This is a genomic window from Paenibacillus sp. PSB04 (assembly GCF_025809195.1).
Taxonomy (GTDB): domain Bacteria; phylum Bacillota; class Bacilli; order Paenibacillales; family Paenibacillaceae; genus Paenibacillus_AQ; species Paenibacillus_AQ favisporus.
This window is the reverse complement of record NZ_CP081301.1, coordinates 3,825,799-4,053,511: the sequence shown is the minus strand read 5'-3', so window position 1 is coordinate 4,053,511 and position 227,713 is coordinate 3,825,799. Positions and strand designations below refer to the sequence as shown.

The following is a 227,713-nucleotide window of genomic DNA, read 5'->3' as shown; positions in this document are numbered from 1 at the left end:
CAGTCAGCTCGGCAGTCCCCTCCTGGCCGGTCACGCCGGATCCTTCAGAACCGCCTGACGGAGCGGTGCCTTCCGGATTGCCGTTCCCCGTATCAGGAACCGGTATTGTGCCTCCACTCCCTGCTCCTGTTCCCGGATCGGCTCCCGACGGATTCGATCCATCCGTCGACAGATACACAGTTTTGTTGACGCCATCCCAACTGACCGCAAGACCCATTTGTTCGCTCACGAACCGGATCGGCACAACGACGCTGCCCTTCTGCAGGAGCGGCGGCTGATCCAGGCTCACCTTTTTGCCGTTCACGGTTGCCGATTTCTGCTTCACGACTAGCAGCATCTTGGTGCTGCCTTTCTGAATCGTGACCTTCTGCGACTTCTGCTCCCAATCTACGGCAAATCCAAGATTTTCACCGACCACGCGGAAGGGAACCATAATGCTCCCGTTCACGTTGACAACCCCTGCGTCCGCAGGCATGTCCAGTTGTTTCCCGTCCAGCACGATCTCCGTGCCGCTTGCCGCCGATACCGACGGCGCCTGGGCGCCGACAATAAAGGCGAACATTAATAAAAACAGTAAAAAGCCGAATTTCTTCATGTTCCACCTCTGACAAACTGATTTTTTGCTGCTGCTCGTGACAAGCCGCAGAATGTATGTATAAAAAAAACATTAACGGTATTTGACCTGTAACAATTTCTGTGCGCTAAGCTTATATTCCTGCTTGATTTTACAAATTTTTACCTGTTTTGTTTCCCGATTTATCCAAATATCGACCTCCCTTGACTCCTTCGGCTCCTCGGGTATACTCCAGCGCCCAGCAAAAAAGCCCCCACACTCCTTATCGGAGCATGGGAGCTTATAATGAAGGGCAGTGCCCATCCGGCTGGATAAGTTACGCGAACAAGCGATCCGCGTGCTTTTGCTCATAGGCGGAGATGGCGTCTTCATGCTGAAGGGTCAGGCCGATATCGTCCAGGCCTTGCAGCAGGAATTGCCGGCGGTGCTCATCCAGGTCGAAATCGATACGCAGTCCTTGGGCATCCGTGATCGTTTTGTTTTCCAGGTCGACGTTCAGCTCGTAGCCTTCATTTGCTGCCGTACGCTGGAACAGGTCTTCCACCTGCTCTTCAGACAGTTTGATCGGCAGAATGCCGTTCTTAAAGCAGTTGTTGTAGAAAATGTCTGCGAACGATGGAGCGATGATGCATCTGAACCCGTAATCCATGATCGCCCATGGCGCATGCTCACGGGAAGAACCGCAGCCGAAGTTCGCTCTGGAGATCAGAACCGAAGCTCCTTTATAGCGCGGCTGGTTCAGCGAAAACTGCGGGATGTCGTTGCCCTGCTCATCGAATCTCCATTCATAGAACAGAAATTGTCCGAAACCGGTGCGTTCGATCCGCTTCAAAAATTGTTTAGGAATGATGGCATCCGTATCCACGTTCACCCGGTCTACCGGAGCGACGAGACCTGTTAATTTCGTAAAAGCTTCCATGTTTATTCTCCTCCTTAGCTGCTGACCGCTTCCGTTTTGAAGTTCCAATCACGGACATCCGTGAACCGACCCTTGATCGCTGCTGCTGCAGCCATTGCCGGAGACACGAGGTGCGTGCGTCCGCCGCGGCCTTGACGGCCTTCGAAGTTCCGGTTGGACGTCGATGCGCAGCGCTGTCCCGGCTGGAGAACGTCCGGGTTCATCGCCAGGCACATGCTGCATCCGGCATCGCGCCATTCGAAGCCCGCTTCGGTGAAAATTTTGTCCAGTCCTTCCTTCTCCGCCTGGATCTTGACGCGTCCCGAACCCGGAACGACGATCGCCGTTACCCGGTCGGACACTTTGTGCCCCTTGGCTACCTGGGCCGCAGCGCGCAGGTCCTCGATCCGGCCGTTGGTGCAGGAACCGATAAACACGTAGTCGATTTCGATTTCCGACATCGGCGTTCCCGGCGTCAGGCCCATATATTCAATCGCTTTTTCAGCTGCTTTGCGTTCGTTTTCGGTCGGCAGTTCCGCCGGCACCGGCACGCGAGACGTAATGTCCGTACCCATACCCGGGCTCGTTCCCCAGGTCACTTGCGGGATCAGGGTTTCCACGTCAAACTCCACAACGCGGTCGTATGCTGCACCTTCGTCGGTGACGAGCTGCTTCCACTGCTCCACCGCTTGGTCAAAGTCGCTGCCTTGCGGCACGTATTGGCGTCCGCGCAAGTATTCGAATGTCGTTTCATCCGGAGCGATCATGCCCGCTCTCGCACCGCCTTCGATCGACATGTTGCAGACGGTCATGCGCTCTTCCATCGACAGCTCGCGAATCGCTTCGCCCGTGTACTCAATGACATAACCTGTAGCAAAATCCGTGCCATACTTGGCAATAACGCCGAGGATCATGTCTTTCGCCGTTACGCCGGGGTTGCGCTTGCCGACGAAGCGCACTTCCATCGTCTTCGCTTTGGCCTGCTGCAAGCATTGGGTAGCCAGCACGTGTTCCACTTCGCTTGTGCCGATCCCGAATGCCAGAGCGCCGAATGCGCCGTGAGTCGAGGTGTGGCTGTCCCCGCAGACGATCGTTTTGCCCGGATGGGTCAGACCGAGTTCCGGCCCCATAACGTGCACGACCCCTTGATCAATCGTATCCAGATCAAAGAGGGTGACGCCGAAGTCGCGGCAGTTCTGCGACAGCGTGTCGATCTGCTGCTTGGAGATCGGGTCTTTAATGTTAAAGCGGTCCTTCGTCGGTACGTTATGGTCCATCGTTGCGAACGTCAGCTCCGGACGGCGCACCTTGCGGCCGCTCAGGCGCAGGCCCTCGAAGGCTTGCGGGGACGTTACCTCGTGGACGAGGTGCAAATCGATGTACAAAATGCTCGGCTTGCCTTCTTCCTGATGAATCACGTGGTTATCCCAGATTTTCTCAAACATCGTTCTTTTACTCATCACTGTCACCTCTTCATGGTTTCGTTCCTTGGAAGAGACACCGGACAGAAGTCGATTCAGCCCGGCAGCCTCTTGAATTAAACTAAATATAGCATTTGCAGCTTAATTGATCCAAGATATAATATCTATAAAAGTAATAGGAATTAACTATCAAGCAAAGCGTGTTTTGTCCGCTACTTTATAGAAAGCAAAGGAAGGTGTCTCATGGAACTTAGACAGCTGCAATACGCACTCCAAATCGCCCAAGAGCGAAATTTTTCCCGGGCCGCCGAGAAGCTGCACATCGCCCAGCCCTCCTTGAGCCAACAGCTGTCCAAGCTGGAGAAAGAGCTCGGGGTGCTGCTGTTCCAGCGCAATACAAGCACAGTGGAGCTGACGCATGCCGGGGCTTCCTTCATGGAGCAGGCCCAAAAAATTATAGACGCCGTGGAGCTGCTGCGCCAGGAAATGGCTGATATATCCCAGCTGAAGAGCGGCAAGGTGGTCATCGGCAGCATGCCGATTACAGGCGCGCACTTGCTTCCGCATGTGCTTCCCACATTCAAACGCCAGTACCCTGACATCGAAATCACCCTGCTGGAGGACTCCTCTATGAACCTGGAAAAGCTTACGGCGGGAGGCAAGTCGGACCTCAGCCTGCTCTCCCTGCCGCTGCAGGAGCCTTCGCTGACATACGAGGTGATCGGTGAAGAAAAGATCGACCTCGCCGTACCAGAATCGCATCCGCTCGCTGCCAGAGCCAAAGCCGGGAAGCCGGTTCCGGTCCGGATCGATGAGCTGAGCGGGGAATCGTTTATCGTGCTCAAAAAGGGACAGGGCTTCCGCAAAATAACCTTCGACCTGTGCCAGCAGGCCGGTTTCGAGCCCAAGGTCGTCTTTGAGAGCAACAACATGGAGACGATCCAGTCGCTCGTCGCCACGGGCATGGGCATCACGCTGGTACCGCGTTTTATCGCGCGGGCACCGCGAAGCGAATTCGTGCCGGTATACCTTCCCCTTGCCGAGCCGGTGCCGAGCCGGACACTTGTGGTCGCATACCGGCGCGGACGGTATTTGTCCAAAGCGGCGGAGGCTTTTATCGAAACGTTCAAGGATACGCTGAATGATCTGGTCTAAAAAACGTGTAAAGGCCCGGGCGGAGAGCCCGGACCTTTTTTTCATGTGCGGTTTCCGGTTTGAAGATTGAGGTATGCGGTTACGGTTTACGGTAAATATCGGGGCGGCGGTCCTCGAACACCGGAATCCGGCCTCTCACTTCATCGACCAGTCCAAGATCGAGTTCACCGGTCACGATCTCTTCGCCTTCGCCGCCCTCAGCCACAATCTCGCCCCAAGGGTCGATGATGAGCGAATGGCCGAAGAACTCGGTGCTTCCGCTCACCCCGACGCGGTTGCAGGCGATGACATACATCTGGTTCTCGATCGCCCGGGCCATCAGCAGCGTGCGCCAGTGGTGAAGGCGCGGATTCGGCCATTCGGCAGGCACGATCAGCACCTTTACCCCGTTCAGCGCCTGGGTGCGGGCCAGTTCCGGAAAACGGATGTCGTAGCAGATTGAAGCGCCGGCCTGAAAGCCCTCACGCAATGTAAAGCTGACAATTTCATCGCCGGCCTCTAGATGCTTCTCCTCGTCCATCAGCCGGAACAGGTGAATCTTGGAATATTGGGCCGTCGTGTCACCTTGTTCATTAAAAACGTACATCGTGTTGTAGATGCCGCCGTCCTTCTTCTCCGCGATGGAGCCACCAACGATCGTCACCCCGTGCCGCTTGGCAAAAGCCGATAACCATTCCCGGCTCTCCCTGCCATCCGGATCCGCAAGCTCCTGGATCTGCTCCAGCGCGTAACCAGTATTCCACATTTCGGGCAGCACCAGCAGTTCCGGCTTCGGCTCCGCAGACACCGCCTGTTCCAGCAGGACTTCCATATGGCGGCGGTTCGCCTCCGGCTGGCCGATTTGAATATCGGCCTGTATTAAAGCGGCTCGCAGCACCGCGCGTTCATTTAAAGGCATGATTGGTTCCTCCCCTGGATCATGGCGCGAACGGCTTGATCCGCAAATCTCATTTGTATACCATCATAGTCCCTGCCCATTCCGCGTGCAAGCAGTCATTTCCCTCTATACAGCCCTGATAAATCGTGATAGATTTAAACATATTATTCTCGAGTCCAGACCGGAGTGATTTGATATGCATTCATCAGAGGACAACGCACGTCCGACATCCGCTTTTCCCATCGTACCCGCCGAAGTGATGACCCAGCTGCCGACCCAGTTTTTCGCTACCCTCGTGCAGAAGGTGAACCGGGAAATCGCCGCTGGGCATGACGTCATCAATCTGGGGCAGGGCAATCCCGATACACCCACGCCGGGACACATCGTATCCGCGCTGCAGGAGGCGGCAGCCAACCCGCTCTATCATAAATATTCGCCGTTTACCGGCTTTGCCTTTTTAAAGGAAGCGATCGCGAAGCGCTATCTCGAGGATTATGGCGTGGAGCTTGACCCTGAGAAAGAGGTTGCCATTTTGTTCGGCGGCAAAACGGGACTCGTGCAGCTCCCGCAGATTTTGCTCAATCCCGGCGATCTGTGCCTCGTTCCGGATCCGGGATACCCCGATTACTGGTCCGGCGTAGCGCTGGCCAAAGCCGAAATGTCGTTTATGCCGCTGCTGGCGGACAACGCCTTCCTGCCGGATTACGGCCGGATCAGCCCGGCGGACCGGGCACGCGCCAAGCTGATGTTCCTGAATTATCCGAACAATCCGACATCGGCCGTCGCCCCGCTAAGCTTCTATGAGGACACGGTCCGCTTCGCCAGAGAGCACGGCATCGTCGTCGCAAGCGACTTTGCTTACGGTGCCATCGGCTTTGACGGCGAGCGCCCCGTCAGCTTCCTGCAGGCACCAGGCGCCAAGGAAGTCGGCATCGAATTCTACACCCTGTCCAAAACGTACAACATGGCTGGCTGGCGTGTCGGATTTGCGCTGGGCAACAGGGACGTGATTTCGCTCATCAACAACCTGCAGGATCATATTTACGTCAGTCTGTTCGGCGGCATCCAAGCCGCTGCTGCTGCGGCGCTCACCTCCTCCCAGGACTGCGTACAGCAGCTCGTGCAGCGGTATGAATCGCGTCGCAACGCCTTTTTCGACGGTCTCGGCCGCATCGGCTGGGCGGCGGAGAAGCCGGGCGGTTCCTTCTTCAGCTGGCTGCCGGTGCCCAATGGCTTTACGTCGGAGTCGTTTGCCGACCTCCTGCTGAAAGAAGCCAAGGTGGCCGTTGCTCCCGGCATCGGTTTCGGCCGGCATGGCGAAGGCTACGTCCGCGTCGGGCTGCTGACCTCCGAGGAGAGGCTGCAGGAAGCAGCCGAGCGGATCGGACGGCTGAATCTGTTCGTATAACCTTTTGCAAAGACTGCCGCTTCGTGGTATTCTAGGTGAAAATAAAGCGGATGAACCAAAGGAAGCATAATAGAACCATAATGAAACGCGTTGACGGGACCAGTAAGAACGGCAACTCGCGCCCAGAGAGTAAATTCCACCGGCTGAAAGAATTTACCGCGAGCCCTTCCGAAACCTACCCCTGAGCGGCCTGCTTGTGTGCAGGACAGTGCCTTCTGTTACAGGGCCCAAAGCCGGATGATCCAATCATCAATAAAGGTGGTACCGCGGAAGTATAAACTTTCGTCCTTTACTCCAAAGGACGAAAGTTTTTTTGTTGTACCAGGAAGTTTTTATGAGGAAAACAGAGCAGTCTTATATTAGAAAAGGAACGTGATATCCTATGCCATCTCGAGTCGTCGTCAAAATCGGCAGCAGCTCGCTCACTAGCGTTGAAGGCGGACTGAACCGCGATGCGGTCGCTTTCTTTGCGGGCGAAATTGCAGCACTCATCAAAGCCGGATGCGAAGTGCTGCTGGTCACCTCCGGTGCCGTCGCGGCCGGTTTCCGGGCGATCGGCTACAGCTTCCGGCCCAAGCTTTTGCACGAAAAGCAGGCCGCAGCCTCCGTCGGCCAGGCGCTGCTTATGCAGGCGTACCAGGAAGCATTCGCCTCGCACGGCATCACCGCCGCGCAAATCCTGCTGACCCGCACCGACTTTTGCAGCCGCAAGCGCATGAACAATGCCAGCATGACCGTCGAGGAGCTGCTGAAGCAGGGGGCGGTCCCCATATTCAACGAAAACGATACCGTTTCGGTTGATGAGCTGAAATTCGGCGACAACGACACGCTGTCGGCGCTCGTCGCCAACCTGGTCAAAGCCCAGCACCTGCTGATCCTGACCGATACGGACGGTCTTTATACGGCCGATCCGCGGAATAATCCGAATGCGATCCGGTTTGACCATGTCGGAGAAATTACCGAGGAGATCTACTCCATTGCCGGCGGCGCCGGTTCATCCGTTGGTACGGGCGGCATGCGTTCCAAAGTGGATGCAGCCAAAATCGCCACCCGCGGCGGCGTGCCGGTCTTCGTGGGCCGCGTGACCGAGAACGGCGATCTTCGCAGCGCCATGGAAGGCCGCGGCAAAGGAACCTACTTCGACACCGAGCTGCACTCGCTGCCGATGAAGAAGCAGTGGCTCGGGTTCATGTCCACACCGCTCGGCACTCTCTACGTGGACCGGGGAGCGGAGGAAGCGCTTGTTCATGGCGGCCACAGCCTTCTCCCCGTTGGCGTGAAGCAGGTCGAAGGCCAGTTTCATGCTGGCGACGTCGTCGAGGTGCTGAACCTGGAAGGGACGGTCTGCGGCCGCGGCATCGTCAATTATGACGATGAGCAGCTCAGGCGGATTCAGGGCTTGGGCAGCGCTGAAGTGATCCGGACGCTGGATACCGTTCACCGGCTCGAAGTGATTCATAGGGATGAGTGGATTACCTTAAAATAGGTTACTCACATAATAAGGACAAGGAGGCATTTATGATATGAGTGAAGTAAGATCAAAAGCAGAACGCGCCGGCGCTGCTGCCGCCGTATTAAACCGGCTGAGCACCGACGAGAAAAATCAGGCGCTGCTTCGCATGGCCGAGGCGCTGCGTCAGAAGCAGGATGACATTATCGCGGCCAACGCCGAAGACCTTGAGCGCGGCCGCCAGCAGGGAACTTCATCCTCGCTGCTCGACCGCCTGGCCCTTAATCCGCAGCGGATCGACGCCATCGCCGCAGGGCTCGAGCAAATCGTCGAGCTCCCCGATCCGGTCGGCGACGAGCTGGAGAATATCGAACGGCCAAACGGGCTCCGCATCCGCAAATACCGCGTACCGCTTGGCGTTATCGGCATCATTTACGAAGCGCGCCCGAACGTGACCGTCGACGCCGCCGGCCTGTGTCTGAAGACAGGAAATGCCGTGGTGCTGCGGGGCGGTTCCTCCGCCCTCTCCTCCAACCGCAAAATCGTCGAGGTGCTCCATGGCGCCCTCGCCTCCACCGCCATTCCGCCGGAGGCGCTGCAGCTGATCGAGGATCCGAACCGTTCCTCGGTTGACGAGATGCTGAAGCTGAACGGCCTGCTCGATGTCGTCATACCTCGCGGCGGCAGCTCGCTCATCCGCACCGTAGTGGAAAACGCCACCGTGCCGGTCATCGAAACGGGCGCCGGCATCTGCCATACGTATCTGGATGAGACGGCCGATCCCGTGATGGCCGAAGAGATCTCGATCAATGCCAAGGTACAGCGTCCGTCGGTCTGCAATTCGATGGAGACGCTGATCGTGCATCAGGCGTACGCCCGGGAACATCTCTTGGCGCTGGCAGAAACATTCAAGGAAGCCGGCGTCGAGCTGCGCGGCGACGAAGAAACCCGCAGAATCGTCGACTGGGCTCTCCCGGTCACAGAAGAAGATTATGCAACGGAGTACAATGATTACATTTTGAACGTAAAAATTGTAGAATCGATAGATGAGGCCATGCAGCACATTGCTGCTTACGGTACCAAGCATTCCGAATGCATCGTTACCGCCGATCAGCGCCATGCCGAACGTTTCCTTCAGGAAGTGGACGCTGCCGCCGTATACCATAACGCTTCCACCCGCTTTACGGACGGCTTCGAATTCGGATTTGGCGCAGAGATCGGCATCAGCACGCAAAAGCTGCACGCCCGCGGCCCGATGGGCCTGCCGGCTCTGACTTCCACGAAATACATCATCCATGGAAATGGACAAATTCGCGGGTAATACCGGAGCTTTACAATACCGGCTTACCGCGCAAGGAGGAATTATAATGAGTCAACAACAGGCCATGATTGCCCAGCCCATTACCTTTTACGGTGCAGGAGCGATGGCGGAAGCCATCGTCAGAGGATTGATCGGAAGATCGGTCGTCAATGCCGGAAGCCTGACCATGCTGAACCGCTCCAACTCGGGGCGGCTCGAAGAGCTCAAGCACCGCTACAATGTCAAAACGAACAATGACCCGGCGGAAACGACGGAAATTTTGCGTGAATCTCCGATTATCGTGCTCGCTATCAAGCCGAAGGATGCGGCTAACGTGCTGCGCAAACTCGGTCCGCTGCTCTCCGATAACACGCTGATCGTATCCGTCATCGCAGGTCTCACCATTCGCACGATCCAGGATCTGCTCGGACGCAAGCAGCCCGTCGCCCGCACGATGCCGAACACCTCCAGCTCCATCGGCCTCGGTGCAACCGGCGTCTCCTTCTCCAAGGAAATCAACGACCAGGACCGCCAGACGGTCATGACGCTGTTCCAGGCTGTCGGTACGGTAACGGTCGTGGAAGAAGACAAGCTGGAAATTTTGACCGGCATCTCCGGCAGCGGCCCCGCTTATATCTATTACATGATGGAAGCGATGATGGCTGCCGGCATCCGCGGCGGACTGACGCCGCAGCAGTGCAAGGAACTTACGGTGCAGACGGTTCTTGGCGCCGCACGGATGGTGCAGCAGACCGGCGAAGAGCCTGCCGCCCTCCGGGCGAAGGTGACATCGCCGAACGGCTCCACCCAGGCGGCACTGGAAACGCTTGACAAAGGCGATTTCTTCGAAACAGTGATCGCTGCCGTGAACCGCTGCGCGGAACGCTCCCGGGAAATGGGGGCCGCGCTGAAGGAGGGAATTTCATGAGCCGCTGCACAGCCACGTACCGGCTGTATGACGACAAGGCCGACTTTCGTAAAAAGGCCGATTCGATCGCTGTCGGCATGACCGTCGGCAGCTGGACCGAGCTTCCCCAAGCAAAGCGGGAATCGATGCAGAAGCATCTTGGCGAAGTGCTCCAGGTGGACGTGCATGAGCCGGAAGGCGCCGCACCCGGCGAGCGGTACGCCGACGTCACCATCGCGTACCCGGACATCAACTTCAGCCGCGACATTCCGGCCCTGCTCGTCACCGTTTTCGGCAAAATCTCGATGGACGGCAAAATCAAGCTGAACCGCCTCGGCTTTTCAGATCATTTCGTGCAGGGTTTCCCCGGCCCCAAATTCGGCATCGCCGGCATTCGGGACATTCTCGGCGTCCATGACCGGCCGCTTCTGATGAGCATTTTCAAGTCCGTCATCGGCCTGAATGCGGACGAGCTGCGCGAGCAGTTTCTGAGACAAGCCCTCGGGGGAGTCGATCTGATTAAAGACGACGAGATCCTGTTCGAAAACGAACTGACGCCGATCGAAAAGCGCGTGGAAGTATGCCTGAAGGCGGCAGAAGCGGCGCAGAAAGAAACAGGCAAGAAGCTGCTGTATGCGGCCAATTTGACCGGACCGACGTCCAGCTTGAAGAGCCAAGCGAAGAAGGCGATCGGCGCCGGCGCGAACGCGCTGCTGTTCAACGTCTTGTCCTACGGCTACGACGTGCTGCATGAACTGAGCAGCGATCCGGAGATCAACGTTCCGATCGCCGCGCATCCGGCCCTCGCGGGAGCCTTCTACCCGTCGCCGCATTACGGTATCTCTGCCTCGGTGCTGCTCGGCCAGCTTATGCGGCTCGCCGGCGCGGATCTGGTGCTCTTCCCTTCCCCTTACGGATCCGTGACGATGCCTAAGGCGGAAAACATGGCGATCCGTGACGAGCTGATCAGCCGGGAACTGCCAATGAAGGCCAGCATGCCGGTGCCTTCGGCGGGAATCCATCCCGGACTCGTGCCGCTCATCCTGCGGGATTTCGGAACCGACGTGGTCGTGAACGCCGGCGGCGGCATTCACGGCCATCCGATGGGTACGGAGGCCGGCGGACGGGCGTTTGTGCAGGCGATTGCTGCGGCGCAGCAGTCCATTCCGCTCGCCCAGTATGCCGAAGACGGCCATCCTGAGCTGAAGGCCGCCCTGGACGCCTGGGGAGGCGAACGATGACAGCCAAGAAACGCGTAATCTTTTGCGATTTTGACGGCACGATCACACTGTCGGATAACATCGTGGCGATCATGAAGCATTTTGACCCGGCCGGGTACAAGCCGATCATGGAAGATACGGTCAGCCAGAAGATCACCCTGCGCGAAGGCGTCGGCGCCATGTTCGCCCTGCTGCCTTCTTCGATGAAGGACGAAATTGTCAGCTACGTCTTAAGCCGGGCGGGCATTCGCGACGGCTTCCGTGAATTTCTGGACTATGCCAGAGAGGAAAATATCGGCTTTTACGTGACCAGCGGCGGCATGGACTTTTTTATCGATCCGCTCCTCGAGCCGTTCGGAATTCCGTCCGACCATATTTTCTGCAACAGCGCCGATTTCAGCGGAGAGCGGATCAAGATCCTCTGGCCGCACCCTTGCCAGGATCCCTGCCATAACGGCTGCGGGATGTGCAAAACGACGGTCATGCGGCGGTTCCCGGAAGACGAATACGAGCGGATTCTGATCGGCGACAGCCTGACCGACTTCGAAGGCGCCAAAATCGCCGACCTCGTCTACTCCCGCTCCATCCTGACGGACAAATGCGCGGAGCTTGGCGTGAAGCATGTTCCTTTTGAAACCTTTTTTGACATTATCGAGGACATGAAGAAGAAACAACGACAAGGAGTGCTGTAGACATGACCTTTGCCGGCATTAGCCTGGAGCATAAGCAGCAGGTTCTCGGAGAGTTGAGCCTGATCAAACAGCAGTTTGCCGCGAAGAACTGGTTCCCGGGGACCAGCGGCAATCTTTCGATGCGGGTGGGCGAATTTGACCCGGAAGCCTTTTATTTCGCCATTACGGCGAGCGGTAAAGACAAGTCGCTGACGACGCCGGAAGACTTTTTGTTCGTGGACAAAAGCGGCCGGGCGGTGGAAACGACCTCGCTGAAGCCCAGCGCGGAGACGCAAATCCACTGCGAAATATACCGTCTCACCGGCTGCGGCGCCGTGTTCCATGTGCATACGATCTTTAACAACCTGATCAGCGAATGGTTCGGGGAGGCCGGAGCCGTGCCGGCTCAGGGCATCGAGTTGATTAAAGCGTTCAACATTTGGGAGGAAAATGCGCCGATTTCCATCCCTGTGCTTCCGAACTATGCGGATATTCCCCGCATTGCCGAACTCGTGGAAGGCGTGCTGAACCCGGCCGTACCGGGAATCCTGCTGCGCAACCACGGCATTTATGCCTGGGGCAAAAACGCGTTTGAAGCGAAAAAGCATCTGGAGGCGTTTGAATTCATTTTTGAATATTTGTACCGCAGCATGCTTCTTCAGAACAGTGCCGCCCCGCTTACGCTGGATGGCCGGCGTTAAGCAACCGCGGAAGCAGCCTTGCTGCTCCTGTTGAAACAAGCAAAAAATCCTTATTCCATACCGGATCTGCCGGCGTCGGAATAAGGATTTTTTTGTCCGGTTAAATACCCGATTCGATTGTTTTGAAAAGGATGGTATAGGCGTTCTCCAGGTTTGAGAAAGGGTCGTTTTGTTCGTCCAAGACCAAGGAAAATGTTTTATTCTGCTCTCCCTTCTTCACATAACCTAACGCAAATTCATTAGATTCGGAAGTATTCTTCCGGAGCAAGCCCTCGCCGCTCAAGAGAGGATCCGGTATATTCGAAGATTGTAAAAAAAAGATCGGAACGCCGTCCTCTAAGTTCAGTTCATTTTTTTCCATAAGAGCTTCAAAATGAGGGACATGCTTCTTCATGATAAACACGGCATCATAGCGGGTTAAATTCGCGGTACCTTTCTCCAGATCTGCTTTATTTAAGGTTACAAAGCTAACGTTGTTCTCCCTTACAGAAGGCGCCCCTCCAACCACTCCGATCGTTAAGCTTCTGCCCTTATACTCAGGCATGCTGTAAGATTGGGGGACGGGAGCACATCCGGTAAGTAACAGTAGAAGCACTAACAGCGAGCAGCCGATGATTTTCAGGACATGTTCCTCCTTATTCAATAAGATATTACCATCTATAGCCCGGTTTCGATCTGCCTGAAGATATCGGAGTAAGCGCTTTTGACATTCGTCTCGTTTTTGGTGTCGTTGTACAAACCGGTGCCAAACTGGTGCCGTGTCCCTCCATCGTATCCAAGTACAAAGAAACCAGACAATGTGTCCGGAAAATCTTGATAAGAAATCGAAGCATCTATATAGGTAGGAAGGATTTTGGAAGGTTCGAAGAAAAAAAACGGAATTCCAGCAAGTTTATATATTTTGGCGTACTGCGGTGATGCGGCTGTCGGCAGCTCCTCTTTCATGATAAAAACGGCGTCGTATGAGGATAAGAACGAATCTCCTTTTTCCAAATCATCAAACGTAATTTGCTTAAAAGTAACATTACTCTCCCGCACCATCGGAACATCACCAATCACCCCGATCTTCAAGCTTCGGCCTTGATACAGCGGGGAGCTGAACGTATCTTTCTCTGGACTGCAGCCCGCTAAGATGAACACAACTAGCAGGAAAGCAGTCATTATACTTTTCAATCGAGCGCCCCCTTCAAACGCGATCGGTACGTCATTCTCTTTGTATAAAACGCTTTAAGTGAGAGGAAAGTAACGCCTGATTCCTTTATGTAGGCCTGTAAGACATCGAAAATCCGGGCTATAATGGGACAAAGGAAAATTCCGGCACTGCGAACTTTATCTGATAAACAAAGGGGAAATATATCGTGTTGAAAAAATGGTTTATCGGTGCTTCGGGAGCCTTGGTTCTGCTATCCATTATACTGTGGCTCATGCTTCAGACCCATCTTCTATACCCGGCTTTTCCGCTTCAAGGGATCGACAAAAAGACGGCATGGAATCAGGGCATGCAGTCCGGCGATACGCCTGCTGTCCTGCTGTCAGATGGGGAAAATACTTGGTATATCAGCCGGCTCAATTCTCAGCAGAATGGTCAGCGCATCATTTCCATGCTGGAGAAGCAGGGGTGGGACTATAAGGAGCATGAAGGGAGCGGCTATTTTTTTTACGAAAGGAGACCGCACCCTCATCGCCACTACCCAAAGATGGGGCAGCCGGTTTGAGCTAACCAAAATCCCCGACAGTTAAGTCGAGGTTTACTGCCTAACACTCGGGCAGCTGGCACCATCATTCTTAACAGGTTGGGGGGCGCTTTTCAAAAAAGTTTCATCCGTTCCCGTTGGACCACGACCATACGCTTCCCGAGGATCATTATCTGCCGTTTCAATCACCGGACAAAGCCCGGCGAATACTGGCCCGCGCTTCTTCCGCCACCCTGGCATCCTGGATTTGAACCGCCTGAGCCAAAAGGAGCATCGGAATAAACACGCCGATCAGCCTGGCCAGCAGCCTGGCTTCCTCATCCACTTCGCCATACTGTTCGAAGAACAGCTGCCTCTCTGCCGGCCCCAAAAAGCTGTAAGCGATATTGAGATCGCAGCCCGGATGGCCGACATTCAGATCTCCCCAGTCGATCACGCCGCTGATTTGTCCACGCTCGTCTGCCAGCATATTTTTAAAGTGCAGATCGCCATGGAGCATTACTTCCTGCGGGGTAATCCGGTCCACGGTAACACGGTGGTTCAAATATTTCTGGATGGCATCATACTCCTTCCTTGGCAGATGAGGCTTCAGGCTGGACAGGATGTCTACCATTTTCATCTTGCGTGAAGTTACGTCCGTCAGGTTCCGGTGGTCTTCCGAAGCCCCCGCTTCCCTTGCCGTTTCCACCGGAAACGAATGAAGTTTACGCAGAAAGCTTCCTAAAGAAGCCGCCGATAAACGCCGCTGTTCATCGGTCAGTCCAACGGGAAACGTTCCGGGTATATAAGTGTAACCCAGAAACGGAAATGGATACATCTCGCTTTCCAGTCCGTAGAACACCGGTTTGGGATAGGGAAGCGTAATGTAATCGCGAAGGAGCGGCAGCAGCCTCCCTTCTGTGCGCAGGAGTTCAACGGCGATGCTTCTTCTTGGAAAACGGAACGTATAGCGGTCTCCCACCCGATAAACGGCGTTATCCCAGCCTTCCCCAATCTGCCTGATCCGAAGTCCGGCCAGATCCGGGAACTGGCTTTCGATCAGCTCGCAGACCAAAGCGTCCGTAATGTGAATATCGGCATCCCACTGGTTCATAAGTACGATAACACCTCCATCTCAGTTATGTCCTGAGCAAGCTGTGGGCTTTCATGATAAAAACCTTCATACCCGATTCCGACCCGAACTCATGCTAGAGCATGGGCTATCATACCATTTCCTGAAACAGGAAAGCAATCGATATCGTGCTCCATTGGTTACCGCTATATGTCTTTTGTGCGTAAGGACTCGGTGTCACCATACTTATCCTCTTTAATCCCCATAAAAAACAGCCTGACTCAAGTCAGGCTGCATAAAGGGCCGAACAGTATCTTAGCGTGAATATCCGATTAAAAATCCCCGTGGCTTCTCTCCCGGCCGCTCGGTTTGGGCCCGGTCAACAGCCGGATGCCTACGCCGATCAGCAGCAGGGCTACGATGGCTGTTTTCAAGTAATGCGAAATCCGGTAATCGATATGGAACTCGGGAAACCGCGCTTCAAGCTCGGGAATGATCAGGCTCGTGGCGATATAATACACGCCGAGTGCCATCAGGCCAATGCCAAGCCACTTCTGGTGCAGCTTGATGCCTTCAATGACAGGCCGGTCGATGAGCGGCTCCCGCCCGTATCGGCTCGTCTGCTGCAGCCCGTCGAAGAAGGCGTAAAACCAGATGAGCGGAATGAGAAACATGAACAGGGACAGACGCAGCAAATCCAAGATGTAGACGCTCCCCAGGAAAATCACCATCAGCTGCAGCCCTCTTTTTTGCAGGCCCAGGTACATATGTCCGGCTCCCGGGAAAGCAGACAGCAGCGTGGCGAGCACTTTGCTGCGGCGCCCTCCCGCCCGGCCGGCCTCCATCTCGTCGAACAGGGTGCGGTCCTCAACCCGTTCGCCGGCCTGCTTGCGGTGGATCAGCTGCACGGCGTCAAACATGCAGTACAGCCAGATGATCGGCAGGATGCCGAGGAACAGCATAAAGAACGCATGGCTGGTCAGGCCGGTCAGGAAGAACATGACGGTCCCCAGCCCAAAAAAGGCGATCAGGAACGACAGGCCCCGCTGCATCAATCCCATATGAAGATGTCCAAGCCCCGGAATAAAGGAGAGCAAAATCGTAAAGAAGCGCTCGTTCTCCGGGCTGGGCTGCGGATAAGGAGGGTACGGCTGCTGCGCATACATTCCTTCCTGGGCAAATTCGGGTCCATTCCCCGGAAACCCAGGCTGCCCCTGCCCGCTAAATCCTCCCGGATAAGGACCGGCCCCCGGTTCCCAATGCGGAGGATAAGGCTGCGGCGGATACCCGGGTTGCGGAGCAGGCATGCGCACCAGATACACGATCAGGTCCAGCATGCAAATCCCCCATAGTATAGCCGCACACAGCAGGGTAAAAGCAAAAAACATGCCGCCTTCACCCAGTGCGATCGCCACCATTACTCCAAACAAAATGCCTCCAAAAAACAGCATGGGGTATATAACCCCTCTCAGCTTCCGTCCCATGTAGTAGTGGCCGAGGCCCGGGATGAAATTGAGGATAAAAGCAGCCATCTTACTGCGTTGTGGATACAAAGTCATCGTTCCTTTCCTTGATTCTGAATGGTCATCTATTCCCTCTTTTTATGGCTTCAGCCGGTCCAGCCAGCCTGTCGTCACATGAACGAGCTTTTCACCATACGTCGGCTGACCGCCGGTTCCCGCCTTGTGCAGCGTTTCCGGGCCCAGCTTGTCGAACCATCCGGTTGACAGGAATACGAGCGTAATGCAGGCCGCCACGGCGTAATGGAACATGCGATGTTCGTACCACCGCCGGCGCCAATTTTCGTTTGCTCCGCGCTCCGCATCTTTGTCATCGGAAGGAAGAGCATCCATGACGTTGTCGATGAACAACTGCTCATATTCGAGACCAGGCAGCTTCGGTCCCAAATCATTCATGACCTGCATGTATGCCGCCAGGGCCGAATCGTCCTCCAGCAGCAGCGACTCCAGCGAATCCGCTTTTTCCGGGGAGCAATCCCCCTGAATGTACTCCACCCAGTCCTGCGTCACCGGCTGGGAGCGCCCTTTGTGACTCATTTCCACTCCTCCTCCTTCCAATGGGTGCGGACCCAGCTTCTCGCCCGGTACAGCCGGGATTCCACCGTTTTGACGGCAATTCCCTGCTCCTTGGCGATCTGCTCGTAATTTTTTTCCTGAATATAAAAATGAATCAAAATTTCGCGGTGCTGCTGCGGCAGGCGATGTAACCTCCGCTCCAGCGTCTCTTTTTTCTCCTTCTTGACCAGCTGAGCCAGCAGATCCGCTTCACCGGAAGGCCACTGGTTCAGCTGCTCTGCATCCGCAAGCTGGTCTTCCCTGCGCCTGCCCAGCTTTCTTTTAGCATCGATGGCTTTATGTAAAGCAATGCGGGTCAACCACGTCTTGAATCCTTGGGACCGGTATTCGGAGAGAGATTTATACACTTGTATAAAGGCTTCCTGGGCCGCGTCCTCGGCTTCCTTGGCATCTTTCAGCACCGAGTAGGCCGTATGGAACACATGCTGTCCGTAACGCTCCACGAGCGTGCGGAACGCGCTTTGGTCGCCATCACGAATTTGCTCGATCAATGCTTCCTCGTCAATAACTCTCTCCTCCTTCCCGTATCTATAGACGCCGGCCCTCCGGGTTAACCCTGCATGTTTTTCAAAAAAAATTCGTGCCAATATCATCCAAAAGAAAAACAGCCCCTCCCCGAAGGAAGAGGCTGCCCTAAATTGCCGGTTGAATGAATCCGTGCCTGGCTGCCCCAGGCCAGCTGAAGCGCCACAAATGATTTTCTAAACATTCTCCTGCTGAGATAGCTGCTTGATCAAAGCCGGAACCCACGAGCGGATCGGCTTAAACGAATATCCCAGTCGCTCGGCTTTGGAGGTATCCAGCGTCCAGGACTCCGGTACGCCAAAAGGGGAAGCATTTTCTTTCGCCGACTCCCGCTGGATGATGGCTTTGCGTCCCGTTTCCTTCTCGATCCAGCCGATGATGTCCGACAGTTTGACATCCCCCTGCGAGCAGGCATTGATTGGCCCCTCCACACGCTGGGTTCTCAGCCAGCTCAGGAAAGAGGCGGCCTCTTCAGAATCGATCAACGACAGCTTGGCGCTCAGATTCGGCATGCCGATCGGAGTACCGCTTTGGATCCGCCGGATATGGAATTCAAGCCGCTCCGTGTAATCATCCTCCCCCAGCACGATCGGGAAGCGGACGGCGCATACCGGGAAGTCGGCCTTTTGGAAAAAGACAGCCTCGGCGAGCCGCTTGCCTTCCGCATAGGAGAAATCATCCTTGCCTCCCATCGTGATCGGATAAATGTACGGATTGACGTCCTTCTCCTGATTCCGGTGCGAAGAAGGATCGTACACCGACAGAGACGAGGTAAGTATGTATCTTTTGACTTTTCCCTGAAATACGTCACAGGCATCCTGAGCCGCTTGAGGGGAATAGCAGATGTTGTCATATACGACCTCCCACACCCTGCCGTCTGCCACGGCCTGGGCCAGAGATTCCTTATTCTCACGATCCAGCACCAGCCGCTCTACCCTGTCGCCAAAGGGATCCGGCGTGTTTCCTCTTGTCGCGATGGTGACTTCATGCCCATCCTCCAGCAGCCGCTCAACAAGCCGTTTGCCGAAAAAACGGGTACCGCCAAGGATCAGTATGTTCTTCATGGATATCCTCCTTTAACGTATAAAAGCTTTCAGCCCAGCTTCTTAAACACTATGAAATATTGTACCATACTCCTGCGTGCCGATCATGTTCCCGCCGCCCGCCGAACCGCCTTTTTTATATGGAAACGTCCATCGAACCGGCGCATAATCAGACGGAAACCAAACCGCTTCCAAGCAGCAGCTGTCCTTACACCTGATTCAAACCACACGGCCTAACCGTTCTGTTCAGACGCTAAAAAAGCGTACCTTTCCGTTTAACCGGAAAGGCACGCTTTCAACTCTCTGATGTCAGGCTCTGCCGCCGCCACGGAATTTTTGCGTGTAGGCTCTGGCATCCTCGGCACTACGCACCCGGTTGCGGCTCCATTCCAGCAGGATCCGGTCTATGTACCGAAAATGGACCTTACCGGCAAAGACCGCCTCCTTCAGCGCCATGCGGATGAGCTCTTCAGGGTAACGGTCCTGGTCCATCCAACCCGAAATCGTTTCGCATTCCATCGGTGAGAGAGGACGGCCGAATTCCTTTTCGAAAACGGTAAACATATTGCTGCTGTCCGTCTCCTGCTTGGCCGCCTTCTTCGTCCGTCTGTTCGCAGCCTGGGTCCGCTGCTTCTCCTCGCTCGCCAGGCACAGGCTCAGCTGATGATACAGACCGGACAAGTTGTACCGTTCATATTGAATACCGCGCAGCTCATCCAGCTCCTCATCGATGGCGATGAACCCTGCCCTCATCAGCTTCTGCAGCGACTCCGCAATCGACTGGGCGCCGGATCCCGTAACCTCCTCCAGCTCCTCCATCGTCGGAAAGTCCTTCTGCTCGACCTGCTTGAACGCGATCAGGTGAACAAGCAGCATCGCTTCGCTATCCGTCAGCTTCAGCTTGCGGTAATGGCGAAGCAGCACATACGGAATGACCGCCATGCCTGCCCCGAGTCCGGATGATGCTCCCTCGGCCCATGTCTTCCAACCTGCATTGTCCATGAGCTCCACCTCTTCCGGCATTATGGGTACAAGCGGTACAGCGTCCGCGGGAACGGAATCGTCTCGCGAACATGATCCAGACCGCAAATCCAGGCTACCGTCCGTTCCAGTCCGAGACCAAATCCGGAATGCGGCACAGTCCCGTATTTACGCAGGTCCAGGTACCATTGGTAGGCGTCCGTGGACAGCTCATGCTCCTTGAAGCGTTCCTCCAGCAGCTCCGGATCGTCGATCCGCTGCGAGCCGCCGATAATTTCGCCGTATCCTTCCGGAGCGATCATGTCAGCACACAGCACGACGTCCGGACGGTTCGGATCCGGCTTCATATAGAACGCCTTGATGCCGACCGGATAGTGCGTAATGAACACCGGCTTGTCGTAATTTTCGGCAATCGCCGTTTCATGCGGAGCGCCGAAATCCTCGCCCCAAGGGATATCGAAGCCTTGTCCATGCAAAAATTCGATCGCTTCATCGTACGTGATGCGCGGAAACGGCGCCTGGATGTTCTCCAGCTTGGATACATCGCGTCCTACCGCTTCCAGCTCTGCCCGGCAGTTTTTGACGACGGACTGCACCACATGCGTAATGAACTGCTCCTGCACACGGAGGCTCTCCTCGTGATCCGTAAATGCCATTTCCGGCTCGATCATCCAGAACTCGATCAAATGGCGGCGGGTTTTGGACTTCTCGGCACGGAAGGTCGGTCCGAACGAATACACCTTCCCGAGGGCCATCGCCGCGGCTTCCATGTACAGCTGACCGCTCTGCGTGAGATAGGCGTCCTCCTCGAAGTATTTCGTATGGAACAGGTTCGTGGTCCCTTCTGCGGACGTCGGCGTCAAGATCGGCGGGTCCACCAGAGTAAAGCCGTTCTGGTCGAAGAACTCCTGCACAGCGCGGATAATTTCGGCGCGGATCACCAGGATCGCCCGCTGCTTGGACGATCTGAGCCACAGGTGGCGGTGATCCATCAAGAAGTCGACGCCATGCTCTTTCGGCGTAATCGGATAGTTCTCCGTCAGATGAATGATTTCCACATCCGTTACCGTCATTTCATAACCGGACGGGCTGCGCGGTTCTTCGCGCACGACGCCTGTGACGTACAGGGAGCTCTCCTGCGTCAAGCTTTTCGCGTCTTCCCACACTTTATCGGTGACTTCGCTCTTGACGACGACGCCCTGGATGTATCCGGTGCCGTCGCGCAGCTGCAAAAATTGAATTTTACCGCTGGAACGCTTGTTGTTGATCCAGCTGCCAATCGTGACGGTTTCGCCCACGTGCTTGCTTACGTCACGAATTACACATTTGGTGGCCATGCTTCAATCTCTCCCTTAACTTTACTTGCCTGTATCCCTTCAGCCTAGGCGTTCAAGGATTGAACGATCCGGTTGGTATCGCGGGCGATCACCAGTTCCTCGTTCGTCGGAACGACCAGCACTTCCACCTTGGAGTTCTTGGAAGAAATGCGGCGCGGTTCGCCGGAACGGACGGCGTTCAGTTCTTCGTCCAATTCCACGCCCAGGTAAGTCAAATTTTCGCATACTTTTTTACGCAAAACAACCGAATTCTCACCGACGCCCGCCGTAAAGACGATCACGTCCACGCCGTTCAGCGCGGCTGCGTATGAACCGATGTACTTGCGCAGACGGTATTCGTACATGTCAAAGGCCAGCTTGGAATGGGCATCGCCCTTCTCCATTCCTTCGGTAATTTCGCGCATGTCGCTGCTGATACCGGAAATGGCCAATAGACCGCTGTGCTTGTTCAGCATGGAGTTCACTTCGTTGACCGTCAGCTCTTCCTTGTTCATCACGTAAGGAACGATCGCCGGATCCAGGTCACCGCTGCGCGTACCCATCATCAAGCCTTCGAGCGGTGTCATGCCCATGGAGGTGTCGACCGATTTTCCGCCATCCACGGCGGTAAGGCTCGCCCCGTTACCGATGTGGCAGGTAATGATCTTCAGATCTTCCAGCGGCCGGCCCAGGTACTCCGCTGCCGCTTTGCTGACAAAATCATGCGAGGTGCCATGCATACCGTAACGTCTGACTTTGTATTTGTTGTACAGCACTCTCGGAATGGCATACAAATAAGCCGTCTCCGGCATGGTTTGATGGAAGGCGGTATCAAACACGACAACCTGCGGAACGCCAGGCATATTCGCCTCCGTTGCTTTGATCCCCAGCATGGATGCAGGGTTATGAAGCGGCGCCAGATCAAACAGCTGGCGGATTTTAGACTTGGCTTCCGCATCCACCAGAGCGGATTCCTTGAAAAATTCTCCCCCGTGCACGACCCGGTGGCCGACCGCCTGGATTTCATCCACGGATTCGATCACGCCGTTCTCTTTATCCGTCAGCAGGGCAAGCACTTTGCGGATCGCCGTCGTATGCTCCAGAATTTCGCTGACCTCGGTCACGTCCGGGCGGCCGGTAGGTTTATGGGTAACGATGGATGAGTCCATGCCGATCCGTTCTACGAGTCCTTTTGCAAGTACGCTTTCGTCTGTCATATCATACAGCTGGTATTTCAGCGAAGAGCTGCCAGCATTGATCACCAAAATTTTCATACGCGGTCACCATCCTTGTCATACTTGAAGAAGCCTACTCCTGTTTTCACGCCCAAATGCCCGGCACGAACCATTTTCTTTAGCACGATGGACGGGCGGTATTTCAGTTCGCCGAACTCGCGGAACATGCGCTCCAGAGCGGCCAGAACCGAATCCAGACCGAAGCGGTCCGCCATTTCGAGCGGTCCGTGCTGGAACGAATAGCCGATCCGCATAGCATCGTCAATATCTTCCGCGGAGGCGACGCCTTCCTGCAGGATATGAAGCGCTTCGTTAATCATCAGGCAGATCATGCGGCTCGTCACAAAGCCTGGGGACTCATAGACCATGATCCCTTTCTTGTCCACGACTTCCTCCACAAAACGCTTCGTTTCCCCGAACGTGGAGTCAGACGTCTTCAGGCCGCGGATAATTTCCACGAGGTCAACCTTGCTGACAGGATGGATAAAGTGCAGGCCGATGACACGCTCCGGATACATCGTCGTGCTCGCAAGCTCCGTTAAGCTGAGCGTAGAAGTATTACTGGCGAGAATAATATGATTAGGACACACTTGATCCAGCTGGGCAAATACTTCCTTCTTCGCTTCGAGATCCTCCGAAATGGTCTCAATGACCATATCGCAGCTTCCCAGCTCAGCAAAATGGACCACCTTTTGGATTCGGCCCAAAATGAGCTTTTTCTCCGCTTGGGTGATCGCCCATTTCTCCAGCTGCTTATCGAGACTCGTTTCGATCATGCTGTACGAATAATCGAGTTTCTCCGGCGTTTTCTCGACCAGCAGCACGTCCAGGCCTCTGGCGGCCAGCATTTCGGCTATGCCTTGGCCCATCGTCCCCCCGCCGATAACACCAATTTTTTTAAAGTACATGTTTCTGCTCCACCTTCCATGGTCTTCTATATTTATTGTACCCTTCTTGTCGAAAAATACATTTACGACCCAACTTATAATAATAACGCAGCATTAAAAAAAAGTAAAAAAAAGAGCCAGCGCATCAGGCTGGCAGTAGTGAAAACTCATGAAACAGCTTGCGGAATTGTTCGCCGGACAGCGTTTCTTCTGCCAGCAAAATATCCAGAGATTTGTCGAAAATGATCCGGTGGTTCTCCAGAAGGCTGCGCGTTCTGCCCATCAGGTCTTCCAGAATCTTATTGTTCACCTTCATCAGCTCTTCGGTCGTGACCATATCCATGTTTACGATGCCAAGAGACGTAAGGCCGGATCTCATCATCGTCTTGACGATGTCGAGCGCCTGTTCAAAGTCGTTGCTCGAACCGGTACTGCGTCCGCCGTAGAAAATTTCCTCCGACGCCGCGCCGCCGAGAGCAATCATGATCTGCTCTTCCAGGAACGATTTCGTGTACAGGTACTGCTCCGACTGCGGGTTATGGCGCACGTAACCGAGCGCCTTGCCGCGTGGGCTGAGGGCCACCTGGCTGACACTGCCCGGACGTACCAGCTCTGCCATGATGGCATGTCCAAGCTCATGGATGGCGACGCGTTTCTTCTCTTCGATCGTCGATTCACGGTCGGTGCGCTCACCCATCATCACCTTGTCGATGGACATGGACAGATGGCGCTGCTCGATCTCTTTCAGACCTTCACGCATCGTGTAGATCGCGGCTTCGTTCATAACGCTCTCCAGTTGGGCGCCGGAGAAGCCGTAAGATTCCTCGGCGATTTTATCGAGGTTGACATCCTCGTGCAGCGGCTTGTTCTTCGCATGCAGCTCCAGGATGTGCTTGCGTCCCTTCTTGTCAGGCAGGTCCACCTGAATATGACGGTCGAACCGTCCCGGACGAAGCAGTGCGCTGTCCAGCATCTCCTTGCGGTTGGTCGCCGCAATCAAAAGGATTCTCGGGCTGTCCGATGAATAGATGCCGTCCATCTCGGTCAGCAGCTGGTTCAGCGTCTGATCGTATTCGCGCTGCTGCCCGCCTTCGCGCTTGCCGCCGATGACGTCGATCTCATCGATGAAAATGATCGCGCTCTGCTTGTTCTCCTTGGCTGCGCGGTTTCTCGCGTCGCGGAACAGATCCCGGACACGGCCCGCGCCGACGCCGACGTACATTTCTACGAACTCACTGCCGGATGCGGCAACGAATACCGAATCCGTGTAATGTGCGGCCGCCTTGGCCATCAGCGTCTTCCCTGTTCCGGGAGGTCCCGTCAGCAGAATTCCTTTCAACGGGCGAATGCCGAGCTTCTGGATTTCATCATGACGGATCAGGAAGTCCAGTGCCTCGCGCAGTTCCTGCTTGGCATTATCCTGGCCGCCGATTTCTTCAAAAGTGAGCTTCTTCGGCCCGCCCTTTTTACGCTTGCGTTCCGAAGCAGCACCTACCGTCAGTCCGCCTCTCATATTGGTCATAAACAGGAGTCCGCCGATCATCACGCCGGCGATAATGAGAGGGATGACATTGACCCCTACAAAAGCTAGAAAAATGAATAATACCGGCACAAATCCGATCAAAATTTCCTTCAGCAATTTAGGCATTATTCCCACACTCCCATCTTGCCGGGATCACGGGGCAGAACAAGAAACTTACTTGAGCTGCCGTCCGTCAGCGTGATATAGACATTTTTCGTGTCCATTTCGGCTTTCGTCTGAATTCCGGTACCCTTAGCCAGATCCTGCAGCTTGACCGGAATTTCCGTATAGCGCTTGTTTTCCATCGCTTCGGCTACAGAGAACATCGCTTTATCCCAATACTGGTTCAGCTTGTCCGATGAATGATCCACAAAATCGAACTTCAGCGTCCGGGTGCCGACGACGGATTTGCCTTCGGTGGAGATTTTATCCGCCAAATCAGCCAAATTTACATTCGGCTTCAAATCGAGTTTCAAATCCACCTGATCGCGGGTAATATTAAAATGTGCGTTATTCACGCCCTGATAATTGCTGACGATTTTTTGCAGCGGACCCTGCAGGGTCGTTTGCCGATAAAAGAACCAGCCGCCAAACAGTACGGCTACCGAAACCACAACAGTTATAATAATAGGCAATGGACGCAATTTCACTTGTTGTCCCCCTTTCGAAATGGTAAAGCAAAAAAAAGTAAACTTTAGATGACAAAAATAAATATTTCGTTAGCGGTTCAAGTCCATTGGTAGGCCATCATGCTTCTGTTCCAGTCCGATTCGATGGATGGTTTTGCGCTTGTCGCGAAACACAAGCATCTCTTCGTTAGATACACGCATCTGACCGCACTTCTATATACCATGTTTTTCAATAAAGAGCAGAAAAATCTTGTTCCAAGCTGAAGCGGGCTGCTGAATTTTACTGAAAAACGCTATCCTCTAATTATAGTACAATCCGGGCTGTTCGTCATATATATCTCTTCAATACAAATAAGAGTATATCACATTGTATATACTAAATCGAAGGTAAAGTGTGAATATATTTTAAATATTATCCTTTGTAAGCCAAAGAACCCCATTTGAGGATGAGGTTCTTTCTGCATGATATGGCCGTTTAAACATAATCATCGATTGGGCAGCGTGAACGGGCTGCCGATTTCCGCTCCGTCGCTGAACCGGTAAAATTGATAGTAATAGTGATCTTTCACCTTGTAGAACAGCTGCCATACGTATTCTCCGTTATAAACACCCGGTACGAGGCGCATGTCTTTGATGCCGGGAATGGTGCTTTTGATTTTGGCCTTCATCTTCTCTTTGGACATACCGCTGCTCAAAAGCTCTTGATGTACGGTATTCTGGCCTTCCTTGGGTTTTCCCTGATCGGTGAACTGCACCCAGACCATGACCTCCTGGCCTGTCTTGTTCGTCCCTTCCACGACCCAGTAGATGCTGTTCTGGTCCCACACCGACTTTTGGGCATCGGCGACCGACACGATTCCGGCTTCCTGCTTCGCTTTGGCAATAGCGGTGTCCTTTTCGCTCCATTGATCCTGCAGCACGTAAATAAAATAACGGTAAGCGCCGAAAATGATCAGCAGCAGGGCGACAATGCCGAGAAAGATCCATTTTTTCTTGTTCTTCAACCTGAACTTCCTTTCTGAAAGGTGAGCTAATCATCCCGGTCTTATCGGGAGAGAAGACCTTCAAAAGCCGCTTGGGCTTCCCTGCGGATGCGTTCCTCGTCCAGGGTGAGACAGCTGCCGTGCTTCACGACCTGCTTCCCGTCCACCCAGACATGCTCAACGTCCTTCGCGCTGGCCGAATAAATGACGTGTGAAATGAAGTCCGTACGCGGCAGAAAATGAGCCTGATCCGTATTCACCGCGATAAAATCCGCCTTCATCCCGGCCTCAAGTGCACCGACTCCCTCCAGGAACAAGGATTGGGCTCCGTAGATCGTGCCCATACGCAGTGCTTCCGCCGCGGGAACCGCCGTCGGATCTCCCGAGACGCCCTTATGTATCAAAGCGGCAAGGCGCATTTCTTCAAACATGTCCAAATTGTTGTTGCTCGCCGCACTGTCGGTTCCCAGGGAAACCGTAATGCCTGCCTGCATCATGTCGGTAACGCGGGCCACACCGCTCGCCAGCTTCAGGTTGCTGCCAGGGTTGTGTGATACCGTCACGTGATGCTTCGCCAAAATGTCGATTTCCTCGTCTGTTAAATGGACCGCGTGTGCCAGAATCGTCGGCCGTGAGAACATGCCGAGCTTCTCCAAATGAATCGCCGGACGCGTTCCATAATCGCGTACGTTCTGCTCCACTTCCGCCTTGGTCTCCGACATATGCGTATGCATCGGCAGATCCAGGTCATGCGCCGCCTGAACGAACTTCTCGATAAAATCAGGAGGGCATGTGTACGGGGCATGCGGAGAAATCATTGCCGTGATCCGGCCGTCTGCCTGCCCGTGCCAGTCCTTGGCGAACTGAATGGCTTCGTTCAGCTTGTGCCGCTGCACATCCTCCGGGCACAGACCGATGACACCCCGGGTCAGGGCAGCGCGCATGCCGGATTCAGTCACCACTTTGCCCACCTGATCCATATGATCGTACATATCGAGGAACGTCGTCGTGCCGCCCTTCAGCATTTCAAGCACGGACAGCGAAGTCCCCCAGCAGACGTCACTGGACGTGAATTTCGCTTCCATCGGCCACATTTTTTCCTGCAGCCATTCCTGGAGCACCATGTCATCTCCGTAACCTCGCAGCAGCGACATGGCGGTATGTCCATGGGTGTTGATCAGGCCCGGCATAAAAAATAAATGCGTGCCGTCGACGACCTGTACGCCTTCCTCCAGCTGCGGCTCATCTTCACCGATATAGGTGATGCGGTCGCCCTCAATGACCATCCAGCCGTGCAATACCGGCTGCTCCGGCCGCAAAACGGCAAAGCTGCCGTTCTTGATGGCCCATTTAGGATTGGCGCTCCGGCTGCTGGAGCTCTTCAAATTGTCCGTCATCTTCCGTGTCGTCCTTTCCGTTGTTCAAATAATAAGCCAGGCTGAGCAAATCCGTCGTAAAATCGGCGGCATGGATCCGGATGCTAGCCGGCGCCTTCAGAATCGTCGGCGCAAAATTCAGAATCGCTTCGATCCCGGCCGCAATCAGCTGATCGGCGACGTTTTGCGCTTCGAAATCCGGGACGGTAATGATCCCGATCCGGATATTTTTGCTTTGTATCGTTTCTTTCAGCTCATCCATGGCCTGTACCGTCAAGGTGTTGATCCGCGTGCCGATTTTGGACGGATTGGCGTCAAACACGGCCACGATCTTCATATTCTCCTTCAGGTAAAAGTTATAGTTGGACAAAGCTTGACCAAGATTCCCCGCTCCGACCAGCACCGCGTTGATCTGCTGGTCCAAATTCAGAATTTGACGGATCTTCTCGATGAGATAGGACACGTCATACCCTATCCCCTTACGGCCAAAATCCCCGAAATACGCCAAATCCTTGCGGATCTGCGCCGGGTTGAGATCCAGCTTCTGCCCGAGCTCCTGGGAGGAGACCGTGGCCACCTCCCGCTTGTTCAGCTCATTTAGATATCTAAGATATATAGGCAATCTGCGGACAACCGCCTCGGATATTTTCTCCGATTTCATGCATGTTCCCCCTATTGAACGGCTTGAATATTTATTTGGTTATATAGATTGAACTAAAGTTGTGCATTGAACTTCCTGTTCTAACCGCTTTAGTTCATTCTATCTAATGGACTCATTTAAGACACACCGTCCTGATGAAGCCATTCAGAGATGCGCGGAACCATCTGGTCTGTCTGCATATGCTCCATTTTCGGTCCAGGCAGCGAGTACAGGAAGTACTTCCCGTAATACGATTCGATGACACGCGTATCGTATACGATGACGATGCCCCGGTCGTGGGCGGTGCGGACCAGCCGCCCGAAGCCCTGCTTGAAGCGGATGACGGCCTGCGGGACCGACAGCTTCATGAACGGGTTCTTCTTCTGGCGCTGCAGCAGCTCGCTCTTCGCTTCCACCAGCGGATGGTTCGGCGGCTGGAACGGGAGCCGGACGATGGCCAGGCACGTCAGCGCTTCACCCGGGATGTCCACGCCTTCCCAGAAGCTGCTCGTTCCAAGCAGCACCGAAGCGCTGCTGTCCGTAAACCGCCGGATCAGCTTCGTGCGGCTGCCGCTGTCTACGCCCTGTCCAAGCACGGCGATGTCGCTTTGTGCAAGGGCTTCTTTCAGCGGCTCGTATACCTGGCGCAGCATGCGGTATGAGGTGAACAGCACCAGCATCCGGCCGTGGGTCGCGATCGCGGCGTCCGCTAGTGAGCGGGCCAGCGTTTCGACAAACAGGGCGTCCCCGACGCTTCCCTTCACGCTTGGAAAATCCCGCGGAATGACGAGCAGCGCCTGGTCCCTGTACCGGAACGGGGACGGAAGCTGGACCGTCACAAGGCGTCCGCTGTCCTGGTCCTCCTGCAGTCCGAGGTTATCGATCATATACTGGAACGATTTATCTACGGATAAGGTGGCGGACGTCAGGATGACGCTCTTTTTCTTATCAAAAAACAGTTCCTTGAGCTGCTTGCTGACGTCAACCGGAACAGCGTACAGCTGGAGCGATTTGCTGCGGAAATGGCCGCTCGCTTCCATCCAGTACACGACGGTTTCGTCGTTCAGCGTCATAAAGAAGCGGAGATTCTCCCGCTCGGAGCTGAGGTCCTTGAGCAGCCCGCCGATATCGGTGATCAGGCTGTCGGAACCGTAATCATCCTGCTCCTCCTTGTATTCGGCCAGCATCTTTTCACCTTTGCGGACGATTTCCCCTACCGTGACAAAGATCTGGTTTTCGAGCGCCGCCAGCGTCTCCCACTCTTTCGGCTTTTTCCCCGGCTGAAGGCGCAGCGTATACTGGCCGCCGTCGCCGGGAGCAGCGTCGCTCCGTTCCGGAAGCAGGCTGAAGAGCAATTCGCTCAGCTTGTCCCAGTGCTCTTTGACATCGACCAAATCCTCGCTCATCCGGTCGATAACGGCGGTCCATTCACCGGCCTGCTCATAGGCCGACGATTGAAGCAGCTGGCGAAGAGCCGGCAGCTGCCCGCTCCGGGCGTCCTTATAGAGCCGTGTCAGCGTATGGACGACCGTAAAGTACTTCAAATGAAGACCGAGATGCTTGCCGGCAACGTCTTCCAGGTGATGGGCTTCGTCGATCACGAGCCGCTCGTAGGAAGGCAGCAGCTGATGGCCTGCCTTGACATCCGTAAACAGCTTGGAATGGTTCGTTATGACGACATCCGCGATTCCGGCTTCATGCTTGGCCCGATGGTAATAACACTTGCGGAACCAAGGGCAGGCACGGCCCTGACAGGAGTCCGAGTCGCTGCTTACGGTCTCCCAGAAGTCTCCCGCACGGCCGCCGAGGCTCAGCTCCTCGTCATCACCCGATTCGGTCTGGGCGAGCCAGACGATCATCTGGGCGGCTGTGATGGTGTCTTCCTTCGGATTGATAAAGTCTCTTCTGTTTATTTTATGTTCAAATTTTCTCAAACACAAATAGTGCTGTCTGCCTTTGAACACGGCAGCCTTGAAAGGAAATGGCACGACCTGTGTCAAGAGTGGGATATCCCGCTCCCGGAGCTGCTCCTGCAGGTTGATCGTATGCGTGCTGACCATCACCTTCTGGTCCTGCTTCACGCTCTGATAAATTGAGGGGATCAGGTAGCCGAGCGACTTGCCCGTCCCGGTCCCGGCTTCGATCAGCAGATGCTTGTCCTGATCCAGCGCATTCATCACCTGGTCGAACATGATCGTCTGCGGCTCGCGCTCCTCGTAATGAGGCATAATATCGCGCAGCCGTTTTTCGATCTCGGCCAAATATTCCTTAAACTCGACGCCTTTGAGCGGATTGTCGTCCACGTCGTCGCGCGGCGGGGCCATTTCGGTCCAGTCTTCCACCTTAAGCGCCAGCTGGCGGTAAAAGGTGTGGCTGTTCAGATCTTGAGCGGGTTCCCGCTCCTTCTCCTGGCAGAGACCGTCGAAATACCAGCCGAGGTCGCTGTCCTCATCGGCAAACAGCTCGGCCAGCCGCTGCAGCGTAATCAACGGCAGGCTGTTCAGCTCATCCAGGCACTTCAGCAGAACGTATGCCGTCGCCAAAGCGTCGCTGTCGGCCTGATGCGGCCGGTCATGCTGAAGACCGAAGTGTCCGGTCACCATGCCCAGCTGATAGGAAGTCAGCGAAGGGAAGCATATTTTGAGCAGGTCGAGCGTGTCCAGAATTCGCCCAGAGAACGGCAAATAGCCGCACCGGTCGAGTGCGTTTTGCAAAAAATTAAAATCGAATGCTACATTATGCCCTACCAGGACCACGTCGTCGAGCAGCGGCACGAGCTCCATCATCATTTCTTCCAGGGCCGGAGCTGCGGCCACATCCTCATTCGTAATGCCGGTAAGTCCCGTAATAAACGGAGGGATTTCGATACCCGGGTTGACATAAGAGCCATACACCTTTGAAATCGTCCCATCCTCTTCTATAATGGCAAGTCCAACTTGAATAATTTCGTCTGCGGACTGGTTGCCTGTCGTTTCGAAGTCAAGTACGGCAAATTTCATGATTCCTAAATCCTTTCGTCCAGTCTCCTTAACAGCATAACAGAAGATTTCACATTTGAAAATTCAAGGAAGGAAAAACTTGAACTTCCGGTTCTATAGAAAAAGACGACACCCGGCGCTTTCCGTGCAGCGGGCATCGTCTTCTCACATGCATTACATCAGCGATATTAACTGGCTTCCATAATGAAGCTGACCGCACTGTTGCTGGCAAACCTGCAGATTCATTAGCGGATCCGGGAACGAGGGATCATGCGAAAGCGCCAGCGTAAAATAATCCTGGGCCTTGCCAAGCTGCCCTTGCATCGCCTCGACACAGCCAAGCGCATTCAGCACCATCGCCTTCAGCTTGGGATGCTGGGCAAGCGGCAGAATCCACTGGAAATGATGGCGGGCTTCCGCCGGCTCCTCCAGGTGCAAATACGCCATAGCCAAGTACATCCGGGCCAAATAGCTGTCGGGAAATTCAAGGATCACCTGCGCAAATTGCTGGGCCGCCTGCCTGTACATCAGCAGCTTGAAATATCCCTGCCCCCGGATAAAGGAATCCATCTCGACCTCGGGCGTTTCATGCTGCGGAAATACAGGCGCGATCTTGGCCTGCTCCCGGAAAGCGCCCATTTTCTCTTCAAAAGACAACCATTCTTCTATGATGCCGTCGCTCATCGTTTTGAGCAAATTCCACTTTTGGATCAGCTGATGCTTTTGGGCCTCCTGCGCTGTGGGGTAATGTTTCACGATTTCGTCTAACATGTTGTTCATTTCCGCGAATACATGCTGAAACATGGCTGCATCCCACCTTAAACAAAAATGAAATCAGTGCGGTCACCTGAACTCATTTTTTGTTAACCCGGGCTTTTTCATTCCCGCTCCGGGCTGCCATTCCTTGTCTTAGCTTCCCCGCGCATACCCGACAAGTCCTTAAATAATCGTGGCGTGAACCTCTTTGCTCATCGTGTTCATCGGCTTGTTGGATTCATTCACAAAAACTACCGTCGGCTTGTGGCTCTTGATTTCCTCATCGGACATGACGGCGTAGGATATAATAATGACGGTGTCACCGGGCTGAACCATGCGGGCTGCCGCCCCGTTCAAACAAATCACACCGCTCCCGCGGGGACCTGGGATGACATAGGTTTCCAGACGCGCCCCGTTATTGTTATCCACCACTTGGACCTTTTCGTTCTCCAGCAGGTCGGCGGCTTCCATCAAATCTTCATCGATCGTAATGCTTCCCACATAATTCAAATTCGCTTCGGTTACGGTCGCACGGTGGATTTTGGATTTCATCATCGTTCTGTACATCGGTCAATTCGCCTCCTTGGGATTAAATAAACGGTTATCGATCAGGCGCGTCCGACCGAAACGGACGGCTAGGGCAATCAGGACGGCCTCGTCCTTCCGGCTGATTTCTTCGTCTTCGGGATAAGGCTGAAGCCCAGGGAAAGACACGACCTCGGCGTATTCGATATCGGCCACCGGAGACTGGCTGATGATGCGCTGCAGGAGGTTTCGAATGTCCCCGGCGGTTACCGCCGTCCCCTCGCTCACAGCGGCCGCAGCCTCGCGCAGAGAGCGTGACAGCACGAGCGCCTGCCGGCGTTCCTCTTCGCTCAGGTACACGTTGCGCGAGCTTAGAGCTAGGCCGTCTTCCTCACGTACGATCGGGCAGGGAACAATCTCTACGTTCATGTTGAGATCCTGTACCATCTGCTGAAGCACGGCGACCTGCTGCACATCTTTCATGCCAAAATAACCTTTATCGGGCTGAACGATGTTGAACAGCTTGCTCACCACCGTCGTCACGCCGTCAAAATGTCCCGGACGGGAGGCGCCGCACAAACGGGTCGTAATGTCCGATACTATGATTTTGGTCTTGGTCGGCTGCGGATACATCGTCTCCACCGACGGAAGGAAGACCAGGTCCGCTCCTTCCGCTTCGGCCAGTGCCAGATCTCTTGCTTCGTCACGCGGATAAGTTTCGTAGTCCTCGCCCGGACCGAACTGGATCGGGTTGACGAAAATGCTGACGACGACAATCCCGTTATCTTTGCGGGCACGGCGGATTAAGCTGCCATGCCCCTCATGCAAATAACCCATCGTAGGAACCAGGCCGACCGTGGCTTCCGGTCCCAAATTTATTTGTAGCGCCCGTATACCGCTGCGCAGTTCTTCAATCGTTCTTACAGCTTTCATGCGTGTCCCACCTTCTCCTTTCCTTTGCCGTATAAGTTCTCGACGACCTGATCGTCTGCCGTAAATACATGGGTCTCATCCGGAAAAGAGCGGCTCTTCACGTCATGAACGTACTGGCTGATCCCGTCGCGAACGATCGTTCCGATGTCACCATAGGTTTTGACAAAACGCTTGTCGCGATACGGGGATGCGTACTTAAACAAATCATGGAATACGAGCACCTGGCCGTCGACATACCGTCCGGCGCCAATCCCGATGGTCGGAATCGACAGCTGCTCGGAAATATAGCGGGCCACTTCCTCCGTTACCAGTTCAAGCACAACGCCGAATGCCCCTGCTTTTTCGAGAGCCTTCGCATCTTCCAGCAATCTGGCGGCATCCGCCTCGTCTTTACCTTGAATCCGGTAACCCCCGATCTGGTTCACCGACTGCGGCGTTAAGCCGATGTGGCCAAGCACGGGAACGCCGGCTTTGACGATCGTTTCCACCGCGGTGCAGATTTCGCGTCCGCCTTCCATTTTCACGGCATGGGCATGACCGTCCTGCATCAGGCGTTTGACGTTGTCCAGCGTGCTGTCGATGCTTCCGTGGTAGGTCATAAACGGCATATCAGCCACGATAAATGTATGCCCGGCGCCTCTGACAACCGATCTCGTATGGTACACCATGTCGTCGATCGTGACCGGCAGCGTGGAATCATAACCGAGCACCACGTTCCCGAGCGAATCCCCGACCAGAATCATGTCCACGCCGGCTTCCTCCGCCAAGCTCGCCGAAGGATAGTCATAGGCGGTTACCATGGAGAGCGGGATGCCATCCGCCTTCATCTTTTTCATTTTCACGATATTCAGTGGTTGTTTGTTTGCCATTGTGCTTCTTCCCCTTTCGATGGGTGTGAAAAATAGGATAAAAACAAAAAAACCTTTTAGTGAGTCACTAAAAAGGTCCGAAAGGGCATAAAGGGTCACTTGCGATCGTCCCTTCTGTCTCGGTCCTTCCGGCTCAGAGCAGAATCCAACGTAACGGCAATATTCCATTTGCAGTTATGAGGGTGTTCTTCAAACAAAAACATGCAGAGTGCAGTTCGATCATCTGTCGATACCGCCTCTACATGTCATTATAGCAAAAATTCATTATATTTTCATCGTCTAAGTTCGACATCTCCGGAAAAAACAGGAATCTGCTCTCCCGAATCGGTACGAACCCGAAGCGCGCCGCTTGCATCAAGCCCGTCGGCCATTCCTTCGATCGGCCCGCGTGCGGTCTGAATCGACACACGCTTGCCCAACGTTACCGACAGTGCCTCCCACAGCGAGGCGACCGGTTGAAATCCGTCTTTGCGGTACAGCTCGTACAGCATTTCAAACTCTTCCATCACCGTGGCGATGAGCGCCATCCGGTCGATCGGCTCACCCGCCTCGATCTTCAGGGAAGTTCCGATCCCCGTCAGCTCTTCCGGATAATCGTCGCGGTCCAGGTTGGCGCTGATTCCGATGCCGGCAATGCAGTAGCGGACATGCTCGTCCTCCGCCGCCGACTCCAGCAAGATGCCGCAAATTTTCCGCCCGTCGACCAGCAGGTCGTTAGGCCATTTCAAACCGGCCATGACGCCGGTCACCTTGCGGACCGCCCGGCACACCGCCACTCCGGTCAAGAGCGTAAGCTGCGGTGTGTAATGGAGCGGCTGCTCGGGCCGAAGGACCAGGCTCATCCAGATGCCTTTTCCATAGGGCGAAAACCATTTGCGGCCCATCCTCCCCTTGCCACCGGTCTGTTCTTCGGCAATGACCAGGGTGCCTTCCGGCGCCCCCTCCTCAGCCAGCGCTTTCGCTTCTTCCTGCGTCGATACCGTCGTCCCCAATATTTTCAGCTGCGATCCCATCACTTTAGACTGTATCCGCTGCGCCAGCTCCTGCTGATCCAGCAGGTCCGGCTTGCTGACAATCCGGTAGCCTTTATGAGGAACCGCTTCAAATTCGTAACCTGCCTCACGGAGCTTGTTGATCTGTTTCCAGACCGCGGTTCTGCTGACCGACAGCCGCCGGCTGATCTCCTCGCCCGAAACAAATTCATCCGCATCCAGCAGTATATCCAAAAGGGTCTCAGCCTTTTTCATCGGTAACCATCACCCGTCTCACTTCTTCTGTCAAATCCAATTTCGTATTGGGCAGCATGCCTGCCGCCGCTTTAAACAGCAATTGCTTCAGCAGTTCTCCCACCCAAGGTCCGCCCCTCCTGCCCGAAATCGCGATCAAATCGGAGCCGCCGATCTGGAGCTCGTGCAGGTGGAAAATCTTCATTTCGTCCATCCAACCCAGCCCGTGGGCCAGCAGCTCATCCGCTGCCGTCCCCCTGTGTTCCTGTGGCAGTACTGAGCGAAGCAGGAGCCAGCGCCGGATAGATTCTTTACCGTATTTCAGTACCAGACCTACCCACTGCTCTCTAAGATGGGTCTCGCCACTCAACCCTTTTACCTCTTCGTCCAAATACAAAAGGGCTTCAACCCTCTCGCGGGCATCGTTGGAAAACGTATACTGGCGCATCAGGTTTCCGGCATCCTGTCCGGATAAGCCGCAGGCCAGCATAAGCAGGGCCCATCTGACAGCGGTCTCCTTGGAAGGGATGTCGCCGATCCTGGACAGGGAGGCGTCCACGGTGCTAGATGTAAACGGTACCCGGGCTTTTTCCAGCAATCGGCTCCTTCCCAGCAGGCCCAGGCCGAGATAAGGATGAGGGCCCTCCATCATTTTGTCGAGCTCCGCCCGGATCCGCTCCAGCGCGATATACTGAATTCCTTCTCTTTCCAGGAGAAGGCCTTTCCAGGTGTTAAAGGCAATGCGGTAACCGAACACCGAGGCAAATCGGATGCACCGCACCATCCGCAGGGCATCCTCCTGAAAGCGGACGCGGGCCTCTCCAACGCAGCGGATGATCCCTTTTCGAATGTCATTTTCACCATGGTAAGGGTCAACGATCCGTCCCTGCCGGTCACAGGCAATCGCGTTCATCGTGAAATCCCGGCGGCGCAAATCCTCGGACAGATTTCGCACAAAGGCCACTTCCGCCGGCCGGCGGTGATTTTCGTAAGAACCCTCCACCCGGTATGTAGTAACCTCAAAGGCGTAGTTTCCAACCAGAACGGTGACCGTTCCGTGCTCAATTCCCGTAGGCACCGTCCGTTCAAAGAGCCGGGTCACTTCATCGGGGCGGGCCGAAGTCGTGATATCCATGTCGTTGACCGGCCGGCCCATCAGTTCATCACGCACGCATCCGCCGACCCAATACGCTTCATGCCCATGCGCTTCGAGGACGGACAGCACCTGCTCGGCGCAGCCCGCCATCCCGGCATCCGCCTGCTTCCATTTCATAACTTTCCATGACCCCCTAAATGACTACCTCTTATCTGCACACCGCATCCAGCTGGGGCACCTCGCGTCCGAGAACGCGATAATAGATCTGTTCATACTTGCGTGTGATTAATGCGTCGGAAAATTCCCGGCATGCCCGTGTCAGACAGGCCTCGCGGAACCGTGCGGCAAGATCGCTGTCCGTCAGCAGCCGCAGCACTTGATCGGCCATCTGGTCCGTATCTCCGATCGGTGACAGGAACCCGGTCTCACCGTGAACCACCAGTTCGGGAATTCCACCGGCGAGCGATCCCACCGTCGGAACGCCGCATGCCATCGCTTCAAGCGCAACCAGGCCGAAGCTTTCTTTTTCCGATGGAAGAAGAAGCACGTCAGCCAATGAGATGACTTGTGCGATCTCGTCCTGCTTGCCCAAAAAGTGGACTTTATGTTCCAGTCCGAGCTCCTTGATCTTGCATTGGACCTTCGGCAGCTCCGGACCTTCCCCGACGAACAGCAGCTTGGAAGGCATCCGCTCGTTGACTTTGGCGAAGATGTCCACGACGTCACCGACGCGTTTGACCGGGCGGAAGTTGGAAATATGCATCAAAATTTTCTCGTCCGGTTCGGCATAGTCGCCGCGAAGCGAGGACGTATCGCGCGGATAATAGATGCGCTTATCCACAAAATTGTACGTCAGATCGATATCGCGGCTGATATCCAGCACTTCACGGGTTTCCCGGATCAAGTCTCCGGATACCGCCGTGACCGCATCGCTTTCGTTGATCGCAAGGCGAATCAGATCCTTTAACGATTCGTCCTGCGCCAGTACCGTTATATCCGTGCCATGAAGCGTCGTGACCACCTTCAGGTTGCTTCCTACCATCTGCTTGGCCAAGAAGGCGCACACCGCGTGAGGAACCGCGTAATGGACGTGCAAAATGTCCAGCTGCTGCATATTGGCCACTTGTGCCATTTTGGTCGCAAGGGATAAGTCATAAGGAGGATAGCGGAATACGTAATAATCACTGACTTCAACCTCATGATAAAAAATGTTTTTATGGAATTGCCCTCCCAGCCGGAATGGAATGCTGTGGGCAATAAAATGTACCTGGTGGCCCTTTTCGGCCAGCAGCTTGCCGAGCTCGGTCGCGACTACACCTGAGCCTCCGAGTGACGGATAGCAGGTGATGCCAATTTTAAGTGATTGACCCAAGCTTCGTGTCCCCCCTTCTTTACATGCCTTCTCTATATTATGTACCCAGAGAATATTAAAAACGTCTGGCGACGTTTCATTTTACAGCGGACAACCGCTCTACCGGGTATTTCGATTGCGCGCTTTCAGCTTATAAAAAGTCAGAACTGAAATCAAGCCTAAAGATTGGGCGCTTGACTTCAGTCCTGTCTATCGGTCATTATTCGGATCCTCCAATGAACATGTCCACGACGTAAGGCGACTTGATCGCAAAGCCTTCCGCGTAGGGAATGAGCCTGCGCTGGCCGGTCAGCCGGTCGCGGGATCTGACGCGTTCGATATATCCCTGATTCAGCGGGGTAACCACCGTTTCTCCTTCAACCGGAGTCATCTCAAACTGCGACCGGTAACACAGGAGCGCCTGTTCCTTTATTTCCTGCTGTGCGGTAATATCCACCATCAAATCGGCTCTGCCCATATCATTAATGAAGTAAAAATACAGCTGCTCCACCTGTACAGGCGGCTTGTCCGGCATGTACCGGCGCAGTTTGGCGTTGAACACCGCTTCCTCAACCAGCCTACTGCAGGCTACATGATCGGGATGGCGGTCTTCCCAATACGGAGCGAATACGACCCTCGGCGCATGACGGCGGATTTCCGTCGTGATGGCCTCCACATGTTCCGGAGTGATGAACAGTCCACGGTCCGGCAGTCCAAGGCTGCTCCGCATGGAAAGACCAAGAACGCCAGCCGCGGCCGCCGCTTCCTGCTTTCTGCGCTCGACCGTTCCATTAGAGGACATTTCCGCATAGGTCAAATCGCAGATCCCCACTTTAAGCCCGGCCTGCACATGTTTGATGATCGTGCCGCCCATCCCGATTTCGGCATCGTCCGCATGGGCGCCGAAAATCAGAATATCCAGCCGTTCACTCATATTTCAGCACCCGGCTTATATTTATGTACCAGCTCGCGCCAGGCAAAATCTCCGCGGTCCAGCGCCTTGACCAAAATTTCGGCCGTTGCGATGTTGGTCGCAAGCGGAATCCCCTGGACGTCACTAAGACGGAGAAGCGCATTGATGTCCGGCTCGTGAGGCTGAGCCATCAGCGGATCCCGCAGGAAAATAATGAGGTCCATCTCATTCTCGGCCACGAGCGCCCCGATCTGCTGGTCACCGCCGAGCGGACCCGACATGAACCGGTGGATTTTCAGGTTGGTGCCCTCCATAATCCGCTGTCCGGTCGTTCCTGTGGAATACAGCTGGTGTCCCTCAAACACATGCTCATAAGCCGTGACAAAGTTGACCATCTCGTCTTTTTTTCGGTCGTGTGCGATGAATGCGATTTTTAGCATGTTGTAACCCCTCCTGAACTACTCTATAAAATGGTCAAACCCGTAAACCATACCCTCGTACGTCATAACCTTCTCGACCGCCATTTTGACGCCAGGCATATATCCTGCCCGCTCATAGGAATCGTGGCGGATCTTCAGCGTTTGGCCAAAGCCTCCAAACAATACCTCCTGCTGGGCGAACACGCCAGGAAGGCGGACGCTGTGAATGCGGAAACCGTTATAATATCCTCCGCGCGAGCCTTCAATCGTCTCTTCCTCGTTCGGATTTCCCTGGCGGATCTCCTGGCGGTTCTGAGCAATCATCTCAGCCGTTTTGATGGCGGTGCCGGAAGGCGCGTCGAGCTTCTGATCCCCATGGAATTCCATGATTTCGAGATGAGGAAAATACTTGGCCGCCTGCGCGGCAAATTTCATCATCAGTATGGCCCCGATGGAGAAATTCGGTGCGATCAGCCCGCCGATCCCTTTCTCCTTGCACTGCTTGTCCAACTCTTCGATTTGTTCCGGGGTGAAGCCTGTCGTGCCGATCACGGGACGAACCCCATGGGCTACGGCCAAAGTCGTGTTGGGGTATGCGAACTGCGGTGTCGTAAAGTCCACCAGCACGTCCGGCTTTCCTTCGACCAATGCCATCTCCAGATCGGAGGTCAGCTTCACGCCGCATTCCGGCAGCCCGGCCAAAGTGCCCGCGTCCGTCCCCTCACCGGACCGTCCGACGGCGGCAACCAGCTCCAGATCGGAATCCTCGAGTACCAGTTTGACGACTTCCTTGCCCATTCTGCCGGCTGCTCCTGCGACGGCTACTTTGATGGTTGACATGTTAGCTCCCCACTTTCTCATGATTTATAGAATGAACTAAAGAAAGTCCTTTTCTGACACGGAAATGACCCGGGGATCCAGACATTACATGAGATAAACTTTAGTTCATTCTATTTAGGTGGATGAATCGTATAAATACGAGTTTAGCCGGCCTTTTAACTGCTCCAGCATATCCTGCAGGCCGTGGTCATGGGGTTGAAGGGCGATGACTTCCTTGATAGCCGATATGGCAAGCGCGTGCTCGTTCAGCTGGCTGTAGGCAAGCGCAAGCCAAATATACGCCTCCCCGTAGAGCGGGTCGAGCCGCACCGCTTCCTTCAAAATAGATACCGTATCATACAATTGATGGGCAGGTGCTACATCGGGAGAATCGATCGTTTTCTTCGCATCCTGCACGATGCGCATCGCCTGCAAATGCTGAACATACAAACCGTATTCCGACTTATCGGGTGCAAGCCTGGAGGCTTCCAGCGCACGTTCCATGGCCTTATCCAGCCGGTTGCTTCTTGCATAGGTTACGGAGCATCTATAATGAATTTCTGCATCCTCGGGGTTTTCGGCGATCGCTGCTTCAAACCAATGAAGTGCTTCTTCAAAATCGTTCTGCAAAATACAATGGTAAGCCTTTTGGACAAAAGGTTCGGACTGCATAGCTGCTCCCCCCGTTCAGGCGGTTTTCCTACAGCATATGTTCATTTCGCCTAATCGGTGTCCTTTTTCGTCCAACGGTCCTTATCGCGCGTATTGAATTTGTGCATGACCTTGTCATGCGCTTCCGTCAGGTCGATCCCCAGCGAATTCGCAAAGCACATCGTTATGAACAATATATCTCCGAGCTCAAGCTCAATGGAATTATCCGCTTCGGAAGGCTTCTTTGGCTTTTCCCCAAACCGGTGGTTCACCTCGCGGGCCAGCTCACCGACCTCTTCGGACATCCTTGCCAGCATCGATAACGGACTGAAATACCCTTCTTTGAACTGGGAGATGTACCGGTCGACTTCCCGCTGCATCTCTGCCAATGACTTCTCCATGATACCGAACCGTCCCCCTCTTTCGTATGTACAATGCTTCACGTCACGCCGGACGCTAGTTTACTCCATATGTTATCGCAAAGCGGAAATGAAAACAAATATTTTTTAATCGCCGGGGAAAAAGGTATACTATGGAATGGAGCGAAGAAAAACCTTTCTTCCTACTTCTGGTATTGCGGGGGATTTCATGAGTTCATCCAAGTTGTTTATTCAGCTCAAGCTCGTATTGCCCATCATTTTGGGCTCTGCCGTATATGCCTTCGGCCTGCTTTATTTCATTATCCCTAACCAGCTGATGGAAGGGGGCGTTACTGGGGTAACGGTCCTCCTGAATTATGCATTTTCCATTCCGCCTTCCCTGTCGACCCTGGTGCTGAACATCCCGCTCTTCCTTCTCGGCTGGAAGATCCTTGGCGGCAGACAGATGATTTATACGGGCGTCGGGATCGCATCGCTGACGTTTTTTCTGTGGTTCATCGAAAAGCTGATTGATGCCGGGTGGATCACACCGTTTCAAACGGAAAGAGACTACATATTGGCTTCCCTGTATGCAGGCGTCACTCTCGGAGCCGGACTGGGCGTCGTCTTCCGCTTCGGCGGGACGACCGGCGGATCCGATATCATTGCACGCATTTGCAACCGGCGATTTGGCTGGAGCATGGGACGGGTTATCCTCGTGATCGATATTATCATTATCGGGGCTTCCCTGTTCTTCATCCCTAGAGAACGGATCCTGTACACCTTCGTAGCCGTCTTCATCGCCTCCAGGGTGATTGACTTTATCCAGGAAGGTGCCTATGCAGCCAAAGCCTTTACGATTATTAGCGACCACGCCCAGGAAATCGCCGACCAAATCACGGTCGAGATGGAGCGGGGCGTTACGCTGATTCCGGCCATAGGCGCGTACTCCAAGCAGGCCAAGCATATGGCCTACTGCGTCGTCGGACGCCAGGAGATCCGCAGGCTCAACGATATTGTGAAATCGGTGGACCCGCGGGCATTCGTCATCATTAGTGATGTGCATGACGTTCACGGCGAAGGTTTTAAGGAAGAATAATCAAAAGCACAAAAAAGCCCGCCGGCTGTTGAAGCCGGCGGGCTTTTCCAATGGACAGCAAATGCGGCCCAGTACCCCATATGAACTACAGCTCTTTGGGCTTCACGCTTTTAAAGCTGTCCCTCTCCCCTTTATATTTCCGGTAACCGGTATAAGTCAGGATCAGGATGATGAACGAGCCGGCCCAGAAGGTCCACGGCCACAGTCCGTTAACCTCGTCAATGGGGGCGAAAGCCGGGTTATCGTCTTTTTTCTTACCGAATAAGCCGTTAAACACTTCCTCGCCGGAAGTCACGACATCCTGAATTTCGGCAGCCGAGGACGATGAAGACTGAACCAAGCCGCCTGCATAAGATACCCAGGCATCTGCTGCTGTGATTTCCTCCGGCTTACGCTGGATGATCACGGCCGGGCGGATGATCTCATAATGGTTCTGTAGGCTCTCGTAAGCCGCTTTCATCCCCCGGGAGTCGGCAGCGGCCGCCCGGGCCTTCATTTCGCTCAGATCCTCACGGAGCACCTTGTAGTACTGCATCCACATCGGCTGCTTGGGGTGGCTTAGGCTGTCCGCTGCCAACCGGAATTTGGCCGAAGCGGTCTGCCATTGTTCCTGCTGGATTTGCGCCTGATTCGTCACTTCCTTCATTTCCACCAAGCTCTCCGACAAGGCATGAAATCCTTCCACACTCGTCAAGCCTTGAAAGGATGAATGCTCAAATATATCGCTGGCCTGCAGAATTTCCTGCCGGACGAGATTGATGTTACCTTCCAGTACATGCTGATATAGCGAGTCGGCCAGCATATCGAGCTGCTCCGCCTGCTTCACCGCCTCAGCATTCCCGCCTGAGCCTCCTGCAGCCGACAGCGTTTCGGCGTCCGCCGCCACCCAGGATAGACTGCAGCCGAGTCCAAGCAGCACCAGGATGACCGCCAGGCTCCATCTGGCAGCCGTGCCTCTACGTAACATGGGACATCCCTCCTACCGTATATGTATGGCAGAAGGGATGTCCCTAGAACTGAACTTGAAGTCAGCGCCTTGCCTGTCTGATGACAAGCCAAGCCAGCAGCGCGCTGAACAGCGTCAAACCGAAGGTAAAATATTGTACGCTCGCGATATCGTCCATCAGCTGAACGGGCAGCCAAGGAAATACCCCGTATGTATAGTCCACCGTATCGTTCAGGAATGTCCAGGCCGCAGCCGGAATCAGCATCGTCTCGCCTAACTTGAACAGACGGACGTACAGCAGCGCTTCAATGGCCATCGCCGAATGGGAGAGGACCAGCATCCAGTCCTGCCATACCAGCGGGGATCCCTGTGCATATCCGGCAAATATGATGCTCACCGCCCAGATGCCGTATTTCACCGACGTGACGACGGCCAGCGCCTCAATCAGCAGCCGGAATCCGTAGCCGAACTTCGTCTTAGGCGGATACAGCAGCATATAGACTGCGATCGTAAAAAATAAGCTTGCCGTCGGACTGTCCGGAACGAAAATGACCTGCCAGAAGGGGTTGTTCGCCACGGTATATTCCATTTGTTCCGCATACCAATAGTAACCGTATACTGTTCCGAGCAGGTTGCACCATAACAGGAGCCATAAAAATCCCCGGTTTCCGAGGAGCGAACGGCTCCAGAAATAAGCGATCGACACGCTTGTCCCTCCTTGTACTCCCACGATCCCTTTACCGCTAAAACTGGGTTATTGAGCTTCGTTCATTGTGTTTTTAACATGTAAGCATACTTTCTGATCTCTTAAAAAAACCTGATCGTAAATACGATCAGGTTTTCATAAGTATGGCCGTTTATTGCTCTGCCTTTTGCTTCGAAAGCCATTCTGCCAAATGATCGATGTCTTTGTCGGTCAGGCCTGCAGCGATTGCTGAGTCGTACATGGCAGGCATCTTACCTTCATAGCCCTCTTTGATGATTTTCAGAATGTCTTCTTTGTTATGTTTGTCGCCGACTCCACGGAGAGACGGACCTGCAGCACCTTTCATATCCGCTGCGTGGCAGGTAATGCAGCCTGCTTTTTTATAAGATTCCATTGCCGGATCTTCTTTATCGACGATCGCGATCTCTTTTTGCTGGTTCGCGCTGGTCGTCGGAAGTCCTTTTGCCTTGTTTTCGGCAGCTTTCTCTTCACGCTGGATGTTCTCCGGAATTTGACCGGTTGCAGCCATTTCTTCTTTGTAGTGGTGCCATGCGGAGTTCGTCAGGTACACCACGGCGATCAAAGAGAGAAACATCAGCGAGGAAGCGATCGGTCTGCGGTAAAAACGGCGCTCTTTGCCAGTGTCCAGGAAAGGAGCCAGCAGCAGTGAACCAAACGCTACACCGCTTACACCAATCGTGCCGAGAACGACGTAACTTCCGGACGCGTACGGCAATTTCAGATATTGGTACAAGAACAAGAAGTACCAGTCAGGCATCGGGATAATGGACGCACTTGGGTTCGCAGGGAACCACAGTGGAGCCGGCTCCGCAATGGTAAGCACCAGAAATCCGACAAGTACGACAACACCGACCATCCATTCTTTCAAAAGAAAGTTAGGGATAAACGCTTCCGATTTGCCTGGATACGACGTGTAGTCCGGCGGTGTAATGAACCCGTTGCCTTTACGGACGCGCGAGTCACCGACATACACCACTTTTTCTTTTGAATTGTTACCGTGTGCCATCGATATTCCTCCCTTCTTATTATAGTGGACCGGAAATGCCCTGTCTGCGGATCATGATAAAATGTCCGACCAGAAGAATGAGCAACACGGCCGGGAGGAAAAAGACGTGAAGTGCGAAGAAACGCGTTAACGTCTCGGCACCTACAATCGTACCGCCCTGCAGGAATTCCTTAATGATCGGCCCAAGCCATGGAACGGAATTCGCAATTTCCAGCGTAACCTTTGTTGCAAAGTAGGCTTTGTTATCCCAAGGAAGGAGATAGCCTGTCAGGCCCAAGCCCAGCATGATAAAGAAAATCAGCATACCCACAACCCAGTTCATTTCGCGAGGCGCCTTATAGGAACCTGTGAAGAACACGCGCATGGTATGTAGGAACATCATAACGATAACCAAGCTCGCCCCCCAGTGGTGCATACCGCGGACGATTTGCCCGAAGGCTACTTTCGTCTGTAGGTACTCAACGCTGGCGTAGGCGTTAATGATGTCCGGAACGTAATACATGGTCAGGAACATCCCCGACAGGATCTGGATGACCGTGATAAAAAACGTCAATCCGCCAAAACAGTATACAAACGCAGAGAAATGATGCGCCGGGTTAACGTGCTCCGGCACTTCATGGTCCGCCACGTCTCTCCAAATCGGCGTGACATCAAGACGTTCATCAATCCAGTTGTAGACATTCTTAAACATCCGATTCTACGCCTCCTATTTTACTTCAGTATTCGGCTCGACTCCGCCAAGGTACACCCAACCGTTTTCAATCTTTATTTTGTAAGTGTCGAGCGGCTTTGGCGCAACGGCCAAGTTCTTGCCTTCTTTGGTATAACGCGCCCCGTGGCATGGGCAATGGTATTCATCCGGGAAGCTTTTATCATTGTTCCAGCCGACCGTACAGCCCAAATGCTTACAGATCGGGGACAGCGCATAGATTTTTCCCTGTTCATCCTTGCGTATCCAAGCAGTTAATGTAGCAGTGCTTGCATACCATCCATCCTGCTGCTTCAGTTCAAAAGAGAATTCTTGAGGCTCGTCGGTAATTTTGCTTTCTTCGACAACTTTAATGAACTCTCCCTCGCCCTTCTTGTGCAGGATCGGATCCACAGCAAAACGCACCATCGGCAGGACTGCACCGGCTGCCATGTAAGCAGTGGCACCGCCCAATGTATAAGTCAGAAATTGTCGACGGGACATTTCTTTACGACCGGGTGGTTTGTGAGATGGTTCATGGTGCTCATTTTGGTTGCTCATAATGTCTTCAACCCCCTTTGTCAACCAAGTCTTAAAGTGCTTTCAATGATTATTATCACACGACTTACTAGGACATAATAATAATATATTAGCCTTATAAGACCGTCAAGAATATCCAACTCTTTTATCAGGCGGAAGAAGATTTAGCCAATTAAATTGTTGAATTTCTGTCACATTTCCATCTTGCTGTCACGCTGCCACATTTCCTGTATTTTATCCTTAATCTGGCCTGCTATACCTGCTCCGCCCGTTTCTTCATTGTATACTTTCCGGGACAGAACCAAATCACAGCCTTCAATCTTACCTTGGATCAGCTCGATGTCTGCCGTCATGACAATGACGTAAGCAAAGCCCGCTTCCCTTACATTGCGACAAACTTCCTGCAATAACGACAGATCCTCCCCTTGGCCGTATTGTACGGCCGGATATGTAATGATCCTCCCTTTAAACGGGATCTCGACCAGGTCCATAAAATCCCGCAGCCGCGCCAGCGCCTCCGTCGCTTCTATGGGAGACTCTTTGCCCGACAGGCCGGTGTAAGGGATGAGGCAGGTGTCGAAATAGGGGGAGAGCTCACTCCATGTTGCCTCTTCCACTTCGCTGAACTTCATTCAAGGGTTCACCCTTTCCATTATTTTTCACCATTCCATTCTATAATATGCTTGTTCCCGTGTCAGCAATTTGTAAAAATCATTGGCGCAGGCCGTCCCAACAAAAAAGAAATGCAGCATGGATGCCTGCATTTCTTTTCATTTATTCCACTTAATTAAGCAACTTCAGTTCATCCGTCAGGTTACGGAAAGCCGCCTCGTCTCCGGATGCCAGAGCCCTGTCTATTTCGCGGTAAAGCTCTTCGCTCCGGTGTTTTCGCAACGCTTCGTCCCATACCATTTCAGCCGCCAGCCCCAACATGACTTCATAAGTAGCTTTCATCTTATCCATTAGGATGCACCTCCGAACCTTTGATTAGAACATCCTATACTCTTTACCCTTGTCCACATAGTTTTGAGTGGTACGATACATTCTGCGCAAGTCTTCTTCGGTTAATTCACGGACCACTCTCGCCGGCGAACCCAGAGAAAGCGTATAGGGTGGTATTTTTTTATTTTCAGTAACGATAGATCCTGCCCCTATTAAAGCATATTCACCAATCTCGGCCCCGTTCAGTACGATGGCCCCCATTCCGATTAATGTACCTTTGCCTATTGTGCAGCCGTGAACGATGGCGGCATGTCCGACGGAGACGTCGTCCTCCAGAATCAGCGGCTCGTCCGTATTGACGTGACCTACCGCTCCATCCTGAAAGTTGCACCGGTCACCGATCACGATGGGTGCCATATCACCCCGAAGCACGGCGTTAAACCAAACGCTTGATTGCTGTCCAATTTGAACGTCACCGACAATTTTGGCACCCTCCGCGACGTAGACGGACGGGTGGATCTTTGGCAGATGCTGGCCGTAAGGTAACAGCATGTTTTCATCACCCCTTAACTTTGGGAGTGATTGTAACAAGGCGGCTATGACTTGTCAATGAGCGGTTCCAGCTCGCCGCTTCCGAGGTTCAGGCTTTTGCTGGCCAGCTTTTGTCCGAAAGCGGTCATCTTCAAAACCATGCCGCTCTCCGGACTTTCTCCGATGCGGATCAGCCCAAGATGCATCATCATCGCGATAATTCTTTCATTTAATATCGACTCTGCAGTGTCGTAATAAAACGGTTTGATCAGCCAGCCCAAAGCATCATGCAGGGAAGCGGCGGTTACCCATTCCTTGGCGCATTCCCCGGTCCAATATACGAGGGATGCCAAGTTAGGTATGGCGCTTTTATAAAGTTTTAACCAAAAGCGGAAAATTTGTACCATGCTCTCTTTCGTCCCGCTTTCCAGTAGCTCTGCGCCCTTGCCCGACAGCTCCAGCCGGCTGCCGTTTTCTTCGATATATCTGTGGTAGAACGCATAGTCATACAGAAGCGCCATCCGGTTGGGGTATGCATTGAAGCTCCTGCCGTAGCCAAAGCGCCATCCCCCTTTGGTCAGCAGGGGCTCGCTGACATGGAACATGTCCATTAACTGCTGCTGGTATCGCTTGTACATTACGAATTCCTGATTCAGCTCGATCTCCTGCTGGTTCACATACTTCAGCATGTACATCAGATCCTCGGCGCACAGATCCTGCTCTTCCCGGTAAACCGGAGGCTCTCCGGATTTAACGACCTTTCGCTTCAGCGCGTGTCCAAGCTCGGCCCGGAACCGGTCCTTCAGATCACTCGGCATTTGAAACAGATACTTGGTGCTTGATGTCATTCCGTTGAACAGCCAGCCGCTGCGCTTATAGCGGGCGATAGCTTCCCTCGGGGTCTCATGCACCTCGTTTGCCGGGAGGTCAAAAGCCGTCTGCCGGACGACAGCCGCCAAATCTTCTACGCTGTAAAACGATCTGCTGTCAAACAAGACTGAGTTCAGAAAGCGTAAATCTTGAAGGGAAACCGTGTTGACCTGCTGCGCAATAAACTCCCTCCGGTTCAGCGTGACCAGGATGCTTTGGATCAGTTCATGCTTGGAATTCCGCTTGCACTGGCATTGGTAGTGGCTTGCAATGGTAGTCAGCTGGCCGATATCCGCATACGAAAGCATATCCGCTAAATTCATGTCATCATCGCCTCGCCGTTTTACTACCATTATGGGAATTATTACAATTTTTATTCGATCCGGGCAAAAAAAATAACCCGGCGCTTGTCCGAGTTATCCGTTCTTTTCCGCCAAATGGCGGGTGCAGTTATAGAGGAGAGGTACCCAGTCGATATCCTTTTTCTCCAGGATCGTAAGCGACAGGTTGCCAATCCGTTCCGTATATTTATCCCTGTACAGTGACTTGTACAGCTGTGCCAGCAGCCCGCCGTGACTCACGACGAGCATGTTTTTATCGGGATAAGCCGTCCACATATCCTCCATAAACGCCAGAGCTCTAGCCTCAATCTGCTCGATCGTCTCCTGGCCCAGGTCATGCACATCCCACTGCTTGCCCCAGCGGCTTTCCCGCTCATCGGCTGTCAGTCCCTCCGCTTGCCCAAAACTCCGTTCATTCAGCCGCTCATCAGGCTCAAGCAGCGGAATGTGGAGCTTGTCGGCCAGAATTTGTCCGGTTTCCCGCGCGCGGGAGAGCTTGCTGCTGATGATAAAATCCCATTGGTACGGTTCGTGAAGCAGCCTTTCCCCAAGCCGCTCCGCCTGCTGCCTGCCCTCTTCATTCAAAGGGATATCGCTCTGTCCCTGAATTTTGCCGAGCTTATTCCAATCCGTCAGGCCGTGACGGATCAAACCGATCATCATACGCGTATCCCCTTTCTTCTATATATATATATGCGAAAGAACCTATTTCCTGATACGGCTGACCCTTCCCAATGAAAAGAGGGCCATTCCTACCCCGAGTACCGACAGAATCATCCAGTACTGTGGATGGGTCGGACCCATGCCGGCGACAAGCGGCTCGATAATCCCGCTGTTCGTCTTCGGGATCACATAACTGACCTGTTCCGTCACCACGGACGAACCCGCAACGCCGGTCGGAAGAATCCCGGTAGGTACCGCTTCGGCTGTCTCTTTAGCAAACGGCTTATCCATGATGGCCCAATACAGAAAGCTCACCAAAAATACCATGACAAACCCGGCAATCCACCAGGACATGCGTTTTCGGGTAGATGCAGGTACGGCAAAAGGTTTGCTCTGGTCCGGAATCAGCCACGGGGACTCCCGGTATATACGGTCCATGACGTTCCGGTTGATTTCTTCCGCCTGTTCTTCCGTCGGCTCCTCCTGCAATTCCATCATGAGAACCCGGCTTTCCTTCCATAACGCCAATTCTGCTTGGCAATCACTGCAAGTGGCTGTATGCTGTTCGAGCTCAATCCGTCTCGGATCGTCTTCTTCCAAATCCAAAACGATGCCGAACAGGCTGTGAGCCTCATCGCAATTCATTTGCTTTTCATCCCTTCATATTCTTCATACGTCAGCTCGTAAAAATACGGCTCCAGCTGAACTTTTACACTGGACCTTGCCCGGAATAGAAGAGATTTTACAGAGCTGACGCTTTGACCTAAAATGTCGGCAATCTCCTGGTAATCGAGCTGATCGTATTCCCGTAAAATGAGCGCGGATCGCTGCTTTTCCGGCAGGTTGTTAATGGCCTCGCGAACCAGCTCCACCTTCTCGGTGCGCAAAATGGCCTGCTCCGGAGCCACCTCCATCGGCGCAACCGGTGTAACCCCGCTTTCCTCCAGCGGCACATTGGCGCTGCGCTGCTTTCTCAGCTCGCTGAGCACCGTGTTCCGGGCAATCGTATAGAGCCATGTGGAGAACGATGCGTCGACCTCACGAAACGAATGCAGGCTCTTGAAAGCCTTGTAAAACGTCTCTGAACACAGGTCTTCCGCCATTAACTCCATGTGTGAACTTTTAAGCATATGATATACAAAAGCCAATATTTTCCGCTGATAACGGCGCATCAATTCAGAGAAGAGCTCTACATTGCCCTTCTTGATGTCCTGTATCATCTGCGAATCCGTCATTTCCATTGTGACCTCCTCGACCGTACACAAGCATCCCCGTTCGATTCAGTTATATGTTTGTACTGAACAGGTGATGAAAAGTTGCGGTATTTACGCCACCGCGCGGCAGTATAAACGTCCAAAAAGCTATGTATTCGGCAAAATCGGCAACGATTCTACAAATATATCATTTCCATTGTAACATATTAATTCCTGCTAGTCAGTCGAACCTCAAGAAGAATTGCCAAATCCAAGGAGATAATAACGCTTTTTGGGACACACTGAATCATCACTAATCTCTTAATAGACGAATTTCGCCCCGTAAATGTTGCTAGATTATAGAAAAAAAATGGCCGCAAAATAAAAAAAGGCAAAAAAAAACCACCCGCATCGGGTGGCTGCACAAAGTGCCATTTATTTGGATAGGAGTGGAGAGAAACCATACTGTACTTTTATTATATGTATACGTTTTCATTTTGTCAACACTAAAGTAAGCGTTTTTTTGTAAACGTTTTAAAATTTACTGCGATACCTGATAACTCATGGATTGCAGCAGTTCCTTGGCCCGCTCCAAATCATGTTCCTGCCTGAAGGACAGGCGCAGAATGCCCGGGACGTCCTCCCGGCTCTCGATGATCTGCATGTTGCTGAGGTTGATGTGCCGAACCCCCAGCTCTGTGGCGATTTTCCCGATAATACCGGGCGTATCCGGTACGTCGAGGTACAGATCAAAACTAGGCGTAATCATGCCCTTGCGGCGTTCCGGAAGCTCGCTGCGGAAATCGTTCGCCTTGGCAAACGCCTCTTGAATGGCCTGTCCATCGCCCTTTTCCAGCATTTCTACGAACGCGGCGATGCCTTCATTCCAGTCCTTGAGCTGTCTGAGCAGCACGTTTTTGTTGCCCAGCAGAATGTCGCGCCAAATCAGCGGATCGCTGGATGCAATCCGGGTAATGTCACGAAAACCGCCTGCCGCGAGCAGCCGGTATAAGGAATTGGAATGATTGTAATCGCACACCTGGTTCACGAGCGCCACTGCGATGATATGCGGCAGATGGCTGATCGCCCCGACGATTTCATCGTGCAGGACCGGATCCACCTTGACGATCTGGGCGCGGGTGTAAGACAGCAGCTGCGCCAGCGCGTCATAAGCATGATCAGGCGTGCCCGGAGGCGGAGTCAGCACGTAATACGCGTTCTCAAACAGCAGCGGCGTGGCCGCCTCTACACCGGAACGCTCGGAGCCGGCCATCGGGTGCCCGCCGATGAAGTAAAAGTCCTTGAAATCATGCGCACGCGCCGCCTGTGCGATGCTTGCCTTCGTGCTGCCCACATCGGTGATGATGCAGCCCTTTTTCAATGGCAGGGCGCTTAACCGGTCCAGGTATTCTTCAAGCATACCTACAGGAACGCACAAAAAAATGAAGTCCGCATCAAGTGCGGCTTCTTCCATGGACAGCGTCGCTGCGTCGACGACGCCGCGGCTTATATATTTGTCGGCCAATTCGGGGAGATGGGCATGGCCCACGACGGTTATGCCGGGCTTGCCTTTAAAGCAAAGCGCCAGCGAACCGCCGATCAGACCCACTCCAAATATAGCAATCTTCGTTGTATTCATGTTCCCTCACTCGTTTGTTCGCACTTACTGCACTTGGGCCTTATCTTCGCTCAATACCTGCTCCAATGCGTGAATAAATGCTTTATTTTGTTCCTCGGATCCAACGGTCACACGAACATGGTTCGGATACTTGCCGAATCCGGCGCGAACGATGATCCCCTTCTGAAGCAGCGATTGGAACATTTCCACCGCAGGCTTGCGCACATTGACCATAATAAAGTTGCCGTGCGCCGGGAAGTAATCGAGGCCCAGCCGGTTGAACTCGGCCTGGAGCTGCTTGATGCCCTCCGCGTTCGCGATGCGGCAGTTAGCCACGTATTCCTGATCACCAAGCGCCGCTTTGGCCGCTGCCTGGGCTGCCCGCGTCGTGTTGAACGGCTCGCGCACCCGGTTGATCAGCTGAATGACCTCAGGCTGAGCCACGCCGTAGCCGATCCGCAGGGAAGCCATGCCGTAGATCTTCGAGAACGTCCGAAGAACGACCAGGTTTGGATATTGGGATAGGAGCTTGCTTCCGTCCGGGTAGGAGAGGTCGGTTACATACTCGAAGTAAGCCTCATCCAGCACGACCATCACATTCGATGGAACTTGATCCAGGAAACCGGTCAATTCGGTTTCGGAGAGAATCGTTCCCGTCGGGTTGTTCGGGTTGCAGATCCACACGATCTTCGTTTTGCTGCTGAGCTTGGCGAGCATCGCTTCAAGATCATGCTTTCCGTCCACCAGCGGAACCTCGATGCTGACGGCCCCTTCGATGTCGGCGTTGCTTTTATACACGGAGAAGGTTTGATCCGCCATGATGGTCTCGTCGCCGGAAACCAAGAACGCGCGGCAGATCAGGGCGATGACTTCGTCCGAGCCGCAGCCGAAAATGATTTGCCCGGGCTCAACACCCAGGAAGCGGGCCACTTCAGCCGTAAGCTCCACCGCGCCTCCGTCCGGGTACAGACTGATGTTGTCGAGCTCGGCAAGCACCGCCTCCTTCACACGCGGCGAAGCGCCGTAAGGATTTTCGTTGGAAGCCAGCTTGATGACTTCGCTGAGACCAAGCTCCCGCTTGACTTCTTCAATCGGTTTGCCCGGCTCATAGACCGGAATGTTCACTATCTGGGATTTTGGTTTCACTGTATCCCCCCTCACTTTCAACTCAAGATTATGGTTTTAATTGTGCCACAAATTCACGGATTTGCAAAAGCCCCTGCTCATGCGTATCTCCGTCCTGCAGCAGCGGAATGGCTTCTTCGACCTTGCGGACGATGGCGCTGCCCACGACGACGCCGTCGCAGATCCGGGAAAAGCGCACCGCCTGCTCCCTGTTCGAAATACCGAAGCCGATCGCCACCGGAATGTCCGTATACTTCTTCACGCTGGCGATGAAATCTTCCACGCCTTCGTGGAAGCTTGCCCGCTCACCCGTTACGCCGAGCGAGGATACGCAGTAAATGAAGCCTCTGGCTCCTTCCACGATCGATTTGATCCGCTCATGGGAGGTCGGAGCCACCAGCGGCACGACATGAATATCCGAGCGTTCGGCCCGGGCACGCACGTCGGCTGACTCTTCGATCGGCAGGTCCGGAATGATGATGCCGCTGATCTCATGTGCTTTGACCTCTTCAAAAAAGCGATCCAGCCCGAACTGAAGCACCGGATTATAATAAGTAAACAGGATGAATGGCAGCTTCACCCCGGCCTTGCGCGCTCTAACCGCCGTTTCCATGCAGGTTTTGATCGTTACCTGATGCTTCAGCGCCCGCTCGGAAGCCCGCTGAATAACCGGGCCGTCGGCCAAGGGGTCTGAATAAGGCACGCCAAGCTCGATCATGTCGGCTCCGGCCGCTTCGAGACCGGCTATAATTTCAACCGACGTATCGGGATCCGGGTCCCCGATGGTCAGAAACGGAATCAGCGCCGTTTGATTCTCCTGTTTGAGACGGGCAAACGTTTGATCCATCAAATTCATGCCTGTTTACCTCCCGTATAAGCCATGATGGACTCCACGTCCTTGTCTCCACGTCCGGACAGGCAGATGACGACGATGTCGTCCTCACTGAGCCGCGGCGCCATCTTCACCACTTCAGCGATCGCATGTGCGGATTCCAGGGCCGGAATGATCCCTTCCGTCCGGCATAGCAGCTGAAGCGCGTCGAGCGCTTCCTGGTCCGTGATCGGAACGTATTGGGCGCGCTCAATATCCTTGAGGTAAGAGTGCTCCGGTCCGACTCCCGGATAATCCAGGCCGGCCGATATGGAGTGGGCTTCCTGAACCTGGCCGAAATCGTCCTGCAGGAGATAGCTCATGGAGCCTTGGAAGACGCCATGAGTGCCCTTGCTCATCGTCGCGGCGTGGAAGGCGGTCTCCACACCCTTACCAGCGGCCTCTACGCCGATCAACCGGACGTCCTTGTCTTCGATAAACGGATAGAACATGCCGATCGCATTGCTGCCGCCGCCGATGGCCGCGACAACATAGTCCGGCAAACGCCCTTCCGCCTCCTGGATTTGGCGGCGCGTCTCATCGCCGATAATCCGCTGGAAGTTGCGCACCATCATCGGATACGGATGCGGCCCTACGGCAGAGCCGAGGATGTAGAACGTATCGTCGACATGGCTGACCCAGTACCGCAGCGCCTCGTTGCCGGCGTCCTTCAGCGTGCGCGAACCGGACGTAACGGGTACGACTTCGGCGCCCAGCATCTGCATCCGGAATACGTTCAGCGCCTGCCGCTTCGTATCCTCTTCCCCCATGAACACCTTGCATTCCATGCCAAGGAGTGCGGCTACGGTTGCCGTTGCCACACCATGCTGGCCTGCTCCCGTCTCGGCAATGACCTTCGTCTTGCCCATTCGTTTGGCGAGGACGCCTTGTCCGAGCGCGTTGTTGATTTTATGGGCGCCGGTGTGATTGAGATCCTCCCGTTTCAGGTAGATCTTCGCCTTCCCCAAATGCTTGCTGAGACGCTCCGCATAGTACAGGGGCGTCTCACGGCCGGAGTACTGCTTAAGCAGATAGTTCAGCTCCTCCTGGAAGCTTGGGTCGTCCGAATATCGGTTGTATGACTCCTCGAGCTCGATCAGCGCGTTCATGAGCGTCTCGGGAACGAATCTTCCGCCAAACGGTCCGAAGCGTCCGTTCTTGTCTGGTAATTGTGTTGTCATGCCTGCTTCACCCTTCCCACAAATGCTGCGATTTTGTCTATATCCTTCACTCCGTCACTTTCCACGCCGCTGGAAACGTCTACGCCGTCCGGGCTGTACTTATCGATCAGCTCGGCCACGTTGGACGGCAGAAGTCCGCCGGCTACAAACAGCGGAATCCCTTGGGCTCTCGCCCAATCGCGGTATGCCGGTATCTCCTCCCAGGCAAACGTGCTTCCCGATCCTCCGCCATACACCGGATCGAATGTATCAAGCAGCAGGCCATCGATCACGCCTGCGTATAGTTCATGATTTATAGATGCTTCAGAATTCTCATTAAGGGATTGAACCGATAAGACCTTGAATACCCGGGTCCCCAAGCGCTCCTTGACCTCCCGGCAAAATTGCGGGCTTTCCTGTCCATGGAGCTGAACGACGTCAAGCTGTGCCTCCTTCACGATCGCGGCAAGCTCTTCCAGTTCCGGGTTGACGAACACGCCGACGCTTTGCGGAATTTCGGGCGTCTTCCACGCCTTCAGCTGCGCTGCAAGCAGGGCAGCCTGCTCAGGCGTTACCCGGCGCCGGCTCGGTGCGAATACGAATCCGATATAATCCACAGGCAAGTTTACCATTGATTTTAGCACTTCAACGTCCTGAAGTCCACAAATTTTTACCGCCGTCTCACCCACGATGCTTCACTTCTTCCCCGGATAAGATCGGCCCCATCAAGTCACGGACCGCCTCCGCGATGTCATCCCGGCGCATGAAATACTCTCCGATCAGCACGCCGCTTGCTCCCGCCTGCTCCAAATACGCCATATCTTCTTTGCCGGCGATACCGCTCTCACTGATGACCGGAATCCCTTGTGGAATCAGCTCCCGAAGCTTTGCCGTTGCCTCCAGGGAAGTCTCGAACGTATGCAGATTCCGGTTGTTGATCCCGATCAGCGCTCCTTGGTGCAGATCCGCTCCGAGGCCAAGCACGGCTTCGAGCTCTTCCCGGCTGTGAACCTCAATCAGGGCGTCGAGCCCGAGCGCACCCGCCCGCTGCAGGTAAGCGGCGATTTGATCGGGCTCCAGAATCGCCGCGATCAGCAGCACCGCGTCCGCACCGAGGAGGCGGGCTTCATAAATTTGCCGCTCGTCGATGATGAAATCCTTCCGCAGCAGCGGCAGGTTCACCGCGGCGCGCACATCGCGCAAATACTGCCCGCTCCCCTGGAAGTATTCCACGTCCGTCAAAACTGACAGGCAGTCGGCCCCTGCCGCTTCATAAGCCTGGGCGATTCGCACCGGATGAAAATCCGGACGGATGAGACCCTTGGAAGGCGACGCCTTCTTCACCTCGGCGATCAGCCCCATGCTCCGCTTGCGTCCTGCAGTCAGCGCCTTGTGGAACCCTTTGGTCGCGGGCATCGCCGCGATTTGGCGCTCCGCTTCCGCAAGTGAAAAATGCTCGGCGAGTCGGGCCACCTCGGTCCGTTTGGTTTGTACGATTTTATCAAGATACATAGCTCAGCTCTCCTGTCATTTGGATCAGTTGCTCAAGTTTGGCCGATGCGCTGCCGTTGTCGATGGCTCGGGCTGCCGCCTGTACGCCTTCCGCGATGCTGTCCGCAAGGCCTGCGACATAGATACATGCCCCCGCGTTGGCCAGCACGATGTCGCGGTACGGGCTCTTCTCGCCTGCCAGCACCGAACGGATAATGGCGGCATTCTGCACCGCATCGCCGCCCAGAACGGCTTCAAGCGGGTGGACGTCCAACCCGAGATCGTGCGGGTGAATCTGATAGGTCCGCACTTCGCCGTGACGCAGTTCGGAAATTTGCGTCGGCCCCGAGATGCTGATTTCGTCCAGCCCTTCCAGGCTGGTCACAACGAGCGCCCGTTTGGAGCCGAGCTCCTTCAGCACGTTTGCGATCGTTTCGGTCTTGTTCCGGTCGTAGATTCCCAGCAGCTGACGGTCGGCTCCGGCCGGATTCGTCAGCGGTCCCAGCATATTAAATACCGTCCGCACGCCGAGCTCCTTGCGCGGAGCGGCTGCATGCTTCATGGACGGATGGTAGATTTGGGCGAACAGGAAGCAGATGCCGATTTCCTCGAGGCACCGTTTAGCCTGTTCACTGCTCAAGTGAATGTTAACGCCGAGCGCCTCCAGCACATCGGCGCTGCCCGCGCGGCCGGAGGCCGAGCGGTTGCCGTGTTTAGCCACCCGGACCGAAACGGAAGAAGAAATAATCGCCGAGACGGTGGAAATGTTGAATTTGTGGATCCCCGATCCGCCCGTTCCGCAGGTATCCAGCAGCCTTGCGTTATCGGTCGCTACATGGCTCGCGACGCTTCTCATCGCTTCGGCAAAGCCCGTGATTTCCTCCACGGTCTCCCCCTTGATCCGCAGCGCCGTCAGCAGCGCCCCGATCTGGGAAGATGTCGCCGCTCCTTCCATGATGCACTGCATCAGTCCGCGGGCTTCCTCCCTTGAAAGATCCGCGCCTCCGATCAATTGTGACAAACTCGCATGTATCAATTCGCTTGCGCTCATGCTCTTTCCTCTCCTTTCCAGTCCATTAAGGTGTATATTCAAAGAAATAATCCTGATTGGTCACTTCCCGCTCCTGTTTGATCGGCGGGAACATCGCTTCCGCTGTCCGGATCGATTTCAGGAGCGCTTTGGCTTTGTTTACCGTCTCCTCATACTCTTTCTCCGGAACGGAGTCCCACACGATGCCTGCTCCCGCCTGCACGTAAGCCTTTCCCTTGCGGAATATGATCGTCCGGATCGTAATACAGGAGTCCATGTTGGCGTTAAATCCCAGATACCCGATGGCACCGGCATAAGCGCCGCGCGCCTCCCGCTCCATCTCAGCGATGATCTCCATCGCTCTCAGCTTCGGTGCTCCGGACACCGTTCCCGCCGGCAGGCAGGACAGAAAGGCATCGAAGAAATCTTTGTCGTCCCGCAGCGTCCCCGACACATTCGAAACCATGTGCATCACATGCGAATACTTCTCAATTTCCATAAAGCTGTCGCATTTCACGGTGCCGAACGCCGACACCCTGCCAAGATCGTTGCGTCCCAAATCCACGAGCATCAAATGCTCGGCGCGCTCCTTCTCGTCGGCGAGCAGCTCGGCAGCAAGGCGGCTGTCTTCGGCCTCATCGGCTCCCCGCGGCCGCGTGCCGGCGATCGGCCGGGTGCTGACCCGGTTGCCGTCGACCTTGACCAGCGCCTCGGGTGAGGTGCCGACAATGATTTCTTCATGCATTTTCAAATAATACATATAAGGCGAAGGATTCAGTGTTCTCAGCACCCGGTACACATGCAGCGGGGACACCTCCGTCTCGATATGAAAGCGCTGGGACAGCACCACCTGAAAAATGTCCCCTGCGCGAATATACTCCTGCGCTTGGCGAACGTTCGCCATATACTGCTCCTTGGTCATGTTCGACTTGATTTCGCCGAGGTCGATATCCACCGGAATGCTGCGGCCGTTGACATTCTCTCGCGGGCCCTGCTCTTGCAGCTGCCCCGCGATCTCCTCCAGCCTGCGGTCCACCTCGTCATACGTTTTGCGGATCGCTTCGTCGTTGTCCCCTTCCTTTACATGCACGTTGCCGACCAGCAAAATTTGCTGCTTCACATGATCGAACACGATGACCGTGTCGCAGAACATGAAGCGGATGTCGTCCATCCCCAGATCGTCGACCTGATGCGCGGGAAGCTTCTCGTAATACTGCAGCAGATCGTATCCGAAGAAGCCGATCGCTCCTCCCGTGAATGGAGGAAGATCATCGAGTTTCGGGCTTCGATACGTGCGAAGCAGCGCTTTGAGCTCCTCAACAGGCTTCCCTTTCATGAGCTGCTTCTGTCCGCCCTGCTCCAGCACGATTTCCCCCTTCTTGCCGGAGATCATCATGAACGGGTCCGTCCCGATAAACGAATAACGGGCCCACTGGCTTCCTCCCTCTACACTTTCAAGCAGAAATGCGCATTCCCGCTGGGCATAGCGCTGAAATATACGGATTGGCGTTTCCATATCGGCCAGCAGCCGCTTGACGACCGGGATCAGATTGTACTGTCCGGCCAGGGCGATGACCTGCTCTTTACTAGGATTCAACATCGTGTACCCTCCTTCGATTGATCAGGACTTTGTTGAGCAGCAGACTCGAAAGCAACAAAAAAACCTCTACGGAGTAGAGGTTTGGATTTCAATAAGTATATGAAAGAGTCCGACAGCATGAACCGCATCAGCATTCACCCGTTCCCTAATACAAGGAAACGCCTTGACTGCCTCAGCACGGACATGTTGACGAAATATATGTGCAACCTTATGGACTCTGCTCTTCTATACTTAACTCATCTCATCTAAACTCTACTCATCTCAACTACCTACACTATACAGGAACATTCCCTGTTATGGCAACCATGTTTTTCAAATCAGGCTTTGGGTGCGGCCAAATCCGGGCGCAGCTTCTTCGCTTCATTCAGGTAGACGTGGTTGATCTCTGCCTGGCCCTTCTCGGTATTGACCGTCACCATAAGACGGATGCAGCGCGGCAGGCTTCCCTTGACAGGCACCTCCATCGAACACATCAGCGGTACAAGCTCCCAGCCTTCCAGCTGGCGGATCGCTTTGGCCGGAAACGTTGCATCCAGATCTTGGGTCAGCGTAATCCAGATGCTGCAAATGTCTTCCGGATTGATCTCGTTGCGGTCGGCAATTTCCTTCATCAAACGAAGGGTTTCATCCAGAATTTCCTGTTCGTCGTTGCGGGTTACTGTTGTTGCTCCCCGTATTCCCCGGTTATACATGCTCAGGCTCCTTTCTTCTCAGCTCTTCGATCACTTCGCGGACCAGAGCCTCCGGAATGTCTTTCACAATGCTGACCTCCCCGATCCGATCCGGGACGATAAACACCATGGTGCCTTCCGTAAATTTCTTGTCATGCTTCATCGCCTCGATCAGCTCATCCGTGGACAAGTGCTCCGGCAGTACGACCGGAAGTTTCAGTGCCTTCAGCATGGACACCGTTTCCGGATAGATGGAGGCATCGCGTCCTAGTTTGACAGCCAGCATTGCTGAGCCCGCCATCCCGATGGAAATCGCCTCACCGTGCAAAAATTCCCCATAGCCCCCAACCGCTTCAATCGCATGGCCAATCGTATGGCCCAGATTCAAAATGGCGCGCAGGCCGCCCTCGCGTTCATCGGCCGATACGACATCGGCCTTGATGGAGCAGCCGCGTTCCAATCCGTACGCCAGCGCCTCCCGGTCCAGGGACAGCAGCTCAGACGCGTGGTCGCGGCACCAGCCGGCAAACTCCGCATCCCGGATCAGACCGTGCTTGACCATCTCGGCAAGACCGGCGGATACTTCGCGTGCCGGGAGCGTCTGCAGCGTATCCATGTCGTATAGCACCAGCTCGGGTTGATGGAAGGCGCCGATCATGTTTTTGGCGAGCCGGTGGTTGACGGCTACCTTCCCGCCGACACTGCTGTCATGCGCCAGAATCGTGGTCGGAATCTGCACGAACTTGACGCCGCGCATATATGTAGCAGCCACGAAGCCGGCAAGGTCTCCGACTACGCCTCCGCCGAGTGCCAGAACAGCCGAGCTGCGATCCAGACCGCCCTGGATGGCCGTTGTCATCACTTCTTCATACACCGTGAGGGACTTGGACGTTTCCCCCGATTTGACGATCGAGACGACCGCTGTATATCCCCTGCTTTCCAGACTTTGTTTGAGGGTGTCCAGATGGCGGGCCGCAACCTGCTCATCCGTGACGATCAGATGCGTGCTTTTCTTGGTCAGCCCATGCTTCTCCAGATAACTTCCCGTTTCGGGAAGAAGGCCCGGGCCAATATAGATCGGATACGAACGGTCGCCAAGCTCCACTTGTACGGTTCTCATCATTAGTACCTCTCCACTTGGGCAAGGTAATTTTCATAGTTGGCTTTGATTTCGTCCATGGAATCGCCGCCGAACTTCTCCAGGAACGCCTTGGCGATTTCCCATGCGACCACATGCTCCATCACCACGCTCGCCGCCGGAACGGCGCAGGCGTCCGAACGCTCTACCTGAGCGGTGTACGGCTCTTTCGTGTCAATATCCACGGTCTGCAGCGGTTTGTACAGCGTCGGGATCGGCTTCATCACGCCCCGGACGACAACTGGCATGCCGTTGGTCATGCCGCCCTCAAAGCCGCCCAGGCGGTTGCTGGCCCGGGTATATCCCTTGCCTTCCACGTACAGGATCTCGTCGTGAACCTGGGATCCGCGCAGCACGCCGGCCTCAAACCCGATGCCGATCTCGACGCCTTTGAACGCGTTGATCGACATGACCGCCTGAGCGATCCGTCCGTCCAGCTTGCGGTCGTACTGCACATAACTTCCGAGACCGACCGGTACGCCCTCAACGACGCACTCCACGATCCCCCCGATGGAATCGCCTTCTTTCTTGATTTCATCGATGTAGGCTTCCATCTTCGCTTCCGTCTCAGGATCCACCACCCGAACCGAAGAAGCCTCGGTGCGTTCGATCAGTTCGTCGACGCTCAGGTTGTTGGCCGGCGCTTCAATCTCGCCGATCCGGATCACCTGACCGGCAATTTTGATGCCGAAAGCTTCGAGAAACTGGCGGGCGATCGCCCCGCAGGCAACGCGTGCCGCCGTCTCGCGCGCACTGGAGCGCTCCAGCACGTTCCGCAGGTCTTTATGGTTGTATTTCAGGCCGCCGTTCAGGTCGGCATGTCCCGGGCGGGGACGGTGAACGCGGCGTTTCTCTTCATCCGACCCTTCGATCGGCTCCACGTTCATGATGCTGCTCCAGCTCGCCCAGTCCTTGTTCTCGACCACGAGGGCAACGGGCGCTCCCGTCGTATAACCGTGCCGGACACCGCCTACAATATTCGCCGTATCCTTCTCGATTTGCATGCGGCGCCCGCGTCCATGCCCCTTCTGTCTGCGTGCAAGCTGAAAATTGATGGCTTCAAAGTCCAGTTTCAACTGGCTCGGTAATCCTTCGATAATGGCCGTGAGTTGAGGTCCGTGCGTCTCTCCCGCCGTTAAGTAGCGTATACTCATGGTGCTTTCCCCCTTTAAACTGTTAAACATTAACTGGCTAAAATCCGCAGATATCTTTTGCCATTATAGTATAGGTGCCACGCTTTGACAAGAAACCCCTACAGCTATATACAATGTGCTAAAAGCTAGGGAAAACACTTCGGCTGTATTGAAGATGGATCAAGGAGTAGCTTGGTTCATATTAGCCCGTTATATTGAAATCCCACGATCAAGGCCAGCTGTTCGTTCGTTAACAACTTCAGTCCTTTGCATGGGGGCACCCGAAAGAATAGCCCCGTTACCAAACACAAAAAAGCACCCCCTTTCCTAGTGAAAGAGCGGTGCTTATTAGCGCCAGCTTCCGCCTGCCTACCGGCTGACCGGCTGACTGCTTCGCTGTGTATTCTTCTGACCTTCCAGGGAATCCTGTACCAGGCGGCTCAGCTGGACGCTCTCAATGCCCAGAATCTGTCCGCATTCCTGAATGGTAATAAACCCGCGCTGATACGCGGTAATTACCTTTCGTTTGTCCATGATGTGCAAACCTCCGCTTTGTCTGATGCCGTAATATAATCGTAGTATCGCAAAGAGAAGGTTTGAATATACCTTGACACCTTAAGCGTCGGCCTTTTTCCGGTAAAAAAAGGTTTCGGTCGGCTCGAGGCCGTACTGGCCGGGCGTAAAAATTTGCTCGGTGCTCCCCACAAAAAGATATCCCCCGGGACGCAGGGCAGCGGCAAATTTATGGTAAAGCTTGGTTTTGGCTTCTTCAGTAAAATAAATCATTACATTCCGGCAGACGATCAGATCATGATTCTGCTCAAACGTGTCGGTCAGCAGATTCTGCTTACGGAATTGGACGTTTGCCTTGAGCCCTTCGCTGAACTTGTACATCGGACCTTCCTGGGAAAAATACCGGGCCGCGACTTCCTTCGGCACGTCCTTCAGCGAACGCTCGAGGTACAAGCCCTGTTTCGCTTTGGCCAGCGCGCCCTCATCGATATCGGTGGCGACCAGCGTACTCGTCTGCAGCAGCCCTTTGCCGTCCAAAATCATGGCCAGCGTATAGGGCTCCTCGCCCGTGGAACATGCGGCGCTCCACACCTTAAGCCTGGATCGCGCACCTGCGGTCAGCTCCGGAAGGATCACATCGCGCAGCACTTCCCAGCGGTTCGGGTTGCGCCAAAATTCTGAGACGTTGATCGTCATCCGGTCCAGAAACTCATGAAACAAGCGCTTATCCTTTTGCAGCGCCTCGAAAAATTCCGCAAAACTGCTGTATCCGTTCTTTACCCTGAGCGTCGTCAGCCGCCGCTTCATTTGGGCTTCCTTATAGTCCGAAAGGTCGATTCCCGTGCTTCGCTTAATATTCTGGATAAACCCTATGTAATCCGGGTCGGGCGTCCCTGGCTCTTCCGACGCGCCGCTATTATATAAAACAGGCTTTACATCCACGGCGTAATGCTGCGGTCGTAATCCACCAGTTCATGCGCTTCGAAGAAATTGGCGATTTCGCGTGCGCTGCTCTCCGGTGAATCCGAGCCGTGAATCAGATTATGGGGCGTATGGGAAGCGTAGTCCCCGCGGATGGTGCCCGGCAGAGCCTCCGTGACTTCTGTTTTGCCCATCAGAATGCGGGACAATTGAATAATGTTATCCCCTTCCCATACCATGGCGAACACAGGGCCGGACGTGATGAACTTTACCAGATTGTCATAAAAGTCCTTGCCCTCATGCTCCGCGTAATGACGCTTGGCCTGCTCGTCCGACACCTGCACCAGCTTGCCGGCCACCATTTTGAAACCTTTGTCTTCCAATCTGCCGATAATTTTACCGATTAAACCACGCTGCACTCCATCAGGCTTGATCATTAAAAAAGTTCGCTGCATAAACTCACTCTCCATTTCCTCAAGTCATTGCGAATGTTGTACATAGTTATGATTTGTATTGTAAACAGAAAGTCGGATCAGCGGAAGTATCAATACGAACGTTTGGTCACAAAATGGGCGATATCGCGCAAATTTTTCTTCGTCCGCTGGTTCGGAAGCCGGTCGAGCGCCTCCAGCGCCTTGTTGATATAACGGGTAGCCAGCTCCTCCGCCCGGGCGATTCCCGTGCTGGATTTGATGAGCGAAACCGCTGCGGAAACGTCGCATTCCCCGTTCTGTTCCCGGATGACGGCGATCTCCTTCAGCAGAGGTTCCCGAACCGCTTCGTCCTCCAGGGCATACAGCACAGGCAGCGTAATGTTGCCCTGCCGGATATCGCTTCCAGGCGGTTTGCCGATTTGTTTCTCCGTTCCGCACAGATCCAGGAGATCGTCCTGAATCTGGAATGCCATCCCTACGTTGTAGCCGTAGCGGTAGAGCAGGTTGCCTACCTTCGGCTCCGCGTCAGCCGCTACGGCTCCCAGCTGGCAGCTGATCGCGATCAGAAGGGCGGTTTTGCGCCGGATACGGAGAAGGTAACGACGGATGCTCTGTTCCGTATTGAAGAAGTCCCGGATTTGCTCCATTTCCCCGATGGACATCTCGACCATCGCTTTGGAGAGGATTTGATGAATCTTCGGGTTCTCCAGCTTGGTGGCCAGCAGCAGCGCCCGGGCGTATATATAGTCCCCCGTATACATCGCGATTTTATTATCCCACTTGGACTTGACGGTCAATTGACCGCGGCGCGTCTCGGCGTCGTCAATGACGTCGTCGTGCACCAAGGAAGCCATGTGGATCAGCTCCAGGGGAACGGCCACATGCTTCAGCTTGTCCAGGTCATAGCTGCCGAACTTGCCGCCCATCAGCACAAACACCGGGCGCAGCCGCTTGCCGCCTGCCTTCAGCAGGTGCATGGACGTCTCGTTCAGCAGCTCGTGATCGCCCTCAATGCTGCGAAAGAGCTCTTGTTCGATTTGATTCATATCTTTTTTCAGTAAGCCGAATATGTCTAATCTCTTCATTCCTTCACCCGTATCAGCGTAATGTTACTCCGCATTTCCCTGTCCGTTCATGTTCAAATCATCGGCTTGAGCATGGCCCGCATAGCAGAAACAAAGAGCACTGGCGTTCTTCCATTCATTTTCATCTTATTTAAATCATAGCATACAATTCGTGCTGCACGAATGGGTTTGGAGGACTGTCTATTCTTTGGTACCGGACTCTGCAGCTTTGGCCTGTCCGGCCAGCCCGCCGTCCCAACGCCTGAACAGCTCATGCTCGATCCGCATCATGTCAAGCACCTTTCCCACCTGGAAATCGATCAAATCTTCGATCGTCCGGGGATGAAAGTAAAAAGCCGGCATCGCCGGAATCATCTTCACTCCGAGCCTGGCGAGCTTCAGCATATTTTCCAGGTGAATGGCATGTAGCGGCGTCTCACGGGGCACCAAAATCAGCGGCCTGCCTTCTTTCAGCATGACGTCTGCAGCGCGGGTCATCAAATTGTCGGACGATCCGTTAGCTACAGCGGACAGTGTCCCCATCGAGCACGGCGCAATCACCATGCCCTCCACCTTATAGGAGCCGCTGGCAATCGTTGCTCCGATATCCGCCACCGGATGGTAATAGACGCTGCCCGGATGGCCGCCGAATTTTTCGCTTAGCACAAGCTCCCTTTGAGCTGTTTTCCAGCCGAGCTCCTCGCCAAGCACCCGCCAGCCTGCATTTGAGACGACGATGTGTACGTCATAGCCCTGCTTTAGCAGAACCTCCGTTAACCGAACCCCATACACCGAACCGCTGGCGCCGGTAATCCCGACGACCCAGCTTCTTCTCTTGTTCTCCGTCTGCGTCACAAGTACTGCACCACCAAATCAATCAGGGTGAATACGAATACGAGAATGCTGAGGACGCTGTTCATCGTAAAGAAGGCGACCTGCAGCTTGCTCATGTCATTCGGGGACAAAATAAAATGCTCGTAGAAGAGAATAATATAGGCGATCAGCATTCCGGCAAAATACCACCAGCTCAGCTCGGTCGTAAAGAACAGGATAACGAATCCGATTGCGGTAATGAAATGAAAATACCGTGCGATGAGCAGCGACTTGCGGACGCCAAAGCGCGCCGGAATGGAGTACAAGCCTTCCTTCCGGTCAAAATCGATATCCTGGATCGCATAAATGATATCAAAGCCGGCGGTCCAGAAAGCGACCGAGAAGTATAGCACGATGGACGGCCAGTCGATTTCGTTGGTCACAGCCACCCAGCCGCCGAGCGGGGCCAGCGCGATCGTTAAGCCGAGCACGATATGGCACAGCCAGGTAAACCGTTTCGTGTAGGAATAAATGACGAGAAAAAACACGGCGATCGGAAGCAGTTTGAGCGCCAGCGGAGACAGCTCATAGGCCGCCCACAGCAGAAGCAGGAAGCAAACGACCGTAAACAGGATCACTTCCGCGCTCTTCAGCAGCCCTGCCGGAATGGCCCGGTTCGCCGTCCGCGGATTTTTCTTGTCGATCACCTGATCGATCATCCGGTTCAGGCCGAAGGCCGCGCTCCTGGCCCCGAACATAGCTAACAGGACCCAGCCGATCTGGGCCCATGATGGAAGGTGACCGTTTACGACGACCGATCCGAGGATCGCGCCCATAAACGCAAAAGGTAACGCAAATAATGTGTGCTCAATTTTGATCATTTCTAGAAAAATGCCGATTTTCTTAAACATGCCGATTCTCCTTGATCCCAATATGTAATGCTGCGACGCCGCCAGTTAGGGGATAGGCTTCGACATTCTGAAGACCGATGCTGCGGAAAATGCTTGCCAGTTCCTCTCTTCCCGGGAAAAGAGCCAACGATTCCGGCAGCCATTTGTACTGCTCATATCTTTTGGCCAATACCTTTCCGAGTCCAGGCAGTATATACTTGAAATAAGAATAATAAATTCCTTTGAAAGGCTGCCACGTCGGCTTGGACACCTCCAGGCATACAACCATGCCCCCAGGCTTGACGACCCTCTGCATTTCTTTCAGCACCTGCACCAGGTCAGGCACGTTCCGCAGACCAAAGCCGATGGTGGCGTAGTCAAAACGGTTATCCTCAAACGGCAAATTCATGGCATCCCCCTGAACCAGCGTAATCTGATCCTCGAGGTGTCTCGCCTTGATTTTGTCCATGCCGACCTTCAGCATGTTTGGGCTGAAATCGAGGCCGACCATCTGCCCCGTGCCGCTGGCTTCCGCCATGCTCAACGTCCAGTCGCAAGTCCCGCAGCACAGATCAACCGCCGTATCTCCGGGTTTCATCGCCATTTTCTTCATCGTGAACTTCCGCCAAGCCTTGTGCCTGCGAAAGCTTATAATATCGTTCATCACATCGTACTTCGGTGCAATGCTCTCAAAAACGGATTGGACATGTGAGTATTTGTTTTCCGTCTTCGTGTCCCGTTCACTCATGCTGGTATTCATCCTCTCGCCAATCCCTCCCCTACTGCGGATCCCGGTGTGTTAAGCTGACGAAGGAACGGGTCAAGCACCTGTCCGATCTCCCGGAACATTCCGTCTCCCTTAACCATTTTCAGGATGGACTGCACGCTGTTCACCGCCTGCTGCAGCTTATCCGCCAAATGTTCTCCGGCCTTATACTTAAGCAGCATCTTCTTCCAGTCTTTCGGCTCAACCCGGTTTTCCTTCAAGGCGAGCTTGTCTTCATCCGAAGCCACATCCAGGATGTGCCAGAACGAATAGCTGTACAAGAATGGCTCCGAGCCTGAGCTCAACTGCATTTCACGGACGACCGTTTCGCATTCGCTGAAGCCGCGGAGAAGCGATTTCCATAGTTCCTTTAACGAGTCATCCAGAAAAGGGGTAAAAGAAAGAAACAGCTGCATATTCAGCTGTACCCGTTGCCGTAAGTATTCCTCCGCTGACAGGAGAAGGCTTTTCATTTTGCCGTACAGATTCATTTTCAAAATATTCACATCGCAAATGGCCGCGCTCAGCATAGATACGGCCTCGATTTGCCCCTTCTGGGACAGAAGCTGATAGAACCGGCTGCTGAAATAGTCTCCCGCGAGCACTTTAAGCTGACGGGAACGCATTTCTCCCTCGTTCTGTTTGCCCTGGATGGTGTCGATCGTTTCATGCGTGTCAATACCCATCTGAACGAGCGACGTGACAAGCGCCAGCAGCTCTGTATGCACGGAAGGCTTGCGGCTTCCCTGGTTCAGAAAAATATATAGAAGATGAACACGGGCATCCGGATAGGGCGGCAGCTCCGTATGGGTTTGGATCATGTCGTAATCGACATATTTCTTTGCTAGTTGGGGTATGCGGTACGGTTTCATCGTCAGCCTCCGAGCCTATAACTTTCTCACTTCTATGTCGTCTGTTGCGAGCAAGAACTTTTGTTCACAATCTTTTTTATTATAGCACAACTTGTCAGACCACGCACAGTATGCTTACTTCTTTTTACCCGTTTTCCTGCGGATCGAACCGGTCTCTCCACAGTTTCGTTTCGGTGAGGTGGAATCGGGCTTTGATGTCGTCCGCAAGCGGGCCTTCTCCCGCTTCACCAAGCGCCTGTTTCAGCTCCGGACTCCACTCCGTCCGCCGGACATCGGCAGCAAGCAGCAGATGCCGTGTGCCGAGCCATTTATCTTCTGCGACGAGCCGAAGGAGAATCTGGTCGACATTGGAAGTGCCGTCAAAGCTAAATGTGAGGATCTCGGCGATATTCGAATAGATTTCAGACACGGACACCTCCGGTGTGGCCACCTTCAGGTCAACCGTCAGCACGTGGGATTCCCACTCCACCTTGCGGATCGGCAGCGTCAGGGGAAGGCTGTCCAGCGCATCCACGATATTCGCATTGTCGAGCGTCCAGCCCGATTGGGGATGAAACGCGGCCAAAGCCCGGCTTTCCCGGGCAAATGTGTGCTCCGCATGATACAGCGCAGGCAGGATGAGGACCGAGCCCAGCGTAACGGCAAGCACCAGGCCAGGAATGAAAAATCGTTTCAAGTACAGCCCTCCCATCGTCATAGTATCCCTTAGTTTCGTCCGGACACGTGCTGTCCATACCTCATTCTACAACGAAAAAAAGCAGGCTATGCCTGCGTTTGTACAGATTGCGCTTAAGGTAATTTGCCATCCCCTGACCAGCAGCTAATTTGCATTCAAGAGCTGTTTTTTTGAGCTCCCTGCTATTAGCTGTCGCTTTCGAGACTTCCGTGTTTCGTCCACACTTCGGCTTTGCCGCGGATTTTAATGGCGGAGGTATGGTCCGTAAACTGGGCGATCAGCACTTCGCCTTTGTCCAGCTTCTCCGTGTGATGAAACCGGGTATCCTGGCCTCGGGTCAGTCCAATGACCTGCACCCCTTGATCCTTCGCCTTGATCACGATAAAATCGCTGTTCCCCGTATTCCCTTTATTTTCCATGAGTGTATCCTCCTTTTTTCAGCGAGCCTTACACACAGCGTATAATTATTTTAAAATCCTCTGGCTATACTACCCAATGTAATAAAGTCCAAGGAGTTGAGAACATGCAATATGAACCGGCGCCCCTGCGGGAAGGGCAAGTTTCCAAGCTTCGCGAATATGAGCAGCAGCTGAGCCAGCTGACGGGTTCTCCCGTCATCCTGATCGCCTATTCGGAAAAGGATGTCAACGGCAATCCTCTTGAAGGAGATGTCAGCCCTACAGAAAAGAAAAGGCCGTGAACGAGCGTCACGGTCCTCTTCTTGCGTATGGAATATGTAGAAATCTTATTTAATTCCGTCTTTGAGCGCTTTACCAGGCTTGAAAGCCGGAATTTTGCTCGAAGGGATTTCGATTTCTTCACCGGTTTGCGGGTTGCGGCCTTTACGTGCGGAACGCTCGCGCACTTCAAAGTTACCAAATCCAACGAGTTGGACTTTGTCCCCGTTTTGCAGAGCCTGTGCGATGGATTCGAATACAGCGTCAACCGCTTTCGTCGCATCCTTCTTGGACAGTTCTGTCGTTTCAGCTACTTGGGAAATCAGTTCGGACTTGTTCACTATCATTTCACCTCCCAAAATAATAAATCGATGTTATCAATCTTTCCGTTTTGCCGTAAAATATACGTTCATCTGTGAGATTTACAGATAGAATCGCCATATAGACCGTATTCAGCCGCAGGCGCGGAACAAACTTATAGTAATACAGCAACCGCAGAATTTCAAGAGTTTTACGTTCGCGAGCGGTTTAAAACGTAAAAAGTGACGGCAAGAGCGAGGACAAGAACGATCCCTTTGACGATATCATGTGTAAAATACTGCAAATTCATCATGGTCAATCCGTTAACCAGTACCCCGATCAATACCGACCCGATAAACGTGCCGATCACGTTGGGCTTGCCGGCGCCGAAGACCGAAAAACCGACGAACACGGCCGCCACGGATTCCATCAAGAGCGGCGATCCCGCGTCGATTTGACCGGATCCGACCCGGGAGGCGTAAATAATCCCTCCGATCGCGGCGAACACGCCGGAAGCGACGTACGCCAGCGTACGCACCCTTTTCACCTTGATCCCTGACAGGCGCGCTGCTTCCTCATTACCGCCCGTGACGTACATTTGACGGCCGTATTTGGTCCGCGTCAGGAAAATATGCACAAGCGCCACAGCGATAATGAGGAGGACGGCCGAAATCGGAATGCCGAACCATTTGCCCTGTCCAAGCTGCAGAAAGGCGGCGCTCATCTCGCCGGGGGCTTTGGTGCCGTCCGGGAATTCCATATGGTTGTAAATCGTATAACCCGCAGCATACGTTTTGTGAATCCCGCCAACGATGTACATCACAGCAAGGGTCGCCAGAAGATCCGGAATCCGCAGCTTGACGATCAGGAATGCGTTAACGAGCCCGATGACGGCACCCAGGATGAGCGGCACGATGATGACGACCCACAGCGGCTGCTCATACCATATCATCAGCGACGCTGCGCCTACGGTGGTCAGCGACACGGTTGAGCCTACTGACAGGTCAAAGCCGTCCACGACCAGCGACAAGGTCACCCCAATCGCCACAAAGGTCACGATCGTGATCGAGCCCAGAATGTCGGTCAGGTTCCCGTACGTGAAGAAATAAGGCAGTCTGAACGAAAAAAATGCAATAACCCCGATGATAACGACAACCGCCCCGTACCGGAACGCCAAGTTTAACAGTTTATCCTTCATGGTCTTCCTCCAAGCCTCCGCTCGCATAATATAGGAGCTGGGCTTGCGTCGCTTCTCCCCGAGCAAATACTTTGCTGATGGTTCCGCCGCTCATGACGGCGATCCGGTCGCCGATTCCCAGTCCTTCTGCCAATTCGCAGGTAAAATACAAAATGCCCTTGCCGGCATCCGCCAAATCTCCGATGATGCGGAATATATCGCTTTTCGCGCCGATATCGACCCCTTTGGTCGGTTCGTCAAAAATAAAAACTTCCGCCCCGCTGTCCAGCCATTTGCCGATCGCCAGCTTCTGCTGGTTGCCGCCGCTCAGGAACTTGACCAGTTGGCTGCCGGAGGCGGCCTTGACCCCAAGGGCGCCGACCATTTTGGCGGATAAAGCCTTCTCCTTCTTCCGCGAGATGAACCCCAGCCTGCTGACTTGGTTCAGCACCGGTATGGACAGGTTTAAATCCACCGATTCGTGGATAAAGATCCCCTCTTTCCGGCGCTCCTCCGGGATGGAGACGATTCCCGCAGATACCGCGTCCGCCGGCTGCTTAAGCGACAGCTTCTTTCCTTTCAGATGGATGCTGCCTTCGTCCGGCTGATCCGCACCGCTCAGGATCCGGGCCAGTTCGGTTTTGCCGGCGCCTACCAGGCCGACTACAGCTACAATTTCACCGCGGCGGACCTCAAGATCCGCGCCCCGCACCTTGTGTCCGCGCTTGACGCCTTCGGCCTGAAGGAGCACGTCCCCGATCACGGTATCCTTTTTCGGAAACTCTTCTTCAAACGTTTTGCCGAGCATGTGCCCGATTATGCCTTCCCCGGTGATTTCCTGTGTCCGGCCGGTGTAAACCTTCCTTCCGTCACGCATCACGGTAACCATATCACTGTGCTCCAGCACTTCCGGCAGGCGGTGTGTAATAAAAATGCACGCCACACCGGCGTCCTTCAGCGAGTGCATCATCCGGAAAAAAGCCTCGCATTCGCTGTCGCTCAGCGGAGCGGTCGGCTCGTCGAAAATAATCACCTTGGCGTCCTGTGACAAAATGCGGGCCAGCAGGACAATCTGTTTTTGCGCAAGCGACAGCTCGTACACCTTTTTATGAATGTCTATACTGTCATCCAGCCTGGATAAAATCGCCTTGACCTGTTTGTCCATAGACCGGTAATTGACCCACATGCTACCTTGGCCCGAAGACAAGGCGTCCAGCATGACGTTCTCGGCGACGCTCAGCTGCGGGACGAGGGCCGAATCGACCTCCTGATACACGCAGTGAATGCCGTGCTGCTTGGCCGTGGCCGGAGAGGTGATGTGCAGCTCCGTGCCGTTTGCCGCAATGCGTCCGCTGTCCGGCTGATAAGCGCCCGACAGAATCTTCATCAACGTGCTCTTACCGGCTCCGTTGGCACCGAGCAGCGCATGAATCTGGCCTCCTCGAACCGTAAAATCCACCGCATGCAGCGCAGGAACGCCGCCAAATTGTTTGCCGATTCCGCTCATTTCCAGCTGAAATGATGATGTCACACGGCATTCCTCCTTCAATAATGAGCCCCACAAAGTGATGATCTGCTGCGATGTTGTTCAAGTACTTTGCGGGGAGCCCCAAAATAATAACCCCACAAAGTGGAGTGAAGCTTCGAATATTATTCAGGTACTTTGCGGGGAGCCCCGAAATAATTAACCCCACAAAGTGGAGTGCAGCTTAGCCCCTATTCCTGAAAAAGGGCAGCGCCTCAGCACCACCCCAAGACTTGCATTTGCATGGTTTGACCGGATCTTTTGTTACTTGCTGTACTCGTTCATCCAGTCCTCAAGCCCTTGCTTGCTGGCACCCCAGCCGTCTACGTATTGGGACAGCTCGGTGGTGGAAATTTGCTCCTTAGGAAGCGCGTCGCGGGAAACGTACACCGGATTCAGAACGACCTTGTCCTCGGTTTGATCCCCATGCAGCTTCTGGTAGCCATAACGGACCTGGATGCGTCCGATATCCTTTGGATCGACAGCGGCGGAAGCGACCCACGGGTTGCTAGGATCCTGAATCATTTGCAGGTCCTCGTCACTCATATCGATACCGTACACCTTGATTTCATCGCGTCCGGCCTGCTGGATGGCGCGCGCCGCCCCTTTGGCGAACTCGTCCCAAGCAGCCCATACGGCCGAAATCTGCCCCTTCGGATACTGCTTCAGAATCGCTTCCATCTGGGTCTGCGTGTCCAGTGCCGGGTTATTCGCGGTGCCGAACGTGGCGATTTCCTTGATATCCGGATTCTCTTTCATAAATTTCGCGTAAGAGATTTGGCGCCGTTCCATCGGTGCGAATCCGGCCACCCATACTTTGACGATGTTGCCCTTGCCCCCGATGTCCTCCTTCATCTGCTGCAGCGTCAGGTCGGCCATCTTCTGGTCGTCCTGAGAGAGCACGGTCGCGCCGGGAACGTTCACGTCAGCGTCGAAGACAACGACAGGGATCTTCTGCTCCACCGCCTTGCGCAGGCCAGGTTCGAGGAGCGAATCACCGTGGTCGGTCAGAATCAAGTCAAAATGCTGCGTGATGGCCGAATCCAGCAGAGACGCCATTTTTGCTTTATCGTTGGCGGCCACGAACTTCGTCAGCTTTCCGCCAAATTTCTCCACTTCTTCGGTTACCCCTTGAACGTATTGCTGGGAAAACGTACCTGTGTTAAACTCCATGATAAGCGCAACTCGTTTGCCCGCCAGAGGCTTGTCCGCATTTGCACCGGATGCACTCCCCGAGTCCGATGCCGGCGGCGCGTTATGACCGCAGGCGCTCATCACCATCGACAGCACCAGCAGGATGGATGCCAACACGAAACCCCTTTTTTTACCTCTTAAACGCATTTCTCTCTTCCCCCTTAAAAGCTTCACTATGTTAAAATGTTATACACTAATATAAAGCCTATATCCAAGTATGTAAATAGGTTTTTAAGAGTTTGTATAAATACTTCCTTTTTTTCATAAAAAACCTGGAATAACGGTCCCTTAACTCGGCTCCGAGCAGCCATTTGCTTATTTTTATGTATAAAACAGGAATTACTATCAAGAGGTATCCATTTCTGCATTCAAGCACAAAAAAACCGCAAGCAAGCGGGCGCCTGCCTACGGTTTTTACTTCACGCTGATGGGTTACAATATAATCGCGATCAATCCGCCAGAGCCTTCATTGATAATGCGTCCGAGCGTCTCCTGCAGTTTATATCTCGCATTATCCGGCATCATGGCGATCTTGCCTTGAATGCCTTCCCGTACGATAGAGTGCAGCGATCTGCCGAAAATGTCTGAATCCCAGATCTTGATCGGATCGTTTTCGAAGTCCTGGATGAGGTAGCGCACGAGTTCCTCGGACTGTTTCTCCGTACCGATGATCGGCGAGAATTCCGACTCGACGTCGACGCGGATCATATGGATCGAAGGTGCTGTCGCCTTCAAGCGAACCCCGAAACGGGATCCTTGGCGGATCAGCTCCGGCTCATCGAGCGACATTTCGGCCAGCGACGGAGCGGCGATGCCGTAACCGGTCGTCTTGACCATCTCCAGCGCCTCGGCGAACCGGTCGTACTCCCGCTTGGCATGCGAGAATTCCTGCATCAGCTGCAGCAGGTGGTCCTTGCCGCGGATTTCCACGCCGACCACTTCCATCAGGATTTGATCGTACAGTTCATCCGGAGCGAACAGGTCGATCTCGGCTACCCCTTGGCCCATATTCATGCCGCTGAGCGCCGCGCGGTTGATGAAGTCGTAGTCCATGAACTGGGTAACCACCCGGTCCACGTCGCGCAAACGGCGGATATCCTTGACCGTATCGCGTACGGAATTTTCATAGTTGCTGCGCAGCCAGTGCTTCTCGTTCAGCACCATAACCCAGCTAGGCAGGTTGACGTTGACTTCGTGTACCGGGAATTCGTACAGCACTTCGCGCAGGACGCCGGTGACGTCATCCTCCGTCATTGTGGCCGCACTGAGCGCCATGACCGGAATGTCGTATTTCTCGGCGAGCTCATTGCGCAGCTGCAGCGTTTCTTCGCTCCGCGGCTTCGTGGAGTTGATGACCAGCACAAACGGCTTGCCGACTTCCTTCAGCTCGGCGACGACGCGTTCTTCGGCTTCCACATAGGAGTGGCGCGGAATCTCGGCAATCGTGCCGTCCGTGGTCACCACAACGCCCAGCGTGGAGTGCTCCTGAATCACTTTCCGCGTCCCGATTTCGGCAGCCTCCTGGAACGGGATCGGCTCCTCGAACCATGGCGTCGATATCATGCGCGGACCGTTTTCATCCTCATAGCCTTTGGCGCCTTCCACCGCGTAGCCTACGCAGTCCACGAGGCGGACGTTCACTTCCAGACCTTCGGTGACCTTCAGCTGCACCGCATTGTTCGGTACAAACTTCGGCTCGGTGGTCATAATCGTCTTCCCGGCAGCGCTCTGCGGGAGCTCATCGACCGCTCTGGCGCGGTCTGCTTCGCTTGCAATGTTCGGCAGTACGATTGTTTCCATAAACCGTTTAATAAATGTTGACTTTCCTGTGCGGACGGCGCCGACGACACCCAGGTAAATGTCCCCGCCAGTTCGTTCGGCAATGTCTTTAAAAATGTCCACTTTTTCCAAAAGAGATCCCCTCCTCATTTACTCCGAAGGAAAAATGCTTTAAGAGCATCCGCTTCGTGTTCCATCTGGAGCCTCGAGCCATTGCAACGGATTTGAGCCTTACAATGTCGTCAGTAGTCCGCCGCCGGTAGTCAGGTAGGATGGGAAACGGCAAAGCGGCGTTACTCCGTAGGCATTTGGACTAGTATCATAGTATGTACCTATTAAAAACAATATGACGGGTATTCGGAATAAAATTCATATAATCCCTGCGTCGTTCGCATGCCCCTCGTCATCCCTCTCAGATATATGCCGGGGCAGAAATAAATATGTATATGAAGCATGCAGCACAACATAACAACCTGCGCACAGCCGCTCATCCGCTTGTTGATGTTGTTTTGCTAGCGGGAATCCCGAAAAACATCGCAATACGCATAAAAAAAGACCTGCTGTATTCAGCAGGCCTTTCTCTTCCAATCTGTATGTTCAGCTTCACGCCCCTGGCACCGATTTGGCGACTGGCGCATCCCCTGACCACTCGTACGGCAGCGACTTCACCGGTACATAATCGGAAGACTTGATCAGGTAATCTCGTAAATCCTCGTCTTTGGAAGGCTTCACGCCTTCCTTGTCAATCAGCTGCATAATATCAAACGCATAATCCGCGTACACCACGCCCTTGGCATCCATAATAAAGCTCATGTCCTGACCCGAATATACGCTCTTCAGCTCAACATTGTTTGTGCCGGCCAGATCCGGGTCAACGGTATGGATCCCGGGATATATTTCTTCCCCGGCCGGCAGCTGCCCATCATGCTTGGACTTATACAAATCGACCGCCCGCTGCACGTCGTTGACCTTTTGCACCGTGACGAGATCCATGACCTTAACGGTCGGGTCGGTCTCCTCGTTCTGTACTAGAAAGTATGCGCTTCCGCCTTTCTCAAAGGCCGTCGTCGGGATATCGTCCAAGTAGCCCCGCTTTTGGAGCTGGTCCAGGTCGATACGGAACTTCTCAAAGCGCGGCGTCGTCTCATCCGCATTGATGATCGGCAGGATCCCCTGATCCTTTTGAAAATCGTCCAGCGCGGACTGGATGCGCTTCACGCTTTCACGGTAGGATACCCTCGTCTCACCGCTCTTCTGATCCGGATACATGCAGGCTGTGGCGGTCATGATCAACAGCAGCACCATGACAGCCGTTGCCGCCTTCCGGGCTCCCTTCATCATCTTGTTGGTCAAAGCCGATGTCATCAACAAATATCACCCTTTGCATATAGTAAAGCCGATTGATACATCAAGCAGCCTGTAACGTGTTTGTCCTGCCCGCCGCTACCACAGGTCGTCCTCCCTGTCACGGTTCCTTGCTGCTTCCAGCTGCTTGCGGACCGCCGCCTTCAGTTTGTCTTCCGGGACTGTCACCGTCACTGCCCCGCGCACTCTGGCTTGACAAGACAGCCTGGTACCGCTGCGGATCAGGGAGCCGAGCTTGCGCTTCTCCGCCTCGGCGGGAGGGGTGAGCTGTGCGGCGCTGCCGGCGTCAACCTGAACTTTGCACATCAAACAGCCCATTTTGCCCCCGCATCGCGTGGGTATGTATACACCTGCATCCCTGGCCGCATGGAGCAGCGATATGCCTTCGCGGACGAGAACGCTTTTGCCTGACGGCTGGAACGTAACTTTATGGTTCATTGGCGTTCCCGCCCAGCATAGCCTGAATCCCGCCCGTTTACCGCAAATCGTACTAACGACTCGGTATGGAGCAGTTGGGAAATGATTTGGATGTGCTCGGATTGGAACGCATTATCCGTGAGCAGATCCTCAAGAAGCGGTAAATGGGCCTGCAAATCTGCCCGCATGGCAGCGGCAATCGCCGTGTACCGGTCCTCCCGGTTCCGAAGCACATTAAACAGCAGCTCATGGCTGAGCGGCATCAGCGGAATCCGTATTGAGTGTAGTTTCGCATGAACGCCCGCAGGGGCCAGCCTCCGGTTAATTTCAACCTTATAATGCGAACCCTCCGCCTGAACTTCGAACCCTCCCACCAGTTCCAGCGTGTACCGGCTCCACTTATAATGGCTTAACACGGACCGGTATTGATCCGTAACGCTCAGGACCGGCTGATCCACCGCCCGCCCTGCGAGGGCATGATGAAGCTCCGATACGGAGGCCGAATCGGCGTAGATGTCGATATCGCGTGGCGGTTTATCCAAATACACGTCCTGCAGCAAAAGCCCGCAGCTTCCGCCAATTAACCAGCAGGATGAGGTTTGCGACAGCGCATGAGAGGCGTCATGCAGCGCTTGCTGTAATTCGGCTGGGATCTGCACGGCACACACTCCAATCTTCCGGTCCATTTAAAAATACGTTTTGTTTCTGGCTACGATTTTTCCCGCCGTCTTGACCACGGCTTGGCACCCTAGACGATAGCCCTCGTCAAACTCTTCCGGGTCGAGGCGAAGATGTTCCGCTTTCGTCGGTTCCTCCAGGTGCTCCGCCCCCTCGGAAATCAGACAGCGGCAGCGGGCACAGGTACCGCGGGTGCAGAGGTGCTGCCAGTCCACTTTGTTGTCCTTCGCATGCTGAAGGATGCTTTTGCCCGGTTCAGGCACGACGGTTTTCTCGATTGTTCTTCCAATTAGCTGTAATGCTGCTTCCATGTTCGTTATCCACCGTTCCTTTGCTACATTAATGCTGCCATGCCGCCCAAAAATCCGACCACCATAATGACAAATGCGACCAAAGAGAGGGCTCCCCGAAGAACCCCCTTTGTTTTGGTTCGGGCGAAGGTAATGAGAAAGACGGATAGCCCCATAATCAAGATGGCGATCAGGGATACCCACATTTTTGTCATTGGATCCATACGCTAAAACTCTCCAATCTGTTCCATCATTAACCGTATTATAACACGAAACTTGTCCAATTTCGCAAAATGCCCCCACAAAGTAAAGCTCGGTCAGCAGTCCCCGTACTTCTTCCTCTCATCGGAACAGCAGAGACGATTTGACACATATAAAAAAAGAGCGAAAAGCCCTGCAGCCTCCGGCTCCAAAGACTTCATGCTCTTTTTTCGTCTGACCTATATGATTATTTCTTCATCATCATTTTCATCAACGCTTCCATGTTCTCAGGATTCATCCCGCTTTTCTTCACGGCGCTGATGATATCCTTGATGGTTTCCTCGCTGACGGGAACGTTGGCCATCGCGGATACTTGTTTAATCAGCTGACGGAGCTGGGCCTCGTTTTGCATGGTCGACGGCTTAACCGTGCTGGCCAGTTTTTTGACGGCACTTTCAGAGATGTTTTTGCCCGTTTTCTTATTGATCGCCTTCAGCGCATCCCTAGAAATGTTTTTGCTCAATGTCTTCTCCCCTCCTCCGGCATTCCTCAACCCTAATATATGAGGAAGTGCGGAAAAAGGTGAATAAGCATTAACGGTGCCACTGCTCCCACGTTTCCAGCTTCATCGTCTCCATTTCGGTCTTCGGGTCCCGGCCCATGAGCGCCTCGACGGCAATGCGCGGATTCCGGTTCAAAAAGAGCACGTGGTACAGCTGATCGGCTATCGGCATCTGTACGCCGTATTTTTTCGAGATGTCATGCGCCGCTTGGGTCGTCCGGACACCTTCCACCACCATGCCCATCGAATCCAGCACCTCATCGAGGTTTTTGCCTTGACCGAGCATGAAGCCTGCCCGCCAGTTCCGGCTGTGCCTGCTCGTTGCCGTGGCCACCAGGTCACCGACGCCCGCAAGGCCGGAGAACGTGAGCGGGTTCGCTCCCATTTCCACGCCGATCCGGGTGATTTCAGCCAAACCGCGCGTCAGCAGCGCCGCTTTTGCGTTGTCCCCGAAGCCAAGTCCATCCGACATGCCCGCGCCGAGGGCAATGATGTTCTTCAGCGCTCCCGCGAGTTCCACCCCGACCATATCCCGGTTGGTGTATACGCGGAAGTCCGAATTCATAAACAAGTCCTGCGCGGCGACCGCCTCGCTCTCAGTCAGTGATGCGACCACAACCGTGGTCGGGCACCGCTTGACGACCTCCTCTGCATGGCTTGGACCGGACATGACTACGATTCTTCCCTCTTCGCAGCCCAGCTCTTCAGCGATGACCGTAGACATCCGCTTCAACGTTTCGGTCTCAAAACCTTTCGTCGCATGGATCACGAGCATATCCTTCTGCCAATGAGCGCTTAAGTCCCGCGCCACCTGCCGCATCGCTTTGGATGGGGCAACGATAACTACGGCCTTCGCCCCCGACACCGCTTCCCCCATGTCGCTTGTCGCTTTCAGATTGACCGGCAGCTGAGCGTCCGGCAGATAGCGGTTGTTGGTATGCTGCTCATTGATTTCCTTGACCTGATCCGGATTTCGGCTCCACAGCACCACCTCCGGATGGTTTGCAGCCAGCACGCTGGCCAAAGCCGTTCCCCAGCTGCCCGCGACCAATACAGCCACTTTATTTGACAATCCCTTTACCCCCTTTGGGCCCTCCGGATCCGATTTTGTTTTCCCGGCCCTGAAGAATTTTCACAATATTGCTCCGATGTCTCCAGAAGGCAAATAAACAAATAATGAGACTGGTCCAAAAAATCGGCCAGGCATAACCCAAAATGAGCAAAAACACAGGCGTAAGCGCCACGAACACCAGCGATCCCAGCGACACGTACCGTGTAACCACGATCAGCAGAATGGCGATAATGCCGGCATACAGTGCTGGCAGAAAGCTCAGTGTCGCCATGACGCCAATGGTCGTCGCGATGCCTTTGCCCCCGCGGAAGTGAAAATACACCGGCCAGTTATGCCCGACGATCGCACCGATGCCGCATAATGCGGGAACCCATGCCTCGCCTCCGCCCATCCACACGCCGATCCAGACCGCCGCGATTCCTTTGAGGACGTCCAGCGCCAGGACCAGAACGGCCGGTCCCTTCCCCAGTATGCGCAGCGTATTCGTCGCTCCCGCATTACCGCTGCCGTGCTGGCGGATGTCGATCCCTTTCAGAAGCTTGGCAAGGACGACGCTGAAGCTGATGGAACCGAGCAAGTAACTCAGTATAATGGCGATGATCTGTAGAACCAAGCTATTCTCCCCTAACTTTCATCCGATTTGCGCCGAGTAAAGATGCGTATAGGCGTTCCTTCAAAATCAAAAGCAGACCGGATCTTGTTCTCCAAATAACGCTCGTAAGAGAAGTGCATCAGTTCCGGATCGTTCACGAAGATGACCATCGTCGGCGGCTTGACCGCAACCTGCGTCGCATAGTTGATACGCAGACGGCGCCCCTTGTCCGTCGGAGGCGGATTAATCGCCACGGCGTCGGATACGACGTCATTCAAGAGATGCGTCTGCACCCGCAGCGAATGCTGCTCGGCGACATGCTGAACGACCGGCAGAAGCTTGTGGAGCCGCTGCTTCGTTTTGGCGGACAGAAACAGAATCGGCGCATAGGTCATAAACAGAAAGTGATCGCGGATCTTTTTCTCAAACTGGTGCATCGTCTTGTCATCCTTCTCGACGGCGTCCCATTTATTGACGACAAAAAGAGAAGCTTTGCCGGCCTCGTAAGCGTAACCAGCAATATGCTTATCCTGGTCGATGATCCCTTCTTCGCCGTTAATGACGACAAGCACCACATCCGCTCTTTCGATGGCGCGCATCGCCCGCATAACGCTGTACTTCTCGGTCGTTTCGTATACTTTTCCGCGTTTGCGCATACCGGCGGTATCGATCAGCACGTAACGCTGCCCGTCCCGCTCAAACGGAGTGTCAATGGCATCCCGGGTCGTGCCCGCAATATCGCTGACAATGACGCGTTCTTCGCCAAGGATCGCATTCACGAGCGACGATTTGCCGACATTCGGCCGTCCGATCAATGCAACCCGAATCACGTCCTCATCGTACTCGTCATCCGTCAGGTCTGGCAAAATATCTACAATAGCGTCCAGAAGATCGCCGATCCCGGTTCCGTGACTGCCGGATATCGCAATCGGGTCCCCAAAACCGAGGCTGTAAAACTCGTAAATGTCGTCATTGCGCTGCAAATTGTCCACTTTGTTTACGGCCAGCACGATCGGTTTTCCGGACCGGAAAAGCATCTGGGCTACTTCTTCATCAGATTGGGTTACGCCGCTCTTGGCATCGCACATAAAGACGATGACGTCGGCTTCTTCGATAGCAAGCTCAGCCTGCATACGGATCGATTTCAATATGACATCGTCACCGTCAATTTCAATACCTCCCGTGTCAATGACACTGAAAGGTTTGCCGTTCCATTCGGCAACGCTGTAAATCCGGTCACGCGTCACGCCCGGCTTATCTTCTACAATGGCCAGCCTGTCCCCGACCAAACGGTTAAAAATGGTGGATTTCCCCACATTAGGCCTGCCCACGATTGCCACTACGGGTCTTGCCATAGTCACTCCTCCTGTCAATTCTTACGATAATCATCATAGCAAAAAACGTTTCTTTTGGCTAACCTTTCATAGGAATAGCCGAATGTTAATTGTATTTTTCCAAAGCATACACAGAACCATGCATGACCGATTCTTTGGCTTTCATGATCGAACATCTCGAACCAATTTTCCCCGAGTCAGCATACTTGCTAATCTAAAAAAAAATCGGTAAACCCGTGTAAGGGTTCACCGATTTCAATTTTGGAGGCCCAAATCATTTAAATTTGCTGAGTTTGTCTCCAAAACGTTCACCGAGTGTAATGCTGAGGCCTTGGTTGCTAAGCGATACGTTCGGGTTGTCTTTCAGATCATCCTTGTGCGCGCTGCTCTTCGGCGCTCTTTCCGGTCTTGGAGCTGCCGCAGGAGCTTCCTCGGTTTCCTTGATGCTCAGGCTTACGCGCTTTTCAGCCGTGTTGATGTCCAAGATTTTGACTTGAACTTCTTGGCCTTCTTTGAGCACTTCATGCGGTGTGCCGATGTGCTTATGGGAAATTTGCGAAATATGAACAAGTCCTTCAACACCTGGCGCCAGCTCAACGAAAGCACCGAAAGTGACAAGACGCTTCACTTCGCCTGTTACTACATCGCCGGTATGGAACTTGTCGGCTGCCGATTCCCATGGTCCTGGCTGGGCAGCCTTGATGCTCAGGCTGATTTTGCCTTTTTCCGGATCAACTTTGAGCACTTTTACCTTCACTTGGTCGCCTTCGGACACGACATCGGAAGGTTTGTCCACATGATGCCAAGCCATTTCGGACACGTGAACCAGTCCGTCAACGCCGCCCACATCAACAAAGGCGCCGAATTGAGTCAGACGCTGTACCGTACCTTCGATTTCTTGTCCTTCTTGGAGCTCACCCATCACTTTTTGCTTATTGGCTTCGAACTCTTCTTCGAGAACGTCTTTTTGCGACAGGATCACTTTGTTGTTCTCACGGTCAAGCTCTTTCACCTTCACGCGCAGCGTGCGGCCTTTGTAGTCGCTGAAGTCTTCGACGAAATGACGCTCTACCATGGAAGCCGGGATAAATCCGCGTGCGCCCACGTCTGCGACGAGACCGCCTTTTACCACGTCAGCTACGGTAACTTCGAAAGCGTCCTGAGCTTCGAAATGCTTCTCGAGCTCATCCCAAGCATTCTCGCTGTCGATCGCGCGCTTGGAAAGAACGAGTCTTTCCTTCTCGTCGTCGATGCTGACAACCTTGCATTCCACTTCCTGACCAACCTGCACCGCTTCGGATGCGTTGTCAAGGTGTACGGAAGACAGTTCGCGGACCGGAATGACGCCGTCATATTTATATCCAATGCTTACATAAGCTTGGTTGTCCTCCAGTTTGACGATCGTGCCTTTCACGGTGTCCCCTTTTTTCAAGGATACGAATTGATCCAATTCTTCTTGGTTTACCGCTTCTGCAGTTTCTTGATTTTTCGTTTCTTCCGACATGTCAATACCCTCCTCAATTCAAAAAAACCCATTTATTCAAACCTGCTGACGCAGAGTTCAAAACATCATAAAGCAGTACGAATCATATGTTTCCAATAAGTGCTTGTGTTCATGCACGCCCGGCTAATTCCCCGAAGGTCTTCCGGTCTTCTCCATTTCATGGATCCGATCCATGATGCGTTCTGTCACCAGCTCGAGCGGATCGCCATCCACCTCACCGCTTTTCAGGTCATCCAGGATGATAGGTTGTCCGTACACGATTTTCATTTTTCTGAAAATCTTGTAATCGCCGATAATCGCGGCCGGCACGACGGCGGCATTGCCGCGGAGCGCAAACATGGCGGCCCCTTTCTTGGCGGCGCCAGTATCGGAGAAGCGCGTGCCTACCGGGAAGATGCCCATGATTTCACCGCCGCGCAAAATGGAGATGGAGGTCTTGAAGGACTCTTTACTGACTCCCCCCCGCTTGACGGGAAACGCTCCGAACTGGGTAATCAGCCATCCCAGTACGGGAACTTTGAACAATTCTTCCTTGGCCATAAACTTGACCTGCCGCTTCACCTTGATCCCGACGGATATCGGATCGAGCAGACTTTTGTGATTGGAGCAGAGCAGCACCCCGCCTTCTTTGGGGATATTCTCCGTGCCGACCGCTTCAAAGCGGTACAACAAGGTGAATATTGCCCTAAGGATATCCCGGCAAAAAACGTAAATCTTCAATTCTTCTCCCCACCCCTGTACGTTTTGCAGTAATCAACGATGGTGTCGACAACCTGAGGTATATCCATGTGAGTCGTATCCAGGACAATGGCGTCATCGGCGCAGCGAAGCGGCGAAATTTCGCGCGCTGCGTCCAGACGGTCACGTCTTTCGATATCCTTCTCAAGCTGTTCAAGTGTCAATCCTTCCGCATCGTTCATTTCCTTGTACCGGCGGAGAGCACGCTCTTTGACGCTTGCCGTCATGAAAATCTTCACTTCGGCATCGGGAAGCACGGTCGTTCCGATATCTCGTCCATCCATCACTATGCCTTTGTGCAGAGCCATCTGCTGCTGCAGCGCAACGAGGTGGCGTCTTACTCCTTCAATCTGCGAGTATTGGGATACCATCCCGTTTACCTGCAAAGAACGGATGTAAGGGGTCACATCTTCGCCGTTGACCAGAACTTTCTGCCCGTCTTCCCCGGGTATTAATTCAATCACCATCTTTTGGGTGAGTTGAAGCACTTTTTCAGGAAATTCCGGTCCAATTCCTTGTTCCATCATAAACCACGTTACGGCCCGATACATGGCTCCGGTGTCCACGTATATGTACGAGAGGGCTCTCGCCACCAGGCGGGCAATCGTGCTTTTGCCGGCCCCGGCAGGTCCATCGATCGCAATGTTGATTTTCAAGTTATCCTCTGTCCCCTGCCTAACCAAAGGGGCATTCCTCCTCAAACATAAGCCTCAAGAAAAAAGCAGGCATTGCCTGCGTCGAGAAAATTATACCACACAACCTATTCCGATGCAAAAACGTCCCTCCATTTTACTCTTTCCAATCCCTGACATCCCGCTCTTTGACAGGGATGCCATCAAGCTTGTACACCGGGGACAAGTAAGGTCTGACTTGCTTGATATGAAGCGCCCCCTGTATGAGGATCAGCATAACGACAAGCACAATCAAAGCCCTTTTAACCCATTTGGACAAAACGTCAAAGCATTCCCCGAACAGCCGGAGATACTGCCGAACCCGATCCTGTTCATCCATTAGATACACTCCCTGAATTTTCCTACTAGTGTATCCTTGGCGGAGCAAAATATTCCCTCACCCGATCTCTCAGCGGTTCCGGAAATCAAACTGGCGCTCGAAGCAGTACCGGATCAGCTTTTGCCGTTCCATATCCGTAATCGCTTCAAACTTCAGCATCACGATTTTCCGGCCGTTGTCGAGCTGCTGGATCCGGACGACGCTGCCTTTAAACGGAACATGCTCCAGGTTTCCGTTCTTATACGGTACGAGCACCCAGCAGGACAGCATGTCCCCTTCACGGATCGCCTTGTCGGCGTCGCTATAAAAAGAAATGCCGCCCCCGCCGACATCTTCTGTACGCGTGACGAAGCGGATATTGTGTTCGGTCTGGACCGCCACCTCCAATCCGGCATTGACGCGCAAAAAGCTTCGGCGCTGGACTTTGCCGATCGACTCGGGCTCAGGCCTGCGGATCCGCACCATGCGGACGACGTCTTCCTTGAAGCCGAGCACGTAAGTATTGAAATAATTTTTAACGCCGCCGTCGGTCAAAAAATACACCGAAAGCTCGTCACCCATGTGCAGCCGCTTCAGCTGCCCGGTCTTTTCCTGGATGGGCACCTCCATCAGAATGGACTCGTCCTCCAAATCCGTGATGCGGGACTTGTACTCCATCCCCGCTTCTTTCTGGTCTCCGGAATCCACGGAGATAAACAATTGATCGCTGATTTTAGGAAACAACAAACTCACCGCCAGCCTGTAAAATAGCATTCTATCCTGATTATACCATGTCTTTGTTCATAGGTAAGCAGTGTTTTTGCGCAATATAAAAAGCCCCTCGGCTGATCCGAGAGGCTTTGCTCATCACTTGATCCTTGCAACTTTTTGCCTATTTCACCGCTTTTTTATCTGAATCCTTAAGCTCCTCTACGACCCGTTCAGAGCCGTCATTGGCATCCATGTATATCCGGTATCTGGAGCCGTTAATGTTGCCTCCGAATTCGTAGCAGAGAGCTTCCTGGCCCGAATCGTCCTTGATCAGCGCCAGCCGGTTGTAGTTTTCCTTAAACTCGGAATTCAGCTTTTTCCGCGCCTGGCTCAAGGTCAGCTTCGGTTTTGGAATTTTCCGCGCCTGAGATTGCTCGTAAACGAGATCGCTGGCCTGGAACCCGGTCACCTCGCCGTTATCGAGCCCGACTCGAACCGTCATTTTTTCCGGGTACACTAGTACGCCGTCCTGCTTGCGCACATATGTGAAGTTGCCCATATTATCATACTGGTCTGCTGTAACGGCCGTCATATCCTTATAGCCTTTACTTTGCAGAAACTGATCGGCCTTCTTGCGGGCTTCTTCCATCGTAACCGCCTTCGGTCCGACTTCCCGGTTATCGGAAAAGGAAATCAAGTGCCCGCCTTGACGAGTGAAGTTCAGCGACAGCGGAGCAGGCCGGTTGTTGGAGCTGACGGTGGCGGTGTAGGATGCCCATTCGGTTCCTTTCCCGTTTTCGGTGACTTGAACGTTGGATTGGCCTCCTCCCGCGCCGGCAAAATCGGCTGCTTTGCGCTTAATATCCTCGGGAGACACCGGCTGTGCCGACAGCTTTTTCACCGACCGCTTGTCATAGATGCTGGATACCGACGGACCCCAGTTCAATTCCGGGTATTCGCCGACCCTTTTGTCTACCGTTTTGAAGCCGTCGATAATGGTGTTGTCCAGCTTCTTGTCTTCCGTGGCCATCGCGCTTTCCACGTCCATCCAGCGCAGCCGGTTGCTGATCACCTTGGATTGCACGTCCTGGAGATCCTTAGTGATTTGTCCGGAGTTGGCGTAGAGCGCCTTCAGGTTTTTGATCTCCTCATTTGACAGCGGCTCTTTCTCCAAATTCCGCATGGAGGTCTGGTAGGAAAACTTCGATATTTTGGACAGAAACTCTTCGGTTTTGTTAAACGGCAGCATGGTGAGCGGCAGCTGGTTGATTTCGTTCTGCGCTTCGCTTGTCAGCCGCCACACGTTGACCAGCCCTTTCCGGTGCATCGCATTGGAAGCCGAGCTTACAGCCAGCGTATTGCCAAGCTCGCTGTGCAGGCGGTCCATATGATAGGACAGGTCATGAAAAGCCCGCTGATACTGGTTTTCCGCCTTGATCAGCACGGCGTTCTTCTCCTGGTTCTCTTGGTACCCCCACACAAACGCTCCGATCATAAACAGGGTGACTATGGGAAATAAAACAGCGCTTAATCGCTTGTACATGTGAAGTCTCCTTTCATCAACTTAAAGCTGGTGTTAGTTTGACTAGAAGAAAGGAGTCTTATGCATCGTTTCCCAGGTATCGGTTCAAAACGGGTCTTCTTCGATATCGAACTGGCTTTGGTTGTTGCACAGGCACTGCTTGAAGCCGGTTTCGATCTTCCCGCGTTCTTTTTTGCCGCGCAGCACGTAGCGTTCCCCGCATTGCCTGCAGACGATTTTTACTTTGACACGCAAAAAAGGACACCTCCATCCTAAAAAGATTGTATCCGAATGCGGATTGTAACTTCTTAGGATAAAGTGTGCCCAATTTAATTACGTATTAACCTCTTCCTCCCGCTTCAGGAAACGGAACGGGGAGCGGTTGTTGGCCCGGTATACCTTGCCCATGCCTCCGTACCATAAAAAAGCCATCAGCGGGACGATAAACCAGATCCAATAATGCGTCATCGTGCTTAGAATAAAGTCGTAAACCCCGTGCCAGAACCACGGGATGATCATCGAATAAACCAGAAAACGCTTTGCCTTGGCTCCGGTTGAAAACCTCGCTCTGCCGAGGTAATAACCCATCATCACCCCGAACATGGCATGCCCCGATACCGGAAGCAGCGCCCTCAGGAACATTGCCCCGAAGGATGCGTGGCTGTACCAGGCATACATCACATTCTCTACAGTCGCGAAGCCCAGCGAAATCGCTACGGCATACACGATTCCGTCGTACGGCTCGTCAAACTCCGTATGGTTGTAGATCATGTGAAACAGCACGAACCATTTCAAAAATTCCTCAACAAACGCCGATATGACAAAAGAATCCAGATACGGATTGCCACCGAGCCCCGTTGTAAGGCCCCGCTGGATGATCATGACCGGAACCACGATCATAAAACCAAGCAGAAACACCTTGATCACCATAAGCAGCGGTTCCTGATCGTATCTGTCCTTTAAATAAAAATAGGTCAGTAGGGCAAGACCCGGCGCCAATGCCGACGCAATAACCGAAAACAAAAGCACCGTTCTTAATCCCTCCACTTCCTGACAGTGACCTTAGCGGTCCTGCCGAATGTAACTCCAGCTTCAAAGCAAAGTTCATCCCATGAAGATGAATCCTCATGGGATGTCTCAATCAGGACAACGGTGTTAATCCTGGCGCTTGAAATGTGTACAAATGACGTCAACCGCATTCTCGGCAATGACGACTTTGCCATATTCCTCAAGTACGGCTTCCGTATAGGATGCAGCTTCTCCGAACTCGGCAAGAACCGCGATCAGCGAAGGAAGCTGATTAGCGTCGATTTCTTCTGGGTCCATGTACAGTACCCATTTATCTCTATAATGATAAAGCCGCCCGGCTTCGGTGATATGTCGTTGAAGTACGTGTGCAGCTTCGATCAGCACTTCGAAGTCGTTAAAAGCATACACGATGGAGTCGCTTTGTTCAAGCGTGACTTCCATTTCGTAAACTTCTTCAGGGAGTTCATCTTCACCCAGTTGACTGTACTGATGATGATCGTATTTCCCCCGGGTCACGATGACGACCATTCCTTGAGCAGGAAGGGCAAACACTTCCACGGCGAGCGGTCCCGTTGCATCAAAGCCAAGTTCGTTATAGGCCTGATCCATCATTTCGGTAAACAGCTCGTGCACCTTCGGGATTTCTTGCCACATGTCCTCCTTCTGGATGCCCCGTTCACTCAGGTCGTCAAACGTAAGGAAAATCCGTATCTTATCTGAGCTTAAGCGTTCTATTTTCATGACAGGATCCTCCTTGTAAGCATTGTTATAACAAATTATGATGTCTCCCATAATATGTGCTGAAAATAGTTCTATGTAAGTATGTTATCATTATATAACCATAAATGCACGCTGTAAAATGGACAAAAAAAGAATCATTTGGAGCGGATAACCGCCCTTTAAATGATTCTAATGGGTTTGACGCGTTTACAATCCAGGTATCACCGTATTTGTCTCTTTCAGAATCATGTCCACTTCCCGCTTGACATCCGGATTGGTGCGGATAAAATCTTTAATCTGGGTGACGCTCGATCCCTTGGAATACGAATCGTTGTGAGAACCATGAGCGTCGTGACGATGGGACGAGCCCATGCCGATGTTCGCCATGTCCATCATTTTGTCCTTGGCATTGCCGCCCATGACGGACGTAATCATGTTACGTCCCCGGTTTCTGGACAACAGCGTCGTTGCAGCAGCACCAATCAAAATACCGCCAATAAAAGCAGAAGTGTTCATTTAGGTACAACCTCCTTATGGGATGAAGTCGAATATATTTTGAGCGAATATGGTCCTGCTCATGCGGCATAAATTCAGGAAAGCGAGATGAAATCATGGTTAAAATTACGGCGGCGCTGGCTCTATGCTCACTGCTCATCCTTAGCGCCTGCGGAAACGAGGGACAAAAAGACCAAAAGGCGGTCCCTCCGGCTCAAACAAGCGAAGTACATACAAACCATTCAGGCAGCACCACAACAAACGGGACGTCCGGCGTTCAACCCGGCGGATCGGTTCCGGAAAATTCTCCGGAAACGAATAAAGATCAAACGAATAACGATCATACGAATCAAGGCAGCGCATCCAAGCCCGAATCCAACGATCAGCAGCCCGGTACAAAAGCCGCAAAAGTGCAGTATCGCATGAATAAAGCTTACGATATCGTTCCGAGTATTGAAGGGATTCCGAAAAAAGTCGTACTGCTAACCTTCGACGACGGCCCTAAAAAGGCCGAAATGATCAACGGGTTGATCGATACGCTGGACAAGCATCACGCCAAGGCGATATTTTTTGTCAATGGATACCGCGTCAAGCAGCACCCCGAGCTGTTGAAATTAATAGCGGACCGCGGACAGACCATCGGCAACCACAGCTGGGATCACATCATCCTCAAAAATAAGCCTGAAGCGGAAGTGCGCAGGCAAATCGAGGATACGCAGCAGATCGTCAAGGCAACCGTTGGCAAAGCGCCAGTATTTTTCCGTCCCCCCAATGGGGCTGGCGGTGATACCGGCAAGAAAATCGCCAAGGAGAACGGTCTCCTGTACATGACTTGGTCCAACGGCTCGCTCGATTGGACGATGAGCTCCAAAAGCAGCGGCAATGCCGACAAGGTTGTCTCGAACGTGCTGGACCAGCTGCACAGCGGCAGCAACATTTTAATGCATGAGCTTCCGTGGACCGTCGAAGCGCTGGATACGCTCCTTACCAAACTGGAAAGCAAAGGCTACACCTTTGTAGATCCTGAAAGCATCGATACTCAAATCAAGTAAGGAATCATGCAATGCACAAAAAAGCAGCCGGCATATCGGCTGCTTTTACTCGTTTATCTGTGTTTTTTCTATGGATTCTGTCCTTAGCGTAAGGACATGCATTTCTGCTGGGCAGCACAGGCGGAGCGGAACGCGTCTTGTGCCGAAACCGCGGCTGATCAGCATGCGCGGCCGGCGGACCCCCGCTTCCGGCTGCTCCCATTCAAACCATCCCGAAGCATACTTGCGGTAAAATTGATTCAGCCGGACCGGTCCGAGCCAAGGCAGCGTAATTTGTCCGCCATGGGTATGGCCGGCAAGCACAAGGTCCGCCTGGATCGTCTTCTGCTTCTGCAGCCAGGCCGGGTCATGAACGGCCAGGATGCGGCATTCCGCACCGGCATCACGGACAGGCAGCTGTGGAACCGGAGGATAATCGTTTCGTTTGTACCGCGGATAATCAACACCGGTTAACCAGAGGCGAGCGCCGTTTCGCAGCAGAGGAACGTTCTCATCCCGCAGCAAAGTGACTCCGCATGCGTTCATCAGCTTTTCCAAACCTTCGGGATCTGCCTTATAATCATGGTTGCCGTATACGGCATACACCGGGGCGATTTCGGCGAGCAGCCTTAAGTTGTGCTCCACTTGGCTCAGCGGTACATTCCGTTCCATAATATCCCCTCCGAGGATCACCCAATCGATCGTTCCGGCCAGCTGCCGTATCGTCTTCCCCGTCAGCCTTCTGCTATGCAGATCCGATATGAACAGGAGCTTGCAGCCGTCAAAGGGCTTTGGCAGCCTCTCCAGCCTCACATCGGCCTGCTGAACCAGCTCCAGCCTCGCCTCATACGACATCCTCGCGTAAAGCGCTGCAGCCGCAGCCGCGACGCCTGCCCCTGCCCAGACGAGCCAGGGGGCTACCATAGGTCCTCCAGCGGGGGGGCGCCCTTAATTCCCCAATAAACAAGAAATGCCGTTAAACCGATAAATAAAAAGATTAAAGAGTTCGTAAAATATTTACTGATCTTGATGCGCCGGGAACCGTAAGTGTCCGCTCTTGCCGGAACGGCGGGTTCGCCTTCCGTCTCCCTTTTTCCGGCAGTCCGGTTACTCCGCCGGGACTGCGGGGCTGCCGCCGAGCCGGATGCGGCAGCAGCAGTTCTGGCGGCCGCCGGCCGCTTCCCTGCATTTCCTGCCGTTTTTCCGCGTCTCAGCGTTCCTGCCGCCCGTGTTGAAGACGTCTCTGCTGCCTTGGACTTGGGCGGAGTCCGTCTACCGGCACCGGTTGAAGGCGCCTTTTTTACCGGGGTCTTCTTCCGATTTTTTCTGTACGTTTCAACTCTGCTCAATTCGCTGTTCATGCTTCCCTCCGAAATCGAATCACTAGCCCGGATACACAATCAATCATAAAATGGCATAAGACCGGGGCAAGCAGTGTTCCGGAATGTATGTAGATATACCCGAGGCCGTAACTGCTCAAAAAAACCCAGCCGGTTGGAATCCAGTGCTTCAAATACCGGACGTGAATGACCGCAAATAATATACTGGTCCAATACGGACCGAACGCATGCTGTACAGCTCCACGGAACAGCAGCTCCTCGCATACCGCCACGACCGCGGAGATGACTATAATATGCCATACGGGACGGCGCTGGAACAGCATGTTGTTGATTCCGCCGTCATCCATCACTTCCTCCGGCGTAATCCGCGAGACGAGGAAATCGACGGCAAACATAACGGCGGCCAGCCCAAGCCCCCATGCCGCAACTTGTCCGGGATGCTGAAACTGAAACAAGGCAAGCGGATTTCTTCGCTGCAGCAGAATCCATACGAGACCGATCAATAAGGTTAGGCCCTGGGTGATATACAAATTGATCAGAAGTAGACGGTCATTCAGCTGTTCAGGCTTAGCCTGCTGAATTTTGGGTAATTTCCATTTCCTTTTTTTCATGATGAGGCCTGCCTGTCTATTAAGTTTCTGTTACTAGAGTGGTTGCAAACATCCCACAACGTGAAGGTTTTACTCCAACATCTGTTTGTGTTCTGCGGGACCCCCGAAATATACGATTTAACTTTGTTAAAAAAGTCCTCCCAGCATTAGAATCATAGCAGATTAAGAGCAGAACATTCAAGGGAAGCACTTTTACCTATTGACACGCCTGATAGGCCCGTGATACATTATGGAAAAATTAATTGAGCGAAACACGATGAAGGAAAGAAGAGGCTTTATCGTCTCCAGAGAGCCGGTGGTTGGTGCAAACCGGTGACAGAGAAGTCATCTTTAGCGTTCCAGAGCAACTGCATTGAACTACCCAGTAGGTGCAGTCGGATGATTCCGTTATCAATCAGGTCTCCAATCGGAAGACCTTGAGGCTGCCGTTCGCGAAGACGGCGGTGAATTAGGGTGGCACCACGATAACTCTCGTCCCTTACTACGGAAGTAGTATGCGGATCGGGAGTTTTTTTGTTGTCCAACTAAGAATAATGAGAAAAATCCGCCCAGCTGCACATTCATCCTTTGGCACAGTACCGCGTTGCTTTACGGAATGAACTTAGGCGTCCGCCTGATTGCCTCCCATGGGCTCAGCGGCTCCACTTTCGGCTTCACGGATATGTTCCTATCGGACATGTCCTTATATATAAGCGTTCTAGATATTTAAGGAGGATGGAAACCAATGTTTAAAGTGTTAGTATCGGATCCGATCAGCGATCTCGGAATCCAGCAGTTAGTCGATGCACCTGATGTTACGGTAGAGAAAAATACAGGGCTCTCCGAAGACGAGCTTGCGGCGATCATCGGGGATTATGACGCCCTTCTCGTTCGCAGCCAAACGCGTGTTACCGAAAAAATCATGGCCGCGGGAACCCGCCTGAAAGTCGTCGGCCGCGCCGGCGTCGGCGTGGACAACATCGACCTCGAAGCGGCAACCCAACGCGGCATCATCGTTATTAATGCCCCTGACGGCAATACGATAACAACCTGCGAGCATACCTTTGCGATGATGATGGCACTGGCCCGTCACATCCCACAAGCTTATGCCAAAACGATCGGCGGAACCTGGGACCGCAAATCGTTCCTTGGCGTCGAGCTTCGCAACAAAACGCTCGGCGTTCTAGGTATGGGACGGATCGGCAGCGAGGTGGCCAAACGTGCCAAAGCGTTCGGCATGAACATTCTGGCATTCGACCCGTTCCTGACCCAGGAACGCGCCGAGAAGCTCGAAGTGAAGCTGGCAACGGTGGACGATATTATCCGGAACGCCGATTTTATGACAGTGCACACACCGCTTACGCCGGAGACCCGCCATATGATTTCCCGTCCGCAATTTGAAGTGATGAAAAAGGGGATGCGCATCATCAACTGCGCCCGCGGTGGCGTCATTGACGAGATGGCCCTGGTTGAAGCGATCGATGAAGGCATCGTTGCCGGCGCCGCATTCGACGTGTTTGAATCGGAGCCGCCGCAGCAGGACCATCCGTTCCTGAACCATCCGAAGATTATCGTTACGCCTCACCTCGGCGCTTCCACCATCGAAGCCCAGGAGAACGTAGCCATTGACGTGTCCGAAGAAGTGCTGCACATTCTGCGCGACGAGCCGTTCAAGAACGCCGTCAACATGCCGCCGGTGGCACCGAGCATCATGAGCCGTCTACAGCCTTACTTCTCGCTCGGGGAGAAACTGGGCAGCTTTGCCGCCCAAATTACGAAAAACCAGGCGATCCATGAAATTCATGTGGACTATGCGGGAGATTTGTCCGACATCGACACCCTTCCGCTGACCCGCTATATCGTCAAAGGCGTGCTTGCCCATCACCTTGGCAGCGAGGTCAATATCGTCAACTGCATGCATCTCGCCAAAAACCGTGAGGTCAACGTGGCCGTATCCACGGCACCTAAATCCAAAGGCTTTACGAACCTGCTTACCGTGACCCTCAAAACCTCCGAAAACGAAGAGCGTCTGGTAGCGGGCACCCTGCTCAACGGCTATGGCGAGCGGATCGTGCAGCTGAACAAGTTCCCTGTCGATATCGCTCCGGAGGGTCATCAAATCCTGATTTCCCATAACGACAAACCGGGTATTATCGGCCAAGTCGGAACGCTGCTCGGCAAGAACGACGTTAACATCGCTTCGATGCAGGTCGGCCGGAAAATTATCGGCGGCGAAGCCATCATGATTCTGACTGTCGACAAAGGCGTGCAGAAAGAAGTGCTGAATGAGCTGACGACGATTCCGGAACTCAACAGTGCCGTCGAAATCGTCCTTTCCTAATCGATATATTTTTTATTAAAGACAGCGTAAGCAGGTTCAAGTGTGCCTGGCTTACGCTGTTTTTGTTGGTGGGGAAATAAGCTGATGTTCCACGTTGAACAAGATTAATCTTTTTTCTTCAACAAAAAAACACCCCGTCAGAGGTGTTTCCTGTTCTTTTTCCATTATTTACGGCTTTCGACAGGCAGCAGCATCGTAAAGGCCGTTCCTTCGCCCAGGATGCTGTCCACCTGAATGCTGCCCTGGTGCGATTCTACGATGTTCTTAACAATGGCTAGCCCAAGACCCGTTCCGACCGATTCCCCGCGTACCCGTGCCTTGTCCGCCTTGTAAAACCGTTCAAACACGAACGGCAGATCCTCCGGCGGAATGCCTACGCCCTCGTCCTTCACCACGATTCGGATCATCGGCTTATTGTCCGACAGGACACGGTCGGCAAGGATGCTGATCTTCTTCTCTTCAGGCGTGTGCCTGAACGCATTGTCCAGCAGGTTGGTCATCACCTGCTCCAAACGGTCTTCGTCGGCCTCCTCAAGCACCATATCCTCTGTCTTGCGGTCATAAAGGAGCTCGATATTCCGCTCCTTGGCCCGTACCGTAAACTTGCGGTATACGCGCTCGAGCAGCTCGTTGAGGTCAAGCTGCTTTTTGGCCATGTCGACATGCCCCGCTTCCATCCGCGCCATGTCAAGCAGATCCTTAACCAGCCGCCCCATGCGAAGGGATTCGTCATGAATGACCTGAATCAGTTCCTGGCTCTCCTCCGGCGACGCCGCCATGCCATCCAGCAGCGCTTCGCTGTATCCCTGCATCATGGACAGCGGCGTACGGATCTCATGCGACACGTTGGCAACGAAGTCCTGGCGCATTTTCTCCAGCTGCACTTCCTCGGTTACGTTGCGGAGCACCGCAACCGCCCCGCGGATGTCGTTGTCCGAATACAGAGGCGCCATATGAACCGACCAGACGCCCTGCTTGACGTGAAGATTCGTGCTCGTGTCGCCGCTGCCCTCCAGCATATTGTCGAACAGGTCCAGCAAAGGCTCGGGTACCTGCTGTTCTTCCTCCCCTTCGGCGTCCTCCTGGTCCAAGTTCCAGTGGATATCCTTCCATTGGGTGATCAGCTTCTGTCCCGGTGGATTCGTCAAGATCACCTTACCTGAAGTATCGAACGTAATGACGCCGTCGCTCATACTTCGGAGGACGCTCGCCAAATGCTCCTTTTCCTGGTTCAAGTTGCGGATGTTGTCTTCCAGCTCAGCCGCCATATGATTAAACGTGTTCGCCAGCTTCCCGATCTCGTCGCTCGTATTGATCGACAGGCGCGTGTTGTACTCGCCTTTACGGATCGCTTCGGTAGCCTGAATCATCTGCTGCATCGGCTGCGTAATCTTCGTCAGCAGAAACAGCGCAAAGAAGGTCGTCATCGAAAACCCGATGATGGCCGTGTACGTAAACAGCCGCTTGATGTCCCCGGAGTTCGAATAATTCATATCGATGTATGGAAGCAGAAATAACCCGAGAATAATCAGGATGCATGCTACCAGGCAGATGATGGTCGCCCAGAGCTTCCCGACAAGAGAGGTCCAGAAATTCATGTTATTTCGGTACCTCGAGCTTGTAGCCTACGCCCCAGACGGTGGTGATCATCGCCGCCGACTCTGGCGATACCTTGTTCAGCTTCTCCCGCAGGCGCTTCACGTGCGTGTCGACCGTCCGCAGGTCGCCGAAAAATTCATAGTTCCATACATCCTTCAGCAATTCTTCCCGGGAAAAAACCTTGTCCGGCGAAACCGCCAGGTAATGCAGCAGCTCGTATTCCTTAGGCGTCAAGCTGACCTCTTGTCCGTTCGCTGTCACCCGGTGGGCATCGTGCTCAATCACAAGATGCGGGAACACGATGTTGTTGCTCGAATTCGTTTCCTTCGACAGATACGCCGTTGCCGAAGAGCGCCGCAAAATCGCTTTTACCCGGTAAATGACTTCCCTCGGGCTGAAGGGTTTCACGACGTAATCGTCCGCGCCGACTTCAAAGCCTTGAACCCGGTTGATCTCCTCGCCCTTGGCGGTCAGCATCAGCACCGGCGTCGATTTGAGCTGGCGCAGCCGGTTGCACACCTCGATGCCGTCCATGCCGGGCAGCATCAAGTCCAGCATGATCAGGCCATAATCCTGATTGGAAGCTTTACGGAGCGCGGTTTCGCCGTCCTCGGCCTCCTCGACTTCATAGCCCTCCTTCTCCAAATACATTTTCAGCAGGCGGCGGATCCGTTCCTCGTCGTCCACGACCAGGATCCGGTTTGTATGTTCTGACATAAGACAACCTCAACCCCTTCTATGTTTCTGTGAAGAACTTGTCATAACTCCATGCTAATCTTAACAAAAATCCGTTTCAACATCCAAGCGTGCAATGTGAAACGGATTATTCAGTGCTAAATGGATTGAACTAGAGTAACAATTGGCTCCAGTTCAATCTATATAAATTGTCATAACTGGATCAGTTTGTACCCGCATAGGAGTGAAGTCCGGCAATGACCAGGTTCACGCCGACGAGGGTAAACATGACTACCAGGAAGCCGAGAACCGACAGCCATGACGACTGCCGTCCCTGCCAGCCGCGGGACAATCTGAGATGCAGGTAGGCACTGTAGAACAGCCAGCAGATGAGCGCCCACACTTCTTTCGGATCCCATCCCCAGAAGCGTCCCCAGGCCACCTGAGCCCAAATCATCGCAAAGATCAAGGCGCCGAGCGTAAAGATCGGAAACCCGATGGCGATCGCGCGGTAGCTGATCTCATCCAAATCATCGGGGTCGATCCCGTCCAGGAACGGAGAGGCCGCACGTCCAAGCGGCTTGCGCGCGATCAACCGGAGGATTCCGTACAGGATAATGCCGGAGATCACCGTCCAAATTATCGTGTTGAACTTGCGTCCCGCGTTGATCCCGTTCATCCAGGACGGAGCGCTGAACAGCGGCTTCGTCATGCCGAGGAACGGCTGATAGCTTTCGACCTTGCTGTGGTACGGCGCAACGATCGGCGGCAGCTTGTATTCGACGGTCTGCGTAACGCTCGTCGTTTGCCCGGCCGTTCCGGAAGCCTTCGTCTGGGTGAACACGGATTCATAACCGGCTGCACGGAAGGCAAAGACCGTAATGATAAACGAGATAACCAGAATGATCGAGAAAAATACGATTTCGACCCAGCGCTGCTGGCGTCTGTCCTTTTTATCCTTGCTGCTGAAATTCACCGTGCGCAGCAGGTACATAAAGCCTGCTGCAAATGCGATCGCGAAGAACGACTCTCCGGCCGCCGCCATCGTGACGTGGATTTTCAGCCAATAGGACTGCAGCGACGGAATCAGCGGCTGCACCTCCTGCGGAAATACCGCGGCGTATGCCATGATGATGATCGTGATCGGAACGGCGAACAAACCGAGTATCGTTTTGCGGTAAATGAGATATACCACCGTAAACGCCACCATGACCATCATCGAAAGGAATGACATGAATTCGTACATGTTGCTGACGGGAATATGTCCGCCGCCCGCCCACCGGGTAAAGAAGTACGTTAGCTCCAGCACCAGGCCGAGGGAGGATACCCCGAACGCGATATTCCCCCACTTCCTGCGGTGCGACTCCGGATCCCTGTTGCTCCACCGGCGGCCCATAATGGCGACCGCGAACAGGATGAACGCCGCGCAGTACAGGAAGAATGCGACGACGAACATGTTGCTGCTGAAATTTAACAATCCACTCATGAGTGATTCCCTCCGTTATCCAAGGACTTCTCGTCCACTTCCAGATTCATTTTGCGAAGTATTGCCGCAATCTCCCGGCGGATGCCGAACCAGTTCTTGTTGGTATGCGCACCGAGGGTCAGGTTCCCGTCGTCAATCCGCAGCCAGATCCGGCGGTGCTGCCAATAGAAGCCGAGTATAAGTCCAAGCATGACGATGGCTGCGCCTACCCAGACAAAAGGCATCGCTTTGTCCACCCGGATATTCAAATAGGTGGTCGACATCGATAAGTCCACATTTCCCATTCCTTTGACATCCAGCTCAAGCGGAACGCTGCCGCCGTTCATTTTGGCGTTTATGGCATCCTGCTGGAAGCGCTCCTTGTCGATTTGTTTCGGGAAATAGAAATAATGTACGCCCTCGGCTGGCAAATTCGGCCCTTTAATCAGGAAGAGAAAAGCCGGCGCGTTTGGATTCGGAGTTTTCGTGACGGGCTGACCGTTCTCGTCCAGCCCAAAATCGTTGTACTTCTCCTTCAACTCAAGCGAATATGGCCCTACCTTGTAGTTCCGCTCTGGATCCTTGATCTTCAGCTGGAACGTTCCGTAATCTTTGCCGGTCTTCTTGTCCACCAGGGAAGGCTTGACCGAACGGAGGACCGGTGTCAAATCGTAGTCAAACTGATAGGCCTTCAGGCCTTTGTAATCCATCGGGTCATTAACCTCGATATTGTGATGATCTACGGCCTTCAGCGTAGGCTGTTTGGACGGATCATTGCAGTTGGCCGTACATTCGTACAGGGTCGCCTGCGTCTTGAACAGTTTTGGAAGCACCTTGTTTTTGCCCTGAAATTCCTTTGGCAAATCTTGTTCCGAATAATATTCAACCGTAAACTTCTCGTTCTTCAAATAATACGACGTATTCGGAATGTGCTTGATTTCGCCTTCTGGAAAAGCGACATGCTGATCCATGTGCAGACCGGGCAAGCCGCGGGCCAGCACGGCCAGCAGGAAAATGATCAGTCCGATATGGATGACGTATGGTCCCCAGCGGCTGAAGCGGTATTTTTCTGCGAGTAAAGCGTTATCCAAGGTATGTACACGGTAGCCTCTTTTCTTGATGTGGACGGATGCCTGCTCCACCCATTCTTTGGACTCCAGATCTACCGGTCCCTGATACACCACGCGCTGACGGGTCAGGAACTGCTTATGCTTCAAAATTCTTTGCTTGGTAAGCGCTTTGTACAGTGGCAGCACCCGGTCCAGGCTGCAGATGACCAGCGATGCGCCGATCATGACGAGCAGGAGGACAAACCACCAGGATTCGTACGTATGCGACAGGCCCAGCTTGTAATAAATCAATCCGGGCGTGCCGTAAGTTTCCTTGTAGTACGTTGAGGGATCGATGTTCAGAAATGTGTTTTCCTGGGGGAAAATCGTCCCGAGCATCGATCCGAGCAGGGTCAGGATAATCATGTATACGGCGATCTTTACAGACGAAAAGAAGTTCCAGATCCGGTCTATGAAATTCGGGTTGGCACGCTGAGAGCGTCGTGCCATCCCGTCATAGCGCATCTCCAGAACTTCGTTGGACTCGCGGTCTTGTTCTTCCAATGGCCTTCCGCAAGCCTCGCAGAGCACCGTCCCCACGGGGTTTTGGTGCCCGCACTCGCACTTGGTGTTCTTGAATGCAATAACTTCCTTCATCATCAGGAATTCACCAACTCTTCAATTTGCTGATCGAGAGTTTGCAAATCCAGCTGTCCCAGATGGATTTTATTGATTTTCCCGTTAGGCGAGACAAAAAACGTCGTAGGCAGCGGGGATATTCCGTAGGATTGAATGGCGTCCTTCTCGGGATCCAGCATTACAGGGAAGCTGACATGGACCTGCTTCACAAAATTTTCCACGGCCATCTTGTCCTCGCCGGCGTTGATGCCAACGATGACAACATCCTTATCCTTCCACTTATCATACTGGGCCTGCAGGGCGGGCATTTCCTTCACGCATGGTTCGCACCAGGTTCCCCAGAAATTGACAACAAGCGCCTTGCCTTTATATTCATCGAGCGTATGAACCTTGCCGTCCAGCCCGAGCAAGTCAAAGTTCGGCGCCTTACTGCCTTCCGTCGGTTTGCCATTAGAGCCCGAAACCTGTGTCGTAATGGCGTAACCGCCCAAAATGACAATCAACAGCAGGATAATGATTTGAACCTTTTTTCTAGATTTACCCATGCCAAAAGCTCCCTTTCCATGACAAATCACATATTTTAAGCGCAGAGTTTGAACAACCTATGAACAATTATAGCGAAATAATGTCACAGGTGCTCCGGGAGTATTTGAAAATTATGTGTCCTTCCGTTCTATCTTTTGTTTAAATTTCCCGATTTAGCCATATTTAATAAACTTTGTACTTCATCCTTTGTCAGATGGCGGTACAAACCGCGCTTCAAATTGTGCAGCAGCAGGTCGCCGAACGCCACACGTTTCAGCCGGATCACCGGGTGCTTGATCGCATCAAACATCCGTCTGACCTGCCGGTTGCGGCCTTCATGAATCGTGATGCTGATTACGGCTTCGTTCTTCTCCGTGTCGATATCTTTATATTCGACTTCGGCAGGGGCTGTCATACCATCCTCCAGCTGAATGCCAGCTTTGAGCTTGTCCAGGTCGCTGCCATGCGGGATCCCCTCCACCGTCGCAAGATACGTTTTGGGCACATGATGCCGCGGGTGAGTCAGCAGATTGGCAAATTCGCCGTCATTGGTCAGCAGCAGCAGACCTTCGGTATCGTAGTCCAGACGGCCGACCGGATAAACCCGCTCTTTGATGCCTTTCAAATAATCGGTTACGATTTTTCGTCCCTCCGGGTCGGACGCGCTGGTAATAACCCCTTTCGGCTTGTTGAACACGATGTAAATCTTCTGCTCGTGCTTGATCGGTTTGCCGTTCACCTTGATGATATCTTGATTCGGGTCCGCCTTGGTCCCCAGCGTGGTTACGGTTTCCCCGTTAACTTCCACTTTGCCGGCCAGGATCAATTCTTCGCACTTACGGCGCGAAGCGATACCTGCCTGCGCTAACACTTTCTGTAATCTTTCCATGTTCAATAGGTCACCTCAACCCTAATGATAACCATCAACAGGATAAATCACAAGTTCGTTCCATGGAAAATCCGCTCCTGGGCAGGTGTCGGAGTGAGGATACAAATAGAGGGGAGAAATGTTGTAGCGGCGTGCCAGCTCCATAATAAGCTTGCTGGCAACGAACAGCTGCTGTTTTTCGGCAGCGCGAAACAGGGTGTATTCGCGGTTGAAATCACCCTGGAGGCAAATATGGATATGGGACGGATCGGTGACGTAAGGGGAAGAAACGACCGAGGCATCCTCCCCGATCCAAAAATCATACCCTTTCCCGTTGATGGAAGGGCATACGGAATGATGAATGATAAAGCCTTCGAATGTCATGCGGATCACCTCATTTATACTAGCCTGAGCTTGGTACAGTATATGAGGTGTCCATGAAACCGTTCCACACGGCTGCCGGTTATCCGAAGAACAGCAGGCAGACGGCAATGGCCGCTGCAAATCCTACCGCATCCGATAAGAGACCGACCTTAAGCGCATACCGCCCGTTGCGGATCCCGACCGCGCCCAAATAAACAGTGAGCACGTACAGCGTCGTATCCGTACTCCCTTGTATCGTTGAAGCCATCCGTCCGATCATGGAATCCGGGCCGTACACCGAGATCAGATCGGTGGCGAATGCGAGGGACCCTGTTCCTGTCAGCGGCCGCAGCAGACCAAGGGGCAATATTTCGCTCGGAACGCCCAAATGCTGAAGGAAGGGACCTGTCCAGCCCACAAAAAAATCAAGGGCCCCTGAGGCCCGGAAAATGCTGATCCCTACCATCATCCCGACCAGGTTAGGAATGATTTGAATGGCCGTTTGAAATCCCTCTTTGGCTCCGTCGACGAAGGACTCGTACACCGGCACCTTCTTGGTAAAAGCATATAGGGGAATAAACGCGATCAGTACCGGGATCGCCCAGGCCGATATCAAATTGATGAACGCCACCATACGCCCTGCTCACCCTTTCAGCTCGGATTGGGAGGAAGAAACGGGACCCGCATGCACCGGCGGCTTCTTCGGCCTGCTGCGCATAAATTTGCGCCGGTACCAGCGGTCCATCACGATGGCGGCCAACGTTGCCACGGCGGTCGCCATCAGTGTGGTGCCAACGATATCGGTCGGATTGGCGGACTGATAGTTCATCCGGATCGCGATCAGCGTAGTCGGAATCAAGGTGATGCTGGCCGTGTTGAGCGCCAGCAGCGTGCACATCGCCGGGCTGGCGGCCGTCTTATCGGGATTCAGCGTCTGCAGCTCCTGCATCGCCTTGATGCCCATTGGCGTGGCTGCGTTGCCTAAACCGAGCAGATTCGCACTCATATTGGACAATATGTAACCCATGGCAGGATGGTTTTTCGGCACATCCGGAAATAAAAAGGTGACGATCGGGCTCAGCAGCCGGGCTATTTTTTTCAGAAGTCCCGAATCTTCAGCAAGGCGCATCATACCGAGCCAGAAGACCAGCACGCTGATTAACCCGAAACATACTGTCACCCCGGTCTTAGCCCCGTCGAAGGCCGCAGAAGTGACCAGTTCAATCTTCCCCTGGGCTGCTGCAAAACCGAATCCAATCAGAATAAGCCCCAGCCAAATTGCATTGATCATTTCGTATCCCCTCTCCCCAGGTTGTTACGTTAACATCAGGCACCAGGCTGAAGCAGACGCTTCATCACCACGCTGAACCATTGTCCCCAATTACTTTTGTGAGCGGGTGCCATCGTCTGCTCAGCAGCTGTTCCGGACGCCGTTCGTTCCGGCAGCACGCTTCCTTTTCTGTAGACCGGAATTTCTCCGATCTTTTCCCCTTTCAGCGACACCTCGATTTTCCCTCTCAGCCCGAATCTCAAATCCGGCGCTCCTTCCTCCGCTTCAGGATAGAGCACCAGCTTCTTGTTGACCTGAGCTTCCTCGCCATCGGCAAAAGGGTACTGGAACGTTTGGCTGACGACCAAATCCTGACCCTGTACCGACTCCCCTTTTTCGGTCAGCTGTTTCAACGGGTAGTATTCAAACCCGTAATCCAGCATTCTGCCGTGGTCGTTCCAGTCGTCCCCGTCGTTCAGTGTCACGGCGACCAGCTGCTGGCCGTTGCGGGTTGCCGAGCTGACCAGGCAGCGGAACGCCTTTTTGGTATAGCCGGTCTTGACCCCGTCCGCTCCTTCATAAAGGCGGAGCATTTTATTTTTGTTATCCCATTTGTAGTCCCAGGATTCATTCGGATTCGGAACCTTCTTCGTCGGCGTCTTCACGATTTCCTTAAAAACCGGATTATGCAGGGCATATGCCGTCAGCTTGGCCAAATCGTTGGCCGATGAATAATGGCCTTCCTCGTCCAGTCCGTGCGGATTCATAAAATGCGAATGGGAAAGGCCCAGCATACGGGCTTTCTCGTTCATCAAATAGACAAACCCCTCCACAGAACCGCCGACGTGCTCGGCAATCGCCGTGGCCGCGTCATTGCCTGAACGCAGCATCAGCCCGTACAGCATATTTTCCAGGGTCATTTCTTCCCCCAGCTTGAGATAGATGGAAGACCCTTCTTTGCCAAAGGCGTTTTTGCTGACCTTCACTTCGCTGTCCAGCTTGCCATGCTCAATCGCTACGATGGCGGTCATGATTTTCGTCAGGCTGGCGATCCGGAGCTCATCGTCCCCATGGCTGGAATACAGCAGCCTGCCTGAAGTGACATCGATCAAGGCTGCGGCCTGAGCGTGGGTGCCGAGAGCGGGTAAATTTTTCGCGGCCGATGCCCGGCTTGTACCGGCAAAGCCGCTGGCGATGAGTGTGATGACCGCAATCCAGCTCCATATTCGTTTATGCTTGATCCACATGTTATCTTTCCTTTCGGTTCAGAAAATCTTGTACAAGTATATGCTTGGCCTAACTCGGGTATGCCAAACGTGCAAACCAGAAAAAATCCCTCCCGGCTGACGGAAGGGATTGGCACAGGCTTAAAACAATGAAGGATTGATCTCCGAAGTCGTCGTTTGGGCTGGATTGACAGCACCCGTTTGCGTATTCGTTTGGAACATCGACGTGATTTTATCCACCATAGACGGTGCGGAATCAATTAATTTCTCGAATAAATGCGTTTGATTATCGAGCGGAACGATATTCACGCCTGCTTTGCCGACAACGAGAAATGCGATCGGACGAATCGAAACTCCGCCGCCGCTGCCCCCGCCAAACGGCAAGGACTTGGATTCATGTCCGGGAGCCGCGCTCACGCTTTTACTGATATCATCCGCGTTAAAATCACTTCCCCCTGCAGCAAAGCCAAAGCCCACCTTACTGATCGGAAGGATGACGCTGCCGTCAGGAGTTTCTACAGGGTCGCCGACGATTGTGTTGACATCAACCATGCCTTTGATGTTTTCCATCGCAGTCTGCATTAAGCCTTGAATCGGATGCTCTGCCATGTTGATTCCTCCTAGTGTGTTGATAATAAGCTCTGAGCCACAGATGTTAGCTTGCCCATATCCCTTTGAAGTATGTAGTCCCGCCTGTGCGGCCGGTACCGTTAAATTAAGTAAGCCTTTGTTATCGCAGAACCTGTTTGGCCAATCGGAACCAATGGATCGGACCTCCCGGTACTTTGAGAATTCGGGCCATCAACATGATGCCGGCATACAAGGCATAACCGCAGGATATGCGGGCGACGCAGGACAGCTCAGTGGCAAACTGCGGCTCATCCTTAAACACCGGAACGACAAAGAGCCTTGGATTGTTCCGCATGCGTACTTTAAAGGAAAGCCAGCCCACCAGGGTCGTTTTGAGCCCCCACACGGTTCCCGTTGCGATCGCAGTCCATGCTGCATCGCCGGTTGATAAATTGGTGGACCAATCCAGCTTCATGATGTTTACATGCTGCATGGTACGGTAAAACCATTCCTTTAAAGAAGCCGTCGACTGGAGCATAATTCTCACTTCATCTGCCCAATGGTCCAGCCGTCTTTTGTTAATATGCGCTTTTCCGACGGTTTGGCCGTTACGGAAACTGTTTTTGCTCTCAAGCCGGAGCATAAAGCCCTTTTTCATATTGGCAAACACCAGGGAAGGCATTTCATAATGCATCTTTACGATTCCATACAGCATCTTGACGTCCAATACGGCCTTGTCATCCTTATTATGCTTGCTGTACCATAATGTAATGGTAATGCTTGACATTACGACGGCAACCAGCAGAATGATCAGGAGAACAATAATGGCGACTACAATCCACACGTATAAACCCCCAAGTCTGTCCATAAATCTTCCTGTGCATAGTATGGCATTCCCCAATGGAAAAGATTCGGCCACAAGCTTTTTTTGAACGCCAAAGACCCACCCGGGAAATCCGGATGGGTCTTGTTGTTTATGCAGTTTTACGGCACATCGTCAAACGTCAGCTGTCTTCCGTCCAGCTTTTCGAACAAGAGCTGGGTTTCTTCCTCCAGATTATCCGTATCTTCAAATATGGCCGGCTCCGGGAGCGCCTGAAGATTCGGCAGGCCAAAGTAATCGAGGAACGACTTGGTCGTACCGTACAAAATCGGACGCCCGATCGCCTCCGCCCGTCCCGTCTCCTCGATCAGGTCCTTGTTGACCAGCGTCTGGATCGCCCGCTCGGATTTGACGCCGCGGATCTCCTCGATTTCCACCCGGGTAATCGGCTGCCGGTAGGCCACGATGGCCAGCGTCTCAAGTGCCGCCTGCGACAGCGAGGATCGGGATGGGGAATAAGCGAGCCGTTCAAAATACGGGGCGTGATCGGGCAGCGTAGCCAGCTGATAGCTGCCGGCAATCTGGACGACCTGGATCCCCCTTTTCTCCCTGACAAAATCCTCCTTCATTTCCTCCAGGGCGTCGGTCACCAGCTCGGGACGGTGCTCGACGACCTCGGCAATCTGCTTGGCAGTCAGCCCTTCATCCCCCGCCAAAAAGAGCAGCCCCTCAATAATCGATTTCAACGTCGGAAAGTCCATTCGAGAGACCTCCCCCTTTCCATTCCATCACAATGTCGTCGAACAGCTTTTCCTGATAACAAATAATTTGTTTCATCTTCATCAGCTCCAAAATGGCCAGAAACGTCACGACGATTTCATGACGTACCATCTCTTCATGCAGCAGCTTGGAAAACAATAGTTTTCCACCGGGCCCGCTGGTTTCCAGGGCATGCACCACCTCGCGGATCCGATCCTTCACCGAAATTTCGTCCCGCTGGATTTTGGCGTAGCTTGTCCGCTTCGACGCCTTGCGCAGCGCCTTCTGAAAAGCCGCGACCAAATCGGAGGCGTGCAGGCCTTTGACCGGATTATCCGACACGCGCGGCACCCACGGCGTCAAATCCTCGGGCTCCTTGGAGTAGATCAGGCTCCGTTCAAATTCCTTTTCCTGCAAATGCTTGGCAATCCCTTTATATTTGCGGTATTCGATCAGCTTCTGCACGAGCTCCGCCCGCGGATCGATTTCTTCTTCTTCATAAAAGTCAAACTCGTCCATTTCAAATACCGGAGGCTTCGGCAGCAGGAGCTTGCTCTTGATCGACAGCAGCGTGGCCGCCATAACCAGAAACTCACTGGTGATATCCAATTCGAGCTCCTGCATGCTCTGCAAATATTCCATATATTGATCGGTAATCTCACTGACGGGGATATCCTGGATGTCGATTTCCGCTTTGTCAATCAGGTGCAGCAGCAAATCAAGCGGTCCTTCAAACGTTTCCAGCTTGTATAATACGGTGTTCACAGCTTATCCTCCCGTCACATAAAGTACGCCCGCCAAGCGGGGCTGTGTCCCAATGGGCCCCGTAAGGCACTTTGCGGACATAAAAAATGCAGTACCCGTAAAAAAGGGTACTACATTAAATAAGCACTATTTTAACTGTTTCGTCAAGTTGGCCATTTCAATTGCCGCCACCGCAGCATCATATCCTTTATTTCCAGCCTTCGTTCCGGCCCGTTCCACCGCCTGCTCGATGTTCTCCGTCGTCAAGACGCCGAAAATGGTAGGAACGCCGGTTTTCAGGTTGATCGCCGCCACGCCTTTGGCCACCTCGTTGCACACATAGTCGTAATGGGAGGTTGACCCCCGGATAACCGTGCCGAGCGTAATGACGGCGTCGTACTTGCCGCTTTCGGCCATCTTCTGGGCAATCAGCGGGATTTCGAAAGCTCCCGGAACCCACGCCACGTCCACTTCTTCTTCCTTGGCGCCGTGCCGCTTGAGGCCGTCGAGTGCGCCGCCCAGCAGCTTGCTGGTGATAAACTCATTGAATCTTCCTACCACGATGCCGTATTTTAATCCTTCGGATACCAAATTTCCTTCATAGATATGTGCCATGCTTCATCAGCCTCCTGTAATTATTCGGTAGTCGTCGTCAATGAATCGGGCTGCTCAAACTTCAGCATGTGCCCCAGCTTCATTTGCTTCGTATGCAAGTAGTTCTCGTTGTCCTTATTGGCCTGCATTTGGATCGGCACGCGCTCGACCATTTCCAGCCCGTAGCCCTCCAGGCCTTTGATTTTGCGCGGATTGTTCGTCAGCAGCCGAATTTGCCGAATGCCGAGATCCTTCAATATTTGAGCTCCGATGCCGTAATCGCGAAGATCCGCGGGGAATCCGAGCTTCAGGTTGGCATCGACCGTATCAAGGCCCTCCTCCTGCAGCTTATAGGCTCTAAGCTTGTTAAGGAGCCCGATGCCGCGTCCCTCCTGACGCATGTACAGCAGCACGCCGCGGCCTTCTTCGTTGATCTGCCGAAGTGCGGCTTCAAACTGCGGGCCGCAATCGCAGCGATGAGAATGGAACACGTCCCCTGTCAGGCATTCGGAATGGACGCGGGTGAGCACCGGCTCCCCGGATGCGATGTCCCCTTTGACGAGCGCCAAATGCTCTTTATTGTCCACCGCATTCGTATAGGCAACGACCTGGAACTCGCCGAAGTCCGTCGGCATCCGCACCGAAACCTCGCGGGTAACGAGCTTTTCCTTATTGTTGCGGTACTGGATCAAATCCTTGATGCTGATCAGCTTGAGACCATGTTTTTTGGCGATCTGCACCAGGTCCGGCAGCCGTGCCATCGTCCCGTCCTCTTTGATAATCTCGCAGATCACCCCGGCCGGGAACGATCCGCTGAGACGGGCGAGATCCACCGCCGCTTCAGTATGGCCGGCGCGCCGGAGCACGCCGCCGGTTTTGGCAATCAGCGGAAACATGTGGCCGGGGCGCCGGAAATCGGCTGCGGTCGCTTCCGGATCGGCCAGCGCTTTGGCGGTCAGGGACCGCTCATAGGCGGAGATGCCCGTTGTGGTCTCCTTGTGGTCGATGGAGACGGTAAAAGCCGTGCCGTGATGGTCCGTATTGTTCGATACCATCGGCTTCAGGCCGAGCTCAGCGGCTCTTTCCTCCGTAATTGGCATGCAGACCAGTCCGCGTCCTTCCGTGATCATGAAGTTGATGACTTCAGGCGTTGCCTGATCCGCCAAGGCGATAAAATCGCCTTCGTTCTCGCGGTCCTCGTCGTCCACGACGATAACGACCTTGCCTGCCGACAAGTCGGACACCGCATCTTCAATGCGGTCAAACACAAAATCCTCCTTCATGGGTTTCCCTCCTATTCCTGCATGGGCTTATTGGCCTGTCTGTCCTCTTGCCTGCCTCATGCAAATCCGTGTTGTGCTAGCAGCTCCATGCTGATTCCGGAAGGTTCAGGACGCCCATTCCCTTCCCCTGTTCGGTAGTGAAGCAAATGGTCCACATACTTTCCGAGAATGTCGCATTCCAGATTCAGCGCACTTCCGGGCTTTTTGTCCGCCAGACTTGTCTCCGCAAGCGTATGCGGGATAATGGAAACGGTGAATGTTGTGGCGCTTGTCTTGACCACCGTCAAGCTGATGCCGTCCAGGGTAATAGATCCTTGCGGGATGATGTAGCGGAGCAGAGCAGTATCTTCCGGCTCCACTTCGATCAACACCGCATTCTGATCCCGGTCCATCGCCCGGATCGTTCCTGTCCCGTCGGCATGTCCCTGCACGATATGTCCGCCGAAGCGGGCACCCACCTGCATGGCGCGCTCCAAATTCACCCGGCTTCCGGCCCCCAGCGATTTCAAGTTGGAGTGGCGGTACGTTTGCGGCATGACGTCCACCGCGAACGAACGGGCTCCAATCTCGACAGCCGTGAGGCAGACGCCATTGACCGAGACGCTGTCCCCGATTTTGAGATCGCCCATAATCCGGGAGGCCTCGATATGGAGGATCATCGCTTCCCCTTTGCTGGAGACGCCCCGCATGACGCCGACCTCTTCAACCAAACCGGTAAACATCGCAACCGCTCCTTTCTGTCCTGTAAAGAAGTATTTCATAAGATTCATATCGTTAACCATGTGCAGCTCATTAAAAAGTTAAGTATCGTTTTTCCGGATCAGGTCATACCGGCCAAACCGGCTTTCCGCTGATGCAGACGTTATCCCCGAGCACTTCGGTCTCTACATCTTCCAGCCGGACGGCGTCCGCCATCTTGTCGGCGCCTCGCAGCGAGAAGTTGACGGGGGCCGCCGGACCTCCAACGATTTTCGGTGCGAAATAGAGCACGATCCGGTCGATCAGCCGGCCCTCCAGCAAGGAACCGTTCAGCCGGCCGCCGCCTTCCACCAGAATCGAGCCGATCTCACGTTTGCCCATCTCCTGCATCGCCAGGCGAAGATCGACCTGCGGGCCCGATCCGCAGCGGATCGTTTCTACGCCGATCTTCTTAAGGGCTTCCTCCTTATCCAGATCGGCGCGTTCCGTCGTCAAAATGACGGTCGGCGCAGCTCCATCCCGAACCACCTTCGACTCAAGCGGTATCCGCAGCAAGGAATCGACGATGATCCGCACAGGATTCAGACCGATGGCGCCCTGCAGCCGGGTGGTCAGCTGCGGATTGTCCGCGATCACCGTATTTACGCCAACCATAATCCCTTGATGCCGGTGGCGGAGCGTATGAACCTGCTCCCGGGCCGCTTCGTTCGTGATCCACTTACTGTCTCCCGATTCGGCCGCGATGCGCCCGTCCAGCGTGCTTGCTGTCTTGACCGTCACATAGGGAAGCCCGGTTGTAATATACTTGATAAACTTTTCGTTCATGCGGCGGGACCTGTCACCGAGCAGCCCAACCTCCACCTCAATCCCGCTGCGGCGGAGCAACTCGATTCCTCTGCCCGCCACTTGGGGGTTGGGATCTTCGCAGGCCACGACGACCCGCTTCACCTTCTCGCGGATGAGGCGTTCGCTGCATGGCGGCGTTTTTCCGTAATGGCTGCAGGGCTCCAGCGTTACATAAACCGTACTCCCCTCCGCACGTTCACCCGCCATATTCAGCGCATGTACTTCCGCATGGGCGGTTCCCCGCTGCAAATGCGTGCCAAGCCCAACCATCTCCCCGTCTTTAACGACGACGCAGCCGACAACCGGATTGATCCCGGTCTGACCTTGTGCCCGCTCCGCCATATCGAGCGCAAGCGCCATATAAAATTCATCGTTGATGATGCCGTCCATTCATCTCCCCCCTTGTTCGGAATCAGGACATCCCCTCAAAGCTAAGTCTCGGCTTCGGGCGCTTTGCGGATACTTCGTATGTTGGAATTTCCATGGTAAATCACCTTACCATGCGCTGCTTTGGCTCAGCGCTGTTTAAACCGGCACTTAGCGGGGAGCCCAGGTCTTTGTAAAAAAGCAAAAAGCCCCGGGATGGCTTAAACCATCCTCGGGGCTGTGAGAGACAAGTCAGATACACTCCAATAAGGCTGCAGAATCCCAAAAATCAGGATCAGCCAAATAAGTCATCGGTAGCGTAAAGTCGTCAACAAACAGAAGCCGTCCCTCCAAGGACAACCTTCTACTATGTGAAAACAACCACGTACACGTGACATCTTATTGGACAGCTGCACTCCCAACTGAAGCGCACGCTTTCTCTCCTTCTCCCATCCAGACTATACTGTCGGTCCCGGATTTGCACCAGGTCCACCGTACGCTAAGCGTCAAACGAAGCGTCCGGGTCACGGACTGAGACGGGCGCCAGAACTGATCGGCTGCCGCGTCATCACCGCCGGTAGGGAATTTCACCCTGCCCCGAAGGATATAACCAATATCAATATGCAATTGGCAGATGGAATGGCTGCCTAGCGGAAGCCCCATCTATACTAGGAAATGTTAACACTGCCTCGGCAAAAAATCAATACGCCTCTTTTCCCGGCCCAGAACAAAAAGCCGCTTGTCCCTTTTGGAAACAGGGAAAGCGGCTGATAAATCGTGCGCGACTCGCAGATTAAGCTTCGTATACTTCGACCGTCTTCATCACGTCGCGGCCTTGGAACGCGTCGACGTATTCCATGCCCTTCGTCACTTTGCCGAATACAGTATGCTGTCCGTCGAGATGCGGCTGCGGCTGGTAGCAGATATAGAACTGGCTTCCGCCGGTGTTGCGGCCGGCATGTGCCATCGCCAGCGATCCGCGCTCGTGTTTGTTCGGGTTGATTTCGCAGTTGATCGTGTAACCAGGGCCGCCGGTACCGGTGCCGTTCGGGCATCCGCCCTGCGCAACGAATCCCGGAATGACGCGGTGGAACACCAGACCGTTGTAGAAACCGGAGTTTGCCAGTTTCTCAAAGTTCGCCACCGTGTTCGGAGCGTCTTGTTCAAACAGATCGAGCAGCACTTCGCCGCCGTTTTCAAGAGTGATTTTTGCTTGCTTGGCCATTATGTCAATGACTCCTTTCATGTCTTTCCTGAGTGTTAACAGACATCTTCTAGTTTACTATGAAATCCCGGGCGAAGCAAAATAATTCCGCATTCTTCCTCGTTCTATAAACGCGCAAAAGGACCCCTCTGCATTCCCCAATACAGAGATGATCCTTTATACTGCGCACCAATTCATTTACCAGAGGCGCTGGCGAACAGCACCTGCCCCCTTAATGCATCTCCTTACTTAAGCACAGCCTGCTTTGCGATCCGCTCAGGAATGACATCGTGGCCGATGATATCCTGAAGGCTCTCGCGGCGAACGACCAGGTCGCTTTGACCTTGGTTCACGAACACGACCGCCGGTTTGCGGATCCGGTTGTAGTTGCTCGCCATGGAATAGTTGTAGGCCCCTGTGCACGAAACGGCGAGCAGGTCACCGTTATTGACTTTCGGAAGCTCTGCATCCCAAATCAGCATGTCGCCGCTCTCGCAGCATTTGCCGGCTATGGACACGGTTTCTTCCGGCTTGTCGTTGGCACGGTTGGCCAGCATGGCCTCATACTTCGACTCGTACAGCGCCGGGCGCGGGTTGTCCGTCATGCCGCCATCCACGGCCACGTACTTGCGCACACCCGGAATATCCTTGCTGGTGCCGACGGTGTACAAGGTTGTCCCCGCATCGCCCACGATGCTGCGGCCCGGTTCCACCCAAATTTCCGGCAGCTCGCTTCCCCACTCGGCAAAATGCGTTTTCACCGCGTCGGTAATCGCCTTCACGTACTGGCTGACTTCAAGCGGCGTGTCGCCTTCAACGTAACGGATACCAAAGCCTCCGCCGAGGTTCACTACTTTGAACTGCACGCCCAGCTGTTCTTTGACACTCTTGGCAAATTCGGCTACACGCTGAACCGCCATCTGAAATCCGTCGACTTCGAAGATCTGCGACCCGATATGGGAATGGACGCCGAGAAGCTCCAGATGCTCCTGAGCGGCAGCTGCTTTGACTGCTTCAAACGCAGAGCCGTTACCGATGTCGAAACCGAATTTCGAGTCGGTTTGGCCGGTTGAAATATATTCATGCGTATGAGCTTCAACCCCTGGTGTGACGCGGAGCAAAATGTTGACCTTCACCTTTTTCTCAGCCGCCACCGATTCCAGCACATGCAGCTCAACAAAATTGTCTACGACGAAGCAGCCGATGCCGGCGTCGATCGCCATTTCCATCTCTTCCACCGTCTTGTTGTTGCCGTGGAAATGGATGCGCTTGGCCGGGAAGCCTGCCTGAAGCGCCGTGAACAATTCGCCGTCGGACACGACGTCTAGGGACATGTCCTCTTCCTCTGCGATCCGGCACATGGCCATGACGCAGAACGCCTTGCTGGCGTAAGCCACCTGGAATTTCAGTCCGGACGCGCGGAACGCATCGACGTATTCGCGGCACCGCGTGCGGACCAGCTCCTCGTCGACGATATAAAGCGGCGTACCATATTGCTTCTTCAGCTCGGTAACGTCACAGCCACCGATTTCCAGGTGACCGTCCGCATTGATTTTACTTGTACCATGTAGAAACATATTATGCATCCCTTCGCTTTCCTTGGAAATGTAAATATTCCATGTGAACTTTTACATCAGTATACCAGACAAGGGAAGAGAATGAATGGATTTTTTTGCACAACATTTGTGTTTTCCTACGACTGTTCGCGGTTGTCCGGGTTCTTCGCCATCCGCGTATTATCCCTCGTTTTGTTGAAAGACGGCCTTTTCTTGCTCTCAAGCACCGGGAAGCGCAGCAGCACTTCAGACAGAGCCTTTGCATTAAACGGTATAAACGGCCATAGATAAGACGAGTTGTATGACCGGTGCAGCGTCAGCAGCAGGATCAATAGCGTCGTCCCGACAACGAATCCCTGCACTTTGAAAATGGCCACCGCGACCAGCAGCACAAGCCTCACCATCCGGTTCGCCAACCCCAGCTCATAGCTCGGCGTGGCGAACATGCCGATGGACGCTACGGCCATGTACAAGACGACCTCATTGACGAACAGGCCTGTTTTCACCGCGATATCCCCGACGAGGATCGCCGCGATGAGGCCCATGGCCGAAGCCAGCGGGGTCGGCGTATGCACAGCGGCCAATCGGAGGAGATCGACGCCGAACTCGACCAGCAGAAACTGGGCGATAAGCGGTATTTTGCCCGTATCGTGCGGCCCGATGAAATTTAATTCCGGAGGCTTCAGGTGCGGATCGATCACAAGCAGCATCCAGAGCGGAAGCAGAAACATGGAGGCGAAAATGCCCAGAAACCGGACCCACCTGAGGTAGGTCCCCATAAAAGCCGTCTGCCGGTTCTCTTCGGCATGCTGGCACAGATCGAAAAACGTAGTCGGCATGACCATCACGCTCGGCGAGGTGTCCACGAACACCACTACCCTGCCTTCCATGATATGCGAAGCGACCACGTCCGGTCTCTCCGAATATCTGACGAGCGGATACGGATGCCATCCCTTGTTGATGATCGCTTCCTCCAGCTGCTTGTCGCCTTGGGGAAGCCCGTCGATGTCGAGACTTTTGATTTTTTTCCGGATGGAGTCCACTTGAACCTTATCCACAATGTCGTCGATATAGGCAATACAGACGTCCGTCCGCGTCCGCCGCCCGACCTGCACAAGCTCGCTTTTGAATCCGGGGTCGCGGATCCGCCGCCGCACGAGGGCGATGTTGGTAAGCAGCGTTTCGGTGAACCCGTCGCGCGCGCCCCGCACCACCCGTTCAATGCTAGGTTCTTCGGGACTACGGACCGGATAATTCCGGGTATCTAAAATGATGCACGCCTGTTCTCCCTCGATGAATAGTGCGGACATCCCCATCAGTACTTTATTGACTGCCGCGCTGAGCTTGTCAACAATCTCGACCTGAATATGCGGGATGTAAAATTCAAAAAAGGACTTAAGCGCATCCGAAGTAAGCTGGTCGGCGGACAAATAGGTAAGCCGCTTCAGTATTTCCAGCATGATGTTGTCTTTGGCAAAGCCGTTAATGAAGAACAATCCCGTGTTCTGGCCGGCGAGGGTCATTTCACGAAACACGATGTCAAAGGATGAACCCAGACCCACCACTTCCTTGAGCGTGTTTTTGGTCGTCTCCAGGCTTTCCGGGATGACATCCTTATCCTGCCAATAGATGATGGATTCCTCGACGGTGTCGGACCTTTCCTGGTCGCGTTTTTCCTGCATCCGCTTATCTTCTCCGCCGTCACCCGCTGCCCTATGCTCATCCTCAGCCTGTTCTTCGCCGCCTTCACGCCGGCCCGCCGTCCTCCGGGGCTCCTTCCCCTCCTCCGATTGATGAGAAGCGTCTTCCTTCTTCTCTTTCGATTCGTCCCCATACTGCATGATCATCGCAATACCCGCAGGGTCCTCTACGTTGATTTCCTGATCCTTGTCATCTCTCACGAAGCGTTCCTCCTTACTTTCTGTAAACAAACCAGTCAAACAGGGAACCCGCCACTTTTCCCGTGACCATCGCCATCAAAAAACCGAACAGGTAGCGGGTCATCTGCAGCCTTTTAGCTAAAATGGGCAGCACGTTAAGCACCTCGGTGAGCGCGGCGGCCAGCATACCGACGAATATCCCGTTAAACAGCCCGATCAAGAGGCTGGCCAGCGGTCCCAAGGATAGTTTCCAGTTCCAAAAGTCGAATACGGTCCCGACCAGCGATCCCGTTACCATCGCCCCTTCGTACCAGTGAACCCGGTTATAGGATGAAGTCAGCTGAGCCAGCCTTGGAATCATGTCGAGGACGATGAACAGCGCAATAACGCCGCCGCCAACCGCAATTCCCCCGGCAATCCCGAGCAGTATTTGGATGATCCAGCCGACCAGAATCAAGACGAATCCCCCTGACGGCTCGCAGTTTTCATCCGTTTATATTCCTCGGCAACGACGTACTGGTCGATATTTTCCTGGTACAGAAACATTTCCACTTCCAGCGGGGTCGGCTCCTCGTTCCACTTCTTTTTGAATAAATGGTTGAAGAAAACGACCATGCCAAACCCGATGCCGAAGGAATATGCCGTCTGGAACAAGTAGGGATGCTCGTCCCGGCGGCCGGTCACCATTTCCACCGTACGGATTTGCACCTCCTGCATGTTCACGTCCGCATGGAAATTCATGATCGTCAGCGCTGACCCGAAGAAAAGGAGGAGCCAGACGATGATAAATAGGATCAGTGACGGTTTCTTCTCCTTTTTTACCACTTCCACCAGGGAGTGCTTGTTCCCCATCGACTCAATGCGGACGCCCGGAATGAGCTCCTGGATCTTCGGTATGATGTGCATCATGTCAATTAACAACAAATTTCCATCCCACTTATGGGGATGAACCAGCTCCAGGCTGCGGAGCGAAGATTCCCACTCGGGGTCGCATAAAATCCGGGCGATGTGGCCGAGGGTCACGACCCTTCCATGGGAAATCGGTACGCGGCTGCGCAGCTGCAGGTAGACCGTAGGCAATCCGTGATCAGACATCCAATCACTCCTTTTGCTGCTGAATTACCGTTAGTATAGGAAAAAGGTCTACTTTCTAGTCCGATTTGCATCGCTGCCCAAAAAAAGGAACCGCCTTCCCATACGGAAGACGGTTCCTTGTTCACTGGGCAATCTGATCGCGGATCAGCTGCAGTATTTTTTTCTCGAGGCGCGAAACCTGTACCTGGGATATCCCGAGCCGGGTGGCTACCTCCGATTGGGTCTGGTCGCGGTAGTACCTTAAATAGACGATCAGCTTTTCCCGCTCCGACAGGCCATCGATTGCTTCGTTCAGCGCCAGTTTATCAAACCAGCGTTCCTGGGATTCGTCGGCGATCTGGTCCATTAGCGTAATGGGATCCCCGTCATTTTCGAACACGGTCTCGTGGATCGAGGTCGGCGGCTTGTTGGCCTCTTGGGCGAACACAACTTCCTCCGGCGTTACCCCAAGCTCCTCGGCCACTTCCTTGACGGTCGGCAGCCGGTCCAGGTGCTTCGACAGCTCGTCCCTTTTCTTGCGTACCTTGTTGGCCATTTCCTTCAGCGACCGGCTGACCTTCAGCGTTCCGTCATCGCGGAGAAAGCGCTGGATCTCGCCGATAATCATCGGAACAGCATAGGTGGAAAACTTGACGTCATAGCTTAAATCGAATTTGTCGACCGATTTCAGCAGGCCGATGCATCCGATCTGGAACAGATCCTCGGGTTCGTACCCCCGGTTCATAAACCTTTGCACGACAGACCAGACGAGGCGGATATTGCAGTTTACCAGCGTATCGCGGGCCAAGCTGTCCCCGGTCTGGCTGAGTGCGATCAGACGTTTGACTTCGGCATCATCCAAATAAGTCTGCGAACCTTTCTTCACATCAGCATCCATGCGCCCAACCCCTAATTATACAAAGCTTTCTTAGATTCGATCCTCTTCTTCATCTTGATTGATGTTCCGGAACCGGGCTCGCTGGATACCTCGAATTCATCCATAAAGTTCTCCATGATCGTAAAGCCCATGCCCGACCGTTCCAGCTCCGGTTTCGACGTATACAGGGGCTGCTTGGCAAGCTCCAGGTCTTCGATGCCTCTTCCCCGATCCTCCACGGTCAGCGTGACGGTATCTCCCACAATTTCCGCAGTGATCGTGACGATCCCCTCGGGATCGCTGTCGTACCCGTGAATGATGCTGTTGGTCACCGCTTCGGAAACGACCGTCTTCAGGTCGCTCAGCTCATCCATGGTCGGGTCCAGCTGTGAGATGAAGGCGGCCACCGTCACACGAGCGAACGATTCGTTTTCCGACTTGGCTGCGAATTGGAGCGTCATGAAATTGCGTTCCATGGCCTTTTCTTTACTCATGACACGACCTCCAGACCCGAGAGCGCATGACCCTCGTTATCGTAAATGGGCATAATTTTGAACAAGCCGGACATATCGAGCAGCCGGTAGACGGTAGGATTGACGTCGCACACCGCCATTTTGCCGCCCTTGGCCTTGATCAGCTTATACCTTCCGAGGATCACACCCAGGCCTGAGCTGTCCATGAACTGTAAATTTTTCAGGCTGAGCACCAGATGGTCTGTCAGTCCGCGCTGGATCGTCTCATCCATTTTCATGCGGACATGGTCAGCCGTATGGTGATCGAGCTCTCCCGATAAGCGCACAATCAAGATGTTGCGGTGATGCTCCATTTCCACTTGCAGATTCACGTTTGCTCACTCTCCTCCCTGTCATGAACAACGATTTCTACGGAGTAAAACCGGATTCCTGCATCACGACAAAACTAGAAGAAAACCGCTATCAATCTACAAGAAACAATTTTGATGTCGTCCGTTTAAACAGCTTCCACCATCCGGCCTTGCCCACCGTCTCCGGCGACTTCAGCTCGAATTCCTTCAGCACCTTGCCGCCTTCATAGACGACCAGTTTACCGAGAACCTGTCCCTGCTGGACCGGTGCCTTGATCTCCTTCGGAACGACCATTTCGTGGCGGATGTCCGCTGCCTTGGCGTTTTTCTTTGTCAGAACGCTGTAGGTTTGTCCGGCTTTCAAAGTCAGTTCCTTCGTATTGCCCTTGTTCACCTTCACCGTACCCATCACGTCACCCGGATTGAAAATGGTATGCGTGCTGTACTGGGCAAACATATAGTCGAACATTTTGGACACTTCTTCGTTCCGTGTCTTGGTGTTAGGCTCGCCCAGCACCACGGCGATCGCTCTCAGGTTGCCGTTCTTGGCCGTAGCTGAGAGGCAGAACTTCGCCTCGGAGGTATACCCCGTTTTGAGGCCGTCGGCCCCAGTATAGAAGCGGACCAGCTTGTTCGTATTCACGAGCCAGAAGGGCTTTTCGGAATCTTTCCGTAAATAATCCTGATAGGAACCGGTGTATTTCGTAATTTCCGAATGCTTCAACAGTTCACGGCTGATCACCGCGATATCGTGCGCCGAAGAGTAATGGTTCTCGGCAGGAAGCCCGTTACAGTTCACGAAATGGGTATCCTTCAGCCCCAGCTCCTGTGCCTTGTCGTTCATCATTTGGACAAAGGCCTGCTCCGTGCCGGCGATTTTTTCGGCCATCGCCACTGAGGCATCGTTGCCGGATGCCATTGCGATGCCCTTGAGCATTTCGTTGACCGTCATCTCTTCACCCGGCTCAAGGAATATTTGTGAACCGCCCATCGATGCCGCATATTCGCTCGTCCGGACCATATCGGTCATTTTCAGCTTGCCCTCGTCGATGGCCTCCATGGTCAGCAGCATGGTCATAATTTTCGTAATGCTTGCCGGCGGAAGTTTATCATGGCTGTTCTTCTCATAAATGACCGTTCCCGTATCCGCATCCATAAGGATGGCTGACCTAGCATTCGCCGCCAGCTCCACGCCCGGAGCCTGACCGCCTTTTGGCGCTTCTTCGGCATACCCCAGATAAGGCAGCGCCACCGTGGACAGCCCGAAGGACAGCGCGAGCGCCAGTATCGTTTTTTTCAAAATAAGTCCCCTCCTGACCTATTGTATAGATTGAACTAAAGCTTTTTCATTGAACTTCCTGTTATTAAGGCCTGATATGGCCTATAACTTTCATTTCTTTAGTTCATGTCTATATGGTTCAATTGAAATGGTTACTGTCTTTCAGTTTCGTCAGGATCACAGGAAAATATTCCATGCCAGGGGCGGCTTACGCCGAATTATTTTTGAAAAATGCAAAAGCCCCCGCAGGATCACTCCTGCGGGGGCTGCTTTGAATAAAGTTACCATGCATATTACATATGAGGGATGACCGCAAGCACCAGGCCGAGGAACTTCTCGCGGACTCTCTCGGTCGTTTCCATAACCTCTTCATGGGACAAAGGCTGGTCCAGAATGCCCGCCGCCATGTTGCTGATGCAGGAAATGCCGAGCACTTCCAGGCCGGCGTGCCGGGCCACGATCGTCTCCGAAACCGTCGACATGCCGACAGCGTCTGCACCGAGCGTACGCAGCATACGGATTTCGGCCGGCGTTTCGTAGGTCGGTCCAAGCAGACCGGCATATACGCCTTCGCGAATCGGAATGTTCTTCGACGCGGCCGTGTCCTTCAACAGCTGGCGGAGCCGCCGGCTGTACGCCTCGGACATATCGGGGAAGCGGACGCCAAGCTCTGGGTCGTTCGCGCCGATGAGCGGATTCCGGCCGGTCAGGTTCAGATGGTCGGTCAGGACCATCAGGTCTCCCGGCTCGAAAGCCGTGTTGATTCCGCCGGCCGCATTGGTCACCAGCAGGCTCTTCACGCCGAGCTCTTTCATGACCCTTACCGGGAAAGCCGTCACTTCCGGTCCGTAACCCTCATACATGTGGAAGCGTCCCTTCATTAAGACGACACTTCGTCCTTCAATCGTACCGAGCAGAAGCTCTCCCGCATGGCCTTCCACCGTCGACACCGGAAAATGAGGGATATCCTCGTAGGCAATGGATATGCCGTCCTGGATCAGGTCAGCCAGTATTCCGAGACCGGAACCGAGTATGAGGCCCACTTCCGGTTGAACGCCTCCCTTGCTCTGGATAAAGGCGGCTGCCTCTTGAATTTGCTTCAGCTGTGTCGTTGACATGCGTATAATCTCTCCTAATCGGTATTGGAATGATCCCGTCCACGGGGATGATGCTCTTCATAAACGTCCTTCATCGTTCTTTTCGTACTTGTGGTGTACATCTGAGTCGTCGCCATATCGGCATGCCCCAGCATCTCCTGTACGGAGCGCAGATCGGCTCCGTTCTCCAGCAGGTGCGCGGCAAATGAATGCCTGAGCGTATGCGGCGTAATCTCGCCTTCAATCTCCGCATCGGCGGCGTATTTTTTCAACACCTTCCAGAATCCTTGGCGCGTCAGGCGGCTGCCGGTCAGGTTCAGAAACAGGGCTCTGTCATCCGAGGAGGTTTCCCGTACGAGCGGATCCCGCATTCCGGTTATATACTCCTTGACCGCCCCGGCCGAAATCCCATTGATCGGAAGCACCCGTTCCTTGCCTGCGCTGCTTGTGCAGCGGAGGAAATGCATGTCCAAATTGACATCGTCCACATTCAGGGAGATGAGCTCCGATACTTTCAAACCGGTACCGTAGAGCAGTTCTAGCATAGCTTTGTCCCGAAGCCCCTGCGGTGCGGAAACATCGGGGGCTTCCAGCAGCCGGTTCACTTCCCCGATGGACAAAACTCTTGGAGGCTTCTTCTCCAGCCGGGGAGCGTCGAGTCCAAGACTCGGATCCTGCCGGATGACGGATTCCCGGATCAAATAATGAATAAAAGACCGTACGGAAACCAGCTTGCGGGCGAGCGTCGCCGGGGCCATGCGCTCCTGCTTCTTCAGGTTCAAATACATTTGGATATGCGTCCGTTTGACCTGATCCGCCGAGTTCAGCCCCCGTTCCTCTACAAATTCCACAAACTGACGGACATCACGGGTGTACGATTCAAGTGTGTTACTGGACAGCCCTTTCTCCTCACGGATGTACCGAATGAAGGGCTGTACATACTGCATCATGTTGTGAAACAGCTCCTTCGGGTTCATTTTGGATTGACGTATCTTCGTCCTGTTCTACTTCGACAGCAGGGCGGACGTCCCCTGCCGGAGGCATTATTCACCGTACCAAAAATAAAAACGGAGCCTGTCCCCCATCCGCTCACCACCCTGCTTCCCGTCACCGGACTGGAACGCCTTGACGGCATGACCCTCCGGAATGCGGTAATGGTCCACCGGCGTGATCCATGCGGTGAACAGGGTCAGCACATGGTAGAACATATAGGCCAAAGAAACGAACACGATCAGAAACTTTAGCACGGACAGCCATTTTCGCAGCGGAATGATCATCCCGGAAGCACCTCACATTCTTGAAGGAGACGCCTCTCCTTCCCGTTCATCCTTGCTATATCCAGCATATGAACGTTTGTCCTTATGTATGCCCCAGGACGCCCCGACCAAAAAAGCCCCCTTCCGGCAGCATGCCGGGCAGAGAGCTTTGATCGTCAAGATCATATTATAAAATCGTTGTATGATTACTTGTCATCGCTGCCGCCGTTGTCTTCCTTCGCCTTACAGCGGTAGCATACCCCGTGGAAATCAAGACGGTGGTCCGAGACGGTGAAATTGAATTCCCGTTCAACCCGCTCTTCCAGCGGTCCAAGCCAGTCCTCGCGGATCTCATCCATGCTCCCGCATTTCACGCAGATCATATGATGATGGTGATGCTTGGCCGTATCGGTGCGTAGATCGTATCTGGCTACACCGTCTCCAAAGTTGATCTTCTCGACGACATGCAGCTCGCTCAACAGCTCCAAGGTACGGTACACGGTTGCCAGACCGATTTCGGGAGCCTTTTCTTTCACAAGCATAAATACGTCTTCCGCACTCAGATGGTCTTCTTCATTCTCCAATAGTACTCTGAGGGTAGCTTCCCGCTGGGGTGTCAGCTTATAGCCCTGGGATTGTAATTGTTGTTTGATTTTATCGATCCGTGCTTCCATTGTCTCCCTCCCCACAGGAAAATCTCTGCACCTATCTATAACCGCTTCTCTCATTATATGGGGAGTTGCCAAACAAAGTCAAACGCTTTTGCCTCACATGCCGGTGATGGCCGGAGCGTGGATCAGCATGGGCGTCACCCATCTCATCATCGTGGGAGTCACCCAGGTTTCAAAAGAGGAGATGCCGAGCATGATCAGGCCCATGACGAGCGTCATCCCGACATACGATGCAAATGGGCGGGTAATGTTGCCCGGGCGCTGGAGCATCACCCGGTTTTTAATATGAAGCGAAAAGGCGATCGCCGATACGCTGCAAACGATCAGCACCGGAATGATAAGCAGGTTCGGCGGAGCCACCGACACCAGCGCAAACAGCAGACCGTGCCACGAAAACTGGCCAACCAGGTAGCCAACCGTAAAGCCGACCAGAACGCCTTTCAAAAAATCGAGGATCAGAATGCCCGGCAGGCCGATGACCGACAGGCCGAGAATCCAAATCAGCCCAACCCATTTCAAATGCAGCCCGGCGATGTCCCAGTAGGAGTGCGCAGGCTGTCCGGCCTCCGCTCCCTGATTAACGGTTACGAAAAAATTGCCCAAATACCGTCCCAAGTCCTGCTGCTGTTCAAGGGAAAGAGCATTGACCATGAGCGCGCCGAAGATAACTCCAACCAGAAACAGTACGGCGACAAAAATATACAGGATGTTTTGTTCTTTCAGGGCATGGCGGAAAGCTCGCATGCAGTTTCTCCCCTTTCCATTCGCATACCCTTACTGTATGAAAGCAAGTCCCAAACTATGTCTTGGACACGGACGCCCCTTCCACTTTCCCGTAAGTTCCCCCTCCGCCCGAGGTCAGCTTCAGGGTACCGTTTCTGGCCATGACGATCATCCGCGCCAAATCGGTGCCCACGACCTCGGCAATTTCTGCTTCAGCCGCATGGTGGAGAATCGACATTTCTGTACCGAACCGCTCCAGCAGCTGCTTCATTTTGGCCTTGCCGAGACCCGGAATGAACTCAAGCGGGACTTGGTAATGATATGCCGGCCGGAAGGCAGGCATGTACGGCTCCTTGCGGTCGGCGATATCGAGGATCCGGTCGAGCACCCCCTGTACCCGCTTGGTGCTGCCGCAGAACGGGCAGCCTGCGCCCCCATGTTCGATGTCCAACACGCGGCTGCAGCCATGGCAATAGGTACGGTGGTACTTGCCCAGACGCGGATTGAGGCCGTAGTTCCCTGTCACGCACCTGCCGTCCGCCCTCTCCAGCGCCTTGCGGAATTCGGCAAAGTTAGGCTCCGCCAAACGGATCCGGTTGTATTCGCGGGCGATTTTACCCAGGGAATGGGCATCGGAGTTGGTTACAAACGTATACGGATCGAGCTCCGAAATCAGTCCGGCCATCTCCGAATCGGAGCTCAGCCCAAGCTCGATTCCGCTCACAAGCCCCGGGTCGAGCACTTGCTCCATTCGCGGCGTCATGCTGCCATACAAGCCTTTATGCGGAGTGAACACGTGGGCGGGAATCATGATGCCTCCCATGTCGTATACCTTGGCCTGCAGCTCCCGTCCCGAAACATAAATGCGCTGTGAGCTGAGGTTTACGTTTTTCATATGTCCCGACATCCAGGCCGTAAAGCGCTGCATCGTCGGCAGGTCCGCAAAATAAACGAGTAAATGCGCAGCGCCCTTACCCTGTTCATAGATTTCAATTTCGGAACCAAGAAGAATCGTGGTTCCCCGGTAGGCGATCCCGCCGCCCTGAACTTCGTTCATTTCACCGGATTCCAGGCAGTCGATGATGTCCTTCTGGACGACCGGCGAGTGGCAGTCGATAATGCCCACCAGCTCGATCCCTTTGCGCTCCGACGCTTCCTTGGCGATGTTCGCGAACGTCAGGTTGGAGCTGCCGCTGATTTTGACCGCATGCCCGTCGTTCGTCCTGCCGATATGGATGTGCAGATCCGCAAAGTATTCGCTTAAAATATCCGACTCGTATGCAAGCTCTTGGTGACTGACACGTTCCGGACGGCTCATACGCGGAATTCACCCGTCAGCTTGTTCAACTTCCAGGCGTACACCGCCATAAGTGTCTTGGCGTCGCTGATCCGGCCTTGCGAAATCGCCTCAAGCGCCTCTTCCATCGTCAATTCCAGCAGCTCCACGAACTCGTCTTCGTCCGGCGCCGCTTCGCCCTCTTGAAGATCATGAGCCACGTAGAGGTGGATCACCTCATCGGCAAACCCGGGAGAGGTATAGAAGGAGTGAAGCAGCTCCAGGCGGCCGCATATATACCCCGTTTCCTCCACAAGCTCGCGCTTTGCCGCTTCCATCGGGTCCTCCCCTGGCTCGAGCTTCCCTGCCGGGATTTCAAGCTCGCACCGTCCCATGGGCTGGCGATACTGGTCGACCAGAATGATCCGGTCCTCCTTGATGGCCAGAACAGCTACCGCACCGGGGTGACGGATGATTTCCCGTGTAGCCGTCTTGCCGTCGGGAAGCCGGACCTTGTCAATCTGCAAAGATACGACCTTTCCCTGAAAAATAGATTCGGTGGACAGGGTCTCTTCCTCGAGATGTTTGGACGGTTTCTTCATATGTGGCAAAGACTCTTTCATTCTATGATCCTCCTTATAGTACGTTCTCAACAACCTCTTATATTTAAAACCTAGCATTTTTGGCCATGCTGACACATATGGTCTTATTATAACAAACTTCACCCCAAGGAAAGAGGGATCCCTTCATGAAAAGTTACCGTACAGCGAACTCGGTCCATATGGTAGGACGGGCCTGGCAGATTAAAATCATGCTCCGCCAATTGCAAAAGGAATGGAACCCTGACACGCCGCTGCAGCATATTTTGCAATCGCTCGCGTCCTCCCGGCGGGATCATTAAGGGACGGATGAATCTTTGTCCATTAATATCCCCCGAAATCTCCAGGTTTTTCGGATATGATCTGAAAACGATAAGCGATTTAACTTTTTAAACATTTTTTTAGCATTCCCACCAACTATTCACTCACCAGGTTGTTCTATATATTGGAGGGTACAATTATGACCAAAGATGAATTGATGACGCTGCTGCAAGCCTACCCGAATTCCCCGTCCCTGCATTTTAAGCTGGGATTATGGTATAAATCGCGCGGACACAACAGTGAGGCGATGACGCACATTCGGACGGCTCTGACGCATGCACATGATGACTCCGGAAGTTTGCCCCATGCTGAAAGCTTTGACGAAGCGCAGGGATGGCTCGAGTACGGAAGGCTCTTATATGCATGCAGCCGTACCGAAGATGCCGAAGAAGCTTTCCGCCGGGCGATCAATCTCGGACAGCATCATCGGAAAACGCTCGCGGAATGGGGAGCACTGCTCTACGACGCAGGAAAAACAGATGCGGAAATATGCCGGCGTCTTCTGGAAATGGTCCCGCTCTCAGACACGACCGAACTGCAGGTCGGCCAAACGCTGGCGGATCTGGGCGCGTACGAGGAAGCCTTTGGCATCCTAAGCCGTTATACGAATGACGTACGGTTCAATGAATCTCTTCAACTCGTTTATATTTTGTGCCTTATTCACACCCATCAATTCAAGGAAGCGCAAGCGCGGCTGACGCAGCGCACGATGGATCCGGACAAGGTCGTGGTCAAATCAGCTTCCCATTCTGTTACCGCATCCCATGCGGCGTATTTGTGCTGCCGTGCGCTTCAGGAGGGCCGGGGTTTGCCTGAATTGTCCAGGTTTAACCGGCTGGAAACAGCCAAGTCCGCGATTGTGCTCGGCATGGTGGACATTGGGATGTCCCTTCTGCCCGAACCCTCGTTCCATGAATCCAGCGAATTGATTTATACCCTTTACCGGGAGGGCTACGTGGGACAGGCCAAAACGCTCCTGAACAAACTGGAGGGAATTCCGACGCACGACAGAAGCCAGAGCTCGCTCGATCTTTGCTTTATCGCTGCTGAAATGCTGTACGATCAAGGTGACTTCGCCAAAGCAGCCGAGCTGTTCGAGTCGATTTATGCAACGGATTCGTCCCACTCCTTGTCACGGTTTGCGGCAGCCTCCTGCTTCCTGGAGGAGACCCGTACCTCTTTGGATCACAGACAGGAACGTCAAGTGATCGGAAGTGATCTGTATTTTCAAATTGACGAATATTTGACGAATATCACTCTGGCCCTGCAAATTATCCAATCCACCAGCTGGCATACGGTATGGACCCCGGCACAGCGCAGAAATCATCCTGCCGCGGATCGCCGGCGTTATGTTCACTAACCTGTGAGCCTATCCGTTGTCGTTGGCCTGTGAAGAAGGATGAGCCCAGCAAAAAAGCTGTTCCAGCGCGGTTTGCCGCATGCATGGAACAGCCTGTTTGTGCAGGTTTATTCTGCTGTATAGGGTTAAAGCTTTATTTGACGGTTTCCTGAATGATGCTGAGCACCATTTCGGCAGCTTTGACCATATCCTCCGCGCGGATCCGTTCCTTCGTCGTATGTATGTCCTCATAGCCGATGGCCAGATTCACCGTAGGAACTCCAAGCCCGTTGAAAATGTTGGCGTCGCTGCCGCCGCCCGAACGGAACACTCTTCCGCTCATTCCAAGGCGCTCAATTGCACGTTTGGCCAGGCTCACCACAGGATCGTTTTCGTTGAAATTAAACGCGGGATACACGATTTCGCTCCGGAACTCACACTGGGCGCCGAACTCGCGGACGGTCGTTTCTAGCGCTTCCCGCATGTGGGCGATCTGCTGATCGACCTTTTCCTGAACGATGCTTCGCGCTTCCGCATCAAGCTGGACAAAATCGCACACCACATTGGTCGCTCCACCGCCGGAAAATTTACCGATGTTGGCTGTTGTCTCTTGGTCGAGCCGGCCCAGCTTCATTCGCGACACCGCTTTGGAGGCGACCTGAATGGCGCTGATTCCGTCTTCCGGATTCACGCCGGCATGCGCCGATTTGCCAAAAATCTTCATTTGGATTTTAGCCTGGGTTGGTGCCGCAACGGCAATCGATCCGACCTCTCCATTGGAATCGAGAGCAAATCCAAGCTCGGCATCCAAATGCTGCGGATCCATCGAACGTGCTCCCAGCAATCCGGACTCCTCACCGACAGTAATCACGAATTGGATCTGTCCATGGGGAAGCTGCTGCTCCTGGATAACGCGGATCGTCTCAAGCAGCACCGCCAGGCCCGCTTTATCGTCCGACCCCAGAATCGTCGTCCCGTCACTGCGGATCCAACCGTCTTCTCCCAGGATTGGCTTGATCCCTTTACCTGGGGTTACGGTATCCATGTGGCAGGTGAACAATAGCTTCGGGGCTTCCGCGCCGCCTTCCCCCTTCCAGGTCACGATCAGGTTGCCGGCGCCATGTCCGGTTTTAGCCTGGGAGTCGTCTTCAACGACCTCCAGTCCAAGCTGAGTAAATTTTTGCTTGAGCAGCGCGGCGATCTCCGCTTCATGGCCTGTTTCGCTGTCCACCTGAACCAATTCCATAAACTCCTGTATCAAACGGTCTTGTTTAATCAATGGACTTTCCTCTCCTTCGGCGTTAAGTTACAATAGTACATAGGTTGTCCCGGCTCGACATCGAGCCTTCATTAATGATGAATAAAGGAGCTATTTATGCAACGAAAAAAATGGTTTCGCGTTTTTGTATACCTCATGCTCATTGCCATGGTCGGATCCGTCGTGTTTGGGCTCGTCGAGTCCTTAATGGCCCGCTGATTTCAGCGGGCTTTCCTCTGCCCCGTGGGCTGAAACGGCCTCAAATCCGAATACCTCGGTAAAGAACGGAACAATCTCCTTTGCCACCTGCTCGACCGCGATCGGCTTTCCAATGCAGTCCTCAAGCGACGTGACGCCATACTCCTGAATTCCGCACGGTATAATTCCCTGAAAGCCTTCGTTTTGAATGCCGGACGTTATGTTGAAGGCAAACCCGTGGCTGGTCACGAACCCTCTTTGGTGTTTGCACTTGTTGAATTTGACCCCGATCGCGCAAATTTTCAGATCGCCTACCCAGACCCCCGTATATTCGGGCTTGCGGCCTGCCTCGATCCCGTAATGCGCAAGGTAATTGATAATGACCTGCTCCAGATTGCGCAAATAGCCGTGCAGATCCAGTCCTTCCTTGCCCGCCAGCAGCAGCAGCGGATACCCGACCAGCTGCCCCGGACCGTGATAGGTAATGTCGCCGCCGCGGTCGATTTCAAACAGCCCGATGCCCTGCTGCTCCAGCTGATCCTTGCTGAGCAAGAGATGCTCCGGGTGCCGCTGCGATCCGATCGTATACGTCGGTGGATGCTGCAAGAGCAGCAGGGTTTCCTGCTGCTCTCCAAGGTCTATGCGGCTGACGATGCTTTTCTGCAAATCCCAGGCCGCACCATAATCCATCATCGGCGTATAGGATACTTCAAGTTTGGTTGTCATGACTGCTTCACGCCCTTTCAGATGATGACCAAGCTTTCGTAGACTTTTCATTAGTAAACTTTGGTATCCAGCGTATAGCCCTCTACGTTTTCCTTCACGCGCTGCAGGAAGCGTCCGCAGATGACTCCGTCCAAAATCCGGTGGTCCAGCGACAGGCAGATATTCGCCATCGAACGGACGGCGATCATGTCGTTGATCACGACAGGCCGCTTCACGATCGATTCGAAGGTCAGGATAGCTGCCTGCGGATAGTTGATAATCGGGTAAGACAGGATCGAACCGAACGATCCGGTATTATTCACCGTAAAGGTGCCGCCCTGCATATCCTCCAGCTTGAGCTTGCCCTGCCGCGTTTTGGTCGCCAGTTCTTCGATTTCACGGGCGAGACCGGCAATGTTTTTCTGATCGGCCCGTTGAATAACCGGTGTCATAACGGAGTCTTCCGTCCCGACGGCGAGGGAAATGTTGATGTCCCGTTTCACAATGATCTTATTGACCGCCCAGACCGAGTTCATGATCGGGTAATCCTTGATCGCATTGACCACAGCCTTCAGAAGAAACGCCAGATAGGTTAAATTATAGCCCTCTCTGCGCTTAAATTCATCCTTCAATTTGTTGCGCAGCAGCACCAGGTTGGTCACGTCGACCTCGATCATCGTCCAGGCATGCGGAATTTCCGACACACTTTGGCGCATGTTCGTCGCAATGGCGTTGCGGATCGGGGTGACGTCGATCATCGTCTCGGCGCGCCCGTTCTGGTCCTCGAGTTCCACGGCCGGAATACGCGGCGACTCGGTCATATGCAGACCTGACTGCCGGCTGGATGCTGGCGAAACCGGGATGTACTGCTCCGGACGGACCGCAGGATTGGCATGCGGCAGCCCTTCGAACGGAGAATGAACCTCTCTCTTCGCAGGAGCTTCCTCAGCCCGGCCGGTTTCCGCTGCCGCACCGCCGTTTTCGATATAAGCAAGGACATCCTTACGGGTGATCCGTCCGCCCATGCCCGTTCCTTGGACGGCGCTCAGGTTCACGCCATGCTCGGCTGCAAGGCTTTGCACCGCTGGAGAATACCGGCCGCGCATGGACTGGTCGCCAGAGGCTTCGGCCTGCGCCGGGACCGCAGTGGTACGCGGTTCGACCTGAGGCCGTTCCTCCGCCGGAGCCCCCGCGGCGCCTGCCGCCGCAATGCGGCAGATGACCTCGCCGACGGCGACGGTCTGGCCTTCCTCGGCGACCCATTCTCCCATAATCCCGTCCACCGTGGACGGGATTTCCGCGTTGACCTTATCGGTGATGACCTCACAGATCGGCTCATACTGTTCCACCTTATCGCCAGGCTGCTTCAACCATTTGGCGATGGTGGCGGACACGAGCGATTCTGCCAGCTGTGGCATCACCATATCGGTAAACTTTTGATTTGACATATTTTCACTCCTTCACTCGGCAATTCTCAATAAACCGCCAGTTCGTGCATGGCTTGCTTGACCTTATCCTTGCTCAGCATAAAGAACTTCTCCATCGGCGGACTGATCGGCATGGCCGGTACGTCCGGACCGCACAGCCGCTTGATCGGCGCATCGAGGTCGAACAGGCATTCTTCCGAAATAATGGCGGACACTTCGGCGCCCACACCACCCGTTTTGTTGTCCTCGTGTACGATCAGCACCTTGCCGGTTTTGCGGACCGCCTCAATGATGGCGTCACGGTCCAGCGGCTGCAGGGAGCGCAGATCCAGAATATGGGCCGAAATGCCTTCTTCTTTCTCCAGCTCTTCGGCGGCTTGAAGGCAGAAGTGCAGCGGCATGCTGTAGCCGATGACCGTGATGTCGGTCCCCTCGCGCAGCACGTTAGCTTTGCCGATCGGTACAGTATAGTCGTCCAAAGGCACGTCGCCTTTGATCATGCGGTAGCATTTTTTATTTTCAAAAAACAGCACCGGGTCCGGATCGTTGATCGCAGCTTTCAGCAGTCCTTTCGCGTCATAGGCGGTAAAAGGCGCTACGATTTTCAAACCGGGGGTGCCGAAGAAGATCGATTCCGGGCATTGGGAATGGTATAATCCCCCGAAAATGCCTCCGCCGATCGGCGCGCGAACGACGACCGGACAGCTCCAGTCGTTGTTGGAACGATAGCGGATTTTCGCGGCTTCACTAATAATTTGGTTCGTTGCCGGCAGCATGAAGTCGGAGTACTGCATTTCCGCGATCGGCTTCATGCCGACCATGGCCGCGCCGATCGCAACGCCGGCGATGGCGGATTCCGCCAGCGGCGTGTCGATGACCCGCTCCTCGCCGAACTGGTCCTGCAGGCCTTTGGTCGTCGTGAACACGCCGCCTTTAACGCCGACATCCTCACCGAGGACAAACACGTTTTCGTCTTTTTCCATTTCTTCTTTCATTGCCAGACGAATCGCATCGATATATTCCATTTCGGCCATTAGTATACCCCCTCTTCGCTATCGCCCGCATACACATGCTTCAGCGTATCCTCGGGTTTCGGGAACGGAGCATTGTCGGCCGATTCGGTTGCTTCCTTGATCTCAAGAGCCAACTGCGCTTGTAAGTCCGCATCCTTTTCTTCATCCCAAATGCCGCAGCTGATCAAATATTGTTTAAAACGGACAATGCCGTCTTTTTTCCAGTTCTCATCCACTTCTTCTTTCGTACGGTATGCCAAGTCGTTATCCGAGGTGGAGTGCGGAGACAAGCGGTACATCATGGCTTCGATCAGCGTAGGTCCTTCACCGCGGACAGCACGTTCACGCGCTTCCTTCACGGCTTTGTATACCGCAAGCGCATCGTTGCCGTCCACCCGGATGCCCGGAAACCCATAGCCAAGCGCACGGTCGCTGACTTTGCCGCTGATCTGCTTATGAAGCGGTACCGAAATGGCATACTGGTTGTTTTCGCACATAAAAATCACAGGCAGCTTATGAACGCCCGCAAAGTTGGCTCCCTCGTGGAAGTCCCCCTGATTGCTCGAGCCTTCGCCAAAAGTGACAAACGAAACGAAATCCTGTTTCCTCATCTTGGCGGACAAGGCTACGCCTACGGCGTGGGGCACTTGGGTCGTGACGGGGCTTGAGCCCGTTACGATCCGCAGCCGCTTGCTGCCAAAGTGTCCAGGCATTTGCCGCCCGCCGCTGTTCGGATCGTCAGCCTTCGCAAAGGCCGACAGCATCAGTTCGTACGGAGTCATTCCTACCGATAACACAAATGAATAGTCGCGATAATAAGGCAAAAAGTAATCCTTTTCCCGATCCAGCGCAAACGCCGCGGCGGCCTGGGCCGCTTCCTGACCGATTCCCGATACGTGAAAGTTAATCTTGCCAGCCCGCTGCAGCAGCAGGTTACGCTCGTCAAATTTGCGCCCGAGCAGCATATATCTGTACATGTCGATGACTTGGCCATTGGTGAGTCCAAGCTGCTCATGCTCATGTGGCGTGTGAACAGTACCCTGATCATTCATGGGAGGTACCTCCTTATTTTAGAGCCTGCAGTCTGTCCCTGATCTACTATTAAAACCTGGTACTAAGACTTGGCTTAACCCTATTATAATCATAACCGCGGCGAAAAGAAAAGAACCGATTCTAAATTTTGGTCTTACATTCCGATGGATTTACCGTCTACCGCCAGCATCGCCTCGCCCAAAATTTCCGAGAGCGTCGGATGCGGATGCACCATCTGCCCGATCTCCCAAGGGGTTGCATTCAAAAATTGGGCCAATGCCGCCTCGCTGATCAGGTCGGTCGCATGGGCTCCGATCATTTGAACGCCTAAAATGTCGTTTGTCTTAGGATCAGCTACTACTTTTACGAATCCTTCCTTGCTCCCCTGTACCAATGCCTTCCCGATGGCCTGGAACGGGAACTTGCCGACCTTAACCTCGAATCCGCGGCTGCGGGCTTCCTTCTCGGTGATGCCGACACTGGCCACTTCGGGTCTTGTGTACACGCACCTTGGAATCAGATCCGCATCCCCCGGGTGAACTTCTTCTCCTGCCAAATGGTTGACGGCCGCAATTCCTTCATGGCTTGCCGCATGCGCGAGCTGCAGCCCGCCAATGACGTCGCCGATGGCATAAATATGGGATTCGCCGGTTTGATAATGTTTATTGACTGCTATAAAACCGCGCTCCACCCGGACATCCGTGTTCTCCAGACCGATGTTCTCCACATTCGCCTGGCGGCCGATCGACACAAGCAGCTTGTCCGCTTGAAGCCGTTCGGTTTTGTCCCCAACACGCACATCGATCTGCACCTGATGATCCGCTGCTTCGTATGTCTCCGTCTGCAGCTGGGCCCCGGTAATAATTTTGATGCCCCGGCGCGAAAACGACTTCTGAAGCTCACGGGCCACCTCTTCATCTTCTGCGGGCAGCAGCTGGCCTGCCGCCTCCACAACGGTAACCTCTACGCCGAAATCGTTCAGCATCGAAGCCCATTCGACACCGATCACGCCGCCGCCAACGATGATGATGGACTTCGGAAGCTCCTCCATTTGTAGTGCCTCGTCGCTGGTCAAAATATGTATTCCGTCGGGTTCAAGTCCTGGCAGCACTCTTGGACGGGAGCCTGTGGCGATAATCAAATGCGTCGGAACCACCGTCTCCATCTCCCCATCCGCAAGCTCCACAGCAACGGCACCGCTTTTCGGCGAAAAAATGGAAGGACCGATGACCCGCCCTTTTCCATGAACCACCTGAATTTTATTTTTGCGCATCAGGTATTGAACCCCTTGGTGCAGCTGATCTACGATCGCTTCCTTCCGCGCCTGAACTTTGGGAAATTGGAGTGCGGCCCCTGCTGTTTCGATGCCGTAGCTCTCGCTTTCTTTAATCTCTGCGTATACTTCCGCGCTCCGCAGCAAAGACTTACTTGGAATACAGCCGCGGTGCAGGCATGTTCCTCCCAGCTTGTCCGCTTCGATAATAACGACTTCCTTGCCCAGCTGAGCTGCGCGGATTGCAGCCACATAACCGCCGGTACCGCCGCCCAGAACGGCTACGTCACATGATATAGTCATTGTCCATCCCCCATCTTAACATGTTTATATTGAAACCATTTGGCGCATAACTTATGACAAGTTGTGCCCGGAGTAAGAAGCACTCCATCGCTTTTATATTGTACTCGGTTTTCACCGCATTACAAAATGTTATCACATGTCCGGAAATAGACAAAGATTCGCCGGACGAGTTATGATATAGTGGACTAAAACAGGCCAACAGGAAGGGATTTTTCATGAAACTGATTATTTCCCGCTTTATCGCCATCCTGATCCTCGTCATTCCGGGACTGGCGGCAATGACCGGATTTTTGTTTATGAAAGATGCGGTATTCGAATATTATTCGCTCCACGGCGATGCGAGCGTCGCCCATCCGTCGTTTGCGTGGGGACATTTTGTGCTCGGCCTGCTCCTGTTCGTGGCAGGGATGAGCTTTCTCGGCGGCTGGATTCTGTTCCGGGACCGCAAACGAAACTATGTAGGGCCGCGTTTCAAGGAGAAGCGCAAGCCCAAACCGCCCGTACAATCATCATAATGCCGAATTCCAAGACCAGGAATCGAACAAAGAACCCCGAACTGCAGATTTATCTCAGAACGGGGTTTTGTTGTTGGTCCGAATCTTGATCGGTTTCGCTGGCGATAATGTCAAGAACGACATCCTCCTTCACCAATCCGTACTCCGGATTCCCCAGCACCGGAAGATTCGTCAGCGTTCTGCTCGTTAAGACGACCTTCAGCTCGTTATCGCGGTTGTAAAGCACAGATTCGACCACAAAGAAATTGTTCAGTAATCCCGCAATGATGGCGATTTGCTGCGGGCTCAATTTCGGCGGGGGCACGCCGGCTTTGGCATACTTTACAACCGGTTTTGCCGGCTTGCGCCGTTTCTTGTTATCCGTGGACCGGTTCACCCAATCACCCCGCTTCAATGTATTCCTGCTCACTTTAGGATATAGCGGATCGTGTGAATTGGTGTATCCCAATTTGCCGCAAAAGCTGCAGCAAGCGACTAGACATGAACCGGACCGGATAAATTATTCGTACAGCGCCTCTCTCAGCTTGGTGGACATCCGTGATTCCTTCGATGAAGACTTCAGCAGCGTGAGCCGCAGTTTATGGTTTTGCTGAACCGCTTCTTCGAGGTCCGCGAGCAGACTGCTGACCAGATCTTCCACTTGCGGATCCTTGCCGAGCTCTGCGGTCAGTTCAGCGATCCTTGCTTTATAAGCTTCTATTTTTTCCTGCATGATGCCGTCTCCTCCAAATGCTCATTCGATCCTTCTTTATATTAACCATACCACGGCCAAACGCCTGCACGCCACTTTCGGTTATTTTTGTAGCCATGTCCGTTTTAATTGTGGTACTCTATAAAAGTCGCAATTTTTCGTGTTTTGTCATCATATAGAACATGAACGGGTTATGCTAACGGGAAAGGAGCAGGCTGAACGTGAATAAAGGACGGATTACCGTAATTACGGGACCCATGTTTAGCGAAAAATCGGGTGAACTTATCCGCCGGTGCCAAAAACTGATCCAATACGGGCGGAAAAAGCTGGTGGCTTACAAGCCCGAGGAGGATCAGCGCTACGCGAAGGACGAAATTGTAAGCCGGATCGGATACCGGCTGCCAGCCATCTCCATTCCGCGGCAGTTGACCGCTGACATCACCGCCAAAATTTTGGCGGAAACCGCTGACGCGGATGTGGTCGCTTTTGACGAGGTTCAGTTCTTCAGCAAGCCGATCCTTGGCCTGGTGGAAGAGCTGGCATACAGCGGGAAGCATGTCATCGTGGACGGACTGAATCTGGACTATCGTGGAAAAGAATTCGGCTACATAGGCGGGCTGTTGGCCATGGCCGACGACATCCAGCTGCTGACCGCCTTTTGTGCGGTATGCGGCAGCCCGGAAGCCGTGTTCACACAGCGGATTGTCAACGGCCACCCCGCTCCGCTGGGCTCGGTAATCATGATCGGGGATTCCGATGATTACGAGCCGCGGTGCCGGTGCTGTTTTGTTCCACCGCATAAGGTCAGTGCCAAAGGAAGCGCCTGATCATACAAAAAAACTCTTCGGGATGATGAGCAAGATCGATCAGCACATCATCCGGCGAAGAGTTTTTTTATAATATCAGAAAGCATAAATTGCAGAGCCATTCCTTCCTGATATTGCAAGAAAAACCTCCTCTAAACGCGGTCTGTCTTCTTTGAAGGTACATCGATAGACGTTTTTCTTATGATTCCCAAACATCGTCCATCAGCTTTTTGATTTCGTCGGTGCGCCGTTTGGTTGCAGCCGGATCGGTCACCCATTTTCCGTCCTTCAGTTCCACAGCGTCTCCTGCCTTCACTTTAGGATCCACTTGTTCACGGGGAACGGCCTGGATGTTACCGTCCACTTCAATGCGGCAATACGGTCCTTCAAAGCCTTCGACATATCCCGTCATCGTTCTCACCTTTCCGTTCGGAATGTCACCTTCTGCCCATTCGACTCCGCTTCAATCGTTCCCTGAAGATCGTTACGGTATACCTTGACGCCCTGCTGCTTCAGCCGGTTTAGAATGACGCTTTTCGGATGGCCGTATGTATTGTCTGCACCCACCTGTATGACCGCATACTTCGGATGAACCCGTTTGAGAAATGCAAGCGTGGTCGACGACTTGGAGCCGTGGTGCCCCACCAGCATGACATCCGCCTGCAAATCCGTTCCGGCGTCAACCATATCCCGTTCGCTGTCCGCCTCCGCGTCACCGGTCAACAGAAAAGAAGTGCGGCCGTACGTTATTTTCACCACGGCGCTCATGTTATTCGAGTCGTCATAACTTTTGCGGGGCGCCAGCATATCGACATGAACCTCATCGTCCATATCCCAAGAGATCCCAGCCTTCGCCGTTTGTACCTTCAGTTTGGCATTTTTTACGGCGCGCAGAACGGATTCAAACGTTTTCGTATTGGCCTGTGCTTTCGGCATATAAATGCGGCCCACCGGAATGTGGTTAATGACCGCATCCAGTCCGCCGATATGGTCGGCATCCGGATGAGTTCCGATGACCGTGTCGAGCTTGGTGATGCCGTATTGGTCCATATATTGCAGCATCAGCTCTTCTTTGTCGTTGTTCCCGGCATCAATCAGCATCGTTTTACCGGAAGGGGAAATAATAAGCTGAGAAGCTCCCTGCCCTACATCAAGAAAAACGACTCGAAGGTTCCCCCCGGTGCTCGCTGGGGTGCTGTTGTTCTCCGGTGCCGGGTTGATCTCCAGACTGCATCCGCTCAGGATCAGTAACGCCGTGATGACGCCTGTCAGCAGTAAAGTGGTTATCTTGGATGTCTTCATCATCGTTCCTTTCACGGCTGTAGCCTTAACAAGTTAGTAATAACTGCCAGAACGTTATCTTATCACGAACCGTACTCGGGGTACAAGGCGAACTGAGCATCACCTGCTTGAAGAAGACCGTTTTTAAACGTGTAGCTTAAGGTTAAATCGCCGATAAATTCGGCAGGGGACACCTGCACGGCCGTAGTCGCTTTCAGGGTATTCCCCTCAAGGGTATAAGTCATAACGCTTCCGATCCCCGGCGGGTGCTTTACAGGGCCGGACTGCAGTTTGGATATAGGGATGACCGTCCGCTCGCCGCGAATATCCAGCTCGACTTGCTTGTCCGTCACTTTACTGTCGAACTGTTTTAAAAATGCCGTATATGCGTCCTCTACAGGTATGGGTTCTGCTGTTTCGGCATACACGAGCGGATTGGAAGTATAAACGCCGGTTCCATATCCTGTCGTTAAAATGATAACAGTATCCTTCTTGCCGTCACCCGTCAAATCGGCCCTTTCGATGATTGGAGCATAGCTTGGATTGTCCACATTGTACCCAGGGATGTGACGGCTGAAAGTCTGAGTCTTCAGCGTTAAGTTTTCATAGGTTCCCGATTCGCTGGCATCTCCGCTGATCTGTATCGTCTGGTCGTCGGATTGCGCAAAGGGAACCTGTTTCTTGTCATCAATTCGAACCGTGTTGCTTTGGCTGTCATAGGTGACTTGTTTGCCAAAAAGCTTTCCGAAGGTTTGCAAGGGTATCATAATTTCATCATCTATGTGAACGGGTGCCGCTTCCGTCACCCACTCGGTTCCGTTGAGCATCACTTTGATGGGGTCCGGTTTCGCCATGACCATTATTGACGTTGCCGACAACACCATCGCAGCCGTGGTGGCAATGATCCATCCTTTTGCTTTCAATGTTAAACTCCTTCCCGTATTCGCCCAGCAAGGTTTCCAATTTTTGATAACAATTTAAGTGTAATTTTAATCAGGCTTGATATCCAGATAAAACTTTGTAACTATATGGAATGAACGAAGAAACTGCAAAATTTTAGTTCAATCTATATATTATTACCCTTCTCAAGATGAAAATAATGGATATCGAAATTTTTCTGGAACAGATGGATCTTCATCAAATAAAAAAACGCCATACTATGATCATCGTCATAGTATGGCGTATTCTTTAGGGTCACGCTATTCCTTTCACGACACCTTATGCTCAATGCGCAGCTTGTCGGCCACCATCGCGATAAACTCGCTGTTGGTCGGCTTCGATTTGCTGATGTTGATGGTGTAACCGAACAGATGGCTGATCGAATCGATGTTGCCGCGCGTCCAGGCGACTTCAATCGCATGACGGATCGCCCGCTCGACCCGGGATGGCGTCGTTTTGAACTTTTCGGCGATCGCCGGATACAGCGTTTTGGTAATGGCACCGAGGATTTCGATGTTGTTGTACACCATCGTAATCGCTTCGCGCAAATATTGGTAACCTTTGATATGGGCCGGAACGCCGATCTCATGAATGATGGACGTAATATTGGCGTCAAGGTTTTTCCCTTTCGCCATCGGAACCACATTGGATTTGGTCGTTGATACCGTCATATTGCCTGTCGTGATATGCTGCTGCCCCACGAGCTGACGAATACGGCTGGCTAGAACCTCCATGTCAAACGGCTTAAGAATGTAGTATGAAGCACCAAGTTGTACCGCTCTTTGGGTGATGTTCTCCTGGCCGAAAGCAGTCAGCATAATGATTTTAGGCTGCGGGGACAGATTCATCTCGCGCAGTCTTTCGAGAACGCCCAATCCGTCCAGATGCGGCATAATAATGTCCAAAATCAATACGTCCGGTATTTTTCTCGATTCACTGATCATATTTAGCACTTCCTCGCCATTATAGGCGATTCCCGTTACCATCATATCGTCTTGCTCGGTAATATATTCCGCAAGCAAATTCGTGAATTCCCGGTTGTCATCCGCCAACAATACCTCTATTTTTTGCACTGGCTGCTTCCTCCTTAGAATCGTATTCCCTTATTTTTCTGCAGAGATAAGTTTTCGACACCCAGCATTAAATTCCTTCTGTCGAAAATTATTTTTGTTTATTTTTTTACCTTGTTGAATTATAATTAATATTTTCATCCATTATTCTAACTATTTCGCGATGAAACGACAAAAAGTCTTAAGGCTACACGGCCTTAAGACTTTTTTGAGTACTTTTCGATTGAGGGAGAACTCCGGAATCCTGAAGCATCCACTCGATGAAGCATCCGTAACCGGACCGCGGATCGTTAACGAACACGTGGGTCACTGCTCCGACCAATTTGCCGTCCTGCACGATTGGGCTTCCGCTCATCCCTTGGACGATGCCCCCCGTCTTCTCCAGCAGGCGCGGATCGGTAATTCGGATGACCAGTCCTTTGGTGGCCGGCGATTCCTGCTTCGCCACATGGACAATATTGACCTTGAACCGTTCGACCTGCTGCCCATCCACCACAGTCAAAATTTCGGCCGGGCCTTCTTTAACCTCCTGGGCGAATGCTACCGGGATGCCTTCTTTATACAAGCTGTGATCCGGATTCTGATTCATCTTGCCGAAGATTCCGAAATGCGTGTTGCGCTCAATATTACCGAGGATTTTACTTTCCTTGAGAAAATGCGCTCTCTTCTCGCCAGGTTCGCCATCTTGGCTCTTCGATATCGAGGTTACGCTGGACTGCAAAATTTCACCGCTGCCGACTGAAATCGGCGTTTGCGTGTTCATATCCGTAATGACATGGCCCAGTGCCCCATAAACGCCTTGATCGGGAGCATAGAAGGTTAACGTTCCGACACCTGCGGCTGAGTCGCGAATATACAGTCCTAATCGCCACACCCTGTCTTCCTGGTCATAGGCGGGGGACAGCTTCGTGCTCATCTCTTTGTTTCCGCGTTTGAATTTGATTTCGACCGGTCGCTTGCTTTTGCCCGCCTCTTCGACTACTTTGGCAACTTTTGCGACATCGTCCATCGGAACCCCATTCATGTGGGTCATTAAATCACCCAGCTGGATTCCGGCATTCTCGCCAGGGGACACCTTTGTATCGGCATCCACGCTGACCAGGTGATGCCCAACGACCAAAATGCCCGCCGATTTCACCTTCACTCCAATGGTTTGTCCTCCCGGTATAACCTTGAGTCCGGGAACGACGTGGATCTGAACGGTTTTAAAAGGGATGGTTCCGAATAATTTCAAGGTTACTTTCGCCATTCCGCTGTGCTGCGGCGTCAGCTGCAATGGACGTCCTGGAGTCACCTTGGCGGTAACGGCGGAACCGTTGAGATGCAGAACGCCCGGACGGTCGACGGTAGCTTGGGCCGTCACCGGCATGGAGAGCGCTTGTGCCGTTCCCGCAAACATCCTGATTTCATTCGGGATGGCGGCCAGGCTTTGTACCGGCTCTGTTGTTCCTAAAAAACAAAGAAAGAAGACAATGAAAAGACCGAGCATTTTATTCCTGAGGCTGGAGTTCAATGGCTGTCACGCTCCCTTTTGCTTCTTTCGCTTGACGAAAGGTGGTCGCCAATTGCGTACCTTTAAGATTACCCCGCCTCTAGGCTTTTATTACTGTCAATCATTACTCTGGTGCGGATTTGACGGCTTTCCGCTCGTCCGCCAGCTTCAGCATTTCCTGGGCATGATGGAGCGTTTTCTTCGTGATTTCCACCCCGCCGAGCATGCGGGCCAATTCTTCAACCCGGCCCTTCGTCGAGAGCTCTTCCACGTGCGTCATTGTACGTCCTTCATCCACATTCTTTTCGATTAAATACTGATGATCCGCCATGCAGGCCACTTGCGGAAGATGGGTAATCGAAAACACCTGGCAGGTCTCAGCCAGCTTGTTCAGCTTCTCGGCGATGGATTGTGCCGCTCTTCCGCTGACCCCCGTGTCCACTTCGTCAAAGATCAGGACCGGAATGCGGTCATGGCGGGCAAAGATGCTCTTCATCGCCAGCATCATCCGGGATAACTCACCGCCTGACGCGATCTTGCTGAGCGGCCGCAGCGGCTCGCCCGGGTTCGGGGATATCATAAACTCAGCGGTATCAAATCCCTGTCTGGTGAGCCGGATCTTCCGGCCGTCGACCTCGATCCCCCGCGGATCATCAAGCCGCTCCAGACGGACTTCCAGTGACGTTCGCTCCATGTGCAGGTCCTTCAGCTCGGCCTCGACCTGTCGGGCGAGATCCGCAGCGCACTGCTGTCTTGCTTCGCTTAGCTCCAGGGCGGATTCAACCAGTCCGTTCAGCAGTCCTTCCCTTTGGGATTTCAGCTGCTCCAGACGCTCATCCTTGTTCTCCAGCAGGCTCGTTTCCTGCAAGATCGACTCGTAATAGGCCAGAATCTGCTCCACGCTGTCCCCGTATTTACGTCGGAGTGTGGAGATGAGATCCAAACGCTGCTCCACCTCTTCCAGCCGTTCGGGGTTAAACTCGACCTGATCCCTGTAATCCCGGAGCTGAAAGGCAGCGTCCTCCAGCTGGTAAAAAGCGGACTGCAGCTGCTCAAGTACCGGCTTCAGACCCTTCTCATCATACTTCATAACGTCTTCCAGACGGGAAATGGCCGTGCTGATCACGCTGATTCCCTGATGCCCGTTCAGCAGCTCATAGGATCCCGATACCGCATCCATCATTTTCTCGCTATGGGATAGCTTGACCCTTTCTTCGCCCAGCCATTCATCTTCTCCGGATTTTAATGAAGCGGCTGAGATTTCTTCCAGCTGGAAACGATAGAGATCGAGCATCTGATACGCTTTCTGGCTGGATTCCATCAGCTCCCGGAGCTCCTTCTCCACTTTGGAGAACGCCGCATACCGTTCCTGATATTCCCGTTTGATGGGTCCGATCAGCGTATCCCCGTAAGTATCCAGCAAGCTGAGATGCCTGTCTGCGCGCAACAGGTTCTGATGCTCATGCTGGCCATGAATGTTGACCAGCTGCTCGCCGACTTCCCGCAGCATCGTCAAGTTAACGAGCTGCCCGTTGATTCTTGACGTGCTCTTACCCTGGGACGTCAGTTCCCTGCGGATAATTAAATGCTCATCATGACTTCCTCCGACACCGATCTTGGCCAAGGCTTCCCACACGGGATGGCCTTCCTGCAGCTCGAACATCGCTTCAATCTCCGCCTTGTCGCAGCCATAGCGGATCAAGTCCGCCGAGCCTCTTCCTCCGGCAATCAGCCCCAAAGCATCGATAATGATGGATTTCCCGGCACCGGTCTCCCCGGTCAGCACGTGAAAGCCGGGATGAAAATGGACGTCGACGGATTCGACGACCGCCAAGTTTCGGATACTCAATGTTAAAAGCATGATAAAAAGCGCACCTCCGCTAAGGCAAATCTATAATTTGTACTATGAAATAAAGCTGTTGATCATCTGGACCAGCCGCTCGCTGTCCTCATTCGTCCGGCAAATGATCAGCGCCGTGTCATCGCCGCAGATCGTTCCCATGATTTCGTTCCATTCCATGTTATCCAGCAGAACGGCAACGGCATTGGCCGTTCCCGGCAGGCACTTCATGACGACCAGGTTGTTCGTGTAATCGATGTGCACGAAGTTATCCACCAGCGCGCGCTTAAGCTTCTGAACCGGATTGTAGCGCTGATCCGTCGGCAGTGAATATTTATACCTGCCGTCATCCATCGGCACCTTGATCAGCAGCAGTTCTTTGATGTCCCTGGACACGGTTGCCTGGGTCACCTGAAAACCCGCTTCACGCAGAGCCTCCACCAGCTCGTCCTGGGTCTCGATCTCCTGCTGGGTGATAATCTCGCGTATTTTGATATGGCGTTGTCCTTTCATAGTGGCCTCCCAAATGTTAGTTGCTCATATTTAATCATCATAACCATTCCAGTCCTCTTCATCCCAATCAAAATGAATACGCCGGATTTCCCCTTCGTCGGCATCGACGAAGAGCACGCCGCCTGAGCCCGGATACAGCAGAAAATAGGGCAGCAGACGGTCGCGCAGACCGGATCCGGTCCATTCCAGGGGCAGACGCCTTCTGGCGACTTTCACAAGGTACAATACCTCGTCATCGTCCCTCACGACATAATCGATAAACAGGCGGCTGTGATATTCCTCCCCGTCCGCCTCAAACAGCAGCGGGATCTTGATTTTGCCGCCGATCACTTCATAGCCTGCCTCCTCCAGCAGATCTACCGCGGGATGGTCATGTATCTGTTCGTTAATCGGCATTTCCGGTACGCGGGCAGGCAGAGGGTTAAACAGCCATGATCTCAGACCGTACGCGATCCAAATGATCAAGAGCACGCCGATCAGCACCATGACCAGCAAGTCTGCACGTCCCTCCATCCTCATCACCTCGCCTTGGTATTCGCGGAAATGCGGAAGAATCCCTTTTTTAAATGTATAAAAATCCGTTTTTCGAATGTATAAACGCATATAAACAAGCTCATTATAACCCAAACAAACGTTCTCATCAATCGTTATTCCAAAGTTTTTGTTTCAGCAGAATGATGACCGTCTCTACAAAAAGAACTCATCCCTTGGATGAGTTCCCTGTAAACGTATGGCGTGCCTGCGCAACTACATCAGCAACCAAAGCCTGCAGTTCTTCTTCAGCTACAGGTTGTCCTGCTGTATCCGATGGGCTCGCGGGCACATGCCAATGAGCGAGAAATTCGATATTTCCTTCACCGCCGGTGATCGGCGAAAACGTTAGTCCTTTTAGAATAAAGCCTAACTCCGCGGCAATAGACAGCACGTTCATCAGCACCTCGCGGTGAACTTCAGGTTCCCGGACGACGCCGGACTTTCCGACCTTCTCCCTGCCGGCTTCAAACTGCGGCTTAATCAGCGCAGCTACGTCGGCCGGTTTGTTCAGGAGCGCCATCAGCGGGGGCAGGATGATGCGCAGCGAAATGAAGGATACATCGATGCTGGCAAAATCCGGGGCCGGGCCTTTCAGATCCTCGGGCGTCATGTAGCGGAAGTTGGTCCGTTCCATCACGCATACCCGCTCGTCATTTCGCAGCGACCAATCCAGTTGATTGTACCCGACATCAATGGCGTACACATAGCCGGCTCCGTTCTGAAGCGCGCAATCGGTAAAGCCGCCTGTGGAAGACCCGATATCCAGCATCGTTCTGCCGGTCAGATCGATCCCGAAGGTGCGGAGCGCCTTCTCCAGCTTCAAACCGCCGCGGCTGACATACGGGTGCACCGCTCCCTTGACCCTAAGCGGCGTATCGCGCGGAATTTTCGTTCCCGCCTTTTCGACCGGTTCTTCTGCGGCTAAAACCAGCCCGGCCATAATCGCCGCCTTGGCTTTTTCCCGGCTCTCGTAAAAGCCCTGCTCAACGAGCAGGACATCGATTCGTTCTTTAGGCAAATTCATCGTTATCTCCTGACTGCACGGCGATTTCGGCGTCCATTAGGAAGGAAACTGGGTTTTGCCGATCTCGTAAGGATGCAGGGACATCAGCTTCTTGATTTCACCGACGACTCCTGCTGCCGTAAGACCGGTCTCCTCCCGCTGCTCCTTCACGCTGCCATGCTCGATAAAGCGGTCGGGCACACCCATCAAGGACACTTTCGTGTCAAATATATGCTTCGAAGCATAAAACTCCAGTACGGCGCTGCCCAAGCTGCCCGCTTCGCTGGCTTCCTCAAGCACCACCATATTCGTGCCGTTCTCGGCTAGCTCCAGCAGCATTTCTTCATCCAGCGGCTTCATGAACCGGGCGTTGACCACCTGCAGGTGAATACCTTCCCGTTTCAGCTGGTCTGCTGCCTCGAGCGCAACCTGAACCATCGGGCCGCAGGCCAAGACGGCGTACCCTTCGCCTTCACGGACGGTTTCCCACTTGCCGATCGGAATCGGCACAAGCTCCTCGTCCAGATGAACCCCCAGGCCGTTGATCCGCGGGTAGCGGTAAGCAATCGGTCCGTCGTTATACTCCAGAGCGGTTTTCATCATATGTCTCAGCTCATTTTCATCCTTCGGCATCATCATGACCATGTTCGGAATGTGGCGCATAAACGCGATGTCAAACACACCCTGATGCGTCTCGCCGTCATCCCCTACGTAGCCGGCCCGGTCGATGGCGAACATGACATTGGCGTTGTGGCGGCAAATATCGTGAACGATCTGGTCATACGCACGCTGCATGAACGTGGAATAGACGGCGAACACCGGCTTCATGCCCTCCATCGCCAACGCGGCGCACATCGTCGCCGCGTGCTGCTCCGCAATGCCGACGTCGATCATGCGGTCCGGAAACCGTTCACTGAACGGAATGAGACCGGAGCCTTTGGGCATTGCTGGCGTGACAGCGATGATGCGGGAATCCTGTTCACCTAACTCGATCAGCGTCTTGCCGAACACGTCGGTGTACATTGGATTTCCTACCGATTTAAGCACTTGGCCAGATTCGATTTTGTACGGCGTAATCCCGTGCCATTTATATGAATCCGCTTCTGCGGGTTTATAGCCTTTGCCTTTGGTGGTAAGCACATGCACGAATACCGGTCCGCGCACGTTGTCGGCCTGCTTGAACGTTTCGATCAGCTTGTGGATATCATGGCCGTCCACCGGTCCGAGATAAGTTAAGCCCAGCTCTTCGAACAGCACGCCGGGAACCATCATGTATTTGAGGCTTTCCTTCAGCCTGGATCCGGTCTTGGCCAGCATGCCGCCGATCGCCGGGATCTTCTTCAGCATCATCTCAAGCTCGTCTTTTGCACGCAAATAATGGCGGTCCGAGCGGATTTTGCTCAAATAGTTATGCATGGCGCCGACGTTCGGCGCAATCGACATCTCGTTGTCGTTCAGAATGACCATCAGGTCCTTCTGTTCATGTCCTATATGGTTCAAGGCTTCGAATGCCATGCCGCCGGTGAGCGCACCGTCCCCGATCATGGCGATCACTTTGTTGTTTTCCCCTTTTAAGTCCCGGGCAACGGCCATGCCGATAGCCGCGGACAAAGAGGTGCTGCTGTGCCCGGCTTCCCAGACGTCATGCTCGCTTTCACTGCGTTTGACAAAGCCGCACATCCCCTTGTATTTCCGCAGCGTGTCGAACTGATCCATCCGGCCCGTCAGCATCTTGTGTACGTACGCCTGATGTCCTACATCAAAAATAAATTTATCGCGCGGGCTGTTGTAGCAATAGTGCAGGGCCAGCGTGAGTTCCACCACTCCCAGATTTGATGCGAGATGCCCCCCGGTGACCGACAGCTTCTCAATCAGAAATTGACGGATTTCGGCCGCCAGAGAAGTGAGCTCGTCAACCGATAGTGATTTCAATTGTCTTGGCTCGTTAATTTGTGGAAGCAGCACGGCAATCTCCCCGCTTTCCTTCGTAATTAGTGTATGGTTATCCATGACATTCTTCCATGATTAGATTCTTTTCGCCATTATATCATAAAATGCCCATCATACATAAAGCATCATGCTCTAATGGTCCCTGTGCATTAAATAATCGGCGATCTCCAGCAGGCGCTCCGGATCCTGAAAACCGGCGTTCAAGACAGCCGCTTTGGCTTCTCGAGTCAGTGATTCGACCTGCTGCTGCGAAGCTTCCAGGCCGATAAAATAAGGATATGTCACCTTCTCCTGCTTGATGTCGCTCTGTGTCTTCTTACCCAGTTTTGCCTCGTCTCCAACCAGGTCCAGGATATCGTCCTGAATTTGAAAGGCGAGCCCAAGGCGGCTGCCAAACGTACGCAGCGCTTCCAGCTCACGCTCCGAGCCTCCGGCAATCCGTCCGCCGGCAAGGAGGGAGAAAATAATCAGATCGCCCGTCTTGTGCTGGTGGATATACTGAAGATGCTCCAGATCCGTGACTCCCTGCTCCCCTTCCATATCGGCCGCCTGTCCGCCAACCATGCCTCTTGGACCGGCCATTTCCGCGAGGTCCTGCACAATGGCCAAAATCGGGGCCGCATCAATGCCATGCTTCGCCGAGATTCGGGCGATCGTATAAAAGGCATGCGTCAGCAGGGCGTCTCCGGCCAGAATGGCGGTAGCTTCGCCATATACTTTATGATTGGTCAGTTTGCCCCGGCGGTAGTCATCATTATCCATAGCTGGCAAATCATCATGAATGAGCGAGTAGGTATGCACCATTTCAACGGCGCATGCCGCATCAAGGGCCGCCTCCCCATTGCCTCCGAGCGCTTCGCAGGCTGCAATCACCAGCAGCGGACGGAGCCGCTTTCCTCCGGCCATCAAGGAATACGTCATGGATTCCTTTAAAGAAGAAGGAACCTGCCAATGATGCGGCAGGCTGTCCTCCAACGAGGCGGTTACTTTCTCGGAAATCTGCTGCATGTATTCCTGGAACGAAACCCGGTCACTCAAAAACTTCACCGCCGCTCTGATCGAGCTGTCCGCCGCCGAACGGCTTCTTGCGAAGCTCTCCATCCTCTTCAACGATCATCTCGATTTTCCGTTCCACCTGTTCGAGCTTCTGCCCGCACAGCTGGGACAGCTTCATTCCCTGCTGGAACAGCTCGATCGCCTTTTCGAGCGGAACGTCGCCGTGCTCCAGTTCTCCGACGATATCCTCGAGCTGAATCATTGCGTCCTCAAAGCTGAGCTCTTTTTCATTCCCCATGTTCCTGTGCATCCTCCTTCAGTTCCCATACCTGGCAGGATAACTGGCCGTCGTTCACTTTGATCTGGACCACGTCGCCAGGCTGTACCTCATGAATCGATTTAATTAAACGCTTCTCCTGCTCGTCATAAACGAGGCTGTAGCCGCGGGCCATCACCTTCAGCGGACTGAGGGCATCCAGATGGCGCACGCCGGAAGTAAGCTGGGATTTCTTGTCTTTCAGTATGTTCTGCATCGACTGAAGCAGCTGCCGGCGCGCCGCATCGTTGCGGCTCCGGGCCCCTGTCAGCTGCTCCTGCGGATTGTACCGCATCAGCGCATGGTACATGCGGCTTCTCTTTTCCCGGTTCAGCTGAACCCGGGAACGCAGGTTGCCGCTCAGCCGCTGGCGCAGCATGTCCAGGCGCTCCGCATGCTGCAGCATGTAGCGCCGCGGATGCAGCAGCACGGGCGAGCGCTGCAGTGACGCCAGCTGCTGGCGGCTGCGCTTCACCCGCTGCTGAAGCAGCTGGAGCAGCAGCCGTTCCCGCTGCTGCAGCCGCGCCTTCAGCTCGCCTGCATGCGGCACGGCCAGCTCCGCGGCCGCGGTCGGAGTCGCCGCTCTCAGGTCTGCAGCGAAGTCCGCGATCGTGAAGTCGGTTTCGTGCCCAACGGCCGAAATGACCGGAATATGCGAGGCGCGGATCGCCCGCGCGACCATCTCTTCATTAAAGGCCCACAGCTCCTCCAGTGAGCCGCCGCCGCGGCCGACGATCAGCACGTCCGCTTCATCCAGCTCGTTCATCGTGCGAATGGCCTTCACGATCGAAGGAGCGGCCCCTTTTCCCTGGACTAGGACAGGGGCGAGAATGATCCGCGCCCGCGGGTAACGCCGCTCAAGCGTCGTCATAATATCGCGTACGGCCGCACCTGTCGGTGATGTGATGACGCCGATCGTCTCCGGAAACTCCGGAATCGGCCGCTTGCGGTCTGCAGCAAACAGCCCTTCTTTCTCCAGCTTTTCCTTAAGCTGCTCATAAGCCAAATACAGACTGCCGATCCCATCGGGCTGCATTTGGGTGGCATAAAATTGGTACTGCCCATCCCGCTCGTATACCGTAACATTCCCTCTAGCGATGACCCTTGAGCCCTCCTTGGGTCGAAACGGCAGCCGCTGGTTGTGGGAGGCAAACATAATCGCTTTGATGCGGCTCCCTTCATCCTTGAGCGTGAAATACATATGCCCGCTGGAATGGTGGGTAAAATTCGATATTTCACCCCGGATCCAGACGTCGGACAGCAGACTGTCCGAGTCCATCTTCATCCGGATATAACGGTTCAAGTCCTTGATTGAAAAAATACGCTGCGGTTCCATGGCATCCGCTCCGTTATGCCAATCCGTGGTGGCGTTTGGCCGCGATCAAGGTGTTCTGCATCAGCATCGTAATCGTCATCGGTCCTACACCGCCAGGCACCGGCGTGATCGGACCCGATACTTCCTTAACGCTTTCGAAATCCACGTCTCCGGCCAGCTTGCCGTTCTCCAGCCGGTTCATGCCCACGTCGATGACGACGGCACCCGGTTTCACAAAGCTTGCATCGATGAAATTGGCCCGGCCGATCGCAACGACCAGAATGTCGGCCTGACGCGCAATGTCCGCCATGCCGATCGTCCGGGAGTGGCACATCGTCACGGTCGCGTTTTCGCGCTGAAGCAGCAGCGAAACCGGTTTGCCGACGATATTGCTGCGGCCGATGACGACGGCATGCTTACCGGCCAGCTCTACACCCGCACGCTTGATCAGCTCGATGACGCCTGCCGGCGTGCATGGAAGAAGGCTGTCATCTCCGATGACCAGGTTGCCGACGTTTACCGGATGGAATCCGTCAACGTCCTTGTCTACCGCGATCGCGTTAATGACTGCCTTCTCGTCAATATGTCCAGGAAGCGGCAGCTGGACGAGGATGCCGTCAATGGTGTCCTGCTTGTTCAGCTTGTCCACCAATGCAAGCAAATCCTCCTGAGTTGTCGAAGCCGGAAGCCGGTGAACCTCCGAATAGTATCCGAGGTCGTGGCACGCTTTTTCCTTGTTTCGCACATAAACCTGGGAAGCCGGGTCCTCTCCTACCAGCACGACGGCAAGCCCCGGAGTGACGCCTTTGGCGGCCAGCTCCTTGACTTCGGCGGCAATTCCGGTCCGGATATCCTCAGAAACCTGTTTTCCATTGATAATAGATGCTGTCATGTCGCTCTCTCCCCTATGTTTTAGATTGGCAAAGCGGACGGCTAAACGTCCTTATGCAAGACTATGACTTCAATTGATCCAGCTCGCGGATCATGTTCCCCAGAACTCCGTTAACAAACTTGCCCGAATCCTCGGTTCCGAAATGCTTGGCCAGCTCGATCGCCTCATTGACGGCAACCTTGGCCGGCACGTCGTCGCGATACAGCATTTCATAGGCGGCGAGGCGGAGGATTTGGCGGTCCACCTTGGAGAGGCGGCTCATTTGCCAGCCCTTCAAATAATTTTCCAGCAGGTCGTCCACCGCTTTTTTGCTGCCCCAAATGCCGTTTACGAGCCCCAGCACAAATTCCTTCAGTTCCGCTTCATCGGTGATGGTCCGCTCGGTATCATTTTCTTCAGCGGCATCCTCCAGCAGCATTTCCAGCGCTTCTTCGCTTGTTGCTTCGTTCATTTCCATCTGATACAGGCACTGAACGACCAGTTCCCTGGCTACACGTCTTTTCATCATGTTCCTCCTAGAACCTTGAAATTTCCTCTTGTCCTTATTATGGGTCACCGCGGGAATAAAAACATCGTGATTTGCACAAAAAAACCGTGAGCATGTCAATCTCCAGAATATGGGCTTCAAGAAGCTGCAGCTCTTTTTCCGGAGAAAGGCATATCACGGGTTCATTTAAAGGGGCGCCAGCGCTCGGAGAGCCACTGACCCATTTCCCGCCAGCGGAAAAAGGAATCCATCCGCAGATCCTTCCTTTTGCCGGCAGAATATCCTATGAACACTACCAATGCAAAGAACAACATATCCCAAAAACCCGCAAACAAATAAATAAAACCGAAAAAAATACCGCCGGCAATACCGGTAATCCGTCCTTTGTGACTCTCCCAAATTTCTTTCCAGATCACTCGGAGAATTCACCTCTATTCCACTCTACTCTTGATCACTGGTGCATGGGCCACATTCGCTATATATACCGCCACGTTAGAGACCGGAATGCCTGTCGTTTCCTGAAGGTGATCATGAACCTGCTTCTGCACGTCGGTGGTCATGGCCGGGATAGACACATCGCCGTCAACGACGGCACGAATCATGATTTCAAGGCCCGCTTCCGTCACATGGATTCTGGCCTTCAGGTCCTTGACGCCCCTCACCCGCGAAGCCGCCTTGAGACACAGGTTCTCGATCGTCTCGACCGAGATCTGAATGTCGCCGAATTCGGTCCTCTGGTCAATGGAGTGGACATGCGTTCTGTCCGGGCGAATCGAGATATAGAAGAAGCGGATACTGAGTAAAAAGAGGATCACCGCCGCCACGATGACCGTCAGCTGAAGCTCGGCTGTATTCAGCAGTTCATCCGGAGACGGAACCAAATCACTCATGAGGAGGATGGCAAATACACATATTACTCCGATACTCAAGCTGTAAATAAACAGCAGAAGTCTGTCCAGTATCTTAGCCACGAACAGCACAGCCTCCTTAAATTAGAGTAAACCCTCGACATTTCGGGTGTCGGGGGTTATGGTGACCAATTGAATCCTTTATTTTACGCGCTGACTGTAATCAACGTCTTCGGCTCTCTCCGCGTTTTTGAAGTAAACATCATGGATATGCACATTGACTTCAATGACCGTAAGGCCTGTCATCATTTCGATGGAGCGTTTGACATTGCGCTGGATTTCCGTCGCCACTTCCGGCAGCCGGTTTCCGTACTCGATAATCACCGAGACGTCCACAGCCGCTTCGCGCTGGCCGACTTCCACCTTCACGCCTTTGGACAAATTTTTGCGGCCAAGCAGCTCGGCGATGCCTCCGGCAAATCCGCCGCTCATGCCGGCGACGCCTTTCACTTCCACCGTAGCCAGACCCGCGATCACTTCAATCACTTCAGGTGCTATTTGAATTTCACCGATGTCCGTACGTTCAAATTCACTCGGTAATGTGCTCATCCCTGAATCAACACACCTTTCAGATAATATATAAAACCGCTTCAGATGAAAGCAGGATTGCCCCTAATCATTCATACTATACCATTTGGGGAACTTTATGACAAACAATCCGAAGCAGGCGTCAGATTTCGTTTTCCTCCAAAAACTTGATGTCAAAATCGCCGCGGTTGAACACCGGATGCTCCATCAGCTTCTGATGGAACGGAATGGTGGTGTGCACGCCCTCGATGACGAATTCGGACAGCGCCCGCTTCATCTTGGCAATCGCCTCCTGACGCGTCGGCGCCCATACGATCAGCTTCGCAATCATGGAATCGTAGAAAGGAGGAATGCTGTAGCCCGGATAGGCTGCGCTGTCCACCCGTACACCAGGACCGCCCGGAGGCAGGTAAAACTGGATTTTGCCCGGAGCCGGCATAAAGTTCCGGTCCGGATCTTCCGCGTTGACGCGGCATTCGATCGACCAGCCGTTAATTTGAACCTCTTCCTGCGTAAACGACAACGGGTGACCTTCCGCGACCGAAATCATCTCTTTGATCAAATCCACATTGGTGACCATTTCCGTAACCGGATGCTCCACCTGAATTCGGGTGTTCATTTCCATGAAGTAGAACTGGCCGTCGTTGCCGAGCAGAAACTCGAGCGTACCCGCACCCGAATAGTTAACGGCAAGGGCTGCGCGGACTGCGGCTTCACCCATCTGCTGACGAATCTCGGGGGACAGCACCGGACAAGGCGCTTCCTCGATCAGTTTCTGGCGGCGGCGCTGTACGGAGCAGTCGCGTTCGCCCAGGTGAACGACGTTGCCGTGGTTGTCGGCAATCACTTGAATCTCAACGTGCTTCATGCCGGTCAAATATTTCTCCAGATAAACGCCGGCATTGCCGAACGCCTTTTGGGCTTCCTGCTGTGCCGCCGTGATTTGCTTAATCAGCGCCTGCTCGTCCTCAGCGATGCGGATTCCTTTTCCGCCGCCGCCGGCCGTCGCTTTGATGATCAATGGGTAGCCGATGTCCCGGCCGATCATTACCGCCTCATCCAAATCTTCAACCAGGCCGTCGGAACCTGGAATGACCGGTACGCCGGCGCTCTTCATCGTCTGCTTCGCAACCGCTTTATCGCCCATCTTGTTGATGGCGTCGGCCGAAGGTCCGATAAAGGTAATGTTGCAGGACTCGCAAATTTCCGCGAAATCGGCATTCTCGGCGAGAAATCCGTATCCCGGATGAACGGCGTCGCACTCCGTCAACGTGGCGACGCTCATAATGTTGGTGAAATTCAGGTAACTGTCTTTCGAAAGCGTAGGGCCGATACAGTATGCCTCGTCCGCCAAACGGACGTGCAGCGCTTCCTTGTCGGCCTCCGAATAAACCGCAACGGTGGAAATGCCGAGCTCGCGGCAGGCCCGGATAATCCGGACTGCGATTTCACCGCGGTTGGCAATCAGAATTTTTTGAAATTTCATGCAAGTAACCTCCTCCATTGTGCGGTGCCTATTCCGACTTCACCAGAAACAGAGGCTGCCCGTATTCCACCAGTTGTCCGTTCTCCGCAAGAATCTCAACGATGGTGCCTTTTACTTCTGCTTCGAGCTCATTCATCAGCTTCATCGCTTCAATAATGCAAACCGTCGTTTTCTCGTCAACGCGGTCACCGACGCTGACAAACGGCGCGGCGTCCGGAGAAGAGGCTTTGTAGAACGTTCCTACCATCGGGGAGACGATTTTATGTAGTGAGGAAGAAGCCGCATCCGGTGCTGCTGCCTGTCCTGCTGCAGGGGCCTGCGCATTGTCGGCGGGTGCCTGTACGTATTGCGGAGCCTGATGTGCGGCAGGGGCCTGTACAAATTGCGGCGCAGCCTGAACGCTAACCACTTCGGTTTTGCCCGGCTTGCGGATGGAAAGGCGTGCTCCTTCTGATTCAAGTTCAAGTTCATGTACGGAGGTCTCATCGACCAGCTTGATCAATTCTTTTATCTCGTTCAATTTAAACATTCGCAATTCACTCCTTCAGCTGCGTGGAAGCCGTGGCTTCGGACAATTCATACACATAACGATAAGTATTATAACATAATCGGAAGAAATGGAAAGAGTCCTGGGCTGTCCCGGACTCTTTCGACGATATTTCTGTTTTTCCGCCATTTTACTCGGAGACGACTTTCACGCTGACTTTGTCCTGGGTCACTTTCAGCTCTTTCATCACCAGCTGAACGATGCCCGCTGCCTGCTTGGCATCCATTTTGTCGCTCAGGACGAGCACCTGGTACTTGTCGTCATTTTCCTTCACGAATGCGTTCGCAAAGGAGAATTTTTGCTCCAGCTCTTCCTCGATGCTTTCGATGATCGTCTCTTTGTTTTCGAGCGCCTGCAGTTCCTGGCTCGCCTTGGCCGAAGCTTCGCTGTCCTTGCTCATGTCATTGATCGCCGCCATCAGGTCATTTGTTTTTTGAGCATTCGTCTGCGACCGCTGCCATTGAAGAGATTCGAGCATGCTGCTGCCTGTCGAAGCCTGGGAAGCCACTTCCTTCAGGATCTCATCGTCCGTTTTTTCCGTGCTTGCGGTTGTCTTGCCGGCGTCTGTTTTACTTGTGGATGCCGTTTTATCGTCCGCACCTTTGTCGGTTGTCGCTGCGCTCTTTTGTCCGGCGTCAGCCGTATCCTTGGCTGTGTCTTTGGCTGCAGCGTCCTTATCGGCCGTGCTCCCAGCAGCTGCGGTATCCTTTGTCGCGTCCTTAGCCGCGTCTTCCTTCGACGTATCCTGGGCTGTATCCTTCGCGGCGGAACCGTCGGCCTTGCCCGCATCCGCAGTCTTGTCACCCGATTGGCCCGATGTCACGACTTCGTCTACGACAACCCCGTTGTCTTTGCTGCCGGCCGAGGCCGTCGTCTTGGCGTCTTTGTCTGTCTTGCTGTCCACCTGCTGGCTGTCGGCGACCGGCGTCTTCGACGTCCCGGAGTCCTCGGTAAACAGATAATAAGCGGACAGGACTACCATCAAACTGAGCATCGACACCAACCAAATCGTTTGTCTTTTACTGTTCATTCGTTAAATCCTCCTCATAAGTCAACTGGATTATATCGGGGAAATCGGCTTACCCCTGCTTGCGCGGAACGACGGAGATCCGGTAATCCGGTACGTTCAGGCCTTTTTCCACCGCGTCCACAATCAAGTTGCGAACCACTTCATTCTCTGCACCTTTGGCTACGATCAGCACCCCGCGAATTTGCGGCTTTACCTTTTTCGTAATGATCGGCGTCTGCGTTCCCGACTGCTCGTAGGTGACGATCTCGCCATCCCGGGTATACTGGGTCGTATGGCGCTGACCGCCGTTCGCGTCGTTTTCTTCCGACTGCTGCTGGGAGTCTTTCACATTCCGTTGATAGACGATTTCCTCCGTGGAATCCACCGTGACCATGACGTCCACCGTGCCTACGCCAACGATTTTCTCCAAAATGTCCTTCATCCTGCCTTCGGCCGTTTCCTCAATCGCTGCAAAGTCCGAAGTCTGACCTGCCGAGCTCTGGAACGTTTCCTGGGACTCAGCCCCAGCCGGAGGCTCCCTCCCTATGTTTTCGTTATCGAGTTTCTTCACATTGACAAAGGAGTTGAACAGCACGATTGCCACCCCGATCAAGCCGACGATAATCAGCCACCTGAACGTATGTACTCGCTTCGTCCCTCCCTGTCCGCCCCCCAGCCACTGCTCAAGCTTCTTCAGCCACTTCCCCATCGTTTCACCTCCGCCTTTATAACCGGGACTCCTGCCCGGATCCGCTTCGTACCGTGATTACTTCCGGATCGATATTCCATTCGCTTGCCAGCAGCTTGCGGACTTCGCCGGCGCTCTTGTCATCCACAGCGCCTGCGGCCTCCTGCGCTTGATCCTCACCCGGATCAGAATTCATTTGATCTGTTCCAGCCTGCTTCTCATCCGGCTCGATCGTGACCTGCACGTGAACCGGCTTCACCGGCTCGATCTGGATGCCGCTCTCCCCCCGGGTGCCGTCCGAACTGCCCGAATCGCCTTGCGAATCCCTCATTGTAACGGTGACTGCGCTAATGTATGGCTGTGACTGGCCGGCTCCGGCATTCGGATCGTCATTAGACTTCGGCAGTCCGAGAACAACCTGCACGTTCGCAGGTTCCTCGCCGGTTTGCTGCTTGATCTGTTCCTTCATGGTGGAAGCCACCTGCTCTCCCGCCCACTGGAGCGTTTGTTTCTGCTGCCGATGCTTGATCTGTTCGGCCTCGTCCATAATCTGCTCGAGGCTGGTTTTGGAGCCGCTGCCGCCCGGCTGCCGGTCCATCCGGCCGATCGCTGCGCTCAGCTTGTCGAGCGGCGCGTCGGTCACGATCCGGATCAGCGGATTGAGCAGGGTGACCAGCACCAGCAGGCTCAGGACCAGCTTGACGTATCGCTCCATGGATCTGCTCGGCAGCAGCATGTCGACGAAGGTGGCAAGCAGCACGACCATGACGACCTCTTTCAGCCAGTTTCCAAGCCATTCCACGGGCTTCCCCTCCCTTCACCGCATCATGACGGTCACGTTGCCAGCCGTCAGCATGATGGTGATCGCCAGGAAAAACATCAGTCCGACCGCCGCCAGGGCGGCAAAGACGTAAATCATGCTTTTGCCGATCGTGTCCAGGCAGGCGGTGATCGGGGAATCGCCGAGCGGCTGCATGATGGCTGCCGATACTTTATAGATCAGCGCGAGCGTCAGGATTTTGATGGCCGGGAAGGCGCAAAGGAACAGGATGATGATGACGCCTGCCAGACCGATGGAGTTTTTCACCAGCAGCGATGCCGAGATCACCGTGTCCGTCGCATCCGCAAACATTTTGCCGACGACCGGAATGAAGCTTCCGGAGACGTATTTGGCCGCCCGGATCGTCACCCCGTCGGTGATGGATCCCGTGATGCCCTGCACGGAGATAACGCCGAGAAAAATCGTCAGCAGCACCCCGAGCAGCCCCACGCTGATGTTGCGCAGCAAGTTCGCCATCTGCGTCAGCTTGTACTTATCCGACAGCGAACTGACCAGATGAAGCACGGCTGAGAAGAAGAGCAGCGGAAACACCATGACGTGGATCAGCGTTCCGATCGTATTGATCATGAAGATGATCAGCGGATGCGTAACGGACACGGTGACGATGTTGCCCATTGAAGCCAGCAGTGCGAACAGCAGCGGTACCATCGCCATCATGAAGTCGATCATCCGGTCGATCGCCTCTTTGGCATAACCGATCGCGACGTTGAAGCTGTTGATGGCCAGCACGATGATAACCATATAGCATAGGGCGTATGCGACTTTGCTGACCGTTTTCCTCTCAAAAGCCGCCTGAAGCGTCTCCAGAATCATGCTCATGATGCTCAGGATGACGATCGTGACGAGCAGCTTGCCATTGTACAGCACCTCATGCCACATAAAGGTCCCTGCAGCGGTCAGCACCGATTTGAGGCTGAAGCCGCTGCCGCCGGGAAGGAGCATATCCATGAAGGATGGTGTTTTCTGGTCCGGAAAAAATCCCCCGTATTCCTTCATCAAGGTGTCCCAGTACTTCTCCACCTGATCCTTCGGCAAATTCTCCGCCTGGCTCTGGATCAGCTGATCCGTGGGTGAAGCCGCAAAGACCCGGGTGATCCCTGCCACCATGAACACGATAAACAAAATAACGATGTGCATCTTGTCCGGCAGCCTCCGCAGTCCCGGCATGTCTTCACCCCTCTCCTTCAGGCTGGCAGCAGCTTAAGCACCGTTTCGATGATAATGCCGATAATGGGGATGGCAAGCACCATGATCAGCACCTTGCCCGCGAGTTCGATTTTGGAAGCGATGCTTTCCTGCCCGGCGTCTCTGACGAGCTGCGCCCCAAACTCGGCGATATAAGCGATCCCTATAATTTTCAGTATCGTTTTCAGGTAGATCATCTGGACTCCCGACGCCTCGGCAAGCCGTTGGAGCTCCTGGATCACCATACCGATTTTGCCGATCAGGAACATGAAGATCAGCACGCCGGTCGCGGCGGCCAGGACGAAAGCGAACATCGGCTTGTGCTCCTTGATGACGAGGATCAGAATCGTGGACAGAAGCCCAAGGCCTACCACTTGAATAATTTCCATGGTTAGCAACCCCTACTGGAACAAAAAGATGGTTTTGATCTCCTGCAGCAGGTTATCGAGCAGCCGGACGACCATGAACAGCACCACGACAAAACCAATGACCGTCACCCAATGAGCCATATCCTCTTTTCCCATTTGCTTCAGCACTGTGTGAATCATGGCAATGATGATGCCGATTCCCGCAATCTGGAAAATTGCGTTCACTTCAAAGTTCATTCCTAGGCACCTCGCTAAAAGATCAAAATAACGATCAATGCTCCGATGAGCAGCCCGAGACTTTTACTGATCTTCTCGTATTTGGCCTGGTCGTCCCTGGCTGTTGCTTCTTCATGCTTCAACTGCTCGACGGCCAGCTGGATGTGCTTGATTTGGTCCTGTCGGTCGCTTGTCCCGAGCGTGAAGCTGAGCTGATGCAGCACCTCGCGTTCAGGTGCCTTCATGGAGGTCCGCTTCCAGTTCTCATGGAGAGAACGCTGGAGGCTCTCCTGGGCGGTCAGTCCTGTGGCCGGCCCCATCTCACGTGCTGCATTCAGAAAAAAGGTATGGAGAGGCTCCCGCATTTGATCCGCTATTTTGCGAAGTGCTTCCGGAAGTGGGGTAAATCCATAGGTGATTTCGGTAGACAGCCGCTGCAGGGCCAGGATCAGCTCCCGGATCTGCTTCGGCCGGCTGGCAAACTGCCTGGCCTGATGGAATCCGGCAAGTGTGCCGGACAGCAGAATCAGCACGGCGCCAAAAAGCTTAAGCAAGGAAGTTCACCCCTCTCTGGCTGCCCGTCTGAAGCTGCAGCGGCCGGTGCTGCTGGTCGAGGATCCGGCAGCTTAACCCTTGTGCCTTCCTTTTTAAAAGAACGTACCTCTCAAACATTCCGGTTTCTATGAGTCCGGCCAGGGCGGGCCGATGTTTCAGCTCTTCGATGCCGCCGGCATGCGCCGTGGCGACGACCGTAATGCCCGCATGCAGCGCCTCCGTCACCGATTCGGCGTCCTCTCCCCGGCCGATCTCATCCACCATGAGAACATCCGGCGACATGGACCGGATCATCATCATCATGCCTTCCGCCTTCGGACAGGCATCCATCACGTCGGTGCGGGGTCCGACGTCAAAGCTCGGCACGCCTTTGAGGCAGCCGGCGATTTCGGAACGCTCGTCGACGATGCCCACCTTCATCCCCGGCAGGCTGGATTTGCCCAGCCCGGGAAGCCCGCTGCTGATCTGTCTCGCCAAATCCCGCAGGAGGGTCGTCTTGCCCTGCTGCGGTGCCGAGAGCAGAAGCGTATGCCGAATCCTGTTTCCTTCCCTATCGATCAGAAAGGGGAGGATGCCGTCAGCGGCACCCTTCACTTCCCGGGCAATCCGCACATTGAATCCGCTGATATCGCGGATATGCTCGACATGTCCGGCGTGAAGCACCGTTCTACCTGCCAAGCCGATGCGGTGTCCGCCGGGAATGGTGATAAAGCCTTTGCGAAGCTCTTCCTCCATCGTGTACAGCGAATGGTTGCTGATCAGATCGAGCAGCCTTCGGCTGACCTCCCGCTGCGGCTTGTACGCCTTGTCCGCATCCAGCGTCAGCGTGCTTTGTCCCGTAACATAGTGGTGTGAGCCTGCGCCGTTGATCTCCAGCGGCCTGCCTTCACGGATGCGTACCTCCTCCACAACGCTCAGAATATGGTGAGGGAGCTGGTGAAGGATCGATTTGACCGGCTCCGGAAATAATTCCAGCCAGTTTGGATTTGTAATAGGACCACCCCCGTGCTGCCTTTCTCCTGCAAGCTTGTTCAACTTCTGATGGATAAACTACTAGATGTTTTCTTACTTATGTCTATGCTTGGCCCCTAAATTTATGACCACAGTAATCTATCATTTTTTGAGAATGCCGATTAAGAGACAGGACACGCCGAAAAAGATCCACGCCATCTTTCCCCAGGAGAGCTTATCAGCCACGCCGATGAGCCCGATGGAAGTCGTCAGGATGAGCACCGTCGGCCCGACGAATGCCAGCAGGGAATTGACCGCCAGCGCCTTATCTACCTGAGCGAGCTTTAGCATCAGCAGCGCGGCGGCGATTTCCAGACTTCCGGAGATAAAACGCAGCGTAGCCATGCTGAGCACGAACTTGTCCACAAAAATGACCCCCTTTTGCGAGATTGTACTTCTAACCTCATAGATATGCGGGACTCTCTCTTTTTAGTTGTGTTTCACAAGAAAGATACGGAAAATAACTTGGCAAAACGGAGCTGCTTCACGGATTATCAAAAGAGTCATGACAAAGCCTCTATTTAATAACTCCTATATTCGGAACAAAATGCTCCGGGCTTGCATATATTGTTTGGTGAAATACCTATCCGCTTGTCAGTTGCCTGGGTTGGATCCGTCTGCAGACAAACTGCCTGCATCCGGCCAACCAAGAGAGGACCGTTCAACCATCGGCATCTTCAGGGCTAAGCAGCTGAAAGAGGTGTCGTATTATTTACAGATGCATAAGGAGGATTTATCCATGCGGGTGGATGTCATTGCCAATGTGGACGAAGTAAGATCGGAGGAGTTTGTGCACAAGAGCGCCGTTGTGATTGACGTGCTGCGGGCAACCAGTACGATGATTACGGCTCTGGCCCAAGGCGCTACCGGGCTGATGCCCGTGGAGACGGTTCCTCAAGCCCAGCAGATGCGGGGAGACCAAACGTTTGTCGGTGGAGAACGGTATTATAAAAAAATCCCCGGGTTTCAGGCCGGGAATTCGCCGCATGATTATATGACCCCTGAGGTTGCCGGAAAGCTGGTGGTGCTGACCACATCGAACGGGACCCGAGGGCTGCTCAAATCCCATAAGGCCGCCAGAATATTTGCCGCTTCATTTATGAATGGGACGGCCTGTGCGTCGGCTCTGTTATCGTTCGGGAAAGATGCCATCCTGCTGTGCTCGGGATGCCGCAACGATTTTTCGCTGGAGGATGGCCTGTGCGCGGGAATGATCATCGATGCGATGGAGTCCATTTCGGAAGCGCCGCTTCAGCTGAATGATCTGGGCCTGGCGATGAAGCATGCGTACCGGCAGTGCAAGGGATCCCTGTTTGAAACCGTAATGGAAGGATGCGCGGCGAAGCAGCTGGTCAAGCTGGGATTTACGCATGACGTCGAATACTGCACAGGGATCGACACGGTCCCTGTCGTGCCGTATGCGAAGTCGGAAATGATCCTGACGCCGTTGTTCGCAATTGCTGCGAACCGCGGATAATCCGAGCCGCGCTGAAATAAACAAAGCCGCCCCCTGTTGTGGGGACGGCTTTTTGTATGAGTATTTGCATTCTGACCTAGCGGCGGTCCTGTGGGCCTCCCACAAACACCTGCGCATCGGTATCGAGGTTGTAGGCGGTATGCAGCGCTCTGACGACCTGCTCCAGATTGCCGCCTTCGATGACGCAGGACGTTTTAATCTCGGACGTGCTGACCATTTTAATGCTGACGCCCTGCTTGGAAATGACATCGAACATTTCGGCGGCAACGCCGGGATGGCTGATCATGCCCGCACCTACGATCGATACTTTGACCAGATTGTCTTCCGAGGTAACTTCACGGTACGGAAGGGTGGATCTCAAATCCTTGATGACTTGAAGTGCCTGGCCGCTCTCCGACAGAGAGGTGGTAAAGGAAAAGTCCGCCTTGCCGTCCTGAACGCCGCTCTGCACGATGATGTCCACGTTGATGCCGGCGCCGGCGAGCGCTCCGAACACCGTGGCAAGAACGCCGGGAACGTCTTCCACTCCCAAAATACTGATTCTGGCCACATTTTTATCATAAGCGATGCCGCTTACCACTACTCCCTGCTCCATGCTGGTTTCCTCCTTCACAACCGTGCCTTCATTATAGTTAAAGCTGGATCTGACGACGAGCTTCACCTGGTGATGCTTCGCGTACTCCACCGCGCGCGGATGAAGAACAGCCGCCCCCAGGTTGGCCAGCTCCAGCATTTCGTCATACGAAATTTCCTCAAGCTTGCGGGCGCATTTCACGATTCGCGGATCGGTCGAATAAATGCCGTCCACGTCGGTATAAATCTCGCACACGTCGGCATTAATCGCCGCAGCCAGCGCAACGGCTGTCGTATCGGATCCCCCACGGCCGAGCGTCGTGATTTCTCCTTCTTCGGTCATGCCCTGGAATCCGGCCACGATCACGATGTTTCCTTCCTGCAGGGCTCCGATCACCCGGTCCGGAATGATATCCATAATTCTCGCTTTGCCGTGCACCGGCTCTGTCCGGAATCCCGCCTGCCAGCCTGTCAGCGAAACGGCGCTGCGGCCAAGCTGATGAATGGCCATCGACAGAAGCGACATGGAAATCTGCTCCCCGGTGGTCATCAGCATATCCATCTCGCGTGCAGGTGGATTTGGATTGAGCAGCATCGCCTGATCGATCAAATCATCCGTCGTATCCCCCATCGCGGAAACGACTACTACACACTGGTGTCCTTCGTCCTGTTTCTCGACGATACGCCGGGCCACGCGCTGCATGCGCTCAATATCTCCGACGGAACTGCCTCCGAATTTCATGACGTACAGTGACAACTTCGATTCACTCCCCACTCATTGTACAACTGGGCATTATGCAATCATTTCCCACGCCGGTAAAACCGCCCGATCCTATTTCTATATGCGATCAGCACCCTTTTCGCCAATAGACTGGCCATGGTGAGAAAAGCAGGATCTCATGTTGCAAAATGCTGACAACTGTCTAATTTTACGCTTTAAACTAGTATAATACGAAAGTACGCCCGATTGTTAATGTTTTTTCATGGGATTATACAAAAAATCCTCCTTTCGGAAGGAAAGGAGGATCGGCTTAGCCCTGTCGGGTGTTAAGCAATTCTATCGCCGGCTTTACGCGCGGGAGATATATTTGCCTTCACGGGTATCGATCAGAAGCACATCGCCTTCATTGATGAACAAAGGCACCTGAACGTTCAGGCCTGTTTCCAGCTTCGCGTTCTTCGTCGCCCCTGTAGCCGTATTTCCTTTAATGCCCGGCTCGGTTTCAACAACCTTCAGCTCGACGCTGGTCGGCAGGTTGATTCCGAGAATTTCGCCTTGGTAGCTGACGATGTTCACGTTCATATTCTCTTTGAGGAAGTTCAGTTCCCACTCCAGCTGCTTGCTGTCCAGCGTGAACTGGTCGTAGGTTTCGTTGTCCATGAACGTATGCTCTTGACCGCTTGCATACAGATAAGAAACGCCGCGGTTTTCGATGATGGCACGGCCGATCGTTTCACCTGCGCGGAATGTGCGCTCAACGGTGTTGCCGTTACGGAGGTTTTTCAGCTTCGAACGTACGAAGGCTGCCCCTTTACCCGGTTTAACGTGCTGAAAATCGAGAACGGTAAAGATGTCGCCATCGACTTCCACCGTCAGACCTGTTTTAAAATCGTTAACTGAAATCACTGAAATGCCCTCCTAAAGGTTTAAGTATATATTGCATTTATCACGCCGGTAATACGGTGAAATCTTTAGACGAATGCGTCAAGATCACAATTCCCGTCTCCGTGATCACAATATCGTCTTCAATGCGCACGCCACCGAGACCCGGCAGGTAAATTCCCGGTTCCACGGTCACGACCATACCCGGCTTAAGTACATCGTCGCTCAGCTTGGACAGGCGAGGCATTTCATGAACCTCCATGCCGAGGCCGTGCCCCGTGCTGTGGCCGAAATTGTCGCCGTAGCCGTACTTCGTGATGATATCGCGTGCAAGCGCGTCCGCTTCGCGGCCGGTCATCCCCGGCTTGATGTTCTGAAGTGTGTGGAGCTGGGCTTCCAGCACAATGTCATAAATTTCTTTAAGCTTCGGATCCGGATCCCCGATCGCAATCGTCCGCGTCAAATCGGAGCAGTATCCGTCAAGCAATGCGCCGAAATCGAACGTGATGAGCTCGTTTCCGGCAATCACCCGTTCGCTGGCAACGCCGTGCGGCATGGCGGAACGTTCTCCGGATGCGACGATCGTATCGAAGGAGGATGAAGTGGCACCGTGGCGGCGCATGTAAAACTCCATCTCCAGGTCGACTTCCCGCTCCGTCATTCCCGTCTTGATAAACCCGAGAATATGCTTGAACGTATCGTCGGCCAAGTCCGCCGCTCTCTGCATCACCTTCAGCTCTTCTTCATCCTTGAAGATACGAAGCTTCTCCACAAGGCCGGAAACCGGCACGAGCTGGATTGGCTTAAGCTGCTCCGCGTAAGCGGTGTATCCGGCAAAAGATACGTCATCCTGCTCGAAGCCAAGCTTGCCGATGTTTGCGGAAATCAGCAGCTCCTTTACCGTTTCCGTTACCTTCGGCCCGTGCTCGACGATCGTAAATCCCTTCGCTTGCTGCGGTGCCTGGGTCATGTAACGAAAGTCGGTCAGCAGGTACGCATCATGTAAAGTGATGAGGACGTATCCCGATGAACCGGTAAATCCCGTCAAATAGCGGCGGTTAATGGAACTGGTTACAAACATGGCTTCCACATTGGATTGCTGCATCGCTTCACGCAGCTTGTTCACTCGATTGATGCTCATCGTTACACTCCTCTCTCATGTACAGCTTTCCCCAGGGAAAGAGGCAGCGACTACTGTCCCTGACTTTCCAAGTGGCGCAGCAGTGCCAACATGCCGAGTTCATAGCTGACAGCGCCGAATCCGGCAATTTGACCTACGGCCACGGGAGCAATCACGGAAGTATGGCGGAACGTCTCCCTTGCGTGAATGTTCGACAAATGGACTTCCACCGTCGGAATTTTAACGGAACTGATGGCGTCCCGGACGGCATAGCTGTAATGAGTCAGCGCGCCCGGATTCAGAACGATGCCGTCGGCATGACCCAGCGCGGCGTGGATCCTGTCAATGATATCTCCCTCATGGTTGGACTGATAAAATGTGACGGACACGCCCAGGGCCTCCGCTTTCTCAAGCAGGCCTTCTTCAATCGACGCAAGACTTTGAGAGCCGTACACGCCAGGCTCCCGGAGTCCGAGTAGATTCAGGTTCGGTCCGTTGATCACCCAAATGGTTCTCAAAATGGTATTCCCACCCTTTGTCGTCAAATAACCATCTGCTATTTTAACATAGGGGATGTCTTCTTGAGAAGTTTTTTTGCTCTAGTGCGCCTTCGCCCTGCCGGGTTCCCGTTTGCGCTCATCCGTAAATTCGAAAGCCGCCGTGTATCCGATGAACAGTCCCCACAGCAGGTACAAGCAAAATTCGGTGATGATCGTGTTCCATGTCAGATGGTTGAGACGATTCATCATACCGAGTGCGGGACCCGCCACAAACAGAACGGCCCACCAGCAGATACCGTATACGATACCCGGCCACGGACCGGCCAGCTTCCGGAACAGCAGCGTATAGATGACGGCCGCGACCATGGAAAACGCAATAAAAAAGAGCCAGCCAAGCAGATCTCCTGACCCGCTTTTCAAAAAAGAATGCTTGAAGAAAGGCTCGGCCAAAAAGGCCGGGATGACGATCGTGAACCGCAGCCAATGGAAAACCCAGTGGACCGCCCCCCAAAGCAACCCGGCAAAAAAGCCGAGCTCCAGCGAGAAGCTGAGCGGATTGGTATGGCCAGTATTCGTATGCTGCCGGATGGCAGCTCCCTGTGAACTCACTTTGAATATCACCCTTTTTGTTTTTCTTAGTATGTTCATTTGGGGCCGGGGCTAATCCAACTAGAAATCGCACGGGAAATTCGTTACAATAAAGGCATCACAACTAATCATTCGGGGAAGGTGAATTGTTTGTCGGAGCAATCCAAAACGGTCAGCTACGGTGGCCAAGCCGTCATTGAAGGCGTTATGTTTGGCGGTAAGCACGTCAATGTCACCGCTGTGCGGCGGAAGAATCAGGAGATTACATTTTTGGAGGTGCCGCGCGAGGATAAGCCTTGGGTCGGCAAATTGCGCAAAATCCCTTTCCTTCGCGGTATTGTCAGTATTATAGATGCAAGCGCCAAAGGTACGAAGCACCTGAATTACTCGGCGGAATCCTACGCGGATGACGAAGTGGAGCCGGAGGAGCGCGCCAAGCAAAAGCAGAAAGAAGAATCCGGCTGGAGCTTAGGGATGATTATCGGCGTTGCAGCGGTCGGCGTGCTTTCGTTTCTCGTGGGCAAGCTGGTGCTGACGCTGGTGCCTGTATTTTTAGAGGATTTTATTTTCGGCAAGATGTTTGACAACTATATCCTGCATAACCTTATAGAAGGCGGCATTAAACTGCTGCTGCTGCTCGTTTACCTGTGGGGCATTTCCCAGACCCCGGTGATCAAGCGGTTGTTCCAGTACCATGGAGCGGAGCATAAGGTGATCAGCACTTATGAAGCGGGTGAAGAACTGACGGTAGCCAACGTGCAAAAGCACAGCCGTCTGCATTACCGCTGCGGCAGCAGCTTCATGATGCTGACGATCGTCCTGGGCGTACTGATTTATTCGCTCGTTCCGTGGGATAATATGACGCAGCGGGTTCTGCAGCGGATCATTCTGCTCCCGGTCGTCATCGCCATGTCGTTTGAGTTTCTGAAACTGACCAACGCGCTTCGCGACGTACCGGTGCTGCGGTATCTCGGTTACCCAGGCCTTTGGCTTCAGCTGTTGACGACGAAGGAACCGAAGGATGACCAGGTTGAGGTGTCCATCGCCTCCTTCAACCGCATGCTTGAGCTTGACGCCCAGATGGAGAAAGCTCCCGGGGCGGAACAACCTGTGAGAAACGGAGTCTTGGATCCCCTGAAAGGATGAGATGACATGAAAAGGCAGGCTGTAATTTTCTGGATTGCCATTGTACTGGCAGCCATCGGACTGCTCGGCAACATTTTGTTTGGCGGTGCAGGATCGCTTATGAATTTGCTTGTGCCCTTGATCGTGTTCGGTGTGGTTTTCCTGCTGTACAAATTCCCGCCTGCCCGTTACAACAAGCGGCCCAAGGTTAAGCCGTCCCAGCGGACGATGGAGAAATACAATGCGTCCAAACGCGGTCAATCTTCGGCCAAGCGCAAAAATTACCCTTTCCAGGTGATTGAAGGCTCAAAGGGTAAGAATGACGATCAACAACCGAAATACCACTAAGCGCAGTTTGAACATATCAAAAACAAGGCATTCGCTGGTCCTCCTTCTAAAGGAGGACCAGCGAATGCCTTTTATTTTTTCTTCGATGTCACGGCTTCCAGCCCGCAAAAAACTTTTTCCCTGCCTGCATGCCGGACTCATACAGCTGCTGGCTTTCTTCCGGAGTAATATGAAACTGCGTCGTTCCGACGCCGAGAGTCGGAATTTTGATCGTCCGGAAACGGTTTTCCTGCTCGATGTACCGCTCATCATGAGCGGACAGCATCGTTTCAAACATCGCCTGCAGCATGCTGAGAGGCCCGCGGATCAGATGCGGCTTGTTCGTCGTCCTGCCGACCATTTGGAATCCGATCGTCGGAACCGGCTTCTGCCCGGACCCTTCCGCAGCGTCGTCAAAGAGCCACAGCGGGAAGTTGCTGAGCAGCCCCCCGTCTACTATATAGACAAACTGGTCAACGAACGATTTTCCCCTGGCCGCTTCGCCTGTCATTCTCAGCATGACCGGATCAAAAAAGTAAGGAATGCTCGTACTCATCCGGATGGCCTTGGAAACCGCAAACCTGGACGGGTTGGCGCCCAGCTTGCCCAGGTCTTCGGGAAGCACCAGAATGCGCCCGTTCGTAATATCCGAGGCGATGATCATCAGCTTGCCTTGGGGGATATCCGCAAACGTCTTGACCCCTTTGGCCGCCAAAATATGGTGGATCCAGACTTCGAGCGCTTCTCCGGAATACAGCCCTTTTTTCAGAAACAAACGCGCGGCGGGTCCGATCACTTTGGTATTGAATATCGGCGCGCGGTGAAGAAAGGACTCAAAAGGGGTCGTTTTCACGATCTCGCTCATCTCGTCGGCCGAAAACCCTGCCGCCAGCAGCGCCGCCACAATGGAACCCGACGACGTACCCGCCACCCGGTTAAACACAACGCCGGCTTGCTCCGCAGCCTTGACGGCCCCCGCCAGCGATATTCCTTTCACTCCGCCGCCCTCGAACACCGCGTTGACGATCATTATAAAACCCCCGTGTCTCATTATCCCACAGTAAGATATGAGCACGGGGGGTCATTCATGACAATGTTCTATGAATTTATCATTGCTGGTAATAGGCGGTCAGTGCCTGAACGATGCCAAGTGGATTTTTGATCAAATCCTTGGCGCTGTAAAAAATGCTGCCTTTGACTGCGTCGTATTTGGTGTTGTATTGAAGCTGGTTGATGATCTCCTGCGCCGACTGCCACCCAGCCTCGGCAGTTCCCAGCTTGTACGGGGCATGGCCGATATAGAGATCCACGCCGGTGCCCTGCACTTCTTGCGCCCACCAGTCGACGAGCTTGTCGTACTGGGCGTTCTTGAAGGACATGCTCCAATAAATTTGCGGTGCCACGTAATCGATCCAGTGCTGCTTCACCCAGGTTCTCACATCCGCGGACATGGAGTCGTACGCCGTAACGCCCGCTTTGGTATCAGAACCCGTCGGATCGGTAGACTGGTTGCGCCATACGCCGAACGGGCTGATGCCAAACTGAACGGCCGGCTTGGATGCATGAATCGACTGGCCCAGCTGCTGCACGAACTGGTTAATGTTATCGCGGCGCCAATCCGCTTTGCTCAAGCCCTGCGTATTGTATGTCTTGAAAGCAGCATCATCGTTAAACGTTCCGCTCGACGGATAGAAATAATCGTCCAGATGGACGCCGTCTATATCGTACTTGCTTACCACTTCCATCACGACATCGATAATATGCTGTCTAGCCTCCGGAATACCCGGGTTGATGATCAGCTGGTTATTGACGGATACGACCCAGTCGGGATGCTGAACCGCCACGTGATTGGCCGCCAGCTTGCTTGTGGTCGTATCCAGATTCGCCCGGAACGGATTGAACCAGGCATGGAACTGCATCCCCCGCTTGTGGGTTTCCTCGATCATATACTGGAGCGGATCGTATCCCGGATCCTTGCCTTGGGTGCCGGTAAGCACCTTCGACCACGGAACCAGGTCCGACGGGTACAGCGCATCGCCGGCCGTCCGAACCTGAACGAACACCGCGTTCAGCCCCATGGCCTGCAGCTTGTCGAGCAGAGCGGAATATTCCTGCTTCTGCTGCTCGATTTTGCCGTAAGAAGACGTTGTCGGCCAATCCAGGTTGTACACGGTCGAGATCCAGGCTCCCCGAAGCTGGCCGGAGCTGCTTCCCCCGCCCTCAGCAGGCGGCTCGGTAGGTATGTAAGCACTTGATGTTAAGGTAATCGTTCTTGCCACCTGGTCCCAGTCTACCTGCAGACCGAGCTGTTCGCCGACAAAACGGAGAGGGACCAGCACGCGGCCGCCCCGAAGCTGCACGGAGGCATCAAGGGCGACAGAGGCTCCATCCACCAAAGCCGTCTTTTTGCCGCTGGTCAACGTAATCGTATGACCTCCGCCCGAAATATCAGCGGTTTTCGCACTTTGTTTCCATGCGACGGCCGCCCCCAGCCCTTCGCTGATCACGCGGATCGGAACCATCGTCACATTCACTTTTGGCATGATGTACGGGGGGATATCGCTGACCAGCTGCTTCCCGTCCAGGACCATCGTGATGTTGTTTGCAGCCTTCGCCTGCTGCCCCGTAAACGGAATCAGCAGCACCAACAGCAGCGATGCCACGATCCACCTATGAAACTTCCGAAACGCCATTCTACTAATCCTCCACTATTGATAGATTTGCGGGTAAAAAAATCGGTCATTCGCGCTCTATCTAGAGATCACTAGCCGGCATCAGACAACCTTGAAATCATGATCTGCTGAATAAAGCGCAAACGACCGATCGGGCAGAAAAGCTGTAACCTTTGCTGCGTGTGCAATCCGGGTTTTGCCAGTCTTGGCTCTTAAAATTACCGGATTACGTGCTGGGAATGAAAGAGGCACCTGTCGTTTGAGGGTGCGGACAGATGCCTTGTTTACGAATCGCTGACCAATTCATTATGAATGTTCCGCAGCTCCTCCAGACGCTGTCCATCCCGGCGGAAATACTCCACCAGCGTCTCGATACGCGTTATGGAATCCCAGCTTAAGTGATGCTCGATGCCTTCGACATCTCCATAAATATTTTCCTGCTGAACCCCGATCATCGTCAGGAATTCCTCCAGAAGCTGATGCCGGTCAACCAGGCGTTTGCCCATTTTCTTACCTTTGCTAGTCAGAACAAGGCCGCGGTATTTTTCATAAATCAAATATTCGTCCTTGTCCAATTTCTGGATCATTTTGGTAACGGATGAGGGATGAACCTCCAAGCCTTCGGCAATGTCCGAAACACGCGCGTATCCCTTCTCGTCAATCAATTTATAGATACGCTCCAAATAATCCTCCATGCTGGGCGTTGGCATTATATTCCCTCTTTTCTGTAATAAACGTCAATCATCTGGCCCGATTACCTGCTCTTGTAATGATACATGTTCTCAAGAGGACTTGGCAAGTCCTGCCGCCTGCCGCGCTTCCCATCCTGGTCAGTAATTGCCACGGGTTGCCCCTGCTACCCGCACACATACTAAACTGAAGCACCATATTTTCCGCGAAAGGAGCCGTTCTATGGGTACTGGCGTTAAAGAAAAGCCCAGGCGGACGCTGCGGCCGACCAAGCCGTTTGTCCCCGATCTTGTTTATTTTGAACCGGATGCGCTGAACTATCCCAAAGGCCAGCACATCATGGAATGGGTCAAGTCCAAAGACATCCCTTACCGTATGACCAGCTCTCATAACCGCATCACCAATTTACCAGGCGAAACCGATCAGGAAAAATACAGGAACGCCAAACGAACGCTCGTCGTCGGCGTGCGGAAAACGCTGAAGTTCGACCAGTCCAAGCCTTCGGCCGAATACGCCATCCCAATCTCAACCGGGTGCATGGGTCACTGCCATTACTGCTATCTGCAGACGACGCTCGGGGCCAAGCCCTATGTCCGTGTCTATGTCAACACACCCGATATCATTGGCGCTGCCAAGCAATACATTGAGGAACGCGCGCCGGAAATCACCCGGTTTGAAGCCGCTTGTACATCTGACCCGGTGGGACTGGAGCATATTACGGGCTCCCTCGAGGAGCTGATTACCTTCATGGCTGGCGAGGAATTCGGCAGACTCCGGTTCGTGACCAAGTATCATCATGTCGATCCGCTGCTCCCGCTGAAGCATAACGGCCATACCCGCATCCGGTTCAGCATCAACTCGGACTACGTCATCCGCAACTTCGAGCCGTCCACGTCGCACTTCGAGGAACGGATCGAGGCCGCGGGAAAGGTCGCCAGGGCCGGCTATCCGCTCGGTTTCATCATCGCCCCGATCATTTGGTATGACGGCTGGCAGGACGGCTATGCCGAGCTTCTGAAGCGTCTGGCGGATACGCTCCCGGCCGAGGCAGCGAAGGATTTGACGTTCGAAATGATTCAGCACCGCTTCACGAAAACCGCCAAAAACATCATTGAGCAGCGCTATCCCAAAACCAAGCTGGAGATGGATATCGCGAGGCGCAAGCAAAAATGGGGACGCTGGGGCCAATTCAAATACGTGTACCCGGATGAACAGCAAAACGCCCTGCGCGAGTTTATCACAGAGCGGATTTTTGAGCACTTTCCGGAAGCTACCATCGACTACTTCACCTAAAACTTAAGCCATTCGGGCGTGATGGCCTGCAGCCAAATCGTAATTTTGGTCATTTGGTTCGTGAACAGCAGTACGCCCATAAACAGCATGAGCGCCCCGCCGATCTTCATCATCATCCCCGAGTACTTCACAATCCACTTGGTGGACCCGATGAAGAAGGCAAGCACAAAAAATGGAATGGCAAAGCCGACGGTATAGGCCGTAATTAGCGGAAACCAAGCACCGGGTTCGGTCGTTGCCAAAGCGATGATCGCCGCCAGGATCGGGCCGACGCAAGGAGACCATCCGGCGGAAAAGCCGATCCCGAAAATAAATGAACCTATGTAACCTGCGGGCTTGAACTTCAGATCCATCTTAAATTCGCGCATCAAAAAGCGCGGCTGAAAGATGCCGATCAGAAACAGCCCCATCAAAATGATTAACAGCGCCGACAGCTGGCGGATCAGATCCCGGTTGTTGTTAAAGAAGCTGCCGAACAAGCCGGCTCCGACCCCGAGCGTATAGAATACGGCGGAAAAACCTAAAATAAAGGCCAGCGTATGACTCATCGTCCGGTAACGGACTTCTTTTTTGTTCTGCTCCGTCTTCAGCGTCTGTACCGACATCCCGGTAATGTAAGAAATGTAGGACGGATACAGCGGCAGGCAGCACGGAGAAATAAAGGAAGCCAGTCCGGCGAAGAAGGCAAGCCATATATTCAAGTTTGACAAGGACAAGTACCTCCTACGTTGATAATCCCTTCTTGCCCGCCATCGTCAAGATCAGCAGCGCAATCAGCAGCAGCACGATGGTTGCTCCCGGAGCCAGGTTCCAAACGCCGGCAATCACAAGTCCCCCCACAACCGCAATCTCCGAAATGACCACCGACAGGATGACGGAAGATTTGAAGCTTCTGGCGATCAGGAGGCTGATAGCGACAGGAATGGTCAGCAGTGCCGATACGAGCAAAGCGCCGACGATTTTGATGGCCGTGCTGATGACGAGGGCCGTCAGGACGGTGATCAGCATGTTCATCATGCGCACAGGCAGACCGCTTACGCTTGCGGCGTCTTCTTCAAAGCTCAGCAGAAAAAACTCTTTGAAAAAGAGCGTAATAACGACCACGACGACCAGCGTCACAGCCCCTACCACGTACAGATCCTGGGTATCCAGCGTATAAATGCTGCCGAACAAATAGCTCATCACATCTGTATTGTAACCCATCCCGAGTGTGAAAAACAAAGAAGCCAGCGCAACGCCGCCGGACATAATGATCGCTATCGACAGCTCGGCATAGCTTTTATAAGCTTTTCTGAGCTTTTCTATCGCAAAGGAAGCCAGAACCGCAAATACAAGACCTGCCCCCAGAGGATACAGATTAATCAGAAAACCGAGCGCCACCCCGGCGATCGTCACATGTGCAAGCGTGTCCCCGATCATGGACAGGCGCCGCAGCACGAGAAAAATGCCGATCAGCGGAGCGGTGATCCCGATCAGCAGACCGCCGGCCAGCGCCCTTTGAAAAAAATCACTGAGGATAATTTCTATAGCCAACAATAACGACTCCTTCGGATGCTTTTAATATTTTGTAAACGATCGTGCTTTTTATGACAATGAGTGCTGCAGGTCCTGAACCTCGCAGTCCTGAATCTCATGGGAATGTCTGACGAAAAATTCGATCTTGCCGTTCTTCTGCTTCGGCTTCTCGCCCAAATATCCCTCGATCATGTCCATATCGTGCGACACCATCAGCAGCGTCATATGATGATGCCGGTGCATGTGGGTAATCAGCTCGAAAAATCCGGCCTGCGTCTCCGCGTCAATGCCCACCGTAGGCTCGTCCAGGATGAGCAGATCCGGGTTGTTGATCAACGCCCGCGCCAGGAAGGCGCGCTGCTGCTGACCGCCGGACAGCTCACCGATCCGTTTGCCGGCGATGTCTTGAATCCGCATCACCTCAAGCGCATCGTCACACTGCTGCTGCATGTGTCTGTTTACCCGGCGGAACAGGTTTTTGTTATTGTACAGCCCGGAAAGAACCACCTCGCGAACAGTAGCCGGGAACAACGGGTTAAACGAATTTTTCTGCGGGACATAGCCTACCCGCTCCCAGTCTTTGAACCTGCGGATCGGCTGGCCGAACAGCCGGATGCTGCCCTGGCCGCTGGGCAAAAGGCCGACGATCATCCGAAGCAGCGTCGTCTTGCCCGCCCCGTTGGAGCCGATAATGCCGACAAAATCGCGTTCTTTTACGGTAAAGTTCAGATCGTTGATGACCTTTTGGTCCCTGTATGAAAAGGAGATGTTCTCCATCTCGATAATCGGTTGATGACAATCGTCAATCATCGGCGTAAACATGCGAAATCCGCCTTTCTGTTAGCTGCTTCATTTTATTGTAATGCGAGAATGAGATTATGCAAATTTTTGTCCATCAAGGTAAAATAGTCGTCGCCCTTCTCCTGCTCCTCCTGTGTCAGTCCCTCGAGGGGATTCAGGACGGACACGGTCGCTCCGGTCTCGGAAGCCAGCGTTTTGGCCAGCCGGTCGGAGACCAGCTCTTCGAAAAAGATATATTTGATTCCTTCCGACTTCACCAGGTTCGACAGCTCCACCAAATCGCGGGCCCGGGGCTCGGCATCCGGCGACAAGCCCATGATGGGATGCTGCTCCAAGCCGTAATCGCGGCACAAGTAGCCGAAGGCCTGATGGGATACGACGATTTTGTGATGCGGAACCTGCGCCAGCTCCGTCTCGAACTTGCGGTCAAGCTCCTGCAGTTTCCGGCTAAGCTCTGCGTACCGCGCTTCGTAAGCCTGTGCATGCTGTGGATCGGCCTCCACATAGCTGTTCTTGATGTTCTCGGCCATAATGATGGCCGATTTCGGGCTGACCCACGTGTGGGGGTCGATGTGATGCTTGTGCCCGGTCCCCATGCCCTCTCCTTCGAGATCATGCCCGCCGTCCTCTTCGCCTTCGATCAGCTGGATGCCCTGGCTGACCTCAACGGCTTTCACCTTGGAGTCCCGGTTCAGCCCTTTCAGAAAATTCGGTACCCAGCCTTCGAGTCCGGCCCCGTTATATAAAAACAATTGCGACTTGGACGTGTTCACAATATCCTGGCTCCGCGGCGTCCAATCATGCGGTTCGACGCCTGCCGGCAGTAGATTGATGACGTTGGCGTCCTCGCCGCCGATTTCCTTGGCAAACTCATAAATCGGATAGAACGTCGTCATGACATTCACTTTATCCGGATCCAGCTGTGCGTTCCCTGAGTTATCGCAGCCGGCAAAAACCAGCATGGCCATCAGAAGAAACGAAGGCGCCAGAATCCGCTTGATCACATTTCTCATATTCACAGATGTACGCTCCCACTAATCGTAACTTTTACTAATAAGATTATGAATGGGCTTATTTTATTTGTCAACCTTGGGTGCAAAATTAACAGAGGAAAGCGAACGATACCTGCCGTGGAGTTCTTTGGAGCTTGGCGTCTCTCCCAAGAGATCGATATACCTGGACGACAAAAAGACGGAAACCCGCTGCTAACGGGATTCCGTCTTCCTATCGACCATACTTACTTATAGGTGCGCACTATACTATACTTCGTGCTCCTACTTCACGACCGCTCCGTTCGGCATGCTGTCCGGCACCGTCGCCAGCGTCAGCTGATCGCCTTGGGATGCTGCCAGAATCATGCCCTGTGACAGCTCGCCGCGCAGCTTCACCGGCTTCAGGTTGGTGACGCAGATGACCTTGCGTCCGACCAGCTCTTCCGGCGTATAGAACTTCGCGATGCCCGAAACGACCTGCCGCTGCTCGAAGCCGAGATCCAGCTGCAGCTTGAGCAGCTTGTCGGCTTTCTTGACAGGCTCGCAGGCGATAACTTGAGCTACGCGCAGTTCGACCTTGGCAAAATCTTCAATGCCGATTTCTTCCTTCAGCTCAGGCGCTTCCTGCGGCGCAGCCGCTTCGGCAGAGTTGCCGGCTTCCGCTTCCTTCGCGGGAGCTTCGGATCCGGTCATTGCCTGCTTGATGTATGCCACCTCTTCTTCCGCGTCCAGGCGCGGGAAGATCGGGTTGCCCTTCACCAGCTGCGTTCCTTCCGGAATCAAGCCGAACGTCTTGCCGCTGTCCCATTCGGTCAGCTCGCCTTGCTGAATGCCCAGCTGCTCCCAAATCTTCAGCGGAGCCTGGGTCAGGAACGGCTGCAGCAGGATCGAGCCGATCCGCAGGCTTTCGACCAGATGGGTCATGACAGACGCCAGCTCTTCGCGTTTGGACTCATCTTTTGCCAGCGCCCAAGGCTGCGTTTCGTCGATATATTTGTTGCTGCGGCTGATAAACTGGCCGATGGCCGTCAGCGCAACGGAGAACTCCATATTTTCCATCGCTTCTTCAACTTTTCCGTAAACATCCTTGGCCGCTTCCTCGAGCGACGCGTCAAACGGAGTCACGCCGGAGCGGTACCCAGGAACCCGGCCCTCGAAATATTTGTCCACCATCGCCACGGTGCGGTTCAGGAGGTTGCCGAGGTCATTGGCCAGATCGGAGTTGACGCGCTCCACGAAGCTCTCCGGCGTAAACGTGCCGTCCGCGCCGAACGGAACCTCACGCAGCAGGTAATAGCGAAGGGCGTCCAGACCGTAACGGTCGATGAGCGTGACCGGATCGACGACGTTGCCTTTCGATTTGGACATCTTGCCGTCCTTCATCAGCAGCCAGCCGTGTGCAAACACTTTCTTCGGCAGCGGCAGGTCCAGCGCCATCAGGATGATCGGCCAGTAGATCGTATGGAAGCGGACGATTTCCTTGCTCATGAGATGAACGTCAGCCGGCCAGTACTTATCGAACAGGCTCGTATCTTCCGAGCCGTAACCCAGCGCGGTGATATAGTTCAGCAGCGCGTCAATCCAGACGTATACGACGTGCTTCGGATCGCTCTTCACCTTGACGCCCCATTCGTAGGTCGTACGGGACACCGCCAGGTCTTCCAGTCCCGGCTTGATGAAGTTGTTGACCATTTCGTTCTTGCGGGACACCGGCTGAATAAAGTCCGGATGGTCCTCATAGTATTGGAGGAGCCGGTCTACATATTTGCTCATCCGGAAGAAATAGCTCTCTTCCTTCACGCGTTCCACCGGCCGGCCGCAGTCCGGACATTTGCCGTCTACGAGCTGCCGTTCCAGGAAAAACGATTCATCCGGCGTACAGTACCAGCCTTCATACTCGCCCTTGTAAATATCGCCCTGCGCCAGCAAGCGTTCGAACACTTCTTGAACGACCTTCGTATGGCGCGGTTCCGTCGTCCGGATAAAGTCATCGTTGGAGATGTCGAGCTTCTTCCACAGCTCCTTGATCCCCGCCACGATATCGTCGACGAACTGCTGCGGCGTTTTGCCCGCTTCAGCAGCCTTGCGTTCAATCTTCTGACCATGCTCGTCGGTTCCCGTCAAATAGCGCACATCGTAGCCGCGCAGCTTCTTGTAACGAACCATCGCGTCGCCGGCCACGGTCGTGTATGCATGCCCGATATGCAGCTTGTCGCTGGGATAATAGATCGGCGTCGTCAAATAAAATGTTTTCTTGTCAGCCATCGTTCATCTTCCTTTCCAAAATCGGCGTTCCTGTATCTTCTGTGTGAACACAAAATAACCCCACGAAGTGGGGCTTTTGCTGCGATACCCTGTTCAGGTACTATGCGGGGGCCCCGAGGATACAAAAAACTCCCGCCCCTAATGGGACGAGAGATTCCTCACGTGTTACCACCCAAATTCCCTGCGCCCTCGCAGGCGGCAGGCTCCATCAGTACCGGCATGTCTCAGCCGCGCACTGTCCATTATCGCTGGATCACGCCGCTCCCTTACGCATCCTCTAATTCAGGATGCTGCTCGAAAGCGGTTCCTCCCGGACCATCTTCGGAGACTTCGCTTATACCGGCTCTCAGCTGCCCCGGCTCTCTGCAATAAGCTACTGTTCTCGTACTCATCCGTTCCTCGGAAATGTCATATATTCCATAATATACTGAACCCGGATGCCGTGTGTCAAGTCAGGTGTCCCTCGCCTTCGGAAGGATGAGGGGCGCCTGCGCCCCCCTTCTCCTTCCGCGGGGGAACCAGATCCACGCCGCCCGGATGAAATGGATGGCACTTGGCGATCCGTTTCATGGCGAGCCACGATCCTTTGGCGGCCCCGTGCACCTCGATCGCTTCCATTGCGTACGCCGAGCATGTCGGGTAGAAACGGCAGGTCGGCGGTTTTAACGGCGAAATGTATTTGCGGTAAATGACGATGGGGCCTTGGACGATTCTTCGGGATACGCCCATAGCATTAATGCTCCCCGGTGTGCCCGGACAGCGGATTGACACTCAGCCCCGCATCCGCAGGCTGCCGGCAGTCTTTACAATATCCGAATACTTCAAATTTATGCTTCACGACCTGAAATTCGTCGGGCGTATCCGCCATCGACACCGGGCAGAAGCTGATCGGATACGTCTTCTCGCATTGCAGGCAGATCATGTGATGATGGTGGTGGTCTTCGCTGCAGCTGGCTTTGAATTTGACCCCGTCCTCAAACACGATCTGTTCGAGAACGCCAAGCTCCTGCATGACCCGCAGATTGCGGTATACGGTATCGAAACTGAGTCCGCTGTATTTTTTGCCCATAAACTCATAGACATCCTTGGCTGACAAATAACCCGAATGTTCACCAAATAATTTGGCGAGCGTCTTGCGCTGGTCGGTTATGCGCAGTCCCTGCTCGGACATGGCGTCAATAATCTTCTCCGTCGAAAGCATACGCTCATCCTCCCATTCTATGCTTAAAGCCGTAAGCCACTCTTGTTTACAACATTTGTCTACTATTAATAATGCCTCAAATCCGGGCCTCCGTCAATGAAGCAGGGGACCCCTGACGGAGCCCCCTGTGCGCTTAGATTTTATTTAAAATAGGATGCCAGCTGGTCTAGCATCAGATTGGCGGCAAGGACCCCGCCCGCGGTGTTCCAGATGGCGTCGTCCACGCGGTGCGCGTTGCCTTTCTTGACCACCTCAAGGTTTTTCCAAAGTTTGTCTTCGGTCCATTCCTTCTCCATCTTGCTGCCTTCGCCGTCGCCGGTTTCATAGGTAAAGTAGAACAGAATGTCGCCGTTCATGTCCGGAATGCGCTCTTTGCCGACATCGTCGGAGAACCCGGGATTATCCTGCACCGCCGGACGGGCGAGGCCCACTTCCTTCAAAATGATGCCGGAGAACGTGTCGTTATAGTAAATCCGTGCCTTGCCCGGCATAAACCGGACCATCGACACTTTCGTGCTCAATTTGTCGCCGATCTTCGCTTTCACGTCAGCCACATGCTTATCATAGTCGGCCAGTACCTGGTCGCCCTTCTCTTTCTCATCGACCGCGTCGGCCCACAACTTGAAGTTCTCCTTCCACTCACCGCGGAGCGTTTCGGAAAATACGGTTGGAGCGATGGCGGACAGCTGCTCGTAAATTTTCTCCTGGCGCATTTTCGTGCCCAGGATGAGGTCCGGTTCGAGCGCAGCGATCGCTTCCACGTTCGGCTGGCCCTCGTCGCCTACATTTTCTACGCCCTGCATTTGATCCTTAATATGGGGATACCATGGATCGCCGGTCCAAGATTTGACGGCGCCCACCGGTTTGATGCCCATGGACAGCAGCGCCTCGGTTCCTTCATTGGTCAACACGACGATTTTCTTCGGATGTGCCGGTACTTTGACCTGCCCCATAACCGTCTCAATTGTGCGGTCTGCATCGTTCGCAGCTCCCGCTTCCGTACTGCTCTCTCCTGTACTTCCGGAAGCGGTGCTGCCGCTGCCGCTGTCTTTGCCGCATGCGGACAGTACCAGCACAGCAGCCAACAGCATAAGTATAAGGCCGTTCCATTTTCTCATAAGTAAAAGCTCTCCCCTTCTAATCTCCTGATAATGATTCTCAGTATCGTCCTAATCCTAATTCATAGCGCCTGTAATGTCAATAAACTTCCTGTATGGAAGTGCAAAAAACGGATATTGAAATTGAGAATCAGCCTCATTGACAAGCCTATGCGCTCCACTTAAACTTTAATATGTTACATAGAATGAACTAAAGAAATGAATGATATAGGACGTATCAGGCCCTTATAACAGGAAGTTCAATGCACAACTTTAGTTCAATCTATTTATTTACAGCCTGATTGAAAAGAGGGGTATGCCGTGCAGCCGGAATGGTTACATAGATCATCTGCTAAATGGACCGGTTTGATCGCAGGGCTCGTCCTCCTGCTCTTATGTGTTGCTGCGAGCATCCTCTTTGGCGTGCACAGCACCAATTGGAGGGAAGTTGTCGAAGCCTTTACTTCGTTTAATGGAAGCAATGAACACATTATCGTCCGGGACGTCCGCGTGCCGCGCGCGCTGATTGCCGCCTTCGTCGGCGGAAGCCTGGGAATTTGCGGCGTGCTGCTGCAATCCCTGACCAAAAATCCGCTTGCGGATGCAGGGATATTCGGCATTAATGCCGGCGCCTCCCTGCTTGTCGTAGCTTCATTCGTCCTGCTCGGCGTCAGCTCGCTTGCTTCCTTCACCTGGATCGCTTTCCTCGGGGCGGCTGTCAGCTGCCTGTTCGTATTTATTCTCGGCTCCGCCGGGAGGCAAGGCTTAACGCCGCTGAAAATCACGCTCGCCGGGGCGGCCATTACCGCCTTCTGCAGCTCGCTGACCAACGGCATGCTCATCATTAGCGGCCGGGCCATGGAGGAAGTGCTGTTCTGGATGTCCGGTTCCGTTGAAGGCCGGAGCCTGAGCATATTGCTGGGCCTTCTGCCTTACATGCTTGCCGCCTGGATTATCGCCCTTCTTATCGCGTCGTCCGTCAACACGCTCATGCTCGGTGAGGACGTGGCACGCAGCCTGGGGCAGAAAACCGTACTCCTCAAGCTGACTATGGGACTGCTTATCGTCGTGCTGGCAGGCAGCTCGGTCGCCGTCGCCGGACCGATCGGGTTTGTCGGGCTCGTTATCCCGCACATCGCCCGAGCACTTGTCGGACGGGATACCCGCTGGCTGGTCGCCTATAGCGCTCTGCTGGGCGGCATTCTGCTCCTTCTTGCCGATATTGCGTCCCGCTTTATCGCCATGCCCCGGGAGATCCCCATAGGCGTCATGACGGCGATCATCGGAGTGCCGTTCTTCATCCACGCTGCGAGAAAGGGGTTGCTTCGCCAATGAGCCGTTCATCCAGACCGAAAGGCCCCATCAGCGTCCGCATGGGCGGGGATGCGGTTTCCTTTCTCACATCGAAGCGCCAGATTGCCATTCTGTGCATTCTAGCCATTGTCCTTTTACTTGCGGTCATCATCAGCATCGGCTTCGGCACCAAATACGTGAATCCCTGGGAGGTGACCCAGGCGATTTTCGGCCAAGGGAACAAGCTGGACGTTGTGGTCGTGCAGAAGCTCCGGCTTCCCAGGGTCATCGTCGGCGCATTGGTCGGGGCCTGCCTTGCCATGTCCGGGGCGATCACGCAGGGACTGATCCGGAATCCGCTGGCTTCTCCAGACGTCATGGGCGTGACGAGCGGCGCCTCTGTCGCGACGACGGCCATCATTACGCTGATTCCGTCGGCCAGCGTCTTCTGGCTGCCGCCGGCCGCCTTTGTCGGCGCCGCGCTCACCACGCTGCTGATTTATGTGCTCTCGTGGAAAAAGGGCGTCAACCCGCTCATGCTGGTCCTGATCGGCGTCGGCATCGGGGCGGTCGCTTCGGCCATCTCCACGATGCTGCTCGTCACAGGCCCGACGGACGTCGCCCAGAAAGCTTTCAACTGGCTGCTGGGCAGCGTATACGGCAGCTCCTGGAAGCATGTCAACATGATGCTGCCCTGGTTCATCGCGCTGGGCGCGCTCAGCCTGATCTTCGCCCGGCGCATCAACATGCTTCAGCTCGGCGACGACTTGGCCGCCGGGGCCGGCAGCCGGGTGGAGCGCGACCGGACGATCCTGCTCTTCATGGCCGTCGGGCTCGCCGGGGCCGGCATCTCCGTAGGCGGAGCGATCGGCTTTGTCGCCCTCCTCGCCCCCCACATCGCCCGGAAGCTGATCGGATCGTCTTACGGCTCCCTGCTTCCGGCCAGCGCTCTATGCGGGGCCATCATCGTTGTCGTGGCGGATGTCCTCGCCCGCAACCTGTTCACCCCGCTGGATATTCCGGTCGGCGTGTTTACATCAGCTGTCGGTGCGCCGTTCTTCATATTCCTGTTATGGAAGAGCCGCAGCTCTTCCTAGGACTAATACGGCAGCGAATGCATTATAAAAAAGACATAGAAGACCCCCATCTACCGCAGCTGCAGTGGATGGGGGTCTTTTCATTGCCTATAAGAATAAGAAAGAATAATTGCTGTCTTCCATAATCATAATCCGTTACTGCTTTTGTTTACTGCTTCATCTGCGGCATCGGCATCAGGAGCAGGTTAATCGGCAGGTTGCTGCCCGGCGCCGCCGTGTACCAAATTTCTACGCTTTGCTCATAGTTTCCGGTACGGTACAGAACGCTCGTTTCGTTCGGGGCGTTGACATCCTGGGTGTTGTTCGCTGCCTGCACCTGCTGGCCGTTCACCAGAAAAATGCCGTTGTATACGCCGCCGCGAGGATTAAGCGTAATCAGCGTATTCGGAGCGACGTGGTTCAGCTTGATTTTGTACAATACACCAAAGTTGCCTGCATTTGAAGCTTCGGTTCCATAGATCCCGTCCAGTCCCTTCAGGTTCGGATCGATGTTATTGTCGCCGAGAACGATACGTGTCTCGGTGCTGCCAAGCACTTCGTCGGTCGACATGTTCACGACGGAATTCGGATACGTGCCCCGGTTGTGTACGTCGCGGTCAAGGGCCGGAAGGAATGGCAGCGACTGCAGCGGATCCTTCGTGGCGTCGAGCATAATGACGCTGTATTTTACCGGATAGTTGCTGAATGCGTCCGCCAGAACGGAAATGCCTTCACCCGGTTTCATTTTAATGTTGTTGATATTCGTCATAATGACCTTGCTCTCGCCAGGGGCGAGGGTGATATCCTGACGGCCCGAACCGCTCGTCATGGAATCAAAGTAGCGCATCACGGATGCTCTGCCGTGGCCCGTCGCATACGGGCTAGGTCCCCCCATGCCGAAGTTCTGGATGTTGATCGTGCTGCTCATGTCCAGCATCGTGTTGGTGGCGATGACGTAAACCTGCATGTTTTTATTCGTAGCATTGACATGGTGGAGCATAAACCGGGTGCTTCCGAGCGCCGTTTCCTGATACAGGAGGCCTTCGGAATATACCGTCTCCGGACTGTTGCTGCGGATCAGCGTGGCTGGATCGGAAGTTGTCGTAAAGGTCGCCGTTTTCCAGCTAGGCACTGATCCGCCGTTGAACGTAAATTTGTCTCCCACCGGCGTAAAGAGCTTGTTGAACTCGTCTTCGGTGTACAACGTTTCGTTCGTAATGACGACGGTCTTCTGGAACTCGCTTATCGCGCCGTGTTTGTCCGTTACTTTGAGCCGGATTGTCTGCGGTCCAGGCTGGAAGAACGCCTTGCGGTCGTTCAGCCATTCGCGGCTGACGATCGCGTCTTCATCATCCGTACTCTGGTCGGTAATGGTGATCAATTCACCCATTTTGTATTGTTCTTTGTCGGTTGTAAAACTAGCCACCGGCGGCTCGTTCGGCTTGAGCACGTTCACCGTGATGCTGTACGGATCACTCCACTGTCCGCTGGAATCCTGAACATAGTGGGTCACTGTATGCAGTCCGGGTTCTTGGAAAATGTCCTCTTTCCCTTCCCAGCGCTCGTCAATAATTGGCAGTCCGCTTGGAGAGGTCGCTTGGGAAATGTAGTTCACCGTCGTCTCACCTGCAAAAATTTCAGTTGGACCAACGCTGAATGTGGCTACCGGCTTCGTCGACAGGTTCAGAATGACGCGCTTTCCGGGCTGGTCGACCGTGTAAGGAATGCCAAGTGCCTGCGTGATCGACGTGAGCGGAACCATAAACGTATTTTTGTACTGATACGCAGGGCCCTTCATCGGTTTCGCCACTCCGTTGACGCGGTAGCTGCTGCTGTTCGTTTTGAACCGGAGCTCGTTGTTATCTTTAATAATAATCGTTTCTTTCGTCTTGGCGTCGTACGTCAGCTTCAGACCGACGCGCTCCACCATGGCGCGGATCGCCACATAAGATACGCCGTTCTTGACGGCCATCGGCTGGCCGGCCAAGTACAGTTTGCCGTCTTGGTACATTTTGTTGCTGTTCATCATGAGGATCAGCTGGCCGGCCTGACCGGTTGTCGTGCTTCCCGTCGCCGTAATTCCCTGCGGATCGGTGGTTGTTGTGGTGCCGCCTGCCGTACCTTCGGACTGTCCTTCGTTTCCTTGCGTGCCGGTATTTTGGCCGTCCGCCGCTTGGCCACCGTCATTCGTGTTCCCGGTGCTGCCGTCGGTTTGACCGGAAGTGCTTGTTCCGTCTGTCGTGCCGCCGTTCTGCACAGCGCCTTGCCCGGTGTTACTTGTGTTTCCGGTCGTTCCTGCGGTTCCCGAGCCTGTGGAGTCTTGGCCGGAAGTTGTCGTAGTGGTGCTTGTACCGCTTTCCATTCCCGTCGTGCCGTTCGTTCCCCCTGCATTTCCGGTTGTACCTGTCGTGCTGGACGTGCCTGCAGTTCCTGTTGTTCCGTTCGTGCTTGCAGCGCCCGAATTGCTGGAATTGCCAGTATTGGTCGTGCTGCTCGTGATGTTATTGGTGACTGCGCTTGCCGCTGCATTGTCTACACCTTGGACCGTCCCCGCATTTTGCTGGACCTGTACCGCGGTTTCCGCGCCGGCCGGCAAGACCAGAGCGGTTTGTGATGCAGCTAACACTGCAATCATGGTCAATTTCTTGAAATTCATCTCCAGACTCCTTCTGCTCCCATTTTTAAATCACGTTCTGTTCTAACGAGCCTCCTGACCCCATACAAAAAAAAGAGGCTGACGCTAGTTCCCCCCGACATCAGATCCATCAAGCTTATTTTTTTCTGATATCATTGAAAAGACATAGTATTAGACGCTTCATTCCCTGAAAAGTTGCTCTCGATTTTACAGATCTCCAAAAGAAAAAAGGAAGGATATCCCAAATGGGCATCCAACCTTTGGTAAATCTATACCGCATGCCTTTTTCTTGCGGATTATCCCGTTCACTAGGACGCCGTGGTTTGACTGCCAAGGCTAACCGGCAGCGTCCCTCCGGCCTTAGCATGCCCCGTTAGAATGGAAGCCAGCCCTTCCATAAAATAAGGCGTATTTTCGTAGCAGCACAGGTATGCCGGCGAGGCCGGTACCGCTGCCAGATCGTACGGGTTGCGTGTGGAGGCCACCACGAGCCGCTGCGGCTGAAGCGCGATCAGCCCTTCGACGAGCTTGCGCTGACCTGCAGGAAGCTCGCTGCCGGCCGTGTATGTAGCGACGACGACCTGACGATATCCTTTGGCGGCGGCCAGCACCTGTTCAACCTCGTGCAGGTCCGGCTCCGCGCTGATCGTCAGCTCATTTACGTCCTGTATGTATTCCGACAGCGCCTGCCCGAGGGTCTTCGCTTCCGTCCATGGCTCATCCACCTGTGTTTCCGAGCGGAGCTCCGGCCACACGACAAGGACCGGCTCGTCTTCCTGAAGCGGCAGCTGACCATCGTCTTTGACGAGCGTAATGCTGCCCGCTGCCACTTCCCTCAGCAGCCGCTCGGTTTCCGGCTTTTCGTGCCGTTCAAGGAAGGCTGGCGCGCTTTCCTGGGTACCCGAAGGCTGCAGCCGCTTCTCCTTCAGTTTCAGAACCCGGCTCACCGCAGCGTCAATAACGCTCTCCGGAATTCTTCCGCTGCGCACAGCCGCCGTGACCGCTTCAACCGCTTCGATTTGATCCTGAAGCGTATGGCTGACCAAGACGATGTCCGCTCCTGCTTCCACGGCAAGCACCGCGCCTTCGCCCACGCCAAAATGCTTGGCAATCGCGTGCATTTCCAGGCAGTCGGTCACGATGACGCCCTCGTAACCGAGCTGGTCGCGGAGCAAGCCGGTGAGCACCGCTTTGGACAGCGTCGCCGGAACCGCCTCCTTCTCGATGGCCGGGAAGACGACATGTGCCGTCATAATGACGTCCACCCCGTCCCGAATCGCCCGGACGAACGGCTTCAGCTCCACCTCGCGCAGCCGCTCCATGCCGTGCTCTACCGATGCCAGCCCCAGATGGCTGTCGACGCTGGTATCGCCATGCCCCGGAAAATGCTTCGCTGCCGCCGATACGCCGTGCTCCTGGTACGCCCGAATGGCCGCCGAGCCGTGCTCAGCCACCTGCTCCGGATCTTCGCCGAACGATCGGACGCCGATAACCGGATTCCGCGGGTTGTTGTTCACGTCAAGCACAGGCGCGAAGTTCATGTTGATCCCAAGCGCATGCAGCTCCTGGGCACTTATAGCGGACACCCGGTAGGTAAAATCCGGGTTTCCCGTCGCCCCAAGTGACATGTTTCCCGGAATGCGGCTCACCCTGCGATGGTCGATGCGGGCCACCATGCCGCCTTCCTGGTCGATGGCGATCCACAGCGGCAGGTTCCCCTGCTTCGCAGCCAGCTCCTGCAGGGAGGAAGACATCGCGGCCACCTGTTCCGGCTCGCCGATGTTCCGGCGGAAATAGATGACGCCGCCTACATGGTACTCTTCGATCAGACGGCGGATTTGCTCATCCGGCTCCTGCGCGTGGAACCCGCAGATGAACATTTGCCCGATTTTTTGCTCAAGCGTTAGATCCGATACTAACATGACATGCCCACTCCCTATTCATATATTGCTCCGCCGATCCGTCCGCTACCCCGCCGTTCTTCCCTTCGTCTGGTCACGGAATTCGGACGGTGTCAGCCCGGTATGACGCTGGAACACTTTGGTAAAGTACCTCCGCTCCTGGTAGCCGATGCTGCTGCCGATTTGCGTGATGCTTTTGTCGCTGTGGGTAAGCAGATATTTAGCGGTTTCGATCCGTTTCCCTGTCAAATATTCGACAAAGGTGACGCCGAGATGATTTTTGAACAGCAGGCAAAAATAGCTGCAGCTGATGCCCAGGTGTCCCGCCAGCTCCTCGATGCCCAGATCGCTGCCCAGCCGCTCGCCGATATAAAGAATCGCTTCCGACATCAGCTGCTGCGGGGTCTTTCTTGCCCCGCTGTCGCTGCTGTCCTCCTCTATCCGGGCAACGGTCACCTGGAACGGATCGCTCCGCCGTTTCCGGAGAATATCCTCACGGGCGGAGCGAATCGTATTCTCCAGCTCCTTGTAATGGATCGGCTTGCAAATGTACTCCCTGACATTATACTTGATCGCCTGCCGGGCATACTCAAATTCCTGATATCCCGTTAGAAGAATGATTTCAGCGGCGGATCCGCCTTTGCGCAGCTCGCCGATCAATGTCAGTCCGTCCATCACCGGCATGCGAATGTCGCACAGCACGATATCGGGGGTATGGAGACCGCAAATGTCCAGCGCCTCCTGTCCGCTCCGGGCGGTATAGACCTGCATCTGCATGTCGTTCCACGGAATAACGCTTTTCAGATTGTTCAGGATCGGGGCTTCATCATCAACCAGCAGCACGTTCAGAATCATCCATGTCCCTCCACTCGTTGTCTGGTATGATACATTGGATTATCGTTCCGGTGGTCCCGGACGAACAAATGAACAACCCGTATACATCGCCGTAGTGAATCCGGATGCGGTCGGCAACGCTGCGTACGCCGAGTCCCCTCCGCTCGTGGTTCACCTGCATATCCTTCGCTTCCGGCGGTTCCCCGCCATCGCTCTTCATGTATTCAAAAGCCGCCAGCTGCCGCGGACTGATGCCGATGCCGTTGTCCTGTACCTGCAGTACGAGCCGGCCGCGCTCTTTCCAGCAGGACACATAAATCATGCCCTTATAGCCGATCCCTTCAAAGCCGTGCTGGATGCAGTTCTCGACGAGCGGCTGCAGGGTCAGCTTCAGCACGCTGCGGCTCCGCAGCTCCGGCGGAACATCGATCTCATATTCAAACAAATCCTGAAACCTGAATTTCTGGATTTCCAAATAGCTCTGCAAATGCTCGATTTCCTGGCCAAGCGTAATCTCCTCATTGTCCTGGATGCTGATCCGCAAAATGTTGCCAAGCCGGTGCACCATTTCGCTGACCTTCTCCCCTTCGTTCTGAACCGCAAGGACGTTGATCGACTCGAGCGTATTGAACAGAAAATGCGGCTTGATCTGGGCCTGGAGCACCCGCAGCTCCGCCTTCGCCTTCTGCTTCTGCTCCTTTTGGATCTGTTGGAACAGGCCGTTGACCCGTTCAACCAGATCGTTAAAGCCCTTCGCCAGAATATGCAGCTCGTCTTTGCCCCGGTGATGCACCTGGACATTGAAGTCCCCGCCTTCCACTTTACGCATGAAGCGGACGATGACCGCGATCGAGCCGGTAATCCGGTTCATGAAGACCATGTTGAAGGTCACCGCCGCCAAAAGGCAGACGAGCGTAATGCCGATAAACCATTTGGCAAAGACCAGCGTTTCCTGTGACAGGGAGCTCCACGAAGTGACGGAAACGAGACTCCAATTGTATTCTTTCATATGATAAATCGAAACGATGCTTTTTTCCCCGTTAAACGCCGTCTTGAAGCTCTGAAAATCACCGCCGAACTTGACGTCCCTCTTCATCACGGACTGGATTGGCTGGCCGTCCAGCATTTTATTCGGATCATACAGAATAAGTCCTTTATCGTTCACGAGCATAAAATCGGTTGACTGCATATCGCGGTTTAAAGACAGGTTGCGGAAGATCAGCTCGATATCCCAGTTTTTGATTTGGGTCACCAAAATCCCGATATTTTTAAAATAGCTCAGCTCCTTGATGAGCCGAATTTGTGTAAACACCGGGTCGGATCCGGTGATTTCCGGGTATTCATGCGGTCCGAGCCATTTGGGGACCCCGTTCAGGGCCATAACTTCTTGATATAACGGATGGGCTTTAAACTCTTCGAATGACAGCGTATTAAAGTCTTCCTTGGTGAAAATGGAGACCGTGCTCGACGGTCCGCTGCCCTGCAGGTTGTACAGATAGGCATAACTGATGGCAGGATGGTTGTACAGCAGGCTCCGGAAGTTGCGCTGGCTGTTGTTCAGGTTCAGCTGCTCGGCATCGTTCAAATCCTGTTTGGTCGGGTCCTTGGCGATGAGCGCCATATGAAACACCGAGGTCGCGATGCCGTTATCCGTCACGTTGTCCATCTGCTTCAGCACGCTGTTGATGCTGTAGCTGATCGCTTTAAGGGAATATTCCGTCTGCCGGCTGTATTTGGTCTCAATCGAATGAGAGGTCACCATAAAGGTGACGACGCCCAGCACGCACAGCGGAACGATGATCAGTGTAACAAATGCCGTAAACAATTTTACCCGCAAATTCATTGGCATTCATCCGTTTCTTCGCATGTTATCCCTTAACACTGCCTGCTGTAACGCCTTCAATGATTTTCTCCTGAAGGATCGCGTAAATCACGATGACCGGTACGACGCTGTAGACGATGCCGGCTGACATCTGCGCGTAATTCATCTGGTATTGATCCCGGAACTGCACCATCCCGACCGGAAGGGTCCGCAGCGAATCATTGGAGAGGAAGTAGTTGGCTAGCAAAAATTCGTTCCAGTTGCCGAGGAAGTTCACGATAAACACCGTAACCATGGCCGGAACCGTCAGGGGTACGACAATTCTAGCAAATATACCCTGGGCTTTCAACCCGTCCATGACGGCTGCTTCCTCGATTTCGCCGGGCAGGGACCGCATGAACGCCGCCAGAATGATGACCGAGAACGGGAGCGCATTGGCGATGTAAGGAATGATGAGCGCCAGATGCGTATCCAGGATCCCAAGCTTGCGTACGAGCAGATAAATCGGGAGCATGAGCGCGTTGTTCGGGATGAGCATGCCGACCAGGATCAGGCCGGACAGCAGCGCGCTGATTTTGAAATGCCGCATGCGGGTTATCGCAAACGCAAACATCGCGGCGATCAGGATCGATACGACGGCCGACAGAATCGAGATATACAGACTGTTGAAAAAATAGGTGCTGATCTTGGCGTTGACCCATGCCTCCACGTAATTACCTAGCGCAAACTGCTTTGGTATGCCGAACGGGTTCAGGGCGATCGCATTGTTATCCTTTTTGACCGAAGAGAAAAGCACGAACAGGAACGGGAAAAGAATAACCAATAAGTAGGCCATCAAGACGATGTGGGGCAGCAGTTTTTTGAGCCTGGTCATCAGTATTCAATCCTTTCGCTGCGCCTTGCAATCAACAGTTGGTACAGGGCGGTCAGTATTAATGTAAAGACGAAGATGAGAACGGAAATGCTGTTGCCGTACCCGTATTTGAAGTTGGTAATGGCATATTTGATCATGTAGGTGGCCATCACGTCAGTCGAACCCGCCGGTCCGCCCTTCGTCATGACGATGACGATGTCCGCGGCTTTCATCGCGCCGGCGATGGACAGCATAATGACGACGGAGATGATCGGCTTAATGAGCGGCAGCGTAATGGAGAACGCCCGCTGTACAGCCGTTGCCCCGTCGATGGCGGCGGCTTCGTCCAGCTCGCGGGGAATGGAAATAATGGCGGCGAGCACCATGACGATATAAAAGCCGGTCCACTGCCAGGCATTGGTAATCAGGATGGACAGCATCGCGTATTTTTCGTCGGACAGCCAATACAGCGGTTCGAAACCGAACACTTTCAAAATATTGTTCAGCAGCCCGATGTTCGGCTCATAAATAAATCCCCAGAGGATGCCGATCACGGCTGTGGACATAATCGAAGGCAAAAATACCGCCGTCTTGTACAGCCCCTTCAGTTTTTTGACATGGGCGATCAGGAGCGAAAAAAAGACGATCAGCGGCACTTGGATTCCGCAGGAAAACAAAATGAAATAGCCGTTGTTTCGGACCGCGGTCCAAAACCGCTTCTCCGTCAGCGCCTTCACGAAGTTGTCGAAGCCGATGAATTTCGGATCGCTGGATACGCCGTTCCAGCTCGTCAGGCTGTAACGGATCGAGCTTACAATCGGATACAGAAAAAACATGGCAAACAAAATCAAGCAGGGAAGAATAAACAGGACGTAGAGCGCAGGATTCTTCAATGCTTTGTTCATGGAGTTCCTCCCAACGCGGGCGCTTGGTCGTCCGCCCGAAAAAATGTCATGCTCCCTCAGACTTGAGGGGGTTGAGTAAAAAACAGGTGCCCCGGTTTGACCCGAGGCACACCGCATCAGCTGCCGTTATTCTTCCAGTGAATTCGCTTCCTCTTGTGCCTTCTGGAGCGCTTCGCCCATCTTCTCAGGTGTCGTCTGGTTGCCGATCAGCTTTTGAATCTGAATGTTGCTGATTTCCGTCGTCACGTCAGCCTGTACGAGCGAGTCGAATGCCGGGAAGGAGGATTGGGCCGAGTTCAGCACGTCGACGATTTGCTTCATCAGATCGTCGGTAATGCTCGACTCCAGCACAGATGCGTCCAGCTTCATGGCCGGCAGGACCCCGTCTTCCACCAAGCCGCGGATCTGCATTTCCTCATTAAACAGGTTCTTGATAAACGCTTTCACCGCTTCCAGCTTGCGCGGATCCTTGGCGACCGCGGACGAGAAGCCGTAGCCGTTGTTGACGTCGCGCATCAGCGCCGTCTGATCGCCTACACCGCCGTCCACCGGCGGAAGGTTGAAGAAGCCGACTTTACCGATCATGCCTTCGCCGGATTCCCCTTGCTTGAACACCGAAGACTTCCAGGTTCCGTCATACATCAGAATGGCTTCCCCGCTCGTAAATTGGGTCGTGTACTCGGCGTATTCAAAGCCCAGCTCGCCCTTTTTGAAATAGCCCTTGTCGACCCATTCCTTATGCTTCGCAAACGCCTTGACCATGTTCGGATCGTTCCATTTGGCTTCGCCGGTAGCGAATTTATTCGTAATGTCCGGTCCCGCGTAGCGCGACCACAGATGGTTGGTCAGCATCAGCGGCACCCAGCCTGCCTTGGAAGCTGCCGCCATAGGCACCTTGCCGTCGGCCTTGATCGCGGCCAGCTGCTCTTCCAGCTCGGCGAACGTTTTAGGCGGCGCCCAGCCCTTTTTATCGTAATACTCCTTGTTGTAGAAGAAGCCTTCGCCAGATCCGCCGATCGGCAGTCCGTAGACCTTACCTTCGTAAGTGAACGGCTCGAGCGAGCTGAACTTATCCTTGATCCCCAGCTCCTCAATGATCGGCGTCAAATCAAGCAGCTTGCCCTCCTTGGCGTACACTTTGGAATCGGGGCTGCCGAACAGGTCGAAAATATCCGGCGGATTGCCTGCCGCCATTTCGCCGCGCAGCTTCTCTTTCCGGTTGACGTCGGATTCCACGCCATCCAGCTTGAACGTTAACCCTTCGATTTCGCCCTCCGTCTTTTTCACGACGTCCTGCAAAATAGCAAAACGCTTCTCTTTGTCCTGGCCAACCTGCGTATGTCTCAGTGTCAGCTCGAACGGTTCGGCCTTTTGCGCTTCCTCCGTCTTCGGCTCCGTTCCCGATGAACCCCCGCCCGTCTCTCCGGCCGATTTGTTATCGCTTCCACAACCGGATAACGCGAGCGACGCCGCAAAACATAACGAGATCAGCAGCATCAAACTTCTTTTCATCTTCATCTGGTTAGCCCCCCTTAGCAATCTGGTTTACATGCTTAATTATAAGAAGCGGCCGCCAGATCCGTAAGGAGAATATTCCGCTAATGCAGGGGGAAAATCCTCTACACCAAGTGAAAATAATCACATTGTTAGAAATTTGACACTTTTCACCCGCCCGGCGCGCACTAAGCCGCTCGTATTCCCGCTATAATATGGATAAAGGCAATCACATTACAGCAAGTCAAAAAGGGGAAATGAACGATGAGCACACTGCCTGCACTCGAGGACACGGTCCGGAATACATGCTGCTTCTCGGACGCCAACTTCACACGGATGCTTTCCATGATGACGGAAATCAAGATGCCTGCGGGTTCCCACCTGTTCTGGGAAGGGGATCCTGCCGACAGATTTTACTATATCTACAGCGGATGCGTTAAATTAAGCAAAACTTCGGTCGAAGGGAAAGAGCTTATCGTCTATATGTATACAAGCGGCGATATCGTCGGCCAGGCCGACCCGATCGGCAGCCGCACGCACAGCTATACCGCCGAGGTGCTTGAGGACAGCGTCGTCGGCGTGATCGACCAGCAGGATATGGAATTCCTCATTTGCCAGGACGGCGCTTTTGCGATGGACTTTATGAAATGGATGGGCAATCATCATCGCCTCACGCAGACCAAGTTCCGGGATCTCATGATGTACGGCAAGCCCGGCGCGCTCTGTTCGACACTGATCCGGCTCGGCAATACGTACGGAGAACATACCGGAGGACGTATCATCATCCATAAAAAGCTTACCAACACGGATCTTTCGAACCTGATCGGAGCTACGCGCGAAAGCGTCAACCGGATGCTGGGCGACCTCCGCAAATGCGGTGCGGTGGACATTGTGGACGGCCTGATTGTCATTAACGACATTTCTCATCTGCAGGGCATCTGTCACTGTGAGCATTGTCCGAAGGAAATATGCCGGATTTAAGAAAAATCATCACTTCCCTCTGCGTGCAGCGCAGGGGGTTTTTCATGCGCTACAAGGAGGCTGTATCGCTTCGATTCCTTTCTACCACCCTCTAATTTTTCTCTTCCCACCCTTCCAAATACCTATATTCATTAAAGCGCTTTCTTCATATACTATTAAATGATTCTTAAGACCTATATATAATGCGGAATAAAGAACCGATCAATTGGATAGCACCTATTTCCAAGGACTCATCCACTACGCAGATCTACCTATTATGTCGTGGGCCTGCTATCAGACTACAGATCCTTGTAAGGAGGACTGAGATCCGCCAATACCAGGAACATCATAAGTCATACCCGCTGTCAGATCTGGTCATAAGGAATCGTGTTTGTCGTGAAAGAGGGTCCATCGAATCAGGTAGTACCGCATATCATATAAAGGAGTGTACCGATTGTCATGTCAAGTAAATATTCATTGCGTTCAGGATGGATTGCCGCCTTCGTTGTATTATGGTTTGCCGCAGGTCTCTTCCCCGGAAATGAGGCTAAAGCGGAAGGTTACACCAAAGCCACCTGGCTGTGGAACACGGTGCTGATCAAGACGGAAGCCAAGGAGATGCTGAAATTTTCGGCCGATCACGGCGTCCGTACGATTTATCTCCAGACCAACAGCGATATTCCTGTTTCCTACTATAAGAGCTTCATCAAACAGGCCGGAGCTTTGGATATCCGGGTCGATGCGCTCAGCGGCGCCCCGTCCTGGGGACTTACGTCGGAACGTTACAAAATCACAAGCTTCCTCGATTGGGTGAAGGCGTACCAGAACGGCGCTGCAGAGGACGAGAAGTTCCAGGGCGTTCATGTCGACATCGAACCCCACGTGCTGCCTCAATGGAAGTCGGACCAGACCTCGGTCATCCGCCAATGGCAGGAGAACGTCCAGTATTTAACCGATAATGTGCGTGAAATGAATCTTCCCGTTGCCGCCGATATTCCGTTTTGGCTCTGCAACTATACGACAGCGGACGGAACAAGCACGCTGAGCCGCTTCATGATCAGCCAATATGACGCCGTTGCGATCATGTCCTACCGGGATACCGCCGACGGCATCTACAGCACCGCCAAGCGCGAACTGGAAGAGGCGAACTATCTCGGCAAGCCGGCCTTTGCTTCTGTCGAAACGAAGCCGAGCAGCGAAGGCGAATTTATTACCTTCTATGAGGAAGGAAAAGCTTATATGGACTCCCAGTTGGGCAAGCTGCAGCAATTGGCGCAGGTCAACACCTCATTCGCAGGGGTGTCCGTCCACGACCTCGACGGCTGGAGATCGCTTATAGACTAACCCGAACCGCAGAAAAGCCCCTGAGTGCCTGAATTAACGGCGCCCGGGGGCTTTTTCTTTTATTTATGCGACCGGATCGATCTGTACGGCAGCCTGCTTGCCGCTCACCTGGATGCCTGTTTTGGCGCGGCCCCACTCCTTTAATTCCCGAACCAGGTCCTCCAGCAGAACCTTGGCGGCGGCACCCTCCTTACCCTGCACCCGGACCACCAGCATGACGGCATTTCCCGCTTGTAATATTCGCGCGGCCTGCTGCTTCTTCGTGTCCAGATCGTGCTCCTCGATGTTCGGGGTCAGCCGGATCTCCTTCACCTTTACTACCCGGTCGGAAGATTTGGCTTTGGCTGCCTGGGCTTCCTTCTTGGCGTCGGCGGCAGCCACCAGCCGGCACGGCGGCGGACTGCTCATCAGCGACGTGCAGACGAGGTCCACTTTCAGCCTGCGGGCCATGGCCAACGCTTCCCTGGTCGGGACAATTCCGATATCCTCGCCGTTCAAGCCGGTTAATTCCACCTCAGAAGCCTTGATCTTTTCATTCATCCACATAGGGGTACCCTTCCTTTTACACACGACATGTATCATTTATTCTAGATTTTCATTTCACATTCGCTGTCAGCCCAATTCGGGCTTGTCCATTTGCTTCTATTGGGTTTGTCCATTATACGCTTGCCCGTTCCAGCCTGATTTCCACTTCATCCTGCGGCGTCAGCTTCATTTCCAAACCGCTGTCCACCAGTTCCTTCCCGTTCACCTTGACGACCCACTTCTCCACCGATTTGGGACTGTACCCCTGGACGGTGTCTACGTACATTTTATTGTCCGTCAGCTTCACGAAACCGCTGTGCGCCATAACGTCCCTGACGCTTTGATTATTGGTGTACGGAAATACATAAGAATGCGTCATATCAGGCTTCATGGACCCGCCGTCCAGCTTCAACACGGTAAATTCGGGAGCCTTTGCATCTTTCCCGTCCTTTTTGGGATCAGCGTACTGAATGTTGATGGAAATTTCGTCATGGTCCTGCAGGACGGTGTCGAGATTATCCTTGCCCAGCTTCTTGCCATTGATTTCAAATGCCCACTCAAATAAAGGATCCAGGGACACCTGGCTGATCGTCAGGACGCTTCCGTTGTCGCTAAAACCGACAATGCCGCTTCTCTTCAGCCCTTCCCGGACCGTCACGCCCTGCTGCAAATATTGCTGTAAATTTTGGATGACCGCCGGTGAGAAGAAGCCGTCTTTTTCCGAGAGAGAGACCTCCCCATTGACGTCATTCGAATAAACGTTGGCCGATGCCTCCTCCTGGTCGGCTTGTTTGCAGCCTGTCAGCAGCAGTGCTGCTATGATCAACATGATGAATGCAGCGTGTAAAACCGGCTTCCTCATCGAATAACCACCTTTGCTTCCGCAATCTCGCAGGACTCTTCCAAAACGCAAATAGAGCCCTCCCCTGAGGACTCTATTTTACCATATTCGAGCCGGGCCCGCATAATCCGCGCATTCCGGCAGATGTTTCCTATGAATCGATAAGAGGCTCCATGAACGTCCGAGTGCCGTCGGTATTTTTCAAATAAGGGCCCAAACCGAGAAAATTCGCCTGGTCCACGTATACGCCTGTCATCCACGTGCCCTCCAGCACCTCTCCCCCAAACTGCAGCATCAGCGGCGGAGCTGAAATATATTCCTGGTAGATCGGAAATTTCGTGTTGTGTTTCTTGTAACTTTTGCCAAGCTGGATCAGAGGGGCTTCATGGACATAGGTAGGCACAAAATAAGTGGAGATGACCTCCAGTTCTTCTTCTGTGAAAAAAGGAGTGTCGCCGAGAAAGGGGTGAAACATGGTGATTTCTTCGTACTGGGACCAGATGATGACCTGCAGCAGCATGCTCTGATGCCGGCCGTTGTGAAAGATGTATTCATGCTTGGACGTTCCGTCCGAGGCATGATTCGCATCAAGGCTCTCGACATTATGCCGCTCACAGCCGATGCATTTCCAGCCCGTAGGACCTTGAATCCATTTCTGAAAAATCGTACTGCTCTTGTCTTTGTCTTCGTCGGCAGGTGACGCCTGAGCAGGCCTGTCTAAGGTCCAGCGTTTCCAAATCGATTCCGGCCAATACCGGCTCAGCATGCTGAGTGTCTTGTCGTAAATGCCCCGAACCTTGACCGAAGCGCTTTCAAGCTCGTGTACATCGTCCTTGCCGTACCCGATTCCCTGGGAGAATATGATCTTCCTCATCGTCATCCGCCTCCTTATACGCCGAAAAGGCAGTTTTTTACCAATTATACTACAGACTCCGTCATTTGGTGCAAGTCTTTTCCTATAATTAACAAAAACCCTCCTTAATGGAAGGAAGGTTTGTCGTTAACGGGTTTCCCGCAGAACCGTACCTTAGGACGGTTTTACAGCTCAACCCACTGTTCTGCCCACTCTTGAACCTGCTCCATAACGGGACGCAGCGCTCGGCCTTTATCCGTCAGCTCATATTCGATACGGACAGGCGTTTCGGGATAAACGTGCCGAACCAGAATTCCTTCCGTTTCCAAGTCTTTCATGCGTTCGGACAGCATCTTATCGCTCATCGAAGGAATTAATTTCGATATATCCTTGAACCGTTTCGGACCATCCATCAGGGAAAAGACGATCAAGCCGTTCCAGCGTTTCCCTAATATGGAGAAAGCATTTTCGAATCGCGGACACATGTTAAATTGTTGTTGATTCATGATCTTCACCTCTTTACAGAATCCATGTAAACAGTTACGTCTCATGAACGCTTACATTAAGTTAGTATATTTCATTTTACCACATTTTTGCGCAAAATGAAACAAGACAACTGCTGGAAAGCTCCGCAAATGTTCTCTCCCTTTCAAAACGGGACTCCCGATTCCTTGCTGATCCCATGATCTACAGATCATCCGAAAATCATGCATGCTCTGCAAGCAAGCAAAAAAGCGGCGGTTGGACCGCCGCTTTAGGCTGATGAGCCTTGCGAAAACTTATAATACTGCCGCCGGCTTCAGTTCTCTGACCGGCTGCATGTTGCCGAAAACCGGAGCCGGCGTTTGGAGAGGATACGCCCAATTGATCGCGTTGGCGATGACTTTCAGGATTTCCGGCTGGTAATAGGTCGGGAACGTCTCATGGCCTGGACGGAAATAGAAGATCTTCCCTTGGCCTCTGCGGAAGGTGCATCCGCTTCTGAACACTTCGCCGCCTTCGAAATTACTGATAAACACGAGCTCATCCGGAGCCGGAATATCGAAAAATTCGCCGTACATTTCCTCATGCTCGAGGATAATTTTGGCGTCAATGCCCATGGAAATCGGATGGGACGGGTTCACGTTCCAAATGATTTCCTGCTCCCCTGCTTCTCTCCACTTGAGGTCGCAGGAGGTTCCCATCAACGCTTTAAACGGTTTGGAGAAATGGCCGGAGTGCAGCACGATGAGTCCCATGCCGCCAAGCACGCGTTTTACGACACGCGCCACCACTTCGTCGCTGACCTGGTCGTGGGCCATATGGCCCCACCATACGAGCACGTCCGTGGCATTCAGCACTTCTTCGGTCAATCCATGCTCCGGCTGGTCCAGCGTCGCCGTTGTAATCGCAAAGCCGTTGCCGTCCAGCCCTGCGGCCAGTGCGGCATGAATGCCTTCCGGATAGACTGCCTTCACTTCGTCGTGAATATTTTCATGAACGAATTCGTTCCAAATGGTTACATTAATCAATGGTTTATCCCCCTAGACCCACCACATCTCGCCGAGTGGCTCTTCAATAAGTACTTGCTGCAGGTTTTGAACGGCTTTGGAGAAGCCTTCTTCAACAGACATCAGGCCGTCTTCATGCTCGATGCTGACGACATAATCATAGCCGACGAGGCGCAGTGCGCTGATAATGTCAGCCCACGTTTTTACATCGTGTCCGTAGCCTACGCTGCGGAACTGCCAAGCGCGGTCCAGCATGTTCGTGTAGGACTGCATATCGGTCAGGCCGTATTTGTTAACATTGATCGGATCGATCACGGTATCCTTTGCGTGGAAGTGATGGATCGCACCCTCACGGCCCAAAATGTGGATCGCCTGCACCGGATCGATGCCCTGCCACCACATGTGGCTCGGATCTAGGTTGGCGCCGATCGTTTCGCCGGCAGCTTCGCGCAGGCGGAGCAGTGTCGCAGGTGTATGCACCGAGAATCCGCCGTGGAGCTCAAGCGCGATTTTTACATTATGCTCTTTGGCAAACTTCGCTTGTTCGGTCCAGTAAGGGATGACTTTGTTCTCCCACTGCCATGCGAGCACTTCCTGATAGTCGTTTGGCCAAGGAGCTACCGGCCAGTTCGGATATTTGGCATCCTCATGGTCGCCAGGGCATCCGGAGAACGTGGTGACCACTTCAACGCCCAATTTCTCAGCCAGCAGCACCGAGTTCACGAAATCCTCGTGGTCGGCTTGAGCCAGATGCTTCTGCGGATGCAGCGGGTTGCCGTGGCAGCTCAGCGAGCTGATCGTCAGGCCGCGGGACTCGATTGCGTCCTTGAATTGCTTCAATGCGGCTTCGTCCTTCAGCAGCTCCGCCGGCTTGCAGTGCGCGTTGCCGGGATTGCCCCCTGTTCCGATTTCAACAGCCTTCAATCCTTTGGAGACGACATAGTCCAAAGCGTCCTCCAGTTTGCGTCCACCAAACAATACCATAAATACTCCCAGTTTCAAGTGTACTCCTCCTCATTCTTGGTTATCGTAGCTATAAATAATTGCTTCTATGCAAAGGATGACTATTCCTCAAAATAAACGGCTTTGCCTGTTTTGGCAGACTCGTAAATGGCTTCGAGGATCTGCGTGACCACATAGGCCTGCTCCGGCTTGACCACCGGCTCTTTATCTTCCAGGATGGCTTCGAGCCACAGGCGCTGCTCCTTGTCGGCATCGGTCTCTGCCGACCCGGAGTAGAAGGCTACGCCGCCGGCGTTCAGATCCACCGTGGTTTCATAGAGGCGGCTCATTTTCTCGCCGTTGATGCGCAGGCCGTCTTTCATGTCAGCCCCGCCTTCCGTGCCGGCAAGAACCGTCTTCGCTTCCCCGGTTTCCACGACGTTCAGCGCCCAGCTGGACTCCAGCACGATCGTTGCGCCGTTCTGCATCGTGATGAAACCGAATGCGGAATCCTCTACCTTGAACTCTTCCGGATTCCAAGGGCCGAACGCGTTGGCCGCATTCTCTTTATGGCCCAGCTTGTGGAAGGTGCTCCCGAGCACGCTCTTCGGCTTATAGTTGTCCATCAGCCACAGCGTCAGGTCGAGCGCGTGGGTGCCGATATCGATCAGCGGTCCCCCGCCCTGCTTCTCTTCGTCAAGGAACACGCCCCAGGTCGGAACGGCACGGCGGCGGATGGCCAGCGCTTTACCGTAATATATGTCGCCGAGCTCCCCGTTCTCGCACAGCTCCTTCAAGTATTGGCTGTCGTTGCGGAAGCGGTTCTGGTAGCCGATCGTCAGCTTCTTGCCGGTGCGCTTGGCGGCTTCCACCATCGCTTTGGCCTCGGCGGCCGTCTTGGCCATCGGCTTCTCGCACATGACATGCTTGCCGGCTTCCAGTGCCGCCACTGAAATGACGGAGTGGGAATCGTTCGGCGTACATACATGAATGACGTCGATGCTTGCGTCCTTCAGCAGTTCGCGGAAATCTGTATACACTTTGGCGCCTTCTGCGCCGAATTCGGCAGCGGCCTTCTCTGCGCGCTCCTGCACGATATCGCAGAACGCAACCATTTCCGCCTGTGGCTGCTTCTTGAGACTCGGCATATGCTTGCCGTTTGCGATTCCTCCGCAACCGATGATGCCGATTTTCAGGGTTTTGCTTGAGCTAGACATTTACGGGTCCTCCGTTTCTGGCATAAGATTTGATCCATTCCATGCTGGCTGCAATGCTTTCGAGCGGTGGTCTTTCACAGAAATCCTGCTCCACAACGATCCATTCCACGCCGGCTTGGTCCGCTGCTTCGGCTACGGCTTCCAGGTTGACTTCGCCTGCGCCGAGCTCGACTGTCTGCGGCGTGCCGTCCTCTTTCCGCTTGACGTCCTTCCAGTGCACAATCGGAAGGCGTCCCGCATACTTCTCGATGTACTCCACCGGATCGTAGCCGGCAAAATATACCCAGCACGTATCCAGCTCCACCATCAGCAGGTCGGCGGGCACCGCTTCGTACATCGCGTCGAACACCGTTTCCTCGCCGCGTGTTTCCGTAAATTCAAAATCGTGGTTATGGTACAGCAGTGTGGCCCCCTGCGCGGCGCATTTCTCACCGATACGCTTCAGGTTGTCAAACACTTCGTCCCACTTGCGCTGCTCCTCACCAAGGTAAGGAACGATCAGGCTGCTGTTGCCGATCTCCTTGTTATAGGCGATTTCCTCGTCCAGTGCGTTTTGCATCCGGTCGTACGGCGTATGGGTCCCGATGGCGACCAGACCGTTCTCGTCCAGCAGCTTCTTGACCTCGGCGCTGGAGCGTCCGAAGAAGGTGTGGAATTCCACGCCCTGATAACCCAGCTCTGCTACTTTCTTCAACGTACCCTCAAAATCCTTTTCCATTTCTTCACGAACCGTATATAACTGCAGGCCAAGCTTCAACATATTGGTTCACCCCTGTATTCGCTTATAGGTCACCTTATTGGGATGACCTTTATTCATGGCTGCTCGCAAGTACGACATGGCTGCCGCTGATGGATGACTCTTCAAAAGCATACATGGCTTCCAGCACGTGGTAGGCCAGGTTGCCGTTGGCCCGGTGTTTACGCCCCGAGCGGATTGCTTCGACCATGTCGTTTACACCGCGGCCGCGTTCGTTCTGGGTGCTCTCAAAAACGGGCGTCAGCACTTCCCATTCGCTGGAACCGCTTCGGCGAAGCTTGACGTCGCCGTTAAAGAAGTTCGGATCCGGCAGGCTGAGCGTTCCTTCCGTACCGTAAATTTCAATCCACGGCAGATTGGCCCCGGCTTTAATATCAAAGCTGGTTATCATCGTGGCGATGGCGCCTTGTTTAAAATCGATGGTGCCTGCCAGATGGGTCGGTGTCTGCACCTGAATCTGCTGGCCGCTCTTCGGCCCCGAGCCGATGGTCCGCATCGGGATCTGGGCACCTACCGAAGCGCTGATCCGGCGGATCGAACCCAGCAGCTCAACCAGCGCCGTCAGGTAATACGGACCCATGTCCAGCATCGGACCGCCGCCCGGCGCGTAAAAAAATTCAGGGTCCGGATGCCAGCCCTCCGGGCCGCCGCCCATCATAAATGCGGTTGCCGCCACCGGTATGCCGATCTTTCCGGCTTCGATCGCCGCTTTGGCGGTCTGCACGCCTGATCCGAGGAACGTATCCGGCGCGCTCCCGGCGCGCAGTCCTTTCTGCTCGGCCAGTTCAACCACGCGCTTGCCGTCCTGCAGCGAGGTTGCCAGCGGCTTCTCTGCGTATACATGCTTGCCGGCTTCAAGCGCCGCCAAATCGATGGAGGCATGGCTGCCGGGAATCGTCAGGTTGATGACGAGCTCAATTTCTTTATCACCGAGCAGCTCATCCACGGTGTATGCGTTTGCAATCCCAAACTCTTCAGCCCGCGCCTGGGCGCGTTCAGTCACCAGATCGGCAACCGCCACCACTTCAACAACCGGGCTTTTCTTTAAATTCTCCAGGTAAATGGCACTGATGTTTCCGCAGCCGATAATGCCGGCTTTCATTTTGTTCTCCACGAAAGTCACTCCTTACGATGCTGAATGCGTATTCAACAATCTAGTAACATGGTATTCCGAATTTATTTATATTAAAATGAATTATATGATCGAAACATGAACAATCTGGTCATTATTTTTTGGATTGCAAAGGGAGCCCTATCATGTCCACCCAAGATTCAGTGCACATTTATACAGCAGGATTTTCATTTCATCATAAACCGTTCTACATGAGCGAGATGGACGGCGTTAAAAATTACCTCATGCGTCTGCAGACCGACGGAAGATGCCGCGCACTGGTAGACGGTGAGCTTGTTCCCGTCGAATCGGGCGATCTGTTGATTTATTCCCCTGACGAGCCGTACGAGCTGTTGATCGGCGAGGAGCCGAACGCTCAGGGCGAGCTTGCCGTAGAAAGCGGCGACTATCATATTTTCTTCGGCGGGGAATGGATCGACCAGTGGTGGGCCAAGCAGAAACGGCCGACGCGTATCCGCGTCCCGCTTAACGAGGGCCTGATCAGCCTGTTCCGCCAGATCGTGCTGGAGCAGCGGAGAATGTCCAACCCGTATCCCGAAATATCCGGATACTATATGCGGATTTTATGCCTCGAAACGGACCGCCTCCTTAGCGAGCATCCCTCCACGACTCCGAGAACGTACCTGGCTTACCGCATGAAGCATTTTATTGAAGAACACGCCTCGTTATCCTTCAAGCTGGAGGATGTCGCTTCACATGTCGGCATCAGCGTCTCGAGGGCGGTCCATCTGTTTAAGGAGGCCTTCGGGACGAGCATTATGCAATATACGCTGGACGTCCGGCTGGAAATGGCCCGCGAGCGGATCGTGTTTAGTCCGATGTCGCTCGAAGACATTGCGGAAACTTCGGGATTCGGCAGCTATACGTACTTCCACCGGGTATTCCGGTCCCGGTTCGGCAAGTCGCCCAAGGAATACCGCATGGAGAACAGGGAGCAGATCCAGACCGGGATCGGCGTCCGTTCGCCAAACTAGAACATCGGATAAGACAGGCTGAAGCCGGCGCAGATAAGCGCCGGTTTTTTTGTGCTGCCGGCTTCAGCATCCGCCCTTTTTTTCCTTTTCAGGTCAGTTGTCCGTGGGGCAGCTTTCACGATACAACCATACACTGGTATGACACTATGCTAAGGCGATGAGGAGGGAAATCAAACGCCATGAACAAAAAAAGGAGCCGCGAGCGACCCCGCCGCAACCACATCCGTTTGCATCCCGTTACCGAGCAGCGCATCGCCAAAATAGTGGTCCGCGTGCTGAAGAAAAACGGCGGTGGAACACCACACGTACCAGCTCCCCTTCCCGGCGCAGCCCCAAGTCTGCCAGGCCCCCCCGTTGCTGCCGAAATAGAAACCGTCCCTTCCGAACAACCGGCCGCAGCGCCACCCGTTCTGGTTGAATTGGACGGAGCACGAACCCCCCCGGGCCCGGTGGATACCAAACAAATGAAAGTTCTTGTGCGGTCGCTGCTCTCGGAAGATAGCCATTGGCATACCGAACAGTCCATTCTTGACGGGCTCAGGCTGGTCACACAGGCCGCCGCTCCCGTGAAGCACCTCTATAACCTGCCCGTAGGGCTGACTGCCATTCCGTTCGATCTCCTGCTGGTGCTCGGCAATCCCGATGCGAACTTTTTTGACGAATTGCGGGATCCGGTCCTGTCCGGCTCCCCGGTAAAAGCGGTCTGGCTGGCGGATGCCGCTGCGCCTGCCGAACAGTTGGCTTCGATTGCGGATGTATTCGACCTCGTATTCACGCAAAATATCAACCACATACCTCTATACCGCTATATGGGCTGCAGGCAGATCGTATATTTGCCCTTTGCCGCGGATCCATCCGTGTATTTCCCCAAAGCCGTGAATATCGCGTATCAATCCGACATTCTGTTCATCGGAAATGCGGATCCGCGTACCCGGGAGATGTTCGCCGGCATGAAGCCGCTGCTCGCGGACAAAAAAGTGTTTGCCATGGGCTTAGGATGGCAGCCCGAAGACGGCGTAACCTGCGTGCGGCCGCTTGCCGATATCCAGGAATATTATAACGGGGCCACCGTAATCATTTATGCACAGCCGGAGCCCGGGCAGGTTTTGGCCATTGGCGCATGCGGAGGCTTTCTGCTGGCGGAGAACGATCCCAATCTATACGAGTACATGCGGCCGGACGAAGATATCGTCATCTTCCGCTCCGCCGGCGACCTGCAGGAAAAACTCGGCTATTATTGGGACCGGCCTGAGCTCATGAGATATGTGTCGACCAACGCTCTGTACGGCAGCAAATACCGCAATTCGTGCCTGCAAATGGTGCTGAAGCTGCTCCATCTCGCCGCTCGGCGCTAGGGATGCAAACCGTCCGGGCAGCCTGCCGGGATCAGGATTGAGCCGCCGTCGAAGTTGTATGGGAGGTAAGTCAACTTGAAGCTTATCGCATTTTTACTGCCGCAGTTTCACCCGATACCCGAAAACGATTTGTGGTGGGGGGAGGGTTTTACAGAGTGGACAAATACCCGAAAGGCCGTCCCCTTGTACCCGGGGCACAAGCAGCCCAATGAGCCCTTCGATCAGTATTACTACGATTTGACCGACCCTGCCGCGCGGATGTGGCAGGCGGACACCGCCCAGTCCTACGGCATTTACGGCTTTTGTTATTACCACTACTGGTTCAAAGGAAAGCGGCTGCTCGAAAAGCCTTTTAACGAAGTGCTGCGGCTGGGTGAGCCCCGGATCCCGTTCTGCCTGTCCTGGGCCAACGAGCCGTGGACCCGGAGGTGGGACGGCGGTGATCATCACCTGCTGATGCCGCAGGATTACGGGGATGAACGTGACTGGGAAGAGCACTTTTATGCGCTGCTGGATGCCTTCCGGGATGAGAGATACATCCGTGTTCAAGAGAAACCGATGTTTATCATCTATCGGCCCGGAAACATCCCCCGCTGCGAGGAGATGATCCGGTTATGGAACGATTTGGCCCGGAGAAACGGGCTTGAAGGCATTTATTTTGTACGCACGCTAGGGGGGTTCCCCCTTCCCAACCAAGCTGGCTTCGAAGCAAGCCTGGAGTTCGAACCGCACTATACGTTCGGTCACAGCCGTTCCCAGCAAATCTGGAGCTATGTCAATACGTACGGCAGCGACCCGCACATCGTTGTGGATTATGATCATGTCTGGGAAAACATATTGAACCGTTCGCCTCATCGTGCCGGGGAGACGATTTTCCCGGGCGCTTTCGTCAACTGGGACAACACGCCGCGGCTCGGCGCCAACGGGCAAAGCAGCATGGGGGCTTCCCCGCGCAAGTTCGGCTGGTATCTGGCCAGACAGATCGAAAGGGCAAGCCGGCTGTACCGCAGCGAGTTTCTGTTTATCAACGCCTGGAACGAATGGGCGGAGGGAGCTTACCTTGAACCGGACCGGCATCACGGCTATCAATATTTGAAGGCGGTGAAAAGTGCGCTGGAAGCATCCGCGAGTTATACCGGCCGCAAATAACGCTCTCCCGCCCTATGAGCAAAGAAGCCATGCCCCGGATATGGGGCATGGCTTCTGGGCTGCTTTTACCATTTAAGCTGCAGCCAAAAGTGCTGGTGCTTATTTTTTGGCTCTCGCCGCGATCGTTTCGGATACGACAAACGCCAAGTCTTCGTTGCCGAACAGCGACAACACGCCAAGCACAGTATCGTCCGGAATCGGCCCGGCCTCCTCTTTAGGTACGGTCAGGTCCAGCACCCGCTGCAGTCGCTCGTTGTCACCCTGCTGCGGGTACGCCTGCCGGTACAGCTCCAGGGGGTCCAATCCGTGGTTAACGCACCACTGGGCAAAAACCAGGATCATCATATCCTCATCCTGCCGGTAGCTTTCCACGATGCCTTCTTCCAGCGACTTCTGCCGTTCATCCATTGTCAGTCCCCCCCTTCTGCTGCTCCGCCAGTCTTGATGCCAGCTCATGGCTGCGCATGACCCGCTCAGCGCGAATAGTACAGTCTTCCGGAGAAGCAAGATGTTCCAGAAAATGATCCACGGCCCCGCTGAAGCCGCGCCGATGCAGGATCGGTTCCCAGCTTCCAAATTCGCGGGTCTCGGGTGGCCTTCCATGCTCACACAGAACCGCACGCTCCAGATTTACGATTTCCGCCGACCGGCCGCTTCCGTGCAGCTCGAGCTTCTCCATATCCGCTCCGGCCTGCCGGATCATACTGTACCTTCCTGTGACGTTCCGACCGAGGCCAAGCTCGCCGGAGGTGTGCAGCAGCCGGCCCTGTTCATCTTCGCTTAGATGGTGATGAAGCAGCTCGTAGTCACTTCCGCCCAGCCAGAGCAGCAGGTCCAGCATATGGATCAGATCGTCGTAAATCGTGTCGCTGCTGCTCCCTTTCTGCAGGGTGGTCCGGTGCTTGGCTGCAGCGGCCTGGACAAATCCGCCGGTCTCCTCGACCCATGCCTTTGCCCGCACATATAATGGAGCAAACCGGCGGTTAAAGCCTACCGCGAGCAGCAGTCCTTTCTTTGAAGCCAGGGCGGCCAGTTCCCTAGACTTGGCGAGATCCGTCGTCAGCGGCTTGTCGACATAGACGGATACCCCGCGTTCCAAACAAGCTTTAACCACGTCATAATGGGTTTCTGTCGGGCTGTGGACAAAAACGGCATCCAGGTCCCATGACAGCAGTTCTTCCAAATCGGTCGTCCCCTGAGGAAACCGGTAAGTCTGCGTCACGCGCTGGACCGTAGCTTCGGAGCGGCTCATCACCCCGGCAACCTCCACCTTCTCGTGGTGGGCCAGCAGCGGAAGATATACCTTGTGGGCGATATCACCGAGCCCCGCCAGCGCAACCTTCCGCTTACGGTTTATTACATTCATGCCTATGGTCCACCTTTCTTCCATCCAACGAACCTTCCGGACATGCCGGACAGATACCCATTATACCGCTTTTGGCCGGCAAATTTAAGCCGCTACATCGACTCTGCCGCCCGGTTTTCCTTCTGCTTTTTCTTTTTGGTCATCAGTCCCAAAGCAACGACGGCGGCAATGACCACCACTTCAAACCCGTACTTCAGGATCGGGCTGGCAAACCAGTCGTGAATCAGCGGCTCTTCCACCAGCATTTTGGATGCCGTCCAGGCGAGCACCGCCGCACCGATCGTAATAATGACCGGGAAGCGTTCCGTCAGCTTCAGGATGATCGTGCTGCCCCATACCATAATCGGCACCGAAATCGCCAGTCCGATAATGACGAGCAGGAAGTCTCCATGGGCCGCTCCGGCTACCGCCAGCACGTTGTCGAGACCCATCATGGCATCGGCGATAATGATCGTGCGGATGGCCGCCCACATTTGGTTGCCTGCGGATATGTCGTGCTTTTTTTCGTCAATCAGCAGCTTATACGCGATCCATACAAGCGCGATTCCCCCGACAAGCCGCAGTCCCGGAATCAGCAGCAGCTGCACGACCAGCAGCGTGGCGATGACCCGGATGACGACAGCGCCCACGGTCCCCCAAATAATGACTTTTTTCTGGTCTTCTTTTTTGACGTTCCGTGCGGCGAGCCCGATTACAATGGCGTTATCGCCGGCAAGAACCAGGTCAATGATGACGATGGACATGAGCGCTGCCCAAAATGCCATAGTAAACAATTCCATACGATTTCCACCTTTCTGTTGTTTGAGATAGAATGAACTAAAGTTTTACCTATAACGTTCATTTCTTTAGTTCATTCTATATAGATAGAATGATTAGTCGCCGCACTAAAAAAAGCGCCCCTTACCTTCATTAGGTAAAATGGCGCTTTTTTGCCCACCAAAAAAGACCTTTACCTAATGAAAAATCAGGCAAAGGTCTCGCAAAACAACATAATCGTTGCCAATAAAGCCGGGGATACCGATCCCGTAATGACGACTTTATTGCATGAGCTACTCCCCTTTGGGAACTATTCACTTGTTGGAACCATTATAGCAAAACTCTAAGGCAATTACTATGATTTTTATTCATTAATTTTTGGTATGATGGAGATTATAGGCTAAGTGGAAAGGAAATCACCATGAAAAAATGGCTGCTGCCCCTCTTGTACATCCTTCTGCTCGTTTGGGCTTTCCTGTACCGGGACGCGATCATGGAGGCGCTGGGCGAAAGGCCGTCCTTCCTTCTGCTAGTCGGAATTGCTGCCCTGGTCGCCCTGTTCCCTGTCGTTCCCTATAAGCTGGTCATCGCAGCGCTCGGTTACGCTTACGGGACCCTGTGGGCGGCGGTCGTCTCCTGGATCGGAACGATGCTGGCGGCCACGATTCTGTACGGACTTGTCCGCTACCTGTTTCGGGACCGGGGCAGGAGGTATCTGGAACGGATCAAGCCGCTGCAGACTTTCACCGCATTCATTGAAACGCATCCGTTTGTCAGTATCGCCGCCGCGCGGGTTATTCCGATCGTTCCGCAGATGGCGGTCAATATATTCGCCGGGGCCGCCGCGCTTCCCTTCTGGAGCTACACCGCCGCTTCCGGGATCGGCAAAGTGCCGGGCATCCTGCTGTATGCCTACCTGGGCGGCAATCTGTCTGCGCACCCGTGGATCTCCGCCGCTGCGGCCTCCGCTTATGTCCTCTTGCTCGGACTGATCGCGGTAATGTACCGCCGCCTCTCCCGCACGAGACCGAAATAACCGGGCTCCTTGGTTCCCTTGCGCGGATGGATTATAATGGAGTTGTACACCTTACTTACGATTTGAAAGAAACGGAGTGATATCATGAGCGACGTACAGCCAGTTGAACATAAAGCCACTTTTGCGGGTGGATGCTTTTGGTGCATGGTAACCCCGTTTGAGGAGCTGCCGGGCATCGTCAGCATCGTGTCCGGGTATACCGGCGGCCATAAGCCGAACCCGACTTACGAGGAAGTATGCTCTGAAACGACGGGGCATGTGGAGGCGGTGCAGATTACGTTCAACCCGGACATTTTTCCTTATGAAAAGCTGCTCGAGCTGTTCTGGCAGCAGATCGATCCAACCGATGCAGGTGGGCAGTTCTACGATCGCGGCTCTTCCTACCAGACCGCTATTTTCTATCACAGCGAGGAGCAGCGCGAGAAGGCTGAAGCGTCCAAGCAGGCGCTCGAAAGAAGCGGCCGCTTTGACAAGCCGATCGTTACGCCGATTTTGCCTGCCGGCCCGTTCTATGAAGCGGAAGATTACCATCAGGACTACCACAAGAAAAATCCGGGACATTACAAACGGTACCGGAAAGGATCGGGCCGCGATGACTTCCTGGAGAAGCACTGGGCTCCCAAGATAAACAAGGAAGAACTGAAACAGCGCCTGACGCCGCTTCAATACGAAGTCACCCAGAACAACGCCACGGAGCGGCCGTTCCAAAACGAGTTCTGGGATCATCACGGCGACGGCATTTACGTCGACATCGTGTCCGGCGAGCCGCTGTTCAGCTCCACGGACAAATATGATTCGGGCTGCGGCTGGCCGAGCTTTACCCGGCCGATCCGCGATTACCACATTAAAGAGAAGCTGGACCTGAGCCATATGATGGTACGGACCGAAGTGCGCAGCAAAGGCTCGGATTCGCATCTTGGCCATGTATTTGACGATGGGCCGGGGCCGAACGGCCTCCGCTACTGCATCAACTCCGCGGCGCTTCGCTTTATTCCGAAGGAAGACCTGGATAAGGAAGGATATTCCGAATATAAAGTGCTGTTTGAATAAACGGTACTGCTGTTCTATGCGATACCAGCAAGCGATAGGCGCTGGGGTTCGTTCTTTATACAAAAAGAGGGTAAGGCTTGCAGCCTTACCCTCTTTTTCATGCGCGTTCCTTATTTCCGGCTGCATTAGGTCAGCCGGAAATAAGCCAGCCGATCCAGAACGCGCAGGGAACGAGCAGCAGTTGGGCCGCGATCGTCCCCGCGCAGCGGGACACGAGCATCAGGCCGAGCACCTGATTCATCCGCCCCAGACGCGACTCTCCCCGCAATGTCCGGTCCGACAGCAGGGCGATCCGCGGGTCGACGAGCAGCGTCAGCAGAATTGTCGCCACCCCGTTGATCAGACCGGAGGAGGTCGATGCCGCCAGCCGGGAAGCCGGCCATAGATAGGCGGCATACAGCGCGGACAGCACGCCGACGGTATAAATGGCCGTGACGGCCATATTGATCGCCATCAGGCGTCTGGGCAGGCGGCCTTGAAAAAGGCTGCGCAGCATCTGGAGATTCGGCAGCTTGACGTACGCCGCCCCGTTCTTCCATTTTCGCCCGGCAGTCAGCTGCCTTACCATTTGCGGGATGGAACCGGCAGCTTCCAAATGGACGACCAGCCGCGAGCAAATCCGCACCACGCTCGGAAACAGCAGCATGGCTGCGGCTGTACCGGCTGTGGCGGCGGCGATGATCCAATGCAGCCTCGACTCCAAATGAAAGGAGGCCGACGCCAGCGCCTTGTCCACCATGCTGCCGACCATCGGCCCCTGCGCCATGTTGGAAGTCCTCGACACGATCACAAGCAGCCCCGACAAGGACAGGGCCAGCGTAATCCGCCGGCTGCGCAGCCCGCCGAGCCGCAGAGCATAGGAAAGGCTGTCCACGGTATGGATGATCCCCGTCAAGAGCAGTACCAGCAGCATCTGCATCATCACGCTTCCTCACTCCTTTATTCTCAATCTTTTCCATTATAATGCATATCGGGCGGATGAACATCGTTTGATTCGCGCGGCGCCGGGTAATATAGGGGTAAACGAGAACTGGTTTGGAGGGATTGACAATGCCTTGGAATAAGCATGATTACCCAGTATCCATGAAAAACTTGGAGCCCCGGGTGCGGAATAAGGCGGTCGAAATCGCCAATGCGCTGCTCGAGGAAGGCTATGAGGAAGGGCGCGCCATTGCCATCGGCACCGCTCAGGCGGAAAAGTGGAATGAGGACCACCCTGCCGGTGAGGAAGGGCAATCGAAGCATGCATCCGGCCGTTCGGATGACGAGCGGAACGAGCACGCAGGCAAGACTTCCCGTTCCCGCAGCGGCCGGGGCGGCGATGCCGACGTCCATGTCGTCACCCATGAGGACGGATGGGCGCTCAAGGTGGAAGGCAAAGACAAGCCCTTGTCGACTTTTGGATCGAAGAAGGAAGCCATGGACGAAGCGGAAGACTACGCCTCGAAACACGATGTCCATGCCATCGTTCACGGCAAAGACGGCAAAATCGAGAGCAATCGAAGTTATTCGTGATGCTGTTCATACCAGCGTTCACGCAAGACGGCAAAATCGAGCGATTCGTGGTATGTCTTCGCGGGGAGGCTCCTTACGGTGCCCGCCCGCCCTGCCATACCTGCCATAAACAGCAAACCGCCTGATTCCCTCAGGAACCAGGCGGTTATCTATCAGTGGACACTCCGAACTTTGTGAACGGGTTTGGCTGCAGGCTGTACCTGACCCGCGGTCATCTTAGGTGCTGCATTTCCCGCTGCCGGCGAGGTACGATGCGCACGAAACGAGACCGTATACGTAATCATTTTCCCTGCAATACTCACGGCCAAAATCGTAAACAACGTTTCCTGCAGAGGCAGGTAGAACAAGGATACGAGCAGGACGGCCGCATCGAGCAGAATAAATACGGTGCCGACTTTAAGGCCGGTGAGACGGCTGAGCAGCAGTGACACGATATCGTCGCCGCCTGTCGCTCCTCCGAACCGCAGTACCAGTCCGGTTGCAAAGCCGGACAAGACGCCTGACAGCAGCGCTGCAAGCAGCAGGTTGCCGTGAAGATTGATGTCAAGCGCAGAGTAGCGTTCCATCAGATCGTAAAAAACGGAAAACGAAACGGTCGCCACAAGCGTGTTCACAATAAATTTGCGTCCATTCAGCAGCAGCGCAACGAGGATCACCGGAATATCCAGGATCAGCACGGTCACTGCCGGGTCAAATCCGAATGCGTACTTGCCGAGCAGCGACAGGCCAACGAAGCCGCCCTCGGACAGATGATTCTGAAAATTAATGTGATAATACGTAAAAGCCAGCAAAAAAGTACCTAACATCATAATAGCGATTGGTCGAAGCGTTGAAATTACATGGTCTTTCTTCCTCATACAGGTTACCCCTCATCGTAGTTAGTTGGTCAGGGACGCGACTAACTTCCGCGGGAAGAAACCTGTAGGACCGAGTCCTTCGCATCTTAAGCTTCCTTCTTTCGCGAGAAGTTTGTCACAACCCAATATCCGGGCGCTTGTTCTCTACGATGGAAGCTAAGTGTAAGAGAGATCATAACGTTTCCAAATCGTCCTTTGGGGAATGTTCCTTCGGGGACACATGGTATCCTGATCCTTTCTTTTGTTTGATAACTTCTATACTTATTATACCACAGTTGCACTGCCTGCTAAACAGCTTGCTGAGGAGAATGCGTTAGAAACGTCTATCGTCGTGCATTCCAAGAAGCCGGACCGCGTTTATATGATAGTTTTGGTTGCGATATAAGGAAACCAGTCTCCGAAACTTATACCTTTTCTTATATCTAAAAGAAGGGCTTCTATGCCGCAGGCGCTGTCATCCAGATTTCAGGAATGATACCGTGATACCGTGTCATATCCTATGCCCTATTCCGTCGGATCATGTCTTCAGAACGTAAATTCAAGTTCACACAATGTCAATTTTTTATGTGACTGAAATCACAATAAAGGGTGGTCGGCTTTTCTATACTTAACGTATGAAATCGTTAAATATTACGTTGAAAGAAGGAACCCTTTATGCTGAGCCAACAAACCATTGATACGATCAAATCGACCGTTCCGGTACTGGAAGTACACGGACAGTCCATTACATCCGTCTTTTATAACAATCTCTTCAAGGATCATCCGGAGCTTCTGAACATATTCAACCATGCCAACCAGCGTCAAGGACGGCAGTCGGCCGCCTTGGCGGGCGCCGTCTATGCCGCAGCCGCGCATATCGATCATCTCGAGGATATTATTCCAGCCGTCAAGCAGATCGGGCAGAAGCACCGGGCGCTGCAAATCAAGCCGGAGCATTACCCGATCGTCGGGCAGTATTTGCTTGGGGCCATCAAGGAAGTTCTTGGCGACGCGGCCACACCGGAAATTCTTGAAGCCTGGAAAGAGGCTTACGGCGTCATTGCAAACGCATTTATCAGCGTGGAAGCGGAAATGTACCGGGAAGCTGAAGCCGCACCGGGAGGCTGGTCCGGTTTCCGCCCATTCGTCGTGGAACGGAGAGTGAAGGAGAGCGAAGTGATCACTTCCTTCTATTTAAAACCGCAAGACGGCGGACCGATCGCCTCTTATTTACCGGGACAATACATCACGGTCCGCGTTCAGCCTGAAGGCCAGCCGTATACGCAGATCCGCCACTACAGCTTGTCCACTGCGCCGGGCGGTTCTTCCTACCGGATTTCGGTGCGCCGCGAAGATGCCGCGCCGGGTAAACCGGCAGGCGTCGTCTCCAACTATCTGCACGAGCATGCCCAAGAAGGCACCGTCCTTGAAATCAGTGCACCGGCAGGCACGTTTACGCTGGATCAGACCCAAGACATTCCCGTCGTGCTGATCAGCGGCGGGGTCGGCCTGACGCCAATGGTCAGCATGCTGGAGACGCTGCTGAAAGAACAGCCGGCCCGTAAAGTCACTTATGTTCACGCCGCGATAAACGGAAGCCATCATGCGATGAAGGAGCATATCGCCGACCTTGAAGGCGCGCATCCGCAAATGTCCTCCTACCTCTGCTATGAGACACCGCTTGAAGGCGACAGCTGCCATAAAACCGGATATATCGACGCTGCATGGCTGCAGCAAATCGTCGATCCAAACGCTGATTTTTACTTCTGCGGTCCGGTTCCGTTCATGCGCACCGTCTACAGCGCCCTTAAGGAGCTGGGAATCCCCGCAGAGCGGATCCATTACGAATTTTTCGGCCCGGCAGGCCAGCTCGACTAACGTATCGGCGGCGGGCCAAGCTCGGTTAGCTTGTCAGCTCGCGGGATAACCCGCCTATCGGACTACGGTGTCATTTGAAGCCAATGCAACGCACGGATTGGTCAATGCGATGCGCTGATTTAGCAAATGCAATGCACTGAGTTAGCCTATGCGATTTCCAAACCGGCCAATACGATCTACTAAAATGCACAAAAGGGCTGCCCCAGGTTCAGAGAACCTGAATGGGCAGCCCTTTTGTTTGTTTACCGGACCGTTTGCGTATGGCGGATGGGTGGATGGCGCTATGTTAATGCCCTCGAAGCAGCCGGTTGATCGTTTCCCTGCGTACCCCGATCAGCTGGCCGATCTCCTCCTGGGTCAGCAGCTCGGTAAAGTGGATACCGTGGGCGTAGCTGTCCAGCCAATCGGTCAGCAGCGCCAGCCTCTCGGCCGGAGTTCCGACGGTTAAGTGGTCGATCCGCTGCTGCATAAAGCGCACCTTTTCCTGCAGCAAAAGGGCGATTTCAAGCGCCTTCTCCGGGTGCTCACGGAGCTCGCGGTACCACTCCTCTGCCGGAATTTTCTCGACTTCGCTGCGCATCAGGGCCGTTGCCGTACCGTGGGTATCCTTCGGGGTGATCAACGAATGGTGAGGCACCGTTTCCCCCGGATAAAGCACGTTAAACAGAACGCTGTTCCCGTTTTTGTGGAGCCGTGTTACCTTGAACAAACCGCTCTTGATATGGTATAAAAACTCCCCGCTGTCCCCCTGTCTGAATAAAATTTCTCCTTTGTTCAAAAACATGATTTTTCCTCCAACCTAAAGTTCCGCGATTCCAAGTTTCTTTTGTTCAATGCCGCTTCTGCGAAGCTACGCTTCTCTTTATTATACCAAATCCACCCGTCCGGACCGAAACTCTGTGCGCTTCCATAAATTCGTTATTGCCTTCCCGAATACTTTTGCCTTAACATGAGTATAATTAGAACGTATGTTCCTATACTGTTAGTAAGGAAGTGCCATGCCTCATGAAAGCATCCCTCTCCCCTCCGGCCCCCTCGGAAGAAGACGGCCGTCTGGTCAAAGCCTACCTGCTGCACGTGGTTTTGCTTGATGCGCTGGAGCAGGACGTTCGCCTGATCGGCACGGTCCCGCTGAAGATGGCACAGCTGTATATCCGCGCCCTGTCGTCCATCCAGGATCAGATTATGGCGAGCCTGACGTCGATCCGCCGCGAGATGAAGGCCCGAGGTATTCGGGTCTACGAGGAAACCCGGACCGCCAAGGGCATTGAGGCGTCGTATCTATGCCGCGGATACCAGCGGCGGTTCGCCATGCTCTGGACGTACGTGCAGGCGGAATCGGGGCTCGTGCTCAGCCGTTATCTCGGCATCCGGATGCCGGATGCCTGAAACGAAGCCCCCGGCAAGCGGGGCCTTTTATATCGGTGTGCGATGTGCGTTCAACCTTGTGCGGTGCCGAGGCTGCTCTCCATCCACGAAAAAAAGCGTGCGAATGGTTTCCCTCTTCGCACGCCTGATTCCATTTACTGATTGGACTTCTCGGGCTTCTCGTCCGAAGCCGCTGAAGCGATTTTGTCCTGCCAAATTTCATAATGGTGTACCGCCAGTCCGGCAAAGGAAGGATGGCTGTCGCCCAGACTGTTCACAGACTTCATCTCTTCCTCCATCACAGGCACGGCCTTGCCAAAAAACGTGATGTGCGAACCTTCCTCGGTGTCGCCCAGCTCCATGCCGATCCATACCGATTTACCGAGCTGGTCCGCTTCATCCAACTGCTCGCGGGCCACATCGTAAATCTTCCGTCCACTGTCCCGGTACGACATGACGGCGACGGCATCAAACTGGCTGATCATCCACCGGCTCAGATTCCCGCTGCCGTTGGCATCCTTAACGTTGCCCAGCCAGAAGGGAACGGCCGCACTCATGTACAGGCCCTTCTCCTTGCCCTGGGCTACCCATTTTTCCACATTGCTGCTCCATTCGCGGACTACGCCGTCCTGATCCCTCTGCCAGCGTCTTAACTGATAGGGCTCCACATCCAGCTGGATGCCGGTAAACTTCTCGCTTGGGGCTGCTTTTGCATTATAATCAAACACCCACTGCAGAAATTGATCCGCCTCCCTGCTCTGGCGTTCATAGGCCCAATCGGGCTGCCCGTCCAGCGCGTGCACGGCAATGCCTTCCTCATAGGCTGCCGCAATAAAGCGGCGGTAGTCCTCATCGCTAACCTTTTTCTGAACCTGAAGGAAGATCGTGCCTACGTTCTGCTCCCTGCAGAATGCTATAATTTTGCCGGGATCCTTGATCAGCTCGGTATCCCACAGCCAGGTCGCTTTTTGATCTTCCATGGATGACGATTTTAACAGGAGAGGCAGGAGCAGCAAGCCGCAGATGACTATGATCACCGGGATTTTCGCTTTTTTGAGCAGCTCTCCCAAACCATCCCCTCCTTTATTATACGATTAACGCCACATCCGGCTCTTCCACGTGCTGCACCGAATGTCCGATTTTATAAATATGAGGCAGGGTGTAGTTTTTGAATGCATTGCGCGTATCGATGATCGGCACGCCCATCGCCGCGATTTCGCCGTAGTCGAGTCCGCTGTGATTGGTGATCAGCACCATGCAGTCGTATTTTTTAAACTGCGCCGGATCGTAGGCTACGCTGTGCACGGTCTCGCCGTGTTTGTCGCGGAAGCTGACAGCGTACGGATCGTAGTATTCCACGTTCGCGCCGTTCTCTTTGAACAGCTCGTAGACTTCAAGCCCCGGAGATTCGCGCAGGTCGCTGATGTCCGGCTTGTAAGCCATGCCGAGGATGAGAATCGACGATTTCTTGATAGACTTCGCGTATTCGTTCAGAATCGTCGACGTCTTGCCGATAACGTAATACGGCATGTTGTCGTTGGTCGACTGTGCCAGCTCGATAAACTTGCTGTAGAAGCGGAAGCCCTTCGCCTTCCACGACAGGTACATCGGATCGAGCGGGATGCAGTGTCCGCCGATGCCAGGACCCGGATAGAACGGCATAAAGCCGAACGGCTTGGTTGCCGCTGCGTCGATGACTTCCCAAATATCGATGCCCATGCGGTCGCACATCATGGCCATTTCGTTGATGAAGGCGATGTTTACACTGCGGAACGTGTTTTCCAGCAGCTTGGACATTTCGGCCACTTTCGGCGAAGTGACGGGCACCACCGTCTGTACATACTGAGAGTAGAGCGCCGTCCCCAGCTCAAGGCAGGCCTCGGTCGTACCGCCGATAACTTTTGGCGTATTGAAGGTGTTAAAGCGCACATTGGAAGGGTCCACCCGCTCCGGAGAGAAGCAGAGGAAGAAGTCTTCGCCCACCTTGTAGCCGAGCGCTTCGATTTCCGTCTGGATCAGCTCTTCGGTCGTACCCGGGTAAGTCGTGCTTTCCAGGGTAATCAGCATGCCTTTTTTCATGTGCAGCTTGATTTGATCCACAACGCTCGTAATGTAGGACGTATCCGGATCCTGGTTTTCGCTGAGCGGTGTCGGCACGCAAATGCTGAGCGCGTCGATGACGGCGATCATGCTGTAGTCCGTCGTCGGCTTGAAGCGTCCGCTAGCCACGACCGCGGCCAAGTCTTCGGAAGAGATGTCGGTGATATAGGATTCGCCCTGATAGATTTTATCGATTTTCGCGGGATCCACGTCGATACCGATTACGGTAAAGCCCTGCTTGACCATTTCCACGGCCAGCGGAAGTCCTACGTATCCCAGTCCTACTACGCCCAATACGGCCTTTTTGGTTTTAATTCCTTCCAACAACTGCTCATATTCGTGATTCACAAGCACTCAACCTCCATTAGATGTAAGTTTTGGTCTGCTGCTAAGTAACGCTCAAGAAAAGCGGATGATTTAGTGAAAGCACCGGTGTATACGGGCATCCAGCTCTACCGGAGAGAAAGGCTTGGTCACATAGTCGTCTACTCCGTGTTTAAAGCACTGGCTGATGGTTTGCTCCACGCGCTGTTCGGTCAGCACGACGATTTTCGGCGTGTTGTCGACCGGCAGCTGCTGGATTTGGTGAATGAACGGAAGCCCGTCAATCCCGTAAAGGTTGAGCTCCGTCAGCACCAGATCCGGCTCCCATTTCTCGATCAGTTCCAGGGCGGACGTGCCGTCATGAGCGGCCAGCGTCTCGTAGCCCTGCATTTTCAGACGAATCTGGAGAAACTCGCGGACGGTGGCGTCATTGTCGACGATCAAAATTCTTCCGGCCTCTTCCGCGGCCTCCTCTTTCGTAAATATATGAATATCGGACGATGTGCTGAGCTTTGTAGACTCGGCCATCTGTTTGAGAACGCCAGGCGTAGGTTCGACCTGCCCCGGGAATACGGTCAGCGTAATCCGCGGATCGGCATCCTTCACCGTCTCCTGCAGCTGCTGCTTCAGAAGCAGCGCCTGGTAATGGGCCGCATCCAGCGTAAGTCCCGGCAGCAGAATCGCCAGCGTCCGGGTTTGCGCATCCTTCAGCACCTCATAGTCGAGCCCGGAACCATGCTGCAAAATCTCCCGAACCCGCTCTTCCAGCTGCGGAGGGTTCGCACTGCTGTACAGAAACATGATTCCGCAAGTGTCCGGCGACGTTTCCTTCAAACGTTCTCCCAGATGGTGGTACACATCGGTCGTCTGTTCTCTCTGTAAAGTTACGGTTTGCGGCATAATCCACTCCCACCTCTCTCAAATGTATAAATCTTTGAATCGGGGCCCATCAGGCCGTTTTGCTTTCTTCACTCCAGCTTTGCCGGGTCATCGTTCCCCAGGAATTGTTGTTCTGGAGATACTGGATATGTCCTTGGACGCGCCACAGCACGCCGAGCTGATGGTAACCGAAAAACTTCAGCGCGGAGAACAGCAGCATTTTCCACAGATCGGACAATTTCTTGTATCGCCGGAAGGCGATTTCCTCCAGGATGATGGCACCGACGCTGAGCAGATAGCCGCTCAGGAAGTTCAGAAGGAAGAAAGTCAATAGAATGCGCCAGTGAGTCATGTCCAGCAGCGTATATCCTACCAGAGCCAATAGGCCCGTGATTCTAAAATAAGGGTTTAACGTTTCAAACAGGACGTTGTAAGGCATCGTGATCATACCCATGACCTTGTACTTCGGATTGAACAGCATTCCGCGGTTCTCGATCATGTTCTTCAGATTTCCCCGCCCCCAGCGCTTGCGCTGGTTGGAGATAATCTTGTACGTATCCGGTGCCTGTGTCCAGCAGACCGCTTCAGGGCAAAAAGCTACCTTGTACGGGATTTTATGGCTGAGCATGTACCGGTGAAGCTTGATGATGATGTTCATGTCTTCTCCCGGATAACCGCCGCGGTACCCGCCGACAGCAATGACATAGTCCTTGCGGAACAGGCCGAACGCGCCCGAGACAATGATCAGGCCGTTCATGTGGCTCCAGCCGATCCGTCCGCCCAGGAAGGCTTTCATATACTCGATGGACTGGAACATCGGCCAGATCTTGCGCGGCAGCGACACTTTCTGCACCGCACCGTTCTCGATCAGACAGCCGTTGGCAATACGCACGTCGCCGCCGATCGCCACCATTTCCTCCGGATTCTCCATGTACATGCGGGCCATGCGGATCAGGGCGTCCTTCTCCAGCAGCGAGTCCGCGTCGATGGAAGAGATCAGCGGATAATGCGACAAGTTGATACCGGCATTCAGTGAGTCGGCCTTGCCGCCGTTTTCCTTATCTATTACAAACAGGGAGGGATAATCGGGATTATGATAAACGCCTCGAATCTCCTGCGTGTCGATCGTCCCCCGGAACTCCGGATTCGGCATTTTCTTGAGCCGGAACTCCTTGATGAGCACATCCACCGTATTGTCGCTGGACCCGTCGTTAATGACGATGACCTCGTAGGTCGGATAGTTGAGCGTCAGCAGGCAGTTGACGTTCTCGCTGATGGTCAGCTCCTCATTGAAGGCCGGCACCAGCAGCGATACCGGCGGCACCAGCTCGGAGCCGGACAGCGTATTGTAATTGGAATATTTGGACCTCCGGTAGATGGTCCCGATATTCCGGTACGATAGGATCATAATGGTAAAGTACAAAATGTTAACGATCATGACGTAATACACGGCGACCATGCCGTAATACATTAGTATGTCTCTAAGCAGAGTAATCCCCTCCTACAGCGGCTACCCCGCCAACCCGTTTGGCCGGCTGCTTCACGCCGAAATAACGGTCGTACAGAAGCCGTTTCTTGTTGTAAGCCACCATTTGTTCGATCGCGCTGTGCTCGCGCTCCTTTTCCATCACCAGCTCGATCCGGTGCAGCGCAGCCTCGCGCTGGATGCCGGCGCCGGTCAGCGCGGCCTGGCACAGGGCCTCAAAGCCGGCTTCTCCCAGCTCCGCCAAGCTCTCGGCGCTGTTATAGCGCACCTTCCAGCTGGAGTCGCGGAGCGCATCGGTCAGCAGCGGAATGCTGCCTGCGGCGTGCAGCTGGCCAAGCGCTCTCGCCGCCTCGGCCCGGACCTCCCAGCTTCGGTCGCTCATCAGCTGGGCGATCGTATCGTCCTTGAGCGCTGGATTTGTAGTGAGATACAGCTTGACCGCTTCGGCGCGAACGTCCTTCTCTTCCGCACCGACCAAACGTCCCAGAACCGGCATGACTTCCGGTACAGCCTGTCCCCACATGGCCACCAGTCCCACCTTGACCAGCGCGGAATCGGAGTCGTTCAGCAGCTTGAGCAAAATCGCACTCGAATCGAGCCCCGTCTCCAGCATAATATCCGCCGCCAGGTTATGGATCGGCTTGCCGTGAGACAAGAGGGCGCGCAGCATCTGGAGCAGATCCTCGCTGTTATCCGCCGCTTTCGCAATAGAGCGGGCCAGAACGATCGACAGCGAGCTGTATTTGCGTTTTTGCAGGATGTTCTGCAGCATCGGCACCGCCTCCGGTGCGCGCATGCCTCCCAAACGGTAGGCCGCCTCCAGCCTCCGGCCGTACCGGATGCTGCGGAGTGCTTTCAGGTCCTCCTCCACAAAGCCGGCCTCACGGCACAGCTCGATCAGCTTGGAACGGTAATCCCCCTTAAACTGCTCGATCCACTCGATGAATTTATCTTGAATCACTCTCTTCTCAAGCTTCTTCAGCTTGCCGGGCGGAAGCCTCAATTCGACATTGTCCTGCAGATTGGCTTGAACGTACACAAAGTAGTCATGATGCTTCTTCGCATACGCTTCACGGTTCCGCTGTTCCCGGTTATGCGATATTTTCATCTGGAACAACAGTAGAATCCCTAGGGCAATCAAGCCGAGGCACACATAGATGAAAATATAGGCAACGGTTAAATGAAACATGTTAGCAGGTTCCTCCTTTTTAGAAAGTCAATTCTCCTACTCCTTTTTCTCTTTAGGGCCGGAAATTTTCGTAAAAGCATCCTTCATGATGTAATAGCTCTGCTTCAACTGTTCACTGTACTGCACCGTGTCCCACTGCTTCCAGGTATACAGCGGCAGGCTTTGCACGTTCAGCGTCTTCTGGTCTCCTCCGGGCCAGGACACGCCGCTTCCGTCACGCTGGACGATCCACGGAATAAGCCGTATCCCGTCGGTTGTGGTCGTGCCGAAGTAACTCCGTTCCTTCAGCGGACCGTAGTCGATGACCTGAAGGGAGCTCGGATCCGAGAAGCCCAGCAGCATCCACGGGATTCGCATCTCTATCGAATCACCGCTGTACTGCCAAGAAGTCAGCGAGTCGAACGTCTCCTTGCTGCGGTCCGTCGTCCCTCTTTTCAGCGTACCAATCGTCTTGTCGATGAACGGATGCGAAAAGCGCGTATCCGGCGGATTCATGAGCAGGCTGATCGCCAGCTTCCACGGATGGAACGGCGCCGTGTTTCCTGCCTCGGCCTCGGGCAGCATCCAATAACCGTCTTTGCCGTACAGCCGCTGGTGAAAATCATAATCGGCCGCGATTTCCACCTGGGACTCCTCGTCCTTGCCGATTTCGATCAGCGTCTCGGGCGCCCCGCCTTCCAGCTTCCTCCCGGGAAGCTGCTTCGCGGACGGCTGGTTGCCGCCTGTGATCGTGTCGGCACCGATGTAGAGCTTCGACTTGGCGGGATCAAATGGATGATCCAGCTTCATGCCGATGTACAGGTAGCCCTCATCATGCGTAATTTTCATATCCTGGACTCCCGGGATCTTGCCCTGCCAGTGCTGTACTTCCCCTTCCGGGAGCCTGTCCCAGTCGGTGAGATTGCCGTCAATCGTAATCAGCTTCTCCTTGCCCGGCAGCATGCCGAGCAGGCCGAACATTTTCTCATTGGTCAGAACATTGATCCAATAGGACCTCCGGTCTTCAGGCAGCTCCATCGGCATCGTGTTCCAGGTTTTCTTGAACCATTCGTCCTGCCACATGAACAGGATGGCGCCAGCGTAGCCTTCGTCGTGAATGTCTTTGGTCAGGGATGCATCGATCACTCCCTGTTCCTGTTCGTTATGGCCGCCTTGGTCGCGCCCTCCGGCGCCAAAATGCGACACGCCGACAGAAGAAGGAACACCGTACTCCGTGACCATCAGCGGCATGTCCTTATACTTGGCCTTTAGCTGACGGAGATAAGCTTTGTAGGTATTGTAGTTCCCCTGGTCGTCCTTGATCGTCTGGAGCGTCGAATCCGTCCGGAAAAAGTCCGGGTAATACGGATAGACGTGATAGGCCGCAAAATAACCGCCTTTCCAGCCGGTAGGCTGAACATGCCGGGCATCAACGCTCGCCATGTCTTCCTCGAACAGCGGTTCGCCAGGGTGGCTGAGCACATCGGTCGTGACCCAGTTGGTGAAAGTCACGGGATGCTCCCAACCGTAATGCTCCTCCTGCTCGGCCGTATAGTCAAGCAAGCTGGCCAGCCAGTTTTCGAACGGAGCCGCGTCTTTTGTACCCGAAAAATACTTGCCCTGATAGGCCTTCACGTCGCTGTGCACCTTGTTCGTATTTTTGACCATACCCGGGTCCCATTCGGTTCCAAGATGCCATGCCATCAAGTACTTGCCGGCATTCGCCTTGTACTCCCCGCTTGCCGCACCCTGCTTCTGCGGGATCGTGACATCGCCGTATACCGCGGCCACCGCTTTCTTGATTTCCTCTTTGAACTGTTTCGTAATATCCCCCGAATAGGCGTCCTGCTGCTCGATCAGCTGTTCTTCAGGCGACCAGATCCCCTGCATAAAATACAGAGGGTCGTCCCCCTTGTCTTTGTTGTACTTGACGAGAGCCTGATAGAATACGGGCTGGTGAATCGTATAGACCCGTATGACGTTAGCGCCCATGTCGTCAATTTCTTTAAACCAGCGCAGATAATCTTCCTCGGTCGCCGGCAGCTCCCCCGGAAAATGTCCCGGTACCGTGGCGCCAAGATTAACGCCTTTAACGAATATCTCTTTCCATGTCCCGTCCTTCTCGTACTTCAGGAAACGGTCCCCCTGGGTTTTAAACGTAAATCTCGTACCGTCCGGATCTTTGTAGGCCGCAGCCGTCGGGTTCTTCAACATCAGTCCCGCCGCCCCGCCTCCGGCTATGAGAACCGCAGCCGCCGTGATCCAAATAAATAGTGTTTTACGTCTGATCATCGCCTCTTCGTTCCCACCTCGTTTTCGATTTTTGCCTCATCGGTCCGGGGCTTGGCCTTCGCCTAAATCTAATTTTTAACTATTCGGCCCCGATCTGTAAACTAGGCTAGTAGTTGGAAATTTCCCACCCCGTCGACCTAGCCCGCCACTCCCTCGTGCGGACCATAGAGCCCTGCCATCCCCTGTCAACCGGCCCCGTTACGAATAACAAAGAAACGTAAACCAAGCCTTGAGGCGACAGGTTAACTGGACATTTATACGCCTCAAGATTGCTAAAGTTGTGGTCTATTTAACAGCTTTATCCATAAAGATTACAAAATTGATACCATAGTCCGATAAAGCGACAGCGAAAAACCGCGTCACATCAACGTTTGCCAATTTATGTCACATTACAAAAATGAGAACGTGGTCCCGGGTAGGACCTCCTGTCTTTTTTTCACCAAATCATTCCATTTACTGGATTTCAATTACCAGACTTTTCGGTCATTTTTGTGGTCCTTCCTCCCCGTTCCCCCGCTCCTTTTTGACTAGGATCATCGGGCAGGTTTTTCAAAAATCAATCGATATGGGGGCTTTTTTTAAAATCGCAATTTGTTGAAATTTACCATTGGCGGCCTTTTTCCCGCCGAATTGCAAAACGTATGATCCCCCGGATTTCCAAAATAGGAAACAGGCCCCATTCCGTTCCTGGGCGTTCCACTCCCATACCTACCCTGAATCCCGGCGGCTGAACCTGGTAATTTCTGCTGTACGCTTCCTATCCATCGTTATGGCCACAGCGGCCTGGATGTCCGCCGATCCTGATCTCGCCCAGATACGACACGGCCAAAAGCCCGTTGTCTCCCAGACAAGACAACGGGCTCCATTCGGTTATTTCTGCTTATGATCCTGCAGACGGGCGTACAATGCCGTAATCAGCCGGTCCGAGTACCGTCCGATTCTTACGCTGACCTCCGTGCGCATATAATCCCGCGTGATCGTGAAGGTATCCTCATACCCATGAAACGAATACCGGTACCAGATCATCTGGGTGTCCTTTCCCTCCTGGGTCAGATCGATGCGCTCATCGAGCATGGTTTGCTCCACCTTGGACAAATCCTTCTGGATGTCCTGCAGCAGGACCTGGGCCACCTTCGAATAAAGGTGCTTCAAGGCCTCGCTTGACGCCTCGATCGCCTGGATCCGCTTCTTCACAATCGATATCATGACCGGGAGCAGGATTCTGTCCCGCATCAGCTCCAGGTCCTCCCTGCGGGGCGGCCGGTGTTCCTCCGGCTGCTGCGAGCGCCGCTTCAGCAGTTCCTCCCGGTGCTGTGGCAGCATCATGCGGCTGGATTCCCAAATCCCGTTATTCTCAAGCTTCTTGCTCATTTATAATGCCCCCGATTTTCATGGACCGCTCCGCCGCCTGACCGGCGCCCGTAAGGGAAGAGGCTCTTACGATCGCCATGCTGCCGTACCGCTGCTTGATATGGTCCGTCGCCTTTTCCAGAGCCCGCAGCCGCTCCTGGTCTTCAAACAGCGTCAGCTGGTAATTCCGGTCGTCGCTGAGCTCGCTCAGCATGACCCCGGCGCGCCTAACGGGCATGCGGTCCCAATGCTTATAAAAAATCGTTTTTACGGCTTCATACACCTTGTTCGTATTGTTCGTGGGATCCGGCATCTTCATTTGCCGGGAAAAGCCTGTCGGCGCGTCATAAGGGCTGCACATGCAGCTGACCGTGACGACCGAGCCCATATATCCCTTCCGTCGGCAGTCGCGGCATACTTCTTCCGTCAGCTCCAGCAGGATCGTGTCGACCTCCTTGGGGATGGCGTAGTCCCGGGGCAGCGTCATCATATGCCCGACCGATTTGGGAGGCTTGTCGAACGTTTCCGGGGTCACCTTGCTGTCGTCCATGCCGTTGGCGGTGCGCCACATCACTTCGGCCTGGATATCCGACTGCTTGCCGAACCGCGCCCGGAATTTATCCTTCAG

At 53.9% G+C, this 227,713-nt stretch carries 244 protein-coding genes, 1 riboswitch and 1 other annotated feature (2 of these 246 running past the window's edge); of the genes, 34 read left to right on the top strand and 210 right to left on the bottom strand.

Annotated features, from left to right (window positions below):
* The 3 genes from K2F33_RS18850 to leuC all read right to left on the bottom strand — a co-directional run.
* On the bottom strand, positions 1–595 hold the 5' end (the start) of the coding sequence (locus K2F33_RS18850) for an N-acetylmuramoyl-L-alanine amidase family protein (protein WP_263878241.1). 908 nt of this gene lie to the left of the window's left edge; 595 of the gene's 1,503 nt are visible here — the first part of the coding sequence; the start codon lies at positions 593–595; the stop codon falls past the left edge of the window.
* Between the two features lie 295 nt (positions 596–890).
* A complete protein-coding gene (gene leuD / locus K2F33_RS18845) occupies positions 891–1,493 on the bottom strand; it encodes a 3-isopropylmalate dehydratase small subunit (protein ID WP_076170928.1) in 603 nt (200 codons plus the stop codon).
* A 14-nt stretch (positions 1,494–1,507) separates the two neighbouring features.
* Complete coding sequence (leuC, locus tag K2F33_RS18840; protein ID WP_089548008.1) at positions 1,508–2,932, bottom strand: 3-isopropylmalate dehydratase large subunit; 1,425 nt, start codon at positions 2,930–2,932, stop codon at positions 1,508–1,510.
* 204 nt (positions 2,933–3,136) lie between these two features.
* Between leuC and K2F33_RS18835 the strand changes: the two genes are divergently transcribed.
* On the top strand, positions 3,137–4,048 hold the full coding sequence (locus K2F33_RS18835; RefSeq protein WP_076170924.1) for a LysR family transcriptional regulator: 912 nt from the start codon (positions 3,137–3,139) through the stop codon (positions 4,046–4,048).
* 79 nt (positions 4,049–4,127) lie between these two features.
* Here K2F33_RS18835 and K2F33_RS18830 read toward each other — a convergent pair whose 3' ends face one another.
* A complete protein-coding gene (locus tag K2F33_RS18830; protein ID WP_089548009.1) occupies positions 4,128–4,946 on the bottom strand; it encodes a carbon-nitrogen family hydrolase in 819 nt (272 codons plus the stop codon).
* A 175-nt stretch (positions 4,947–5,121) separates the two neighbouring features.
* Here K2F33_RS18830 and K2F33_RS18825 point away from each other — a divergent pair, with 175 nt between their 5' ends.
* From K2F33_RS18825 to mtnB, 7 genes are all read left to right on the top strand, one after another.
* Positions 5,122–6,333 carry a pyridoxal phosphate-dependent aminotransferase gene (locus tag K2F33_RS18825; protein WP_089548010.1) on the top strand — a complete coding sequence of 404 codons (1,212 nt, stop codon included), beginning with the start codon at positions 5,122–5,124 and terminating at the stop codon, positions 6,331–6,333.
* 382 nt (positions 6,334–6,715) lie between these two features.
* The gene (gene proB, locus K2F33_RS18820) at positions 6,716–7,819 is read left to right on the top strand and encodes a glutamate 5-kinase (RefSeq protein ID WP_089548011.1); all 1,104 of its coding nucleotides are present in this window, start codon (positions 6,716–6,718) and stop codon (positions 7,817–7,819) included.
* A 37-nt stretch (positions 7,820–7,856) separates the two neighbouring features.
* Positions 7,857–9,104: a glutamate-5-semialdehyde dehydrogenase gene (locus K2F33_RS18815; protein ID WP_263878240.1), complete on the top strand. Its 1,248-nt coding sequence runs from the start codon at positions 7,857–7,859 to the stop codon at positions 9,102–9,104.
* Between the two features lie 46 nt (positions 9,105–9,150).
* Positions 9,151–10,011 carry a pyrroline-5-carboxylate reductase gene (proC, locus tag K2F33_RS18810; protein ID WP_076170916.1) on the top strand — a complete coding sequence of 287 codons (861 nt, stop codon included), beginning with the start codon at positions 9,151–9,153 and terminating at the stop codon, positions 10,009–10,011.
* Positions 10,008–11,231, top strand: a complete 1,224-nt coding sequence (locus tag K2F33_RS18805) for a 2,3-diketo-5-methylthiopentyl-1-phosphate enolase (protein WP_263878239.1) — start codon at positions 10,008–10,010, stop codon at positions 11,229–11,231. The genes proC and K2F33_RS18805 overlap by 4 nt, the downstream gene beginning before the upstream one ends.
* Entirely contained in the window at positions 11,228–11,902 is a 675-nt protein-coding gene (locus K2F33_RS18800; protein WP_263878238.1) for a 2-hydroxy-3-keto-5-methylthiopentenyl-1-phosphate phosphatase, read from the top strand. The genes K2F33_RS18805 and K2F33_RS18800 overlap by 4 nt, the downstream gene beginning before the upstream one ends.
* A 2-nt stretch (positions 11,903–11,904) precedes the next feature.
* A complete protein-coding gene (gene mtnB / locus K2F33_RS18795; RefSeq protein WP_076170910.1) occupies positions 11,905–12,582 on the top strand; it encodes a methylthioribulose 1-phosphate dehydratase in 678 nt (225 codons plus the stop codon).
* A gap of 100 nt (positions 12,583–12,682) precedes the next feature.
* Here the strand turns inward: mtnB and K2F33_RS18790 are convergent, their stop codons facing one another.
* Together K2F33_RS18790 and K2F33_RS18785 are read right to left on the bottom strand one after the other, a co-directional pair.
* The gene (locus K2F33_RS18790) at positions 12,683–13,225 is read right to left on the bottom strand and encodes a hypothetical protein (protein ID WP_263878237.1); all 543 of its coding nucleotides are present in this window, start codon (positions 13,223–13,225) and stop codon (positions 12,683–12,685) included.
* Between the two features lie 14 nt (positions 13,226–13,239).
* Entirely contained in the window at positions 13,240–13,755 is a 516-nt protein-coding gene (locus K2F33_RS18785) for a hypothetical protein (RefSeq protein ID WP_263878236.1), read from the bottom strand.
* A 185-nt stretch (positions 13,756–13,940) separates the two neighbouring features.
* On the opposite strand from K2F33_RS18785, the gene K2F33_RS18780 reads away from it, so the two are divergent.
* Positions 13,941–14,297: a hypothetical protein gene (locus K2F33_RS18780; protein ID WP_263878235.1), complete on the top strand. Its 357-nt coding sequence runs from the start codon at positions 13,941–13,943 to the stop codon at positions 14,295–14,297.
* Positions 14,298–14,457: 160 nt separating this feature from the next.
* Here the strand turns inward: K2F33_RS18780 and K2F33_RS18775 are convergent, their stop codons facing one another.
* The 27 genes from K2F33_RS18775 to K2F33_RS18645 all read right to left on the bottom strand — a co-directional run bounded on the left by K2F33_RS18775 (position 14,458) and on the right by K2F33_RS18645 (position 41,497).
* Entirely contained in the window at positions 14,458–15,369 is a 912-nt protein-coding gene (locus K2F33_RS18775) for a phosphotransferase (protein WP_412973930.1), read from the bottom strand.
* A 290-nt stretch (positions 15,370–15,659) separates the two neighbouring features.
* On the bottom strand, positions 15,660–16,886 hold the full coding sequence (locus K2F33_RS18770; protein WP_263878234.1) for a hypothetical protein: 1,227 nt from the start codon (positions 16,884–16,886) through the stop codon (positions 15,660–15,662).
* Positions 16,887–16,928: 42 nt separating this feature from the next.
* Positions 16,929–17,384 (bottom strand): hypothetical protein, encoded by a 456-nt coding sequence (locus K2F33_RS18765; RefSeq protein WP_263878233.1) that lies wholly within the window; start codon positions 17,382–17,384, stop codon positions 16,929–16,931.
* Entirely contained in the window at positions 17,381–18,016 is a 636-nt protein-coding gene (locus K2F33_RS18760) for an RNA polymerase sigma factor (RefSeq protein WP_145023951.1), read from the bottom strand. Before K2F33_RS18760 ends, K2F33_RS18765 begins: the two co-directional genes overlap by 4 nt.
* Before the next feature lie 108 nt (positions 18,017–18,124).
* Positions 18,125–19,012, bottom strand: a complete 888-nt coding sequence (locus tag K2F33_RS18755; protein ID WP_263878232.1) for an NAD-dependent epimerase/dehydratase family protein — start codon at positions 19,010–19,012, stop codon at positions 18,125–18,127.
* Positions 19,013–19,300: 288 nt separating this feature from the next.
* On the bottom strand, positions 19,301–19,993 hold the full coding sequence (locus K2F33_RS18750) for a DnaD domain-containing protein (protein WP_263878231.1): 693 nt from the start codon (positions 19,991–19,993) through the stop codon (positions 19,301–19,303).
* Between the two features lie 20 nt (positions 19,994–20,013).
* Positions 20,014–21,309 carry an asparagine--tRNA ligase gene (asnS, locus tag K2F33_RS18745; RefSeq protein ID WP_076170891.1) on the bottom strand — a complete coding sequence of 432 codons (1,296 nt, stop codon included), beginning with the start codon at positions 21,307–21,309 and terminating at the stop codon, positions 20,014–20,016.
* A gap of 44 nt (positions 21,310–21,353) precedes the next feature.
* Positions 21,354–22,562 (bottom strand): acetate/propionate family kinase, encoded by a 1,209-nt coding sequence (locus K2F33_RS18740; RefSeq protein WP_116229725.1) that lies wholly within the window; start codon positions 22,560–22,562, stop codon positions 21,354–21,356.
* A complete protein-coding gene (locus tag K2F33_RS18735) occupies positions 22,559–23,431 on the bottom strand; it encodes a 3-hydroxyacyl-CoA dehydrogenase family protein (protein ID WP_076170885.1) in 873 nt (290 codons plus the stop codon). The genes K2F33_RS18740 and K2F33_RS18735 overlap by 4 nt, the downstream gene beginning before the upstream one ends.
* A gap of 124 nt (positions 23,432–23,555) precedes the next feature.
* A complete protein-coding gene (locus tag K2F33_RS18730) occupies positions 23,556–25,058 on the bottom strand; it encodes an AAA family ATPase (RefSeq protein WP_263878230.1) in 1,503 nt (500 codons plus the stop codon).
* A complete protein-coding gene (locus tag K2F33_RS18725) occupies positions 25,058–25,582 on the bottom strand; it encodes a hypothetical protein (RefSeq protein WP_116229723.1) in 525 nt (174 codons plus the stop codon). Before K2F33_RS18725 ends, K2F33_RS18730 begins: the two co-directional genes overlap by 1 nt.
* A 464-nt stretch (positions 25,583–26,046) precedes the next feature.
* Positions 26,047–26,565 (bottom strand): cell wall elongation regulator TseB-like domain-containing protein, encoded by a 519-nt coding sequence (locus K2F33_RS18720; protein WP_212967863.1) that lies wholly within the window; start codon positions 26,563–26,565, stop codon positions 26,047–26,049.
* 41 nt (positions 26,566–26,606) lie between these two features.
* The gene (locus K2F33_RS18715; RefSeq protein ID WP_263878229.1) at positions 26,607–27,941 is read right to left on the bottom strand and encodes an amidohydrolase; all 1,335 of its coding nucleotides are present in this window, start codon (positions 27,939–27,941) and stop codon (positions 26,607–26,609) included.
* Positions 27,895–28,581 carry a redox-sensing transcriptional repressor Rex gene (locus K2F33_RS18710; RefSeq protein WP_076170875.1) on the bottom strand — a complete coding sequence of 229 codons (687 nt, stop codon included), beginning with the start codon at positions 28,579–28,581 and terminating at the stop codon, positions 27,895–27,897. The genes K2F33_RS18715 and K2F33_RS18710 overlap by 47 nt, the downstream gene beginning before the upstream one ends.
* A 116-nt stretch (positions 28,582–28,697) precedes the next feature.
* The gene (gene dinG / locus K2F33_RS18705) at positions 28,698–31,559 is read right to left on the bottom strand and encodes an ATP-dependent DNA helicase DinG (protein WP_263878228.1); all 2,862 of its coding nucleotides are present in this window, start codon (positions 31,557–31,559) and stop codon (positions 28,698–28,700) included.
* A 153-nt stretch (positions 31,560–31,712) separates the two neighbouring features.
* Positions 31,713–32,342: a tetratricopeptide repeat protein gene (locus tag K2F33_RS18700; protein WP_076170870.1), complete on the bottom strand. Its 630-nt coding sequence runs from the start codon at positions 32,340–32,342 to the stop codon at positions 31,713–31,715.
* A gap of 135 nt (positions 32,343–32,477) precedes the next feature.
* The gene (gene panD / locus K2F33_RS18695) at positions 32,478–32,861 is read right to left on the bottom strand and encodes an aspartate 1-decarboxylase (protein WP_076170868.1); all 384 of its coding nucleotides are present in this window, start codon (positions 32,859–32,861) and stop codon (positions 32,478–32,480) included.
* Between the two features lie 3 nt (positions 32,862–32,864).
* Positions 32,865–33,752, bottom strand: coding sequence for a pantoate--beta-alanine ligase (gene panC, locus K2F33_RS18690; protein ID WP_263878227.1), 888 nt, complete (start codon positions 33,750–33,752; stop codon positions 32,865–32,867).
* Positions 33,749–34,621: a 3-methyl-2-oxobutanoate hydroxymethyltransferase gene (gene panB / locus K2F33_RS18685; protein ID WP_263878226.1), complete on the bottom strand. Its 873-nt coding sequence runs from the start codon at positions 34,619–34,621 to the stop codon at positions 33,749–33,751. Before panB ends, panC begins: the two co-directional genes overlap by 4 nt.
* 272 nt (positions 34,622–34,893) lie before the next feature.
* Positions 34,894–35,868: a biotin--[acetyl-CoA-carboxylase] ligase gene (locus tag K2F33_RS18680; protein ID WP_263878225.1), complete on the bottom strand. Its 975-nt coding sequence runs from the start codon at positions 35,866–35,868 to the stop codon at positions 34,894–34,896.
* Positions 35,855–37,120 carry a CCA tRNA nucleotidyltransferase gene (locus tag K2F33_RS18675; protein WP_089548033.1) on the bottom strand — a complete coding sequence of 422 codons (1,266 nt, stop codon included), beginning with the start codon at positions 37,118–37,120 and terminating at the stop codon, positions 35,855–35,857. The genes K2F33_RS18680 and K2F33_RS18675 overlap by 14 nt, the downstream gene beginning before the upstream one ends.
* 31 nt (positions 37,121–37,151) lie before the next feature.
* On the bottom strand, positions 37,152–38,315 hold the full coding sequence (gene bshA, locus K2F33_RS18670) for an N-acetyl-alpha-D-glucosaminyl L-malate synthase BshA (protein WP_076170125.1): 1,164 nt from the start codon (positions 38,313–38,315) through the stop codon (positions 37,152–37,154).
* A gap of 199 nt (positions 38,316–38,514) precedes the next feature.
* Complete coding sequence (bshB1, locus tag K2F33_RS18665) at positions 38,515–39,228, bottom strand: bacillithiol biosynthesis deacetylase BshB1 (RefSeq protein WP_089548034.1); 714 nt, start codon at positions 39,226–39,228, stop codon at positions 38,515–38,517.
* On the bottom strand, positions 39,225–39,647 hold the full coding sequence (gene mgsA, locus K2F33_RS18660; RefSeq protein WP_076170123.1) for a methylglyoxal synthase: 423 nt from the start codon (positions 39,645–39,647) through the stop codon (positions 39,225–39,227). The genes bshB1 and mgsA overlap by 4 nt, the downstream gene beginning before the upstream one ends.
* 18 nt (positions 39,648–39,665) lie before the next feature.
* Positions 39,666–40,466, bottom strand: a complete 801-nt coding sequence (dapB, locus tag K2F33_RS18655) for a 4-hydroxy-tetrahydrodipicolinate reductase (RefSeq protein ID WP_263878224.1) — start codon at positions 40,464–40,466, stop codon at positions 39,666–39,668.
* A 114-nt stretch (positions 40,467–40,580) separates the two neighbouring features.
* Positions 40,581–41,117 carry a tetratricopeptide repeat protein gene (locus tag K2F33_RS18650; protein WP_263878223.1) on the bottom strand — a complete coding sequence of 179 codons (537 nt, stop codon included), beginning with the start codon at positions 41,115–41,117 and terminating at the stop codon, positions 40,581–40,583.
* Positions 41,118–41,167: 50 nt separating this feature from the next.
* Positions 41,168–41,497, bottom strand: coding sequence for a nucleotide pyrophosphohydrolase (locus K2F33_RS18645; protein ID WP_076170120.1), 330 nt, complete (start codon positions 41,495–41,497; stop codon positions 41,168–41,170).
* Positions 41,498–41,684: 187 nt separating this feature from the next.
* Here K2F33_RS18645 and K2F33_RS18640 point away from each other — a divergent pair, with 187 nt between their 5' ends.
* Positions 41,685–42,554 (top strand): YitT family protein, encoded by an 870-nt coding sequence (locus K2F33_RS18640; protein WP_145947635.1) that lies wholly within the window; start codon positions 41,685–41,687, stop codon positions 42,552–42,554.
* Positions 42,555–42,639: 85 nt separating this feature from the next.
* Here K2F33_RS18640 and K2F33_RS18635 read toward each other — a convergent pair whose 3' ends face one another.
* From K2F33_RS18635 to mtrB, 33 genes are all read right to left on the bottom strand, one after another.
* Positions 42,640–43,521 carry a sporulation protein YpjB gene (locus K2F33_RS18635; RefSeq protein ID WP_212967856.1) on the bottom strand — a complete coding sequence of 294 codons (882 nt, stop codon included), beginning with the start codon at positions 43,519–43,521 and terminating at the stop codon, positions 42,640–42,642.
* A gap of 61 nt (positions 43,522–43,582) precedes the next feature.
* Entirely contained in the window at positions 43,583–44,206 is a 624-nt protein-coding gene (locus tag K2F33_RS18630) for a DUF1405 domain-containing protein (protein ID WP_145132010.1), read from the bottom strand.
* A gap of 151 nt (positions 44,207–44,357) precedes the next feature.
* On the bottom strand, positions 44,358–45,233 hold the full coding sequence (locus K2F33_RS18625) for a menaquinol-cytochrome c reductase cytochrome b/c subunit (protein ID WP_076170116.1): 876 nt from the start codon (positions 45,231–45,233) through the stop codon (positions 44,358–44,360).
* 19 nt (positions 45,234–45,252) lie between these two features.
* On the bottom strand, positions 45,253–45,924 hold the full coding sequence (gene qcrB, locus K2F33_RS18620; RefSeq protein WP_076170115.1) for a menaquinol-cytochrome c reductase cytochrome b subunit: 672 nt from the start codon (positions 45,922–45,924) through the stop codon (positions 45,253–45,255).
* A gap of 15 nt (positions 45,925–45,939) precedes the next feature.
* Positions 45,940–46,482: a Rieske (2Fe-2S) protein gene (locus K2F33_RS18615; RefSeq protein ID WP_179232023.1), complete on the bottom strand. Its 543-nt coding sequence runs from the start codon at positions 46,480–46,482 to the stop codon at positions 45,940–45,942.
* Positions 46,483–46,652: 170 nt separating this feature from the next.
* A complete protein-coding gene (locus K2F33_RS18610; protein ID WP_145132009.1) occupies positions 46,653–47,093 on the bottom strand; it encodes a DUF2487 family protein in 441 nt (146 codons plus the stop codon).
* Positions 47,094–47,244: 151 nt separating this feature from the next.
* The gene (locus tag K2F33_RS18605) at positions 47,245–47,424 is read right to left on the bottom strand and encodes an IDEAL domain-containing protein (protein WP_076170113.1); all 180 of its coding nucleotides are present in this window, start codon (positions 47,422–47,424) and stop codon (positions 47,245–47,247) included.
* Between the two features lie 24 nt (positions 47,425–47,448).
* Complete coding sequence (locus K2F33_RS18600) at positions 47,449–47,955, bottom strand: gamma carbonic anhydrase family protein (RefSeq protein ID WP_145132007.1); 507 nt, start codon at positions 47,953–47,955, stop codon at positions 47,449–47,451.
* A gap of 44 nt (positions 47,956–47,999) precedes the next feature.
* Positions 48,000–49,127 carry a hypothetical protein gene (locus K2F33_RS18595; RefSeq protein WP_089548042.1) on the bottom strand — a complete coding sequence of 376 codons (1,128 nt, stop codon included), beginning with the start codon at positions 49,125–49,127 and terminating at the stop codon, positions 48,000–48,002.
* A 93-nt stretch (positions 49,128–49,220) separates the two neighbouring features.
* Positions 49,221–49,808, bottom strand: a complete 588-nt coding sequence (locus tag K2F33_RS18590) for a histidine phosphatase family protein (RefSeq protein WP_263878222.1) — start codon at positions 49,806–49,808, stop codon at positions 49,221–49,223.
* Between the two features lie 42 nt (positions 49,809–49,850).
* A complete protein-coding gene (locus tag K2F33_RS18585; protein ID WP_076170109.1) occupies positions 49,851–50,453 on the bottom strand; it encodes an anti-sigma factor family protein in 603 nt (200 codons plus the stop codon).
* The gene (locus K2F33_RS18580; RefSeq protein WP_145137328.1) at positions 50,450–51,043 is read right to left on the bottom strand and encodes an RNA polymerase sigma factor; all 594 of its coding nucleotides are present in this window, start codon (positions 51,041–51,043) and stop codon (positions 50,450–50,452) included. The genes K2F33_RS18585 and K2F33_RS18580 overlap by 4 nt, the downstream gene beginning before the upstream one ends.
* A gap of 499 nt (positions 51,044–51,542) precedes the next feature.
* Positions 51,543–52,640 (bottom strand): prephenate dehydrogenase, encoded by a 1,098-nt coding sequence (locus K2F33_RS18575; RefSeq protein WP_212967853.1) that lies wholly within the window; start codon positions 52,638–52,640, stop codon positions 51,543–51,545.
* A gap of 24 nt (positions 52,641–52,664) precedes the next feature.
* Positions 52,665–53,765 carry a histidinol-phosphate transaminase gene (hisC, locus tag K2F33_RS18570; RefSeq protein WP_263878221.1) on the bottom strand — a complete coding sequence of 367 codons (1,101 nt, stop codon included), beginning with the start codon at positions 53,763–53,765 and terminating at the stop codon, positions 52,665–52,667.
* A 28-nt stretch (positions 53,766–53,793) separates the two neighbouring features.
* On the bottom strand, positions 53,794–54,600 hold the full coding sequence (gene trpA / locus K2F33_RS18565; RefSeq protein WP_163879307.1) for a tryptophan synthase subunit alpha: 807 nt from the start codon (positions 54,598–54,600) through the stop codon (positions 53,794–53,796).
* Positions 54,597–55,796, bottom strand: coding sequence for a tryptophan synthase subunit beta (trpB, locus tag K2F33_RS18560; RefSeq protein ID WP_145131995.1), 1,200 nt, complete (start codon positions 55,794–55,796; stop codon positions 54,597–54,599). Before trpB ends, trpA begins: the two co-directional genes overlap by 4 nt.
* Positions 55,793–56,464 carry a phosphoribosylanthranilate isomerase gene (locus K2F33_RS18555; protein ID WP_145131993.1) on the bottom strand — a complete coding sequence of 224 codons (672 nt, stop codon included), beginning with the start codon at positions 56,462–56,464 and terminating at the stop codon, positions 55,793–55,795. The genes trpB and K2F33_RS18555 overlap by 4 nt, the downstream gene beginning before the upstream one ends.
* Positions 56,457–57,287, bottom strand: coding sequence for an indole-3-glycerol phosphate synthase TrpC (trpC, locus tag K2F33_RS18550; RefSeq protein ID WP_212967851.1), 831 nt, complete (start codon positions 57,285–57,287; stop codon positions 56,457–56,459). The genes K2F33_RS18555 and trpC overlap by 8 nt, the downstream gene beginning before the upstream one ends.
* Positions 57,277–58,317 carry an anthranilate phosphoribosyltransferase gene (gene trpD, locus K2F33_RS18545; protein WP_076170102.1) on the bottom strand — a complete coding sequence of 347 codons (1,041 nt, stop codon included), beginning with the start codon at positions 58,315–58,317 and terminating at the stop codon, positions 57,277–57,279. Before trpD ends, trpC begins: the two co-directional genes overlap by 11 nt.
* 25 nt (positions 58,318–58,342) lie before the next feature.
* Complete coding sequence (gene trpE / locus K2F33_RS18540; RefSeq protein WP_263878220.1) at positions 58,343–59,896, bottom strand: anthranilate synthase component I; 1,554 nt, start codon at positions 59,894–59,896, stop codon at positions 58,343–58,345.
* Positions 59,897–60,213: 317 nt separating this feature from the next.
* Positions 60,214–60,588 (bottom strand): chorismate mutase, encoded by a 375-nt coding sequence (aroH, locus tag K2F33_RS18535; RefSeq protein WP_145131987.1) that lies wholly within the window; start codon positions 60,586–60,588, stop codon positions 60,214–60,216.
* Positions 60,581–61,687 (bottom strand): 3-dehydroquinate synthase, encoded by a 1,107-nt coding sequence (gene aroB / locus K2F33_RS18530; protein ID WP_263882389.1) that lies wholly within the window; start codon positions 61,685–61,687, stop codon positions 60,581–60,583. The genes aroH and aroB overlap by 8 nt, the downstream gene beginning before the upstream one ends.
* 2 nt (positions 61,688–61,689) lie before the next feature.
* The gene (gene aroC, locus K2F33_RS18525) at positions 61,690–62,859 is read right to left on the bottom strand and encodes a chorismate synthase (RefSeq protein WP_116229695.1); all 1,170 of its coding nucleotides are present in this window, start codon (positions 62,857–62,859) and stop codon (positions 61,690–61,692) included.
* 348 nt (positions 62,860–63,207) lie between these two features.
* Complete coding sequence (locus K2F33_RS18520) at positions 63,208–63,372, bottom strand: hypothetical protein (RefSeq protein WP_163879324.1); 165 nt, start codon at positions 63,370–63,372, stop codon at positions 63,208–63,210.
* 81 nt (positions 63,373–63,453) lie between these two features.
* A complete protein-coding gene (locus K2F33_RS18515; protein WP_276614188.1) occupies positions 63,454–64,293 on the bottom strand; it encodes a CheR family methyltransferase in 840 nt (279 codons plus the stop codon).
* Positions 64,284–64,727 (bottom strand): nucleoside-diphosphate kinase, encoded by a 444-nt coding sequence (gene ndk / locus K2F33_RS18510; RefSeq protein ID WP_076170097.1) that lies wholly within the window; start codon positions 64,725–64,727, stop codon positions 64,284–64,286. The genes K2F33_RS18515 and ndk overlap by 10 nt, the downstream gene beginning before the upstream one ends.
* Positions 64,728–64,816: 89 nt before the next feature.
* Positions 64,817–65,791, bottom strand: coding sequence for a polyprenyl synthetase family protein (locus tag K2F33_RS18505; RefSeq protein WP_089548051.1), 975 nt, complete (start codon positions 65,789–65,791; stop codon positions 64,817–64,819).
* A gap of 180 nt (positions 65,792–65,971) precedes the next feature.
* Positions 65,972–66,625 carry a UbiX family flavin prenyltransferase gene (locus K2F33_RS18500; protein WP_163879326.1) on the bottom strand — a complete coding sequence of 218 codons (654 nt, stop codon included), beginning with the start codon at positions 66,623–66,625 and terminating at the stop codon, positions 65,972–65,974.
* Positions 66,622–67,494, bottom strand: coding sequence for a UbiA-like polyprenyltransferase (locus tag K2F33_RS18495; protein ID WP_163879328.1), 873 nt, complete (start codon positions 67,492–67,494; stop codon positions 66,622–66,624). Before K2F33_RS18495 ends, K2F33_RS18500 begins: the two co-directional genes overlap by 4 nt.
* Positions 67,487–68,221, bottom strand: a complete 735-nt coding sequence (locus tag K2F33_RS18490) for a demethylmenaquinone methyltransferase (RefSeq protein WP_076170190.1) — start codon at positions 68,219–68,221, stop codon at positions 67,487–67,489. Before K2F33_RS18490 ends, K2F33_RS18495 begins: the two co-directional genes overlap by 8 nt.
* 8 nt (positions 68,222–68,229) lie before the next feature.
* Entirely contained in the window at positions 68,230–69,111 is an 882-nt protein-coding gene (locus K2F33_RS18485) for a heptaprenyl diphosphate synthase component 1 (protein ID WP_163879330.1), read from the bottom strand.
* Between the two features lie 124 nt (positions 69,112–69,235).
* The gene (locus K2F33_RS18480) at positions 69,236–69,787 is read right to left on the bottom strand and encodes a hypothetical protein (protein ID WP_263878219.1); all 552 of its coding nucleotides are present in this window, start codon (positions 69,785–69,787) and stop codon (positions 69,236–69,238) included.
* A gap of 185 nt (positions 69,788–69,972) precedes the next feature.
* Positions 69,973–70,206: a trp RNA-binding attenuation protein MtrB gene (gene mtrB / locus K2F33_RS18475; RefSeq protein WP_076170091.1), complete on the bottom strand. Its 234-nt coding sequence runs from the start codon at positions 70,204–70,206 to the stop codon at positions 69,973–69,975.
* Between the two features lie 104 nt (positions 70,207–70,310).
* Here mtrB and K2F33_RS18470 point away from each other — a divergent pair, with 104 nt between their 5' ends.
* Entirely contained in the window at positions 70,311–70,487 is a 177-nt protein-coding gene (locus K2F33_RS18470; RefSeq protein ID WP_163879334.1) for a hypothetical protein, read from the top strand.
* A 45-nt stretch (positions 70,488–70,532) separates the two neighbouring features.
* Here K2F33_RS18470 and K2F33_RS18465 read toward each other — a convergent pair whose 3' ends face one another.
* The 24 genes from K2F33_RS18465 to K2F33_RS18350 form a co-directional block, all read right to left on the bottom strand.
* The gene (locus tag K2F33_RS18465; RefSeq protein WP_076170090.1) at positions 70,533–70,805 is read right to left on the bottom strand and encodes an HU family DNA-binding protein; all 273 of its coding nucleotides are present in this window, start codon (positions 70,803–70,805) and stop codon (positions 70,533–70,535) included.
* Between the two features lie 170 nt (positions 70,806–70,975).
* A complete protein-coding gene (locus tag K2F33_RS18460) occupies positions 70,976–71,962 on the bottom strand; it encodes an ABC transporter permease (protein WP_105444680.1) in 987 nt (328 codons plus the stop codon).
* Positions 71,952–73,448: a sugar ABC transporter ATP-binding protein gene (locus K2F33_RS18455; RefSeq protein ID WP_263882388.1), complete on the bottom strand. Its 1,497-nt coding sequence runs from the start codon at positions 73,446–73,448 to the stop codon at positions 71,952–71,954. The genes K2F33_RS18460 and K2F33_RS18455 overlap by 11 nt, the downstream gene beginning before the upstream one ends.
* A 282-nt stretch (positions 73,449–73,730) precedes the next feature.
* Positions 73,731–74,807 (bottom strand): sugar ABC transporter substrate-binding protein, encoded by a 1,077-nt coding sequence (locus K2F33_RS18450; RefSeq protein ID WP_263878218.1) that lies wholly within the window; start codon positions 74,805–74,807, stop codon positions 73,731–73,733.
* Positions 74,808–75,092: 285 nt separating this feature from the next.
* Positions 75,093–76,571 (bottom strand): stage IV sporulation protein A, encoded by a 1,479-nt coding sequence (spoIVA, locus tag K2F33_RS18445; RefSeq protein ID WP_076170087.1) that lies wholly within the window; start codon positions 76,569–76,571, stop codon positions 75,093–75,095.
* 471 nt (positions 76,572–77,042) lie between these two features.
* A complete protein-coding gene (locus K2F33_RS18440; RefSeq protein WP_244867185.1) occupies positions 77,043–77,804 on the bottom strand; it encodes a DUF3939 domain-containing protein in 762 nt (253 codons plus the stop codon).
* Between the two features lie 78 nt (positions 77,805–77,882).
* The gene (locus tag K2F33_RS18435; protein WP_163879338.1) at positions 77,883–78,242 is read right to left on the bottom strand and encodes a 2Fe-2S iron-sulfur cluster-binding protein; all 360 of its coding nucleotides are present in this window, start codon (positions 78,240–78,242) and stop codon (positions 77,883–77,885) included.
* Positions 78,239–78,880 carry a hypothetical protein gene (locus K2F33_RS18430; protein ID WP_263878217.1) on the bottom strand — a complete coding sequence of 214 codons (642 nt, stop codon included), beginning with the start codon at positions 78,878–78,880 and terminating at the stop codon, positions 78,239–78,241. The genes K2F33_RS18435 and K2F33_RS18430 overlap by 4 nt, the downstream gene beginning before the upstream one ends.
* A gap of 27 nt (positions 78,881–78,907) precedes the next feature.
* Entirely contained in the window at positions 78,908–79,210 is a 303-nt protein-coding gene (locus tag K2F33_RS18425; RefSeq protein ID WP_089548059.1) for a 2Fe-2S iron-sulfur cluster-binding protein, read from the bottom strand.
* A gap of 23 nt (positions 79,211–79,233) precedes the next feature.
* The gene (locus K2F33_RS18420; protein ID WP_076170084.1) at positions 79,234–79,413 is read right to left on the bottom strand and encodes a DUF2768 family protein; all 180 of its coding nucleotides are present in this window, start codon (positions 79,411–79,413) and stop codon (positions 79,234–79,236) included.
* A 224-nt stretch (positions 79,414–79,637) separates the two neighbouring features.
* A complete protein-coding gene (locus tag K2F33_RS18415) occupies positions 79,638–79,913 on the bottom strand; it encodes a stage VI sporulation protein F (RefSeq protein ID WP_076170083.1) in 276 nt (91 codons plus the stop codon).
* Positions 79,914–79,983: 70 nt separating this feature from the next.
* Positions 79,984–81,024: an NAD(P)H-dependent glycerol-3-phosphate dehydrogenase gene (locus K2F33_RS18410; protein ID WP_263878216.1), complete on the bottom strand. Its 1,041-nt coding sequence runs from the start codon at positions 81,022–81,024 to the stop codon at positions 79,984–79,986.
* A complete protein-coding gene (gene plsY / locus K2F33_RS18405; protein ID WP_076170081.1) occupies positions 81,014–81,637 on the bottom strand; it encodes a glycerol-3-phosphate 1-O-acyltransferase PlsY in 624 nt (207 codons plus the stop codon). The genes K2F33_RS18410 and plsY overlap by 11 nt, the downstream gene beginning before the upstream one ends.
* An 11-nt stretch (positions 81,638–81,648) precedes the next feature.
* Positions 81,649–82,971, bottom strand: coding sequence for a ribosome biogenesis GTPase Der (gene der / locus K2F33_RS18400; RefSeq protein ID WP_089548060.1), 1,323 nt, complete (start codon positions 82,969–82,971; stop codon positions 81,649–81,651).
* A gap of 253 nt (positions 82,972–83,224) precedes the next feature.
* Positions 83,225–84,454: a 30S ribosomal protein S1 gene (rpsA, locus tag K2F33_RS18395; protein ID WP_076170079.1), complete on the bottom strand. Its 1,230-nt coding sequence runs from the start codon at positions 84,452–84,454 to the stop codon at positions 83,225–83,227.
* Between the two features lie 123 nt (positions 84,455–84,577).
* Entirely contained in the window at positions 84,578–85,174 is a 597-nt protein-coding gene (locus K2F33_RS18390) for a lysophospholipid acyltransferase family protein (protein WP_397343897.1), read from the bottom strand.
* On the bottom strand, positions 85,171–85,875 hold the full coding sequence (gene cmk / locus K2F33_RS18385; protein WP_263878214.1) for a (d)CMP kinase: 705 nt from the start codon (positions 85,873–85,875) through the stop codon (positions 85,171–85,173). The genes K2F33_RS18390 and cmk overlap by 4 nt, the downstream gene beginning before the upstream one ends.
* A gap of 106 nt (positions 85,876–85,981) precedes the next feature.
* Positions 85,982–86,203, bottom strand: a complete 222-nt coding sequence (locus K2F33_RS18380) for a hypothetical protein (RefSeq protein WP_212984358.1) — start codon at positions 86,201–86,203, stop codon at positions 85,982–85,984.
* 69 nt (positions 86,204–86,272) lie between these two features.
* Positions 86,273–86,926 carry a flagellar brake protein gene (locus tag K2F33_RS18375; protein WP_263878213.1) on the bottom strand — a complete coding sequence of 218 codons (654 nt, stop codon included), beginning with the start codon at positions 86,924–86,926 and terminating at the stop codon, positions 86,273–86,275.
* Positions 86,927–87,074: 148 nt separating this feature from the next.
* A complete protein-coding gene (gene ypeB / locus K2F33_RS18370) occupies positions 87,075–88,436 on the bottom strand; it encodes a germination protein YpeB (RefSeq protein WP_263878212.1) in 1,362 nt (453 codons plus the stop codon).
* A gap of 84 nt (positions 88,437–88,520) precedes the next feature.
* Positions 88,521–88,670, bottom strand: a complete 150-nt coding sequence (locus K2F33_RS18365) for a hypothetical protein (protein ID WP_163879344.1) — start codon at positions 88,668–88,670, stop codon at positions 88,521–88,523.
* A gap of 78 nt (positions 88,671–88,748) precedes the next feature.
* Complete coding sequence (prsW, locus tag K2F33_RS18360; protein ID WP_076170075.1) at positions 88,749–89,444, bottom strand: glutamic-type intramembrane protease PrsW; 696 nt, start codon at positions 89,442–89,444, stop codon at positions 88,749–88,751.
* A 126-nt stretch (positions 89,445–89,570) separates the two neighbouring features.
* Positions 89,571–90,185, bottom strand: a complete 615-nt coding sequence (locus K2F33_RS18355) for a genetic competence negative regulator (protein ID WP_076170074.1) — start codon at positions 90,183–90,185, stop codon at positions 89,571–89,573.
* Positions 90,186–90,371: 186 nt separating this feature from the next.
* Positions 90,372–90,680: a hypothetical protein gene (locus K2F33_RS18350; RefSeq protein ID WP_145158459.1), complete on the bottom strand. Its 309-nt coding sequence runs from the start codon at positions 90,678–90,680 to the stop codon at positions 90,372–90,374.
* 95 nt (positions 90,681–90,775) lie between these two features.
* On the opposite strand from K2F33_RS18350, the gene K2F33_RS18345 reads away from it, so the two are divergent.
* A complete protein-coding gene (locus K2F33_RS18345; RefSeq protein WP_263878210.1) occupies positions 90,776–91,711 on the top strand; it encodes a polysaccharide deacetylase family protein in 936 nt (311 codons plus the stop codon).
* 45 nt (positions 91,712–91,756) lie between these two features.
* On the opposite strand, the gene K2F33_RS18340 is transcribed toward K2F33_RS18345, so the two are convergent.
* From K2F33_RS18340 to K2F33_RS18330, 3 genes are read right to left on the bottom strand one after another with little or no spacing between them, the layout of a single operon-like run.
* On the bottom strand, positions 91,757–92,614 hold the full coding sequence (locus tag K2F33_RS18340) for a metallophosphoesterase (protein ID WP_263878209.1): 858 nt from the start codon (positions 92,612–92,614) through the stop codon (positions 91,757–91,759).
* Positions 92,608–93,051 (bottom strand): hypothetical protein, encoded by a 444-nt coding sequence (locus tag K2F33_RS18335; protein WP_263878208.1) that lies wholly within the window; start codon positions 93,049–93,051, stop codon positions 92,608–92,610. The genes K2F33_RS18340 and K2F33_RS18335 overlap by 7 nt, the downstream gene beginning before the upstream one ends.
* Positions 93,048–93,641 carry a CPBP family intramembrane glutamic endopeptidase gene (locus tag K2F33_RS18330; protein ID WP_145131956.1) on the bottom strand — a complete coding sequence of 198 codons (594 nt, stop codon included), beginning with the start codon at positions 93,639–93,641 and terminating at the stop codon, positions 93,048–93,050. Before K2F33_RS18330 ends, K2F33_RS18335 begins: the two co-directional genes overlap by 4 nt.
* Before the next feature lie 247 nt (positions 93,642–93,888).
* Positions 93,889–94,123: a binding site (T-box leader), on the top strand.
* A gap of 242 nt (positions 94,124–94,365) precedes the next feature.
* On the opposite strand from K2F33_RS18330, the gene serA reads away from it, so the two are divergent.
* Positions 94,366–95,961 carry a phosphoglycerate dehydrogenase gene (serA, locus tag K2F33_RS18325; RefSeq protein ID WP_076170068.1) on the top strand — a complete coding sequence of 532 codons (1,596 nt, stop codon included), beginning with the start codon at positions 94,366–94,368 and terminating at the stop codon, positions 95,959–95,961.
* A 164-nt stretch (positions 95,962–96,125) separates the two neighbouring features.
* Here serA and K2F33_RS18320 read toward each other — a convergent pair whose 3' ends face one another.
* The 34 genes from K2F33_RS18320 to K2F33_RS18155 all read right to left on the bottom strand — a co-directional run bounded on the left by K2F33_RS18320 (position 96,126) and on the right by K2F33_RS18155 (position 126,663).
* Positions 96,126–97,559: an ATP-binding protein gene (locus K2F33_RS18320; RefSeq protein ID WP_105444665.1), complete on the bottom strand. Its 1,434-nt coding sequence runs from the start codon at positions 97,557–97,559 to the stop codon at positions 96,126–96,128.
* A gap of 1 nt (position 97,560) precedes the next feature.
* Positions 97,561–98,277, bottom strand: a complete 717-nt coding sequence (locus K2F33_RS18315) for a response regulator transcription factor (RefSeq protein ID WP_076170066.1) — start codon at positions 98,275–98,277, stop codon at positions 97,561–97,563.
* Positions 98,278–98,458: 181 nt separating this feature from the next.
* Positions 98,459–99,721: a cytochrome c biogenesis protein CcsA gene (gene ccsA / locus K2F33_RS18310; RefSeq protein ID WP_263878205.1), complete on the bottom strand. Its 1,263-nt coding sequence runs from the start codon at positions 99,719–99,721 to the stop codon at positions 98,459–98,461.
* On the bottom strand, positions 99,718–101,409 hold the full coding sequence (locus tag K2F33_RS18305; protein WP_244867184.1) for a cytochrome c biogenesis protein ResB: 1,692 nt from the start codon (positions 101,407–101,409) through the stop codon (positions 99,718–99,720). Before K2F33_RS18305 ends, ccsA begins: the two co-directional genes overlap by 4 nt.
* Positions 101,409–101,933, bottom strand: a complete 525-nt coding sequence (resA, locus tag K2F33_RS18300; protein WP_076170064.1) for a thiol-disulfide oxidoreductase ResA — start codon at positions 101,931–101,933, stop codon at positions 101,409–101,411. The genes K2F33_RS18305 and resA overlap by 1 nt, the downstream gene beginning before the upstream one ends.
* 128 nt (positions 101,934–102,061) lie before the next feature.
* Positions 102,062–102,802 carry a pseudouridine synthase gene (locus K2F33_RS18295; RefSeq protein ID WP_076170063.1) on the bottom strand — a complete coding sequence of 247 codons (741 nt, stop codon included), beginning with the start codon at positions 102,800–102,802 and terminating at the stop codon, positions 102,062–102,064.
* A 21-nt stretch (positions 102,803–102,823) separates the two neighbouring features.
* The gene (locus K2F33_RS18290; RefSeq protein ID WP_076170062.1) at positions 102,824–103,165 is read right to left on the bottom strand and encodes a peptidoglycan recognition protein family protein; all 342 of its coding nucleotides are present in this window, start codon (positions 103,163–103,165) and stop codon (positions 102,824–102,826) included.
* A gap of 79 nt (positions 103,166–103,244) precedes the next feature.
* On the bottom strand, positions 103,245–103,778 hold the full coding sequence (locus tag K2F33_RS18285; protein WP_076170061.1) for a spore maturation protein: 534 nt from the start codon (positions 103,776–103,778) through the stop codon (positions 103,245–103,247).
* A 9-nt stretch (positions 103,779–103,787) separates the two neighbouring features.
* Positions 103,788–104,435, bottom strand: coding sequence for a nucleoside recognition domain-containing protein (locus K2F33_RS18280; protein ID WP_145023865.1), 648 nt, complete (start codon positions 104,433–104,435; stop codon positions 103,788–103,790).
* Positions 104,436–104,470: 35 nt separating this feature from the next.
* Positions 104,471–105,661 (bottom strand): D-alanyl-D-alanine carboxypeptidase family protein, encoded by a 1,191-nt coding sequence (locus tag K2F33_RS18275; RefSeq protein WP_263878203.1) that lies wholly within the window; start codon positions 105,659–105,661, stop codon positions 104,471–104,473.
* 120 nt (positions 105,662–105,781) lie between these two features.
* Positions 105,782–106,249, bottom strand: a complete 468-nt coding sequence (ytfJ, locus tag K2F33_RS18270) for a GerW family sporulation protein (RefSeq protein ID WP_076170059.1) — start codon at positions 106,247–106,249, stop codon at positions 105,782–105,784.
* Between the two features lie 121 nt (positions 106,250–106,370).
* Complete coding sequence (locus K2F33_RS18265) at positions 106,371–107,054, bottom strand: DUF2953 domain-containing protein (protein WP_186319988.1); 684 nt, start codon at positions 107,052–107,054, stop codon at positions 106,371–106,373.
* A gap of 140 nt (positions 107,055–107,194) precedes the next feature.
* Positions 107,195–107,794, bottom strand: coding sequence for an SMC-Scp complex subunit ScpB (scpB, locus tag K2F33_RS18260; protein ID WP_105444744.1), 600 nt, complete (start codon positions 107,792–107,794; stop codon positions 107,195–107,197).
* The gene (locus tag K2F33_RS18255) at positions 107,763–108,557 is read right to left on the bottom strand and encodes a segregation and condensation protein A (RefSeq protein ID WP_145131946.1); all 795 of its coding nucleotides are present in this window, start codon (positions 108,555–108,557) and stop codon (positions 107,763–107,765) included. Before K2F33_RS18255 ends, scpB begins: the two co-directional genes overlap by 32 nt.
* A 126-nt stretch (positions 108,558–108,683) precedes the next feature.
* Positions 108,684–109,151 carry a 6,7-dimethyl-8-ribityllumazine synthase gene (gene ribE / locus K2F33_RS18250; RefSeq protein WP_089548072.1) on the bottom strand — a complete coding sequence of 156 codons (468 nt, stop codon included), beginning with the start codon at positions 109,149–109,151 and terminating at the stop codon, positions 108,684–108,686.
* A gap of 20 nt (positions 109,152–109,171) precedes the next feature.
* Entirely contained in the window at positions 109,172–110,413 is a 1,242-nt protein-coding gene (locus tag K2F33_RS18245; RefSeq protein ID WP_318670950.1) for a bifunctional 3,4-dihydroxy-2-butanone-4-phosphate synthase/GTP cyclohydrolase II, read from the bottom strand.
* A gap of 56 nt (positions 110,414–110,469) precedes the next feature.
* Entirely contained in the window at positions 110,470–111,135 is a 666-nt protein-coding gene (locus K2F33_RS18240) for a riboflavin synthase (protein ID WP_145131942.1), read from the bottom strand.
* A 103-nt stretch (positions 111,136–111,238) separates the two neighbouring features.
* Positions 111,239–112,348, bottom strand: a complete 1,110-nt coding sequence (gene ribD / locus K2F33_RS18235) for a bifunctional diaminohydroxyphosphoribosylaminopyrimidine deaminase/5-amino-6-(5-phosphoribosylamino)uracil reductase RibD (protein WP_263878202.1) — start codon at positions 112,346–112,348, stop codon at positions 111,239–111,241.
* 413 nt (positions 112,349–112,761) lie between these two features.
* Positions 112,762–112,933, bottom strand: a riboswitch (FMN riboswitch).
* A 184-nt stretch (positions 112,934–113,117) separates the two neighbouring features.
* Positions 113,118–113,549: a peptidylprolyl isomerase gene (locus K2F33_RS18230; protein ID WP_145131938.1), complete on the bottom strand. Its 432-nt coding sequence runs from the start codon at positions 113,547–113,549 to the stop codon at positions 113,118–113,120.
* 224 nt (positions 113,550–113,773) lie between these two features.
* A complete protein-coding gene (gene lysA, locus K2F33_RS18225; RefSeq protein WP_076170182.1) occupies positions 113,774–115,105 on the bottom strand; it encodes a diaminopimelate decarboxylase in 1,332 nt (443 codons plus the stop codon).
* A gap of 116 nt (positions 115,106–115,221) precedes the next feature.
* Positions 115,222–116,925, bottom strand: coding sequence for a spore germination protein (locus K2F33_RS18220; RefSeq protein WP_412974005.1), 1,704 nt, complete (start codon positions 116,923–116,925; stop codon positions 115,222–115,224).
* A gap of 73 nt (positions 116,926–116,998) precedes the next feature.
* The gene (locus K2F33_RS18215) at positions 116,999–117,421 is read right to left on the bottom strand and encodes a stage V sporulation protein AB (RefSeq protein WP_374954719.1); all 423 of its coding nucleotides are present in this window, start codon (positions 117,419–117,421) and stop codon (positions 116,999–117,001) included.
* Complete coding sequence (locus K2F33_RS18210) at positions 117,418–118,059, bottom strand: stage V sporulation protein AA (RefSeq protein ID WP_145131936.1); 642 nt, start codon at positions 118,057–118,059, stop codon at positions 117,418–117,420. The genes K2F33_RS18215 and K2F33_RS18210 overlap by 4 nt, the downstream gene beginning before the upstream one ends.
* Positions 118,060–118,180: 121 nt before the next feature.
* Entirely contained in the window at positions 118,181–118,936 is a 756-nt protein-coding gene (sigF, locus tag K2F33_RS18205) for an RNA polymerase sporulation sigma factor SigF (protein ID WP_089548075.1), read from the bottom strand.
* Positions 118,937–118,947: 11 nt separating this feature from the next.
* Positions 118,948–119,391, bottom strand: coding sequence for an anti-sigma F factor (gene spoIIAB, locus K2F33_RS18200; protein ID WP_373309593.1), 444 nt, complete (start codon positions 119,389–119,391; stop codon positions 118,948–118,950).
* A 14-nt stretch (positions 119,392–119,405) separates the two neighbouring features.
* Positions 119,406–119,759 (bottom strand): anti-sigma F factor antagonist, encoded by a 354-nt coding sequence (spoIIAA, locus tag K2F33_RS18195; RefSeq protein WP_076170047.1) that lies wholly within the window; start codon positions 119,757–119,759, stop codon positions 119,406–119,408.
* Positions 119,760–119,850: 91 nt separating this feature from the next.
* A complete protein-coding gene (locus K2F33_RS18190) occupies positions 119,851–121,038 on the bottom strand; it encodes a D-alanyl-D-alanine carboxypeptidase family protein (RefSeq protein ID WP_116229665.1) in 1,188 nt (395 codons plus the stop codon).
* 272 nt (positions 121,039–121,310) lie between these two features.
* Complete coding sequence (locus tag K2F33_RS18185; protein ID WP_263878200.1) at positions 121,311–122,135, bottom strand: purine-nucleoside phosphorylase; 825 nt, start codon at positions 122,133–122,135, stop codon at positions 121,311–121,313.
* 14 nt (positions 122,136–122,149) lie between these two features.
* Complete coding sequence (xerD, locus tag K2F33_RS18180; protein WP_212967835.1) at positions 122,150–123,064, bottom strand: site-specific tyrosine recombinase XerD; 915 nt, start codon at positions 123,062–123,064, stop codon at positions 122,150–122,152.
* 93 nt (positions 123,065–123,157) lie between these two features.
* The gene (locus tag K2F33_RS18175) at positions 123,158–123,391 is read right to left on the bottom strand and encodes a YqzK family protein (protein WP_263878199.1); all 234 of its coding nucleotides are present in this window, start codon (positions 123,389–123,391) and stop codon (positions 123,158–123,160) included.
* 185 nt (positions 123,392–123,576) lie between these two features.
* Positions 123,577–124,044: a ferric iron uptake transcriptional regulator gene (locus K2F33_RS18170; RefSeq protein WP_076170043.1), complete on the bottom strand. Its 468-nt coding sequence runs from the start codon at positions 124,042–124,044 to the stop codon at positions 123,577–123,579.
* Positions 124,045–124,137: 93 nt separating this feature from the next.
* Positions 124,138–124,785 carry a stage II sporulation protein M gene (gene spoIIM, locus K2F33_RS18165; RefSeq protein WP_263878198.1) on the bottom strand — a complete coding sequence of 216 codons (648 nt, stop codon included), beginning with the start codon at positions 124,783–124,785 and terminating at the stop codon, positions 124,138–124,140.
* A 55-nt stretch (positions 124,786–124,840) separates the two neighbouring features.
* Positions 124,841–126,082 (bottom strand): endonuclease Q family protein, encoded by a 1,242-nt coding sequence (locus K2F33_RS18160; protein WP_263878197.1) that lies wholly within the window; start codon positions 126,080–126,082, stop codon positions 124,841–124,843.
* Positions 126,079–126,663 (bottom strand): NUDIX domain-containing protein, encoded by a 585-nt coding sequence (locus K2F33_RS18155; protein ID WP_263878196.1) that lies wholly within the window; start codon positions 126,661–126,663, stop codon positions 126,079–126,081. Before K2F33_RS18155 ends, K2F33_RS18160 begins: the two co-directional genes overlap by 4 nt.
* A 125-nt stretch (positions 126,664–126,788) precedes the next feature.
* Between K2F33_RS18155 and mciZ the strand changes: the two genes are divergently transcribed.
* Together mciZ and K2F33_RS18145 are read left to right on the top strand one after the other, a co-directional pair.
* Positions 126,789–126,941 (top strand): Z-ring formation inhibitor MciZ, encoded by a 153-nt coding sequence (gene mciZ / locus K2F33_RS18150; protein WP_076170040.1) that lies wholly within the window; start codon positions 126,789–126,791, stop codon positions 126,939–126,941.
* A 158-nt stretch (positions 126,942–127,099) separates the two neighbouring features.
* On the top strand, positions 127,100–128,320 hold the full coding sequence (locus K2F33_RS18145; RefSeq protein WP_263878195.1) for a tetratricopeptide repeat protein: 1,221 nt from the start codon (positions 127,100–127,102) through the stop codon (positions 128,318–128,320).
* Between the two features lie 133 nt (positions 128,321–128,453).
* Here K2F33_RS18145 and K2F33_RS18140 read toward each other — a convergent pair whose 3' ends face one another.
* Entirely contained in the window at positions 128,454–129,578 is a 1,125-nt protein-coding gene (locus tag K2F33_RS18140) for a tripeptidase T (RefSeq protein WP_263878194.1), read from the bottom strand.
* Positions 129,579–129,674: 96 nt separating this feature from the next.
* Here K2F33_RS18140 and prli42 point away from each other — a divergent pair, with 96 nt between their 5' ends.
* A complete protein-coding gene (gene prli42 / locus K2F33_RS18135; RefSeq protein WP_076170037.1) occupies positions 129,675–129,776 on the top strand; it encodes a stressosome-associated protein Prli42 in 102 nt (33 codons plus the stop codon).
* Here prli42 and lipB read toward each other — a convergent pair.
* The 5 genes from lipB to lpdA form a co-directional block, all read right to left on the bottom strand.
* Positions 129,762–130,481: a lipoyl(octanoyl) transferase LipB gene (gene lipB / locus K2F33_RS18130; protein WP_263878193.1), complete on the bottom strand. Its 720-nt coding sequence runs from the start codon at positions 130,479–130,481 to the stop codon at positions 129,762–129,764. The genes prli42 and lipB overlap by 15 nt on opposite strands.
* A gap of 50 nt (positions 130,482–130,531) precedes the next feature.
* Positions 130,532–131,908, bottom strand: a complete 1,377-nt coding sequence (locus K2F33_RS18125) for a dihydrolipoamide acetyltransferase family protein (protein WP_263878192.1) — start codon at positions 131,906–131,908, stop codon at positions 130,532–130,534.
* Between the two features lie 26 nt (positions 131,909–131,934).
* Positions 131,935–132,921, bottom strand: coding sequence for an alpha-ketoacid dehydrogenase subunit beta (locus K2F33_RS18120; RefSeq protein ID WP_089548084.1), 987 nt, complete (start codon positions 132,919–132,921; stop codon positions 131,935–131,937).
* Positions 132,921–133,952, bottom strand: coding sequence for a thiamine pyrophosphate-dependent dehydrogenase E1 component subunit alpha (locus tag K2F33_RS18115; protein ID WP_076170034.1), 1,032 nt, complete (start codon positions 133,950–133,952; stop codon positions 132,921–132,923). The genes K2F33_RS18120 and K2F33_RS18115 overlap by 1 nt, the downstream gene beginning before the upstream one ends.
* A gap of 134 nt (positions 133,953–134,086) precedes the next feature.
* On the bottom strand, positions 134,087–135,508 hold the full coding sequence (lpdA, locus tag K2F33_RS18110) for a dihydrolipoyl dehydrogenase (RefSeq protein ID WP_263878191.1): 1,422 nt from the start codon (positions 135,506–135,508) through the stop codon (positions 134,087–134,089).
* Positions 135,509–135,723: 215 nt separating this feature from the next.
* On the opposite strand from lpdA, the gene K2F33_RS18105 reads away from it, so the two are divergent.
* A complete protein-coding gene (locus K2F33_RS18105) occupies positions 135,724–136,023 on the top strand; it encodes a DUF2627 domain-containing protein (protein WP_076170032.1) in 300 nt (99 codons plus the stop codon).
* A gap of 49 nt (positions 136,024–136,072) precedes the next feature.
* Here K2F33_RS18105 and K2F33_RS18100 read toward each other — a convergent pair whose 3' ends face one another.
* Both K2F33_RS18100 and K2F33_RS18095 read right to left on the bottom strand, forming a co-directional pair.
* Positions 136,073–136,417 (bottom strand): hypothetical protein, encoded by a 345-nt coding sequence (locus K2F33_RS18100; protein WP_212984375.1) that lies wholly within the window; start codon positions 136,415–136,417, stop codon positions 136,073–136,075.
* A 105-nt stretch (positions 136,418–136,522) separates the two neighbouring features.
* On the bottom strand, positions 136,523–136,735 hold the full coding sequence (locus K2F33_RS18095) for a hypothetical protein (RefSeq protein ID WP_076170030.1): 213 nt from the start codon (positions 136,733–136,735) through the stop codon (positions 136,523–136,525).
* A 200-nt stretch (positions 136,736–136,935) separates the two neighbouring features.
* Between K2F33_RS18095 and K2F33_RS18090 the strand changes: the two genes are divergently transcribed.
* The gene (locus K2F33_RS18090) at positions 136,936–137,541 is read left to right on the top strand and encodes a thymidine kinase (RefSeq protein WP_084203876.1); all 606 of its coding nucleotides are present in this window, start codon (positions 136,936–136,938) and stop codon (positions 137,539–137,541) included.
* A 178-nt stretch (positions 137,542–137,719) separates the two neighbouring features.
* On the opposite strand, the gene K2F33_RS18085 is transcribed toward K2F33_RS18090, so the two are convergent.
* The 29 genes from K2F33_RS18085 to K2F33_RS17945 all read right to left on the bottom strand — a co-directional run bounded on the left by K2F33_RS18085 (position 137,720) and on the right by K2F33_RS17945 (position 161,862).
* On the bottom strand, positions 137,720–137,932 hold the full coding sequence (locus K2F33_RS18085) for a DUF3006 domain-containing protein (protein WP_263878190.1): 213 nt from the start codon (positions 137,930–137,932) through the stop codon (positions 137,720–137,722).
* 5 nt (positions 137,933–137,937) lie between these two features.
* The gene (locus K2F33_RS18080) at positions 137,938–138,825 is read right to left on the bottom strand and encodes a ComEC/Rec2 family competence protein (RefSeq protein ID WP_263878189.1); all 888 of its coding nucleotides are present in this window, start codon (positions 138,823–138,825) and stop codon (positions 137,938–137,940) included.
* Positions 138,826–138,884: 59 nt separating this feature from the next.
* Positions 138,885–139,724: a copper amine oxidase N-terminal domain-containing protein gene (locus K2F33_RS18075; RefSeq protein WP_263878188.1), complete on the bottom strand. Its 840-nt coding sequence runs from the start codon at positions 139,722–139,724 to the stop codon at positions 138,885–138,887.
* A gap of 285 nt (positions 139,725–140,009) precedes the next feature.
* Complete coding sequence (gene spo0A, locus K2F33_RS18070; protein ID WP_076170026.1) at positions 140,010–140,813, bottom strand: sporulation transcription factor Spo0A; 804 nt, start codon at positions 140,811–140,813, stop codon at positions 140,010–140,012.
* A 184-nt stretch (positions 140,814–140,997) separates the two neighbouring features.
* Positions 140,998–142,323 carry a SpoIVB peptidase gene (gene spoIVB / locus K2F33_RS18065; RefSeq protein ID WP_212984377.1) on the bottom strand — a complete coding sequence of 442 codons (1,326 nt, stop codon included), beginning with the start codon at positions 142,321–142,323 and terminating at the stop codon, positions 140,998–141,000.
* Between the two features lie 103 nt (positions 142,324–142,426).
* Positions 142,427–144,163: a DNA repair protein RecN gene (gene recN, locus K2F33_RS18060; RefSeq protein ID WP_263878187.1), complete on the bottom strand. Its 1,737-nt coding sequence runs from the start codon at positions 144,161–144,163 to the stop codon at positions 142,427–142,429.
* 42 nt (positions 144,164–144,205) lie between these two features.
* The gene (ahrC, locus tag K2F33_RS18055; RefSeq protein ID WP_076170024.1) at positions 144,206–144,655 is read right to left on the bottom strand and encodes a transcriptional regulator AhrC/ArgR; all 450 of its coding nucleotides are present in this window, start codon (positions 144,653–144,655) and stop codon (positions 144,206–144,208) included.
* 30 nt (positions 144,656–144,685) lie between these two features.
* Positions 144,686–145,168, bottom strand: coding sequence for a hypothetical protein (locus K2F33_RS18050; protein ID WP_089550304.1), 483 nt, complete (start codon positions 145,166–145,168; stop codon positions 144,686–144,688).
* A 187-nt stretch (positions 145,169–145,355) separates the two neighbouring features.
* On the bottom strand, positions 145,356–146,213 hold the full coding sequence (locus K2F33_RS18045; protein ID WP_263878186.1) for a TlyA family RNA methyltransferase: 858 nt from the start codon (positions 146,211–146,213) through the stop codon (positions 145,356–145,358).
* Between the two features lie 36 nt (positions 146,214–146,249).
* The gene (dxs, locus tag K2F33_RS18040) at positions 146,250–148,157 is read right to left on the bottom strand and encodes a 1-deoxy-D-xylulose-5-phosphate synthase (protein ID WP_263882386.1); all 1,908 of its coding nucleotides are present in this window, start codon (positions 148,155–148,157) and stop codon (positions 146,250–146,252) included.
* A 117-nt stretch (positions 148,158–148,274) separates the two neighbouring features.
* Positions 148,275–149,201 carry a polyprenyl synthetase family protein gene (locus tag K2F33_RS18035; RefSeq protein ID WP_181153020.1) on the bottom strand — a complete coding sequence of 309 codons (927 nt, stop codon included), beginning with the start codon at positions 149,199–149,201 and terminating at the stop codon, positions 148,275–148,277.
* Positions 149,173–149,436, bottom strand: a complete 264-nt coding sequence (gene xseB, locus K2F33_RS18030) for an exodeoxyribonuclease VII small subunit (RefSeq protein WP_076170021.1) — start codon at positions 149,434–149,436, stop codon at positions 149,173–149,175. Before xseB ends, K2F33_RS18035 begins: the two co-directional genes overlap by 29 nt.
* Positions 149,426–150,790, bottom strand: coding sequence for an exodeoxyribonuclease VII large subunit (gene xseA, locus K2F33_RS18025; RefSeq protein ID WP_076170020.1), 1,365 nt, complete (start codon positions 150,788–150,790; stop codon positions 149,426–149,428). The genes xseB and xseA overlap by 11 nt, the downstream gene beginning before the upstream one ends.
* A gap of 13 nt (positions 150,791–150,803) precedes the next feature.
* The gene (gene folD / locus K2F33_RS18020; RefSeq protein ID WP_076170019.1) at positions 150,804–151,661 is read right to left on the bottom strand and encodes a bifunctional methylenetetrahydrofolate dehydrogenase/methenyltetrahydrofolate cyclohydrolase FolD; all 858 of its coding nucleotides are present in this window, start codon (positions 151,659–151,661) and stop codon (positions 150,804–150,806) included.
* 61 nt (positions 151,662–151,722) lie between these two features.
* Entirely contained in the window at positions 151,723–152,166 is a 444-nt protein-coding gene (gene nusB / locus K2F33_RS18015; protein WP_076170018.1) for a transcription antitermination factor NusB, read from the bottom strand.
* 164 nt (positions 152,167–152,330) lie between these two features.
* On the bottom strand, positions 152,331–152,564 hold the full coding sequence (locus K2F33_RS18010) for a DUF2273 domain-containing protein (RefSeq protein ID WP_076170017.1): 234 nt from the start codon (positions 152,562–152,564) through the stop codon (positions 152,331–152,333).
* 15 nt (positions 152,565–152,579) lie between these two features.
* Positions 152,580–153,119: an alkaline shock response membrane anchor protein AmaP gene (amaP, locus tag K2F33_RS18005; protein WP_076170174.1), complete on the bottom strand. Its 540-nt coding sequence runs from the start codon at positions 153,117–153,119 to the stop codon at positions 152,580–152,582.
* Between the two features lie 78 nt (positions 153,120–153,197).
* Positions 153,198–153,605, bottom strand: coding sequence for an Asp23/Gls24 family envelope stress response protein (locus tag K2F33_RS18000; protein WP_076170016.1), 408 nt, complete (start codon positions 153,603–153,605; stop codon positions 153,198–153,200).
* A 121-nt stretch (positions 153,606–153,726) separates the two neighbouring features.
* The gene (gene accC, locus K2F33_RS17995; RefSeq protein WP_263878185.1) at positions 153,727–155,070 is read right to left on the bottom strand and encodes an acetyl-CoA carboxylase biotin carboxylase subunit; all 1,344 of its coding nucleotides are present in this window, start codon (positions 155,068–155,070) and stop codon (positions 153,727–153,729) included.
* A 28-nt stretch (positions 155,071–155,098) separates the two neighbouring features.
* Positions 155,099–155,599 carry an acetyl-CoA carboxylase biotin carboxyl carrier protein gene (accB, locus tag K2F33_RS17990; RefSeq protein ID WP_263878184.1) on the bottom strand — a complete coding sequence of 167 codons (501 nt, stop codon included), beginning with the start codon at positions 155,597–155,599 and terminating at the stop codon, positions 155,099–155,101.
* A 148-nt stretch (positions 155,600–155,747) separates the two neighbouring features.
* Positions 155,748–156,647 carry a SpoIIIAH-like family protein gene (locus K2F33_RS17985; protein WP_263878183.1) on the bottom strand — a complete coding sequence of 300 codons (900 nt, stop codon included), beginning with the start codon at positions 156,645–156,647 and terminating at the stop codon, positions 155,748–155,750.
* Between the two features lie 49 nt (positions 156,648–156,696).
* Positions 156,697–157,335: a stage III sporulation protein AG gene (gene spoIIIAG / locus K2F33_RS17980; RefSeq protein WP_076170012.1), complete on the bottom strand. Its 639-nt coding sequence runs from the start codon at positions 157,333–157,335 to the stop codon at positions 156,697–156,699.
* Positions 157,336–157,351: 16 nt separating this feature from the next.
* A complete protein-coding gene (gene spoIIIAF, locus K2F33_RS17975) occupies positions 157,352–158,116 on the bottom strand; it encodes a stage III sporulation protein AF (protein ID WP_076170011.1) in 765 nt (254 codons plus the stop codon).
* Positions 158,117–158,131: 15 nt separating this feature from the next.
* Positions 158,132–159,322: a stage III sporulation protein AE gene (gene spoIIIAE / locus K2F33_RS17970; protein WP_076170010.1), complete on the bottom strand. Its 1,191-nt coding sequence runs from the start codon at positions 159,320–159,322 to the stop codon at positions 158,132–158,134.
* Between the two features lie 17 nt (positions 159,323–159,339).
* Positions 159,340–159,729 carry a stage III sporulation protein AD gene (spoIIIAD, locus tag K2F33_RS17965; protein ID WP_076170009.1) on the bottom strand — a complete coding sequence of 130 codons (390 nt, stop codon included), beginning with the start codon at positions 159,727–159,729 and terminating at the stop codon, positions 159,340–159,342.
* 12 nt (positions 159,730–159,741) lie between these two features.
* Complete coding sequence (spoIIIAC, locus tag K2F33_RS17960) at positions 159,742–159,945, bottom strand: stage III sporulation protein AC (protein ID WP_076170008.1); 204 nt, start codon at positions 159,943–159,945, stop codon at positions 159,742–159,744.
* Positions 159,946–159,959: 14 nt separating this feature from the next.
* Positions 159,960–160,478, bottom strand: coding sequence for a stage III sporulation protein SpoIIIAB (spoIIIAB, locus tag K2F33_RS17955; RefSeq protein WP_076170007.1), 519 nt, complete (start codon positions 160,476–160,478; stop codon positions 159,960–159,962).
* Positions 160,471–161,514, bottom strand: coding sequence for a stage III sporulation protein AA (spoIIIAA, locus tag K2F33_RS17950; RefSeq protein WP_256992888.1), 1,044 nt, complete (start codon positions 161,512–161,514; stop codon positions 160,471–160,473). Before spoIIIAA ends, spoIIIAB begins: the two co-directional genes overlap by 8 nt.
* A gap of 78 nt (positions 161,515–161,592) precedes the next feature.
* Positions 161,593–161,862 carry a YqhV family protein gene (locus tag K2F33_RS17945; protein ID WP_412974004.1) on the bottom strand — a complete coding sequence of 90 codons (270 nt, stop codon included), beginning with the start codon at positions 161,860–161,862 and terminating at the stop codon, positions 161,593–161,595.
* A gap of 367 nt (positions 161,863–162,229) precedes the next feature.
* Here K2F33_RS17945 and K2F33_RS17940 point away from each other — a divergent pair, with 367 nt between their 5' ends.
* Positions 162,230–162,967, top strand: coding sequence for a 2-phosphosulfolactate phosphatase (locus tag K2F33_RS17940; protein ID WP_076170006.1), 738 nt, complete (start codon positions 162,230–162,232; stop codon positions 162,965–162,967).
* A gap of 76 nt (positions 162,968–163,043) precedes the next feature.
* Here K2F33_RS17940 and K2F33_RS17935 read toward each other — a convergent pair whose 3' ends face one another.
* The 5 genes from K2F33_RS17935 to K2F33_RS17915 all read right to left on the bottom strand — a co-directional run bounded on the left by K2F33_RS17935 (position 163,044) and on the right by K2F33_RS17915 (position 167,372).
* A complete protein-coding gene (locus tag K2F33_RS17935) occupies positions 163,044–164,297 on the bottom strand; it encodes an aspartate kinase (protein ID WP_089548099.1) in 1,254 nt (417 codons plus the stop codon).
* Positions 164,298–164,609: 312 nt separating this feature from the next.
* Positions 164,610–165,167, bottom strand: coding sequence for an elongation factor P (efp, locus tag K2F33_RS17930; RefSeq protein ID WP_076170004.1), 558 nt, complete (start codon positions 165,165–165,167; stop codon positions 164,610–164,612).
* Positions 165,168–165,207: 40 nt separating this feature from the next.
* On the bottom strand, positions 165,208–166,284 hold the full coding sequence (locus K2F33_RS17925; protein WP_076170003.1) for a M24 family metallopeptidase: 1,077 nt from the start codon (positions 166,282–166,284) through the stop codon (positions 165,208–165,210).
* A 50-nt stretch (positions 166,285–166,334) separates the two neighbouring features.
* Positions 166,335–166,781 (bottom strand): type II 3-dehydroquinate dehydratase, encoded by a 447-nt coding sequence (gene aroQ, locus K2F33_RS17920; protein ID WP_263878181.1) that lies wholly within the window; start codon positions 166,779–166,781, stop codon positions 166,335–166,337.
* A gap of 81 nt (positions 166,782–166,862) precedes the next feature.
* The gene (locus K2F33_RS17915) at positions 166,863–167,372 is read right to left on the bottom strand and encodes a YqhR family membrane protein (RefSeq protein WP_240913293.1); all 510 of its coding nucleotides are present in this window, start codon (positions 167,370–167,372) and stop codon (positions 166,863–166,865) included.
* 129 nt (positions 167,373–167,501) lie between these two features.
* Between K2F33_RS17915 and K2F33_RS17910 the strand changes: the two genes are divergently transcribed.
* A complete protein-coding gene (locus K2F33_RS17910; protein WP_263878180.1) occupies positions 167,502–168,497 on the top strand; it encodes a DUF1385 domain-containing protein in 996 nt (331 codons plus the stop codon).
* A 6-nt stretch (positions 168,498–168,503) separates the two neighbouring features.
* Positions 168,504–168,824 carry an MFS transporter gene (locus K2F33_RS17905; RefSeq protein ID WP_076170000.1) on the top strand — a complete coding sequence of 107 codons (321 nt, stop codon included), beginning with the start codon at positions 168,504–168,506 and terminating at the stop codon, positions 168,822–168,824.
* 88 nt (positions 168,825–168,912) lie between these two features.
* On the opposite strand, the gene K2F33_RS17900 is transcribed toward K2F33_RS17905, so the two are convergent.
* The 3 genes from K2F33_RS17900 to mntR all read right to left on the bottom strand — a co-directional run bounded on the left by K2F33_RS17900 (position 168,913) and on the right by mntR (position 172,185).
* A complete protein-coding gene (locus K2F33_RS17900; RefSeq protein WP_263878179.1) occupies positions 168,913–169,833 on the bottom strand; it encodes a patatin-like phospholipase family protein in 921 nt (306 codons plus the stop codon).
* A 79-nt stretch (positions 169,834–169,912) separates the two neighbouring features.
* Positions 169,913–171,496 carry a family 10 glycosylhydrolase gene (locus K2F33_RS17895; RefSeq protein WP_263878178.1) on the bottom strand — a complete coding sequence of 528 codons (1,584 nt, stop codon included), beginning with the start codon at positions 171,494–171,496 and terminating at the stop codon, positions 169,913–169,915.
* 263 nt (positions 171,497–171,759) lie between these two features.
* Positions 171,760–172,185 carry a transcriptional regulator MntR gene (gene mntR / locus K2F33_RS17890; protein WP_076169997.1) on the bottom strand — a complete coding sequence of 142 codons (426 nt, stop codon included), beginning with the start codon at positions 172,183–172,185 and terminating at the stop codon, positions 171,760–171,762.
* Between the two features lie 202 nt (positions 172,186–172,387).
* Here mntR and splB point away from each other — a divergent pair, with 202 nt between their 5' ends.
* The gene (gene splB / locus K2F33_RS17885; protein WP_263878177.1) at positions 172,388–173,458 is read left to right on the top strand and encodes a spore photoproduct lyase; all 1,071 of its coding nucleotides are present in this window, start codon (positions 172,388–172,390) and stop codon (positions 173,456–173,458) included.
* Here the strand turns inward: splB and K2F33_RS17880 are convergent.
* The 8 genes from K2F33_RS17880 to K2F33_RS17845 form a co-directional block, all read right to left on the bottom strand.
* Positions 173,455–174,168, bottom strand: coding sequence for a cytochrome c biogenesis CcdA family protein (locus K2F33_RS17880; RefSeq protein ID WP_076169995.1), 714 nt, complete (start codon positions 174,166–174,168; stop codon positions 173,455–173,457). The two genes, splB and K2F33_RS17880, sit on opposite strands and share 4 nt — an antisense overlap.
* Before the next feature lie 13 nt (positions 174,169–174,181).
* On the bottom strand, positions 174,182–174,985 hold the full coding sequence (locus K2F33_RS17875; protein WP_076170170.1) for a metal ABC transporter permease: 804 nt from the start codon (positions 174,983–174,985) through the stop codon (positions 174,182–174,184).
* A gap of 57 nt (positions 174,986–175,042) precedes the next feature.
* Positions 175,043–175,750, bottom strand: coding sequence for a metal ABC transporter ATP-binding protein (locus K2F33_RS17870; protein WP_411829678.1), 708 nt, complete (start codon positions 175,748–175,750; stop codon positions 175,043–175,045).
* Between the two features lie 77 nt (positions 175,751–175,827).
* The gene (locus K2F33_RS17865; RefSeq protein WP_076170168.1) at positions 175,828–176,787 is read right to left on the bottom strand and encodes a metal ABC transporter substrate-binding protein; all 960 of its coding nucleotides are present in this window, start codon (positions 176,785–176,787) and stop codon (positions 175,828–175,830) included.
* A 261-nt stretch (positions 176,788–177,048) separates the two neighbouring features.
* Positions 177,049–179,031: a methionine--tRNA ligase gene (gene metG / locus K2F33_RS17860; RefSeq protein ID WP_076169994.1), complete on the bottom strand. Its 1,983-nt coding sequence runs from the start codon at positions 179,029–179,031 to the stop codon at positions 177,049–177,051.
* 447 nt (positions 179,032–179,478) lie between these two features.
* Complete coding sequence (gene yidD / locus K2F33_RS17855; protein ID WP_145131892.1) at positions 179,479–179,760, bottom strand: membrane protein insertion efficiency factor YidD; 282 nt, start codon at positions 179,758–179,760, stop codon at positions 179,479–179,481.
* A gap of 4 nt (positions 179,761–179,764) precedes the next feature.
* Positions 179,765–180,232: a Fur family transcriptional regulator gene (locus K2F33_RS17850; RefSeq protein WP_076169992.1), complete on the bottom strand. Its 468-nt coding sequence runs from the start codon at positions 180,230–180,232 to the stop codon at positions 179,765–179,767.
* A 140-nt stretch (positions 180,233–180,372) separates the two neighbouring features.
* Positions 180,373–181,350, bottom strand: a complete 978-nt coding sequence (locus tag K2F33_RS17845; protein ID WP_263878176.1) for an ABC transporter substrate-binding protein — start codon at positions 181,348–181,350, stop codon at positions 180,373–180,375.
* A 300-nt stretch (positions 181,351–181,650) separates the two neighbouring features.
* On the opposite strand from K2F33_RS17845, the gene K2F33_RS17840 reads away from it, so the two are divergent.
* Positions 181,651–182,664, top strand: coding sequence for a FecCD family ABC transporter permease (locus K2F33_RS17840; protein ID WP_116229627.1), 1,014 nt, complete (start codon positions 181,651–181,653; stop codon positions 182,662–182,664).
* Entirely contained in the window at positions 182,661–183,719 is a 1,059-nt protein-coding gene (locus K2F33_RS17835) for a FecCD family ABC transporter permease (RefSeq protein ID WP_076169989.1), read from the top strand. Before K2F33_RS17840 ends, K2F33_RS17835 begins: the two co-directional genes overlap by 4 nt.
* A 148-nt stretch (positions 183,720–183,867) precedes the next feature.
* Here K2F33_RS17835 and K2F33_RS17830 read toward each other — a convergent pair whose 3' ends face one another.
* From K2F33_RS17830 to K2F33_RS17800, 7 genes are all read right to left on the bottom strand, one after another.
* A complete protein-coding gene (locus K2F33_RS17830) occupies positions 183,868–186,354 on the bottom strand; it encodes a copper amine oxidase N-terminal domain-containing protein (RefSeq protein WP_076169988.1) in 2,487 nt (828 codons plus the stop codon).
* A gap of 287 nt (positions 186,355–186,641) precedes the next feature.
* Entirely contained in the window at positions 186,642–188,255 is a 1,614-nt protein-coding gene (gene nagZ, locus K2F33_RS17825) for a beta-N-acetylhexosaminidase (RefSeq protein WP_263878175.1), read from the bottom strand.
* Between the two features lie 45 nt (positions 188,256–188,300).
* Positions 188,301–189,089, bottom strand: coding sequence for a response regulator transcription factor (locus K2F33_RS17820; protein WP_318670948.1), 789 nt, complete (start codon positions 189,087–189,089; stop codon positions 188,301–188,303).
* Positions 189,064–190,911: a cache domain-containing sensor histidine kinase gene (locus K2F33_RS17815; protein ID WP_263878174.1), complete on the bottom strand. Its 1,848-nt coding sequence runs from the start codon at positions 190,909–190,911 to the stop codon at positions 189,064–189,066. Before K2F33_RS17815 ends, K2F33_RS17820 begins: the two co-directional genes overlap by 26 nt.
* 25 nt (positions 190,912–190,936) lie before the next feature.
* Complete coding sequence (locus K2F33_RS17810) at positions 190,937–191,764, bottom strand: carbohydrate ABC transporter permease (RefSeq protein WP_089548111.1); 828 nt, start codon at positions 191,762–191,764, stop codon at positions 190,937–190,939.
* Positions 191,764–192,648, bottom strand: a complete 885-nt coding sequence (locus K2F33_RS17805) for a carbohydrate ABC transporter permease (protein WP_263878173.1) — start codon at positions 192,646–192,648, stop codon at positions 191,764–191,766. The genes K2F33_RS17810 and K2F33_RS17805 overlap by 1 nt, the downstream gene beginning before the upstream one ends.
* A 126-nt stretch (positions 192,649–192,774) precedes the next feature.
* Positions 192,775–194,160, bottom strand: a complete 1,386-nt coding sequence (locus tag K2F33_RS17800; protein ID WP_179232148.1) for an ABC transporter substrate-binding protein — start codon at positions 194,158–194,160, stop codon at positions 192,775–192,777.
* Between the two features lie 246 nt (positions 194,161–194,406).
* On the opposite strand from K2F33_RS17800, the gene K2F33_RS17795 reads away from it, so the two are divergent.
* Both K2F33_RS17795 and K2F33_RS17790 read left to right on the top strand, forming a co-directional pair.
* Positions 194,407–195,123: a Crp/Fnr family transcriptional regulator gene (locus K2F33_RS17795; RefSeq protein ID WP_263878172.1), complete on the top strand. Its 717-nt coding sequence runs from the start codon at positions 194,407–194,409 to the stop codon at positions 195,121–195,123.
* Between the two features lie 438 nt (positions 195,124–195,561).
* Complete coding sequence (locus K2F33_RS17790; RefSeq protein ID WP_263878171.1) at positions 195,562–196,446, top strand: hypothetical protein; 885 nt, start codon at positions 195,562–195,564, stop codon at positions 196,444–196,446.
* A 63-nt stretch (positions 196,447–196,509) separates the two neighbouring features.
* Here K2F33_RS17790 and infC read toward each other — a convergent pair whose 3' ends face one another.
* The 9 genes from infC to K2F33_RS17745 form a co-directional block, all read right to left on the bottom strand.
* A complete protein-coding gene (infC, locus tag K2F33_RS17785; RefSeq protein WP_263878170.1) occupies positions 196,510–196,992 on the bottom strand; it encodes a translation initiation factor IF-3 in 483 nt (160 codons plus the stop codon).
* Positions 196,993–197,104: 112 nt separating this feature from the next.
* Positions 197,105–197,833 carry a hypothetical protein gene (locus K2F33_RS17780; RefSeq protein ID WP_076169979.1) on the bottom strand — a complete coding sequence of 243 codons (729 nt, stop codon included), beginning with the start codon at positions 197,831–197,833 and terminating at the stop codon, positions 197,105–197,107.
* 130 nt (positions 197,834–197,963) lie between these two features.
* The gene (locus K2F33_RS17775; protein ID WP_076169978.1) at positions 197,964–198,686 is read right to left on the bottom strand and encodes a hypothetical protein; all 723 of its coding nucleotides are present in this window, start codon (positions 198,684–198,686) and stop codon (positions 197,964–197,966) included.
* Positions 198,687–198,850: 164 nt separating this feature from the next.
* The gene (locus K2F33_RS17770; RefSeq protein ID WP_076169977.1) at positions 198,851–199,171 is read right to left on the bottom strand and encodes a winged helix-turn-helix transcriptional regulator; all 321 of its coding nucleotides are present in this window, start codon (positions 199,169–199,171) and stop codon (positions 198,851–198,853) included.
* Positions 199,172–199,444: 273 nt separating this feature from the next.
* A complete protein-coding gene (locus K2F33_RS17765; RefSeq protein WP_076169976.1) occupies positions 199,445–200,176 on the bottom strand; it encodes a ThuA domain-containing protein in 732 nt (243 codons plus the stop codon).
* A gap of 12 nt (positions 200,177–200,188) precedes the next feature.
* Positions 200,189–201,157, bottom strand: a complete 969-nt coding sequence (locus K2F33_RS17760) for a sugar phosphate isomerase/epimerase family protein (RefSeq protein WP_089548117.1) — start codon at positions 201,155–201,157, stop codon at positions 200,189–200,191.
* Between the two features lie 62 nt (positions 201,158–201,219).
* Positions 201,220–202,314, bottom strand: a complete 1,095-nt coding sequence (locus K2F33_RS17755) for a Gfo/Idh/MocA family protein (RefSeq protein WP_076169974.1) — start codon at positions 202,312–202,314, stop codon at positions 201,220–201,222.
* A complete protein-coding gene (locus K2F33_RS17750) occupies positions 202,307–203,074 on the bottom strand; it encodes a sugar phosphate isomerase/epimerase family protein (protein ID WP_263878169.1) in 768 nt (255 codons plus the stop codon). The genes K2F33_RS17755 and K2F33_RS17750 overlap by 8 nt, the downstream gene beginning before the upstream one ends.
* Before the next feature lie 49 nt (positions 203,075–203,123).
* Entirely contained in the window at positions 203,124–204,173 is a 1,050-nt protein-coding gene (locus tag K2F33_RS17745) for a Gfo/Idh/MocA family protein (protein WP_076170166.1), read from the bottom strand.
* Positions 204,174–204,328: 155 nt separating this feature from the next.
* On the opposite strand from K2F33_RS17745, the gene K2F33_RS17740 reads away from it, so the two are divergent.
* The 3 genes from K2F33_RS17740 to K2F33_RS17730 all read left to right on the top strand — a co-directional run bounded on the left by K2F33_RS17740 (position 204,329) and on the right by K2F33_RS17730 (position 207,681).
* Positions 204,329–205,177, top strand: coding sequence for an AraC family transcriptional regulator (locus tag K2F33_RS17740; protein ID WP_263878168.1), 849 nt, complete (start codon positions 204,329–204,331; stop codon positions 205,175–205,177).
* Between the two features lie 179 nt (positions 205,178–205,356).
* The gene (locus tag K2F33_RS17735; RefSeq protein WP_263878167.1) at positions 205,357–206,532 is read left to right on the top strand and encodes a glycosyltransferase family protein; all 1,176 of its coding nucleotides are present in this window, start codon (positions 205,357–205,359) and stop codon (positions 206,530–206,532) included.
* Positions 206,533–206,607: 75 nt separating this feature from the next.
* A complete protein-coding gene (locus tag K2F33_RS17730) occupies positions 206,608–207,681 on the top strand; it encodes a glycosyltransferase WbsX family protein (RefSeq protein ID WP_263878165.1) in 1,074 nt (357 codons plus the stop codon).
* 99 nt (positions 207,682–207,780) lie between these two features.
* On the opposite strand, the gene K2F33_RS17725 is transcribed toward K2F33_RS17730, so the two are convergent.
* The 3 genes from K2F33_RS17725 to K2F33_RS17715 all read right to left on the bottom strand — a co-directional run bounded on the left by K2F33_RS17725 (position 207,781) and on the right by K2F33_RS17715 (position 209,826).
* Complete coding sequence (locus tag K2F33_RS17725; protein ID WP_076169969.1) at positions 207,781–208,089, bottom strand: hypothetical protein; 309 nt, start codon at positions 208,087–208,089, stop codon at positions 207,781–207,783.
* Positions 208,082–209,047: a Gfo/Idh/MocA family protein gene (locus K2F33_RS17720; RefSeq protein ID WP_208629291.1), complete on the bottom strand. Its 966-nt coding sequence runs from the start codon at positions 209,045–209,047 to the stop codon at positions 208,082–208,084. The genes K2F33_RS17725 and K2F33_RS17720 overlap by 8 nt, the downstream gene beginning before the upstream one ends.
* A 92-nt stretch (positions 209,048–209,139) precedes the next feature.
* On the bottom strand, positions 209,140–209,826 hold the full coding sequence (locus tag K2F33_RS17715; protein ID WP_076169968.1) for a TerC family protein: 687 nt from the start codon (positions 209,824–209,826) through the stop codon (positions 209,140–209,142).
* 398 nt (positions 209,827–210,224) lie between these two features.
* Here K2F33_RS17715 and K2F33_RS17710 point away from each other — a divergent pair, with 398 nt between their 5' ends.
* Positions 210,225–210,839, top strand: a complete 615-nt coding sequence (locus tag K2F33_RS17710; RefSeq protein WP_145947556.1) for a TVP38/TMEM64 family protein — start codon at positions 210,225–210,227, stop codon at positions 210,837–210,839.
* Positions 210,840–210,923: 84 nt separating this feature from the next.
* The gene (gene msrA / locus K2F33_RS17705) at positions 210,924–211,889 is read left to right on the top strand and encodes a peptide-methionine (S)-S-oxide reductase MsrA (protein ID WP_212984398.1); all 966 of its coding nucleotides are present in this window, start codon (positions 210,924–210,926) and stop codon (positions 211,887–211,889) included.
* 130 nt (positions 211,890–212,019) lie between these two features.
* Here msrA and K2F33_RS17700 read toward each other — a convergent pair whose 3' ends face one another.
* Positions 212,020–212,811, bottom strand: a complete 792-nt coding sequence (locus K2F33_RS17700) for a lipid II flippase family protein (protein ID WP_089548123.1) — start codon at positions 212,809–212,811, stop codon at positions 212,020–212,022.
* A gap of 128 nt (positions 212,812–212,939) precedes the next feature.
* On the opposite strand from K2F33_RS17700, the gene K2F33_RS17695 reads away from it, so the two are divergent.
* Entirely contained in the window at positions 212,940–213,404 is a 465-nt protein-coding gene (locus tag K2F33_RS17695) for a DUF2188 domain-containing protein (RefSeq protein WP_263878164.1), read from the top strand.
* A 152-nt stretch (positions 213,405–213,556) separates the two neighbouring features.
* Here K2F33_RS17695 and K2F33_RS17690 read toward each other — a convergent pair whose 3' ends face one another.
* Complete coding sequence (locus tag K2F33_RS17690; protein ID WP_076169963.1) at positions 213,557–214,261, bottom strand: YitT family protein; 705 nt, start codon at positions 214,259–214,261, stop codon at positions 213,557–213,559.
* Between the two features lie 654 nt (positions 214,262–214,915).
* On the opposite strand from K2F33_RS17690, the gene hmpA reads away from it, so the two are divergent.
* Complete coding sequence (gene hmpA / locus K2F33_RS17685; RefSeq protein ID WP_089548125.1) at positions 214,916–216,118, top strand: NO-inducible flavohemoprotein; 1,203 nt, start codon at positions 214,916–214,918, stop codon at positions 216,116–216,118.
* A 286-nt stretch (positions 216,119–216,404) separates the two neighbouring features.
* Here hmpA and K2F33_RS17680 read toward each other — a convergent pair whose 3' ends face one another.
* Positions 216,405–216,902, bottom strand: a complete 498-nt coding sequence (locus K2F33_RS17680; protein ID WP_076169961.1) for a Crp/Fnr family transcriptional regulator — start codon at positions 216,900–216,902, stop codon at positions 216,405–216,407.
* A gap of 221 nt (positions 216,903–217,123) precedes the next feature.
* Between K2F33_RS17680 and K2F33_RS17675 the strand changes: the two genes are divergently transcribed.
* Positions 217,124–217,507 carry a YhjD family protein gene (locus K2F33_RS17675; protein WP_076169960.1) on the top strand — a complete coding sequence of 128 codons (384 nt, stop codon included), beginning with the start codon at positions 217,124–217,126 and terminating at the stop codon, positions 217,505–217,507.
* A 134-nt stretch (positions 217,508–217,641) separates the two neighbouring features.
* On the opposite strand, the gene K2F33_RS17670 is transcribed toward K2F33_RS17675, so the two are convergent.
* From K2F33_RS17670 to K2F33_RS17635, 8 genes are all read right to left on the bottom strand, one after another.
* On the bottom strand, positions 217,642–218,556 hold the full coding sequence (locus K2F33_RS17670; protein ID WP_089548127.1) for a hypothetical protein: 915 nt from the start codon (positions 218,554–218,556) through the stop codon (positions 217,642–217,644).
* A gap of 16 nt (positions 218,557–218,572) precedes the next feature.
* Entirely contained in the window at positions 218,573–219,934 is a 1,362-nt protein-coding gene (locus K2F33_RS17665) for a nucleotide sugar dehydrogenase (RefSeq protein ID WP_076169958.1), read from the bottom strand.
* Between the two features lie 69 nt (positions 219,935–220,003).
* A complete protein-coding gene (locus K2F33_RS17660) occupies positions 220,004–220,810 on the bottom strand; it encodes a response regulator (RefSeq protein WP_116229606.1) in 807 nt (268 codons plus the stop codon).
* Positions 220,811–220,859: 49 nt separating this feature from the next.
* Positions 220,860–222,227 carry a glycosyltransferase family 2 protein gene (locus K2F33_RS17655; protein ID WP_179232149.1) on the bottom strand — a complete coding sequence of 456 codons (1,368 nt, stop codon included), beginning with the start codon at positions 222,225–222,227 and terminating at the stop codon, positions 220,860–220,862.
* 43 nt (positions 222,228–222,270) lie between these two features.
* Positions 222,271–223,464 carry a HEAT repeat domain-containing protein gene (locus K2F33_RS17650; protein WP_076169956.1) on the bottom strand — a complete coding sequence of 398 codons (1,194 nt, stop codon included), beginning with the start codon at positions 223,462–223,464 and terminating at the stop codon, positions 222,271–222,273.
* A 36-nt stretch (positions 223,465–223,500) separates the two neighbouring features.
* Complete coding sequence (locus K2F33_RS17645) at positions 223,501–225,735, bottom strand: hypothetical protein (RefSeq protein ID WP_076169955.1); 2,235 nt, start codon at positions 225,733–225,735, stop codon at positions 223,501–223,503.
* 870 nt (positions 225,736–226,605) lie between these two features.
* Positions 226,606–227,106: a YhjD family protein gene (locus tag K2F33_RS17640; RefSeq protein ID WP_076169954.1), complete on the bottom strand. Its 501-nt coding sequence runs from the start codon at positions 227,104–227,106 to the stop codon at positions 226,606–226,608.
* Positions 227,090–227,713 carry the end of a DNA polymerase IV gene (locus tag K2F33_RS17635; protein WP_263878158.1) on the bottom strand. The gene runs 657 nt beyond the window's last position, so only the last 624 of its 1,281 coding nucleotides appear in the window; the start codon falls outside the window, past its right edge; the stop codon is at positions 227,090–227,092. Before K2F33_RS17635 ends, K2F33_RS17640 begins: the two co-directional genes overlap by 17 nt.

Coding starts and splice junctions, on each gene's coding strand:
- leuD (WP_076170928.1), bottom strand. CDS start 1,493: ATGGAAGCTTTTACGAAATTAACAGGTCTCGTCGCTCCGGTAGACCGG.
- K2F33_RS17640 (WP_076169954.1), bottom strand. CDS start 227,106: ATGAGCAAGAAGCTTGAGAATAACGGGATTTGGGAATCCAGCCGCATG.
- K2F33_RS17985 (WP_263878183.1), bottom strand. CDS start 156,647: ATGAACAGTAAAAGACAAACGATTTGGTTGGTGTCGATGCTCAGTTTG.
- panD (WP_076170868.1), bottom strand. CDS start 32,861: ATGTACAGAACGATGATGAAATCCAAAATCCACCGTGCGACCGTAACC.
- scpB (WP_105444744.1), bottom strand. CDS start 107,794: ATGGACTTTCCGACGTTGAAATCGATTATTGAGGGGCTGCTCTTTTTG.
- spoIIIAG (WP_076170012.1), bottom strand. CDS start 157,335: ATGGGGAAGTGGCTGAAGAAGCTTGAGCAGTGGCTGGGGGGCGGACAG.
- K2F33_RS18355 (WP_076170074.1), bottom strand. CDS start 90,185: ATGAAAATAGAACGCTTAAGCTCAGATAAGATACGGATTTTCCTTACG.
- nagZ (WP_263878175.1), bottom strand. CDS start 188,255: ATGTTAGTATCGGATCTAACGCTTGAGCAAAAAATCGGGCAAATGTTC.
- K2F33_RS18320 (WP_105444665.1), bottom strand. CDS start 97,559: ATGAATTTCTGGACCTCTCTTGTCGGGAAGCTCTGGGCGACCATCATC.
- K2F33_RS18815 (WP_263878240.1), top strand. CDS start 7,857: ATGAGTGAAGTAAGATCAAAAGCAGAACGCGCCGGCGCTGCTGCCGCC.
- metG (WP_076169994.1), bottom strand. CDS start 179,031: ATGGCTGACAAGAAAACATTTTATTTGACGACGCCGATCTATTATCCC.
- K2F33_RS17865 (WP_076170168.1), bottom strand. CDS start 176,787: ATGAGAAATGTGATCAAGCGGATTCTGGCGCCTTCGTTTCTTCTGATG.
- spoIIIAC (WP_076170008.1), bottom strand. CDS start 159,945: ATGAACTTTGAAGTGAACGCAATTTTCCAGATTGCGGGAATCGGCATC.
- K2F33_RS18085 (WP_263878190.1), bottom strand. CDS start 137,932: ATGACGGGATATGTCGAAGGCTTTGAAGGACCGTATTGCCGCATTGAA.
- K2F33_RS18470 (WP_163879334.1), top strand. CDS start 70,311: ATGCAATATGAACCGGCGCCCCTGCGGGAAGGGCAAGTTTCCAAGCTT.
- K2F33_RS18220 (WP_412974005.1), bottom strand. CDS start 116,925: ATGCAGTATGGGGACGAATCGAAAGAGAAGAAGGAAGACGCTTCTCAT.
- xseA (WP_076170020.1), bottom strand. CDS start 150,790: ATGGAACCGCAGCGTATTTTTTCAATCAAGGACTTGAACCGTTATATC.
- K2F33_RS17835 (WP_076169989.1), top strand. CDS start 182,661: ATGAGCCGTTCATCCAGACCGAAAGGCCCCATCAGCGTCCGCATGGGC.
- K2F33_RS18330 (WP_145131956.1), bottom strand. CDS start 93,641: ATGAAAAAAAGGAAATGGAAATTACCCAAAATTCAGCAGGCTAAGCCT.
- K2F33_RS18460 (WP_105444680.1), bottom strand. CDS start 71,962: ATGAAGGATAAACTGTTAAACTTGGCGTTCCGGTACGGGGCGGTTGTC.
- prli42 (WP_076170037.1), top strand. CDS start 129,675: ATGCAACGAAAAAAATGGTTTCGCGTTTTTGTATACCTCATGCTCATT.
- folD (WP_076170019.1), bottom strand. CDS start 151,661: ATGACAGCATCTATTATCAATGGAAAACAGGTTTCTGAGGATATCCGG.
- K2F33_RS17745 (WP_076170166.1), bottom strand. CDS start 204,173: ATGAAAGCCGGCATTATCGGCTGCGGAAACATCAGTGCCATTTACCTG.
- K2F33_RS18625 (WP_076170116.1), bottom strand. CDS start 45,233: ATGGCACACGGTAACAATTCAAAAGAAAAAGTGGTGTATGTCGGTGAC.
- K2F33_RS17830 (WP_076169988.1), bottom strand. CDS start 186,354: ATGAATTTCAAGAAATTGACCATGATTGCAGTGTTAGCTGCATCACAA.
- spoIIM (WP_263878198.1), bottom strand. CDS start 124,785: ATGCGAGCTTTCCGCCATGCCCTGAAAGAACAAAACATCCTGTATATT.
- K2F33_RS18045 (WP_263878186.1), bottom strand. CDS start 146,213: ATGAATTTGCCTAAAGAACGAATCGATGTCCTGCTCGTTGAGCAGGGC.
- K2F33_RS17690 (WP_076169963.1), bottom strand. CDS start 214,261: ATGAGGAAGAAAGACCATGTAATTTCAACGCTTCGACCAATCGCTATT.
- K2F33_RS17695 (WP_263878164.1), top strand. CDS start 212,940: ATGCCTTGGAATAAGCATGATTACCCAGTATCCATGAAAAACTTGGAG.
- K2F33_RS18770 (WP_263878234.1), bottom strand. CDS start 16,886: ATGACTTTGTATCCACAACGCAGTAAGATGGCTGCTTTTATCCTCAAT.
- sigF (WP_089548075.1), bottom strand. CDS start 118,936: ATGGATGCTGATGTGAAGAAAGGTTCGCAGACTTATTTGGATGATGCC.
- aroC (WP_116229695.1), bottom strand. CDS start 62,859: ATGAGTATACGCTACTTAACGGCGGGAGAGACGCACGGACCTCAACTC.
- K2F33_RS18590 (WP_263878222.1), bottom strand. CDS start 49,808: ATGATGATCGGTTTGATCCGTCACGGCCTGACGGATTGGAATAAGCTC.
- K2F33_RS18125 (WP_263878192.1), bottom strand. CDS start 131,908: ATGTCAAATCAAAAGTTTACCGATATGGTGATGCCACAGCTGGCAGAA.
- K2F33_RS17815 (WP_263878174.1), bottom strand. CDS start 190,911: ATGAATTTGCGGGTAAAATTGTTTACGGCATTTGTTACACTGATCATC.
- K2F33_RS17810 (WP_089548111.1), bottom strand. CDS start 191,764: ATGACCAGGCTCAAAAAACTGCTGCCCCACATCGTCTTGATGGCCTAC.
- ribD (WP_263878202.1), bottom strand. CDS start 112,348: ATGGACGGCATCATCAACGATGAATTTTATATGGCGCTTGCGCTCGAT.
- K2F33_RS18285 (WP_076170061.1), bottom strand. CDS start 103,778: ATGGTGGCGTTCATCAATTTGATATCGGCCTGGGCGATCCCGGTACTG.
- K2F33_RS18095 (WP_076170030.1), bottom strand. CDS start 136,735: ATGCAGGAAAAAATAGAAGCTTATAAAGCAAGGATCGCTGAACTGACC.
- mgsA (WP_076170123.1), bottom strand. CDS start 39,647: ATGCTAAAAATCGCATTCATCGCACACGACCGAAAAAAAGACGAGATG.
- K2F33_RS18610 (WP_145132009.1), bottom strand. CDS start 47,093: ATGAAGTTCAGCGAAGTGGAAGAGGCAACATGGAGTGAGCTCTCCCCC.
- spoIIAB (WP_373309593.1), bottom strand. CDS start 119,391: ATGGAACGCAATTTCATGACGCTCCAATTCGCAGCCAAGTCGGAAAAC.
- K2F33_RS18175 (WP_263878199.1), bottom strand. CDS start 123,391: ATGATCATTCCGCTGCGAAAATGGCTGTCCGTGCTAAAGTTTCTGATC.
- K2F33_RS17740 (WP_263878168.1), top strand. CDS start 204,329: ATGTCCACCCAAGATTCAGTGCACATTTATACAGCAGGATTTTCATTT.
- K2F33_RS18715 (WP_263878229.1), bottom strand. CDS start 27,941: ATGACGGACAATTTGAAGAGCTCCAGCAGCCGGAGCGCCAATCCTAAA.
- mtrB (WP_076170091.1), bottom strand. CDS start 70,206: ATGGAAAATAAAGGGAATACGGGGAACAGCGATTTTATCGTGATCAAG.
- spoIIIAE (WP_076170010.1), bottom strand. CDS start 159,322: ATGCCGGGACTGCGGAGGCTGCCGGACAAGATGCACATCGTTATTTTG.
- K2F33_RS18425 (WP_089548059.1), bottom strand. CDS start 79,210: ATGGAAGCAGCATTACAGCTAATTGGAAGAACAATCGAGAAAACCGTC.
- aroB (WP_263882389.1), bottom strand. CDS start 61,687: ATGAGAACCGTACAAGTGGAGCTTGGCGACCGTTCGTATCCGATCTAT.
- proC (WP_076170916.1), top strand. CDS start 9,151: ATGAGTCAACAACAGGCCATGATTGCCCAGCCCATTACCTTTTACGGT.
- lysA (WP_076170182.1), bottom strand. CDS start 115,105: ATGTTTCTACATGGTACAAGTAAAATCAATGCGGACGGTCACCTGGAA.
- K2F33_RS18835 (WP_076170924.1), top strand. CDS start 3,137: ATGGAACTTAGACAGCTGCAATACGCACTCCAAATCGCCCAAGAGCGA.
- K2F33_RS18210 (WP_145131936.1), bottom strand. CDS start 118,059: ATGTCTGATCACGGATTGCCTACGGTCTACCTGCAGCTGCGCAGCCGC.
- recN (WP_263878187.1), bottom strand. CDS start 144,163: ATGCTTTTAACATTGAGTATCCGAAACTTGGCGGTCGTCGAATCCGTC.
- K2F33_RS18240 (WP_145131942.1), bottom strand. CDS start 111,135: ATGTTTACCGGTTTGGTTGAAGAGGTCGGCGTCATGCGGGGCGTCTCC.
- K2F33_RS18595 (WP_089548042.1), bottom strand. CDS start 49,127: ATGAATTTAGCGGATATGCTTTCGTATGCGGATATCGGCCAGCTGACT.
- infC (WP_263878170.1), bottom strand. CDS start 196,992: ATGTGGATGAATGAAAAGATCAAGGCTTCTGAGGTGGAATTAACCGGC.
- der (WP_089548060.1), bottom strand. CDS start 82,971: ATGGCAAGACCCGTAGTGGCAATCGTGGGCAGGCCTAATGTGGGGAAA.
- K2F33_RS18315 (WP_076170066.1), bottom strand. CDS start 98,277: ATGTCAGAACATACAAACCGGATCCTGGTCGTGGACGACGAGGAACGG.
- ribE (WP_089548072.1), bottom strand. CDS start 109,151: ATGGCACATATCTATGAAGGAAATTTGGTATCCGAAGGATTAAAATAC.
- K2F33_RS18730 (WP_263878230.1), bottom strand. CDS start 25,058: ATGCCTAAATTGCTGAAGGAAATTTTGATCGGATTTGTGCCGGTATTA.
- trpB (WP_145131995.1), bottom strand. CDS start 55,796: ATGACAACACAATTACCAGACAAGAACGGACGCTTCGGACCGTTTGGC.
- K2F33_RS18455 (WP_263882388.1), bottom strand. CDS start 73,448: ATGAGCGGAATCGGCAAACAATTTGGCGGCGTTCCTGCGCTGCATGCG.
- K2F33_RS18155 (WP_263878196.1), bottom strand. CDS start 126,663: ATGAAAGAGTCTTTGCCACATATGAAGAAACCGTCCAAACATCTCGAG.
- K2F33_RS17805 (WP_263878173.1), bottom strand. CDS start 192,648: ATGAACAAAGCATTGAAGAATCCTGCGCTCTACGTCCTGTTTATTCTT.
- lpdA (WP_263878191.1), bottom strand. CDS start 135,508: ATGACTATATCATGTGACGTAGCCGTTCTGGGCGGCGGTACCGGCGGT.
- spoIIIAD (WP_076170009.1), bottom strand. CDS start 159,729: ATGGAAATTATTCAAGTGGTAGGCCTTGGGCTTCTGTCCACGATTCTG.
- K2F33_RS18735 (WP_076170885.1), bottom strand. CDS start 23,431: ATGTACTTTAAAAAAATTGGTGTTATCGGCGGGGGGACGATGGGCCAA.
- ytfJ (WP_076170059.1), bottom strand. CDS start 106,249: ATGGCAGAGCATCCGATTCAAGGCTTAATGCAGACTGCGATGGAAAAC.
- K2F33_RS18345 (WP_263878210.1), top strand. CDS start 90,776: ATGGTTAAAATTACGGCGGCGCTGGCTCTATGCTCACTGCTCATCCTT.
- K2F33_RS18145 (WP_263878195.1), top strand. CDS start 127,100: ATGACCAAAGATGAATTGATGACGCTGCTGCAAGCCTACCCGAATTCC.
- K2F33_RS18740 (WP_116229725.1), bottom strand. CDS start 22,562: ATGAAAATTTTGGTGATCAATGCTGGCAGCTCTTCGCTGAAATACCAG.
- K2F33_RS18350 (WP_145158459.1), bottom strand. CDS start 90,680: ATGAACACTTCTGCTTTTATTGGCGGTATTTTGATTGGTGCTGCTGCA.
- K2F33_RS17800 (WP_179232148.1), bottom strand. CDS start 194,160: ATGAAAAGAAGTTTGATGCTGCTGATCTCGTTATGTTTTGCGGCGTCG.
- K2F33_RS18760 (WP_145023951.1), bottom strand. CDS start 18,016: ATGATATTGGCACGAATTTTTTTTGAAAAACATGCAGGGTTAACCCGG.
- asnS (WP_076170891.1), bottom strand. CDS start 21,309: ATGGCCACCAAATGTGTAATTCGTGACGTAAGCAAGCACGTGGGCGAA.
- K2F33_RS18495 (WP_163879328.1), bottom strand. CDS start 67,494: ATGTTTAAGAAAATCGGCATTTTTCTAGAAATGATCAAAATTGAGCAC.
- K2F33_RS17735 (WP_263878167.1), top strand. CDS start 205,357: ATGAACAAAAAAAGGAGCCGCGAGCGACCCCGCCGCAACCACATCCGT.
- K2F33_RS18645 (WP_076170120.1), bottom strand. CDS start 41,497: ATGGAGAAGTCATTGGCAGAGATGCAGCGGGAAGTCGACCGGTACATC.
- K2F33_RS18635 (WP_212967856.1), bottom strand. CDS start 43,521: ATGTTACGTAGAGGCACGGCTGCCAGATGGAGCCTGGCGGTCATCCTG.
- qcrB (WP_076170115.1), bottom strand. CDS start 45,924: ATGTTTAAGAATGTCTACAACTGGATTGATGAACGTCTTGATGTCACG.
- K2F33_RS18105 (WP_076170032.1), top strand. CDS start 135,724: ATGAAACTGATTATTTCCCGCTTTATCGCCATCCTGATCCTCGTCATT.
- xseB (WP_076170021.1), bottom strand. CDS start 149,436: ATGGGGAATGAAAAAGAGCTCAGCTTTGAGGACGCAATGATTCAGCTC.
- K2F33_RS18185 (WP_263878200.1), bottom strand. CDS start 122,135: ATGTCAACGACACAGCTGAAGCAAATTCAAGAGGCAGCCGCCTTTATC.
- K2F33_RS17755 (WP_076169974.1), bottom strand. CDS start 202,314: ATGTCTAGCTCAAGCAAAACCCTGAAAATCGGCATCATCGGTTGCGGA.
- hmpA (WP_089548125.1), top strand. CDS start 214,916: ATGCTGAGCCAACAAACCATTGATACGATCAAATCGACCGTTCCGGTA.
- K2F33_RS18280 (WP_145023865.1), bottom strand. CDS start 104,435: ATGATCAATGCAATTTGGCTGGGGCTTATTCTGATTGGATTCGGTTTT.
- ypeB (WP_263878212.1), bottom strand. CDS start 88,436: ATGTACAAGCGATTAAGCGCTGTTTTATTTCCCATAGTCACCCTGTTT.
- mntR (WP_076169997.1), bottom strand. CDS start 172,185: ATGCCAACGCCCAGCATGGAGGATTATTTGGAGCGTATCTATAAATTG.
- K2F33_RS17845 (WP_263878176.1), bottom strand. CDS start 181,350: ATGAGAAAATGGAACGGCCTTATACTTATGCTGTTGGCTGCTGTGCTG.
- K2F33_RS18295 (WP_076170063.1), bottom strand. CDS start 102,802: ATGGAAAGATTACAGAAAGTGTTAGCGCAGGCAGGTATCGCTTCGCGC.
- K2F33_RS17645 (WP_076169955.1), bottom strand. CDS start 225,735: ATGATCAGACGTAAAACACTATTTATTTGGATCACGGCGGCTGCGGTT.
- K2F33_RS17750 (WP_263878169.1), bottom strand. CDS start 203,074: ATGTTGAAGCTTGGCCTGCAGTTATATACGGTTCGTGAAGAAATGGAA.
- leuC (WP_089548008.1), bottom strand. CDS start 2,932: ATGAGTAAAAGAACGATGTTTGAGAAAATCTGGGATAACCACGTGATT.
- K2F33_RS18650 (WP_263878223.1), bottom strand. CDS start 41,117: ATGCAGTCCGAACCTTTTGTCCAAAAGGCTTACCATTGTATTTTGCAG.
- ccsA (WP_263878205.1), bottom strand. CDS start 99,721: ATGAGTGGATTGTTAAATTTCAGCAGCAACATGTTCGTCGTCGCATTC.
- K2F33_RS18825 (WP_089548010.1), top strand. CDS start 5,122: ATGCATTCATCAGAGGACAACGCACGTCCGACATCCGCTTTTCCCATC.
- K2F33_RS18050 (WP_089550304.1), bottom strand. CDS start 145,168: ATGGAGGGACGTGCAGACTTGCTGGTCATGGTGCTGATCGGCGTGCTC.
- K2F33_RS18615 (WP_179232023.1), bottom strand. CDS start 46,482: ATGAGCAACCAAAATGAGCACCATGAACCATCTCACAAACCACCCGGT.
- xerD (WP_212967835.1), bottom strand. CDS start 123,064: ATGATGCAGTATGTACAGCCCTTCATTCGGTACATCCGTGAGGAGAAA.
- K2F33_RS18435 (WP_163879338.1), bottom strand. CDS start 78,242: ATGAACCATAAAGTTACGTTCCAGCCGTCAGGCAAAAGCGTTCTCGTC.
- yidD (WP_145131892.1), bottom strand. CDS start 179,760: ATGGGCGTATCCCGAAGAATCGTCCAAGGCCCCATCGTCATTTACCGC.
- K2F33_RS18830 (WP_089548009.1), bottom strand. CDS start 4,946: ATGCCTTTAAATGAACGCGCGGTGCTGCGAGCCGCTTTAATACAGGCC.
- K2F33_RS18580 (WP_145137328.1), bottom strand. CDS start 51,043: ATGACGGATTCGCAGATGATACAGGACATCAAGAAGGGCAATGTAGAG.
- ndk (WP_076170097.1), bottom strand. CDS start 64,727: ATGCAGCGAACTTTTTTAATGATCAAGCCTGATGGAGTGCAGCGTGGT.
- K2F33_RS18755 (WP_263878232.1), bottom strand. CDS start 19,012: ATGAAGAACATACTGATCCTTGGCGGTACCCGTTTTTTCGGCAAACGG.
- dinG (WP_263878228.1), bottom strand. CDS start 31,559: ATGAAATTTGCCGTACTTGACTTCGAAACGACAGGCAACCAGTCCGCA.
- K2F33_RS18120 (WP_089548084.1), bottom strand. CDS start 132,921: ATGGCCGAAATGGAATATATCGATGCGATTCGTCTGGCAATGAAAGAA.
- trpC (WP_212967851.1), bottom strand. CDS start 57,287: ATGTATCTTGATAAAATCGTACAAACCAAACGGACCGAGGTGGCCCGA.
- K2F33_RS18585 (WP_076170109.1), bottom strand. CDS start 50,453: ATGAATTGCGATGAGGCTCACAGCCTGTTCGGCATCGTTTTGGATTTG.
- aroH (WP_145131987.1), bottom strand. CDS start 60,588: ATGTATAACCGGGGAATACGGGGAGCAACAACAGTAACCCGCAACGAC.
- K2F33_RS18700 (WP_076170870.1), bottom strand. CDS start 32,342: ATGTTTCAGCATGTATTCGCGGAAATGAACAACATGTTAGACGAAATC.
- trpA (WP_163879307.1), bottom strand. CDS start 54,600: ATGAATTTGATGGATCAAACGTTTGCCCGTCTCAAACAGGAGAATCAA.
- K2F33_RS17895 (WP_263878178.1), bottom strand. CDS start 171,496: ATGGCGTTTCGGAAGTTTCATAGGTGGATCGTGGCATCGCTGCTGTTG.
- K2F33_RS18420 (WP_076170084.1), bottom strand. CDS start 79,413: ATGGATCCAATGACAAAAATGTGGGTATCCCTGATCGCCATCTTGATT.
- bshB1 (WP_089548034.1), bottom strand. CDS start 39,228: ATGAGTGAACGGCTGGATATTCTGATTTTCGGCGCCCATGCGGACGAT.
- K2F33_RS18000 (WP_076170016.1), bottom strand. CDS start 153,605: ATGAGCACATTACCGAGTGAATTTGAACGTACGGACATCGGTGAAATT.
- accC (WP_263878185.1), bottom strand. CDS start 155,070: ATGAAATTTCAAAAAATTCTGATTGCCAACCGCGGTGAAATCGCAGTC.
- K2F33_RS17820 (WP_318670948.1), bottom strand. CDS start 189,089: ATGATTCTGAACGTGCTGCTGGTTGATGATGAAGCCCCGATCCTGAAC.
- K2F33_RS18805 (WP_263878239.1), top strand. CDS start 10,008: ATGAGCCGCTGCACAGCCACGTACCGGCTGTATGACGACAAGGCCGAC.
- K2F33_RS18710 (WP_076170875.1), bottom strand. CDS start 28,581: ATGAAATCGGAGAAAATATCCGAGGCGGTTGTCCGCAGATTGCCTATA.
- resA (WP_076170064.1), bottom strand. CDS start 101,933: ATGGGTAAATCTAGAAAAAAGGTTCAAATCATTATCCTGCTGTTGATT.
- K2F33_RS18800 (WP_263878238.1), top strand. CDS start 11,228: ATGACAGCCAAGAAACGCGTAATCTTTTGCGATTTTGACGGCACGATC.
- splB (WP_263878177.1), top strand. CDS start 172,388: ATGGGTACTGGCGTTAAAGAAAAGCCCAGGCGGACGCTGCGGCCGACC.
- K2F33_RS17870 (WP_411829678.1), bottom strand. CDS start 175,750: ATGGAGAACATCTCCTTTTCATACAGGGACCAAAAGGTCATCAACGAT.
- K2F33_RS18340 (WP_263878209.1), bottom strand. CDS start 92,614: ATGGTAGCCCCCTGGCTCGTCTGGGCAGGGGCAGGCGTCGCGGCTGCG.
- K2F33_RS18600 (WP_145132007.1), bottom strand. CDS start 47,955: ATGCTGTTACCTTACGGCCAGCATCTGCCAAAGATCCACCCGTCCGTC.
- panC (WP_263878227.1), bottom strand. CDS start 33,752: ATGAAAGCTGTAAGAACGATTGAAGAACTGCGCAGCGGTATACGGGCG.
- mciZ (WP_076170040.1), top strand. CDS start 126,789: ATGAAAAGTTACCGTACAGCGAACTCGGTCCATATGGTAGGACGGGCC.
- K2F33_RS18230 (WP_145131938.1), bottom strand. CDS start 113,549: ATGGCCAAGCAAGCAAAAATCACTCTTGAAAACGGCGGCGAAGTGCTG.
- K2F33_RS18605 (WP_076170113.1), bottom strand. CDS start 47,424: ATGGATAAGATGAAAGCTACTTATGAAGTCATGTTGGGGCTGGCGGCT.
- K2F33_RS18485 (WP_163879330.1), bottom strand. CDS start 69,111: ATGAAACCGTACCGCATACCCCAACTAGCAAAGAAATATGTCGATTAC.
- K2F33_RS18680 (WP_263878225.1), bottom strand. CDS start 35,868: ATGAAAAAGGCTGAGACCCTTTTGGATATACTGCTGGATGCGGATGAA.
- K2F33_RS17715 (WP_076169968.1), bottom strand. CDS start 209,826: ATGGAATTGTTTACTATGGCATTTTGGGCAGCGCTCATGTCCATCGTC.
- K2F33_RS18380 (WP_212984358.1), bottom strand. CDS start 86,203: ATGGATGAACAGGATCGGGTTCGGCAGTATCTCCGGCTGTTCGGGGAA.
- K2F33_RS18335 (WP_263878208.1), bottom strand. CDS start 93,051: ATGAACAGCGAATTGAGCAGAGTTGAAACGTACAGAAAAAATCGGAAG.
- K2F33_RS17675 (WP_076169960.1), top strand. CDS start 217,124: ATGAAAGCATCCCTCTCCCCTCCGGCCCCCTCGGAAGAAGACGGCCGT.
- msrA (WP_212984398.1), top strand. CDS start 210,924: ATGAGCGACGTACAGCCAGTTGAACATAAAGCCACTTTTGCGGGTGGA.
- K2F33_RS18160 (WP_263878197.1), bottom strand. CDS start 126,082: ATGAGCCGTCCGGAACGTGTCAGTCACCAAGAGCTTGCATACGAGTCG.
- K2F33_RS17650 (WP_076169956.1), bottom strand. CDS start 223,464: ATGTTTCATTTAACCGTTGCCTATATTTTCATCTATGTGTGCCTCGGC.
- K2F33_RS17790 (WP_263878171.1), top strand. CDS start 195,562: ATGTCAAGTAAATATTCATTGCGTTCAGGATGGATTGCCGCCTTCGTT.
- K2F33_RS17655 (WP_179232149.1), bottom strand. CDS start 222,227: ATGATCGTTAACATTTTGTACTTTACCATTATGATCCTATCGTACCGG.
- K2F33_RS18290 (WP_076170062.1), bottom strand. CDS start 103,165: ATGACATTCGAAGGCTTTATCATTCATCATTCCGTATGCCCTTCCATC.
- mtnB (WP_076170910.1), top strand. CDS start 11,905: ATGACCTTTGCCGGCATTAGCCTGGAGCATAAGCAGCAGGTTCTCGGA.
- K2F33_RS17700 (WP_089548123.1), bottom strand. CDS start 212,811: ATGATGCAGATGCTGCTGGTACTGCTCTTGACGGGGATCATCCATACC.
- K2F33_RS17710 (WP_145947556.1), top strand. CDS start 210,225: ATGAAAAAATGGCTGCTGCCCCTCTTGTACATCCTTCTGCTCGTTTGG.
- K2F33_RS18115 (WP_076170034.1), bottom strand. CDS start 133,952: ATGAATGATCAGGGTACTGTTCACACGCCACATGAGCATGAGCAGCTT.
- K2F33_RS17940 (WP_076170006.1), top strand. CDS start 162,230: ATGCGGGTGGATGTCATTGCCAATGTGGACGAAGTAAGATCGGAGGAG.
- K2F33_RS18275 (WP_263878203.1), bottom strand. CDS start 105,661: ATGTGGATCAAGCATAAACGAATATGGAGCTGGATTGCGGTCATCACA.
- K2F33_RS18170 (WP_076170043.1), bottom strand. CDS start 124,044: ATGGAAGCACGGATCGATAAAATCAAACAACAATTACAATCCCAGGGC.
- K2F33_RS18450 (WP_263878218.1), bottom strand. CDS start 74,807: ATGCGTTTAAGAGGTAAAAAAAGGGGTTTCGTGTTGGCATCCATCCTG.
- lipB (WP_263878193.1), bottom strand. CDS start 130,481: ATGACAACCAAACTTGAAGTATCCTATACGCCGATGATGGATTATGGT.
- K2F33_RS17795 (WP_263878172.1), top strand. CDS start 194,407: ATGAGCACACTGCCTGCACTCGAGGACACGGTCCGGAATACATGCTGC.
- K2F33_RS18575 (WP_212967853.1), bottom strand. CDS start 52,640: ATGAATACAACGAAGATTGCTATATTTGGAGTGGGTCTGATCGGCGGT.
- K2F33_RS18305 (WP_244867184.1), bottom strand. CDS start 101,409: ATGATGAAGGAAGTTATTGCATTCAAGAACACCAAGTGCGAGTGCGGG.
- panB (WP_263878226.1), bottom strand. CDS start 34,621: ATGGCAAACAAACAACCACTGAATATCGTGAAAATGAAAAAGATGAAG.
- K2F33_RS18440 (WP_244867185.1), bottom strand. CDS start 77,804: ATGACATCGGCTTTGACCAACAAGATGATGAAGGGAGCCCGGAAGGCG.
- K2F33_RS18750 (WP_263878231.1), bottom strand. CDS start 19,993: ATGGACAATGCAGGTTGGAAGACATGGGCCGAGGGAGCATCATCCGGA.
- K2F33_RS17925 (WP_076170003.1), bottom strand. CDS start 166,284: ATGAGCATCAATCGAGTGAACAAGCTGCGTGAAGCGATGCAGCAATCC.
- ahrC (WP_076170024.1), bottom strand. CDS start 144,655: ATGAAAGGACAACGCCATATCAAAATACGCGAGATTATCACCCAGCAG.
- K2F33_RS17775 (WP_076169978.1), bottom strand. CDS start 198,686: ATGAGGAAGATCATATTCTCCCAGGGAATCGGGTACGGCAAGGACGAT.
- K2F33_RS18245 (WP_318670950.1), bottom strand. CDS start 110,413: ATGAAGGAGGATTTTGTGTTTGACCGCATTGAAGATGCGGTGTCCGAC.
- trpD (WP_076170102.1), bottom strand. CDS start 58,317: ATGAGCGCAAGCGAATTGATACATGCGAGTTTGTCACAATTGATCGGA.
- rpsA (WP_076170079.1), bottom strand. CDS start 84,454: ATGTCGGAAGAAACGAAAAATCAAGAAACTGCAGAAGCGGTAAACCAA.
- K2F33_RS17720 (WP_208629291.1), bottom strand. CDS start 209,047: ATGAATGTAATAAACCGTAAGCGGAAGGTTGCGCTGGCGGGGCTCGGT.
- serA (WP_076170068.1), top strand. CDS start 94,366: ATGTTTAAAGTGTTAGTATCGGATCCGATCAGCGATCTCGGAATCCAG.
- K2F33_RS18775 (WP_412973930.1), bottom strand. CDS start 15,369: ATGAACCAGTGGGATGCCGATATTCACATTACGGACGCTTTGGTCTGC.
- trpE (WP_263878220.1), bottom strand. CDS start 59,896: ATGTTGAATCCTAGTAAAGAGCAGGTCATCGCCCTGGCCGGACAGTAC.
- K2F33_RS18505 (WP_089548051.1), bottom strand. CDS start 65,791: ATGAAGAGATTAGACATATTCGGCTTACTGAAAAAAGATATGAATCAA.
- K2F33_RS17905 (WP_076170000.1), top strand. CDS start 168,504: ATGAAAAGGCAGGCTGTAATTTTCTGGATTGCCATTGTACTGGCAGCC.
- K2F33_RS18640 (WP_145947635.1), top strand. CDS start 41,685: ATGAGTTCATCCAAGTTGTTTATTCAGCTCAAGCTCGTATTGCCCATC.
- K2F33_RS18520 (WP_163879324.1), bottom strand. CDS start 63,372: ATGGACAAACGAAAGGTAATTACCGCGTATCAGCGCGGGTTTATTACC.
- accB (WP_263878184.1), bottom strand. CDS start 155,599: ATGTTTAAATTGAACGAGATAAAAGAATTGATCAAGCTGGTCGATGAG.
- proB (WP_089548011.1), top strand. CDS start 6,716: ATGCCATCTCGAGTCGTCGTCAAAATCGGCAGCAGCTCGCTCACTAGC.
- K2F33_RS17850 (WP_076169992.1), bottom strand. CDS start 180,232: ATGCTTTCGACGGAGAAGATTATTGACGCCATGTCCGAGCAGGGACTG.
- K2F33_RS18765 (WP_263878233.1), bottom strand. CDS start 17,384: ATGAGTCACAAAGGGCGCTCCCAGCCGGTGACGCAGGACTGGGTGGAG.
- K2F33_RS18675 (WP_089548033.1), bottom strand. CDS start 37,120: ATGAAATGGAAGCAGGCGGATGCCGGGATGGCGGGCTGCGCCGAGCAG.
- K2F33_RS18490 (WP_076170190.1), bottom strand. CDS start 68,221: ATGAGTGAACGGGACACGAAGACGGAAAACAAATACTCACATGTCCAA.
- dapB (WP_263878224.1), bottom strand. CDS start 40,466: ATGTCAACCATCAAAGTAGCCGTCGCAGGAGCAGCCGGCAGAATGGGC.
- K2F33_RS17770 (WP_076169977.1), bottom strand. CDS start 199,171: ATGAATCAACAACAATTTAACATGTGTCCGCGATTCGAAAATGCTTTC.
- K2F33_RS17900 (WP_263878179.1), bottom strand. CDS start 169,833: ATGATCGTCAACGCGGTGTTCGAGGGCGGCGGAGTGAAAGGAATATCG.
- K2F33_RS18080 (WP_263878189.1), bottom strand. CDS start 138,825: ATGATGAAGACATCCAAGATAACCACTTTACTGCTGACAGGCGTCATC.
- K2F33_RS17780 (WP_076169979.1), bottom strand. CDS start 197,833: ATGAGGAAGCCGGTTTTACACGCTGCATTCATCATGTTGATCATAGCA.
- nusB (WP_076170018.1), bottom strand. CDS start 152,166: ATGAAAAGACGTGTAGCCAGGGAACTGGTCGTTCAGTGCCTGTATCAG.
- K2F33_RS17680 (WP_076169961.1), bottom strand. CDS start 216,902: ATGTTTTTGAACAAAGGAGAAATTTTATTCAGACAGGGGGACAGCGGG.
- K2F33_RS17725 (WP_076169969.1), bottom strand. CDS start 208,089: ATGGATGAACGGCAGAAGTCGCTGGAAGAAGGCATCGTGGAAAGCTAC.
- K2F33_RS17660 (WP_116229606.1), bottom strand. CDS start 220,810: ATGCCGCAAACCGTAACTTTACAGAGAGAACAGACGACCGATGTGTAC.